At 70.9% G+C, this 225,877-nt stretch carries 222 protein-coding genes and 1 pseudogene (1 of these 223 cut by a window edge); 120 read left to right on the top strand and 103 right to left on the bottom strand.

Translation table 11 applies throughout. The annotated features are described in order from the left end of the window. The 3 genes in view from KF837_33115 to KF837_33105 are tightly spaced (at most 12 nt apart) and all read right to left on the bottom strand, a layout consistent with a single transcriptional unit that may run on beyond the window. On the bottom strand, positions 1-328 hold the 5' portion of the coding sequence (locus KF837_33115; protein MBX3232215.1) for a hypothetical protein. It extends 104 nt beyond the left edge of the window; 328 of the gene's 432 nt are visible here — the first part of the coding sequence; it begins with the start codon at positions 326-328; its stop codon lies beyond the left edge, outside the window. 6 nt (positions 329-334) lie between these two features. Then, a complete protein-coding gene (locus tag KF837_33110) occupies positions 335-1,780 on the bottom strand; it encodes a YdiU family protein (protein ID MBX3232214.1) in 1,446 nt (481 codons plus the stop codon). Between the two features lie 12 nt (positions 1,781-1,792). Further along, positions 1,793-3,382 carry a M20/M25/M40 family metallo-hydrolase gene (locus KF837_33105; GenBank protein ID MBX3232213.1) on the bottom strand — a complete coding sequence of 530 codons (1,590 nt, stop codon included), beginning with the start codon at positions 3,380-3,382 and terminating at the stop codon, positions 1,793-1,795. Between the two features lie 99 nt (positions 3,383-3,481). Here KF837_33105 and KF837_33100 point away from each other — a divergent pair, with 99 nt between their 5' ends. Continuing rightward, positions 3,482-4,165 (top strand): hypothetical protein, encoded by a 684-nt coding sequence (locus KF837_33100; GenBank protein ID MBX3232212.1) that lies wholly within the window; start codon positions 3,482-3,484, stop codon positions 4,163-4,165. 83 nt (positions 4,166-4,248) lie between these two features. On the opposite strand, the gene KF837_33095 is transcribed toward KF837_33100, so the two are convergent. Continuing rightward, entirely contained in the window at positions 4,249-6,822 is a 2,574-nt protein-coding gene (locus KF837_33095) for a hypothetical protein (GenBank protein MBX3232211.1), read from the bottom strand. Between the two features lie 159 nt (positions 6,823-6,981). On the opposite strand from KF837_33095, the gene KF837_33090 reads away from it, so the two are divergent. Beyond that, positions 6,982-7,614 (top strand): hypothetical protein, encoded by a 633-nt coding sequence (locus tag KF837_33090; protein ID MBX3232210.1) that lies wholly within the window; start codon positions 6,982-6,984, stop codon positions 7,612-7,614. A 41-nt stretch (positions 7,615-7,655) separates the two neighbouring features. On the opposite strand, the pseudogene KF837_33085 reads toward KF837_33090, so the two are convergent. After that, positions 7,656-9,467: pseudogene (locus KF837_33085) on the bottom strand (beta-propeller domain-containing protein). 587 nt (positions 9,468-10,054) lie between these two features. Here KF837_33085 and KF837_33080 point away from each other — a divergent pair. Beyond that, the gene (locus tag KF837_33080) at positions 10,055-11,842 is read left to right on the top strand and encodes a DUF2330 domain-containing protein (GenBank protein MBX3232209.1); all 1,788 of its coding nucleotides are present in this window, start codon (positions 10,055-10,057) and stop codon (positions 11,840-11,842) included. Positions 11,843-12,008: 166 nt separating this feature from the next. Continuing rightward, positions 12,009-12,662 (top strand): protease inhibitor I42 family protein, encoded by a 654-nt coding sequence (locus KF837_33075; protein MBX3232208.1) that lies wholly within the window; start codon positions 12,009-12,011, stop codon positions 12,660-12,662. A gap of 5 nt (positions 12,663-12,667) precedes the next feature. On the opposite strand, the gene KF837_33070 is transcribed toward KF837_33075, so the two are convergent. Beyond that, a complete protein-coding gene (locus KF837_33070) occupies positions 12,668-13,816 on the bottom strand; it encodes a hypothetical protein (GenBank protein MBX3232207.1) in 1,149 nt (382 codons plus the stop codon). An 11-nt stretch (positions 13,817-13,827) separates the two neighbouring features. On the opposite strand from KF837_33070, the gene KF837_33065 reads away from it, so the two are divergent. Then, complete coding sequence (locus KF837_33065; GenBank protein ID MBX3232206.1) at positions 13,828-15,099, top strand: hypothetical protein; 1,272 nt, start codon at positions 13,828-13,830, stop codon at positions 15,097-15,099. On the opposite strand, the gene KF837_33060 is transcribed toward KF837_33065, so the two are convergent. Continuing rightward, positions 15,077-15,484, bottom strand: coding sequence for a hypothetical protein (locus tag KF837_33060; GenBank protein MBX3232205.1), 408 nt, complete (start codon positions 15,482-15,484; stop codon positions 15,077-15,079). The two genes, KF837_33065 and KF837_33060, sit on opposite strands and share 23 nt — an antisense overlap. 224 nt (positions 15,485-15,708) lie before the next feature. Between KF837_33060 and KF837_33055 the strand changes: the two genes are divergently transcribed. From KF837_33055 to KF837_33040, 4 genes are read left to right on the top strand one after another with little or no spacing between them, the layout of a single operon-like run. Continuing rightward, complete coding sequence (locus KF837_33055; GenBank protein MBX3232204.1) at positions 15,709-16,905, top strand: MFS transporter; 1,197 nt, start codon at positions 15,709-15,711, stop codon at positions 16,903-16,905. Next, a complete protein-coding gene (locus tag KF837_33050) occupies positions 16,902-17,741 on the top strand; it encodes a fused MFS/spermidine synthase (GenBank protein MBX3232203.1) in 840 nt (279 codons plus the stop codon). Before KF837_33055 ends, KF837_33050 begins: the two co-directional genes overlap by 4 nt. Further along, positions 17,725-18,387: a DsbA family oxidoreductase gene (locus KF837_33045; protein MBX3232202.1), complete on the top strand. Its 663-nt coding sequence runs from the start codon at positions 17,725-17,727 to the stop codon at positions 18,385-18,387. Before KF837_33050 ends, KF837_33045 begins: the two co-directional genes overlap by 17 nt. Positions 18,388-18,397: 10 nt before the next feature. Next, positions 18,398-18,718 (top strand): antibiotic biosynthesis monooxygenase, encoded by a 321-nt coding sequence (locus tag KF837_33040; protein ID MBX3232201.1) that lies wholly within the window; start codon positions 18,398-18,400, stop codon positions 18,716-18,718. Here KF837_33040 and KF837_33035 read toward each other — a convergent pair. Both KF837_33035 and KF837_33030 read right to left on the bottom strand, forming a co-directional pair. Continuing rightward, a complete protein-coding gene (locus tag KF837_33035; GenBank protein MBX3232200.1) occupies positions 18,672-19,634 on the bottom strand; it encodes a Gfo/Idh/MocA family oxidoreductase in 963 nt (320 codons plus the stop codon). The two genes, KF837_33040 and KF837_33035, sit on opposite strands and share 47 nt — an antisense overlap. Before the next feature lie 53 nt (positions 19,635-19,687). Next, complete coding sequence (locus KF837_33030) at positions 19,688-21,565, bottom strand: hypothetical protein (protein MBX3232199.1); 1,878 nt, start codon at positions 21,563-21,565, stop codon at positions 19,688-19,690. 119 nt (positions 21,566-21,684) lie between these two features. On the opposite strand from KF837_33030, the gene KF837_33025 reads away from it, so the two are divergent. Then, a complete protein-coding gene (locus tag KF837_33025) occupies positions 21,685-23,316 on the top strand; it encodes a hypothetical protein (protein ID MBX3232198.1) in 1,632 nt (543 codons plus the stop codon). A 1-nt stretch (position 23,317) separates the two neighbouring features. Here the strand turns inward: KF837_33025 and KF837_33020 are convergent, their stop codons facing one another. After that, positions 23,318-24,442: a beta-lactamase family protein gene (locus KF837_33020; protein MBX3232197.1), complete on the bottom strand. Its 1,125-nt coding sequence runs from the start codon at positions 24,440-24,442 to the stop codon at positions 23,318-23,320. A 73-nt stretch (positions 24,443-24,515) separates the two neighbouring features. Here KF837_33020 and KF837_33015 point away from each other — a divergent pair, with 73 nt between their 5' ends. Together KF837_33015 and KF837_33010 are read left to right on the top strand one after the other, a co-directional pair. Continuing rightward, the gene (locus KF837_33015) at positions 24,516-25,118 is read left to right on the top strand and encodes a suppressor of fused domain protein (GenBank protein ID MBX3232196.1); all 603 of its coding nucleotides are present in this window, start codon (positions 24,516-24,518) and stop codon (positions 25,116-25,118) included. Positions 25,119-25,167: 49 nt separating this feature from the next. Further along, positions 25,168-26,034, top strand: a complete 867-nt coding sequence (locus KF837_33010; GenBank protein ID MBX3232195.1) for a hypothetical protein — start codon at positions 25,168-25,170, stop codon at positions 26,032-26,034. A 12-nt stretch (positions 26,035-26,046) separates the two neighbouring features. Here the strand turns inward: KF837_33010 and KF837_33005 are convergent, their stop codons facing one another. Beyond that, positions 26,047-28,113, bottom strand: coding sequence for a radical SAM protein (locus KF837_33005; protein ID MBX3232194.1), 2,067 nt, complete (start codon positions 28,111-28,113; stop codon positions 26,047-26,049). A 241-nt stretch (positions 28,114-28,354) separates the two neighbouring features. Between KF837_33005 and KF837_33000 the strand changes: the two genes are divergently transcribed. The 5 genes from KF837_33000 to KF837_32980 all read left to right on the top strand — a co-directional run bounded on the left by KF837_33000 (position 28,355) and on the right by KF837_32980 (position 32,761). After that, on the top strand, positions 28,355-28,957 hold the full coding sequence (locus KF837_33000; GenBank protein ID MBX3232193.1) for an AgmX/PglI C-terminal domain-containing protein: 603 nt from the start codon (positions 28,355-28,357) through the stop codon (positions 28,955-28,957). Between the two features lie 66 nt (positions 28,958-29,023). Continuing rightward, a complete protein-coding gene (locus tag KF837_32995; protein ID MBX3232192.1) occupies positions 29,024-31,153 on the top strand; it encodes an elongation factor G in 2,130 nt (709 codons plus the stop codon). Positions 31,154-31,187: 34 nt separating this feature from the next. Continuing rightward, positions 31,188-31,625, top strand: coding sequence for an SDR family oxidoreductase (locus tag KF837_32990; protein MBX3232191.1), 438 nt, complete (start codon positions 31,188-31,190; stop codon positions 31,623-31,625). A 50-nt stretch (positions 31,626-31,675) separates the two neighbouring features. Beyond that, positions 31,676-32,182, top strand: coding sequence for a GNAT family N-acetyltransferase (locus KF837_32985; protein MBX3232190.1), 507 nt, complete (start codon positions 31,676-31,678; stop codon positions 32,180-32,182). A gap of 27 nt (positions 32,183-32,209) precedes the next feature. Then, the gene (locus KF837_32980; protein MBX3232189.1) at positions 32,210-32,761 is read left to right on the top strand and encodes a metallophosphoesterase family protein; all 552 of its coding nucleotides are present in this window, start codon (positions 32,210-32,212) and stop codon (positions 32,759-32,761) included. Between the two features lie 6 nt (positions 32,762-32,767). On the opposite strand, the gene KF837_32975 is transcribed toward KF837_32980, so the two are convergent. After that, complete coding sequence (locus KF837_32975; protein MBX3232188.1) at positions 32,768-33,145, bottom strand: helix-turn-helix transcriptional regulator; 378 nt, start codon at positions 33,143-33,145, stop codon at positions 32,768-32,770. Positions 33,146-33,235: 90 nt separating this feature from the next. Between KF837_32975 and KF837_32970 the strand changes: the two genes are divergently transcribed. After that, on the top strand, positions 33,236-33,829 hold the full coding sequence (locus KF837_32970) for an ATP-dependent Clp protease proteolytic subunit (protein MBX3232187.1): 594 nt from the start codon (positions 33,236-33,238) through the stop codon (positions 33,827-33,829). On the opposite strand, the gene KF837_32965 is transcribed toward KF837_32970, so the two are convergent. Beyond that, positions 33,793-34,488: an alpha/beta fold hydrolase gene (locus KF837_32965; GenBank protein ID MBX3232186.1), complete on the bottom strand. Its 696-nt coding sequence runs from the start codon at positions 34,486-34,488 to the stop codon at positions 33,793-33,795. The two genes, KF837_32970 and KF837_32965, sit on opposite strands and share 37 nt — an antisense overlap. Here KF837_32965 and KF837_32960 point away from each other — a divergent pair. Genes KF837_32960 through KF837_32945 form a run of 4 tightly spaced genes read left to right on the top strand, consistent with a single transcriptional unit; the run spans position 34,475 to position 38,679 of the window. Further along, positions 34,475-35,032: a sigma-70 family RNA polymerase sigma factor gene (locus tag KF837_32960; GenBank protein MBX3232185.1), complete on the top strand. Its 558-nt coding sequence runs from the start codon at positions 34,475-34,477 to the stop codon at positions 35,030-35,032. The genes KF837_32965 and KF837_32960 overlap by 14 nt on opposite strands. Further along, on the top strand, positions 35,029-36,471 hold the full coding sequence (locus KF837_32955) for a serine/threonine protein kinase (protein ID MBX3232184.1): 1,443 nt from the start codon (positions 35,029-35,031) through the stop codon (positions 36,469-36,471). Before KF837_32960 ends, KF837_32955 begins: the two co-directional genes overlap by 4 nt. A gap of 39 nt (positions 36,472-36,510) precedes the next feature. Further along, complete coding sequence (locus tag KF837_32950; GenBank protein ID MBX3232183.1) at positions 36,511-37,413, top strand: hypothetical protein; 903 nt, start codon at positions 36,511-36,513, stop codon at positions 37,411-37,413. Between the two features lie 12 nt (positions 37,414-37,425). Continuing rightward, entirely contained in the window at positions 37,426-38,679 is a 1,254-nt protein-coding gene (locus KF837_32945; protein ID MBX3232182.1) for an Hsp70 family protein, read from the top strand. Here the strand turns inward: KF837_32945 and KF837_32940 are convergent. From KF837_32940 to KF837_32905, 8 genes are all read right to left on the bottom strand, one after another. Next, positions 38,676-38,999 (bottom strand): DUF3634 family protein, encoded by a 324-nt coding sequence (locus KF837_32940; GenBank protein MBX3232181.1) that lies wholly within the window; start codon positions 38,997-38,999, stop codon positions 38,676-38,678. The genes KF837_32945 and KF837_32940 overlap by 4 nt on opposite strands. Before the next feature lie 236 nt (positions 39,000-39,235). After that, positions 39,236-40,084 carry a hypothetical protein gene (locus tag KF837_32935; GenBank protein MBX3232180.1) on the bottom strand — a complete coding sequence of 283 codons (849 nt, stop codon included), beginning with the start codon at positions 40,082-40,084 and terminating at the stop codon, positions 39,236-39,238. A gap of 111 nt (positions 40,085-40,195) precedes the next feature. Next, a complete protein-coding gene (locus tag KF837_32930; protein MBX3232179.1) occupies positions 40,196-40,924 on the bottom strand; it encodes a class I SAM-dependent methyltransferase in 729 nt (242 codons plus the stop codon). A 6-nt stretch (positions 40,925-40,930) separates the two neighbouring features. Then, complete coding sequence (locus tag KF837_32925) at positions 40,931-42,358, bottom strand: hypothetical protein (GenBank protein ID MBX3232178.1); 1,428 nt, start codon at positions 42,356-42,358, stop codon at positions 40,931-40,933. Positions 42,359-42,405: 47 nt separating this feature from the next. Next, positions 42,406-43,287 (bottom strand): NAD(P)/FAD-dependent oxidoreductase, encoded by an 882-nt coding sequence (locus KF837_32920; protein ID MBX3232177.1) that lies wholly within the window; start codon positions 43,285-43,287, stop codon positions 42,406-42,408. A gap of 4 nt (positions 43,288-43,291) precedes the next feature. Further along, the gene (locus KF837_32915; GenBank protein MBX3232176.1) at positions 43,292-43,729 is read right to left on the bottom strand and encodes an Rrf2 family transcriptional regulator; all 438 of its coding nucleotides are present in this window, start codon (positions 43,727-43,729) and stop codon (positions 43,292-43,294) included. A 60-nt stretch (positions 43,730-43,789) separates the two neighbouring features. Continuing rightward, positions 43,790-44,200, bottom strand: coding sequence for a cyanoglobin (locus tag KF837_32910; GenBank protein ID MBX3232175.1), 411 nt, complete (start codon positions 44,198-44,200; stop codon positions 43,790-43,792). Then, positions 44,197-45,135, bottom strand: coding sequence for an NAD(P)-dependent oxidoreductase (locus KF837_32905; protein ID MBX3232174.1), 939 nt, complete (start codon positions 45,133-45,135; stop codon positions 44,197-44,199). Before KF837_32905 ends, KF837_32910 begins: the two co-directional genes overlap by 4 nt. 130 nt (positions 45,136-45,265) lie before the next feature. Between KF837_32905 and KF837_32900 the strand changes: the two genes are divergently transcribed. Then, positions 45,266-45,769: a YdbL family protein gene (locus KF837_32900; GenBank protein ID MBX3232173.1), complete on the top strand. Its 504-nt coding sequence runs from the start codon at positions 45,266-45,268 to the stop codon at positions 45,767-45,769. 37 nt (positions 45,770-45,806) lie between these two features. Here the strand turns inward: KF837_32900 and KF837_32895 are convergent, their stop codons facing one another. Both KF837_32895 and KF837_32890 read right to left on the bottom strand, forming a co-directional pair. Beyond that, positions 45,807-46,403, bottom strand: a complete 597-nt coding sequence (locus tag KF837_32895; protein ID MBX3232172.1) for a hypothetical protein — start codon at positions 46,401-46,403, stop codon at positions 45,807-45,809. A gap of 45 nt (positions 46,404-46,448) precedes the next feature. Further along, positions 46,449-47,330, bottom strand: coding sequence for an NUDIX domain-containing protein (locus KF837_32890; protein MBX3232171.1), 882 nt, complete (start codon positions 47,328-47,330; stop codon positions 46,449-46,451). Between the two features lie 88 nt (positions 47,331-47,418). Between KF837_32890 and KF837_32885 the strand changes: the two genes are divergently transcribed. The 4 genes from KF837_32885 (at position 47,419) to KF837_32870 (ending at position 49,583) form a co-directional block, all read left to right on the top strand. Beyond that, positions 47,419-48,078, top strand: a complete 660-nt coding sequence (locus KF837_32885; GenBank protein MBX3232170.1) for a YdcF family protein — start codon at positions 47,419-47,421, stop codon at positions 48,076-48,078. 75 nt (positions 48,079-48,153) lie between these two features. Further along, entirely contained in the window at positions 48,154-48,303 is a 150-nt protein-coding gene (locus KF837_32880) for a hypothetical protein (protein MBX3232169.1), read from the top strand. 20 nt (positions 48,304-48,323) lie between these two features. Beyond that, complete coding sequence (locus tag KF837_32875; GenBank protein ID MBX3232168.1) at positions 48,324-49,034, top strand: siderophore-interacting protein; 711 nt, start codon at positions 48,324-48,326, stop codon at positions 49,032-49,034. A gap of 42 nt (positions 49,035-49,076) precedes the next feature. Next, positions 49,077-49,583: a VOC family protein gene (locus KF837_32870; GenBank protein MBX3232167.1), complete on the top strand. Its 507-nt coding sequence runs from the start codon at positions 49,077-49,079 to the stop codon at positions 49,581-49,583. On the opposite strand, the gene KF837_32865 is transcribed toward KF837_32870, so the two are convergent. Beyond that, on the bottom strand, positions 49,565-49,909 hold the full coding sequence (locus tag KF837_32865) for a hypothetical protein (GenBank protein ID MBX3232166.1): 345 nt from the start codon (positions 49,907-49,909) through the stop codon (positions 49,565-49,567). The genes KF837_32870 and KF837_32865 overlap by 19 nt on opposite strands. Before the next feature lie 6 nt (positions 49,910-49,915). Here KF837_32865 and KF837_32860 point away from each other — a divergent pair, with 6 nt between their 5' ends. The 7 genes from KF837_32860 (at position 49,916) to KF837_32830 (ending at position 59,071) form a co-directional block, all read left to right on the top strand. Beyond that, positions 49,916-52,138, top strand: a complete 2,223-nt coding sequence (locus KF837_32860) for a DNA polymerase II (GenBank protein ID MBX3232165.1) — start codon at positions 49,916-49,918, stop codon at positions 52,136-52,138. Between the two features lie 18 nt (positions 52,139-52,156). Then, positions 52,157-53,353: an MFS transporter gene (locus KF837_32855; GenBank protein MBX3232164.1), complete on the top strand. Its 1,197-nt coding sequence runs from the start codon at positions 52,157-52,159 to the stop codon at positions 53,351-53,353. A 69-nt stretch (positions 53,354-53,422) separates the two neighbouring features. Further along, positions 53,423-54,067 (top strand): hypothetical protein, encoded by a 645-nt coding sequence (locus KF837_32850; GenBank protein ID MBX3232163.1) that lies wholly within the window; start codon positions 53,423-53,425, stop codon positions 54,065-54,067. A gap of 98 nt (positions 54,068-54,165) precedes the next feature. After that, positions 54,166-55,461: a sigma 54-interacting transcriptional regulator gene (locus KF837_32845; protein MBX3232162.1), complete on the top strand. Its 1,296-nt coding sequence runs from the start codon at positions 54,166-54,168 to the stop codon at positions 55,459-55,461. A 23-nt stretch (positions 55,462-55,484) separates the two neighbouring features. Beyond that, a complete protein-coding gene (locus tag KF837_32840; GenBank protein MBX3232161.1) occupies positions 55,485-56,279 on the top strand; it encodes a hypothetical protein in 795 nt (264 codons plus the stop codon). A gap of 29 nt (positions 56,280-56,308) precedes the next feature. Further along, positions 56,309-57,676: a serine/threonine protein kinase gene (locus tag KF837_32835; protein ID MBX3232160.1), complete on the top strand. Its 1,368-nt coding sequence runs from the start codon at positions 56,309-56,311 to the stop codon at positions 57,674-57,676. A gap of 138 nt (positions 57,677-57,814) precedes the next feature. Continuing rightward, positions 57,815-59,071 (top strand): alpha/beta hydrolase, encoded by a 1,257-nt coding sequence (locus KF837_32830; GenBank protein ID MBX3232159.1) that lies wholly within the window; start codon positions 57,815-57,817, stop codon positions 59,069-59,071. A gap of 9 nt (positions 59,072-59,080) precedes the next feature. Here KF837_32830 and KF837_32825 read toward each other — a convergent pair whose 3' ends face one another. Then, the gene (locus KF837_32825) at positions 59,081-59,779 is read right to left on the bottom strand and encodes a YebC/PmpR family DNA-binding transcriptional regulator (protein ID MBX3232158.1); all 699 of its coding nucleotides are present in this window, start codon (positions 59,777-59,779) and stop codon (positions 59,081-59,083) included. 45 nt (positions 59,780-59,824) lie between these two features. Here KF837_32825 and KF837_32820 point away from each other — a divergent pair, with 45 nt between their 5' ends. From KF837_32820 to KF837_32810, 3 genes are read left to right on the top strand one after another with little or no spacing between them, the layout of a single operon-like run. After that, positions 59,825-60,460 carry a hypothetical protein gene (locus tag KF837_32820; GenBank protein MBX3232157.1) on the top strand — a complete coding sequence of 212 codons (636 nt, stop codon included), beginning with the start codon at positions 59,825-59,827 and terminating at the stop codon, positions 60,458-60,460. A 1-nt stretch (position 60,461) separates the two neighbouring features. Beyond that, on the top strand, positions 60,462-61,253 hold the full coding sequence (locus tag KF837_32815; GenBank protein MBX3232156.1) for an NRDE family protein: 792 nt from the start codon (positions 60,462-60,464) through the stop codon (positions 61,251-61,253). Positions 61,254-61,262: 9 nt separating this feature from the next. Then, positions 61,263-62,087, top strand: a complete 825-nt coding sequence (locus tag KF837_32810) for a glutathione S-transferase family protein (GenBank protein MBX3232155.1) — start codon at positions 61,263-61,265, stop codon at positions 62,085-62,087. Here KF837_32810 and KF837_32805 read toward each other — a convergent pair. From KF837_32805 to KF837_32795, 3 genes are all read right to left on the bottom strand, one after another. After that, a complete protein-coding gene (locus KF837_32805; GenBank protein ID MBX3232154.1) occupies positions 62,073-62,582 on the bottom strand; it encodes a GNAT family N-acetyltransferase in 510 nt (169 codons plus the stop codon). The genes KF837_32810 and KF837_32805 overlap by 15 nt on opposite strands. A gap of 84 nt (positions 62,583-62,666) precedes the next feature. After that, positions 62,667-63,695 carry an LLM class flavin-dependent oxidoreductase gene (locus tag KF837_32800; protein MBX3232153.1) on the bottom strand — a complete coding sequence of 343 codons (1,029 nt, stop codon included), beginning with the start codon at positions 63,693-63,695 and terminating at the stop codon, positions 62,667-62,669. A 45-nt stretch (positions 63,696-63,740) separates the two neighbouring features. Next, positions 63,741-65,303 carry a C1 family peptidase gene (locus KF837_32795; protein MBX3232152.1) on the bottom strand — a complete coding sequence of 521 codons (1,563 nt, stop codon included), beginning with the start codon at positions 65,301-65,303 and terminating at the stop codon, positions 63,741-63,743. A 203-nt stretch (positions 65,304-65,506) separates the two neighbouring features. Between KF837_32795 and KF837_32790 the strand changes: the two genes are divergently transcribed. Both KF837_32790 and KF837_32785 read left to right on the top strand, forming a co-directional pair. After that, a complete protein-coding gene (locus KF837_32790) occupies positions 65,507-66,385 on the top strand; it encodes a hypothetical protein (protein MBX3232151.1) in 879 nt (292 codons plus the stop codon). Positions 66,386-66,489: 104 nt separating this feature from the next. Then, complete coding sequence (locus KF837_32785; protein ID MBX3232150.1) at positions 66,490-67,080, top strand: Uma2 family endonuclease; 591 nt, start codon at positions 66,490-66,492, stop codon at positions 67,078-67,080. Positions 67,081-67,335: 255 nt separating this feature from the next. Here the strand turns inward: KF837_32785 and KF837_32780 are convergent, their stop codons facing one another. The 4 genes from KF837_32780 to KF837_32765 form a co-directional block, all read right to left on the bottom strand. After that, the gene (locus KF837_32780; GenBank protein MBX3232149.1) at positions 67,336-68,304 is read right to left on the bottom strand and encodes a hypothetical protein; all 969 of its coding nucleotides are present in this window, start codon (positions 68,302-68,304) and stop codon (positions 67,336-67,338) included. Positions 68,305-68,327: 23 nt separating this feature from the next. Then, complete coding sequence (locus KF837_32775; GenBank protein ID MBX3232148.1) at positions 68,328-72,398, bottom strand: VWA domain-containing protein; 4,071 nt, start codon at positions 72,396-72,398, stop codon at positions 68,328-68,330. Beyond that, the gene (locus tag KF837_32770; protein ID MBX3232147.1) at positions 72,395-77,185 is read right to left on the bottom strand and encodes an AgmX/PglI C-terminal domain-containing protein; all 4,791 of its coding nucleotides are present in this window, start codon (positions 77,183-77,185) and stop codon (positions 72,395-72,397) included. Before KF837_32770 ends, KF837_32775 begins: the two co-directional genes overlap by 4 nt. A gap of 124 nt (positions 77,186-77,309) precedes the next feature. Then, the gene (locus KF837_32765; GenBank protein MBX3232146.1) at positions 77,310-77,828 is read right to left on the bottom strand and encodes a pyridoxamine 5'-phosphate oxidase family protein; all 519 of its coding nucleotides are present in this window, start codon (positions 77,826-77,828) and stop codon (positions 77,310-77,312) included. Between the two features lie 158 nt (positions 77,829-77,986). On the opposite strand from KF837_32765, the gene KF837_32760 reads away from it, so the two are divergent. Further along, positions 77,987-80,236, top strand: coding sequence for a PQQ-dependent sugar dehydrogenase (locus KF837_32760; protein ID MBX3232145.1), 2,250 nt, complete (start codon positions 77,987-77,989; stop codon positions 80,234-80,236). Positions 80,237-80,238: 2 nt separating this feature from the next. Here the strand turns inward: KF837_32760 and KF837_32755 are convergent, their stop codons facing one another. Next, positions 80,239-81,552, bottom strand: coding sequence for a ferritin-like domain-containing protein (locus KF837_32755; protein MBX3232144.1), 1,314 nt, complete (start codon positions 81,550-81,552; stop codon positions 80,239-80,241). Positions 81,553-81,571: 19 nt separating this feature from the next. Further along, positions 81,572-82,531, bottom strand: coding sequence for a hypothetical protein (locus tag KF837_32750; protein MBX3232143.1), 960 nt, complete (start codon positions 82,529-82,531; stop codon positions 81,572-81,574). 133 nt (positions 82,532-82,664) lie between these two features. Between KF837_32750 and KF837_32745 the strand changes: the two genes are divergently transcribed. The 4 genes from KF837_32745 to KF837_32730 all read left to right on the top strand — a co-directional run bounded on the left by KF837_32745 (position 82,665) and on the right by KF837_32730 (position 86,982). Beyond that, positions 82,665-83,219 (top strand): hypothetical protein, encoded by a 555-nt coding sequence (locus tag KF837_32745; protein ID MBX3232142.1) that lies wholly within the window; start codon positions 82,665-82,667, stop codon positions 83,217-83,219. A 148-nt stretch (positions 83,220-83,367) separates the two neighbouring features. Then, entirely contained in the window at positions 83,368-85,023 is a 1,656-nt protein-coding gene (locus tag KF837_32740) for a hypothetical protein (GenBank protein MBX3232141.1), read from the top strand. Between the two features lie 28 nt (positions 85,024-85,051). Continuing rightward, positions 85,052-85,441: an MAPEG family protein gene (locus KF837_32735; GenBank protein ID MBX3232140.1), complete on the top strand. Its 390-nt coding sequence runs from the start codon at positions 85,052-85,054 to the stop codon at positions 85,439-85,441. After that, positions 85,438-86,982, top strand: coding sequence for a methyltransferase regulatory domain-containing protein (locus tag KF837_32730; protein ID MBX3232139.1), 1,545 nt, complete (start codon positions 85,438-85,440; stop codon positions 86,980-86,982). The genes KF837_32735 and KF837_32730 overlap by 4 nt, the downstream gene beginning before the upstream one ends. On the opposite strand, the gene KF837_32725 is transcribed toward KF837_32730, so the two are convergent. Further along, positions 86,963-88,255, bottom strand: a complete 1,293-nt coding sequence (locus tag KF837_32725; GenBank protein MBX3232138.1) for a hypothetical protein — start codon at positions 88,253-88,255, stop codon at positions 86,963-86,965. The two genes, KF837_32730 and KF837_32725, sit on opposite strands and share 20 nt — an antisense overlap. 157 nt (positions 88,256-88,412) lie before the next feature. Here KF837_32725 and KF837_32720 point away from each other — a divergent pair, with 157 nt between their 5' ends. Next, positions 88,413-88,781 (top strand): DUF5336 domain-containing protein, encoded by a 369-nt coding sequence (locus tag KF837_32720; protein ID MBX3232137.1) that lies wholly within the window; start codon positions 88,413-88,415, stop codon positions 88,779-88,781. 13 nt (positions 88,782-88,794) lie between these two features. Here KF837_32720 and KF837_32715 read toward each other — a convergent pair whose 3' ends face one another. Next, on the bottom strand, positions 88,795-91,107 hold the full coding sequence (locus tag KF837_32715) for a PQQ-dependent sugar dehydrogenase (protein MBX3232136.1): 2,313 nt from the start codon (positions 91,105-91,107) through the stop codon (positions 88,795-88,797). 53 nt (positions 91,108-91,160) lie between these two features. Beyond that, entirely contained in the window at positions 91,161-91,610 is a 450-nt protein-coding gene (locus tag KF837_32710) for a hypothetical protein (GenBank protein ID MBX3232135.1), read from the bottom strand. A gap of 238 nt (positions 91,611-91,848) precedes the next feature. Between KF837_32710 and KF837_32705 the strand changes: the two genes are divergently transcribed. Next, a complete protein-coding gene (locus KF837_32705) occupies positions 91,849-93,186 on the top strand; it encodes a peptidylglycine alpha-amidating monooxygenase (protein MBX3232134.1) in 1,338 nt (445 codons plus the stop codon). A gap of 5 nt (positions 93,187-93,191) precedes the next feature. Here the strand turns inward: KF837_32705 and KF837_32700 are convergent, their stop codons facing one another. Continuing rightward, on the bottom strand, positions 93,192-94,397 hold the full coding sequence (locus KF837_32700) for a sigma-54-dependent Fis family transcriptional regulator (GenBank protein MBX3232133.1): 1,206 nt from the start codon (positions 94,395-94,397) through the stop codon (positions 93,192-93,194). A gap of 21 nt (positions 94,398-94,418) precedes the next feature. Continuing rightward, positions 94,419-97,556, bottom strand: a complete 3,138-nt coding sequence (locus KF837_32695) for a hypothetical protein (protein ID MBX3232132.1) — start codon at positions 97,554-97,556, stop codon at positions 94,419-94,421. 64 nt (positions 97,557-97,620) lie between these two features. Here KF837_32695 and KF837_32690 point away from each other — a divergent pair, with 64 nt between their 5' ends. Then, on the top strand, positions 97,621-98,421 hold the full coding sequence (locus KF837_32690) for a thioesterase family protein (GenBank protein MBX3232131.1): 801 nt from the start codon (positions 97,621-97,623) through the stop codon (positions 98,419-98,421). Here KF837_32690 and KF837_32685 read toward each other — a convergent pair. Beyond that, a complete protein-coding gene (locus KF837_32685; protein MBX3232130.1) occupies positions 98,414-98,977 on the bottom strand; it encodes a DUF4272 domain-containing protein in 564 nt (187 codons plus the stop codon). The two genes, KF837_32690 and KF837_32685, sit on opposite strands and share 8 nt — an antisense overlap. Before the next feature lie 74 nt (positions 98,978-99,051). Here KF837_32685 and KF837_32680 point away from each other — a divergent pair, with 74 nt between their 5' ends. Continuing rightward, complete coding sequence (locus tag KF837_32680; protein ID MBX3232129.1) at positions 99,052-99,900, top strand: TIGR02452 family protein; 849 nt, start codon at positions 99,052-99,054, stop codon at positions 99,898-99,900. Position 99,901: 1 nt separating this feature from the next. Here KF837_32680 and ligD read toward each other — a convergent pair whose 3' ends face one another. Continuing rightward, entirely contained in the window at positions 99,902-100,831 is a 930-nt protein-coding gene (gene ligD, locus KF837_32675) for a non-homologous end-joining DNA ligase (protein ID MBX3232128.1), read from the bottom strand. Between the two features lie 50 nt (positions 100,832-100,881). Here ligD and KF837_32670 point away from each other — a divergent pair, with 50 nt between their 5' ends. The 5 genes from KF837_32670 to KF837_32650 all read left to right on the top strand — a co-directional run bounded on the left by KF837_32670 (position 100,882) and on the right by KF837_32650 (position 103,240). After that, complete coding sequence (locus tag KF837_32670) at positions 100,882-101,850, top strand: sigma-70 family RNA polymerase sigma factor (protein MBX3232127.1); 969 nt, start codon at positions 100,882-100,884, stop codon at positions 101,848-101,850. A gap of 72 nt (positions 101,851-101,922) precedes the next feature. Further along, complete coding sequence (locus KF837_32665; GenBank protein ID MBX3232126.1) at positions 101,923-102,333, top strand: VOC family protein; 411 nt, start codon at positions 101,923-101,925, stop codon at positions 102,331-102,333. Between the two features lie 50 nt (positions 102,334-102,383). Beyond that, the gene (locus KF837_32660; GenBank protein ID MBX3232125.1) at positions 102,384-102,890 is read left to right on the top strand and encodes an Hsp20/alpha crystallin family protein; all 507 of its coding nucleotides are present in this window, start codon (positions 102,384-102,386) and stop codon (positions 102,888-102,890) included. 15 nt (positions 102,891-102,905) lie between these two features. Continuing rightward, positions 102,906-103,058: a hypothetical protein gene (locus KF837_32655; protein MBX3232124.1), complete on the top strand. Its 153-nt coding sequence runs from the start codon at positions 102,906-102,908 to the stop codon at positions 103,056-103,058. A gap of 8 nt (positions 103,059-103,066) precedes the next feature. Next, on the top strand, positions 103,067-103,240 hold the full coding sequence (locus KF837_32650; GenBank protein MBX3232123.1) for a hypothetical protein: 174 nt from the start codon (positions 103,067-103,069) through the stop codon (positions 103,238-103,240). Positions 103,241-103,288: 48 nt separating this feature from the next. Here KF837_32650 and KF837_32645 read toward each other — a convergent pair whose 3' ends face one another. Next, complete coding sequence (locus KF837_32645; GenBank protein ID MBX3232122.1) at positions 103,289-104,320, bottom strand: hypothetical protein; 1,032 nt, start codon at positions 104,318-104,320, stop codon at positions 103,289-103,291. 40 nt (positions 104,321-104,360) lie between these two features. Further along, the gene (locus tag KF837_32640; protein ID MBX3232121.1) at positions 104,361-104,600 is read right to left on the bottom strand and encodes a Uma2 family endonuclease; all 240 of its coding nucleotides are present in this window, start codon (positions 104,598-104,600) and stop codon (positions 104,361-104,363) included. A 385-nt stretch (positions 104,601-104,985) separates the two neighbouring features. Here KF837_32640 and KF837_32635 point away from each other — a divergent pair, with 385 nt between their 5' ends. Then, complete coding sequence (locus tag KF837_32635) at positions 104,986-107,181, top strand: hypothetical protein (GenBank protein MBX3232120.1); 2,196 nt, start codon at positions 104,986-104,988, stop codon at positions 107,179-107,181. Here KF837_32635 and KF837_32630 read toward each other — a convergent pair. Then, positions 107,116-107,865 (bottom strand): hypothetical protein, encoded by a 750-nt coding sequence (locus KF837_32630; GenBank protein MBX3232119.1) that lies wholly within the window; start codon positions 107,863-107,865, stop codon positions 107,116-107,118. The two genes, KF837_32635 and KF837_32630, sit on opposite strands and share 66 nt — an antisense overlap. Before the next feature lie 62 nt (positions 107,866-107,927). Here KF837_32630 and KF837_32625 point away from each other — a divergent pair, with 62 nt between their 5' ends. Beyond that, complete coding sequence (locus tag KF837_32625; GenBank protein MBX3232118.1) at positions 107,928-111,521, top strand: protein kinase; 3,594 nt, start codon at positions 107,928-107,930, stop codon at positions 111,519-111,521. A 139-nt stretch (positions 111,522-111,660) separates the two neighbouring features. Continuing rightward, positions 111,661-112,374, top strand: a complete 714-nt coding sequence (locus KF837_32620) for a hypothetical protein (GenBank protein ID MBX3232117.1) — start codon at positions 111,661-111,663, stop codon at positions 112,372-112,374. Positions 112,375-112,386: 12 nt separating this feature from the next. Here the strand turns inward: KF837_32620 and KF837_32615 are convergent, their stop codons facing one another. Genes KF837_32615 through KF837_32595 form a run of 5 tightly spaced genes read right to left on the bottom strand, consistent with a single transcriptional unit; the run spans position 112,387 to position 117,352 of the window. Then, positions 112,387-112,617, bottom strand: a complete 231-nt coding sequence (locus tag KF837_32615; GenBank protein ID MBX3232116.1) for a hypothetical protein — start codon at positions 112,615-112,617, stop codon at positions 112,387-112,389. After that, positions 112,617-114,290 carry a DNA mismatch repair protein gene (locus KF837_32610; protein ID MBX3232115.1) on the bottom strand — a complete coding sequence of 558 codons (1,674 nt, stop codon included), beginning with the start codon at positions 114,288-114,290 and terminating at the stop codon, positions 112,617-112,619. The genes KF837_32615 and KF837_32610 overlap by 1 nt, the downstream gene beginning before the upstream one ends. Before the next feature lie 58 nt (positions 114,291-114,348). Beyond that, on the bottom strand, positions 114,349-115,647 hold the full coding sequence (locus tag KF837_32605; GenBank protein MBX3232114.1) for a serine/threonine protein kinase: 1,299 nt from the start codon (positions 115,645-115,647) through the stop codon (positions 114,349-114,351). Between the two features lie 20 nt (positions 115,648-115,667). After that, positions 115,668-116,429 carry an ABC transporter permease gene (locus tag KF837_32600; GenBank protein ID MBX3232113.1) on the bottom strand — a complete coding sequence of 254 codons (762 nt, stop codon included), beginning with the start codon at positions 116,427-116,429 and terminating at the stop codon, positions 115,668-115,670. Further along, a complete protein-coding gene (locus KF837_32595; protein MBX3232112.1) occupies positions 116,426-117,352 on the bottom strand; it encodes an ABC transporter ATP-binding protein in 927 nt (308 codons plus the stop codon). Before KF837_32595 ends, KF837_32600 begins: the two co-directional genes overlap by 4 nt. Before the next feature lie 96 nt (positions 117,353-117,448). Here KF837_32595 and KF837_32590 point away from each other — a divergent pair, with 96 nt between their 5' ends. Next, a complete protein-coding gene (locus tag KF837_32590; GenBank protein MBX3232111.1) occupies positions 117,449-118,555 on the top strand; it encodes an MBL fold metallo-hydrolase in 1,107 nt (368 codons plus the stop codon). Positions 118,556-119,345: 790 nt separating this feature from the next. On the opposite strand, the gene KF837_32585 is transcribed toward KF837_32590, so the two are convergent. After that, positions 119,346-120,164, bottom strand: a complete 819-nt coding sequence (locus tag KF837_32585; protein ID MBX3232110.1) for a hypothetical protein — start codon at positions 120,162-120,164, stop codon at positions 119,346-119,348. 175 nt (positions 120,165-120,339) lie between these two features. Between KF837_32585 and ggt the strand changes: the two genes are divergently transcribed. The 4 genes from ggt to KF837_32565 all read left to right on the top strand — a co-directional run bounded on the left by ggt (position 120,340) and on the right by KF837_32565 (position 123,886). After that, positions 120,340-122,145, top strand: coding sequence for a gamma-glutamyltransferase (gene ggt, locus KF837_32580; GenBank protein MBX3232109.1), 1,806 nt, complete (start codon positions 120,340-120,342; stop codon positions 122,143-122,145). A gap of 65 nt (positions 122,146-122,210) precedes the next feature. After that, positions 122,211-122,411, top strand: coding sequence for a hypothetical protein (locus KF837_32575; GenBank protein MBX3232108.1), 201 nt, complete (start codon positions 122,211-122,213; stop codon positions 122,409-122,411). A 99-nt stretch (positions 122,412-122,510) separates the two neighbouring features. Then, positions 122,511-123,263: a hypothetical protein gene (locus tag KF837_32570; protein MBX3232107.1), complete on the top strand. Its 753-nt coding sequence runs from the start codon at positions 122,511-122,513 to the stop codon at positions 123,261-123,263. Positions 123,264-123,295: 32 nt separating this feature from the next. Then, positions 123,296-123,886 (top strand): glycoside hydrolase family 104 protein, encoded by a 591-nt coding sequence (locus KF837_32565; protein MBX3232106.1) that lies wholly within the window; start codon positions 123,296-123,298, stop codon positions 123,884-123,886. Position 123,887: 1 nt separating this feature from the next. Here the strand turns inward: KF837_32565 and KF837_32560 are convergent, their stop codons facing one another. From KF837_32560 to KF837_32550, 3 genes are all read right to left on the bottom strand, one after another. Further along, the gene (locus tag KF837_32560) at positions 123,888-124,316 is read right to left on the bottom strand and encodes a hypothetical protein (GenBank protein ID MBX3232105.1); all 429 of its coding nucleotides are present in this window, start codon (positions 124,314-124,316) and stop codon (positions 123,888-123,890) included. A gap of 69 nt (positions 124,317-124,385) precedes the next feature. Continuing rightward, positions 124,386-125,120, bottom strand: coding sequence for an SGNH/GDSL hydrolase family protein (locus tag KF837_32555; protein ID MBX3232104.1), 735 nt, complete (start codon positions 125,118-125,120; stop codon positions 124,386-124,388). A 60-nt stretch (positions 125,121-125,180) separates the two neighbouring features. Further along, positions 125,181-126,692 carry a hypothetical protein gene (locus KF837_32550; GenBank protein ID MBX3232103.1) on the bottom strand — a complete coding sequence of 504 codons (1,512 nt, stop codon included), beginning with the start codon at positions 126,690-126,692 and terminating at the stop codon, positions 125,181-125,183. A gap of 90 nt (positions 126,693-126,782) precedes the next feature. On the opposite strand from KF837_32550, the gene KF837_32545 reads away from it, so the two are divergent. Beyond that, positions 126,783-127,187 (top strand): GFA family protein, encoded by a 405-nt coding sequence (locus KF837_32545; GenBank protein MBX3232102.1) that lies wholly within the window; start codon positions 126,783-126,785, stop codon positions 127,185-127,187. On the opposite strand, the gene KF837_32540 is transcribed toward KF837_32545, so the two are convergent. Continuing rightward, complete coding sequence (locus KF837_32540) at positions 127,117-127,944, bottom strand: zinc-dependent peptidase (GenBank protein ID MBX3232101.1); 828 nt, start codon at positions 127,942-127,944, stop codon at positions 127,117-127,119. The two genes, KF837_32545 and KF837_32540, sit on opposite strands and share 71 nt — an antisense overlap. 58 nt (positions 127,945-128,002) lie before the next feature. On the opposite strand from KF837_32540, the gene KF837_32535 reads away from it, so the two are divergent. Continuing rightward, on the top strand, positions 128,003-129,253 hold the full coding sequence (locus KF837_32535) for an ATP-grasp domain-containing protein (GenBank protein MBX3232100.1): 1,251 nt from the start codon (positions 128,003-128,005) through the stop codon (positions 129,251-129,253). An 18-nt stretch (positions 129,254-129,271) separates the two neighbouring features. Next, positions 129,272-129,868 (top strand): hypothetical protein, encoded by a 597-nt coding sequence (locus KF837_32530; protein MBX3232099.1) that lies wholly within the window; start codon positions 129,272-129,274, stop codon positions 129,866-129,868. Here KF837_32530 and KF837_32525 read toward each other — a convergent pair. Then, positions 129,852-130,730: a hypothetical protein gene (locus KF837_32525; GenBank protein ID MBX3232098.1), complete on the bottom strand. Its 879-nt coding sequence runs from the start codon at positions 130,728-130,730 to the stop codon at positions 129,852-129,854. The two genes, KF837_32530 and KF837_32525, sit on opposite strands and share 17 nt — an antisense overlap. Positions 130,731-130,778: 48 nt before the next feature. Between KF837_32525 and KF837_32520 the strand changes: the two genes are divergently transcribed. The 4 genes from KF837_32520 to KF837_32505 are packed head-to-tail and all read left to right on the top strand — an operon-like array spanning position 130,779 to position 133,240. Further along, entirely contained in the window at positions 130,779-132,230 is a 1,452-nt protein-coding gene (locus KF837_32520; GenBank protein MBX3232097.1) for a cyclic nucleotide-binding domain-containing protein, read from the top strand. Then, positions 132,227-132,559 carry a hypothetical protein gene (locus KF837_32515; GenBank protein ID MBX3232096.1) on the top strand — a complete coding sequence of 111 codons (333 nt, stop codon included), beginning with the start codon at positions 132,227-132,229 and terminating at the stop codon, positions 132,557-132,559. Before KF837_32520 ends, KF837_32515 begins: the two co-directional genes overlap by 4 nt. A gap of 7 nt (positions 132,560-132,566) precedes the next feature. Further along, positions 132,567-133,091, top strand: a complete 525-nt coding sequence (locus KF837_32510) for an MmcQ/YjbR family DNA-binding protein (GenBank protein MBX3232095.1) — start codon at positions 132,567-132,569, stop codon at positions 133,089-133,091. Continuing rightward, positions 133,088-133,240, top strand: a complete 153-nt coding sequence (locus KF837_32505; GenBank protein ID MBX3232094.1) for a hypothetical protein — start codon at positions 133,088-133,090, stop codon at positions 133,238-133,240. The genes KF837_32510 and KF837_32505 overlap by 4 nt, the downstream gene beginning before the upstream one ends. Positions 133,241-133,835: 595 nt before the next feature. Here KF837_32505 and KF837_32500 read toward each other — a convergent pair. The 6 genes from KF837_32500 to KF837_32475 all read right to left on the bottom strand — a co-directional run bounded on the left by KF837_32500 (position 133,836) and on the right by KF837_32475 (position 139,483). After that, on the bottom strand, positions 133,836-134,999 hold the full coding sequence (locus tag KF837_32500; protein MBX3232093.1) for a hypothetical protein: 1,164 nt from the start codon (positions 134,997-134,999) through the stop codon (positions 133,836-133,838). Between the two features lie 24 nt (positions 135,000-135,023). Then, a complete protein-coding gene (locus KF837_32495) occupies positions 135,024-135,353 on the bottom strand; it encodes a hypothetical protein (GenBank protein ID MBX3232092.1) in 330 nt (109 codons plus the stop codon). An 85-nt stretch (positions 135,354-135,438) separates the two neighbouring features. Next, positions 135,439-136,689 (bottom strand): PQQ-dependent sugar dehydrogenase, encoded by a 1,251-nt coding sequence (locus tag KF837_32490; GenBank protein ID MBX3232091.1) that lies wholly within the window; start codon positions 136,687-136,689, stop codon positions 135,439-135,441. 737 nt (positions 136,690-137,426) lie between these two features. Further along, positions 137,427-137,792, bottom strand: a complete 366-nt coding sequence (locus tag KF837_32485; GenBank protein MBX3232090.1) for a hypothetical protein — start codon at positions 137,790-137,792, stop codon at positions 137,427-137,429. 312 nt (positions 137,793-138,104) lie between these two features. After that, entirely contained in the window at positions 138,105-138,935 is an 831-nt protein-coding gene (gene nudC, locus KF837_32480; protein MBX3232089.1) for an NAD(+) diphosphatase, read from the bottom strand. Beyond that, entirely contained in the window at positions 138,932-139,483 is a 552-nt protein-coding gene (locus KF837_32475) for a CDP-alcohol phosphatidyltransferase family protein (protein ID MBX3232088.1), read from the bottom strand. The genes nudC and KF837_32475 overlap by 4 nt, the downstream gene beginning before the upstream one ends. A 47-nt stretch (positions 139,484-139,530) precedes the next feature. On the opposite strand from KF837_32475, the gene KF837_32470 reads away from it, so the two are divergent. After that, complete coding sequence (locus tag KF837_32470; protein MBX3232087.1) at positions 139,531-140,085, top strand: hypothetical protein; 555 nt, start codon at positions 139,531-139,533, stop codon at positions 140,083-140,085. Here KF837_32470 and KF837_32465 read toward each other — a convergent pair. Then, a complete protein-coding gene (locus tag KF837_32465; protein ID MBX3232086.1) occupies positions 140,060-140,314 on the bottom strand; it encodes a hypothetical protein in 255 nt (84 codons plus the stop codon). The genes KF837_32470 and KF837_32465 overlap by 26 nt on opposite strands. 90 nt (positions 140,315-140,404) lie before the next feature. Here KF837_32465 and KF837_32460 point away from each other — a divergent pair, with 90 nt between their 5' ends. Then, complete coding sequence (locus KF837_32460) at positions 140,405-141,085, top strand: cadmium resistance transporter (GenBank protein ID MBX3232085.1); 681 nt, start codon at positions 140,405-140,407, stop codon at positions 141,083-141,085. Here KF837_32460 and KF837_32455 read toward each other — a convergent pair. The 6 genes from KF837_32455 to KF837_32430 form a co-directional block, all read right to left on the bottom strand. Continuing rightward, a complete protein-coding gene (locus tag KF837_32455) occupies positions 140,992-142,071 on the bottom strand; it encodes a hypothetical protein (GenBank protein ID MBX3232084.1) in 1,080 nt (359 codons plus the stop codon). The genes KF837_32460 and KF837_32455 overlap by 94 nt on opposite strands. Then, the gene (locus tag KF837_32450; protein MBX3232083.1) at positions 142,068-142,721 is read right to left on the bottom strand and encodes a thioredoxin family protein; all 654 of its coding nucleotides are present in this window, start codon (positions 142,719-142,721) and stop codon (positions 142,068-142,070) included. The genes KF837_32455 and KF837_32450 overlap by 4 nt, the downstream gene beginning before the upstream one ends. A 42-nt stretch (positions 142,722-142,763) precedes the next feature. Then, a complete protein-coding gene (locus KF837_32445) occupies positions 142,764-143,282 on the bottom strand; it encodes a sigma-70 family RNA polymerase sigma factor (protein MBX3232082.1) in 519 nt (172 codons plus the stop codon). A 46-nt stretch (positions 143,283-143,328) separates the two neighbouring features. After that, a complete protein-coding gene (locus tag KF837_32440; protein MBX3232081.1) occupies positions 143,329-144,318 on the bottom strand; it encodes a general secretion pathway protein GspC in 990 nt (329 codons plus the stop codon). Between the two features lie 76 nt (positions 144,319-144,394). Beyond that, on the bottom strand, positions 144,395-144,712 hold the full coding sequence (locus KF837_32435; GenBank protein MBX3232080.1) for a hypothetical protein: 318 nt from the start codon (positions 144,710-144,712) through the stop codon (positions 144,395-144,397). A 156-nt stretch (positions 144,713-144,868) separates the two neighbouring features. After that, positions 144,869-145,027, bottom strand: a complete 159-nt coding sequence (locus tag KF837_32430; protein MBX3232079.1) for a hypothetical protein — start codon at positions 145,025-145,027, stop codon at positions 144,869-144,871. Positions 145,028-145,129: 102 nt separating this feature from the next. Here KF837_32430 and KF837_32425 point away from each other — a divergent pair, with 102 nt between their 5' ends. From KF837_32425 to KF837_32390, 8 genes are read left to right on the top strand one after another with little or no spacing between them, the layout of a single operon-like run. Continuing rightward, positions 145,130-146,623, top strand: a complete 1,494-nt coding sequence (locus tag KF837_32425) for an alkaline phosphatase D family protein (protein MBX3232078.1) — start codon at positions 145,130-145,132, stop codon at positions 146,621-146,623. An 18-nt stretch (positions 146,624-146,641) separates the two neighbouring features. Then, entirely contained in the window at positions 146,642-147,730 is a 1,089-nt protein-coding gene (locus KF837_32420) for an AAA family ATPase (protein ID MBX3232077.1), read from the top strand. Beyond that, positions 147,727-149,988, top strand: a complete 2,262-nt coding sequence (locus tag KF837_32415; protein ID MBX3232076.1) for a hypothetical protein — start codon at positions 147,727-147,729, stop codon at positions 149,986-149,988. Before KF837_32420 ends, KF837_32415 begins: the two co-directional genes overlap by 4 nt. A gap of 26 nt (positions 149,989-150,014) precedes the next feature. After that, a complete protein-coding gene (locus tag KF837_32410) occupies positions 150,015-151,109 on the top strand; it encodes a VWA domain-containing protein (protein MBX3232075.1) in 1,095 nt (364 codons plus the stop codon). Beyond that, positions 151,106-153,103 (top strand): hypothetical protein, encoded by a 1,998-nt coding sequence (locus tag KF837_32405; protein MBX3232074.1) that lies wholly within the window; start codon positions 151,106-151,108, stop codon positions 153,101-153,103. Before KF837_32410 ends, KF837_32405 begins: the two co-directional genes overlap by 4 nt. A 9-nt stretch (positions 153,104-153,112) precedes the next feature. Next, positions 153,113-156,676 carry a DUF4132 domain-containing protein gene (locus tag KF837_32400; protein MBX3232073.1) on the top strand — a complete coding sequence of 1,188 codons (3,564 nt, stop codon included), beginning with the start codon at positions 153,113-153,115 and terminating at the stop codon, positions 156,674-156,676. Positions 156,677-156,701: 25 nt separating this feature from the next. Further along, complete coding sequence (locus tag KF837_32395; protein MBX3232072.1) at positions 156,702-157,526, top strand: extensin family protein; 825 nt, start codon at positions 156,702-156,704, stop codon at positions 157,524-157,526. Positions 157,527-157,577: 51 nt separating this feature from the next. Further along, positions 157,578-158,453, top strand: coding sequence for an ADP-ribosylglycohydrolase family protein (locus KF837_32390; protein ID MBX3232071.1), 876 nt, complete (start codon positions 157,578-157,580; stop codon positions 158,451-158,453). Between the two features lie 23 nt (positions 158,454-158,476). Here the strand turns inward: KF837_32390 and KF837_32385 are convergent, their stop codons facing one another. The 4 genes from KF837_32385 to KF837_32370 all read right to left on the bottom strand — a co-directional run bounded on the left by KF837_32385 (position 158,477) and on the right by KF837_32370 (position 163,498). Beyond that, entirely contained in the window at positions 158,477-159,916 is a 1,440-nt protein-coding gene (locus KF837_32385; protein MBX3232070.1) for a DnaJ domain-containing protein, read from the bottom strand. 218 nt (positions 159,917-160,134) lie between these two features. Continuing rightward, complete coding sequence (locus KF837_32380; GenBank protein ID MBX3232069.1) at positions 160,135-161,199, bottom strand: formylglycine-generating enzyme family protein; 1,065 nt, start codon at positions 161,197-161,199, stop codon at positions 160,135-160,137. A 20-nt stretch (positions 161,200-161,219) separates the two neighbouring features. Then, positions 161,220-162,221, bottom strand: a complete 1,002-nt coding sequence (locus tag KF837_32375; GenBank protein MBX3232068.1) for a hypothetical protein — start codon at positions 162,219-162,221, stop codon at positions 161,220-161,222. Continuing rightward, the gene (locus tag KF837_32370) at positions 162,218-163,498 is read right to left on the bottom strand and encodes a hypothetical protein (protein MBX3232067.1); all 1,281 of its coding nucleotides are present in this window, start codon (positions 163,496-163,498) and stop codon (positions 162,218-162,220) included. The genes KF837_32375 and KF837_32370 overlap by 4 nt, the downstream gene beginning before the upstream one ends. Positions 163,499-163,574: 76 nt before the next feature. On the opposite strand from KF837_32370, the gene KF837_32365 reads away from it, so the two are divergent. From KF837_32365 to KF837_32355, 3 genes are all read left to right on the top strand, one after another. Then, complete coding sequence (locus KF837_32365; GenBank protein ID MBX3232066.1) at positions 163,575-164,219, top strand: hypothetical protein; 645 nt, start codon at positions 163,575-163,577, stop codon at positions 164,217-164,219. Beyond that, positions 164,216-165,490 carry a radical SAM protein gene (locus tag KF837_32360; GenBank protein ID MBX3232065.1) on the top strand — a complete coding sequence of 425 codons (1,275 nt, stop codon included), beginning with the start codon at positions 164,216-164,218 and terminating at the stop codon, positions 165,488-165,490. Before KF837_32365 ends, KF837_32360 begins: the two co-directional genes overlap by 4 nt. 86 nt (positions 165,491-165,576) lie before the next feature. Continuing rightward, a complete protein-coding gene (locus KF837_32355) occupies positions 165,577-166,563 on the top strand; it encodes an SUMF1/EgtB/PvdO family nonheme iron enzyme (GenBank protein MBX3232064.1) in 987 nt (328 codons plus the stop codon). A 5-nt stretch (positions 166,564-166,568) separates the two neighbouring features. On the opposite strand, the gene KF837_32350 is transcribed toward KF837_32355, so the two are convergent. From KF837_32350 to KF837_32335, 4 genes are all read right to left on the bottom strand, one after another. Then, on the bottom strand, positions 166,569-167,474 hold the full coding sequence (locus KF837_32350; protein ID MBX3232063.1) for a hypothetical protein: 906 nt from the start codon (positions 167,472-167,474) through the stop codon (positions 166,569-166,571). A gap of 168 nt (positions 167,475-167,642) precedes the next feature. Further along, a complete protein-coding gene (locus tag KF837_32345) occupies positions 167,643-168,098 on the bottom strand; it encodes a hypothetical protein (GenBank protein ID MBX3232062.1) in 456 nt (151 codons plus the stop codon). Positions 168,099-168,375: 277 nt separating this feature from the next. Then, the gene (locus KF837_32340; GenBank protein MBX3232061.1) at positions 168,376-169,908 is read right to left on the bottom strand and encodes a right-handed parallel beta-helix repeat-containing protein; all 1,533 of its coding nucleotides are present in this window, start codon (positions 169,906-169,908) and stop codon (positions 168,376-168,378) included. Positions 169,909-169,974: 66 nt separating this feature from the next. Further along, on the bottom strand, positions 169,975-170,688 hold the full coding sequence (locus KF837_32335; GenBank protein MBX3232060.1) for a hypothetical protein: 714 nt from the start codon (positions 170,686-170,688) through the stop codon (positions 169,975-169,977). 1,280 nt (positions 170,689-171,968) lie between these two features. Here KF837_32335 and KF837_32330 point away from each other — a divergent pair. Both KF837_32330 and KF837_32325 read left to right on the top strand, forming a co-directional pair. After that, positions 171,969-172,676, top strand: a complete 708-nt coding sequence (locus tag KF837_32330; GenBank protein ID MBX3232059.1) for a hypothetical protein — start codon at positions 171,969-171,971, stop codon at positions 172,674-172,676. Positions 172,677-172,769: 93 nt separating this feature from the next. Beyond that, complete coding sequence (locus KF837_32325; protein ID MBX3232058.1) at positions 172,770-174,332, top strand: serine/threonine protein kinase; 1,563 nt, start codon at positions 172,770-172,772, stop codon at positions 174,330-174,332. A 1-nt stretch (position 174,333) separates the two neighbouring features. On the opposite strand, the gene KF837_32320 is transcribed toward KF837_32325, so the two are convergent. The 4 genes from KF837_32320 to KF837_32305 all read right to left on the bottom strand — a co-directional run bounded on the left by KF837_32320 (position 174,334) and on the right by KF837_32305 (position 177,239). Continuing rightward, positions 174,334-175,155: a hypothetical protein gene (locus KF837_32320; GenBank protein ID MBX3232057.1), complete on the bottom strand. Its 822-nt coding sequence runs from the start codon at positions 175,153-175,155 to the stop codon at positions 174,334-174,336. A 140-nt stretch (positions 175,156-175,295) separates the two neighbouring features. Beyond that, positions 175,296-175,688, bottom strand: a complete 393-nt coding sequence (locus KF837_32315) for a hypothetical protein (protein ID MBX3232056.1) — start codon at positions 175,686-175,688, stop codon at positions 175,296-175,298. 39 nt (positions 175,689-175,727) lie between these two features. Further along, a complete protein-coding gene (locus KF837_32310) occupies positions 175,728-176,540 on the bottom strand; it encodes a hypothetical protein (GenBank protein MBX3232055.1) in 813 nt (270 codons plus the stop codon). Between the two features lie 105 nt (positions 176,541-176,645). After that, positions 176,646-177,239: a hypothetical protein gene (locus tag KF837_32305; protein ID MBX3232054.1), complete on the bottom strand. Its 594-nt coding sequence runs from the start codon at positions 177,237-177,239 to the stop codon at positions 176,646-176,648. A gap of 73 nt (positions 177,240-177,312) precedes the next feature. Here KF837_32305 and KF837_32300 point away from each other — a divergent pair, with 73 nt between their 5' ends. Beyond that, positions 177,313-177,735, top strand: a complete 423-nt coding sequence (locus KF837_32300) for a VOC family protein (protein ID MBX3232053.1) — start codon at positions 177,313-177,315, stop codon at positions 177,733-177,735. Between the two features lie 9 nt (positions 177,736-177,744). Here KF837_32300 and KF837_32295 read toward each other — a convergent pair whose 3' ends face one another. After that, positions 177,745-178,809 carry a TrkA family potassium uptake protein gene (locus tag KF837_32295; GenBank protein ID MBX3232052.1) on the bottom strand — a complete coding sequence of 355 codons (1,065 nt, stop codon included), beginning with the start codon at positions 178,807-178,809 and terminating at the stop codon, positions 177,745-177,747. A gap of 51 nt (positions 178,810-178,860) precedes the next feature. Next, positions 178,861-179,742, bottom strand: coding sequence for a Spy/CpxP family protein refolding chaperone (locus tag KF837_32290; protein MBX3232051.1), 882 nt, complete (start codon positions 179,740-179,742; stop codon positions 178,861-178,863). A gap of 169 nt (positions 179,743-179,911) precedes the next feature. Between KF837_32290 and KF837_32285 the strand changes: the two genes are divergently transcribed. Next, positions 179,912-181,225: a HAMP domain-containing histidine kinase gene (locus KF837_32285; protein ID MBX3232050.1), complete on the top strand. Its 1,314-nt coding sequence runs from the start codon at positions 179,912-179,914 to the stop codon at positions 181,223-181,225. Continuing rightward, complete coding sequence (locus tag KF837_32280) at positions 181,222-182,562, top strand: sigma-54-dependent Fis family transcriptional regulator (protein MBX3232049.1); 1,341 nt, start codon at positions 181,222-181,224, stop codon at positions 182,560-182,562. The genes KF837_32285 and KF837_32280 overlap by 4 nt, the downstream gene beginning before the upstream one ends. A 2-nt stretch (positions 182,563-182,564) precedes the next feature. Here KF837_32280 and KF837_32275 read toward each other — a convergent pair whose 3' ends face one another. Then, positions 182,565-183,818 (bottom strand): hypothetical protein, encoded by a 1,254-nt coding sequence (locus KF837_32275; protein ID MBX3232048.1) that lies wholly within the window; start codon positions 183,816-183,818, stop codon positions 182,565-182,567. Positions 183,819-183,953: 135 nt separating this feature from the next. Here KF837_32275 and KF837_32270 point away from each other — a divergent pair, with 135 nt between their 5' ends. Beyond that, positions 183,954-184,661, top strand: a complete 708-nt coding sequence (locus KF837_32270; GenBank protein ID MBX3232047.1) for a hypothetical protein — start codon at positions 183,954-183,956, stop codon at positions 184,659-184,661. On the opposite strand, the gene KF837_32265 is transcribed toward KF837_32270, so the two are convergent. Beyond that, positions 184,662-185,606 (bottom strand): hypothetical protein, encoded by a 945-nt coding sequence (locus KF837_32265; protein ID MBX3232046.1) that lies wholly within the window; start codon positions 185,604-185,606, stop codon positions 184,662-184,664. 48 nt (positions 185,607-185,654) lie between these two features. Between KF837_32265 and KF837_32260 the strand changes: the two genes are divergently transcribed. The 4 genes from KF837_32260 to KF837_32245 all read left to right on the top strand — a co-directional run bounded on the left by KF837_32260 (position 185,655) and on the right by KF837_32245 (position 188,162). Next, positions 185,655-186,212, top strand: coding sequence for a hypothetical protein (locus KF837_32260; protein MBX3232045.1), 558 nt, complete (start codon positions 185,655-185,657; stop codon positions 186,210-186,212). 9 nt (positions 186,213-186,221) lie between these two features. Next, positions 186,222-187,355: a hypothetical protein gene (locus tag KF837_32255; protein MBX3232044.1), complete on the top strand. Its 1,134-nt coding sequence runs from the start codon at positions 186,222-186,224 to the stop codon at positions 187,353-187,355. A gap of 43 nt (positions 187,356-187,398) precedes the next feature. Then, the gene (locus KF837_32250; protein MBX3232043.1) at positions 187,399-187,638 is read left to right on the top strand and encodes a hypothetical protein; all 240 of its coding nucleotides are present in this window, start codon (positions 187,399-187,401) and stop codon (positions 187,636-187,638) included. A gap of 68 nt (positions 187,639-187,706) precedes the next feature. Next, positions 187,707-188,162: a hypothetical protein gene (locus KF837_32245; GenBank protein ID MBX3232042.1), complete on the top strand. Its 456-nt coding sequence runs from the start codon at positions 187,707-187,709 to the stop codon at positions 188,160-188,162. On the opposite strand, the gene KF837_32240 is transcribed toward KF837_32245, so the two are convergent. Beyond that, positions 188,122-189,519, bottom strand: coding sequence for a hypothetical protein (locus KF837_32240; GenBank protein MBX3232041.1), 1,398 nt, complete (start codon positions 189,517-189,519; stop codon positions 188,122-188,124). The two genes, KF837_32245 and KF837_32240, sit on opposite strands and share 41 nt — an antisense overlap. A 730-nt stretch (positions 189,520-190,249) precedes the next feature. On the opposite strand from KF837_32240, the gene KF837_32235 reads away from it, so the two are divergent. The 4 genes from KF837_32235 to KF837_32220 all read left to right on the top strand — a co-directional run bounded on the left by KF837_32235 (position 190,250) and on the right by KF837_32220 (position 196,245). After that, positions 190,250-191,617: an AMP-binding protein gene (locus tag KF837_32235; protein MBX3232040.1), complete on the top strand. Its 1,368-nt coding sequence runs from the start codon at positions 190,250-190,252 to the stop codon at positions 191,615-191,617. An 84-nt stretch (positions 191,618-191,701) separates the two neighbouring features. Next, a complete protein-coding gene (locus KF837_32230) occupies positions 191,702-193,069 on the top strand; it encodes a prolyl oligopeptidase family serine peptidase (GenBank protein ID MBX3232039.1) in 1,368 nt (455 codons plus the stop codon). Positions 193,070-193,071: 2 nt separating this feature from the next. Next, complete coding sequence (locus KF837_32225) at positions 193,072-193,752, top strand: hypothetical protein (protein MBX3232038.1); 681 nt, start codon at positions 193,072-193,074, stop codon at positions 193,750-193,752. 51 nt (positions 193,753-193,803) lie between these two features. Beyond that, entirely contained in the window at positions 193,804-196,245 is a 2,442-nt protein-coding gene (locus KF837_32220) for a hypothetical protein (protein MBX3232037.1), read from the top strand. A gap of 32 nt (positions 196,246-196,277) precedes the next feature. Here the strand turns inward: KF837_32220 and KF837_32215 are convergent, their stop codons facing one another. The 4 genes from KF837_32215 to KF837_32200 all read right to left on the bottom strand — a co-directional run bounded on the left by KF837_32215 (position 196,278) and on the right by KF837_32200 (position 199,631). Then, positions 196,278-197,189 carry a hypothetical protein gene (locus tag KF837_32215; GenBank protein MBX3232036.1) on the bottom strand — a complete coding sequence of 304 codons (912 nt, stop codon included), beginning with the start codon at positions 197,187-197,189 and terminating at the stop codon, positions 196,278-196,280. Positions 197,190-197,211: 22 nt separating this feature from the next. Further along, on the bottom strand, positions 197,212-197,982 hold the full coding sequence (locus KF837_32210; GenBank protein MBX3232035.1) for a hypothetical protein: 771 nt from the start codon (positions 197,980-197,982) through the stop codon (positions 197,212-197,214). Further along, positions 197,967-198,485, bottom strand: coding sequence for a hypothetical protein (locus KF837_32205; protein ID MBX3232034.1), 519 nt, complete (start codon positions 198,483-198,485; stop codon positions 197,967-197,969). The genes KF837_32210 and KF837_32205 overlap by 16 nt, the downstream gene beginning before the upstream one ends. 195 nt (positions 198,486-198,680) lie before the next feature. Then, the gene (locus tag KF837_32200; GenBank protein MBX3232033.1) at positions 198,681-199,631 is read right to left on the bottom strand and encodes an ADP-ribosylglycohydrolase family protein; all 951 of its coding nucleotides are present in this window, start codon (positions 199,629-199,631) and stop codon (positions 198,681-198,683) included. 69 nt (positions 199,632-199,700) lie between these two features. Between KF837_32200 and KF837_32195 the strand changes: the two genes are divergently transcribed. From KF837_32195 to KF837_32185, 3 genes are all read left to right on the top strand, one after another. Continuing rightward, positions 199,701-200,594: a hypothetical protein gene (locus tag KF837_32195; GenBank protein MBX3232032.1), complete on the top strand. Its 894-nt coding sequence runs from the start codon at positions 199,701-199,703 to the stop codon at positions 200,592-200,594. Between the two features lie 135 nt (positions 200,595-200,729). After that, entirely contained in the window at positions 200,730-201,425 is a 696-nt protein-coding gene (locus KF837_32190) for a hypothetical protein (GenBank protein MBX3232031.1), read from the top strand. Positions 201,426-201,464: 39 nt separating this feature from the next. Further along, the gene (locus KF837_32185; GenBank protein MBX3232030.1) at positions 201,465-203,084 is read left to right on the top strand and encodes a GGDEF domain-containing protein; all 1,620 of its coding nucleotides are present in this window, start codon (positions 201,465-201,467) and stop codon (positions 203,082-203,084) included. On the opposite strand, the gene ung is transcribed toward KF837_32185, so the two are convergent. Then, positions 202,985-203,671, bottom strand: a complete 687-nt coding sequence (gene ung / locus KF837_32180) for a uracil-DNA glycosylase (GenBank protein MBX3232029.1) — start codon at positions 203,669-203,671, stop codon at positions 202,985-202,987. The two genes, KF837_32185 and ung, sit on opposite strands and share 100 nt — an antisense overlap. Before the next feature lie 111 nt (positions 203,672-203,782). Here ung and KF837_32175 point away from each other — a divergent pair, with 111 nt between their 5' ends. From KF837_32175 to KF837_32155, 5 genes are all read left to right on the top strand, one after another. Then, positions 203,783-204,130 carry a helix-turn-helix transcriptional regulator gene (locus tag KF837_32175; protein ID MBX3232028.1) on the top strand — a complete coding sequence of 116 codons (348 nt, stop codon included), beginning with the start codon at positions 203,783-203,785 and terminating at the stop codon, positions 204,128-204,130. Positions 204,131-204,165: 35 nt separating this feature from the next. Beyond that, positions 204,166-204,624, top strand: a complete 459-nt coding sequence (locus KF837_32170; GenBank protein ID MBX3232027.1) for an SRPBCC family protein — start codon at positions 204,166-204,168, stop codon at positions 204,622-204,624. A gap of 714 nt (positions 204,625-205,338) precedes the next feature. Further along, positions 205,339-205,797 carry a hypothetical protein gene (locus KF837_32165; GenBank protein MBX3232026.1) on the top strand — a complete coding sequence of 153 codons (459 nt, stop codon included), beginning with the start codon at positions 205,339-205,341 and terminating at the stop codon, positions 205,795-205,797. A gap of 11 nt (positions 205,798-205,808) precedes the next feature. Then, positions 205,809-206,618, top strand: a complete 810-nt coding sequence (locus KF837_32160) for a hypothetical protein (GenBank protein ID MBX3232025.1) — start codon at positions 205,809-205,811, stop codon at positions 206,616-206,618. Between the two features lie 193 nt (positions 206,619-206,811). After that, positions 206,812-208,014: a WG repeat-containing protein gene (locus tag KF837_32155; GenBank protein MBX3232024.1), complete on the top strand. Its 1,203-nt coding sequence runs from the start codon at positions 206,812-206,814 to the stop codon at positions 208,012-208,014. 123 nt (positions 208,015-208,137) lie between these two features. On the opposite strand, the gene KF837_32150 is transcribed toward KF837_32155, so the two are convergent. The 3 genes from KF837_32150 to KF837_32140 all read right to left on the bottom strand — a co-directional run bounded on the left by KF837_32150 (position 208,138) and on the right by KF837_32140 (position 209,459). Beyond that, positions 208,138-208,287 (bottom strand): hypothetical protein, encoded by a 150-nt coding sequence (locus KF837_32150; GenBank protein MBX3232023.1) that lies wholly within the window; start codon positions 208,285-208,287, stop codon positions 208,138-208,140. Positions 208,288-208,590: 303 nt separating this feature from the next. After that, the gene (locus KF837_32145; protein ID MBX3232022.1) at positions 208,591-208,893 is read right to left on the bottom strand and encodes a hypothetical protein; all 303 of its coding nucleotides are present in this window, start codon (positions 208,891-208,893) and stop codon (positions 208,591-208,593) included. A 353-nt stretch (positions 208,894-209,246) separates the two neighbouring features. Continuing rightward, positions 209,247-209,459: a hypothetical protein gene (locus tag KF837_32140; GenBank protein ID MBX3232021.1), complete on the bottom strand. Its 213-nt coding sequence runs from the start codon at positions 209,457-209,459 to the stop codon at positions 209,247-209,249. 132 nt (positions 209,460-209,591) lie between these two features. Here KF837_32140 and KF837_32135 point away from each other — a divergent pair, with 132 nt between their 5' ends. Both KF837_32135 and KF837_32130 read left to right on the top strand, forming a co-directional pair. Beyond that, positions 209,592-210,284, top strand: coding sequence for a hypothetical protein (locus KF837_32135; GenBank protein MBX3232020.1), 693 nt, complete (start codon positions 209,592-209,594; stop codon positions 210,282-210,284). A gap of 244 nt (positions 210,285-210,528) precedes the next feature. Beyond that, on the top strand, positions 210,529-210,687 hold the full coding sequence (locus tag KF837_32130) for a hypothetical protein (protein MBX3232019.1): 159 nt from the start codon (positions 210,529-210,531) through the stop codon (positions 210,685-210,687). Between the two features lie 6 nt (positions 210,688-210,693). On the opposite strand, the gene KF837_32125 is transcribed toward KF837_32130, so the two are convergent. From KF837_32125 to KF837_32110, 4 genes are all read right to left on the bottom strand, one after another. Beyond that, positions 210,694-211,263, bottom strand: a complete 570-nt coding sequence (locus KF837_32125) for a hypothetical protein (protein MBX3232018.1) — start codon at positions 211,261-211,263, stop codon at positions 210,694-210,696. Further along, positions 211,253-211,579: a hypothetical protein gene (locus KF837_32120; protein ID MBX3232017.1), complete on the bottom strand. Its 327-nt coding sequence runs from the start codon at positions 211,577-211,579 to the stop codon at positions 211,253-211,255. Before KF837_32120 ends, KF837_32125 begins: the two co-directional genes overlap by 11 nt. A 32-nt stretch (positions 211,580-211,611) precedes the next feature. Then, positions 211,612-212,454: a hypothetical protein gene (locus KF837_32115; protein ID MBX3232016.1), complete on the bottom strand. Its 843-nt coding sequence runs from the start codon at positions 212,452-212,454 to the stop codon at positions 211,612-211,614. 517 nt (positions 212,455-212,971) lie between these two features. After that, the gene (locus tag KF837_32110) at positions 212,972-213,472 is read right to left on the bottom strand and encodes a winged helix DNA-binding protein (protein MBX3232015.1); all 501 of its coding nucleotides are present in this window, start codon (positions 213,470-213,472) and stop codon (positions 212,972-212,974) included. Positions 213,473-213,867: 395 nt separating this feature from the next. Between KF837_32110 and KF837_32105 the strand changes: the two genes are divergently transcribed. From KF837_32105 to KF837_32080, 6 genes are all read left to right on the top strand, one after another. After that, complete coding sequence (locus tag KF837_32105) at positions 213,868-214,863, top strand: hypothetical protein (GenBank protein ID MBX3232014.1); 996 nt, start codon at positions 213,868-213,870, stop codon at positions 214,861-214,863. Between the two features lie 159 nt (positions 214,864-215,022). Continuing rightward, complete coding sequence (locus KF837_32100; protein ID MBX3232013.1) at positions 215,023-215,322, top strand: hypothetical protein; 300 nt, start codon at positions 215,023-215,025, stop codon at positions 215,320-215,322. Positions 215,323-215,391: 69 nt separating this feature from the next. Continuing rightward, on the top strand, positions 215,392-216,021 hold the full coding sequence (locus KF837_32095) for a hypothetical protein (GenBank protein ID MBX3232012.1): 630 nt from the start codon (positions 215,392-215,394) through the stop codon (positions 216,019-216,021). Next, positions 216,018-216,614 (top strand): hypothetical protein, encoded by a 597-nt coding sequence (locus KF837_32090; protein ID MBX3232011.1) that lies wholly within the window; start codon positions 216,018-216,020, stop codon positions 216,612-216,614. Before KF837_32095 ends, KF837_32090 begins: the two co-directional genes overlap by 4 nt. A 402-nt stretch (positions 216,615-217,016) precedes the next feature. After that, on the top strand, positions 217,017-217,307 hold the full coding sequence (locus tag KF837_32085; protein MBX3232010.1) for a hypothetical protein: 291 nt from the start codon (positions 217,017-217,019) through the stop codon (positions 217,305-217,307). 318 nt (positions 217,308-217,625) lie between these two features. Continuing rightward, a complete protein-coding gene (locus KF837_32080) occupies positions 217,626-217,847 on the top strand; it encodes a hypothetical protein (protein MBX3232009.1) in 222 nt (73 codons plus the stop codon). A 4-nt stretch (positions 217,848-217,851) separates the two neighbouring features. On the opposite strand, the gene KF837_32075 is transcribed toward KF837_32080, so the two are convergent. Next, positions 217,852-218,121 carry a helix-turn-helix transcriptional regulator gene (locus KF837_32075; GenBank protein MBX3232008.1) on the bottom strand — a complete coding sequence of 90 codons (270 nt, stop codon included), beginning with the start codon at positions 218,119-218,121 and terminating at the stop codon, positions 217,852-217,854. A 129-nt stretch (positions 218,122-218,250) separates the two neighbouring features. Here KF837_32075 and KF837_32070 point away from each other — a divergent pair, with 129 nt between their 5' ends. After that, entirely contained in the window at positions 218,251-218,796 is a 546-nt protein-coding gene (locus KF837_32070; protein MBX3232007.1) for a hypothetical protein, read from the top strand. Between the two features lie 290 nt (positions 218,797-219,086). Here KF837_32070 and KF837_32065 read toward each other — a convergent pair whose 3' ends face one another. After that, positions 219,087-219,467, bottom strand: coding sequence for a hypothetical protein (locus KF837_32065; protein ID MBX3232006.1), 381 nt, complete (start codon positions 219,465-219,467; stop codon positions 219,087-219,089). 69 nt (positions 219,468-219,536) lie between these two features. Between KF837_32065 and KF837_32060 the strand changes: the two genes are divergently transcribed. The 5 genes from KF837_32060 (at position 219,537) to KF837_32040 (ending at position 222,100) form a co-directional block, all read left to right on the top strand. Further along, positions 219,537-219,854, top strand: coding sequence for a hypothetical protein (locus KF837_32060; GenBank protein ID MBX3232005.1), 318 nt, complete (start codon positions 219,537-219,539; stop codon positions 219,852-219,854). Positions 219,855-220,019: 165 nt separating this feature from the next. Further along, on the top strand, positions 220,020-220,301 hold the full coding sequence (locus KF837_32055; GenBank protein MBX3232004.1) for a hypothetical protein: 282 nt from the start codon (positions 220,020-220,022) through the stop codon (positions 220,299-220,301). Continuing rightward, on the top strand, positions 220,301-220,714 hold the full coding sequence (locus tag KF837_32050) for a diadenylate cyclase (protein ID MBX3232003.1): 414 nt from the start codon (positions 220,301-220,303) through the stop codon (positions 220,712-220,714). Before KF837_32055 ends, KF837_32050 begins: the two co-directional genes overlap by 1 nt. A gap of 46 nt (positions 220,715-220,760) precedes the next feature. Further along, positions 220,761-221,261, top strand: coding sequence for a hypothetical protein (locus tag KF837_32045; protein MBX3232002.1), 501 nt, complete (start codon positions 220,761-220,763; stop codon positions 221,259-221,261). A gap of 128 nt (positions 221,262-221,389) precedes the next feature. Further along, positions 221,390-222,100, top strand: coding sequence for a recombinase family protein (locus KF837_32040; protein MBX3232001.1), 711 nt, complete (start codon positions 221,390-221,392; stop codon positions 222,098-222,100). A 195-nt stretch (positions 222,101-222,295) separates the two neighbouring features. On the opposite strand, the gene KF837_32035 is transcribed toward KF837_32040, so the two are convergent. The 4 genes from KF837_32035 to KF837_32020 all read right to left on the bottom strand — a co-directional run bounded on the left by KF837_32035 (position 222,296) and on the right by KF837_32020 (position 224,174). After that, the gene (locus KF837_32035; protein ID MBX3232000.1) at positions 222,296-222,553 is read right to left on the bottom strand and encodes a hypothetical protein; all 258 of its coding nucleotides are present in this window, start codon (positions 222,551-222,553) and stop codon (positions 222,296-222,298) included. After that, entirely contained in the window at positions 222,550-222,744 is a 195-nt protein-coding gene (locus tag KF837_32030) for a hypothetical protein (protein MBX3231999.1), read from the bottom strand. The genes KF837_32035 and KF837_32030 overlap by 4 nt, the downstream gene beginning before the upstream one ends. A 129-nt stretch (positions 222,745-222,873) precedes the next feature. Continuing rightward, positions 222,874-223,536: a hypothetical protein gene (locus tag KF837_32025; GenBank protein MBX3231998.1), complete on the bottom strand. Its 663-nt coding sequence runs from the start codon at positions 223,534-223,536 to the stop codon at positions 222,874-222,876. Between the two features lie 137 nt (positions 223,537-223,673). Further along, positions 223,674-224,174 (bottom strand): hypothetical protein, encoded by a 501-nt coding sequence (locus KF837_32020; protein MBX3231997.1) that lies wholly within the window; start codon positions 224,172-224,174, stop codon positions 223,674-223,676. A gap of 604 nt (positions 224,175-224,778) precedes the next feature. On the opposite strand from KF837_32020, the gene KF837_32015 reads away from it, so the two are divergent. The 3 genes from KF837_32015 (at position 224,779) to KF837_32005 (ending at position 225,808) form a co-directional block, all read left to right on the top strand. Continuing rightward, the gene (locus KF837_32015) at positions 224,779-225,039 is read left to right on the top strand and encodes a hypothetical protein (protein ID MBX3231996.1); all 261 of its coding nucleotides are present in this window, start codon (positions 224,779-224,781) and stop codon (positions 225,037-225,039) included. Continuing rightward, a complete protein-coding gene (locus KF837_32010; protein ID MBX3231995.1) occupies positions 225,036-225,545 on the top strand; it encodes a hypothetical protein in 510 nt (169 codons plus the stop codon). Before KF837_32015 ends, KF837_32010 begins: the two co-directional genes overlap by 4 nt. Positions 225,546-225,613: 68 nt before the next feature. Then, positions 225,614-225,808: a hypothetical protein gene (locus KF837_32005; protein MBX3231994.1), complete on the top strand. Its 195-nt coding sequence runs from the start codon at positions 225,614-225,616 to the stop codon at positions 225,806-225,808. The last annotated feature ends 69 nt before the right edge of the window (positions 225,809-225,877 follow it).

Raw genomic sequence — 225,877 nt, 5'->3', positions numbered from 1 at the left:
GGATCGCGGTGCGGAGCGTCTCGAGCACGTCGTCGCGCAGCATCTGGGTCAGCCACTTCAGCCGCAGCACACCCCACATCGCGCACGCGGCGGCGGCGAGCACCAAGGTCAGGCCGCTCGCGATGCAGCCGCGCGCGAGCGCGCCCGTGTCGGCGATCGCGCGGCCGGAGAAGCCGGTGACGGTGATGACGATGCCGCTCAGCGAGAGCATCACCTGCGTGCGGAGCACGAGCACCGCGAGCTGCGCCTCGACCTTCTCGAAGGCCTTCAGCTTGTCACCGTCGCAGAGCGCGAGGATCGCGCGCGCTTCGTCGTTCTCGTCGCTCATCGAGGGTCAGGTCCCACAGAAAGTGCGGTAGTCGTGCTGCTCGGGGCCGGGCGGCTCCGCCAAGTCGGCGTTCTCGGGTTGATCGTCATGAGGTCGCGCGAGGACCGCGTTCAGGCGCTCGAACGGCGCGTAGTTGCCATTGTTCGCGGCGGCGATCATCTCCTCGATACGGTGGTTGCGCGGAATGAAAGCGGGATTCGCGCGCCGCATCGATTCGGCGCGCGCGGAGGGAGAGACATCCTCCTTCGCGGTGCGCCGCCGCCACGCCTCGGCCCAGTCGTGGAACGCGCCGGGATTGGCAAATAGCTTCGCGGCGGCGTCGGCGTCCTCGCCGAGGCGCCGGAAAAATAGCGTGAAGTCGACCTCGTTCGTGGCCATTCGCTCGAAGAGGTCGTTCGCGAGCGCGCGGTCGCCGTCCTCTTCGGTGTGGAGGCCGAGCTTCGCGCGGAGCACGCGCGCGTACGCGGCGTCGAACGCGTCGGCGAAGCGGTTCAGCTCGCCGGTCGCGAGGTGGACCTGCTCCTCTTCGCTCTCGGCGAGGAGCGGGAGCAGCGTCTCGGCGAGGCGCGCGAGGTTCCACTGCATGATCTTGGGCTGCACCGCGAAGTGGTAGCGGCCGCCGCGGTCGATCGAGCTGAACTTGCGGCGCGGGTGGTAGATGTCGAGGAACGCGCACGGGCCGTAGTCGATCGTCTCGCCCGAGATCGACGTGTTGTCGGTGTTCATCACGCCGTGGATGAAGCCGACGCCGAGCCAGCGCGCGACGAGGTGGGCCTGCGCGTCGATCACCTGCTGGAGGAGGACGAGCGCGGGCGGCGCGTCGCCGGCGGCCGCGAGCGCGGCGGGGTAGTGGCGCGCGAGCGCATAGGAGACGAGCGCCGCGATCGCCTCGCCGTCCTCGCGCGCGGCGAAGTACTCGAAGGTGCCGACGCGGAGGTGGCTCGCGGCGACGCGGGTGAGCACGGCGCCCTGGAGGAGCTCTTCGCGCGCGACGGGCTCGCCCGTCGTCACCGCGGCGAGCGCGCGCGTGGTGGGGACTCCGAGCGCGTGCATCGCCTCGCTGACGACGTACTCGCGGAGCACGGGGCCGAGCGCGGCGCGTCCGTCGCCGCCGCGCGAGAACGGCGTGCGGCCCGCGCCCTTGAGCTGGACGTCGCGCCGCCTGCCGTCCTTGCCGACGACCTCGCCGAGCAAGATCGCGCGGCCGTCGCCGAGCTGGGGCACGAAGTTGCCGAACTGGTGACCCGCGTACGCGAGCGCGATCGGGTCGGCGCCCTCGGGCACGCGGTTGCCGGAGAGCGTCTCCGCGTCGAGCTCGTCCGCGGGGACGCCGAGCTCCTCCGCGAGCGCGCGGTTCACCTCGATGAGCGCGGGCGCGCGGACGCGGGCGGGCGCGACCTTGGCGAAGAAGCGCGCCGGCAGCCGCGCGTACGAGTTGTCGAAGGCGATCATGCGCGTGGCAGCTTAGCGCGCGGCGCGGTCTTTGAAGGCCGGCGGACGATCGGCGTCGGCGACCCTACGGCCGACCTCGAAGAGGAGCGCTACGTCCTCCGCCGCGCCGGCGAGGTCCCAGTCGTCGTGGATCACGTCGTCCGGCTGGTGGTACATGCGCGCGACGTATTCGGCGCGTTTCTTCGCGCCGAAGTCGGGCGGCTTACCGATCCACTCCGCGCCGGGGTGCAAGAAGGAGAGCGCGGGGACGCCCGTCTTCACGAGCTCGTAGTGGTCGGAGCGGAAGTAGTAGCCCTTCTCCGGCTCGGGATCGGGGACGACGCGCCGGCCTTGCTTCGCGGCCTCTTCGCGGAGCGGCTCATCCATCGTCGTCTCGCCGTCGCCGACGCTGACGATCGCGCGCGTTTTGCCCCACGGGTTCATGATGTCCATGTTGATGTCGGCGACGACGCGGTCGTGCGGCTGCGACGCGTAGTGCTTCGAGCCGAGCAGCCCTTGCTCCTCGGCGGTGAACGCGGCGAAGACGATCGAGCGGCGCGGTGCGCGCGGGAGCTCACGGTAGAGGCGCGCCGTCTCGAGGAGCCACGCGACGCCGGAGGCGTTGTCGAGCGCGCCGTGGAACACGCCCTCCGCGCTCTTGCCGAAGTGATCCCAGTGCGCGCTGTACATGACGTGCTCGTCGCGGAGGCGCGGATCGGAGCCGGGGAGCTTCGCGACGACGTTGCGCGACACGAGCTCGCGCGCGGTGAGGCGCACCTCGAGGTCGGCGCGCGCGGCGCGGATCGGCGCGGGGCGGAACGCGCGATCGAGGGCGGAGGCCTTCGCGCGATCGAAGTCCTCGAAGAGCTCTCGCGCGCGACTCTCGTGGATCCAGCCTTCGATCGGCACGTGCGCGGCGCGCGCTTCGGCGGTCGCGATCTCGTAGCGCTCGTGCGTGGCGCCGCCGGCGACGACGTTCCAGCCGTACCCGGCGGGGCCGGTCTCGTGCACGATGAGCGCGGCGGCGGCGCCCTTCTTCGCCGCGATCTCGTACTTGTAGCGCCAGCGGCCGTAGTAGGTCATCGCGCGTCCGCGGAAGGTCGCGTCGTCGAGGCGGGTCGGGTCCTTCGGATCGGGGACGGGCGGATCGCCGACGAGGAACACCGCCGTCTTGCCGCGGAGGTCGACGTCCTTGAAGTCGTCCCACGCATGCTCGGGCGCGACGACGCCGTAGCCGACGAACACGAGCTCCGAGCGCTCGAGGTGGACGTCCGGGCTCGTGCCGTACGACCACGCGACGAAGTCCTCGCCGCTCCGCCACGCCTTGCCGTCGATCGCGAGGGACGCCCGCGACCCGATCGCGACGAGCGGCACCGGCTGCACCTCCGGCGCGAGGCGCAGCTTCCGCAGCTCGTCCTGGAGATACGCGATCGTGAGCTCCTCGCCCCGCGTCCCCGGCGCGCGGCCTTCGAAGCGATCGGAGGAGAGGACCCGCACGTGCTCGACGAGGCGCGGCGCGATCGCGACCCACGGCGGCGCCGCCGCGGCGGGCGCGCGGGGCGGCGCGCTGCACGCGACCGCGGCGGCGAGGAGGAACCAGAGAGTAGAGCGTCGACGCGGCATGACGGGCGGAGCCGAGCAGGGTAGCACCGCAGCGCGCGCTCACCGCCGGGCCCTCCGGCGCGAGGCCTGTTCCGCGCGAACGATGATACGTTCGCTGGGATGCGGACGTCGCGGGCGTTTCTCGTCGTCGCGGCGATCTCGTGCGGCGGCTCGCGTCCTCCTCCGGAGCCGCAGTCGATCCGCGTCGGAGCCGCGACGGGGGCGTCGATCCCCGCGCCTCCGCCGGCGGCGCCGCCGTGCGATCCGCTCCTCGCGACGACGCTTCAGCGCATCACGAAGAGCCCCTACGCGTTCGATCGAGAGCCGTTCCGCCCGACGGTGCCGGAGCTCGGCCTGCAAGGTGAGGTCATCGACGGCTTCACGTACACGACCCACGACGCCGTCCTCACCGATGCGAAAGGGCGCGCGACGCGGGCGGAGGTCTTTGCGCTCGTCGTGACGCGCTGGGACGGCGCCACGACGACGACAGCGGAGGAGAAGCTCCAGCTCGAGAACACGATCGAGCTCCAGAAACGGCATCCGAAGATCGCGCTCCCCGGCGGACGAACGGCGGGCATGGTCCACCTCCCTGGCGTGATCTTCGTCGACATGCCGCGCGCCGACGGCAAGACGTGGCTCCGCCTCATGTGGTTCGGGATCCCTCGCGAAGCGAAGGAGCCTCCGGAGCTGACCGCGTGGCTCGAGCCGTACACCGCCGACTTCTACGGCCCGACCGGCGGTCCCGGGGCGGCGGTGGAGTGGCGTCGCGTCGTGAGCGAGCTCGACGCGTGCGTGCCGCGCTGATCGGAGCGCATCCCACCTTGGCGCCTCATGGTTCGGGCGTAGCGCGCTGAGCGCCGCGTGGCTCCTCGCGTTCGTCGTGAGCGTCAGGGCGAGGCGGTCGCGATGGCGCGGATGTCGAACATGCCGGCGCCGAGGGTGACGACGTCGGCGCCGCGCGCGGAGGCGGCGACGCTCTTGAAGCCGGCCTTGATGAAGCGCTGGCGCGGGTTGAAGAACGTGCTCTCGACCTCGGCGTCGACCTTCATCGCGACCTCGAGGCTCTGCACCGGAACGAGCCAGCCGAGCGGATAGAGCGCGGCGTGCTCGGCGTGGAGGCCCGCGCCGAGCTCGAGGCCCTCCGCCTCCTTGCGGAGCCCGTCGTAGAGGCGCGTCGCCACGATCGCGCGCTCCTGGCTCGTCGAGCGGAGGACGACGCTCTCGAGCGCGCCCGCGCTGCCGCTGCTCACCTCGAAGCGGATGCCGACCGGATGCGCGACGTAGGGCCGGTTCGCGAGCACCGCGGGGAGGCTCTTCTCGGCCTGGAGGATGCGCTGGTAGGCCTGCGCCTCGACGTCGAAGCGCTCGATCATGCGGTCGGCGGCGCCGTTCGAGCGATCGAGGACGATCTTCGCGAAGTAGTCGCGGTCCTGCGGCCGGCGCACGTCGCGGCGGTTCGAGGACACCATGCCGATGTACGAACGGAGCGCGCGGCCGTAGTCCGTCTTCGACATCGCCGTCAGCGTGTCGAGCGCCTGATCGTCGAAGCGGACGTCGGACGAGATCGCGACCTTCGGCCCGCCCGTCGCGCTGAAGCCGTGGACGCCGACCGACTGGAGCGTCAGGCGGAGATCGGCCGCGGTGCGAACGAGCTTCTTGTAGTCCTCCGGATAGGGGCCGAGCTTCGCCTCCACCGCCGCGAGGGCGCGCGTCTTCATCGCCTTGAAGCTCGGATCGTCGAGGAGCCGCACGTTGCAGCGCTCGTCCCAGCGCGGGGTGGAGGAGCCGCCGTGGTCGCCGCTCGCGTCGTTCTGGACGGGGCATTTGCGCCAGAGCGTGCGCTCGATCTCGTTGCCGTGCTCGTCGAGGACGTCGACGATCTCGTTCGCGCCGAGGCTGAGCAGGAGCCCGTCGACGTTGTCGAGGACGAAGTCGTTGTCCATGTGCTTGTCGGCGGAGACCGTCTGGATGAACAGGTTCGCGCTGCTCTTGAAGTGCGTCGGCGAGGTCGCGTCGATCGACTCGGCTGCGACGCCGGTGCGCGAGAACGCGTGGCGCCGCTGGAACCAGCCCTCCTCGCGCTGGAGGTGATCGAAGAGGATCGCCCTCGCTCCGTCCGGCGTCTGGAGCACGAACGTGCCTTCGCGGTCGACGATCGCCTTGTGGAAGACGTTCATCCCGAGGACCTCGAAGCCGAAGTTGCGCGTCGTCGTCGTCGCGGCGCGCACGGCGTCGAAGTCCACCGTGACCGGCGGCTTCGGCTGAGCGAGGTCGCGGTTGTACATCGCCTGCGCGAGGCGGAGGTCGAACTTGAGGAGCTGCTGGAGCGCGGCCTCGACCTCGTGCGGCGCGCCGCGATCGAGGTGGAAGCGGAAGCGCGAGAGGCTGACGCGCGAGCTCGAGACGCCGGAGGACGCCGCGACCTGGAACGTCAGGTACTTGTTCACCTGCTTCTCGATCGCCTTCTCGACGACCTGCGCGAGATCGAGCGACTGCCCCGCGACCTGCACCGCGCGGAGGCAGCGCTGGCCGTCGTCGCAGATCCCCTTGATGCCGAACTGATCGCCGATGCCCGCGCGGAACGAGACGCCGCGGCCCTTCTCGACGCCGAGATCGATCACGACCTCGTCGCCCGGCAGGCGGACGAGCTGCACGTCGATCTGTCCGGAGACGACGCCCGCGACGCCGCCGGAGACGACGATGCTGTACGTGAGCGGCCCGACCGGGCCCGCGACGAAGATCGGCGCGCCGACGCCGAAGTTCGCGCCGAGCTTGCCCTGCCCGCGGAGCGCGAACATCTCGCCGGGCTTCATCCCGCGGATGTCCGCCACCGAGCGCGGATAGATGAAGCCGCGCATCTCCTTCATCGCGGCGAGCGGCGCGGAGAGGAGCGAGCGGACGCCGTCGTTCTTCGTCGCGACGATGACGCGCGACGAGAGCTCGGTGCTCGCCTCGAAGCCGAGGTTCACGCCGAGGCCGCCGGCGGGGAAGCTCCAGCTCGGCACGAGCCCCGCGTTCGCCGCGAAGCCGGACTCGATGAAGTAGTCGTCGGCCGTGCCCTCGAGGTGGGCGAGGCGCGCGGCGTTGACCTGCGTGCTGAGCTCCTTCTCGCCGAAGCGCGCGGCGAGGCCGCTGACGATCGTGTCGAGGGCCTTCACCTCCGCGCTGTCCGGGAGGACGGAGCTCGGCTCCGCGCGCGCCGCGAAGACGCCCGGCTTCTCGAAGCGAATGCCGGCGTGCACCGGCCCCGCCGTCACGCTCAGCCGATCGTTGAGCGCCTCGGTGCCGAACCCGACCGCGACCCGCGTGAGGTCGGAGAGATCGAGCTTCTTCGCGTCGGCGAAGTACACCTTGAGGTCCTGGAGCTGGGCCTCGTCGGTGGCGGCCTCGTCGCTCTCGGCCGCGCAGGCGGCGAGGACGAAGGCAAGGAAGGGCGAGAGACGAAGAGCGAGGGACCGCACGAAGGGGTCTCCTACATGTAGTATGCCTGGCTGCGGGCCAGTGTTTACGAGGGTTTAGGCAAGGCACGCCCATCCTCATGGGGAACGCGTTCGAGGGCCCGCGGCACCACACGATCGATCGGATCAGGACGGTGGTACGAACTGGCGCCGCCGCGAGGGATGGAGGACGTACGGTCCGTCGAGTACCGCGCGCTCCGCGAGACCGACACGAAGGCACTTGCGAAGTACACGCAACTCGTCGAGCTCACGCTGCGTGGGGCGCCGGGCCGGCTCACCGACGCGAGCGGTCTCGCCGCGTTGAAGGGCCTCCGCGAGCTGACGATCGCGGAGCTGTACGAGCTCGACGCGAAGCGCTGGCCCACGAGCTGGCGGTTCGACGGGCTCACGATCCGCGGGCTGAACAAGGCCGACGCCGCGGCGCTCGCGAAGTCGCAGGAGGGCGCCGGCGCGCTCGCGATCCGCGGGGCGAAGAGCGACGCGTGGATCGCCGAAAACCTCGGCAATCCGTTCCGCCACTGGGAAGACGACGAGCCCGCGTTCGGCCGCGCGGCGATGGCGGCGTGGAAGAAGGCCAACGCCGCCGCGAGGAAGCTCGGCGCGAAGGCGGCGAAGCCGAAGGCGAAGGTGGTGCTCGACGACCTCGTGAAGGCGCTCAATCGCGTCGACGCGAAGCACGCCATCGACACGCTCCGTCGCGACGAAGCGGCCGACGCGTACTTCGCGCTCGCTCGCGGGATGGCCGTCGCTGCCGCCGACGCCGAGCGCTGGCTCGACGACCTCCGCGAGTGGTGAGTCAGGTCGCGACGGACGAGCGCGCTCGCCGGCGCGGCGGGTCAGTAGTCGTACGGGCTCGTCGGCTTCGCGTCGGGGTCGGCGACGGAGACCTCCTTCACGTCGGCGCCGAGGTTCGGGAGCGCGTTGGCTTTGATGCGCGTGTCGCTGACGCTGTAGACCCAGTCGTCCATCACGATGCTGCGCTTCACTTCGCTCTTCGCGTTGCTCCACCAGTTCGAGCAGGCGGAGTCGTAGTAGCCCCAGGTGTTGACGCTGCCGTACTGCTGCTCGTCGACGGCGCTCGGGTGCGCGACCTTGCCGCGGAGCTTGAAGCCGCCCTGCGCGGTGACGTCGTAGACCATGAGGCCGCTGAACGTCATCTGCGTGCCGTAGCCGCCGTTCGTGTCGCCGCCCTCGCAGACCGTCATCGGCAGCGCGAGGAGGTTCTTCGGCGCGAAGTAGGTGAAGGCGAGGTGGTTCGTGAGCGCCTCCGAGCTCGAGCCGCGCGTGCCGATGACCTCCTTGTGCGTGAGCCTCGGATCGGTCGGGTTCGACACGTCGAAGATCTGGAGGAGCACGCCGGTGAAGTAGGCGAAGTCGCCGTGGTCCGCCGCGTCGTACCCGATCGTGAGGAGGTGGGTCGGGTCCATCATGTGGATGTAGGTCGAGAACCCCGGGATCTTCAGCTCGCCGAGCGTCTTCGGCGCGCGCGGATCGGCGAGGTCGAAGACGAAGAGGGGGTCGGTCTTCTTGAACGTGACGATGTAGCCGCGGTCGCCGTCGAAGCGCACGGAGCGGATGTCCTCCGACGGCGCGACGTTATCGATTTTGCCGGTCTCGACGAGCTCGCCGTTCTTCGTCTCGAGGATCGAGATCGTATTGTGCGCGTTGGGGGAGGGGAGGTGGCCCGTCGTCGTCGCGACGCGGAGGAAGCCCTTGTCCTCGTCCATCGCGAGCTGGTTCAGGACGCGGCCCTTCACGAAGCCCGACCCGACGTACGAGGTGGCGCGCGCGTCCGCGCCGACGGCGAACTTGTGGATGGTGGAGAGCTCCTTCTCGGAGCGGCCTTCGTACCAGCCCCAGCCGGAGATCTGCTGGTGCGGCACGGCCATGTAGAGCGCCTCCGACGACGCGTAGACCCAGCCGGGGCGGCTGATGACCGACGCGATCGAGAGCTTGTCCGCCGTCGTCATGTCGACGGAGAGCACGCTCGTCAGCGCCGTGCCGTCGGGCATGCTCGACGTGTAGAGGCCCGTCTCGATCGGCGCGCCCGCGCTGTCGCTCCAGCTCGGGAGGAGCTGGCCCTCGATCTTCTGCGCGTCGATCTCGCGGAGGCGCTGGTCGAGGGCGCGGCCGTACGCGGCGTTGACCGCGGCCTCGGTCGCGTCCTCGGGCAGGTCGACGTAGACGTACGTGCCGGCGCCCGAGAACGGGGACGGCTGCCCGAGGACGGTGTGGATCGCCTTGCCGACCCGACGCGCGGCGATGAGCGAGCTCGACGAGTGGATGCTCCGCACGAGCCGCGGCGCGGAGAGGGTGGAGATGTCGAAGATCGATATTTCGGTCTCGGTGCCGTCGCCGGACGGGACGCAGCCGTCGTAGCCGTACGTGCACTCGCCGCCGCTCCCGCCGTACGGGTCGTAGCCGCCGCTCTGGCGCGGGATGGACGAGTAGATGACGGCGCGCGTGCCTTCGACGAAGAGCTTCTTCGCCGTCCCGGGCACCGTCACGTCGGCGATCTGGTGCATGTTCGAGCCGGGGAAGGCGTCGACGATGCGGAAGTGCGAGCCGTTGACGACGTAAATATACTTGTTGTCGTTTTTGACGAAGTCGGCCTCGTCGACGCCGGCGACTTGGTTGTTGGTGCCCGACGCCTGCTTCGCGCTCTCGGCCGCCGGCGGAGCGGACCCTCTGGCCGGCGCGCCGGAGGTCGACGACGAGAAGGCTCCGGCGTCCGCCGACCAGCCGTCGCCCGTCGCCCGTCGCCCAGCGCTCCGGGTCCGGCTTCAGCGAAGCGCAGCGCACCGTCGCGATCCGAGCGACGCGGTCGCGCTCGACGCTGACGCGCACGGAGCCCTTGAGGTTCTCGCGCATCGCGTTCGCGACGGTGGTCGTGTCGGTCGCGATGAGATGCGCGCCGAACGGGCCCTTGGGGTCCTCGCCGCTCGCGCCGTTGCTCGCCGACTGACCGAGCCGTGTCCGCTCGTCGTCGAGGCAGCGCTGGTAGTCCGCCTGGGCTTCTTCGAAGGTGGATGGGCCTCGGGACTCTCCGCCGGCGCAGCCGATGTAGAACGCGGCGAGGGAGACGGGGACGGCGAGCAGGGTAGGGAAGCGACGCATGATGGTCCGTCTTCCGCAAGGGCGGTGCCACCTCGCGGTGCCTACAATTGCCGGCGATCGCGCGCTCGCGGCTGTGCCAATCCGTGCCGCGCCGGACTCGGTGATCTATCGTGCGGGCGTGCTCCGTCTCATCGGCTTCGCGGTCCTCGTGGTCTCGTTCACCGTGTTCCTCCCGCCCGACGCGAAGGCGTGCGGGATGTTCACGCGGCCTTCGGCCGAGAGCACGGAGGACACGCTCAAGACGCCGTACCTGAGCGTCGAGCGCACGCTCCTCGTCTGGGATCGAGAGACGAAGGAGGAGGACTTCGTGCGCGAGGCTCGCTTCGAGCGCGCCGCGCAGGGCTTCGGCTTCGTCGTCCCCACGCCGACGAAGCCCGAGGTCTTCGCGGTGAAGGATCCGCCGTTCGACCGGCTGCAGCAGCGGATGCCCTACGTCCCCTACAAGGCCCCGCCGCCGATGAAACACGTGCCGGGCCTCGGGGGAGGGGGCGCGTCGGCGGCCAAGCCGGACGCCGAGCCGGTGGAGGTCCTCGCGCAGCAGAAGATCGGGAGCTTCACCGCGTTCACGCTCCAGGCCTCGGAGGCGGGGGCGTTCGACGAGTGGCTCGGCGACAACGGCTTCGTGATCCCGACGGAGGCGCGCTCCTGGCTCGAGCACTACGTCAGGCTGAAGTTCTTCTTCGTCGCGTTCAAGTACGACGCGCCCGCCTCCGCGACGAAGAGCATGACGAGCGAGACGGTGCGGATCCGCTTCAAGACGCCGAAGCCGTACTACCCGTACATGGACGCGACGCATCCGAAGGGGATGGACCTCCTTCGCCCGCGCACGCTCCTCGGGTGGACGATCACGCGCGATCGGATGATCGACGTCGCGCGCTGCACGAAGGACGCGGGGCCGGGGAAGGCCGTCGGATGGCGCCGGCCGTGGTCGTACAGCTGGCAACCCGAGGTCACGCCGGAGGACGTCGCCCTCGCGCTGGGCCCCGACCTCGCCGCGATCGTGCCGCGCGCGCCGAAGCTCTGGGTGCAGCCGTTCCGCGATTTGAAGTCGTCGCGAGAAGGATACGGCGACGTCGTCCTCGTGAACCTGTTCAACGACGAGACGTTCACGCGCGCGGACGAGGACGCGCATCGCGTGCTCCTCGGCGTGCTCGATCCCGCGCTCGCCGGCGGTGAGGGCGACGTGCTCCAGAGGATGAAGTACACGCGGCGGCAGCTCGACGAGGCGGCCGACGAAGAGCAGAAGAAACGCTCCGCCTCGTGCGCGACCGCGCCCGGAGCCGCGGGCGGCGGCGGATGGGTCTTCGCGCTCGCGGCGATCGCGCTCCTTCGTCGGCGCGGGTTCGTCCTCGCGCTCGGGCTGCTCGGATGCCGGCGCACCGAGGCGACCGACGCTGGAGCTCCGGCGGCGTCGTCCGCCGCCGAGCCCTTCGACGCGGAGGCGCTGATGCGTCCGTACACGACGGCCGAACGTGAAGAGAGGGTGTTCGACGTCTTGCGGGGGAAGGATCCGGGCTACGTGCTCGAGGATCCCGACGCGCGTCCCACGCCGACGGTGGACCTCTCGTTCGAGGCGAAGCCGGGCGGCTTCGTTCCTCCGGACTCCGGCGCTCGCGACCTCACGCGCGATCGCGCCCTTCGACGTTGTTATCTCGACGCGCGGAGGTCGGCTCCAACCCTCGACGTGGCGACGGTGGTGTTGCACCTCGTCGTCGACGCCGAGGGCTACATCTCGACCGCGGACGGCGTGAGCGCCGACGCCGGAGCAGTCGACCTTCCGAGCTGCGTCCTCCGTAGCGTCCGCCAGCGGAGGCAGGTCGTCGAGATCGCGCGCGAGACCAACGTGACGCTCCAGATCACGTTCCGCGCGGGCCCTCCCGACGAAGATGGATCCACGCGGGAGTAGGGAGCTCGGCCTTCGGACATCCGCCGGATCGCGGCGACGTGGATGGGCCGGCTGGCGAAGGAGGACTCACGGAGACGCAAAATATTCTCGAAAAAACCGCTCGACAATCGGCGTGTAGGAGTCAAAACCACATGGTCACCAAGGCCCCACCTGAGGAGTCATCGTCATGCGTCTTCTTTCCATCGTCGCTCTCGGCACCTTCGCTCTCGCTCTCTCCACCGTCGGCTGCTCTGCGGACAGCGGCGAAGAGGCCCCCGCGGCCAGCGAGAACGAGCTCTCCGTCGCGGCCGAGGAGATCGCGACCGACGCCGACGAGGGCAAGACCGTTCGCGTCTACGAGGGGCAGGACTTCGTGCTCCGTCTCCCCGCCAACGCGACGACGGGCTACCAGTGGAAGGTCACGCGGACCAACCGCACCTTCGCGTATCCGTACGCGTCGACCTACGAGACCGCCGCGACGCGCGGTCGTCCGACGCTCGAGGGCGAGCCCACCGGTCTGCCGATCGCCCCGCCGGTCGGCTCGGGCGGCACCGCCGTCTTCAAGTGGCACACGAACCCGGTCACGGACGTGACGGGCGCGCCGGTCATGTCGAAGATCGGCAAGCACGCGCTCACGCTCGAGTACCGCCGCCCGTGGGAGTCGGCGGACGCTCCCGCCGCGAAGACCTTCAGCATCACCGTCGAGGTCGTGCGGATGCCGGACTTCCCGTTCCCCCCGAAGAACGACGATCAGTGCGGCGACGACGTCTGCAGCGACGGCCAGAGCTGCCAGTTCTGCTGGGGCCAGCTCGCCTGCATCCCGCGCGGCGCGATCTGCTGAGCCGGTCAGGGGTTGTCGAGTCGCATCAGGTCGTTGCGGGGGGTGTGGACGAGGAAGTAGAGGCCGTCGGGTGCGGATGTCAGGCTCGATATGGAGCCGGCGCCGCGGCGGACCACGATGGGCTCGCCGCCGTCCTTGGGCGCGCTCATCAGCGCGTACCCTGGGCCGCGGATCTCGAGCCAGAAGGCGCGCTGCTCGTCGACCGCCAAGGCGTGGGTGGAGGTCGCCATGCCGGCCGGTGCGACGTCCGTGGCCCGCCCGCCGCTCCTCGGCACGCGCACGAGGACCGAGCCGCGCGACGTCATCGCCAGCGCGTAGACGAACGCGCCGTTCGGCACGATGTCGAGGATCGTGGAGTCCGGCTGCAGCGTCGCGAGCGTCCGTACCGCGCCGCCGGCGCGAGGGACCGCCGAGATCGTGTGCTCGCTGGAGAAGAGCACGTCGTCGCCGTCGAGCCGTAACGAGAGCCCCATGCAGGACTTGCCGGTCCCGCGCGCGAGGACGATCGGCGAGCCGCCGGCGCGCGCGACCTTCTTCACGGCGCAGTCGCGCGTGAGGACGAAGAGCGACGTCGGGTCGAGGGCGACGTCGGTGATAGCCCAGGAGTCGTGAAAGAGGGGGACGGACGCCTTGCGAGCGCGATCGACGAGGAGGACGTCGAAGCTCGTCGCGATCGCGACGCTGTCCGCGTCGACCTCCAGCGCGACGATCGAATCGTTCAGCGCCGGACGGAGATCGGTGACGAGCTCGGCGTCGATCCCATCGTCGAGGCCGTGCCGAACGAGCGCCGTCCGGGCCGCGTACTCCCGCACCATGAAGAGCTCCCGCCGCGCGATCGTGTAGAGCTCGACGTTCGACGCCACGAGGCACGGCGTGCGCGCGCAGCTCGGCGGTGGCGCGCTCGGCGCCGCGTCCGCGCGCGACGCGCCCGCGTCGATCGGCGCGATCTCGAGGGGCGCCGCCGAAGGCACCGGCGCGATCGCGACGGCCCTCGGCTCGGCGCACGCCGCGAGCAGGACGAGAGGAAGGAGCGCACGCACCGCGCCCGGCACGATAGCGCGCCCCAAACCGAGGCGGTCGCGCTCCACGACTCGCCGACGATCCGCCAAAAATGCGAGCAAATTGCATGTAGGTAAGTGGCGCACGTTGTGCACCAGGTCTCGGCATGCGCCACCATCTTTCGCCGGCTCTCCTGGTCTTCGGTCTCTCGTCGGGCGCGCTCGCCTGCAGCGCGTCGGCCCCACCGGCGGAGGTGACCGCCGAGAGCCAGTTCTCCGTCCCGCGCGTGAAGGAGCTCATGAGCGGAGACGGGCTCGGGCTCGTCGCGAGCGCGGTGGACAGGGCGGGGGGCGTTCATGCCGTCGTGAGGAACGGCGACGACGTCTGGTACGTGACGAACGCGAGCCAGGGAGAGCGTCGCTGGACGACGAAGAAGCTCGCGTCCACCGCGGAGCTGCTCGCGAGCATGGGCCACGATCCCCATCCGGCGTGGGTTGCGCTCCAGCAGACCGCGATCGCGGTCGACGAGGACCGCAACGTCTCCGTCGCGTTCGAGCTCGACGCCGATCTCGCCGGCGAGCGGGTCCACACCTTGATGGCGCTCCAGGCGATCAACGGAACGTCCCAGCCCGCGGGCCCGACGATCGTCGCGCAGGGGAAGCACACCTACGACCTCGCGCTCGGGGCGAGCCGCGGCCGGCTGCAGGTCGCGTACTGGTCCGCCGATCCGAACGCGACGAAGCTCGACGAGATCCGCTACCGCGCCACCGCTCCCGGCGCGAGCGTGTTCGGATCCGAGGTCGCCGTCGCGTGCACGGGCGACGCTGCCGGCGATTGGACGACGCGGAAGCAGCTCAAGATCGATCACGACGCGTCCGGACGAGCGCACGTCTTCTGCGCCGGCGGCGTGACCCTGAGCCACGCCACCGAGCTCGAGCCCGGCTCCGGGCAGTTCGGACCCGGCGAGCTCGTGCCCGATCCCGGCTACCCCAACCCGTCGATGATGGGCGTCGCCGTGGACGGGACTCCGCACGTCACGCTGCTGGCGCATGGCGGTCACGGCAGCCTCGACGCCGTTCATCGCCGGTCTGATGGAGAGTGGATCCATCGCGCGTACTTCGACGAGTCCGTCGATCAACCGCCCCTCGGGGCTTGGGAGCACGCGGTGTACCCGATGGCCAACCAAGCGGCGCAGGCCTTCGACCGCGCCGGGCAGCCCGTCCGCGTCGCCCTCATCAACAAGCAGAGCAAGGAAGGCGCGCTCGAGAAGCAGACGCTTGCCTACTTCGGCCCGGACCTCGCGCGCCACGACGTCGCCGACCTCGATCCCGCGAACCCGGTCTGGAACCTCACCCTCGCCGTCAGCCCGGTCGACGACGACGCGATCGTCCTCTTCACGACGCTCGGCACGACGATCAAGCTCTGGGTCGCAGAGTGACGAGCGCGGCGAGGACGACCTCGGCGGTCGCCTGCTCGTCCGCCGCGGTCGCCGTCGCGCGGACGTGCTCGACGATGGGAGGCAGCGGCTCGACCCCGCGCTCGTCGACGCGCAGGTACGCGAGGCCGTCCTTCGTGAGGCCGCCGTAGCCGTCGCCATAGCCGTTGCTCCAGAGCGGGACGAAGCCGTCGATCTCGATCTCGATCTCGATCTCGAGGTCGTCCTCCTCGAAGTGGAGCCCGAGCTGCGCGAGCGCGCGCCGCAGCGTCGGGTCCTCGTCGACCGCGCCGACGAAGGCTCGCACGTCGGGCGGAATCGGGAGGTTCGCCTCTCGCGCGCGCTCCGCCAGCGCGGGCGCGATCGGCCTCGCGACCAGGCGCTCCACGCGGCGCGGCGCAGCGGGGCCGAGCGTGTAGCGCTCCGTCTCGCGCGAAGCCGCGGCGCCGGCGAGACGCCATCGCTCCCACGCTGGAGGAGGAACCGAGACGCGTCGAGGGCGCCGACGAGCGTGGTGCCTCCGTCGAGCACGAAACGAACGCCGTGAACGGTCATGGGCAGCTCCTCCAGGCGGTGGCGAAGACGACGCAAAGAGTAGAGAATCGACGCGGCATGACGATCGAAGCGGAGGAGCGCCCGCGGCTCGCCCGCATCCTGCCGTTTTTGACGCTCACCGTCTTCCTCGATCTTGTGGGCTACGGGATCATCCTGCCGCTCTTGCCCTCGTACATCGGCGAGCTCGGCGGCTCGCCGCAGGTCGTGGGGATCCTCTTCGCGTCGTTCGCGGCGGCGCAGCTCGTGGCGATGCCCGTCCTCGGCCGCACGTCCGATCGCCACGGGCGGCGGCGCGTGATCGCGATCTCGCTCGCGGCCAACGCCGTCGCGATGATCCTCTTCTCCCTCGCGATCCGTCATCACGCGCTCTGGCTCCTCTTCGCGTCGCGCATCCTCGCGGGCGTGACCTCGGGGAACATCGGCGCGTGCCAGGCGGCGATCGCGGACATCTCGGAGGGCGCGGAGCGCGTGCGCGCGATGGGCAAGGTCGGCGCCGGCATCGGGCTCGGCGTGATGCTCGGCCCCTGGATCGGCGGGCGCGCGAGCACGCTCGGCGACGCGGCGCCTCCGCTCTTCGCGGCGGCGATGGCCTTCGTCGCGCTCGTCGGCGTCCTCGTCTTCCTCCCGGAGACGAACACGCGCGCCCTCGTCACCGCGCGCCCGCACCTGTCGCTCAAGGCGCTCGGATCGAACCCGAAGATCGCGATCGTGATGACGCTCTATTTCTTCATGTTCCTCTACATGACGACCCTGCAGACGGCGCTCGCGCTCCTCGTCGCCGAGCGCTTCGGATGGACGAAGGAGCGCGTCGGCGATCTGTTCGGGCTCTTCGGGCTCGTGACGCTCGTGATGCAGTTCGGCGTCGTCGGCCCGATCTCGCGCCGCATGACGTCGCCGAGCGTCCTCTCCGGCGCGGGGGTCCTCGCCGCGATCGGCCTCGCGGCGATCGCGCTCGCGTCGTCCTCCACCGTCCTCGTCGGCGGTCTCGTCGTCCTCGCGATGGCGGTCGGCCTCTCGCATCCGCAGCTCGCGTCGCTCGCCTCGCAGTACGCCGGCCCCGGCCAGCAAGGGACCGTGCTCGGGTTCGCGCAGTCCTCCGGCGCGCTCTCGCGCACGATCGGGCCCATCCTCTGGGGCTCGCTCTATCACCACCTCGGCCCGTCGGCGGCGTTCCTGGGCGGGACCTCCGCCGCCGTCGTCGTCGCCGTCGTCGCGTCGATCGCGCGCAAGGCGCCGCGTACGGTCGAGCCATGACCGACACGACCGCCGCGCTCGGCGCCGCGTTCCTCCTCCTCGGCGGCCTGCGGCTGTGGCTCGCGTGGCGGTCGCGGAGCGTCGTCGTCGGCGAGCGGAACGGGACCGCGGTGATCGTCCGGCGCCGCGGGCGCTACCGCGAGCTCGTGCTGCGGAAGGACGGGCGCGAGCTCGTGCAGTCGCGGCAGGCGGTGGGGGACCCGCTCGACTCCGGACCCGGCTACGTCGACGGCTTCCACGTCGCGATGCTGCTCGAGCCGCGCCCGGAGCAGGTCCTCTTCCTCGGCGGCGGCGCCTGCATCGCGCCGCGGCAGTTCGAGGCGGCATATCCCGACGTGAGCATCGACGTCGTGGAGAACGATCCTTGGGTGATCGCGGCGGCCAATCGGTATTTCGGATTCCGCATTACGAAGCGCATTTCCGTCCACGCGACGGACGCGCGCAAGTTCGTCAAGGAGTCGACCTTTGGCCCTTATGACCTCGTCGTGCTCGACGTCTACGACGCGCACGGTATTCCGCCTTCGCTCCGCGGCCCCGAGCTCTTCGGCGCGTTGCGGAGCGCGCTCAAGGACAGCGGCGCGCTGATCGCCAATCTGGTCGCGGGCTCGGACGACGTGCGCGCGCGTATCGCGGAGGCGTTTCGCGGGTGGGAGATCGCCGACTTCGTCGTCGACGACCAGAACACGCTCGTCCTCGCCGCGCCGTCGATCCCGCCGCGCGAGGTCCTCCGCGAGCGCGCTCGATCGACGAAGTCGCGGGCGGGCGACGTCCTGCGAGCCGCGCGCAACGGCAGCCCATCGGCCGGCATCGAACCGAGCCATGGGCGAGAAACGTGACGTGCGCATCGATGTCTGGTCGGACGTGATCTGTCCGTGGTGCTGGCTCGGCCGTGCGCGGCTCGAGAAGGCGGTCGCGGCCTTCGGGAGCGAGCGGGTGGAGGTGGTCTTCCGCAGCTTCGAGCTCGATCCGAAGAGCGATCCCGACCTCGACGTCTCGACGAACGAGATGCTGCAGAAGAAATTCGGGATCGGTCCGGCGCAGCTCGAGGCGATGCACGACCGGCTCAGGAAGCTCGGCGCCGCCGACGGGATCGAGTACCGCTTCGACAAGACGCGGACCTCGAACACCTTCGCCGCGCACCAGCTCGTCGTCTTCGCGAAGGAGAGCGGCAAGCAGCTCGCGATGGTCGATCGCCTCTTCGCCGCGAACTTCAAGGAGGGGGTCCGGATCGGCGATCGCGCCGCGCTCGTGAAGCTGGCCGGCGAGGTCGGCCTCGACACGTCGGCGGTGGAGGCCGGCCTCGCCGAGGACCGCTGGGCGGAGGCGGTGCGCGCGGACGAGGCGGAGGCGCGCACGATCGGGATCTCGGGCGTTCCGTTCTTCCTCTTCGACGGGAAGGTCGCGGTGTCCGGCGCGGAGTCCGCCGAGGTGCTCGGCCGCGCCCTGACGAAGACGGTCGCTCCGCCCGTATCGAGGTGTTAAAGCAGTGGGCATGCTCTTCGGTTTGTTCGGGAAGTTCGTCGCCGTCGAAGGCCAGCGCGATGCGCTCGTGCAGAAGCTGCTCCGCGCCGCCGAGCTGATGCAGTCCGTCCCGTCGTGCCTGCTCTACGTCGTCAACACGTCGTCGTCCGAGCCGGACGCCGTGCTCGTCACCGAGATCTGGAGCGACGAGCGCGCGCACGGCGCGTCGCTGTCGATGCCGGGCGTGCGCGAGCTCATTCAGACGACGATGCCGCTCGTCGCGTCGGCGCCGGAGGGCACACGCTTCACGCCGGTCGGCGGCAAAGGTCTGTCGGCGCTGACCGGGAAGTGAGCGCGAACACGAGCCGGTGCGCGGCGGCGACGTCGTCGATCGCGAGCGGCCTCGGCGCGGCGAGCGCCTCGTGGATGAACGGCACGAGGAGCGGGCTCCCGAGCGCGCCGGCGGGGGCGGGGTAGCGGACCGCGCGCGGGCCGCGCCACGAGAGCGGCGTGCCGGTCGGGTCCGCCTCCGCCGCGTGGAGGTAGGCGGTCGTGCCGTCGCCTTCGACCGCGAGGCGCACGTCGCACGCGCGCGGCTCGTCGAGCGTGATCGCGACCCGCGCCGACGCGCCGCCCTCGAGCTCGAGCGCGATCTCGCCCGCGGTCGCGACGTCGATCGTAGGGCGGCCGAACCCTTCGCGCCCGCGCGACGCGACGACGCGGCGGTTCGCGATCCAGAGCACGAGGTCGAGCGCGTGAATGCCGATCGACAGCATCGCGCCGCAGCCCCAGCGCGCGGCGTCGCGGCGCGCGAAGTAGGCGGCGTCGCGCCAGAGCCGGAGCTCGCAGTGGATGCGCGGTCGCGCGCCGAACACGCCGGCCTCGATCGCGGCGCGCAGCTCCGACGCGCTCCGCCCCGATCGCCACTGCACGATCGGCACGACGCGCGGCAGCGTCCGCAGACGCTCGAGCTCCTCGTTCGAGAGCGCGACCGGCTTCTCGACGAAGACGAGGCGGCGCCCGTCGGCGAGCGCGGCGGCTTGCGCGACGTGGTGGATCGGGGGGCTGCACACCGCGGCGATCGCGGCGTCGTGACGGAGCGCTCGATCGAGCGAGGTGCACGGCTCACCGCCGACGAGCTCGACGAGGTTCCGTGCGCTCGCGCGGTCGGGATCGAAGACGGCCGCGATGCGGACGCCGGCCGAGCGGAGCGCGAGGGCGTGGAGGAACCCGGAGGCGCCGGCGCCGGCGATGAGCGCGCTCTGCATGACGATCGTGTGTCACGCCGCGAGCGCGGGCGGCACTGACACGGGCTGACGTTCTAGGAGGTGGCGAGCGCGAGCGGTACGTCGGGATCGATGAGGTAGCCTTCGTCGCGCGTGACGAGCGCGTCGGAGAGGCCGAGCGCGCGGAGACGGCGGATCGTCGTGTAGACGCGCAGCGTGGCCGCCTCGTGCTGCATCTTCTCGCCGGGCCAGCCCGCCTCGATCATGTCGAGGGTGGAGATGGCGGCGCCGGGGCGCTCCGTCCGCGCGACGGCGAGCGCCCACAAGACGCGGCGCACGGGGCCGTGACGCGCGAGGTCGTGCACCTCGCCCGACGGCAGGGTGAGGTTCCGTCCGTCGTGCCCGACCACGATCGGCCGCGCGGCGGTGCTCGCCTCGCTCGCCTCGACGATCGCGCGCACGACGGTGGAGGCCGGCATCCGCGACACCATCGCGGCGGCGCGTGCTTCGAGGAGCCGCTTCCGTTCGGCCTCGGCGTCGCCGCGCGCGCGCGCCGCGATCGCGAGCCGGGCGAGGGCGAGCGCCTCACGCCAGCGCTGCCCGCTCGCGCGGAACTCGGCGACCTGCGCCCCGAGCCGGACGCTGTCGGCGGCGTCGTCGCGCGCGTCGGGCAAGAGCTCCATCATCCCGCGGACCGCTCCTTCGCGCGGCGCGTCGCGCATGACGACGTGGATCGCGACCGCCTCTTCCAGGAGCGCGCGCGCGGCGTCGGGCTCGCCGCCGAGGAGCGCGTGGATCCCGAGCCCCGCCGCGGCGTCGGCCTGACCGCGCGGATCGTCGGCCGTGAGGCGGCGGGCCTCTTCGAACGCCGCGCGGGCGGCGTCGAAGTCGGTGAGCGCGAGCGCCGCCCAGCCCGCCCCGCGCAGCGCCTCGGCGCCGAGCACGTCCGACGTCGCGAGCGCCATCGCCTCCGCGACGAGCGCCTTCGCGGCGGCGGGCTCTCCGCGCTCGAGCATCGCGCGCCCCGCGACGAGCCGCGCGCGCAGGCTCTCAACGTCGGGGGCGTTGCCCCCGCCACCCCCACCCCAGACACGGTCAACGTCGGGGGCGTTGCCCCCGCCACCCCCACCCCAGACACGGCCCGCCGGAGACGGCGGGTCGCTGCGCGACCGCTGGTGCGGCCGCTTCTGGGGCCCCGGTGGCGCGATCGTGTCGTCGTCGGCGGTCATGGTGTTGGCGGTGAGGGCGTCGGCGACTTCGATGGCGCGGGTGAAGGCGGGGGCGTCGAAGGGGAGGGCGTCGGCGAAGAAGAGGGCGTCGGAGGCGGCGTTCCAGAGCGTGAGGCCGCGGGCGCGTGTCTCGGGCGCGTCGGCGAAGAGCGCGCGCGTCGCGAGCGGGATGGCGGCGGCGAGCTCGGCCAGCGTCGCGCGTGAACGAGGGCCGTAGCTCGCGGGCCGGAGCTCGATCGCGCGCCGGATCCACGCGTCGAGCCATCGGTCTGCTGCGTCCGGGGCAGGCGTACGGCTCGCGTCGACGTGATGGAACGCGCGGACCGAGTAGGGGACGGCGAGCGTGACGACGCCAGCGCGTGTCGTGCGGGTGACGAGGCGCGCGCCTTCGAGCCGGCAGATGCTCTCGATCGACGTGTCGGGCGCGACGGACTCGAGCACGTCCCACGCGAAGGGCGCGTCGCACGCGGCGAGGGTGGAGAGGAGGGCGGCGTCTTCGGGCGAGAGCGCGGCGATCGCGTCGTCGACCTCGTCGCGCCACGGCAAGCGCGCGTCGGGCAGCGTCCATCCGACGAGGCGGGGGCGGAGCGGGCCCCAGCCGATCGTGCGCGCGAGGCCGCCGGCCCACGTGAGCACCGCGCGCTCGCGGCCGAGGAGCGCGGCGACGTCGGCGAGGTCCCCCTCGTCGCCCGACTCGGCCGCGAGGATGCGGACCGCCTCGGCTTCGTCGACCGCCTCGAGCATGACTCCTGTCTACTCCCTTCCGCGCACGTCTTCACGAATTGGCTCCGATCGCGAGATGCGCGCGCGGCGGGCCCTTCCGCCCGCGGTGCGCGGCTTCACGAATTGGCTACGATCGCGTGATGACCCCGCGCCAGATGGACGTCGCGTTCGTCCTCGAGTCGGTCGCGGGGGTACGCGGGGTCTATGCGGTCGAGCCGGGCCGGGTCCCGCTCGACTTCGTCGTTCACGTCGAACAGAGCACGCGCGTCCTCGCGTCGGCGCACTACGCGCTCCTGCGTGTCGTCACGCACGCCGAGTGCGAGCGCATTCTCCTCTTCCATGACGACGCGCCGCCGGGGCTGATCGGTCGTCTCCGGCCGCTGGTCCTGTCGCACGCCGATCGCCAGAGCGCGCGCGCCCGCGTTCCGCCAGCCCCGCCGTTCGACCTCGCGCCGCCGTTCGTCTTCGCGGCGCCGTCGTCCGAACGCGTGGCCACGCCGAGCAGGCGCGCCCTCGAGCTTCTGATCGTCGACGGCACCGAGCGCGATCTGTGGGCCGTGCGCGAGGTGTTCGACGTCGAGCCGGCGACCTGCTCCGACGTGCTCACCGCGGTGGGGCTCGCGCGCGCGAGGCCGTTCGACGCGATCCTCTGCGACGCGGGGCGTGCCTTCGGCGAGCACGGGCTCCTCGCCGCGCTGCCGATCGAGACGGCGCAGCGCGTGCTCGTCGTCGCGGCGCGCGCGCAGCTGGTCGACGCGCGATGGCGACTCCAGGGCACCGAGCGCATCCTCGAGCGACCGCTCTTGCGCTGGCGCCTCCGTCAGCGCGTCCTCGCGCTCGTCGCGACGACCTCATCGGCCTCGCCCGCGCCGCCCGCGCCCCCCGCGGCGTCGGCCCCGCCCGCGCCGCCCGCGGCCGCAGTAGCGGCGGCGCCGTTGCGGCGTGTCGCTGCGATTGCCACGGTGGACGAGTCGCTTCGCGTTCTCTTCGTCGATCTCGACGCCGAGCAGGTGCGCGCCTTTCGCGAGCCGCTCGGCGGCGCCGCGGGCGAGCTCCTCGTCGCGGCGGCGGACGACGCGGCGGAGCGTGTGCTCGCGGAGCGATTCCATCTCGTCGTGTGCAGCGCGTCGTCGGCGCTCCATCCGACCGGGTTCCTCGCGTCGCTCGCGCGTATCGACATGCTCGCGGCCGATCGCGTCGTCGTGCTCGTCCCCGCGCTCGACGCCGCCTTCGTCGCGGAGGAGCTCGCGAAGATCGGCCGCGAGAGCCCCGTCCTCGCGCTGCCGCTCGAGCAGGCCGCGGTCCGACGCGTCGTCGTGCGCGCGTATCCACCGGCCGCGGCGCAGGTGGCCGTCGCCGACGTCTCTGCCGCCGCGACGGAGGGCCCGCCGTCGAAGGCGCGGAAGGTCGCGTACCGCCGCCTCGCCGTGCTCGTGGTGGACGACGACACGTCGACGAAGATCCTCTTCTCCGCGTCGGCGGCGCATCCGCACGCCGACATCGCGCTCGCGTCGACGACGATGGAGGCGTTCGAGCACGTGGTGACGCGCGCGGTCGACGTCCTGGTCGTGAGCGCCTCGATGCGCGGCGAAGGCGAGCCGTTCTACCGCGTCCTCTGGCGGCTCCAGCCGGCGCTGAAGAGCCGCACCGTGCTCATCGTCGGACCCGACGCGATGCCGCCGTCCGCTCCGCCGAGCCGCCGGCCGCGCATCCTCGAGCGCCCGGTCTCGCGCGACGCGGTGGGGCGCATCGTGACCGCGTTCCAGGAGTGACTCACTCCAGCGCCGCCCGCGCCAGCGCCGCCGCGATGCTCCCGTTCGTCCGGGGCCGCCCGAGGTCGACCGGCGCCTGCGACCAGAGCACGATCGCGCGATGAAGGGCAGGGAAGTAGAGCGTCTCGAGGCGGACGTTCCCGAAGCTGCCGGGACGTTCGACGAGCAGCGTCGGCCCTGCCTCCGCCCCGGCGAACGGAAATGCCCAACATCCCGCCGCGGCGTGGTTGTTCTTCGCGTCCGCCTCGAACAAGAGCGCACGCGACGGCTCGTCGAGCAAGGTCCCGGCGTCGAGCGCATCGAAGAACGCGAGGAGGTCGCTCGCGCTCGCGTACCCGTTCCCGGCGGTGAAGAAGTTGTGCGGCCGCACCCTCCCCATCGGCCCGAGATCGAGACCGGCCGGCTTGCCGCGCACGAGGACGCCGGCATGGCGCATCGTCGCGGGAGCAAATACCTCCTCCTCCAGCACGCTCGCGACCGGCTTGGCCCGCCGCTCCTGCAAGATCGCGCCCAATAACGCGAACTCCGAATTGCGGTATTTCCAGACCCCGCGTTTCTCCGTTCCGGCGCCGATGTGTTTGGCGAGTACGGGCGCGGGATCGGTAAAGTCGATGTCGGACTTGGAATAGAATCCGTCGCGATCGTCGAATTCCGGAACGCGCGAGACGTGGTGCAAGAGCTCACGCACCGTGCTGTCGGCCCAGGCCTTCTTCGCGAGCGCGGGCAGCAGCGCGCGCACCTCGTCGTCGAGCGACAGCTCCTTCCGCGCGGCGAGCCGCAACACCGCGACCGCGACCCACATCTTCGTCAACGACGCCACCAAGACGGGCTGCTCCGCCGCCGCCTCTTCTGGCCCCGGCACCGCGTACACCACGTGCGCCCCGGCCCCGCCGCTCATCGCCACGAACCCCCGCACCGCCGTGCCACGCGCCGGCGCGAGCAGCCGCGCCCGCGAAGGCAGCGGCGTCTCCTCCGCCGCTGCATCAGCGACCACGACAGCCTCGGGCGACGACGACGCCGTCGCGACCGGCGTAGCGTCCTCGCTCGCAGGCGCAGGTGGAGGCGGCGCCGTCCCACGACAGCCAACCGTCATCATCAGCACCACCACGACCGCACGCACAGCCACCGAGACTACGGCGGTCTTCCAGGGAAGCCAGCCCGGCGAATGCTAGGATGCGGCACCAGAGGTTTACCTATCGATGGCTCGACTGACGGCTCAAGAGATGGATGCAGTGGCGGACCAGCTCGAGCTGCCCGTCAAAGGGCGTTTTCCGATCACGTATGCCAACCATCCCCTCCCGGGGGATCCGGCGCGAAAGCTCGGCATCCAGCGGGTCGACGGGTATCCGTCGCCCGGGTTCAGGACCGCGCTGTCTTATGGGCTCGCCCACGAGTCGTTCGAGACGAGCAACTTCCCGGACCGCATCGAGCTGATTCAGGGGTACCGCACGGACGACTGGAGCTTCGAGCGCATTCAGGTGTTCGTCGCCGACAGCGTCGTCACGAGCAACCAATTGCCGAAGCCCGGGACCGTGTACCAGCACGCGGTCGCGCACGCAGGGCTCGGCGCCCCCGCGAGCCGCATGCCCCACGCGCTCGTCGTATATCCGTATCTGTGGCAGCGCGACTTTTACAAAGCCGACGTCGCGGACAAGCGGCTGTGGTTCCTCCAGCTCGTCCCGATTCACGAGAACGAGCTTCAGTTCATCACGAAGAACGGCTTCAAGGTGTTCGAGGAGCTCCTCGATCACTTCGGGATGCAGTTTCACGATCTGAACCGCACCTCGTACGTCGACATGTAGCGGTACGCTCGTGGCGTTGGAGAAGACGAACGGCGAGCGAGGGTGGTCGATGCGTTGGGTGGCGCCGATCGCTTTGTTCTTCGCGTGGGGATTTACCATGCACGCGGTCGGGCTCCTGCTGCACGAGTTCGCCGGGCACGCGCTCGTCGCGGTGGTCCTCGGGTGCGGGATTGACGCGTATGCGCTGACGTTCTTCGGGCACGGGCAGGTGCACCGCGTGATCTGCGACCGATGGACGTTCGAGCGGGTCATCCTCTGCGATTGGGCCGGGCTCGCGGTGACGAGCGCGGTGGGGCTCGCGGCGGGGCTCTACCTCCGGCGCCGGCCCGGGCTCGCGCCGATGCCGAAGCTGCTCCTCGCGCTCGTCGCCTTCTTCTTCCTCATCGGGCAACTCGGATATGCCGTCAACGGTGGCTTTCACGACCTCTACGATCCCGGCCGCACCGCGCGGTGGCTCGGGGCGCGCGGCGTGCATTGGCTCGCGTGGGTCCCGGCGCTGATCGCTTATGCGGTCGCGGCGGTGCTGTCGGCGCGGGCGGCGATCGACGCGTTCCGCGCGCATTTCGGATCGCGGAGCCGGCTGCGCACGGTGGGGCAGCTGGCGGGGACGCTGGGGATCGCCGGTGTTCTCTACTTCATCGCGTTTCGGATCGAGTGGGCGATTCGCACCGATCTCTGGATGCGCGGCGTGGCGGTCGAGGCGGAGCGGATCGCGGCGGAGAGGCACGTCGCGCCGCCGTTCCCGATCGACAAGGTCCTCCTCGTCATCGCGCTCGGCGCGCTCGTCTGGGCGCTCGCTCGCCCCGTCCGCCAGCCGCCGCCGCCGCAGCCGATCGGGCGCTCGACGCTGATCGCGGTCGTCGGCTCCACCGCGATCACGTTCCTCCTCGTGCTCGTGCTCGTCCTCGCGAGCTGAGCGAGCTGAGGCTCACGTCCCCGTCGCGTTCGCCGCGTGGGACGGGCGGCGCCCCTTGACCACGGTCGGGGCGCCGCCGTCGGCGGAGAACGAGAAGAAGAGGCGCAGCGGCTTCGGACGCAGCGCCGGCGCGCGCGCGGCGAGCTCCTCGTAGGGCGCGCGACCGACGACGCGGCGATCGTTCACGAGCTCCGCCCAGATCGCGCCGTCGCGTTGCTCCGCGCGCTCGCAGGCGCGCGGATCGAAGCGGAGGCTCGCCTCGAACGGGCGCTTCGAGCCGAGGACCTCCTCGCGCACGCCGCGCGCGGCGAGGTCGCGGAAGACGGTGGGGCCGAAGCGGTCGTAGTAGAGGATCGTGTGCGCGGTCGACACCGCTCCCGCCCACGGATACGCGCGGAGGAGCCAGCCGGACGAGAGCTCGGCGAGCCGATCGTCGACGTCGGCGCGCTCGTCGTCCGTCTTCCACGGATGCTCCGGCGCGAAGAAGAGGCCGAGGCCGAGCTGGTCTCCCTCGAGCTCCCACGTCTCGCGGATGCCGAAGCGGCGCGGGTCCTGCGCGACGAGCGAGCCGTGGGTGAGGCCGAACTCGCCGACGATGTACACCGCGAGGCGGTCGCGCCGCTCGTCGATGAAGTCGAGCGTGTCGAGCGCCTCCTCGTGTGTCTCGGTCGGGAACTCGGTGAAGCACATCGCCTCCGGCGCGATGCCGGCGGCGCCGAGGCGATCGACCACGTCGGAGACGACCTCGATCGGGGCGCCCTTGTCGATCAGCTTCAGCACGCGCGGCGAGCCCGACTCGACGCCGAGCGCACACGCGACCGCGCCGGCGCGGCGGAGGACGTCGGCGCGCTCCTGCGTGAGGTACTTCTCCGGCTTCAGGTCCGTCGCCCAGCGGACGTCGAGGCCGGCGTCGACGATCGCCTGCGCGAGCTTGATCAGCGTCTTCGGCGCGACGGAGTCCTGCGAAAAATAGAAATGGCGCGTGCCGTGTTTCGTCGCGAGGGCGCGGAGATGATCGGTAATCGCGGCGACGTCGCGCTCGCGATAAGCGGCAGTCCCGATCTCGGCGAGGCCGTAATGGCAAAAGGTGCATTTGCCCCAATAGCAGCCGCGCGTGGGGTCGTAGGGGAGGACGAGGCGCGGCGAGAGGTAGCGATCGAGCGGGAGGCCGTCGAAGTCCGGCGGCGGCAGCGCCTTCAGGTCTTCCATGCCGTGCCCGGCGAGCCAGCGCGCGCCCATCAGGCGATCGCGGACGACGACGTTCGTGCACTCGCGGAGCGGCTTGTCCTGCTCCAGCGCGCGGACGAGGGCGAGGAGCGTGTGCTCGCCTTCGTACACGCACGCCGTGTCGAACGGGCCGAGCGCGCCCGCGAGGCGGCGGCCTTCGAGGCGGATGAGCATCTGCGTGACGCCGGGGCCGCCGCACGTGACGTGGACGTGGGGGAGCGCGCGCTTGATCTTGAGCGCGAACGCGTAGGCGGGCTGGAGCTGCCCCGGGAAGCACACCGAGAGCCCGACGAGCCCCACCTCCGCGGCCGCGAGGCGCGGAACGAGGACGTTCGTGACGTAGTCGTCGAACGGATCGGCGTCCGGCGTCGCGGCGCGGGCGATCTCGTCCATCGTCGTGAGCCCGAACGGCGTCCGGTACGCGGTGAAGTCGAGGTGGAGCGGATGGTGAACGGCGGAGACGACGCGGAGCGCGGCGTCGATCGTCGCGACCGCGGCGGCGTACGCGTCGGGATCGTGGAAGCGGGCTTCGTCGCGGAGCGTGTCCTTCGCGCGCGCGATGCCGTCGGGCACGGCGTGGGCTTCGCCGCGAGCGCGCACGAGCGCGGCGTACTCGAGCTGCTCGACGTGCGTGAGCGAGCGGCGGGCGTCGAGCTCGCGGAGCCGCGCTTCGAGGCGATCGCGGAGCGCGCCGAGCGACTCCGGGCCGAGGAGCCGATCGAACGCCTCGATGTTCGCGTCGATCGGCAGCACCTCCACGCCGTGGGCGCGGAGGAACCCCGTGAGCATCGGCACCGCGAGGTACGGCGCGGTCGGATCGCAGGTCGGCGGGTAGACGAGCGCGACGCGCATGCGGCCTCAGAAGGAGAAGCGATGGTTCGCGCCCGCGAGCGCGGTCGGAAGAAGTAGAGGAAGGACGCGGAGAAGACGCATGGCGTCATGGGGTTTCGCACACCCTGCGACATTGTCCACACGATTTGGTATCGCCCGGAAATCTCGATGTTTCTACCCTCGCTCGATGCCGTCGCCGCGCCTCTCCTTCTTCCTCTCCGCCCTCGCCGCGTGCGCGAGCGATCCGCCGCCGCCCGCCGTCGTGGTCCCGCCGTCGAACGCCCCCGCCCCCGCGCCCGCACCATCGCCCGCACCATCACCGTCAACGCCGCCGCCCGCACCCGCACCCGAGCCGACGGCCGAGCCGCGCGCGCTGCCGTGCCCGCACGGCGATCCGCTCTGCACGCCGCCGTCGCCGGGAGGTTTCGTCGACTCGTCGAGCGGAGCCGCGCCTTCATCGTCGTCGTCGTCGCTCGACCCCGGCATCCCCGGCACCGGCTCGGGCGGCCCCGTTCCATCGAACACGAAGGCGCCCACGCTTCGCCACGGCGCGGTCACGGTCACGGGCCGGCTTCCGCCGGAGGTCATCCAGCGCATCGTGCGCCAGAACTTCGGGCGCTTCCGTCTCTGCTACGAGAACGGGCTCCGCTCGAACCCCAACCTCGCCGGGCGCATCGCGGTGAAGCTCACGATCGACGGGAGCGGAGCGGTGACGAACCCGACGATCGATCCGGTGACCGACCTCCCCGACAAGGCGGTCCAGTCGTGCGTGCTGCGCGGCTTCGCCAACCTCAGCTTTCCGCAGCCGGAGGGCGGCGTCGTGGTGGTGGTCTACCCGGTGATTTTCGCTCCGCCCGCGCCCTAGCGGTGGTACAGGACGCCCGCTTCCGGGTCCCCGGACGCCTTCCTACCGAAACCAGAGAGAATTTCCGTGGCCGCTAAGATCCCCCTCGAACGAATCCGCAACATCGGCATCTCGGCGCATATCGACTCCGGCAAGACGACGCTGACCGAGCGCGTGCTCTTCTACACGGGCCGCATCCACAAGATTCACGAGGTCCGCGGCAAGGACGGCGTCGGCGCCAAGATGGACTCGATGGACCTCGAGCGTGAGAAGGGCATCACGATCCAGTCCGCCGCCACGTACTGCGTCTGGACCGGCTCGCAGAAGCAGCTCGAGCCGATCAACATCAACATCATCGACACGCCAGGCCACGTCGACTTCACGATCGAGGTCGAGCGCGCGCTCCGCGTCCTCGACGGCGCGATCCTCGTCCTCGACTCGGGCAAGGGCGTCCAGAGCCAGTCGATCACCGTCGACAAGCAGATGAAGCGGTACCACGTGCCGCGCATCGCCTTCGTCAACAAGATGGACAACCCCGGCGCCAACTACGAGAAGGTCGCCGACATGCTGCGCGAGAAGCTCGGTCATCACGCGGTGATGATCCAGCTCCCGATGGGCGCCGAGCACGAGTTCAAGGGCATCATCGACCCGATCCTGATGAAGGCCTTCTTCTTCGAGGGCAACGACGGCGAGATCATCAAGGAGGTCGACATCCCGGCCGAGTACAAGGACGCCGCCGACGCGCGCCGCCAGCACGTCATCGAGAAGGTCGCCGACGTCGACGACACGCTCGCCGAGAAGTTCCTCGCCGAGGAGCCGATCTCGGTGGAGGACATCCGCGCCGCGATCCGCCGCGCGACCCTCGCGCTCAAGATGACGCCGGTCATGTGCGGCTCCGCCTTCAAGAACAAGGGCGTGCAGCTCCTCCTCGACGGCGTCTTCCACTACCTCCCGAGCCCGACCGAGGTCAAAAACGAGGCGCACGACCAGGACAAGAACGAGGAGAAGGTCGCGCTCGAGAACGATCCGAACGGCCCGTTCGTCGGCCTCGCGTTCAAGCTCCAGCAGGACAAGTACGGCCAGCTCACGTACTTCCGCGTCTACTCGGGCAAGGTCGCGAGCGGCGACACGATCTTCAACACCTCGAACGAGAACCGCAAGGTCCGCGTCCCGCGCATGTTCCGCATGCACTCGGACGATCGCGAGGAGATCCAGGTCGCCGAGGCCGGCGACATCGTCGCCTTCTACGGCGTCGAGGCGAGCTCGGGCGAGACGTTCACCGACGGCAAGGTCAACTACACCCTGACCTCGATGCACGTCCCGGCCGCCGTCATCTCGCTCGCGGTGGCGCCGAAGGACCGCGGCGCGGAGACGAACTTCTCGAAGGCGCTGAACCGCTTCACGAAGGAGGACCCCACCTTCCGCGTGCATCAAGATGAAGAGTCCCAGCAGACCATCATCTCGGGCATGGGCGAGCTCCACCTCGACATCTACATCGAGCGCATGAAGCGCGAGTACAACTGCGAGGTCATCGCCGGCAAGCCGCAGGTCGCCTACCGCGAGTCGATCTCGCGCAAGGCGGACATGAACTACACGCACAAGAAGCAGACCGGCGGCTCGGGTCAGTACGCGAAGGTCATGGGCTACATCGAGCCGCTCCCGCAGGACGCGGTCGAGACCTACGAGTTCGTCGACGACGTCGTCGGCGGCGCGATCCCGCGCGAGTACATCCCCTCGTGCGACAAGGGCTTCAAGGAGGCGATCAAGAAGGGCGGCCTCATCGGCTTCCCCGTCGTCGGCATCCGCTGCTGCGTGAACGACGGCGCGAGCCACGCCGTCGACTCCTCCGAAATGGCCTTCAAGACCGCCGCGATGATGGGCTTCCGCGAGGCCTACGACAAGGCCGGCGCGACCATCCTCGAGCCGATCATGAAGGTCGAGATCGACGCGCCGACCGAGTTCCAGGGCGCCGTCGTCGGTCAGGTCAACCAGCGCCGCGGCGTCATCCTCGAGACGATCGCGGGCGACACCGTCAACGTCGTCGCCGAGGTCCCGCTCACGACGATGTTCGGCTACTCGACCGACCTCCGCTCTGCCACGCAGGGCAAGGGCACGTTCACGATGGAGTTCGCGAAGTACTCCGTCGTCCCGCGCCAGGAGCAGGACGAGATGATCAAGGCCTACAAGGCCAAGCTCGCCGCCGAAGCGAAGAAGTAACCGCGCCCACGGCGCGCGCGCCCCGAAGCCCTCGCTGCCCCGCGCAGCGGGGGCTTCGTCGTTCAGGCGCGGGAGCCCCGCTCCATCTCGAGGTACGCGGCGCGGCGCGGTAGAGCGCGTGGACCACGACCGGCTCGGTCTCCCACGCCGGCAGGAGAGCAGGGGCTCGATCCTCAACGTGTCCAGCACGTCGGCGTACAAGGCGATGCGCGACCAGTCCGTCTACGCCGCGACGAAGGCGGCGGTCCTCGCGCTGACGCGGTCGTGGGCGCTCGAGCTCGCGCCGCACGGGATCCGCGTGAACGCGGTCGCGCCCGGTCCGACGGAGACGCCCGGCATCGCGCGCCTCCCGATCCCCCGAATGGCCTCGAGCGACGAGGTCGCGCATTGGCTCGTCGCGCTCGGCGATCCGCGCTCGACGTGGATGACGGGCCAGGTCCTCGGCGTCGACGGCGGCCTCGGCATCGCGTAGCACGCACGGCAGACCTCGCGCCCGCGCTCGAGCTGCGCTTTGCTTGGGTCATGTCGACGCGCCTGTCGCCGCTGCGCACGATCGTCCGGGAGGCTCGCGCCGCAGATCGCGGCTTCATCGTGGCGCTGAGCGAGGAGGCCTTCGCGCCGTACGCGCGCAACCCCGCGGCGCACGCGCTGCGGATGCTTCGCGCCGACGCCGGCGTGCTGATGGCGGAGGACGAGCGGACGATGCGGCGGCTCGGGTTCGTCGTCGTGCGGGTCACGGCGCTGGGGCGCGCGTTTGGGCCGTGGGAGGATCCGAGCGTCGGGTACGTCGACGCGATCGCGGTGCGCGACGATCTCCGGCGGCGCGGCGTCGGGCGGGCGTTGCTCGACGCGGCGGAGGAGCACGCGCGGGAGCGGCGCGCCGTGTCGATGTCGCTCCTGACCGCGGAGACGAACCACGAGGCGCGGGCGCTCTTCGCGCGCGCCGGGTACCGCCCGATCCTGCCGGTCGAGGCGGCGTACGTGTCGAACCAGCCCGCGATCACCATGACGAAGCCGATCGCGCGGTGACGGCGTATCCTCGGCGTCGTGTACGCGTTGAAGGACCGCCGGCGGCAGACGGTGCCCGTGTCGAACGGCGCGGTGAAGGTCGCCGTGATCGCCGACACGCACAGCGAGCCGCACCCGCGCGCGGCCGAGCTCGTCGCGGCGGAGGAGCCGGACCTCATCCTCCACGCCGGCGACATCGGCGCGCTCTCCGTCGTCGACGACTTCGCGAAGATCGCGCCCACCGTCGCGGTGCGTGGCAACATCGACGCCCACGCGCTGCCGGACGCGGTCACGCTCGACTTCGTCGACGGCGACGCGAAGCTCTTCACGCTGCTCCTCCTCCACATCGCGGTGAACGGCCCGAAGCTCCGCGCCGACGCCGCGCGCCTCGCGAAGAGCGAGCACGCGCAGCTCGTCGTCTGCGGCCACTCGCACGTCCCGTTCATCGGGCGGGACAAGGACCTCGGCGTCTTCAACCCGGGCTCGATCGGCCCGCGCCGGTTCCACCTCCCGATCGTCTTCGGCGTGATGGAGCTCGCCGCCGGCCGGCTCGCGATGAAGCACGTCAGCTGCGAGACAGGAAAAACGTGGCTTCCGTGAGCCTCGTCAGGCGGCGGCGCGGAAGGCCGGGGCCGCGGTGCGGGCGCGGCGGCGGTAGACGCCGGGCGGCAGGCCGTACGCGCGCTTGAACGCCTTCGCGAACGCGAACTCGCAGGCGTAGCCGACGAGGGCCGCGACGCGCGCGAGCGTGAGGCCCGACGTGCGGAGCCGCTCCGCCGCGAGCGTGAGGCGATGCTCGGCGAGCCAGCGCAGCGGCGAGATGCCGGTCGCCTCCTTGAAGCGCCGGGCGAACGCCGCGCGCGAGAGGCCCGCGCGGCGCGCGAGCTCCGCGACGGTCCAGCGGCGGGCGGGATCGGCGCGCATCGCGTCGAGCGCGCGCGCGACGTGCGGGAGCGAGGCCGGCGGTACGAGCGGGAGGTCCATGGGTCCAGGATGGCTCGAACCACGGCCGCGGTCCACGCCTGGCCCGAAGATCGAGACGATCGGACATGGGCCCGCGCCGGGAAGCGGACGATGCTCTCCGCCATGCCCCAGCAGGAAGTCGTCAAGGAGGCGGACGCGTTCCTCGGACGAGCAGCGGAGGCGCTCTTCTCGTCGCGCACCGTGCTCGTCTACGGCGAGGTCGACACCAAGCTCGCCCGTTCGGTCTCGGCTCAGCTCGTCGCCCTCGCGGCCGCGAGCGACGAGCCGATCCGGATGCTCGTCCACTCGCAGGGCGGGCACGTCGAGGCGGGGGACACGATCTTCGACCTCGTGCGCGCGGTGGCGCCCGACGTCGTCATGATCGGGACCGGCTGGGTCGCGAGCGCGGGCGCGCTGATCTACTGCGCGGCGAAGAAGGAGAACCGGTTCGCGCTCCCGAACACGCGCTTCATGCTCCATCAGCCGCTCGGCGGGATGGGCGGGAACGCGTCCGACATCGAGATCGAGGCGGCGCAGATCGTCCAGATGCGGGAGCGGCTGAACCGCATCTTCTCCGCCGCGACGGGGCAGCCGTACGACAAGATCGTACGCGACACCGATCGCAACTTCTGGATGAACGCGAGCGAGGCCCGCGCGTACGGCCTCGTTCACCGCGTGATCGAGCGGTTCTCCGACGCCGCCTGAACGCCGAACGGCGCGAAGAACGCCGTTGCCTCCGCGAGGATGCGCGGCACCGAGCGCGCGAGCTCGTGGCCGTCGTCGACCTCGACGAGGCGCACGTGTCGCCGGTCGCGCGCCCACGCGCGGGAGAGCTCCACGTCGACGACATCGTCCTTCGTTCCATGCACGATGCACGTAGGCACGCGGACGTCGGGGAAGCCCACGTCGAGCGCCTCGAGCTCGGCGACGAAGCCGTGGTCGACGAAGGTCGTCTTGCCGGTAGCGTGGTCGGGCACCTCGAGCGCGTCCTGCTCCTTCCACCGCCGCCACGCGTCTTCGCCGAGCCGCGCGCGCCATCGCTCCGCGAGCCGGAACGCGGGGGCCATCAGGAAGAGCGCGCAGACGCGCGGTTCGACCTCGGCGACGCGGCACGCGGTGAGCCCGCCGAGGCTCGAGCCGATGAGCACGACGCGGTCCTCCGCTCCGATCTCCGCGCGCACGCGGAGGAGGATGCTCGAGAAGCGGAGGTGCTCGAGCGACGGGACCCGGAGATCGAGCGCGCGCACCGCGAGGCCGTGCTCCTCGCCCCACTTCACGAACGCGCGCGCTTTGTTCGACGCCGGGCTCGACGCGAAGCCGTGGAGGTAGAGCCACGTCGGACCTTGATTCATGCCGGACAGCATACGGAGTATCCTGGCCGGCGATCCGATGACGGGCATCGCGGCCGAGCAGCTCCTGCCGCTCGTGTACTCCGAGCTCCGGCGCCTCGCGGCCGTGCGCCTCGCGCGTGCGGCGCCGGGGGCCACGCTCCAGCCCACCGCGCTCGTCCACGAGGCCTACCTCGGGCTCGTCGCGAACGGCGATCCGGGCTGGAACGGGCGCGCGCACTTCTTCGGCGCCGCCGCGCGCGCGATGCATGACATCGTCGTCGACCGCGCGCGCCGCCGCGCGGCGCAGAAGCGCGGCGGCGGCGCGAAGCACGAGGACGTCGCGGCGATCTCGATCGCGGCGCCGGGATCGGACAGGGTCGACGACGTGCTCGCGCTCTCGGCCGTGATGGCGCGGCTCGCGGTGGAGCACCCGCGCCGGCACGAGGTCGCGATGCTCCGCACGTTCGCGGGCCTCACGGAGGAGGAGATCGCGGAGCTCCACGGCGTGAGCACGCGAACGATCGAGCGAGAGTGGCGCTTCGCGCGCGCCTGGCTCGCGCGAGAGCTCGGATCATGACGCGCACGGCGCGGATCGAGGAGCTGTTCGACGACGCGGTCGTCCTCCCCGCCGCCGAGGTCGAGCCGTTCCTCGATCGCGAGTGCGCGGGCGACGCGTCGCTCCGGCGCGAGGTCGTCGAGCTGCTCGAGGCCGATCGCCGCGCGGGGCAGGTCGCGCCCGAGCGCATCGTGGAGGACACGCTCGCGTCGGAGCTCGAGCCGCGGAGCATCGGCGCGTTCGAGGTCGTGCGCCGGATCGGCGCGGGCGGGATGGGGATCGTCTACGAGGCGAAGGACGCGCGCCTCGATCGCCGCGTCGCGGTGAAGGTCGTCGGCGCCGGCGCGGCGCTGCTCGAGGAGGCGCGCGCGCTCGCGAAGGTCGTGCACCCGAACGTGGTCGCGATCCACGAGGTCGGTCACGCGGGCGGCGAGGACTTCATCGTGATGGAGCTCGTCGAGGGCGGGACGCTCGCGACGTGGCTCGCGCGCGAGCCGCCGCGATCGTGGCGGGAGGTGCTCTCCGTCTTCGCCGCGGCGGGGCGCGGGCTCGCCGCCGCGCACGCCGCGGGCGTGGTCCATCGCGATTTCAAGCCGGAGAACGTGCTCCTCGGCGCGGACGCTCGGCCGCGCGTCGTCGACTTCGGCGCCGGTGTGATCGGCACGCCCGCCTACATGGCGCCGGAGCAGTTCCTCGGCGAGCCGGTGGACGCGCGCAGCGATCAGTTCGCGTTCGCGGTCGCGCTCCACCGCGCGCTCTATCACCGCGCTCCGTTCGCGGGCGAAGACGTGCTCGCGCTGCGCGACGCCGTCGTCGCGGGGAGGCGCGAGCCGATCCCGGCGTCGGAGGTCCCCTCCGAGATCGGCGCCGCGATCGCGCGCGCGCTGGCGCGGGAGCCGAGCGCGAGGTTCGCGTCGATGGAGGAGCTCCTCGCCGTCGTCGGCGCCGATCCCGACGCGGCGGTCTCGCGGAACAAGCGACGCCTCGCGGCCGCGATCCTCACGATCGCCGGGATCGCGACGGCGGGCTCGCCGGTCTCCGCGACGACGGAGGGGCTCCTCGGCCTCGCGCTCTTCGCGTTCGGCGCGATGGTCGTCGTCGGCGTCGTGTTCCGCCGGATGCTGATCGAGAGCGCCTACAACCGTCGCATCGCGCTCCTCTTCGTCCTCCCGGTCATCGGCTTCATCGTGCACCGCCTCTTCGCGCTCCGCCTCGGGTCTTCGGGGCAGGAGATCCTCCTCGGCGACGCGATCTCGATGGCGATCCTCCTCACGTACGCAGCGATCACGACCGAGCGGTGGATGGGGCTCGTCCCGCTCTTCTGCGTCGTCTACATCGGCGCGGCGACGATCTACCCGGCTTGGGCGGCGCCAGGCTTCGGTGCATTGCTCTGTCTTTCCGCGGCGATACCGGTCGTCTTCTGGCAGACGCCGATCGTCGCGAAGAAAATGAGCGAATGACGTGTCGGGTCCCGCCCCGCGTCTGCGGACGTACGGTCGATGATCCCCGCCGTCTACTCCCATTCCGAGAACCGCCGCCCGCTCCCGTCCTCGCTCTCCGTCCGCGCCGCGCGTGACGCCTACCTCGAGGAGAACGGCTTCGACGTCGGCGGCTACACCGCGGACACCTTCGACGTCGAAGCGTTCGGCCGCAAGTACACCTTCACGAATTCGTCCGATCGCAAGTGGGCGATCCCGCTCCACGACCTGCATCACGTCGCGACCGGCTACGGCACCGACCTCGTCGGCGAGGCGGAGATCGGCGCCTTCGAGCTCGTCGGCGGGTGCCGGACGCCGGTCGTCTACGCGCTCAACGTCGTCGCCGTGCTCGTCGGCTTCGCCCTCGCGCCGGTGCGCACGCTGCGCGCGTTCCTGCACGCCCGCCGCGCCGGCGCGCGCGCCCTCTATCGATCGGTCCCGAGCGTCGATCCGGTGCTCGACATCCCGCTCGGCGATCTCCGCGCGCGGCTGGGGATCCCGCGCGGCGGCCTGAGCTCCGAGCGGCGCCGGCTCCACGACGAGGGCGAGGCGCGCCGCGCCGACGCGCTCCCGAGCGCGCCGCCGCAGCGGCGGTGGGTCGTCGCGCTGGGCCTCGTGAACGGCCTCGCGACCGCGGGCACGGTCATGTTCGAGCTGTGGCGCGGCCGCACGCTCGAGGGCGTCCCGCTCGCCGGCGGCGCGCGCGCCGTCGCGTACGGCGTCCTCGCGGCCGGCCTCGTCATGGCGGCGAGCGCGCCGTCGCTGCGGCGGGGCTCGATCGGCGGCCGTGCGCTCTTCGGCCACGCCGCGCTCGCGCTGATCGTGCTCGACGTCGTGTCGGCGCTGCGCTTCGGCATGGCGCCCGCCCTCGCCGCGGCGGCGTGCGCGGCGCCGATCCTGCTCCTCCTCCGCTTGATGCGATAAGCTCGCGCGGCGATGCGCGTCGGGCTCGACATCGGAACCACCAACAGCGCCGTCGCGGTCATCGACGACGAGGCGAAGGCGCCCGTCCGGCTCGCGCGCTACACGTCCTCGGCCGGCGCGACGGAGACGTTCCGCTCGATCCTCTATTTCCGGTCGGGCCAGCGGCCGGTCGGTGGGCCGCGCGCGATCGACGGCTACCTCGCGGCGGAGGGCGACGGCCGGCTCATCCAGTCGATGAAGTCGTACCTCGCGGACCGCACCTTCCAGGCGACGAGCATCTTCGGGCGCACGACGTCGCTGGTCGATCTGCTCGCGACGCTCCTCCGCGAGCTGCGGGCGGCGGCGGAGTCGGACCTCGGGCCGCTCGGCACGCGCGCGGTGGTGGGGCGGCCGGTCCACTTCGCGAGCGAGAAGGGGAGCGAGGACGAAGCGCTCGCGGTCGAGCGGCTGCGCGCGGCGCTCGCGGCGGCGGGGTGGGACGACGTCGAGCTCGAATACGAGCCGGTCGCGGCGGCGCATTACTACGAGACGCAGCTCGACCACGACGAGCTCGTGCTCATCGCCGACTTCGGCGGCGGCACGAGCGACTTCTCGCTCGTGCGCGTCGGTCCGGGGCAGCGCCACCTCGGCGCGGGGCGCATCCTCGGGAACGACGGCGTCGGGATCGCCGGTGACGCGCTCGACGCTCATTTGATGAAGAAGCTCGTGGCGCCCGAGCTCGGAATGGGCATTACGTATCGGGCATTGATGGGCGAAAAGGACCTACCGGTGCCGGTGTGGATCTATTCGCGATTGCTCCGCTGGCACCATTTCTCTTTTTTGAAGAGCAAGAAGAACATCGATTTGCTGGAGGGTATCGCGAGCCAGACGCGCGACCGCGCGCCGATCCGCGCGCTCCTCCACGTGATCGAGAACGACCTCGGGTATCACCTCTATCGCGCGGTCGAGCGGACGAAGGTCGCGCTGTCGAGCGCGACGGAGGCACGCTTCACGTTCGCGGACGATCCGGTGGCGATCGACGTCGCCGTCACGCGGGCGCAGTTCGAGGAGTGGATCGCGGAGGACATGGCGACGATGGCGTCGTGCGTCGATCGCCTCCTCGATCGCGCGGGGGTGGACCGCAAGGACGTCGACCAGGTGTTCCTCACCGGCGGCAGCTCCTTCGTCCCCGCGGTGCGCCGCATCTTCGAGGACCGCTTCGGCGTCTCTCGCATCCGCGCCGGCGGCGAGCTCATCTCCGTCGCAACCGGCCTCGCGCTCCGCTAGCGCGAGTTGGCGAGGCGCGCGAGCGGGACGCTCCCGACGACGTTGCGGATGCGCTGCGCCTGCGGCGCCGGCACGTCACCGCGCAGCTGCACCTCGGCGCGCCCAGACGAGCGGACGATGCGCACGCGGAGCCGCGCGATCTTCGGCGTGCGCGCGACGTCGCGGAGATCGGCGAGGATCGGCGGAGCGACCCCGCCGCGAACGACGCGCACCGCCCCGTCCTCGATCGCGAGCTCACACACCGTGATCGCCCGCGTCGCGGCAACGTAGAGCGCGCCGAGCACCCCAGCGACAACCGCGACCCACACGAGCATGTCCACCCATGCAGCATAGCGCCCGGCGACGCGGCGCGGCGCGGACGCACGCCGACCGCGCAAGGTTTCGGCCCGCGGTGGAAGGCACGAGGGACGCGCGCAGGTTTGGGGTTGGGCTCGCGGTGGGAGGTACGAGGGCCGCGCGCAGGTTTGGGTTCGGGCTCGCAGTTGAAGGTGCACAGGGCCGCAGCTCCGCGACGCCACGAGGGCGCAAAGCCCGCGGCCCTCCGGCGCCGCGAGGATCAGTCCGCGGCCTTCTTCTTCGCGCTCGTCTTCTTCTTGGCGGTCGTCTTCTTCGCCGCCGCCTTCTTCTTCGCGGGGGGCGCAGCCTCCGCTTCCGCCTCCGCGGCGGCCTTCGTCTTCTTCTTCGGTGCGGCGGCTGCGGCGGTCTTCTTCTTGGCGGTCGTCGCCTTCTTCTTCGGTGCGGCTGCGGCCTTCTTCTTAGGCTTCGCCGTAGGCTCAGGCTCAGGCTCGGGCTCGGGCTCGGGGGTTGGCGTTAGCTCGAGCTCGAGCTGGGTGGTCGGGCGGCGGAGCGTGATCGCCTCGGAGACCGAGACGGGCGCCGGGATCGACGGGGCGCGTGTGAGCGCTTGCTCCAGCGCGGTGCGCGCGGCGCGGTCGCGCATCTCGACGCGGTGGTCGACCAGGACGCCGGCGACGTCGGTGCGATCGGCGGCGAAGATGACGCCGGAGCCTTCGCCGAAGAGCATGACGTCGAAGAGCGGACGGCCGCCCTCGCCGAGGACGCGGCGCTCCAGCGTGCCGGCGAACGAGTCGTCGCGCTCGCCGTCGAGGCGCTCCTCCGGCTCGAGGTCTTGCCCGTCCCACGTCTTCCCCGCGATGCGGAGCTGCGCCTCCGCGACGGGCCCGAGATCGAGGACGTCGGCGTCGCGGACGGAGGCGAGCGTCTCGAGCGCGGGCGTGCGCGGCGGGAGACGATGGAGGCGCCGCATCGTGTCGTCGAGGCGCTCGACGTCCGGCGCGGGGCCGGTCCACGGCTCGAGGGCCTGACGGACGACCTCCGCCGGGAGTCGGTCGAGCTCCTCGAACGCGGCGAAGACCTCGTCCGAGGTCGCTGTTCCAGCGCTCAAACGCGTGACGATTTCGCGGGCGCGAGCCTCTTCTCCGGGCATGCAGGCGGCACGCTACCACGCGCGCCGAAGAAAAGTGATCCGGCTTGTCGATCGCGTCGCCGGAGCGGCTCAAGGCTTCGTGAACGCGAGGACGAAGCGATCGCTCGTGCCGCGTTTGTCGCCCGCCGCGCCGGGCGCCGCGTTCCAGTCGCGTGCGTCGTTCGGGTTGCGGAGGAAAGCCGCTTCGCCGGCGAGCTTGAAGCCGGCCTTCGTCACGTCGTCGCGGACCACCGACTCCTCGATGCGATGGAGCGTGTCCACCTCCTTCGAGCCGGTGCCCGGGCGGCCGCTGTGATCGACGATGACGAGCTTGCCGCCGGGCTTGAGCGCCTCGAGGAGCTTCGCGTTCATCTTCGCGCGGTCGGTCCCGACCCAGTAAAGGTCGTGGTAGAAGAGCACCATCACGATCGCGTCGAGGTCCTTCGCCTCCGGCGGCAGCGGATCGTCGAGCTCGCGCGTGACCTTCACGACGTTCTTGTTCACCGGCCGCGCGAGCCGCGCCGGCCACGCCTTCGACACGTACTTCTCGATGATCATCGGGCTGTTCATGCCGTACACCACGCCGGTCGGCCCCACCGCGCGGGCGAGCACCTCCGTCGTGTAGCCGCCGCCCGCGGCGAGGTCCGCGACCTTCATCCCCGGCTTGATGCCGGCGAACGCGACGAGCTCGTCCGGCTTCCGCTGCGCGTCGAGCTTCACGTCTTCGGGATCGCGCTCGTTCGAAGGCGGCGTGCTCTTGCAGGAGACGCCGAGGGCGAGACACGCGAAGAGGAAGGTCCGGCGCAGCATCGGTCGCATTAGGCGTCAGCGCTCGCGCGAGAGCAAGTCCGCGAGCGCGGTCGTGAACGCGCGGACGCGCGGGAGGTCGTAGCCGGGGATGAGCTTCTCGAGCTCCGCGCGCATCGCGGCCTTGTCGTAGCCGGGGCGGGCGCGCTCGAAGAGCTCCATCGCCGCGCGCGGGGAGAGCCCGACCGCGGTCTCGTGGACGGCGGCGACCTGCATCGCGGAGAGGCACTGGCCGAGCAGCTCGAGGAGCGGACCGCCGCGACGGCGATAGAGCGCGAGCGCCGACTCGATCCAGGCGGCCTCGTCCGCCGGCGTCGGAGGCGCGAAGTCGGTGACAGGCACGTGCGGCAGAGGTCGGGCCGCCGGATCGGGCGTCCAGTCCGCGAGCTCGATGCGGAGCGCGTCGAGGAGCGCGCGCTGCTCGTCGTTCACGGCGTGAGAGAGGAGATCGAAGCCGTTCATGAGCTGTGCGTGCGTGACCCACGGGATCGCGCGGCGGAGGAGCTCTGCGGCGCTCGCGGGGGGCACCGTACGCGCGCTCGTCCAGAGGAAGCCGCCCATCGCGGCGAGGACCGGCGCCGGCCCGTCGAGGTCGTCGCGCCGAACGAGCTCGGCGCGCGCGATGCCCCAGAGCGCCAGCTGCGCGGTGGTCCACGCGTCGTCGCGCGAGACGCTCGTGACCGCGCCGCAGTGGCGACAGCGCGCGAGGCCCTCGCTCGGCGGATCGAGCGGCCCCCCGCACTTCGGACACGCCGCGACGTCGACGTCGACGTCGACGGCGGCGTCGGCGAGGACCTCGACGCGAATGCGCTCCACCGCGCGGACGCCGAGGAGGGACGCGTAGCCGCCGATCGCCGCGCGCACCATCTCGCGCGCGTGGTGCGCCGCGCCCTCGCGGAGCGCGCCGGGCGGAGCGCCGGGATGCGCGAGGAGCGCGTCGTAGTAGCCGCGCGCGGCGGCGAGCATCGCGCGCGCCGCGGCGACGGGATCCCCCTGCGTGAGCGTCACCGCGGCGGCGCTGTAGGCGCCGAGCCGGCGACCGACCTCCGGATCGAAGGTCGCGATCTCGCTCATCGCGACCGCCTCGCGTACGTGTCGCGCGCGGGCCTCTGGATCGGTCGGGATCGGTACGCCGTGCTCCGGGTACACGATCGCCATGAGGAGGATCTGCTCCTCGCACGCGAGGCGCCAGCGTTCGCGATCGCCGGTCGCCGCCGGCATCTCGAGCATCAGCGCAGTGAGGCGCGCCTCTGCGGCGGTCGGCTTCACGATCTGCCGGAGACCGGCGGCGTGACGCTCGGCGAGCGCGGTCTCCGTCCAGCCGTCGCCGGCGAACGCGAGGACCGCGCCGCAATGACGGCAGAGCACGACGACCGCGCGCTCCGTCGTCTGCCGCGGCGCACCGCAGACCGCGCAGGTGAAATCGCGGAGGAGGAGGCCGGTCACGCCTCACGTCATGGAACCACGAACGCCGGGGCCGGTGCGCGCGAACGTCAGCCGAACATCAAGGAGCGATGGGCCGCGGTCCCGGCGCGGAAGCCGTCGCCGATCGCGAAGGGCACCGCGCCGGCCGCGATCGCGGCGTCGCCGCAGGCGAAGACGCCGGGCACGGTGGTCTCCTTCATCGCGTCCGTCTTGATGAACGGACCCATCGGACCTTGCTCGAGCTCGCAGCCGAGCTCCTCCGCGAGCGGAGACGAAGGGCGCGTCTGCGACGCGGCGAAGAGGCCGGCGAACGAGAGCGTGCGGCCGCTCGCGAGCGTCACGTCGATCGCGCCGCCCACCTTCGCGACCGGCTCGCGCTCGACGTGCACGCCGCGTCGCTCGAGCAGCGCGAGCTCCTCCGGCGCTGGCTCGTGCGCGCCGTTCGTGAAGTACGTGGTCTCGCCCCAGTCGGGCAGCATCGCCGCCTGGTGGATCGACATCGGCGACGTCGCGAGGCAGCCGAGCTTCCCCATCCCGAGCTCGTAGCCGTGGCAATACGGACAGTGAAAGACGCTCTTGCCCCAGCGCTCGCGGAGGCCGGGGAGGTCGGGCAGCTCGTCGGTGACGCCGAGCGCGAGCACGACGAGACGACCATGATGCTCTTCGCCGGAGGCGAGGCGGAGCGCGAAGCCGTCGCTCGTCTTGCGCGCGGACGCAGCCTCGCCCTCGAGCCACGTCACGGTCGGGTACGCCTCGACGTCGCGGCGACCCTGCGCCGCGAGGACGGCGGGCTCGACGCCGTCGCGTCCGAGGAGCCCGTGCGCGTGGGCGGCGAAGCGGTTGCGGCGCACGCCCGCGTCGACGACGAGCACCTTCCGCCGCGCGCGCCCGAGCTGGAGCGCCGCCGACATGCCTGCGTAGCTTCCCCCCACGATCAGTACGTCGAACATCGAATCACCTGTGCTTTCTCTTCGTGCCGGTCCCGCGGACGCTGCGGGCGAGCTTCGCGAGGGTGAGGGTGTGGAGTCGTTTCATGAGGAGCGCCTCCGCGTCGGCGAGCGCGGCGCCGACGGCGTCGTTCACCGCCCGCTCGACGAGGCAGCCGGGGCTCTCGTCGCGGACGCCGAGCGCGAACACGGTCGGGGTGCCGAGCGCGGCGTAGACGTCGCCGAGCGTGATCTCGTCGAGCGGTCGCGCGAGCGTCCAGCCTCCGCCGTGCCCCTTCTCCGAGCGCACGATGCCGGCGCGGCGAAGCCCCGCCATCGTGCGCCGCATCACGACGGCGTTGCTCTCCGCCTGCCGCGCGAACACCTCCGACGTGATCGGGCTCTCCGCGTCCCCGAGGTGGATGAGGATGTGCAGCGCGACGGAGAGCCGGCTGTCTCGCTTCATGTAACTTTAAATGTTACGTGATGGCGCGCCTGTCAAGGGCGAGCGGGAGATGGCCGCGAATCAGCCCGTGTTTCGCAGGAAGTCTGCGACCTCGGCGAAGCGGCGCTCGAGGAAGCCGCGGACGTCGGGCGGGATGCTCGGATCGTCGAGCGCCGCGTTCATGCAGCGGAGCCACGCGTCGCGGAGCTCCACGCCGATCGGGACGTGCCCGTGCCGCATGCGGAGCCGCGGGTGGCCGTGCGCGGTCGAGTAGTCGCGCGGTCCGCCGAGCCACTCGAGGAGGAAGAGCGTGAAGCGCTCGCGGACGATCGGGGCGACGCGCGCGCCGCTCTCGTCGCGACGGTGCACCGCGACGAGCGCGGGCTCGTGCGCGTCCATGTGATCGTAGAAGCGCTTCGCGAGCGCGGCGGCGGCCTCGGGGCCGATCGCCTGGAAGGGCGTGAAGTCGGGTCCGAGCTTCTGCTCCGTCATCGGTCGTAGCCTTTGCTGCCGATCGCGCGGGCGAGGTCGCTCGGGAACGTCTCGCGGAGGGCGCGCGTGAAGTCCCAGCGTGGCTCCCAGCCGAGCTCTGCCCGCGCCTTCGCGTTGTCGTAGATGCGGTCCAAGGTCGGGTTCATCGTCCATTTCCGCGCGGCGTAGACCGCGCGCCACTCGGGGACGCGAGCGTCGAGCGCGGCGGGAGCGTCGCGGCGGAGCAGCGCGCAGTCCTCGCGGCGGAAGGGCGTCGTCGCGCTGACGATGTAGCGCGCGAAGCCGATCCGCGGCGCCCGCTCGAGCGCGCGGAGGTGCGCGTCGACGATGTCCTCGACGTCGGCGCGGCGATGGAGGAGCTCGTTCGTCTTCAAGTTCTCACCCGCGTACGCGGCGGCGGCGGCCGCGTCGTCGTCGTCCTCGGGGAAGAAGCGCGACGTCCGCAAGACGAGGCAGGCGAGCTTCTGGTTGCGATGCGCGAGCGCGCAGAGGTCCTCCGCCGCCGCCTTCGTGACGCCGTAGATGTTCTTCGGGACGAGCCGCGTCTCCTCCGTGATCCACGCCGCCGGCTCGCCCGCGGCGGGAACGAGCGCGTCGCCGAAGGTGCTCGTCGTGCTCGTGTACACGAACGCGCGCACGCCGGCGCGGACGGCGGCCTCGAGCAGCGTCTGCGTCCCGCTCACGTTGACGGCGATGAAGTCGCGCGCCGAGCGCGTCGCGACGTGCGGCTTGTGCAACGTCGCCGCGTGTAGAACGGCGTCGACGCCGTCCATCGCCGACGCGACGAGGGCCTCGTCGTCGATCGATCCGACGACGTCCGTGAACGCCGACGCGAGCCGATCGAGCCCGCGCACCTCCCGCCCCGCGGCGCGTAGGCTGCGGACGAGCGCCTCACCGAGGTGCCCGGCCGAGCCGGTGACGAGGACCGTTCCCATGGGCTCCGGCATAGTCGAAGGATGGATCATCCGCTCCAGGGATTTCGCGTAGATGCGGCCACTGAGTACAGTGATTTCAGGAAATTACAGCCTCGCCGTCGCTGGCCCACCATGTGCTCCAGTGTAAGTCATGACCGCTCGCTCCCTCCTCTTGTTTGTCCTCCCGATGGTCCTCACGGTCGGCTGCGCCGCCGAGGCGATGGAAGAAGAGGAGATGGGCGAGACCGAGAGCGCGCAGACGGCGCCGGCGTCGAGCACGCGCCGCGACGCGGTCGTCGATCAAGCGCGCCGCGATCGCCTCGCGGGCGAGGAGGCGACGGGCTACCTCGGCATCGTCACCGGCGACGCGAAGGGCGCGAAGAAGGCGCCGCGCGATCTCTCCGCCCGCGTCTCGCACATCAACATCCAGCGCCGCGCGCTCTACACCGAGATCGCGCAGCGAAACGGCGTCACGGTCTCGGAGGTCGCGCAGACGACCGCGTGCCTCCTCTTCCGCGATCGCGTCGCGGTCGGCGAGGCCTACCGCACCGACGACGCGCGCTGGGAGATCCACACCGAGAGCGACGCGATCGAAATACCTGCATTCTGCAACCGCGAGACGGTGACCGTCACGGTGGAGACCGAAGAGCGCTGAAGGTCGCGCAGCATAGGGCGCATTGATCCGAAACGTTTCACCGCTCACCCGACCGGCTGATGGACGGCGATGGGCTGCCGTTCACCGCGGGCACCGTCGGCGTCGGCGCGACGGTGACGGCCTTGTCGGCGGAGGAAGGCACGGACACGTTCCGCGCGAACGGCTCGGTCGCGTTCCCTTGAAGCTTCGAGGCACGAAGCTTCTGGAGCGCCGTGGCGAGCGACGCGCCGTAGACGACGTGCGCGAGGGCCATCGAGGTCGGCCGTCCGAAGCGGTCGCGTGACGGCGGGCGCATGAGGTGGAGCTTCGGGATCCAACCGGCGTAGCTCACCGCCCAGATCGCGAGACCGTAGAGCACGCCGCCGCCCACGCTCCGCGCGGGGCGCGGGAGCAACCCGAACAGCGCGCCGGCCGCAGCGCCGTACCCGACGTGCGCGGCCGCGGTGGCGAGCTGCAGCTCGGCGCCGCGAGGACGATGCCCCACGAGGGTCAGAATGCGACGCGTGAGCTTCTTCGGCGGCGGCTCGCCGAGGAGGCCGGTCGCCTTCGCGACCGCAAATTCGAGGGTCATCACGCCGGTCGCGAGGATCCCCGCGGCGGCGCCGGTCAACGCTCGGCGAAGGACGTCGTTCATGATCGCGGGCGGTGCACGCGGAGTGCCACCGGCGTGGACGTCGCGCTACGCGTGAATGAGCGCCCACGCCTCCGCCGGCGCGAGCTCGAGCAGGACCGGGACGACGAGGCCCTCCTCGCGATCGAGGTGATCGACGAGCACGTCCTCGAAGCGCGCGAGCGCGGCGGCGGCGTCTTCGCGCGCGGTCTCGGGGCGGAGCGCGTCGTTCACCGCGTCGATCGCGGCGGTCAGCTCGCCGTGATCGAGGACGAGCTTCTCCGGCGCGCTCCCGGTGCGGCGCTCGACGAAGGGGAAGAGCATCTGCTCCTCCGCGTGATGGTGATGGTGCAGCATCTCCGCGATCGGCGCGAACGCGCGGCCGACCCAGCCGAGCGGCACGTCGGGCTCGCGCTCGAACATGAAGCGGAGGCGCTCGGTCGCGACGCGGAAGTGATCGTGGAGCGTGAGGAGCATCCCCGCGGGGCCCTCGAGCGCGCCTTGCGCCCGCCACCGCGTGCGGCGCGCGCGGCCGAGGACGCGGCTCACCGCGGCGCCGATGCGCGGGTTCACCGCGAGCTCGGCGAGGCCCTCCGCGCTCGGGAGCCACTTCGCGCCGCGGTGATACGGCGCGTCCCTCACCGGCGCGAGGTCGGGATCGAACGCGCCCTCGAGCTCGGCCGCGAAGTAGTGCGTGACGCAGTCGTAGTCGACGCCGTCCCAGCGGAACGGATAGCGATCGACGAGCACGAGGTGCGACTGCACGTGCACCGCGACGCCCGTCTCCTCGAGCGTCTCGCGGCGCGCGGTCTCGGCCGGGCGCTCGTCCTCCTCCACGCCGCCGCCGGGCGGGAACCAGCTCTCGACGCCGGTGGTCGGGTCGCGGAGCCGCACGAGGAGGAGGTGCCCCTCCGCCTCGCAGACGACCGACGCTCGCGTGCGCCTCTTCATTCTGGAGAATGTATCATTTCGTGAAATCCGTGTGCGTCCTTCGCCGGGAATCACCCCGCCGTGCCGGTCGTAGACGTAGACTATGGTCGTGCGCTCCCGCCGTCTCTATACCGCCATCCTCCTCGTAGCGGCCGCCGTCCTCGCCACGAACCTCATCGTCCTCACCGGCGGCAGGACCGAGGGGCCCCAGAAGCGGGCGGGCCGTGTCTGGGGCGAAACCCCTGACGTAGAGATCGCGCTCGTGCTCGGCGCGGCGGTGCGGGACGGGAGACCGTCGGACGTGCTGCGCGATCGGTTGGACGAGTCGCTCGCGCTCTATCGCGCGGGTCGCGTGCGGAAGATCCTGGTCAGCGGCGATCACCGGACCGCGGTGTACGACGAGCCGAACGCGATGCGGCGCTACCTCGAGGCGAAGGGCGTCCCGCCGGCCGACATCTTCATGGACCACGCCGGCCTCGACACGTACAGCTCGGTCTGGCGCGCGAAGCACGTGTTCGGGGCGCGCAAGCTCATCGTCGTCACGCAGCAGTTCCACCTCTCGCGTGCGGTCTGGTGCAGTCGCGCGCTCGGGATGGAGGCGGAAGGAGCGGCCTCCGATCGCCATCTCTACCGCGGCATCGCGTGGCTCCACGCGCGTGAGGTCGTCTCGCGGACGAAGGCGTTCGTCGACGTCACGAGGCGCCGCGTGCCGCGCCACGGCGGCGCGCCGATCGACCTCGGCGGGGACGGTCGCGTCACCGCGGGCTGAGCCGGAAGAAATCGACCGCGCGCTGTAATCGCGCTGCGGTCCGTGCGTCTGCAGGTTCGAAGGAGCTGGCGCTCGATGAGCCAGAGAGACGCGATGAACCAGGACGAGAAGAAGGGCTGTTGTGACGTGGCGGACTGCGGCTGCGGCGAGGCGTGCCGCTGCGGGGAGACCTGCGAGTGCGATCCGTGCACGTGCGCGGATTGTGGGTGCGCGACGGAGGGCTGAGCTCCGGCATCGAAGCCCTCGTGGCATCCGCGAAGTCGATCTTCGGGGCGGTGGTGGGCCGCTTCATCTTCACCGAAGCCCGCGTCGCGTCCGTGCGCGACGTGGGCCCGCGCCTGCGCATCGCCGAGCTCGCCGGCGACGCGCTCCGCGGCGTGGCGTGGACGCCGGGCGACAAGGTCCAGGTGTACCTGCCGGGCCGCGGGATGCGCACGTACACCCCGCTCCGCTGGGACAAGGAGCGCGGCGAGACGAGCTTCCTCCTCTACGTCCACTCGACGACGACGCCGGGGGCGGCGTGGGCGGCGGGGCTCCGCGCCGGCGACGAAGTGAGCTTCTTCGGGCCGCGGAGCTCGATCCGCTTCCCGGAGCTGAGCGAGCCGGTCGTCCTCTTCGGTGACGAGACGTCGTTCGCGGCCGGCCGCGCGCTCCACGACGCGCGGCGCGCGACGTGCGTGTTCGAGGTCGACGACGAGGCGGCGGCGAAGAGCGCGCTCGACGCGATCGGCCTCGGCGGCGCGACCGTCGTCGCGCGCGGCGCGGCGGACGCGCACCTCCCCGACGTCGCGGCGCGCATCGCCGAGGAGCTCGCGAAGGACACGCGCGCGTCGCTCGCGCTCACGGGCAAGGCGCAGGCGATCCAGCTCCTCCGCGCGCGCTTGAAGGCGAGCGGCTCGCTCCGCGCGGGCAAGACGAAGGCGTACTGGTCGGTCGGAAAGAAGGGGCTCGACTGAGCTCGTTCGCGCGACGGGCGCGGGTGATGCATCATCCCGCGCATGGCAACGCTCCAAAAAATCGTCCCGTGCTTGTGGTTCGACACTCAGGCGGAGGAGGCGGCGAAGTTCTACGTCGGCGTCTTCGAGAAGGGCTCGCGCATCGTCCAGGTGACCCGCTACGGCAAGGCGGGGCAGGACGTCCACGGCCGCGCGGAAGGCAGCGTGATGACGGTCGTCTTCGAGCTCGAGGGCCAGCCGCTGACCGCGCTCAACGGCGGCCCGCACTTCAAGTTCAACGAGGCGGTGTCGCTCCAGGTGATGTGCGACTCGCAGGCGGAGATCGATCGCTTCTGGGAGAAGCTCGGCGCCGGCGGCGACCCGAAGGCGCAGCAGTGCGGCTGGCTCAAGGACAAGTTCGGGCTCTCGTGGCAGATCGTCCCCCGCATGATGGACGACATGTGGAGCGAGGGCGTCTCCGAGAAGACGGAGCGCGCGATGGAGGCGATGCTGAAGATGAAGAAGCTCGACATCGCGGAGCTGGAGAAGGCCTACAACGGCACGACGTGACGGCCGACGCGGACCTCGGCCGCGCCGCCTTCCTTCGCGACGCGGCGGAGCTCGGTCGCGAGGACGCGGAGCCGATCGTACCGGCTCGCGTCGAACGCCGCGATGCGCGCGCGGCGCGAGGGCGGGCGCGGCGCGGTGGGGTCGCCTCTCGCGGTGGGGTCGGCGCTCGCGGCGCGGGCGGGGAGCAGCGAGGCGCGCGCGTCCGTCACCGCCCAGCCGAGCTCGAGGAGGTCGCCGTGCGCCGGCGTGGCGCCGCTCGTCTGGCAATCGACGACGAGGACGCGCAGCGCGTCGAGCTCCATGACCGCGCCATGATACAGCTTCATCGCGCGATGCCCGAGGTGCGCCGAGTCGAAGCGTTCCTGCTCTCACGGGAGTGGCGCGACGCGGACGACGGCATCGACCTCGTCCTCTGGGCGAAGAGCGCCGACGGGCCCGTCCGCCTCCGCGTGCCGCGGCAGGAGGCGGTGATGTTCGTGCCGCGCGACGCCGTCACGCGCGCGGGGCGCCGCGTCGCGCGCGACCTCACGACCTTCGACGGGCGCCCGATCGACGCGCTGTACTTCCGCTCGCGCCGCGCGATGTGGGACGAGCGCGACCGGATCCGCGAGGCCGGGTTCGAGACGCTCGAGTCCGACGTGAAGCCGTCCGATCGCTGGGTGATGGAGCGCTTCGTGACCGGCGGCCTCGCGATCGAAGGCCCCTGCCGCGAGCGGAGCGGCGTCCTCTACTTCGATCGCGGCGCGCGCGTCACCGCGGCGGAGCTCCGCCCCGCGCTCTCGCTCCTCGCGCTCGACGTCGAGACCGACGGCTTCGGCGGCCCGCTCCTCTCCGCCGCGATCGCGACCGGCGCCGAAGAGCGCGTCTTCGTGCGGAGCCCCGCGCGTCCGGTCACGCACGCCGCCGCGATCGTGGTGCCCGACGAGCGCGCGCTCCTCGTCCGCCTCTTCGCCGAGATCGCGCGGATCGATCCCGACGTCGTGTGCGGCTGGAACGTGCTCGAGTTCGACCTCGCGCTCCTCGATCGACGCGCGCAGGAGCTCGGCGTCCCCTTCGCGATCGGACGCGGCGGCGAGCGCGCGCGCGTGATCGCGAGCACGACCGGCCGCGCGTCGATCGGGCGCGTCCCGGGGCGCGTCGTCCTCGACGGGATCGCGACGTTGAAGTCGGCGACGTACTCGTTCGATCGGTACACGCTCGAGGTCGTGAGCCAGGAGCTCCTCGGCCGCGGCAAGAAGATCGCGGCCGCGGTCGACCCCGTCGCCGAGATCCGGCGCCTCCACGCCGAGGAGCCGGACGCGCTCGTCGACTACAACCTCGAGGACTGCCGTCTCGTCCTCGACGTCTTCCGCGCCGCCGACCTCGTCGGGTTCGCGGTGGAGCGCGCGCGCCTGACCGGGCTGCCGATGGACCGGCAGGGCGGCTCCGTCGCCGCGTTCGATCACCTCTACCTCCCGCGCGTCCATCGCCGCGGCTTCGTCGCGCGCGACGTCGACGCCGACGTCGAGATCCTGCCGAGCCCCGGCGGCCACGTCCTCGACTCGGCGCCGGGGCTCTACCACGACGTCCTCTCCTTCGACTTCCGCAGCCTCTATCCGAGCATCATCCGCACCTTCCAGATCGATCCGCTCGGCCTCGCCCAACCGGGCGCGGATCCGGTCGCGGGCGAGGAGGGCGCGACGTTCGCGCGCGAGGGCGCGATCCTGCCCGCGCTCATCGCGAGCTTGCACGACGCGCGCAGCGCCGCGATCGCCTCGGAGAACGCCGCCCTCTCGCGCGCGATCAAGATCCTGATGAACTCGTTCTACGGCGTCCTCGGCACGCCGGGCTGCCGCTTCTTCGATCCGCGGCTCCCCACCTCGATCACGCGGCGCGGGCACGCGATCCTCTCGCGCGCGGGGCGCTTCTTCGAGGAGCGCGGGCTCACCGTCATCTACGGTGACACCGACTCGCTCTTCGTCGCGGGCGGCGATCCCGCGGCGGGGCCCGCGCTCGCGGCGGAGCTCACCGCGCGGCTCGCGACCGAGGTCCGCGCGGAGCATCGCCTCGAGAGCTTCCTCGAGCTCCGGTTCGAGTCGCGCTACGAGCGGTTCTTGATGCCGACCCTCCGCAACTCCGATCGCGGATCGAAGAAGCGCTACGCGGGCGCGGTGCGGAAGGCGCCGGACGGCGCGCGCTCCGTCGTCGTGCGCGGGCTCGAGGCGGTGCGGCGCGACTGGACCCCGCTCGCGCGCCGCGTGCAGCTCGAGCTCCTGCGCCGCGTCTTCGAGGACGAGCCGTTCGACGCGTGGCTCCTCGAGACCGCGCGTGACCTCGAGGCGGGCAAGCTCGACGCCGAGCTCGTCTATCACAAGCGAAAGAAGGAGAACGACGTCGCGGAGGAGCTCGTGCTCGTGATGACGACGCGCGGCCTCGAGCCCGCCGCCGCCCGCGCCGCGCCGATCGACTACGGTCACTACCTCGAGAAGCAGCTCGCGCCGGTGTGCGACGTGATCCTCCCCTTCCTCGACACGTCGTTCGCGCGCATCGCGGGCACGCAGACCTCGCTCTTCTGACTCCGATTCCCGATCCCGATGGACGAGCACGCGACGACCCCGGGCCGCATGATCGTCGCCCTCGCGCCGCCGGTGATGCTCGCGGGCGTGTCGGCGGGGATGGCGTTCCCGATCCTCCCGAGCGTCGGGATGCGGGTCGGCTTGCCGGTCGCGTTCATCGGCCTCGTGCTCGCGGCGAACCGCATCGTCCGCGTGCTCGTGAGCCCGAGCGTCGGCTCGCTCATCGATCGCTTCGGCGGCCGCCGCGCGATGATCGCGGGCCTCCTCCTCCAGGCCGCGGGGATGATCGCCTTCGTCTTCGGCGTGACGACGGCGTACCCCGGCACGTTCTTCCTCGTGGGCCGGGTCCTCCACGGAATGGGCGGCGCCGGCGTGTTCATCGCCGCGCAGGCGCTCGCGCTCCACGGCGGCGGCCCCACGCACGCGGGCCGCGTCGCCGGCGCCGTGCGCGCCGCGATCCAGCTCGGCGTCCCGATCGGCCTCGTGAGCGCGGGCTTCCTCGCCGATCTCTCGAACGAGGTCGTGACCTTCGCCGCCGGCGCCGCGGGCGTGGCGCTCTCCGCGATCACGACGTTCGCGCTCGTCCCCGATCTCCGCGTGCAGGCGGCGCCGCGCACGCCGGTCGTCCGCGCGCTGCGGGAGATGGCGAACGCCCGCCTCGCCGCGCTCGGCGCGCTCGGGTTCGCGAGCGCGTTCGCGGGGTCGGGCGTGGTGCTCACCACCGTCGCGCTCCTCGTCCACGTCGAGCGGCTCTCCGCGTTCGGTCTTCCCGAGCGCGCGACGTCGAGCGTGCTCATGGGCTGGCTCGTCGTGACCGAGGCGGCGGCGATGCCGTGGCTCGGCCGCCTCGGCGACAAGAAGGACGTCCACGCCGAGGTCGCGCTCGCGGGGCTCCTCTTCACGATCCCGGGCCTCGTCGTGCTCGCCTTCGCGGTGCGCGTCCCGACCGTCGCGCTCGGGATGGGGATCCTCGGCGTCGGGGTCGCGGGGATGGGCCCGTCGCTGCTCGCGCTCCTCGGGCGCATCGTTCCCCCCGAGCGCCGCGGCCTCGGCATCGGCGCGCTGCAGGTCGCGTCGGACATCGGCGGCGCGCTCGGACCGCTCGCCGGCAGCGCGCTCTTCGCCGGCTCGCTCGCGACCCCTTACCTCGTCGCCGCCGCCGTCAACGCGCTCTTGCTCCCGTTCGGATGGTCCCTCGTTCGCCGCACGCGCTAGCGCTGGGCCGCGCGGCGAGATGGTACGTTGTGCTCACCGATGTGGTTTCGGCGCAACGGCTCCGGGGGCATGAAGATCCTCGTCGCTCTCGTCTCCATCCTCGGGAGCTCGTGCGATCTGAGCGGGCTCACGGGCGGCGAGCGCGGGCCCTGGGCGTGCCTCGGACGAGAGACGCCGATCGAGCCGGTCGTGGTCCCGTACAGGGTGCACCTTCGCCGGCTCGTTCCGCCGAATCCGCCGCTCGTCGGAGTGCCGATCAAGGCGTGCGACGTGTTCGACGCCGCCTGCACCTCACCCGTCGACGTCCCGGCGCGCACGGACGAGACGGGGCGCCTCGACATCTCGCTGACGAGCGGCTTTCGCGGATTCCTCGAGATCGAAGCGCCCCCGACCCAGCCGGACCTCGTCCCCGGCATCATTTACGCCCTCCCCGTTCCCGACAAGAGCGCGCCCAAGAACGAGATCCGAACGTTCTCGCTGCCGACGAAATCGGAGCTCGCGGCGCTGGTCGGAGACATCGTCAGTCCGGACCATGGTCACGTGTTCGTTGCGACGTTGGACTGCGATGAGGCGCCCCTGGCGGGAGTGACGGTTCAGGCCGAGCCGAAGGCGCCCGAGACCGTGGCCTACTACCTGGACGCGGTGGGCACGCCGAGCGCGACGCAGACGAAGACGTTCGCGAGGATGGGCGGCAGATTGCCTTCTACAATGTGATGGTCCGCGCCGGCCACATCACGTGGCTCGTCATGACACCCACCGCGTAGAGGCAGCGCTTCGTCGTGTCCACGAGAGACATTCCGACCGTCACCGTGATGCGTCCCGACGCGGCCCTCCTCCCGTCGCTGCGGCTCGAGGTGGTGGGCGCTTCCTCCGACCAGTCCATTCCGCTCGGTCTCGAGCCGGTGACGATCGGCAGCGGCCCCGAGTGCGACTTGATCCTCGACGACCGTCGCGTCTCGCGGCGTCACTGCTCGATGCAGGTGTCGGAGGACGGGCTCGTGTTGCGCGATCTGGGGAGCAAGAACGGGACGTTCGTCGGAGACGTCCGGGTGCGTGAGGTGCTGTTCGCTCCCGACGTGTTCGTCAGCGCGGGCGGCGTGCAGCTCGTGGTGCGTGCGACCGGGAGCCCCACGCTCGTCGAGCTCTCCGTCAACGCCCGATTCGGCGACGTCGTCGGAGGATCGACCGTCATGCGCGCCCTCTTCGCCAAGCTCGCGCGGGCCGCGGCGCTGAAGGAGACCATCTTCCTTCGGGGCGAGTCGGGCACGGGCAAGGAGCTCCTCGCCGCGGGGATCCACGCGAACAGCCCGCGCAAAGACGGTCCGTTCGTCATCTTCGATTGCGGCGCGGTCGCTCCGAGCCTCGTCGAGTCGGAGCTCTTCGGATCCGTTCGTGGAGCCTTCACCGGCGCGACGGATCGCGCCGGCGTCCTCGAGTCGGCGCGGGGCGGCACGCTCTTCCTCGACGAGATCGGAGAGCTGCCGCTCGACTTGCAACCGCGGCTCTTGCGCGTCCTCGAGTCGAAGCAATTTCGGCGCGTCGGCGCCAACGCCTACGTGCCGTTCGACGCGCGCGTCATCGCCGCGACCCACCGCGATCTCCGCGCCGGGATGCGAAGCGGGACCTTCCGCGAAGACCTGTTCTACCGCCTCGCGGTGGTCGAGGTCTCCGTGCCGCCGCTGCGCGATCGCGGGGAAGACCTCGAGCTCCTCATCGAGTTGTTCCTCGCGCGCCTCTCCCCGCCGCGGACGATCGCGGACTTGCCTCCGAACGCGATGCGCATGCTTCGCTCGTACGATTTCCCCGGCAACGTGAGGGAGCTGAACAACGTCTTGCTACGGCTCGTGACGTTTCCAGAGCTCGGCGCGGAGGCGTTCGACACGGTCGGCGCCGCGGAGACCTCGCGTCCGCACCCCGAGCTCTTCGAGCTCCCGTATCTCGATGCTCGCGATCGTGTCCTCGAGAGCTTCGACTGCGCGTACCTTCGAAAGAGGCTCCAAGAGAACGGCGGGAGGGTGGCGGTGGCAGCGAACGCATCGGGGGTGACGCGGCAGTTCTTCTATCGCCTGCTCCATCGCTACGGCATGCGCCGGGACGACGAGGAGTGAGCCGCAACCGATCGTGCACGGCGTTGCTCGTCCTGGTCTCGTTCTCCGGGATCGCGTCGTTCTCCGGGATCGCGAGCGCGGAGAGCAACAAGGCGCGATGCAAGGCCTCGTATGAAGGTGCGCAGCGGACGAAGCGCGACGGCGACATCGTCGCCGCGCGCGCCGACCTCGAGACCTGTCTCGAGACGTGCCCGGCCGCGCTGACGAAGGACTGCAAGGCCTGGCTCCACGAGATCGACGCGCTCATGCCGACGGTGCGTTTCAGCTTGCGCGATCGACGAGGTCGTCCCGTCATCGACGCGAGCGTCGTGATGGATGGAACGAAGATCGCGGCGGTCGTCCCCGCCGAGGCGATGACGCTCGAGCCGGGCGATCACGTCTTTCGTTTCGAGCGAGGCGACTCCACCTCGGAGGAGGTGCGGCTGACGCTGAAGCCGGCGGAGCATGATCGTCTCGTCGCCGCGTTGATCGATCTGCCCGCGCCGCCGCCGGCGCGGCCGCCGGTGGAGCGGCCCAGTCGGACGCCTTCGCTCGCGCTCGGCGCGGCGGGGATCGGGCTCCTCGCGACCGCGGGCGTGCTCACGACGATGGGGCATCTGCAGCGCGCGGACCTGCGCGACACCTGCGCGCCGTCGTGCGCCGCTTCGGACGTCACGACGATCAAGACGCTCTGGTGGACGTCCGGCGTCCTCGCCGGCGCCGGCGTCGTCTCCATGGCACTCGCCGCCTTCCTCTGGCCGTCCTTCTCCGCCGCGCGCGCGCAAGCGGTCCTCGTGCCGCTGCCCGGTGGCCTCGCCGTCCAGGCGAGGTTGCCTTGAGCGAGCTGATTCGAACCCCCGCCGCCGCGATGCGCGCGCAACGACAGGGCGCGCCGGAGCGACGCATCGGGCGCTACGAGATCTTCGGTGAGCTCGCCTCCGGCGGGATGGGCGCCGTCCACTTCGGGCGAATCGTCGGCGACGCCGGTTTCGCGCGCGTCGTCGCGATCAAGCGTCTTCATCCGCAGTATTCGCGCGAGGCGAGCTTCGTCGAGATGTTCGTCGACGAGGCCCGGCTCGCCGCGCAGATCCATCACCCGAACGTGATCGCGACGCTCGACGCGGTCGCGGAGGACGGCGAGCTGCTCCTCGTCATGGAGTACGTCGCCGGCGCTTCGCTCGCGAGCCTCTTGCGCACGTACCTGCCGCGCGGGGCGCGTGTTCCGCCGAAGATCGCGCTCCGGCTCGCCAGCGACGTCCTCTACGGTCTTCACGCCGCGCACACGGCGACGAACGAGGACGGCGCTCCGCTCCAGATCGTCCATCGGGACGTCTCGCCTCAGAACATCCTCGTCGGCAGCGACGGCCTCGCCCGCATCCTCGACTTCGGGATCGCGAAGGCGGCGAACCGGCTCCACGCCACCACCGGCGATCAGATCAAGGGAAAGCTCGCGTACATGGCGCCCGAGCAGTTGCTCGACGGGGAGGTGGGGCCGCAGACCGACGTCTACGCGGCGTCGGTGGTCCTCTGGGAGTGCCTCACGGGCGAGCGTCTCTTCGCGGCGAGCAACAGCGGCGCGATGATGGCGAAGGTGTTGGAGGCGCCCGTCCTCGGGCCGCGCAGCCGCGTTCCGGAGATCGACGAAGGGCTCGACGCGCTCGTGCTGCGCGGCCTCGCGCGCGATCCGGCCGCACGTTTCCAGACCGCGCGCGAGATGGCCAACGCGCTGGAGACGCACGGGCCGGTCGCGCTCGCGAGCGAGGTCGCGGAGTGGGTCGAGGAGGTCGCGGCGGGTCAGCTCGCCGAGCGCGCCGAGCGCCTCGCGACCGCGACCGCGACCGCGGTGACGCGCGAGACGCCGAAGCCGCTTCGAGACCCGCCGGTCGAGCTCGCGGCGCCGAGCCCGGTCGCGTCGCCTCCTCGTGCGAAGTGGCCTCTTCGTCTCGCGGTCGTCGTCGCGCTCCTCGTCGGGCTCGCCGTCGCCGGTGCGCGACTCATGCCGCGCTCGACGCCGATCGCGGCGCCGAGCTCGTCGGTCGCCGCCGTCGCGCCGGCGGCGTCGCCGGCCGTGTCCCTCCCGGAGCGCGCGTCGTCCTCCGCGCCGGCTCCGTCGGCGCCGGCGCCGGCGTCGGCGCGGGCTCCGGCGACACGGCTCAAGCCCGCGAAGCGAAGCTGCGACCCGCCCTACATCGAAGACGCCACCGGCATCCGGGTCGTGAAGCCCGAATGCCTCTGACGGATCGGTGTACGGATTCGTTGTCAGACGCGAGCGTCGAAGCCGCTCGCGCTTCGAGCGGACCGCTCCAGCGTGCACGGCACGGGCGTTGCCCATACGAGAGGCATGACGAGCTCTTCGTGCAGGTTTCTCGGCTCCTTGACGCTCTGTGCGGTCCTCGCGGGCTGCGGGGTCGTGTCCGACGGTGAGCGCACGCGTCTCGATCGCTCGTCACCGGAGAAGGATGGGAGGGCCGCGTCCGGCGACGCGCCGCGAGCCCCCGCCGAGGAGCCGCTCCCCGCGAGCTCGGGGCGCATCCGCATCCATTACCCCGCGGGCGGAGCGACGATCGCGCTCGCGGCGGACGGTGGCGGCGATCTCGGAGCGCTGACCGCGGTGGAGGACGACGTCTGGGAGCTGACGCTCGAAGACGTTCGCGAGCCGGTCGCGTTCCGGCCGACGCGCGACGGGAGCCCGGCCAAGGGGCCGCCCTACGTCGTGGAGCCGGGGCAGTCGGTCGAGGTCTACCCGTGGTTCGACCACGAGACGGGGACGCTCGCCGGCTTCGCCGATGCCTTCGCGTCGCGCGTCCTGAAGAACACCCACGGCGTTCGCATGTACACGCCGCCCAGCTATCGAGAGAACACGGCGAAGCGCTACCCGGTCATCTACATGCACGACGGTCAGATCATCTTCGAGCGGAACATGGCGCCGCTCGAGGACTCGCTCGCGAAGGCGTCCTTCGGCAGCTTCAAGACCGAGACGACGATGAACGCGGAGATCGCCGCCGGTCGAATTCCAGAGGCGATCGTCATCGGCATCGATCTCAACATCGTGCTCGACCCGCGCGATCCGATCCCCGATCGGGTGAAGGAGTACTCTCCCACGCCCGACGACGCCTTCGCCGAGACGACGGGGACCGGGCAGGGGCCGCAGTACCTCCGCATGATCGTCGACGAGCTCAGGCCGGTCGTGAACGAGAGGCTTCGCACGCTGGCCGATCGCGAGCACACGTTCATGCTCGGCTCGTCGCTCGGTGGTCTCATCAGCGTCTGGGCGGGGCTCTTCGAAGGTGACACGTTCGGGGCCGTCGCCGGTCTCTCCATCGCCACCTACTGGGACAAGGAGGTCGTCGTCACGCGCGCGCGCGGCCTCGAGCTCGGACCGAAGACGGCGGCCCGCATCTACACCGACACCGGCGAGGACGAGCGCGCCGACGCGCCCGACGCCAAGTTCGCGGAGCTCATGCCGTCCGCCGAGAAGCAAGCGCGGCTCGAGGCGGCGCTCCTCACGATGGGGTACGCGAAGGGCACGACGCTGATGACGGTGGTCGATCCGAGCGGAAGGCACCACGGCGATTCGTGGAGCACCCGCCTCCCGAAGGCGCTCGCGTTCCTCCTTGGCCCCGGCCGTTGAGCCTCGTCGTCAGGCGAGGCCGACGTAGATGTTCTGGACGTCGTCGTCTTCGTCGATCGACTCGAGGAACGACTCGACCTCGGCGCGCTTCGCGTCGTCGAGCGTGACCGGGTTCTTCGGCTTCCAGATGAGGTTCGCGGAGGTGACGTTCCACTTGCGGTCGGTGAGCGCCTTGCTCACCGCGTCGAGGTCCGCCGTCTCGGTGAAGAAGCGCGTCGCGCCGTCGTCGGCCGGCTCGAGGTCCTGCGCGCCCGCCTCGATCGCGGCCTCGTCCGCGTCGGCGCCGCCGGGCGGCGGCGTCGCCTCGATCGCGCCGATGCGCGCGAAGTCCCACGACACCGAGCCCGCCGCGCCGAGCTGGCCCTTGCGGAAGAGGACGCGGACGTTCGCGCCGGTGCGGTTCCGGTTGTCGGTGAGGCACTCGACGATGACCGGCACCTGGTGCGGAGCGAAGCCCTCGTACACGACGGTCTCGTAGTTGACCGGCTCGTCGAGGAGACCGGCGCCCTTCTTGATCGCGCGCTCGAGCGTGTCCTTCGTCATCGAGGCTTTCTTCGCCGCCTCGACCGCCATGCGCAGGCGCGGGTTCATCGTCGGATCGGGGCCGCCGCGCGCGGCGATCATGATCTCCTTCGCGAGCTTCCCCATGACGCGGCCCTTCGCGGCCGCGCTGGCCTCGCGGCCCTTCTGCTTCCACTGTGCGCCCATGCCCCGCGGATAGCAGAAAAGGGAGTAACCTTCGCCGGAAATCCCATGGATCAAGCGCCGCGCGACCAGCTGCTCGTCTACCTCGCGAAGGGAACGCTCGAAGGCGCCGCCGTCCGCGTGCTGGACGTGTCCGTGCTCGCGAGCGACGCCGCGGTGACGAGCGGTTTCCCGAGCCGCGTCGTCGCCGGCGAAGACCCGGCCCTCGTCCTCACCGCGCACGGCGCCGCGCCCGGGACCGGCGAGGACACGGCGGTCGATCTCGAGGACGCGATCTGGGCGTGGGCCTCCGCGAGCGACGGCACGACCGTGATGTTCGGCGAGCCCGCGCCCGAGCTCCACGCGCTCCTCGCGCAGTCGCTCGAAGAGGCGAAGGCGGCCGACAAGAAGGGCGAGGACGCCGGCCGCCTCGCGGTCGCGCTCGGCTTGCTCTCGCACGCGATGGGCGATCTCGAGGCCGCCGAGTCGTTCTACCGCGCCGGCATGGCCGTCCTCGTGATGAAGGCGCCGCCGCGCGCGAGCGGCGACGTCTGGATGAAGATCGCGGACGTCTACGCCGACACCGAGGACTGGGAGAGCTGGAAGATGGCGATCGGGCAAGCGATCGCCGCCTACGATCTCGGGCTCGGCGTCCACCACCCGATCACGACGCGCGCCAAGCAGGCGCTCGCCGGCCGCGCCTGACATGTGCCTCGTCGGCCTCGCGCTCGGCGTCTCGGAGCGCTTCCCGCTCGTCATCGCCGCGAACCGCGACGAATTCTACGCGCGCCCCACCGCGCCGCTCGACTGGTGGACGCCCGAGGTCGGGGAGGGGAACGCGCCGATCCTCGGCGGCCGCGACCTCCAAGGCGGCGGCACGTGGCTCGGCGTCTCGGCGGCGGGGCGGATCGCGCTCGTGACGAACGTGCGCGATCCGAGCGAGGTCGTCGCCCCCGCCGCGCCGTCGCGCGGCGAGATCGTGGAGCGCTGGCTGCGCGCAGACACGACCTTCGACGCGCTCGAGCGCCACGTCACCGGCGCCGGCTTCGCGGGGGTCAACGTGCTCGCGTTCGATCGCGGCGGCGCCGAGGTCGTGCACCTCTCGAACCACGGCGTGGCGCGGACGACGGTAGGGCCCGGCCTCCACGGCCTCTCCAACGCGTCGATCGACACGCCGTGGCCCAAGGTGACCGCGCTGACGGAGCGGATCGCGCCCGCGCTGCGCGGCGCGGGGGCGGCGGACGAGCTCGCGATCGCGCTCTTCGCCGCGCTCGCGGACGACGTCGCGGCGCCCGATCCGTCGCTGCCGTCGACCGGCGTCGGCGTCGAGATGGAGCGCTCGCTCTCGCCCGCGTTCATCCGCATGCCGGAGATGGGCTACGGCACGCGGACGTCGACGGTCGTCGTGCGCGAAGGTGCGTCGCTCACGGTGTACGAGCGGACGCACGGCGCCGTCGTCGTCGATCGACGCGTCGTCCTCGCGCGCTGGCCGGGGTAGGCTCGAGCGATGAGCGAGCTCCGCGTCTACCACATCCCGGTGTGTCCCTTCTGCCAGCGGCTCGAGGTGCTGCTCACGCTGAAGGGGCTGCGCGATCAGGTCCGCTTCGAGGTCGTCGACATCACGAAGCCGCGGGACCCCGCGCTTCTCGCGAAGACGCCGGGCAGCACGTCGCTCCCGATCCTCGAGACGGAGACGGGCGGCGTCCTGCGCGAGAGCCTCGTCCTCATGCAGTACCTCGAAGACCGCTTCCCGGAGCCGCGCGTCGCCGCGCGCGATCCGTACGAGCGCGGCGTCGAGAACATGCTGACCGCGCTCGAGGGACCGTTCGTGAGCGCGGGCTACGGGTTCGTGATGAACCAGGACCGCTCGAAGCGCGACGCGCTGCGCGACAAGCTGCTCGCGCAGTACGCGCTCCTCGACGCGTTCCTCGTCCGCCACGCCCCGGACCGCACGTTCCTCCGCGACGACTTCGGCTGGGCGGAGGCGGTGTTCACGCCGATGTTCATGCGCTTCTGGTTCGTCGAGTACTACGAAGGCTTCGCGCTCCCGGACGAGCCGAGGTTCGCGCGCGTTCGGCGCTGGGTCGACGCGTGCCTCGAGCACCCCGCCGCGCAGCAGGTCGAGCGCGAGGAGATCATCAAGCTGTACTACGACTACGCGCTCAACGTCGGAAACGGCGGGCTCGCCCCGGGGCGCAAGGTCTCGTCGTTCGCGTTCGAGCCGCACTGGTCGCGGCGACCGATGCCGCCGCGCGACAAGTACGGCCCCGCCGCGACGGACGAGGAGCTCGGGCTCGTCGGAGCAGCGGCGGTGCCTTCACGCGGCGCGTGAGATTCGGAAGTCGATCGCGCCTTCGCGTTCGCCGAGGCGGATGAGCGAGGGGGTCTCGAGCAGCCTCCGCATCCCGAGGTTCGAGGGCAGCACGTGCGCGCGGAAGAACTCGACGCCGCGATCGATCGCGGCGTCACGGATCGCGTCGCGGAGCGCGCGCCCGATCCCGCGGCGCTGCACGTTGTCGTGCACGACGAACGCGACCTCCGCGATGCGCGGATCCTTCGGATCGCGGATGAAGCGGCCGACGCCGACGATCGCGCCGGGCGGCGCGTCCTCGAACGCCTCCTCCAGGCACGCGGCGTACGCGACGTGATCGACGCCGTCGACGTTCGTGAGGTAGTCCCACTGCGCGTCGGTGAGCTGGCTCACCGGCGCGTGGAACCGCTTGATCCGCGTCTCCGGTGACAGCCGGATGAGCCCACGCTTCAGCTCCGCGACGTCCGCTGGCACAATCGGCCGCAGGCGCGTCCGAAGTGGAGGGAGCTTCTCCATGACGCAGTAAGACTATGGTCGTGACGCATCATGTCAAGGCGGTATTTCAGCCGTGATAGCCGCGTCGTTGGCCGACGCATTGCATTATGGCTGGGTCCCTTCGCGGAGCCCGAAGGCGCCGGCGAGGAGCTCGTAGGAGCGGATGCGCGCCGCGGGGTCGTAGGCGTGGGTCGCGATCATGACCTCGTCCGCGCGCGTTCGCTCCGCGACCTCGAGGATGCGCGCGCGGCACTGCTCGGGTGTGCCGACGATCTGGAGGCGGTTCACGAAGTCGACGACGCTCCGCTCGGCCGGCGTCCACGCGTGGGCCTCGACCTCGTCCGGGCTCGGCATGCGCCCCGGCTTGCCGGTGCGGAGCTGCGCGAAGGTGAGCTGCATCGACGACGCCATCCGCTTCGCGGTGTCCTCCGTGTCTCCGCAGAACACCGCGAGCGCGAGGATCGCGTGCGGCTTCGCGAGCGTCGTGCTCGGCCGGAAGCGATCGCGATAGAGGCTCATCGCGGCGTCGGGCGCGTCCGGGCTGAAGTGCGCCGCGAACGCGAACGGCAGCCCGAGCTCGGCCGCGAGCTTCGCGCTGTAGTCGCTCGATCCGAGGAGGTAGATCGGCGGTAGCGCGACGTCGTCCGGCATCGCGCGCACCGCGCGGAACGGGTGGTCGGCGGGGAAGTCGCCCGCGTCCCAGGCGGTGAGCTCGTCCAGCTGCTCGACGAAGTCGTCGGCGCCGAGCGCGGCGCGCGAGCGACGGAGCGCGATCGCGGTGAGACCGTCCGTGCCGGGCGCGCGCCCGAGCCCGAGGTCGATGCGGCCCGGATGCAGCGCGGCGAGGAGCTTGTACGCCTCGGCGACCTTCAGCGGTGAGTGGTTCGGCAGCATCACGCCGCCCGCGCCGAGGCGGATGCGCTCGGTCTGCGGCGCGACGTGGGCGATGAGGATCTCGGGCGTCGTCGTCGCGATGCCCGGCATGTTGTGGTGCTCGGCGTACCAGAGCCGCGTGTACCCGCTCCGGTCGAGGCTTCGCGCGAGCTCCACCGAGCTCGCGAGCGCCTGCGCGCTCGTGCCGCCGGTGCAGAGCGGTACGAGGTCGAGCGCGGAGAGGGAAATGGCGGAGCGCACGCTGCTTCGATGATGCAGCGCGCGCTCCGGTTGCCGTCGTCGTCGCTACTTCGTCGGCTGGGGCTGGAAGAACGGCGGGAAGTTCGACGGCATCGGCCACGGCCAGGCCGGCTGCTGGTTCGGCTGGTTGGGCTGGTTCGGTTGGTTGGGCTGATTCGGCTGGTTCGGGGCCGGCTGCGGCTGCGGCTGCGGCCAGCCGGGGATCGTGAGGCCGGGGATACCGGGGAATCCGGGGATGAGTCCGCCGGGCGCGGGCTGCGCGCCGCCCTGGCACTGGCCGTTCGCGGGGTGCGAGCCGTCGCTGCAGACGGTCGCGCAGGTCTTCGTCACCGTGTCGATGACCTGGTCGGCCTTGCAGTCTTCGTCCGTCTTCGGGAGGACCGGCGTGTTGCCGCCCGGATCCGCGTCGGTCTTGATCTTGTATGCAAGATGCAACCATCGCTGCACCATCGGCTGGCTGACCCAGGCGTAGCCCTTGTCGCCCCAGCTCACGCCCCAGCTGTTGTGGAGGAGGAACTGGTACTGGCCGTTCACCTTGCGGTAGCCGGACATCGTCATCGCGTGGCCGCCGTCCGGGATCGCCCAGTCGGGGACCACGAAGTTTTGCATGCGGCGGTTCGAGAACGCGCCCGAGTCGATGTGCATCGCGATCCAGAGGTCGGCGCCGCTCGCGAGGACGGCGACGATCTCCTCGATGTTCGGCGGCTTGACCTGAAGCTCTTCGAAGTTCGTGATGCGGTGGCCGCCGGACTGGTCCGCGCGCTGGAGCTTCGCGACGAGGTCGGGGTTCGACGAGACCGAGTTGGGCCGCACGTTGTAGGCGATCTGGCACTCGTCGGTGGAGTCCTTCACCATCTGGCACGCCTCCTTGCCGCTGTACGGCAGGATCTCGTGCGTGGTGATCGGGACGTTGAACGCGGCGGCGGCGGCGTCCTCCATCGTGGGGACGGCGTACTTGGACCACATGTGATGCGGCGACGTCGTGATGTTCTGCGCGCCGCGGCGGAGCGAGTTGTCGAAGGTCGACGAGAGCGCGAACGCGGTGCACGCGCCGACGCTGCCCTGGTCCTTGATCGGGCCCTCGGTGCCGTTGAGCCGGTGGTCGACCATGTCCGGCAGCGCCTCGTTGCGGATCGGCGTCGGCGCGTTGGTCGGCGCGTTCGGCACGCCGGGGATCTGGACGCCGAGCGCAGAGAGCGGGTTCCACTTGAAGCTGCCGCTCCGGATCGAGAGGAGCTTCGCCGGCGTCATGTGCACGCTCGAGATCGCGACGCGCCGGTAGGGGAAGCAGTCGAGGTGGATGAAGTTGTTCGGCGAGACCTCGACCGGGAGGTCGCAGCGCCGAGGCTGCGCCGCGGCCGAGCGCATCGCGTTCAGGTTCACGACGTCCGGGATGCTCAGCGCCGGCGGCATGTACGGGACCGCCGTCGGCGGCGGCGCCGGCTGGCCGTTGTAGTACGCGTACGAGGGCTGCTGGTACGCCGTCGGCGGCGGGATCGGCTGCTGCACCTGCGGCGGCTGTTGCGGCTGCTGCGAGCCGGTGCCGGTGCGGATCACGCAGCCCGAGAGGACGAGAAGACCAAGACAACCGACGCGAAGAAGGCGCATGGGTAGAGAGGGTCGCGTCTCAGGCGCTCCAGCGCAAGAGTCCAACGACGTGAAGGGTTGGACGGACCCCCGCGCGGAGGATTCACTCGACGTCGGGGCCTTTCTCCTACAACCCGGCCCCGTCCCCGAGCCCAGGACCCAACCCCCGCGACCGAGCCGCGTTTTTCTCGCAACCGCGCGCGCGGAGCGCCGACCCGCGCCGCATGTCCGACGTCACCCAGGTTCGTGGCCGCAAGTACCTCGAGATCAGCAGCGAAGAGACGCTCCCGCCCGGCGAGCTCCACAAGCCCGCCCCTCGAGGCATCGACAAGAAGACGACGATCCGCAGCGAGGAGACGCTCGGACCAAGGCACTTCACCGACGCGGAGGCGGCCGACCTCGATCGTACCGAGGGGACGAACCAGGTGCTTCGCCGCGACCTCGGCGTCCGCGTCGACGTGCACGGACGCGACAAGACGCAGCGCGAGCTCTCCGCGGAGCACCACGCGCACGTCGGGGTGGACGGCTTCGGCGGCCTGGTGGAGGTCGTCGCGGACGGCGCCGGGATCGCGGGGGCTCACCTCCCGCTCGCGCTCGACGTGGCGTCGCCCTTCGTGGCCCTCGGGCTCGGCTTCTACGAGCTCCACGCCGCGCACGCGCAGGGGGCCGAGCAGGCGGAGGCCGTGACGCGGGAGAACGTCCACGTCGGTCTCCTCGGCGCGCTGAACCTGCCGCCCGGGTTCAAGGACGCGCGGTTCAAGGAGCTCCCCGGCGTCTCGCGCGGACCGAACACCGAGGCGTTTCGCATGACCGAGCGGCTGATGAGCGATCCGAAGGGGCTCGCGGCGCTCCAGCACCGCGCCGACATCGGGATGATCGCCGGACGTGACTTCGCCGACGCGGGTGTCTCGAAGGAGGCCTTCCTCGCCGCGCACCCCAAGATCCGCGCGTCCTACGCGGACGACGCCGCCTTCCGTGAGGGGTTCGACGCGTACGTGTTCGCGCGCGATCCGAAGAACGGCGTCGACGTCCGCGCGCTCGACGCGCGGCTCGACGGCGCGAACGCCTGGACGACCCAGGCCGAGGTCAACGTCCGAGGCTGATGCGGCGAAGAGGGCGCCGCGAGGGTGCTGGAGCTTCGCGTACGCGCGCGCTGCGACGGCGGCAGGGAGCTTCCGCACCAGGGCCATGTGCTAGGCTCCCCGCCATGCAGTCGGCTCCGAAACTCGAGTTGAGTTACGCCGAGTACGCGAGGCGCGAAGGGACGAGCGAGACGAAGCACGAGTTCTTCGACGGCGAGATCTTCGCCATGTCGGGTGGGTCGATCGCGCATGGAAGGCTCGGCACCCGCGTTCGCGACGCCATCAAGGGTTCTCTCTCCAGTGGACGCGACTGCGTGGTCGAGGGGCCAGACATCCGCGTGCGCACCCCGTCGGGGAAAGGAACCTATCCGGACGGGTTCGTGGTGTGCGGCAAGCTCGAGACCGACGCCGAAGACCCCGAGTCGGTCACCAACCCGATCCTCCTCGTCGAGGTCTTGTCGGAGAGCACGGAGGCTTACGATCGTGGGAAGAAGTTCGATCACTATCGGTCGCTGACGAGCCTCAAGGAGTACGTCCTCGTCTCGCACCAGGACCCCCTCATCGAGAGTCATGTCCGCAATCCCGATGGGACGTGGACGACCACCTACGCCGCCCGCGGCGAGACCTTGGTGTTGCGTTCGGTCGACGCTCGACTGGAGGTCGACTCGATCTACGAGGGGATGACCCATGTAGACGGCGTCATGCGCCTCACCTGATGCGCCCGCGGACGCGCGGCCAGCCTCGTACGCATCGCGAAACGCATCACGCCAGCCGTCCGGCGCGCTCGCGATCCTCTCCCACGCGGCGCTCGACTCCCCGCCCACCTCGGCGACCAGATCGAGCAGTCTCCTCCCGAGCCCATCGGGCTCGTACGGGGACCGAACGTACACCCCTCGCCATCCTCCGCCCGGCTCCGCGAGGCCGATCACCGCGTCTCCACCCATGGGCACCTCTTACTCGCGACCGGGCCTCTACCCGTTCGTCGCGAGCTGCGCGCCCGCTACGAAGGTCGCGATGGCGCCGACGAGCCACATCACGACGACGCCGAAGCGGGCGCCGTGGGAGAGGGCGGGGCGGAGCGGGTGCGCGAGGCGGGGGCCGAGCGCGGACGCCGTCACCGCGATCGTGACGAGGCCGAAGGCGATGACGAAGTCGTGATCGCGGGCGCCGATCTGGCCCGCGATCGTGGCGCCGATGAGCGTGACGAAGAAGGCCGTGAAGGCGAGGGCGACGATGCCGAGCGAGCGGCCGACGAGCTTCGCGCGCGTCGGCGGCGGCAGCGCGCTCTTGCTCCTCCGCACCGCGACGACCCACGCGATGAGCGTCGACGCGAAGACGATGAACACCGCGAGCCCCTCGTCCATCGGCGCCGCGCCGAACCACGACGTCGCGAACTGCCCCGCGAGAACGAACGACCAGAGGAGCACGCCGTAGACCGCGATCGCCGAGCCGAGGATCGGCCGCGGGATCGGGACGCCGCGCGCCGGCAGGAACGTCGGATCGTACGGCGGTACGCGGTACGGCCCGCCGTCCGGCTGCATCGGCGGCGGCGCCTGCATCGGCGCATGCGGCGGTCCCCCCATCGGGCCCGTCGCGTACATCTGCTCGAGCAGGTGCGGAGGTCCGGTCATGGGGCCGACATCGTACGGATGCGGCGGGAGCACGTCGGGCGGGCCCGCCATCGGCGCCGTCTCGTACTCCGGCGGCGGCTCCTCGTACGGCGCCTGATCCTCGGCGTACGCCTCGCCTTCGTACGGCGGCTCCTGCTGCTCGTACTCCTCTTCGTACGACGGCTGCGGCTCCGGCTCCTCCGGCGGCGGCGCCTCGGGCTCCTCGGGCGGCGGCGCGGCGGCTTCGTAATCCGGCGGCGGCTGCGGCTCCGGCTCCGGCGCCACCACCGGCTCCGAGGCCACGTCCGGCGGCGCCGGCGTATGTGACATGCGCCCAGGCCTCCTCGACTTCCTCATTCGAACGCCTCCCCGGTCCAGCGGAGCTCCGTCCCCTTGTCGGTCCCGCCGATGTCGACCTCGCGTGTCACGAGCTTCGCCTTCGCGCGATCGCTCCCGAGCACGAGCGCGGTGACGAGGCCCTTCGTCGTGCGCGCGCTCACCGCGCCGGTGCGCTTGATGCGGATGCGCGCGGTGCCGCCGCCGCGCTCGATGCGGAGCGCGGAGAGCCCCATCGCCGAGGCGTCGAGGTCCGCCGGCAGCTCGTCCTTGTCCTTCACGTTGCGCGCGATCGACACCTCGACCTTGTCGTCGGTGAGCGGGGTCCGCACGAGGATGATGCTCGCGACGTCGGGCAGCGGCGTCTGCGCGAGGCGGCGCACGAGGAGCGCGTCGGTCTCGGGCGACGGTTTGTCCTCGCGCGCGTTCGCGAGGAGCGAGGCCGCGACGACCGAGGCGAGCTCGCCGAGACGCCCGTCGTCGCCGCGGCCGCCCGTCTGCGCGACGCGATCGAGGAGGCGCGTCGCGACGTCGAGGCGGCCCGCGCCCGCGTGCGCGAGCGCGAGGCGCAGCGTCACCGCGGGATCGTCCGGCATCGCCGCGTCGAGGCGGAGGTACGCGAGGGCCGCGTCTTCGTAGAGGCCCTCCGCGCGGAGGCGATCGCCGACGTAGCCCAGCGTCCAGGGATCGCGCGGCGCGCGCTCGATGAGGTCGCCGAACGCGCGGCGGCCCTCGGCGTCCTCGCCGATGCGGCGGAGCGCGGACGCGCACTCGGCGAGGAGGCCGGCGTCGGCGAAGACGTCGCTCCGGATCTGCTCGATCGCGTCGAGGAGGCCGCCGCGATCGTTCTTGTTCTCGAGCATCCCGAGGAGGAGGCGGCGGCCGAGCGGCGAGTGCGGCGCGAGGCGGAGGAAGCGGCGCAGCACCTTCTCGCGCGCCTCGTCGTTCTTCGCCGCGCGGAACGCCTTGTCGAGCGCGCGATCGACCTTCGGCTCGTCGTCGATGAGGAGGCGGCGCAGCTCCTCGTAGCCGAGCGCGGTGAGCGACGTGTGAAGGAGGAGCTCCTGCTTCACGAACGCGGCCGCGTCGGTCTCGCCCTGCGCCGAGAGGCTCTTCGCGAGCGCGGTCCCCGTCTGCGCGTTCATCCCAAGGGCCATGATCCCGAGCAGCGTGCGGCGATCGCTCCAGGTCGGGAGCTCGCAGCTGTGCGCGGCGGTGCCGTAGTCGAGCTGTCCGCGCGCCTTGCGCGCGCGCCAGATGCCGCGGCGGACGGCGAGCGGCAACGTCGACGCGACGCTGCACTCGGTGCGCCGCGACGACGGCGCGGGCGGGAGCGAGATGACGTGGCTGAAGTTGAACGCGACGCCGGCGTCGAAGAACGGCATCGAGCCGACGACGACCTTGATGCAGCGATCGAGGATCGGATCGTCCTCGCCCGGACGCGACGACGTCACCGTCACCTTCGTCGCCTTGCCGTCGGCGTTCACGCTCACGTCGATCTTGAGGTCGCCGGTCACGCTCGGCTTGATCGAGGCGCGCGCGTCGCGGCACGCGACCATCGCCGACATGTTGTTCTCGAGGTTGTGGCGCGCCGCGATCTCGGCCGCCTGCTCGATCGTCGCCTCGCCGTCGAACACCGCCGGAGGCTCGAGGAGCAGCGACGGCGGCTGCGGCGCGGGCTGCACGCGGCCGGCGTACGCCGCGTCGGTCCTCGGCGAGAGGCCGAGGATGCGGTCGGCGAACGGCGTCGACGCGCTCGCGCCGTACCAGGACCAGACCGTCCACGGCGTGAGGAGCCGAGACTTCGCCGCGAGCGCGATCGCGGGCTCGATGCCGTCGTCGCGCGAGATCGTCTCCTCGATCCGGAGCGCGGTCCATCGCTTCGCGACGTCCGCGTCCTGCGGGAGCTTCACCTCCTCGAGCGGGATGATCTTCTCGACGACCTCGGTGCCCTGGCGGTAGCGGATCGAGATCTTGTCGGGGAGCGCGCCGCGGAGGCGGCCGGCGACGGTGAGGGTGGTGCCGGCCGGCACCGCGCGCGCGTCGCGCGGGTACACGCGATCGATCGTAGCGCCGAGCACGAGCGACACGTCGCGGATCGTCGGCGCGAGCGCCTCCGCGACGAGGGCCGAGGCCGCGCGCGCGGCGTCGGGGCGATCGAGCACGTCGAAGACGGGGCCCGCGCCCGACACGAGCTCCGCGAGCAACCAGCGATCGGCGCCCTGACCGATCGCGAGCGCGCCGAGCCGCGGCGCGCCGTTCGCGCGGAGGCCGAGGCGGCGGCGGAGGTCGCGCCCCGTGCTCTCGCCGACGGTCGGCCGGCCGTCGCCGAGGTACACGACCATGCCCGGGTTCTTCCCAGGGGACGCTGGCGCAGTCTTCGCGTCCGCGGCGTCGAGGAGATCGGCCGCGCGCTCGAGCGCGACGCCGAGGTTCGACGCGCCGCCGGAGCGGAGCTGCGTCATGTCCTTGCGGATCTGCGCGCGGAGCTCGGTCGTCACCGGCGAGAGCTTGTCGGGCCCGACCATGACCGCGTTCTGATCGGCCGCGACGACGACGACGGAGTCCTTCGGCCCCATCGACTCGAGGATCGCGTCGACCGCGGCGCGCTCCGTCTCGAGGAGGGCGGGGCCGACGCTGCTCGACGTGTCGACCACGAGCGCGAGCGCGACGCCGCTCTCGCCGACGTCGGGCACCTCGGTGCGGACGACGACGTACGGGTCTTCCTTGCCGTCGTTCGGACGCTCGACGTACGCGCGCGCGGCGTCCGCCTTCACGACGGCGGGCAAGAGCTCGACGACGAGGTCGCCGGTGGGACGGATGTCGGCGCGCCGGAGCTCGATCGCGCCGTTCACGATCGCCGCGCCGGTGCTCGCGGAGAGCCACTTCGCGGGCGCGAGCGACGACACCTTGACCTCGAGCCCGCCGACCATCGGCGCCTCGATCTCGCTCGCCATCGGGAAGCGGTACGTCGCGCGCCCGTTCTTCTGCGGCAGCCACTCGACGTAGTCGATCAGGAGGTCGACGGACTTCCCCGCCTCGATCCCCATGAGGGCGCCGCGGAGCCAGCCGCCGCCCGCCCACTCGAGGCGGCTCGAGCCGTTCGCGATCGTGCCCGCGTCCTTCGCGATCTCCATCGACGCCAGGAACTCGATGCGCCCTTCGTCGCAGCGCGCGACGCGGGAGACGACCGCGCCCTCGGGGAGCGCGAGCCGCACGTCGGCGCGGAGCTCGCGGTCGGAGCCGTTGAAGTAGCTCGTCCGCATCCGCGTCACCGCGAGCTCTCCCTCGACCGTGACGTTGACCTTCTGCGAGCGCACGACGAGCGGCGCGCCCGGATCGGTCTCGCCGCTCCCGGCCCAGAGCTCGGCGATCGCGCTCGCGGGCGCCTTCTCGCCCGACCACGGCACCGCGAGCCCACCCGTCCAGTCGTCGAACGCGGTCTCGGGCGCGACCTTCACGTTCGCGCCTTCGATCGTCGCGGTCTCGCCGCTCGCGGCGTGGGTGGACTTCCCGCCGGTCGCGACGATGACCTCGCCACGTGCACAATACACGCTCGCCTTGCCCTTGCCGTCGCCGGCGTCGAACGCCGCCGCGCTCGACACCACGGTCGCGCTCGCGTCCTTGATCGCGACCTCGGTCCGCGAGGAGGTGCCGGCCTGGACGAAGAGGCGACCCTTCGCGAGGAGGAGCTTCTGGCCCTTCAGCGTGAGCTCGGTGTCGCCCGCGACGATGACGACGGTGCCGTCGTCGAGCCGCATCCGCGCGCGGCCCTCGGGTCCGGTCTTCACGTCGTCGCCGTCGCGGAGGCGCGTGTCGCCGAGGGCGGCCTTGCCTTGCACGCTCACGTCGGCGTGGAGCGAGCGGAGATCGCCGACCGTGGTCTCGAGCCCGCCGATCGTGGCGGTGGCGCCGCCGCGCGAGCGGAGCCCGATCGCGCCGGCGGTGATCGCGAGGAGCGCGAGGAGCAGGACCGCGGTGCGGGGGCGGACGAGGGAGAGCGCGTGCCGCTTCAGGTCTTCGCGCGTCATGCTCCGCAGCGTCTGCGGGAGCGCGCGGAGCTTTGCTTTCAGGTCGCGGAGCTTCACTTCTTCGCCTCCGGCTTCTCGGGCTTCGCGACCTGCGCCGTGACGGTGAGCGATCCGTCGTAGCTGAGCGCGAGCGTCGTCGACGGCGCGGCGACGGTGCCGAACGAGAGCTCCTGCTTCACGATCGTCTCGCCCGGCGTGCCGGCGCCCTTGATGACGGTGACGATCGCCTTCGCGCCGAGGCGCGCCGCGCGGGCCGCGTCTTCGGGCTCGAGCCGCACCTCGACCTTCGCCGGCGAGCCGGAGAGCTTCGCCTCCGAGATCCCGAACGGCAGGAAGTTGTCGGGCGAGGGCATCGGCGCGCCGAGCGCGTTCGTCCACAACGTCGGGTGCAGCTCGGGGTGCGACCACGAGACGAGGACGCGCACGGTGTCGCCGTCGTTGCCGGCCTTGCCGCCGGCGGCGAGGAGGCGCTTGCCGCGCGCGAGGAGCTTCTCCGCGTCCTCCTTCTTCCCGTTCTTCAGCGCGTCCTCGCGCGCCCAAGCGATGAACGCGAGCGCGGTCGCGCGCGCGGCGCGGGAGAGCGGGCTCGTGCCGTCGGGCGAGCCGGTCTGGGCGGCCTTCTCCGCCCAGCCGACGGCCTCCTCGACGCGGCCGAGGCCTTGCGCCGCCGAGGCGATGAGGAGCGGCACCGCGGGATCGTCCGGCGTGAGCGTCTGCAGCGTCATGTACTGGCGGAGCGCCTCGTCGTACCAGCCGTGCGCGCGGAGGAGATCGCCGAGGCGGCGCCGCGCGGCCGGGTCCTCGGGCGCGAACTCGACGATCTCGCCGAACGTGCGGCGGCCCTCGATCCGATCGCGCTCGGCGTCGGCGCCCTGCTCGCGCGCGGCGAGGCGCAGGTAGTGCTCGCCGACGCTGGTCCACACGTGCGCGGTCGCGTCGGCGCGGCGGCGGAGGCGGCGCGCCCAGGCGCGCGATCCGGCGTCGTCGCCCGCGTCTTCGTAGGCGTCGAGCACGCGGAGCCCGAGCTCGAGATCGTCGGGCCACTTCTGCGCCGCGGCGCGGAGGACGCCGACCTTCTCCGCCGGCGTCTTCACCTTCGCGAGCATGCCGTTCAGCATGTCGGGGTCCACCGTCGCGAGGCCGAGCGCGGTGTGGAGCTCGTGGAGCTCGGCGACGGACTGCACGCGCACGACGATCGCGCGGTACACCACGTCGGCCGCGGGCGTGAGGACGAGCGACTTCCAGAGCGCGACGCGCGCGGTCACGGTCTTGAGCTGCTCCACCATCTGGAGGAGCAGCGTCGTGCGCTCGCGCCACGTCGGCGCCTCGCAGTCGTCGAGCGCCTTCTTGTAGACCGCGAGCGCGGCCTCCGCCGACGTGCTCGCGTTCGCGAGGCGCTCGCCCCAGAGGACGCGGCGCTCCGAGAGCGGCAGCTCCGCGCCGGGGCCGCACGGGCGCGCGGTGTGACCGATGACGCCGATCGGACCGGTGGTGGTGGTGACGGTCACGGTCGTCGTCGTGTTCGCGGCCTGCGGCTTCGGCGCGGCGTCGTCGCCGGCCGTCATCTGGAGCGGGTACGAGACGATGACGGTGCCGTCGTCGGGCTGGGGGAAGGAGAGCGTCGAGAACGACTTCACGACGCACTGGACCACGGTCTTGTCCGGCATGTCCGAGCCGGCGTCGGCCGTGTTCGACACCGCGCCGGAGCGATCGATCGTGAACTTCGTCGTGACGGTGCCGGAGAGGTTCGGGTTCTTCTGGAGGCCGGCCTCGTAGCAGAGGCGGAAGCGTCCGAAGTTCTGGCGCACGATGCGCTGGATCACCTCGGCGGGGAGGCTGCCCTTCATCGTCATCTGACCCTGCCGAATGGCCGGCGCCTTCGTCGCGTGCGCGCCGCCGAGCTTGCCGTGCCCCGCGCCGAAGCCCTGGCCCGTGCCGGTCCCGGCGCCGTGTCCGATCGTGCCGATGTTGCCGAGGCCGATCCCTTCGCCGCGTCCCGCGCCGCCTTCGCCGCTGCCGGAGAGGCCGAGCCCCCCCGCGCCGAAGGAGTCGCCGATCTGATCGGCCCACTGGTTGCCGCGCGCGCCGAGAGGATCGCCGGCGCCGGCGGGCGCCCGCGCCGCCTTCGGGGCCGCGGGGCGCGCGCGTTCGTCGCGGTCGACGGTGGCGGGCGCCGCCGTCGCGACGGGCGGCGGCGCGGCCGGGGCTTGGTTCGGATCGCCGCCGGCGCCTGCGTTGAGGAGGCCGATCATCCCGGCGGGCGCCGCGGCCGACGCGGCGGGCGCCATGTCCTCGGCGGGCTGCGTCGCCGACGCGTAGCGGCTCTTCTGGGGGTTGCCCATCGAGCCCTCTTCGCCCTTCGCGCGCGTGCCGGTGCCGCCCTCCTTGTTGTCGGCGGCGGAGGCGGCCACCGCTTCCGGCGCCTCGTCGTAGCGCCAGGAGCGGGACCAAGGCCGCCAGAAGCGACGCCGCTCGATCGCCTCCGCGCGCGACTGCGCGACGTGCTCGCGCTCGGCGGAGTCGCCGCGCTCGACCTCACGTTTCGTCGGGACGTAGAGCGACGTGTACGGCGACACGAGCCCGAAGCGGCGCCCGATGTCGACGAGCTGCGCGCGGCCGGCGCCTTCGCCGAGGAGCTCCTGCATGCGGCCCTGGCCCCAGCGGCGGCGGAGGTCGCCGGTGTCCTCGATCGTGACGACGCTGAGCGACTTCGACGCGCTCTCGTCGCCGCTCTTCAGCGTGACCTTGTCGGGCACGCGGCCGGCGATGCGGCCGACGACGAGCACGCTCTCGTCCGCCGCGACGGGCGGCAGCTCGCGCGGGAGCACGCGCTCGATCCCGGGGCCGAGATCGACCGTCGCCCCGACCCAGCCGCCGCGCTGCGCGGCCTCGAGCAAGCGGAGCGCGGAGCGAGCGGCGGCGTAGGCGTCGCCGACCGTCTCGACCGGCGCGCCGCGCGCGATCGAGTCGAGGAGCGCCACGTTCGCGCGCGTGCCGATTCCCGCCGCGAAGATGCGCGTCGTCGGCGGGAGGCGGACGAGCCGGTCCTTGATCGCCTTCGGCGTGACCTCGCCGACGGAGGGCAGGCCGTCGCCGATGTAGAGCACGGCGCCGCGGCGCTTCGTGTCGAGCTTTCCGGCCGCCTCGGTGAGGAGCGCGCCGATGTCGGTCGCGCCGCCGCGCTCGACGCCGGCGAGCCCGGCGAGCCAGTCGCGGCGCTTGTTCGCGTCGACCGCGGCGAGCTCGCCGCTGCCTTCGCCGATCGGCCGGAGCGTCGCGTCGCCGGCCCAGAGCGCGGCGCGATCGTCGGGCCCGAGGTGGGCGAGCAGCGCGGACGTGAGCGAGCGCGCGATCGCGAGGGCGCCGGGCTCGGTCGCGGCGGAGGTATCCACGACGATGGCGAGATCGACACCTTTGGCGGAAGGCCCGACCGCGTCGGCGGCGCTGCTGCGGAGCGGGACGAGGAGGTAGTCGGGCTCCTCGCTCGACACCTTCGCCGCGAACTTGGAGTCGGCGTTCATCGGGATGTCTTCGGCGGTGAGCGTGTGCGGCGCGCGGTACGCGACGGGATCGCTCTCGCCGCCGTCGAAGAGCTCGACCGCGAGGTCGGCGCGCGGGACGAAGTCGAAGGCCTGGATGACGACGCTCTTGCCTTCGGTCCGCCCGTTCATGCCCGCCTTCACGCGGGAGGCGCCCGACTTCGCGAGGTCGAACGTGACGCGCAGCTCCTCGATCCGCGGGAGCGAGCCGCGCGCGCCCTCGGCCGCCATCGGGTACACGTAGAGGCGGCGATCCGACTTCGGTCCCTGGCGCGAGAGCCACTCCGCGTAGCGCGTGACGACGCGGCGCTTGGCGCCGGGCTGGATCGGGTAGAGGCGCGCGTTGTACGTGCCGGGCCCGCTCCACGCGAGCAGCGCAGGGTCCTCGGTCGACCCCTGGTAGACGTTGCTCTCGTATTGCTGCTGCGCGGCGGCGCTCTCCTTGACCTTGCCCCACACGACGTCGCCGTCGCGATCGACGCCGAACTTGCTCAGCACCGCGCCGGGCGGGGTGCGGAACGAGAAGATGCCCTCGACGGTGTCGGAGCTCGGGTTCACGAAGGTCTGATCGACCTCGGTCGTCGCGAAGTCGTGGTCGACGGTGACGCGCACGTCGAGCCGCTCGATGACGAGCGAGAAGCGCGGCTTGCCCTTGTCGCCGGGCGGGCGCGCCCCCACCGTGCCGAGCCCGAACGGCGCGGGCTGCGCAGCGGGGTCGGCGGTGGCGAGGCCGCCGGTCCAGTCGTCCCACGCGACGGCGGGGCTCCGCGTGATGGAGCCGTCGGCCTTGAGCGTGAGGCGCTCGCCGGCGCTGCCGCGCTCCGTGTTCTTCGCGCGCGCGGCGCCGCGCAGCACGTAGACGTCCTCGCTCCCGTCGGGGAGGACCTCGAAGCTCGCGCGCGCGTTCTCGAGCTCGACCATGCCGCGCGGCGAGTCGATGCGCACCGGCGGCGCGTCCTCGCCGTCGATGAACGCGCGCCCGGACGTCATCTTGAAGACGTCTTCTTTCAGCGTGAGCTGGGCCGGCCCGGCGACGAGCCACACCGATCCCGCGTCGCGGCGGATCCACGCGAGCGCGCCGCTCGCGAGGGAGAGCTCGGCGCCGTCGGCCAGGCGCTCGCGCGGGTAGGGGGCGCGCTTGCTCTCGCCGGGCGGGGTGACGCTGATCTCGCCTTTGACGGCGCGCATCTCGGCGAAGGTGTCTCCCTTCGCGACGAGCGACGGCGCGGGCCCTCGCTTGCAGGCGGGGGCGAAGACGGAGAACAGAACGAGAGCGGCGACGACGCAGGCGGAATGAAGGCGCATCGATCCAAGTTCTCCGTCTCCTCAGGACCCTCCGTGGGCGGAAGGTTCCCGAGCGAAGAGGGGAAGGTACGTGGAACGATCGTGTGGGGCAATGGTGCCCCGTGTGCTCTGGTCGCGGCCGCCTTCAGTGCCGCGACGAGACCGGCGCGTCCCCGTTGGTGGGCTTCACGCGGGCGTGCTGCGCGGCGTCGACGTCCGGCGTCGTCCCGGTGAGCGCGGCCTTCGCGACCTCGAAGGCGTAGCGGATCCCCTTCAAGCCGGCGTTGTCCCAGAGCTCGGCGTCGGTCACGGTCACCTGGATGAGCGCGATGGACGGGTCGTCCTTCCCGTTCGGGAACCATGCCTTCCAGGACGGCTTCCAGAGCTGATCGATCTTCGCTTTGTCGTGGACGAGCACGCCGCGGCCGCTGAGCGCCACGAAGCGGGTCGACGACTGGAACGTGACGGACACGCGCGAGTCGAGGCGGATCTCGTCCGACTTCGGCGCGCCGGTCGAGGTCACGAACCAGAGCGTGTTCGCTCCCTCCACGTCGGCGACCGCCATCGGTCGCGCGTGCATCTCCTCGCCGTGCCGCGTGATCAACATCGCGTCGTCGAAAGACTCGAGGAGCTCCTTCAGGTGTGCCTTGCTGCTCTCTCCCATGACGGGGAGTGAATGCGAAGAGGGTGCCGTCGAGGGCGGCGGCTCGAGCGTTGCACGGTGGCTCGGATTGCAGGCCTCGACCGGGATTCTCGGTGGGGTCGCGTCGCAAAGCTGCCACACGTGGGACCGCGTGGTTCCACGAGATCGAGAAGTCCTCCTTGTCTCTTCGCTCACGTCTCGTCGCTACGCTTCTCCTCTTCTTCTTCGCTGCGATCGTCGCGTGCGGCGACGGTGACGGTGACGGCGACAGCGGCGCTCGCGCGTCCGGGCCGGACGGGGATCCCGCCCGCGCCGACGGCGGTGACGACGTCGCGCCGGCGCCGGTCGTGAAGCGCGACTTCCCGCTCGAGACGCCGGAGCTCGGCGGCTACGCGCTCGTCGAGGCGTTCCCTCCGACGATGAAGATGATGATCCCCGCCGCGATCGTGTGGACCGCGCCGCCCGAGCGCCGCGCGTTCATCCTCGAGCGCGGCGGCAACGTGATCGTGATGGAGAACGGCGCGCGGCGGAACGTGCTCGACATCAGCGGCGAGGTCGCGCTCGAGAGCGAGGGCGGCGCGCTCGGCTTCGCGCTCCACCCCGCGTTCGGCGCCGGCAAGCCGTTCGCGTACGTCTGGTACAACGCGAAGGGCGAGCCGAAGAACAAGCAGCGGCTCGTCCGCTACACGTGGAGCGCCGGCGCAGAGCGGTTCGAGTCGCCGCTCGTGATGATCGAACAAGAAGAGGAGCGGCCCGAGCACAACGCCGGGCGCCTCGCGTTCGGCCCGGACGGCTTCCTCTATTTCGGCAACGGCGACGACATCAATTCGGTCAATCATCAGACGATCGCGCGCGCGTTGTTCGAGGGGATCTTCCGCATCGACGTCGACTCGGATCCGGCGAAGAGCCACCCGATCCCGAAGCAGCCGGAGGGAGGATCCACGACCGGGTACATGATCCCGAACGACAACCCGTTCGTCGGGACGCCCGGCGCGCTCGAGGAGTTCTGGGCGCTCGGGTTGCGGAACCCGTTCATGTTCTCGTTCGATCGCGCGACGGGCCGGATGTGGGCCGGCGACGTCGGCGACTCCTTCCGCGAGGAGGTGAACGAGATCGTCGAGGGCGGCAACTACCAGTGGCCCTTCCGCGAAGGCGAGCTCACCCGCAACGCGGGCAGCGTCACGATCGGCGTCTCGAAGGATCCGGTCTTCGCGTACTCGCACGCGGAGATGGGCGACCTCGCCGCGATCTTCGGCGGCTTCGTCTACCGCGGGGCGGCGCTGCCCGAGCTCACCGGCCAATACGTCTTCTCCGACTGGCCGTCGGGCCGCGTCTGGGCGCTCGACGTCGAGGCCACGCCTCGGGCGCGCCGCACGATCGTCGCGAGCGAGTGGCGCCGCACCCCGATGGCGATCGCGGAGGATCCCGACGGCGAGCTCTACGTCCTCCACTTCGACGGCATCGCGAAGCTGGTGAAAGACCTGAGCCCGCGCGACGTCCCGCGGCGGCTCGTCGAGACGACGCTCTTCAAGGACCTCGCGACGCTCGAGCCCGAGGACGGCGTCGTGCCGTACGACATCAACGCGCCGCTCTGGTCCGACGGCGCGGCGAAGCGGCGCTTCGTCAGCGTGCCGCCGGGGCAGAGGATCGACGTCGGCGCGAACGGCGAGCTGCGGTTCCCGGTCGGGACGCGCTTCGTGAAGCACTTCGAGCTCCCCGCTGGACGGCGCCTCGAGACGCGCGTCCTCGTCGTCGGCGACGAGACGACCTACGGCCTCTCGTACCGCTGGAACGCCGACGGCACCGACGCGGTGCTCGCGCCGGAGGGCTTCGACGAGCGCTTCGTCGACGCCGCGACGGGCCCGGAGCGCGTCTGGCACACGCCGAGCTGGGGCGAGTGCTGGAGCTGCCACCGCGCGGAGAACCGGATCCTCGGGTTCACCGCGAGGCAGCTCCACGTCGTCGCGGACGGCAAGCCGCAGCAGCAGACGCTCGCGGAGCGAGGCGTGCTCGATCCCGCCGCGATCGCGACGTGGCCCGCCGCGCTCGCGCGTCCGTCCGATCCCGGCGCGTCGCTCGAGGACCGCGCGCTCGCGTACCTCGCCGCGAACTGCTCCGGCTGCCACCACGAGGGCGCGAGCTACACCGGCGGCGGACCGACGTGGCGCGCGGAGCCGGGGGTCCCGCTGAGCGAGCGCGGCCTCCTCGGCGCGCCGAACCACAACATCCCGGTCGCGAGGGGGCTCGGGCTCGACCCGTTCCAGACGCCGATCGTCGCGCCGGGGGAGCCGAGCCGCTCGCTCCTCGTTCACCGTCTCCGCAGCACGAACCACGACCTCATGATGCCGCCGCTCGGCCGGAGCCTCGTCGATCCCGACGGCGTGAAGGTCGTCGAAGACTGGATCGCGTCGCTCCCGCGCGCGAAGTGACGTCAGGCCGCGCTCCAGAGCGTCGCTTCGAGCGACGCCGCGAACGCCTTCGCCCGCTCGAGGTCCGGCAAGCCCGCGCGACGGACGAGATCGGGATCGACCTCCGTCGCGGCGGCGCGACGGGCGAGCGCCGTCACCTCCGCTCGGCGCGCGTCCGCGACGAGGCGGCGCTCCTCCGCCGAGAGGAGCGGCTCGATCCAGCGCGCGACGCGCCACGCGAGCGCGCCGTGACGCGTCTCGTCGCGCGCGATGACGGCCATCGCGGCGCGGACATGCGGGTCCTCCGCCGCGCGCGCTTGCCAAGTGGCCTCGAGTGCGCCGTAGGTCTCGCGCACGCAACCTTCGACCGAATTCTCGAGCGCGATCTCGAAGAGGCTCCGCACCGGCAGCGCGCGGACCTCGGGGCGTCGCGGCGAGCCGCCGAAGCGACGCGCGAGGCGCGCGGTCATGCGCGCGTGCTTCACCTCGTCGCGCGCGGAGCGTGTCGCGGCGCGGCGGAGCGCGAGCGGCGCGCCGTGCGCGGTGAGCTCGCGGCGCAGGTTCGTGAACGCGTCGACCGACGCCGCCTCGAGCTCGCTCATCTCGACGAAGTGCGCGGCGAGCGGAGACGGCGCCGCGCGAGGACGGCGCGCGACGAGGCCGGCCGGGCGTCGTCCGACGCACGCGCACCCGCACGTCGACGGCTGCTTCTTCGCGCGCGAGACCTCGGTCACGGCGCCGGCGCGAGCGACGTCGAGGACGACCTCCTCCGCGCCGCAGTCACCGGTCGCGTCGACGGTGTAGCCCGCCGCGCTCTCGCGGATCGCGCCCGCGCGGCAGCTCACGTCCGACGTCCCCGACTGCGTCTCCGCCACGAACCAGGCCTTCGCCGGCGCGTCGACGGCGCCGACGAACGCGAGGACGTCCGCGGGGCGCGCGAGGACGCCGGCGGCGTCGCCCTTCGTATACACGAGGGTCCTCGTGATCCGGCGCATGCAGCCGCCGCTGCACGCGATCAGGTCGCCCGTCGTCGCCCTCGCCTTCTGGAGCGCCGCCTCGCACGCGGCGGCGTCGGTCGCGCTCGCGCACACCGTCCCGGCTTGCGCCGTCGTCGTCGAGGCCCCTTCCTCCACCGACTCGCGGAGCTCGAGGTAGTCCGCGCCCGTCGCGACGCGCAGCGCCTCGTAGGCGCTCTTCTCGTCGGAGCAGTCGAAGTCGGTCCCCGGTGAGCCGCCGTCGGCGGACGTGACGTCGCGCGGAGCGTCGACCTTCCCGCACGACGCGAGGGAAGCAGCGATGGCGCCGAGGAGGATGCGTGAGAGCGTCTGCGGCCGCATCGCCGGAGCGTAGCTCGCATCAGAGCGGCCGGCGCGCGATCAGGAACTGCGACCCGCGATCGAAGAGCACGACGCAGCCGTCGCCCGAGATCCACGAGGGCATCTCCGCCGACGGGCTGCTCAGCTCGTCGATCCGGAACGGCGGGGAGAACCGGTCCGTCCTGGACGCGCGCGTCGCCATCCAGAGGTCGAGCGCGCCGGGTCCGCCCGGTCGCGCCGACGCGAAGACGAGGATCGTCTCGCCGTCGTTGACGACCGGACGCGAGTCCCTCGCGCCCGGCGCGTGGATGCCGGGCACCTGCTTCGGCGTCCCGAACGAGTTCGCGAACACGGTCGCCTGGAGGAGCTCGTTCTCCAGCACGCCGCCGTCCCCCGTGGTGCCGCGCGACGTGTAGGCGACGTCGTCCGCCGTCGAGACGACGTAGCGGTCGTTGACGACGATCCCGCCCACGCGGCTCGCGGCGCCGAACGGCTCGTCCCGCCGCGGGCGCGTCGCGAAGAACACCTTGGACGGCTCCGACCCGACGATCGGCTGGTAGAAATAGAGCTTGAGCGCGCCCGCGGTCAGCGAGCCGAGGAGGACGGGCGACTCGGTCATGACCTCCGTCTTCGGGGCGTCCCAGGCATCCGTCGCGCTCCCGCGCCGGGCGTGACGCAGCTCGAACGGCGTCGTGAGGCCGCGGAGGTAGAAGATCTCGAGCTCGTCGCCGGACATGATCGCGCTCCGCGTCTGGTCCGCTCCGTCGAGCTCCGCGATCGCCTCCGGCGGCGCGAAGGGCTTCGTAGGACTGCATCGCGGTCCGCCGTCCGGCGCCGTCGGCGTCTGGACGTCCGGGGTGAGCACGTCGGCGATCGATTTGTCTCCGCTGTCGCGAGGACGGCCCGCGTCCTCACCCTCCGGCGCATCGGCGCCGGCCCGCTCCAGATCGCCGAACCCGACGATCTCGTTGCAGGCGGCGAGCGCCAGGAGTGAAGCCATCGTCGTTCGCCGAAGCCGGCGCATCCCAGGAGCCTACCAGGCCATGAGGCCCCTGATCGCCCCATCGATCGCGGCTTCCTTCCGCCCTCGACCACGAGGCGCGTCGGCACGCGCGGTGCTCGCGCTTCGGGGGATGCGTTCGCTACGAGCTTGGGTTGCGTCGATCGGCGTCGTCGCGGCGTGCGGTGACGCCGCGGACACCCGCTCCGCGCCGGGGACGAACGACGGCAGCGCGGGCGGCGATGCGTCGGTCGACGTCTTCGTCCCGCCGACGGTCGCCGAGTTTGGGCTCGATCGGCGGCCGATCAACACGTCGTGCGTCGCGCCGGCGCGGCCGCCGTCGACGTCACCGGCGAAGCTCGAACGCGTGTACCAGGGCGTCGCGCTCGAGCAGACGATGATGATGGCGCAGCCGCCGGGCGATCCGTCGCGGTGGTTCGTCTCGTCGCGCACGGGGACGATGGTGTCGTTTCCGGCCACGGAGCCGCCGGCGCGCCCTACCGTCGTCGCCGATCTCGGCGCGCTCGCCGGGCGTCCGGTGGAGACCGCGATCGAGGGCGGCTTCCTCGGCTTCGCGTTCCTCCACCTCACCAACGGCGAACGGATGCCGCCGCTCGGCCGGAGCCTCGTCGACGACGCCGGCGTGAACGTCATCGACGAGTGGATCCGCGGCGTTCGCTGCCCGTGACCGTGCGGGCGCGCCGTGACAGTTTGGTGTGGTCGCGGCTGCACGCTCCGACACCCGCGCCGAGACGGTCGCCGAAACTCCGCGAGGATTCCATTCTCGAGCTTTCGCCGGGGATGCTCGGTACGCGCGGTGCTCACGCTTCCGGTCGATGCGTTCGCTACGAGCTTGGTTCACGTCGCTCAGCGTCGTCGCGGCGTGCTCGACGCAAGACCCGACGCAGCCTTCGGAGGGCACGGCGCGCGACGCGGATCCGATCGCACCGTCGGCTCCGTCGGCTCCGGGCGCGCCGCCGCCGGGCACGAGCCCCTCGCCGCCGCCTCCTCCTCCGCCGCCTGGTGACGCCGGCTCTGCGACCGATGCGTCCGACGCGTCGCCGCCGGTGTCCTGTTCGCCGCCCGCGCCCGCGGAGCCGCGCGACGGCGACGTCGTCGTCCGCGTCGATGCGTCGCGCGGTCCGAAGGGGCACGCCGCGCCGGTCGCGATCGAGCGGCTCTTCTACGGGATGAGCATCGCCGACTGGATGAAGAGCGACTACGCGCCGTCGCCGCGCGCGCCGTTCCTCGCGCTCCTCGGCGCGTTGCGCCCCGGCGTCCTGCGCTGGCCGGCGGGGCATCATTCGCAGGAGTACGTCTGGCCGCGCGGCGGGGGCGGGCAGACCGGCCACCTCACGCTGCAGCCGGCCGACTTCGACGCGTTCGTCGCGCTCGCGCGGGCGGTCGGGGCGGAGCCGCTCATCGGGATCAACATCAAGCGCGGAACGGCGGCCGCGGCGGCGGACCTGCTCCGTTACCTCAACGTCGAGAAGGGATACGGCGTTCGCTGGCTCCAGCTTGGGAACGAGCCCGACCTCACCGACGGCGTCGTCCCGGATCCGGCGACCGCCGCGCGCCAGATCGTCGAATACGCGGACGCGCTCCGGGCGGTGGATCCCGCGGTGAAGCTCGTCGGCCCGGAGCTCCTCACCGGCGCCCACGTCAACGGGCATCGCGGCACCGTCGACTGGATGGGGCCGATCCTCGCCGGCACCGGCGGGCGGATCGACGGCGTCTCCTGGCACTACTACCCGCTCGACTCCGGGCAGAAAGATCCGGCGAGCAGCGCGCGGATCAGCATCCCCCATCTCTTTCAGGAGACCGCGCCCGACTGGCACCCGGCCGGGCTCGGCTACGTCGACGAGGTGATGCCCGCCCTCGACTCGCTGCGCGCGCGTCACGCGCCGAACGCGAAGGTCTGGATCACCGAGATCGCCGAGGACCCGGGCCCCGCCGCCGGCGCCGAGATCTCCGACACCGTCGCGGCGGGCCTCTGGTACGCCGACGCGCTCGGCCGTTATGCCGAATACGGCCCGCAGGCGGTGCTCCGCTGGATATTCCATAGTGTCTCGAGTCATAAATGCGCGCTAGTGGCCAATCCCGGCGACGCGCCGCGGCCGACGTATGGCACGTTCTGGATGTATTCGCGGTATTTCGGCGAGCGCTTCGTCGGGGCTGAGACGTCGTCGATCACGGCGGTGGCCGCGCACGCCGCGCTCCGGTCCGACGGCGCGATGACGGTGGCGCTGATCAACAAGACGCCGCAGCCGAGGCGCGTCCGCGTCGAGGCGGCGGGCTTCACGCCGTGCAGCGGCGACGCGCTCACGCTCGCGGGCGGCGGGCTCGAGGGGACGTCGTTCACGATCAACGGCGCGACGCTCGACGCGGCGTCCGCCGACGCGGAGATCGCCGGCGCGCCGCTCTCCCCCGGCGAGCTCGCGGCGATCGAGGTGCCGGCCGCCTCCTTCCGCCTCGTGACCTATCGACCGTAGAGCGCGCTGATCTGGTAAAGCGTCGGTCATGACGACCGACCTGATCTGTCTCGTGCTGAATGCGCTCTGGGGCGCCGTCCTGGTGCAGGTCGAAGCGACCGGCAAGACGCGCGCGGCGGGCGTCGCGTGGAACGTCGGCAACCGCGACGTCGATCCGAAGTTCCCGGACTGGGTCGGCCGCGCCGGCCGCGCGCTCGCGAACCACAAGGAGGTCTTCCCGCTCTTCCTCACCGCCGTCCTCGTCGTGCACGTGACCGGGCGCGCGGATCGCGTCAGCGCGCTCGCCGCGATCGTCTACGTCGTCGCCCGCGCCGCGCACGGGCTCGTGTACGTCGCCGGCATCACGCGCGTGCGGAGCCTCGCCTATCTCGTCGCCACGGTCGCGTGCCTCGCGATCCTGAGTCGGCTCGTCGCATGAGCGCGGGGTACGTCAGCGACGTCGCGTACGTCCGCCACTTCATCGACGAGCTCGCGCCGGCGCGCCTCCGCCTCGCCGCGGCGACCGGCGGCGTGACGCCCCCGCCGGCGGACGACTTCGACTACTGCGAGCTCGGCTGCGCCCACGCCGACACCCTCTCCGCGCTCGCGGCCGCGCACCCGCGCGCGCGCTTCCTCGGGATCGACATCGGACGCGAGCACGTCGCCTCGGCGAAGAAGCTCGCGCGCGACGGCGCGCTCGACAACGTCGGGTTCCTCGAGCAGGACTTCGGCGCGCTCCTCGAGGAGGACGTCGGCGAGTTCGACTACATCGCGGCGTACGGCGTCCTCTCCTGGATCTCCCCCGACAAACGCGCCCAGCTCCGCGCCTTCGCGCAGGCGAAGCTCAAGCCGGGCGGGCTCCTCTTCGTCACCTACAACGCGATGCCGGGCTGGGCGGCGGTCGAGCCGCTGCGGCAGCTCTTGCTCTCGCCGCTCGGGGGCAAGGCCGACGATCCGACGATGGAGCGCGCGCGCCGCGGCCTCGAGTTCGCGCGAGAGATGGCGAACGCGGGCGCGGAGTACTTCACGATGAACCCCGCCGCGCGGCACATGCTCGACACGATGTCGAAGGTGGGCTTGCCGTACGTCATCCACGAGTACCTCCACGATCACTGGGCGCCGATGTACTTCGCGCGCGTCGCATGGGAGATGAGCGAGAGCGATCTCCACTTCGCCGGCGTCCTCCCGCTCCACCTCGACTTCCGCGACACCGCGGTGCCGGAGTCCTGCGAGCGCGCCTTCGCCGCGACCGATCGCATCACCTTCGAGAGCCTCAAGGACTTCGCGCTCAACGAGTTCTTCCGGCGCGACGTCTACGTGAAGGGCCGCGCGCCGCGCTCGCCGTCGGCGTTCGAGGACCTCCTCGACGCGACCCATTGGGGCACGATCGTGAGCGCGCTCCCGGCGACGCGCGAGATCGCGCTCCCGTTCCGCACCGTCAAGCTCGGCGCGCCGATCTTCGAGCCGCTCTTCGCCGCGCTCGCGGAGGGCGGCGCGACGCTCGAGCACCTGCGCACGTCGCGCCCCGAGCTCGCGGGGTACCCGCCCGACCAGCTCCGCGCCGCGCTCCAGCGCCTCCTCCTCGCCGAGCTCGTGGTGCCGCTCTCGGGGCCGACGCGCGCGCCGGCGCCGGACACGGAGGACCGCTTCGTCGTGCCCTCTCCTTACAACCAGATGATGCTGCGCCGCCTCACGAGCGAGCAGCCGCTCGTGCTCGCGTCGGAGGTGGCGGGGACGGGCTTCCGCTCCTCCGCGCTCGAGGGCCTCGCGCTCCGCGCGCTGACGGAGACGCGCGGCCCCGAGCGCGCGGGATGGGTGAGCGACTTCGTCGAGCGGCACGAGCTCCGCCTCGCGATCGACGGCCGCCTCGTCGCGGAGCGCCCGGAGCAGAAGCAGGTGATCGCGAAGGCGATCGAGACGCTCTGCGCCGGCCGCCTCGCGAAGCTCGTCGAGCTCGGGATCACCCGTCCGGCGCCGTGAGGCGGCGGAGGCGGTAGCTCGTCGCGAGGGCGCCGAGGAGGAGCGCGAAGCCGAGGGCGAGCGCGCTCGAGCCCCAGCCGAGCATCGTGTGTGGCGTCGGCACGAGGCCCGACACCGCGAGCGCGTGGGTCCCCGCGAAGGCGGGCACGAGGAGCGAGAGGCGCGGCCGCACGCGGAGCGCGATCGCGATCGCGACGACGAGGACGAACAGGTCGAGCGCGACGGAGTGCGCGGGCCAGGCGCCGCCGCGCCAGCCGATCGACCAGACGCCGCCGTAGAGGGAGAGGAGCGCGCCGGCGAGGAGCCGCGCCTTCGCGGCGGGCCCGATCGGGACGAGCACGAGCTCCCAGTCGATCTTCGTGTGCGTCTCGCCCATGCGGTAAGGGCCCGAGGTCTCGCCGACGATCCGGCGCGTGACGGGGACGCGATCGAAGGCGCCGAGCGCGAGCGTCGCCGCCGCGAGGAGGAGCGTGACGGCGAGCAACCCCGGCGCGGCGAGGGCGACGAAGGCGGAGACCGTCGCGGCGATCGCCCACGTCGCGCCCTCCTTGCGGACGCGGCGCGCGACGAGCAAGGCGGCGGCGGGGACGACGGCCTGGAGCGCGATGTCGCGATCGGCCGCCCAGAAGAGGACGTGCAGCGCGAAGAGGAGCCCCCACAGCGCGCGGACGCTCGCGACGGTGCGGCGGAGGACGGTCTGGCCCCACGCGTCGAGCGTGTCCTTCGACGTGACGTTCGCGGCGGGGCCGAGGACCCCGAGCGCGAAGACGACGGCGGCGACGATCGCGCCGCGCTGGCTCGCGTTGGTCTCGTCCATCAGGAACGGCCCCAACACGAGCGCGGCGCCGCCGACGAGCGCGGTCGCGATCGCGGCGCGCGAGAGGTGCACCTTCGTCGCCCACGCGAGCGCGAACAGCTTCAGCGCGAAGAGCGCGAACCACCCCGCCGCCGCGAAGGCGCCGATCGTCCCGAGCGACGCGCACGTCTCGGTGTGGAGGGTGAGGTCGCATTGATAGAGCGCGGTGAGCAGCGCGAGCATGACCGCGGCGCGTCGCTGCCCGATGCGCGTGAGGAGCGCGGCGCCGCCGATGAGCGCGACGGCGTAGAGCTCCGCGATCGCGGCGACGCCGAGGGGACCGTAGAGGCTCCCTTCGGTCGCGAGCCCCTTCGACGTGAGGACCGTCCCGCCGAGGACGAGCATCGCGCTCACGAGGTAGAGCGGGTTGTATTGAATGAACCAGCGATAGAGCAGCCGCCGCCAGAAGTCGTTCATCGCTCGGCCGCGCTGCAACCGCCGTTCCGCCACGAATCCCGGCACGATCGCGCGTGCGCGGCCCGCGCTCTACGCCAGAATGACAACCCGCTCGGCGCGCCGAAACATTTCGTCAGCGCGACACGTCTCCGAAGCGAACGAAACCTCGGATCCGCGCATGGCGACGCTCCCGCGCCCCGTCGAGACGGCGCCCGTCCGTGACTCGGGCGCAGCCGCGGTCCAGGCCGCGAACGCATCGAGGACGCCGTCACCCACCACCTTTGACTGCGTGAAGCGTCGCCTCCCGCTCGTGCTCCTGACGTTCGCCGTGGCAGCGCTCGGCTTCGCGGTCTACCTCGCGTCGTTCTGCGTCCTGCTCGAGAACGAGTGCCGTCTCCAACATGGCGCAGCGTGCGTGCGCCTCGAGCAGTATTTCTCGGCCGCGACGATCGTGGCCGCCCTCGCGCTCGCCGCCGGCCTGGCTGCCGCCGCGACTCACGTAGCGGCCAAGCGAGCGGGCCGACGACCTTCGTCACGGCCGTCATGAGCGTCGCGCGGGATCAGGGGCAGCCTGTCTTCGCGCGGATCCAGTCGTCGATGAGGGTCGTGCCTCGCTCGTCGACGAGGTTTCGGGCGAGCGGGGGCATTCGCCGCGCGTCGACGGCGTGCATGCGGCGGGAGAGCACCGAGGTCTCCGGCGAGCCCGGGGCGACGAGCTTCGCCCCCGCGAGCCCGAGGTCGTCGAGCAGCGGGGCCTCTCCGCACGCCTTCATGTCCGCCGGCGCGGTGGAGAAGCGAAGATCGAGCGACGAGCGCGCGGCGCCGCCTTGGGGCCGGTGGCACCCGCCGCAGTTCGCGTGGAGGTAGGCGCGTGAGCGGGCCTCGAGCGGCGCGGCCCCGAACGGATCGGGATATTCGATAATTTCGTCTATTGTCTTTCCTGTCGGCGCGAGGGCGCCGATGTGCTCCAGCGTCTTTATCTGATTGGCGATGCGGCCGGTGGTGGCGTAGACGAAGTCGCCGTCGAGCTGCCCGAGCTCGAGGCCGAGCGTTCGCCCGGCGCCGACCGTGTGGCAGCGCATGCAGTCGCTCCGGCTCGGGAAGCTCCAGCTCCGCTCCGCGTCGAGCGGCTTCGTCTTGCCCGACGCGAGGAGCGTCGCGTCGGTCTCGGCCTCGTTCCATTCGTACGAGTAGCCGCCCCAGTCACCGTCCTCGTGATGCACGAAGAGCCTCGTCTCGATCAGCTTCCCCCCCATACGGAACGTCTTCACGAGGACGCTCCCGATCGGGAGATCGAGATCGCCGTCCGGCATCGCGGTGATGGACTGGCCGTCGGGGAGCGCGATGAACCGCTCCTTCTCCGCGCCGTCGCTCCACAGCTGCGCGTTGACGCCGTACGGGACGAGCCCCGCCGCCGGCTTCTTCGGATCGGCGGGATCGACGCAGCCCGTCTGCGAGAGGAGCTCCGGGAACGGCGCCGCGGGCGCGCCGGCGTCGGGCGTCTCGCCGGGCACGAGCTTGAAGACCGAGTCCTGGAAGAGCGCCAGCACGTAGATCTCGCCGTTCGCGTCCTCGGTGAAGGTCGAGAACCCCGCGCTCGGACCGAGCTCGTTGATGCGGACCGTCATGGCCTCCCCCGTCGCCGCCTCGAACGAGAGCGCCCACGCCTCGAGCTGGATGAAGTCGGCGTACACGTACGTCCCCTGGAAGCCGGGGATCGCGGCGCCGCGGTAGACGACGCCGCCGGTGATCGAGCGCGAGTTCGGCGTCGGGTGCTCGTGCTCGACGACGGGATCGGTGAGCCCCGACGTCGACGGACACGCGATCGGGTTGGCGACGAGGTGATCGTGTTTGCCCTCGCGGCAGGGCCAGCCGTAGTTCCCGCCGAGCTCCACCTTGTTGATCTCCTCCCACCGGGCGTGGCCGACGTCGCCGGCCCAGAGCTCGCCCGTGCTGCGGTCGATCGAGATGCGGAAAGGGTTCCTCAAGCCATAGGCAAAGATCTCGGGGCGACCGCCGCCGTTCGCGAACGGATTGGTCGGCGGGATCCCATAGGGCTCTCCGTTCGACGTGTTGTCGACGTCGATGCGGACGATTTTGCCAAATAGGTTTTCCTTGTTCTGTGCGTTGTCGTCGTTCGCTCCGTCGCCGAATCCCAAATAGAGATATCCGTCTTTGCCGAACGCCATCCCGCCGCCGTTGTGCTCGAGGCGCGGGCGATCGAAGCTCAATACCGTGGTGTACGACGTGAACGTCGCGCCGTTGTCGGTGCTCGTCAGGTAGCCGACCTCGGAGCGGAACATCCCCGGCGTCGTGCTGTCGGTCGTGAAGCTGACGTAGGCGCGCCCGTTCTCCGCGAACTTCGGATGGAACTGGAAGTTCAGGAAGCCGCCCTCGAGCTCCTCGCGGATCGCCTTCCCCGCCAGCGCGCTCACGCTCACGACCTCGGGCGGAGTCGCGGGCGGATTGGCGGCGGAGAACGAGCGAATGACGCCGTTCCGCTGCGCGAGGAACCAGCGCGAGGGATCGCCGGGCGGCTGCACGAGCGCCATCGGCCGCGTGATCGTCACGCTGGAGAACACGCGCTCGAGCTTCGCCGATCCCGTGCTCGCGGGCCGCGGCGGCGCCTTGCACGTCGCGTTCGCGGGGCGCACGTCGAGGCCGATCTCGGCGCGCGTCGGCGGCGCGTCGGGAGAGTCCGTGCCTGCTTCGTTCGCTCCCGTCCCGTCGGGTCCACCCGCGCCGTCCGGACCGCTCGCGCCGTCGGGCCCGGCGGGCGTGCTCGCGGCCGGCGCGGGATCGTCGCCGGAGCAGGCCGCGGCCCACGCCCCCACGACGCACCCGAGGATGATGAAGAGACGAGCTCGGAACATCGAATTGGGCGACTTCGAAGTACGCGCAGCGCGAAGCATCCCTCGATGCTGATTCAGCGCCGCGCGCCCGTCGATGCGGCGTCGGCAGCCGTATCGTTTTTTTCGATCGTGTCGACGCACCGACTTTGGCGCGTATCGCCACAAGACTCCGCGCCTGCGCGGACCATGGGATCATCTGCTACGCCGCTCGCGCCCGTTGCGGAGCGCCGCCGCGTGAGCGCTACGGTGACGGTGACGTGGCGCGTGACCTTGAAGGACGCGAAGCGCGCCATCGGGAGCGGGAGATCGGTGACCCACAGCTGCTTCCCCGTGCGGCCCTCGCGGGCGAGCACGCGCCAGCGCGTGGGCGACTCGTACGCGACGTACACCTTCTCGTTCGCGACGAGCACGCTCGCGGTGGCGCCGTGCCGGATCGCCGCGTCGAGGTCGGCCACGTCCTCCTCTTGCACCGCATCGCCGTCCGCCTCGACGCCCTTCTCCCAGAGCGAGCGCTTCGTCTTCACGTCGAACGCGTCGCGTGGATGCGCTTGCGCTTCACGTCCTCACGGAACGGTCGCGACCTCCACATCGGGGCGAGCGTCTTCCCGTCGTTCGCCATCAACACGAGCGGCTCCGCGTCTCCGCCGCGAAGCCCGACGACGTCCTCGAACCCTACGGAAATGCCCGAGATCCTTCGGTCTGTCCAACCGAGACGCGATCGTTACGTCGACCTGGTGGGGTGGGTGTGCAAGACCCGGCGCCATGCGGGGCTGGATCCTTGGGCTCGTCGTCTTCGTCAGCGCCTGCCTCGCCGTCGCCGGCTGCGCGCTCGTGGACGACGGCGGCTCCGGCGACAGCGACGACGCGGTGAGGCTCGGGACGCCGCCCGGCAACGGCCTCCCTTGCGACGTCGAGGAGGTGCTCCAGCGCAACTGCGGGACCTGCCACGGCGCGCCTCCGATCTACGGCGCGCCGATGCCGCTCGTCACGTGGGAGCAGATGCAGGCGCCGTCGGTGTTCAACCCGAGCCAGAAGGTGTTCCAGGCGGTGAGCCGGCGCATCCACTCGACGACGCGGCCGATGCCGCCCTCCGGCGTGATGAGCGCGGCCGACCTCGCGATCGTCGACGGCTGGATCGCGGCCGGCATGCCGCGCAACGACGTCGCGTGCGTCGCTCCCGACGCGGGCGCCGACGCCGGGGGAGACGCGGGCCTCGGCTGCACGCCGGACCAGACGCTCGTGCCGCCCACGAAGTGGACCGCGGCGGCGGACGTCGACGACGAGTACGTCTGCTACGGCATCGACGTCCCCAACGACCAGAAGCGCCACGCGATCGCGATCACGCCGATCGTCGACAACCCGACGATCCTCCATCACATGGACCTGTTCCAGGCGCCGGAGTCGTACGGCCCCGAGCCGCGCGCGTGCAGCCCGTTCGCGAACGGCGCGTGGCGAATGATGTACGCGTGGGCGCCGGGCGGTCGCGACATGGTGCTGCCGGCGGCGGCCGGCTTCCCGCTCGAGGGCACCACCCACTACGTCGTGCAGATCCACTACGCGAACCCGAGCCACGCGCCGGATCAGAAGGACGGCTCCGGCTTCGGCGTCTGCACCACCACCGAGCTCCGCGCGAACGACGCGGACGTGATGGCCTTCGGCAGCGAGCACTTCACCGTGCCGCCGCGCAGCAACTACGCGCTCACGTGCAACTCCGACTCGCCGAGCGCGACGGGCGACATCCACATCTTCGGGATGATGCCGCACCTCCACGACTACGGCACCTCGATGACGACGACGCTCGCGCGCGCGTCGGGCGAGGTCGAGCCGCTCGCGGAGACCACGCACTGGGACATCAACAACCAGCCGTGGTTCGCGGTCGACGCGACGGTGAAGCCGGGCGACAAGGTCCGGACGCGCTGCACGTGGCAGAACGACACCGACCGCCCGATCTCCTTCGGCGACTCCGCGCTCGAGGAGATGTGTTACGCGTTCACGATGTATTACCCCCGCGTCACGGCGCCCGGCTGGAAATGGTCGACGCCCGCGGAGACGGCGGCCTGCGCGGGCCCGCCGCCGCCCGACGGCGACGGCACGCACTGAGGGCGTCACAGCTTCCGGCGGCGGATCATCTCGACGAGCGTCGTGCGATTGAGGCCGAGGAGCTGCGCGGCGCGGTTGCGGTTGCCGGCGGTGCGCGCGAGCGCCTGGCGAATGAGGTCGTTCTGGTAGGCGTCGACCGCGGTGAACAGCTCGAGCCCGACGTCGGGGAGCTGGCGCGGGAACATCGGGTTCGACGCGCGCTTGATGCTCTCGCGCGCGGCCTCGCTCGGCGGCTCGTCGGCGGCCGCCGCGGCCTCCGTGATCGAGACGGGCTCCGGCACCGACGCCACCGACGGCGTCGAGACGGGCGCCTCGACGTTCGGCAACATCGCGCGGAGCTCGGCCTCGACGGCGGCCTTCGGCGGCTCGGGCGTGGGCGCGGGCTCGCTCGCCGGGACCGGGCCCGACGCCTTGCCGCCTTTCATCCGGCCGAACACGTCATGCGGCTCGACGAAGGGACCCTTCGCGAGGAGGACGCCGCGCTCGAGCGCGTTCTCGAGCGCGCGGACGTTGCCCGGCCACGGGAACGCGACGATCGAGGCGACGGCGGCGGGGGAGAGGCCCTTCAGATCGTCGCGGCCGGAGCGCTCCGCGAGCACGCGGCAGAAGTGCTTCGCGAGCAGCTCGAGGTCGTTCCTTCGCTCGCGCAGCGGCGGCAGCTCGAGGTGGATGACGTTGAGCCGATAGAAGAGGTCCTCGCGGAAGCGGCCCGCCTTCACCTCGGCCTCGAGGTCGCGGTTCGTCGCGGCCGCGATGCGCACGTCGCACTTCACCGCGCGCGTCTCGCCGAGCGGCGTGTACTCGCGCTGCTGGAGGAGGCGGAGGAGCTTCACCTGGACGAGGAGCGGCAGCTCGCCGACCTCGTCGAGGAACAACGTGCCGCCCTCGGCCGCGGCGACGAGGCCGCGCCGCGTCGACTGCGCGCCGGTGAACGCGCCCTTCGCGTGACCGAAGAGCTCGCTCTCGACGAGGTCGTTCGGGATCGCGCCGCAGTTGATGGTGATGAGCGGCGCGCTGTGGCGTGTGCTCGCGTCGTGGAGCGCGGCCACGATGAGCTCCTTGCCGGTGCCGCTCTCGCCGGTGACGAGGACGGTCACGCTCGAGCGCGCGACGCGATCGATCGTCTCGAGCACTTCGACGAGGCGTGCGTCGACGCTGATGATGTCACCGCGGCTCGTCCGCCTCAGGGTGTGTGCGACGGCGTCGCCCATGAAGTTCCTCAGGATAGTGCCTTACTCGCGGACGAGGAAGAGCACGCTCCGCGCCGGCAGCGAGATCGAGGACGTCTCGATCGCGCCGTCCTCCCAGGAGGGCGTCGTCGCGTACAGGATCTTCCAGCGGCCCGGCGCGGCGGCCGCGAGACCGTGGTCCTTGCGATCGGCGTCGCCGAGGTTCGCGACGACGACGAGGCCGTCGCCGCGGCGATAGGCGAGGAGCTCGCCGCCGAGGTCGAGCGGCTCGATCGTGTCGCCCTGGAGCGCGGGGGTGGACTGGTAGATGCGGTTGAGCTCCGCGATCGTGGGCGCGGTCTCGCCGTCCTCGCTCGCGAGGAGGAGCTTCTTGCCGGGCTGCGCCCACGCGAGCGCGAGGAGGATGCGGCGCGCGATCGGATCGAGATCGGCCGCCGCTCTCGCCTCGTCGATCGCGGTGATGGTGGCGTTCGCGCGCGCGCTCGGGGCGGGCACGTCGTGGTTCTTGCGCGCGGCGGCGGGGAGGCCGAGGTGGAAGCGCAGGTCGTCGACCCACGACGCGTCGCAGCGGCGATCGAAGCCGAGCCCGCCGAGGTCGGCCGCCTGCGTGATGTTCGACCACGCCGCGGCGGAGTCGTCGGCGATGACGAGCACGTCGGGGTGGGTCGACTTCAGCGTCTTCGTGAGGCGCTGCACGAGCGCGACGCCCTCGAGGCTCTCGCGGCCGCCCTTCGCGTTCGGCGACCACGTGCCCGGCGCGCGGCGATCGTCGCGGTAGACCGCGGCCGCGACGTTGTCGACGCGGAGGCCGTCGGCGTGGAGCTCCTCGATCCAGAAGAGCGCGCTCGAGAGGAGGAAGCTCTGGACCTCGGGCTTGCCGTGCTCGAAGAGGCCCATCCCCGAGACCGGGTGCGCGGCGCGGGTAGAGTCGTCCGGCTCGAAGGTGGGCATTCCGTCGAACTCGATGAGACCGTGTTCTTCGAGGGGAAACTCCGCCGGCGTCCAGGTGAAGAGCACGCCGACGCCGTCCTGATGGAGCGTGTCGACGAGGAACATGAGGTCCTCCGTCGTGCCGTAGCGCGGCGGCGGCGCGAAGAACGCGTCGTGGCCGAAGCGGAGCTCGACGTGGGTGAAGCCGAGCTTCGCCGCGCGCGCGGCGAGGGAAGGGGCGATGTCGCGGTACCCCGCGTCGACCTCGATCTCGAGGATCGAGATCGGGCGGTCCTTGCCCTTCGCCTGACGCCGCGCCGCCATCCACTTCGCGTCGCCCCACGCGTAGTCCGCGCGCGTGATGAGCGACGCGTGCCGTCCGCCGCGCTCGATCGCCTTCGCGAACGGATCGGCCTTGTCGCGCGGCGGCCCGTCGTCGGCGCCGGGGATGCGGAACATGTAGCGTTGGCCCTCGCGCACGCCGCGGACGCGACCGGCGTGGATGCCGGTCTCGCCGACGCGGCCGAGGAGGCCGGCCTCGGAGCTCCAGTCGTTGAAGTCGCCGACGAACGCGACCTGGATCGCGTTCGGGGCCCACACCGCGACGTCGGTCGTGCCGTCGGAGCGGAGGTGCGCGCCGAAGATGCGCTGGGCGTGGGTGTTGGTGCCCTCCTCGAAGGAGCGGATCGCGGGATCGTCGGCGGCGAGCTGCGACGGCTCGACCTTGACCGCGCGGAGGCTCTGCACGAACGGCGAGAAGCTCCGCGACGTGCGCATCTGCCCCGGCTTCTTCTCGTTCTCGAGCACCTCGCGGAGCCCTTCGAGGCCGAGCGCGACGGTGGCCTCGTTCTCGGACTCGAGCTCGCTCACGCACCGCGTGACGAGGAACGCGTCGAGGAGCGCGCGCGTGGCGGCGGGCGCGGCGGGGAGCACCGTGCTCTCCGACGCGGCGCGGAGCCAGCCGCCGAGGAACGACGCCGTCGCCGCGCGATGGAAGAGCGTGGCCCACGGCGCGAGCTTCTTCCGCTCCGGCGCCGGCCGCTCCGCGAGGATGGCGCTCACCGCGCGCGGCACGTCGCGGAGCATCGTCGCGACGTCCTCGAGCGGGGAGCGCTTCGCCTTCCGCGCCGCGAGCGGCCGCGAGCGATCGCCCTCGAAGCCGTCCACGAGGAAGTCGACGCCGGTGTAGAGGATGCGATCGAGGCGCAGGTCGCCGTGGATGCGGATGCGGACCGCGCCCTCGGGCGCGTTCGAGAGGTTGCCGAGCCGCTTCTCGATCGCGGGGATCTTCGCGCGGAGGCCGGCGATCGCGATGCCGACGTCGTCGGAGAGCCCCGGCGCGCGGACGTCCAGCACCGCGAAGGCGTCGCCGACCGCGCGCTTGGTGTCGGCGACGATCGCGTCGCGCGCCTTCGCGTCGAGGTGCTCCGGCGCGAACGCCTCGACGTCGGTGCGCGCGAGCAGCTTGTGCATCTCGCCGATGCGGGTGCCGAGGAGCGCGGCGGTGCGGACGTAGTGGCCGACCGCGATCGCGACGTCCTCCGGCAGCGGGAAGAGCGCGCGGGAGAGGATGTCGTTCGGCGCGAGCTTGGGCGGATCGACGTCGCCCATCTGCAGGATCTCGTCGAACCAGCGATGGAGCTCCTCGCGGAGGTGATCGCGCGCGGTGCCGCCGCGCGGGACGAAGCCCTCGATCACGGCGACGGTGGCGGGCGGCGCGTCCTTCCGCGCGACGTCGATCCAGCCCGCGAGCGGCGCGACGTACCGGTAGCCCGCCGCGCCGAGGAAGCGTACGACCTCGAGCTCGGGGCTCTCTCCTTCTTCGAGGCGGTGCAGCACCTTCGCGACCCAGCGGTCGGCGCGCGCGCTGCGGAGGCCGGTGAAGCGAAGGGTGTACCCGGCGTCCTCGCTCGTCCCGCCGCGCTGGGTCGCGGCGACGAGCGCCTCGCCGACCTCGGGGAGGGTGAGGGCGTCGACGACGGCGGCGGCGCCGGTCGTCGCGATCGCGTTCGTGCTCGCGTCCGGCGACGACGGGACGACGGCGAGCGGCAGCGCGAACGTCTGCTTCGTCTCGTCGTCCGTCGCGATGACGACACGGACGTGCGAGAGGTCCGTGAGCGCGAGCGCGGCGACGATCTTCGTGCTCGCGACGCGCGGTCCGTGCGCCCACGGACGTCCTTCGATCCATTTCGGGAGCGCGCGTTCGATCGCGTCGCGGTCGAACACCGCATCCCACGAGAGCGGAGCCATCGCGGCGAGGGTATCACTCTCGGGTTCCCGTTTTGCCGCTTTCGGCGATACTGTGGCGTGCGCGATGACGCAGTCGCCGTTCGAGGTCGCGAGCGCGGTCACGGAGGTCGGACCAAACCGCTTCACGGCGACCGTGCCCGACGGCTGGCAGCAGGGCCGCGGCGCGTTCGGCGGCCTCGTGCTCGCGACGCTCCTCCGCGCGATGCAGCGCTGCGAGCCCGACCCCGCGCGCGCGGTGCGGACGCTCATCGGCGATCTCTGCGGCCCGGTCCTCGTGGGGCCCGCCGAGATCGAGGTCGTGGTGCTGCGCCGCGGCGCGAACCAGACGAACCTCCGCGCGGAGCTCCGGCAGGGCGGCGAGGTGCTCGCGTTCGCGGGGGCGGTCCTGAGCACGCCGCGCCCGGTCGGCTTGCCGGGGCTGCGGCCGAAGATCGAGCTCCCGTCGCGCGAGGGCGCGTTCCTCGTCCCGCACGACGCGCCGCTCAAGCCGGTGTTCACGAAGCACTTCGACTACGAGGTGGTGGGCGCGCTCCCGTTCACGGGCGGCGCGGAGCCCGCGGTGACGGGCTTCATCCGCGAGCGCGTCGCGCCGTCGAAGGTGGACGCGCCGGCGATCATCGCGCTCCTCGACGCGTACTGGCCGGCCTTCTTCACGACCGTGACCGCGCCGCGCCCGACCGCGACGGTGAGCTTCACGGCGGAGATCGTCGGCGACCTCGGCGCGCTCGATCCGGCGACGCCGCTCGTCTACCGCGCGCGCACCGTCTGCGATCACGAGGGCTTCCAGCCCGAGCAGCGCGAGCTCTTCACGCCGGCCGGCGAGCTCGTCGCCCTCAATCACCAGACCTTCGTCGTCATCAAGTAGCGAGATCGTCGTCGAAGCTCATCGACGCGTCGACGATCCACTCGAGGTGGTGCGCGCCGATGCCGGCGTAGATCTGCTCGGCGTCGGACGGGTCCTTCGCCTTGCCGCGCGCGCGCCGGTAGCTCGCGATCGCGGCGTCGAGCTCGCTCGCTGCGCGCAGCGTCGCGCCCTCGGCCGCGGCGCGCGCGGCGGAGATCGAGCCGTCGCCGAGGAGGCCGTGCTCGGCGATGACGTCGTCGGCGAGCGCGAACGTGGGGCGCTGGGGGGCGCGGCCGAGCGCCCAGAGCAACACCGCCGCCCCGGCGGAGCGACCGTCGAGGTCGTCGCGTTCGTCCTCGCTCAGCGCGCCGACCGGCGCGTCGAGCAGCGCGCGCTCCTCGCTCGAGAGCGTGTCCGCGACGCCGAGGTCGGCGATGCGGCTGCTCCACTGCGCCCGCGCGGCCTCGCGGCCGGCGAGGGGCTCCTCCTCGTCGCTCTCGAGGAGCGATCGCTGCGCGAGGAGCTCGAGGCAGAGGCAACGGCGAGCGACGTCGGTGGCGTTGCGCGTCTTCGTCATGCGGGGGCAAGCTAACACGGGGCCAAAAGAGTCCACTTGACTTTATTTGCGCTGGCCTCATCCTGAGCTGGGTCATGAGCTTCGATTTCACCTACACCCCGTCCCGCGGACCCGATCGATCGCAGGCGCGCCGCCAAGGCGAGGAGGCGGTCACGATCACGGAGCGCGGCTCGTACGTCGCGCCGTCCGGGCGCGAGGTCTCCGTCGCCGCCGGCGTCGAGCGCGCGGTCCAGGGGACCGTCGACGTCCGGCCGGAGGAGAGCGTCGCGCTCCCGAGCCCCGGCGCGCGTCCCACGCGCACGAGCGTCGTGAACGGCACGAGCCTCGCGTCGGCGCGGGCGCTCGCGCTGCGCGGCGCGCATCCGTACGTCCTGAACTTCGCGTCGGCGAAGAACCCGGGCGGAGGCTTCCTCGGCGGCGCGCGCGCACAAGAGGAGTCGCTCGCGCGATCGAGCGCGCTCTACGCGTGCATCCGCCGCTCGCCGATGTACGCCCATCACCGCGCGCACGGCGACTGCCTCTACACCGACTGGATGATCCACTCGCCGAGCGTCCCGGTGTTCCGCGACGACGACACCGGCGCGCTCCTCGAGGAGCCGTACCTCTGCTCCTTCCTCACCGCCCCCGCTCCGAACGCGGGCGTGGTGCTGGAGCGCGAGCCCGATCGCGCGGCGGAGGTGGAGCGCACGATGCGCGCGCGCGTCCGGCGTTCGCTCGCGATCGCCGCGCGCGAAGGGCACCGCCACCTCGTCCTCGGGGCGTGGGGCTGCGGCGTCTTCAAGAACGATCCCGCCGTCGTCGCCGGCGCGTACCGCTCCGAGCTCGACGGCGCCTTCGCGGGCGTCTTCGACGAGGTGGTGTTCGCGGTCCTCGATTGGTCGGACGACCGCCGCTTCGTGCGCCCGTTCGCGGAGCGCTTCTAGCTCAGCTCCGGAATCGGTCGAATCTCTCGAGAACGATGCCTGCCGCGTTGAACATCGTTTCGACGTTGTTCGCGAAGCGGCGGGCGTCGCTCGGCGGGAGGGCCGCGAGCGGGTCGTCGCGCTCGAGCAGGCGCTCGAGGTCGGCGATCGTGAACGTGTCGGGCGCGACGGAGTCGAGCTCCGCCCACGTCAGCGGCGTCGCGACCGAGGCGCGCGGCTTCGCGCGCAGCGAGTAGGGCGCGATCGCGGTCGCCATCGTGCGGTTCCTGAGCCAGTCGACGAAGACGCGCTCGCCGCGGAGCGCGGTGCGGAACGCGATCGTCAACGTGTCGGGGTGCGCCTCCGCCAGGATCGCGGCGGCGCGATGCATCGCGAGCGCGAGGTCCTCCGCGTCGATGCTCGGGGCGAGGCGCGCGACGAGGTGATAGCCCTTCGAGCCCGTCGCGACCGGCGTGGTCTCGAGGCCGAGCGTGCCGACGACGTCGCGCGCGAGGTGCGCCGCGCGGCGGACGAGCGCGACGTCGGCGCCCTCCGGCGGATCGAGGTCGATGACGACGCGATCGGGGTGAGTGATGTCCTCGATCCGCGACGTCGTGACGTGGAGCTCGATCGCGCCCTGGTTCGCGACGTAGGGGAGGTGCTCCGCCTCCGTGATCACGGGGTAGCTCGTGATGCCGGGCGCCTTCTCGCCCCGCCGCGGCTGGCGCGGCGCCTCGAAGCGGCCGAACGTCGGCGGGTAGTGCGCGGGCACGTTCTTCTGGAAGAAGCCGGGGCCGGCGAGGCCCTTCGGGAAGCGCCGGAGCGAGAGCGGGCGCGCGAGCAGGTGCGGCAGCGCGCGCGGCGCGATGCGCTCGTAATACGCGACGACGTCGCCCTTCGTGCGGCCGATGGCGGGGAACACGACGCGGTCCGCGTTCGAGACGGCGACCATCCACGGCCGAGCCTACCCCAGCCCGAAACGAGCGTGCTAAGAGCCTCGTCATGGCTGCTGCTGCTGGTGCTGCTTCTGCTGCGACGCGGCTCGAGGAGCATCGGGTCGCGCTCACCGGTCACTGCTACCGCATGCTCGGCTCCGCGGCCGAGGCCGACGACGCGGTGCAAGAGACGATGGTGCGCGCGTGGAAGAGCCTCGATCGCTTCGAGGAGCGCGCGGCGGTGAAGACGTGGCTCTACCGCATCGCGACCAACGTGTGCCTCGACGCGCTCGCGGCGGCGAAGAAGTCGCGTGTGCGGCCGATCGACGGCCCGGCGGGGACGACGGAGGACGAGCTCGTCGCGTACGAGCGCACGCACTGGCTCGAGCCGATCCCCGACGCGAAGGCGATCCCCTCCGACGCCGATCCCTCCGAGGCGGCGGTGCTGAAGGAGAGCATCCGCCTCGCGTTCGTCGCCGCGCTTCAGCACCTGCCTCCGCGCCAGCGCGCGGCGCTCTTGCTCACGGAGGTGCTCGGCTGGTCCGCGGCCGAGGTGGCGGACGCGCTCGAGATGACGGTGGCGGCGGTGAACAGCGGCCTCCAGCGCGCGCGCGCGACGCTCGCGACGAAGGACGTCGCGGCGCACACGCCGCTCACCGCGAAGCAGGAGGAGCTCGTCGATCGGTACGTCGCCGCGTTCGCGACCTACGACGTCGACGGCCTCGTGTCGCTCCTCCGCGACGACGCGCGCTTCTGCATGCCGCCGTATTCGCTCTGGCTCCAGGGCCGCGCGCCGGTCCGCGCGTGGCTCCTCGGCCGCGGCAGCGGCTGCCGCGGCTCGAAGGTCGTCCGCACGACCGGCGCCTGCGGCCACCCCGCCTTCGCGCATTACCGCGTGAACCCCGACGGCGGCTTCAAGGCCTTCTCCCTCACCGTCCTCGAGCTCGACGAATCCTCCATCACCGGCTGGACCTCCTTCCTCGACGTCGAGACGCTGTTCCCCCTCTTCGGCCTGCCGCTGACGCTGCCCGAATAAGATCCGAGCGACCGATGATTCCGCGCGGGGAGGGGAGTCCAAGAGACGAACCCTCAACGAAAGGACGTCGTCATGGCCGCACGCAGCATCTTCGTGAACCTCCCCGTCAAGGACCTCGAGAAGACCAAGGCCTTCTTCGCCAAGCTCGGCTTCACGTACAACGCGCAGTTCACGGACCAGAACGCGGCGTGTCTGGTCGTGAGCGAGCTCGGCTATGTCATGTTGCTCCAGGAGGAGTTCTTCAAGACGTTCACCAAGCGCCCGATCTCCAACGCGCACGAGCAGACCGAGGCGCTCTTCGCGCTGTCGTGCGAGAGCCGCGCGGAGGTCGACGCGCTCGTGAGGACCGCGCTCGAGAACGGCGGCTCCGCCGCGATGCCGCCGCAGGACCACGGCTTCATGTACGGCGCGAGCTTCTACGACCTCGACGGTCACCACTGGGAGGTCCTCTGGATGGACCCCGCCCACGTGCAGAAGAGCTGAGCGCTTGGTCTCGATGCTGCTTCCACCTCCTACGAAAGGAGGCTCTAACGATGGAACGGAAGCAGAATCAAGGCATCCAGCGCGCGAGCGAAGGCACGCCTCAGCGTGCGATGTCGCCGTTCACCACGGTCCGCCGAATGATGGAGGACATGGACCGCATCTTCGGCGGATGGGGTGGCGGCCTCTCGAGCTGGGACGAGCGCGAGGACATGGCTCGAGCGTGGCACCCTCAGGTCGAGGTGTTCCAGCGCGGTGAGGACCTCGTCGTTCGCGCCGACCTGCCCGGGCTCGAGAGCAAGGACGTCGACGTCGAGCTCGACGACGACGGGATCACGATCAAGGGCGAGCGCCGCGCCGAGCACGAGGAGACCAAGGAAGGGATCTTCCACAGCGAGCGATCGTACGGCTCGTTCCGGCGCCGCATCCCGCTGCCGTCCGGCATCGTCGCGAGCGACTGCGACGCGCTCTTCCAGAACGGCGTCCTCGAGGTGACGCTCAAGCTCCCGAAGATCGCCTCGCACAAGGTCCAGATCCGCGGCAACGGCGAGCCGCACTAGGAGCAGGAGCTCGCGATGAACGATCCACGCACCAAGGAACAGGCCGCCAAGCAGCAGGCCGAGCACAAGCCGACGAAGGACGACCTCCACGAGCAGCGCGAGCGCGAGCAGCAGCAAGAGGGCGCCGTCCACCCCAACACCCCGAAGGCCCCGCTCCCGCAGAAATGAGGAACGTGATGAACCAGGACCCGAAGAGGCAGCAGCAATGGACGCCGCAAGACGGCGTCAATGAAAAGAACGAAAAAAACGAAAAAGACGGCGCCGGCGTGCGCTTCGTGCCGTCGGAGGCGCCTTCGAAGCTCGAGCCGACACCGGAGAAGGCGCGCGAGCAAGAGAACGCCCGCCACTGAGCGGTCCGCGCGGCCGCGGGCTTCGGCCCGCCCCGCGCCGGCGGCTCGTCAGTCGATCGCGACGTCGTCGAGCCAGACCGTGCCGACGGTGGACGGCACGATGCCGGGGGCGGAGCCGATCTCGATCGCTCGGATCGCGCTCGTGCCCGACGGATCGCCGGCGAGCCCCTGCGTCCGCGGCGCGGGGAACGCCGAGCCGAGCGGCGCCGCGACGGTGGTGAGCGTCTTCGTGCGGAGGTCCACCGTGAGGACGACGCGGACCGGAGCGTCCTCCGGCACCGGCCACACGACGTCCCCGACGCCGAGGCCGGTCGCGGCGTCGGAGCGCGTCTCCTCAATGACCGAGAGGCCGCAGCTCTCGAGCCGGAGGTGGAGCCACGAGCCCGCGCCCGTGACGATCCGCGCGATCGTGAGGCCGCTCGCGAGGAGGCGCGTGCGCAGGGTGAACGCGACGCGGATCGCGCACGCGTCGGGCTGCGCGATGGTGAGGTAGTCGTTCTTCTGTCGATACGCGATGCGGAGGCTGGCGCCGCCGGCGAGCGGCTCGGCGCGATCGATCTGGAAGGCGCTCGGATCGGTCGCGGTCCACGACGGATCGAGCCCGTCCTCGAACCCCGTCTGCACGGCGCGCGCACCGCACGACGGACCGGGGCCGGGATCCGGCGCCGCGCCCGCTCCTCCGTCCGCCGCGTTCGGGCAGACGAGCCCGCCCGCGTCGTGCTCGGGGAGCATCACGCACGTCCCCTCGAAGCAGGCGGCGCGCTGGGGTGCGCAGGCCATCCCGCAGATGCCGCCCATCGGCGCGCCCGGCTGCGTACATGCTTCGAGCACCGCCGCGTGCGCGCGCTCCGCCTCACCGCGCGCGATCGCGCCGTACCCGCAGCACTGCGAGCACTCACGGACGGCGACGACGACCACGCAGTCGGCGTCGCCCGCGCACGTGCGCGTCGCGCCGGCGGGAGCAAAGGTGTAGCTCGAATCGACGACGTTACCGTTTTCGTCGTTTCCGCCTCCACGAGCACACGCGAGGAGCGCCGCGGCCGACGCCGCTGCGACCAAAAGAATCGATTTTGCCAACATGCTCGATCCAGTCTAGCGCCTCGCGACGCGTGTCCAGACGTCAGTCGAAGAGCTGCGCGACGCGGATCTCTACGTCCGCAAATGCCTGCGGGCGAAGGATGTCTTGCCCGGTAAATGTCGCGAGGGATGCGTAGCGCTCTCCCTGCGGCGACGAATACACCTCCAATGTGCGCGACGAGACGTCGACGATCCAATACTCGGGCACACCTGACGAGGCGTAGAGGGGCGCCTTGGTCTCACGGTGGTACGTCAGGGAGGACTCCGCCACCTCGATGAGCAAGTGCGCGCGATCCGGGTGAGCCTTCTGGTGGGGGCTCCGGCTCGGAGTCGTCGACCGCGACGAAGGGAAGCTGAACACGAACACGCGCACGGGAGACGAGCGCGAGCACCAACAGCTCCGTGAGTCGCTCGATGGGATCTGCGTGTGGCGGGTCCATCGGCGCGGGCGGATGACGATGCCGTGGATGAGCTCCACGTTCTCGCCCGCGAAAAAGCCAAGCTGGACGAGCCGGTCGTACTCCGCTCGCGAGAGACGACGAGGCTCGGGTTGGCGGGCTCGCGCGACCACGACAACATAGCACGCCAACCCGAACGTGTACGGACGTGCGGCGCGACGTCGGGGTGGGGCGATTGGCGGCCTCACGCATCTGCGGTAGAGCACGGCGATGCATTCGGGGCCGCCGCACCATTCCGGTCCGCCGCGCCCGTACTCGTACCCGAGCGGACCGCCGCGACCGCCGTTCGCGCAGGCTGCTCCGGACGAGGCCGCGAGCTTCGCGCCGACGATCGTGGTCAACGCCGCGTGCATCGGCCTGGTCGTCATCTCGCTCCTCCTCTTCCTCCTCATGGCGCGCCTTCTCATCGCGACCGTGGGTACGACGAGCGGGCTCGTCGCGGTGGGCCACGGCCTCGCTGGTATCGCCGCGCTGTCGGGCGCGATCGGGGTTCGCTCCGGGCGCCTCTCCCTCGCGGTCGTCGGTCTCCTGTCGTGCCCGCTCGCCGGCGTCGCGTCTCTCTTTGCGCTCCTGACGGGATCGATCGCGGGGATCGCCGGCGGCGCGGCCTCGTTCATCACGCTCGTCCTCGTCGTGATCTCGCTCGGCGACGTCTCGCGCATGGGCGCGGCGCGGAGGGCGCTCCGGCGCGGGCTGGCGACGGAGGTCGCTCCGCCGAGCGGCCCGCTCTCGGCCGATCTCCCGCGCGTGCGCCCGCGGCGCTGGCCGGTCGTCGTCGTGCTCCTCGCGATCGTCGTGCTCGGCGGCGGTGGCGCCGCGTTCGGCGTTCGCTACGCCGCCCGCGCCGAGCGCGAGAAGGAGGTGACGGCGTTCCGCGCGCTCGAGGAGTGTCTCCTCGGCGGAGGGGCGGGACCGGACGTGGCTCCGAGCCTCGCCTACCGGAGGATGGAGATTCGCCTCGCGGTGGCGCCTCCATCGACGAACCCGTGGCCGGCTCGCTGCGCGACCCACGCGCACGCGCTGCACGAGGCGAAGCGGCGCGCGGGCACCGACAAGGAGGCGCGGGACGCGGCGTTCTTCGCCGAGCATCTCGGACGCCTCCTCGCCGACCCGCGCGACGGCTCGGTCTACAAGGCGGTCGATGATCTCTGGGCCGCGGCGGCGCAGGAAGGCTACGCGTCGAGCGGCACGATCGGCACGAGCGCGGAAGCGGGGCCTTCGCCGCCGCCCTGGCTCGACATCGACGCGCTCGGCCGCGTGACGCCGTTCTCGAAGCCGCGGATGTCGCTCAAGCTCCTGCGGAGCGATCGCATCCCGGCGCCGGCGCTCCACGTCCTCGTCGACGGCTCACGCCAGCTTCGATCGGGCAGGCTTTGCACCCTCGACGGGGTGACGTTCCGGTGTCAGGCGCTCGCTTCTCCGCTCGACGAGACCGAGCTCTCGCTGAGCGGCGGGAGCGAGGAGACGGCCGCGCCGCTGCTCTTCGCCAACGGCGGGCAGGCCGGCATCTTCCGGCCGAGCGGTGAGGTCCTCGCGGAGCTCGCGAGCTATGGTGGTTACGCGCGCGCCGACGGCTCCACCGCGATCGTCGGCTACGACCGCCGCGCATCCAAGTTCGTCGCTCTCCGCGCGGAGAACGGCGCCGCGCCGAAGCGCACGCTGTTCCCGCTGAAGGGCGTGACGGACGATCGGCACGTCGCGCTCCTCGACGACAACCTCGTCTGGGCGACGAGCGCGGGCGTCTCCGTCGCGCGCCTCCTCCGCTCCGGCGAGGTGCTCGGAGCCGCGACCGAGCTCGGCGGCGCCGAGCGCCTCGGCTTCGTGGAGTCGATGGAGGGGTGTCGCAGCAGCGACGCCTTCTTCGTCCTCGTCCACGGCTCGCGCGGATCCGCGCTCGCGATCGACACCGGCGACCGCTGGTCACCGCTCGTCCCCGTCGGCGGTGGAACGTTCGACTGCTCCGGCAAGGAGGTGCTCATGCTGGACCAAGAGGTCCGTCTCGGAGGCACCGGCGCGATCTCGCTCGAACGGTGCACCGCTGCCGGCTGCACGACGGAGAACGTCGACCTCGACGAGGTCTTTCAGCAGAACGTCGAGCTCCTTCCCAAGGTCGCTCCGCTGGCCGTGCCGCTCGACGGGAAGCTGCTCCTCGTCTGGCGAGCCGGGCTGCGCGGCGGCGTCCGGATGCGCCTCGCGCCGGTGGACCACATCGCCGCGACCGAGGACGTCATCGTGTTCGACGACCGGATCCAGAACGGCCGGGTGTCGGAGCGGAGCAACCTCCTCGAGCTCCGGGGCTGGTCACGTCAGGGCCGAGCCATCGTCTTCCTCGGAACGACGTCAGGCGTGTGGCCGCTCGTCATCGACACGAGCGGCAAGGTCACGCCGATCGATACCGTCCCCTGACCGGATCCCTACAGCGCGCTCAGCCGAGCGGCGGCGCCGCGCCGACGGTATCGCTCGGCCCCTCGCGAGCGCTGCGCCTTGGGGCCGTGACACCAACATCAGAGGCGCGCCGAGGAGTGTCGTACCCGGTACCACGCGGACCAGGCGCCCGTGTGTCACTTCGGCGGCGACCAAGAATGAGGGCACGAGCGCAACGCCCGCCCCCGACACGGCGAGCGCCGCGAGAACCTGGAAGTCGGCGCACTCGACCGAGGCGGAGGCGTGGCGCCGAGCCCCATGAAGGCGCGAGTGCCGCGCGGCGGTAGCGGCCAGAGCCCATCGTGGTGGCGCAGCTCCTCGATGCGCGAAGGCGTGCACCGACGCTCCAGGTACGACATCATCTCGGTCCCGGAGACACCGGGACCCGCAGCCCGGCTGCTCGCCGAGGTCGATTCCAACGGCGCGTGGGATCTCCACCTCACGCCGGCGAGCCTCTACTACCAGTCGGGATGCGACGGCAGCATCTGGCGCGTCGACCGCACCACCGGATCGGCTGAAGTCGTCGCGCAGAAGGCGGAGAAGACGCAGCGTGCGAGAATGATCGCGGATGGAGGATTCCTCTACTACCTCGATTCGGGCAAGCTCTTTCGCCTTGCGATGTGAGTCGGCGCGGCCGTCCCCTGACCGCGCATCCGTGATCCGCACGTTCTCGAAGGACGCCCTCCCAGGTGACTCCGCCCGCGACGAAGTCGATGTAGTCTCGCATCGTGCTCGAGGTGGGGGCGAAGCTCGCCGGTCGGTTCGTCGTCGAGCGCTGGCTCGGCGAAGGCGGTATGGGCGTCGTCTTCGAGGCCCTCGACGAGCAACGCGGCGAGCGCGTGGCCTTGAAGACGCTCGGACGGATGGACGGCGAGGCGATTTACCGCCTGAAGAAGGAGTTTCGCGTCCTCGCCGACCTCGTCCATCCAAACCTGATTCGTCTCCACGAGCTCTTCAGCGATCGAGACCTCTGGTTCTTCTCGATGCAGCGCGTTCACGGCGCTCCGTTCGTCGACTACGTGCGCCGTACCAAGGGACCGCTCGAACATGCGGCGACGGAGCCGGCGGACGTCGCGAAGCGCTCGCCGTTCGGAGAACCGGAGCCGCTCGGCGGTGCCATCGACGAGATGCGTCTTCGGGCGGCGATGCTCGCGCTGGTCGAAGGCGTGGAGGCGATCCATCGTGCGGGCAAGCTGCATCGCGATCTCAAGCCGTCGAACGTCCTGGTCGATCGCGACGGCAAGGTGACGATCCTCGATTTCGGGCTCGTCGAGCCCCATCGTTCCGACGCGACGAAGAGCCAGGAGGGCGCGGGCACGCCGGGGTACATGGCGCCCGAGCAGCTCGTACGCAACGGCGTCTGCTCGGGGAGCGACTGGTACGCGGTGGGGGCGATGCTCTTCGAGGCGCTGACGGGCGAGCTCCCGTTTCGCGGCACCGCGTACGAAGTCATCGCGGCGAAGGCGCGGGAGGAGCTCGCGCCCGATCCGCGCGTGCTCGCGCCGGAGTCGCCGCCCGACCTCGCGGTCCTCGCGCGAAATCTCCTCGCGCCGCTGCCGGAGAACCGCCCGACACCCGCTCAGATCAAGGCGACGCTCGGGAGCGCGGAGCCGCCGACGCCGAGCGAAGCGGCGTCCTCCCTCACGCCGGTCTTCGTGGGACGTGCCTCCGAGCTCGCGCGTCTCGAAGAGGCGTTCGACGCACGCGCGGCAGTGGTCGCGGTGCGCGGACTCTCCGGGATGGGAAAGAGCACGCTCATCGAGCGGTTCCTCGCTCGCGTCGAAGCGCGCATGCCTGACGCGGTCGTGCTCTCGGGACGTTGCTACGAGCGCGAGTCGGTTCCGTTCAAGGCGCTCGACCCTATCATCGACGAGCTCAGTCGCCGGCTCGCGCGCATGGACGCGATCGATGCGGCGCTGCTGACGCCCCGCGACGCGCCGGAGCTCTGTCGTCTCTTCCCGGTGCTCGCGCGCGTCCCGACGTTGAAGAGAGCGAGCGCCGGTCGCGCGCCGATCATGGATCCCGCCGAGGTGCGCCGCCGCGCGTTCGAGGCGTTGCGCGAGCTCTTCTCGCGCCTCGCCGAGATCCGTCCCGTCATCGTCGCAATCGACGATCTGCAGTGGGGCGATCTCGACAGCGGCTGGCTCCTCGCGCGTCTCGTCGCGCCGCCCGACCCGCCGAAGATGCTGGTTCTCCTCGGCTATCGCTCGGATGAAGAATCGCGCAGCCCGTTCGTCGTTCACCTCGCGGAGAACGCTTCGCCCGAGGTCATCGACCTCGCGCCGATGTCCGCCGACGAGTCTCGCGAGCTGGTCTCGAAGCTCCTGCCGGCGGCCGACAGCGACGCGGCGCTCGCCATCGCCCGCGAGGCGGGCGGCAGCCCGTTCTTCATCGGTGCCCTTGCCGCGAACGGTGAAGACGCTTCGCTCGAGAGCGTGCTCACGTCGCGCGTTGCAAAGCTCGAGCCGTCGGCCCGCGCACTCCTCGAGGTCGTGGCGCTCGCGGGCACTCCGATATCGCGCGAGCGTGCGCTCCGAGCCGCGAGCCTGGGCCGCGCGGAGGACGGGAGCATTCCCGTGCTGCGAGCCGCGTCGCTCCTGCGGACCACGACCGACGAGTGGCTCGTCACCTATCACGATCGCATCCGCGAAGCGGTCGTCGGTGGTCTCGAGGAGGAGCGACGGCGCACCCTCCATCGCGCGCTGACGAAGGTGCTCGACGCGTCGGAGGTCGACGCGCTCGCGCTTCACCATCGTGAGGCTGGCGATCGCGAGGAGGCGCTCCGCTTCACGCTCCTCGCCGCCGAGCGCGCGAGCTCGGCCTTCGCGCCCGAGCGCGCGGCGACGCTATTTCGCCAGGCGTTGTCGCTCTCACCGGCCGACGACGTTCGCCGCACGGCTCGCCGTCAGCTCGCGGACGCGCTGGCCGACGCGGGCCAGATCGTGGAAGCGGCGGACCTCTACATCGAGCTCGCTCGCGAGGCGGACGACGCCGACCTGGAGCTACGTGCGGCCGGTGAGCTCACTGCCGCCGGGCAGACGGTTCGAGGCTTCGATGCGGTGAGGCGCGTCAACGAGCGTTTGGGGCTCTGGATGCCGCGATCCCCGAAGGTCGCCGCCTTCCTCGGCGTGCTCCTCGTCGTGTACTTCCGGTTCTTCGTCGAGAAGCGCCGTCGCCGTCGAAGACTGACTGCGCATCATCGCGCGCGGCTCGATGCCATGCAGACCTTCGCCATGGCGCTCTCGCTCACCGAGACGCCGCATGCCTTCTATTTCGGGGCTCGGTCGTGCGTGCTCGGCTTCGACTCCGACGACGCCGAGATGCGCAGTCTCGCCTTGATGAACGCGGCATGGACGAGCGCGTTCGTTCGTCCCTCCGACTCGGCGGCGGATGGATACCTGGCTTCGCTCGCGCGCACCGGAGGCAAAGACTTCGAGGGCATGCACTCGTTCATCACAGGGGTCGTGGCCACTCTTCGTGGTCACTGGCGACGGGCGGCGGATGCATTCGAGAAAGCGGAGCGGCAGAGGTATCGAGGACGGCTCCGCCAGGGCGCGTTCCACTCGTTCAACCGGACCTGGTACTCATGGGCGCTCTACTCTCAGGGACGGATTCGCGATCTCCATCGCGTCGTGACCGAGTCCATCGCCGAGGGAAAGGCGCGACGCAACGTCGTTGGCCATATCGCCACGCTCCAAGTCGCTCCGCTCGCCTGGCTGGCCGCGGATGACGAGGCGACCACTCGTCATGAGCTCGAGGACGCGTCCGAGCGATGGAAAGACACCCGAGCCTCGATCGCTCATTTTCATCCGCTCCACTACTGGGAGGCGGTCGCGCATCTGCTCGCGGAGATGTACGCAGGCGATGCGAGGGTCGGACGTCACATGGAGGCGATCTGGCCGCTCGCCAAGGAAGCGGGCGTCTTGCGTATTCCCATCTTCGGGCTCTCGATGTGCCTGTGGCGCGGTCTCGGCCTCGCGATGCGTGCCGCGACGCAGTCGGCGCGCGAACGCGAGGCGTTGCTCGCGCTCGTGGAGCCGCTCGCCGCTTCGCTCGACGACAACCCGATGGCGGGGGCCTTGGGGCATGCCGCTCAGCTACGCGCCACGATCGCTCGGGTTCGCGGTCAGGAGGAGGCGCGCCGATGGCTCGCCGTTGCCGTCTCTCACTTCGACGCCGCCAAAATGGAGGCCTTCGCGGCGTGTGCGCGCTACTGGCTCGGCGGAACCGAACGCGAAGCCGCGATGACGTTTATGGAACGCGAAGGCGTGGTCCGCCCGGCGAAGTTCGCGCGGATGCTCGTCCCGGGCTTCGACGACTAGCGCGCTACTTCGGGGTGGGTAAAAGACGCAGGCGCGGCGGTGTCCTGGCTACAGGGCAGATCGCTGGATCCTGCCCTCGTAAGTCATTGTCGCCATTGGATCATCCTGCCCGGCTCGGGCGTTGCAGAGATGCGCCGCGATGCCGAATCGCTCCTGGTCGAGGCTCGTGGGCGCAGTGATCGTGGGAGGCATGGTGGCGGCGGGGACGGGGTGCTCGTCGGAGCCCGTCGTGGAGGAGCCGAAGGGCGAGACGACCTCGGAGCTCTCGACGTGCGAGGTGCTCGCGAGCGCCGCGGGCGCGACGGTCGCGGTCACGGTGTACTCGGCGACGGCGACGGGGACGTGCGCGGTGGGCGCCGCGGCGGTGACGGTCGCGAGCGGCGGCGTCGCGGCGGCAGGCTCCGTCGTGTGCCTCGCGCCGGCGGCGGCCGCGACCCTCTCCGGCCTCGCGGCGCTCCTCACCGCCGGCGCGACCTACCTCGTGTGCGGCGAGGTCGAGTCGCAGATCGAGAGCGCCGCGGAAGAGGAGGCCGCGCCCGCCGCCGAGAGCGAGCTCACGTGCACGCCCGCCGAGCACCGCGACCTCGCGCGCAGGAAGGGCATCGCCTGCGACAACCTCCCGAACAGCTGCGAGTCCCTCGTGCGCTCGAGCGGCGGCGGCGCGGCGATCTGCATTGGCCTGACCGGGCGACGCAACGAATACGCGAAGTGCCGCGCCGCCCGGCAGGAGGTGATCGATCGCTGCTTCGGCGGCACCGCCACCGACCGAGGTCACCAGCAGCAGCTCGACGACATGGACCGCCTCACGGAGGAGTGCGACGCCTATATCGCCGAGATCTGCCCGACCGGGTGAGCGGAAGACCCGTCACCGAGCCGTCAGCGCAGGCGCGGGCTTCGGTGCGCCCCGCGCGGGCGGCTTCTTCGTCGTCGCGACTGCCCAGACGAATATCGCAATTGTGACGAAAAAGGCGATACGAACGAGCGCGGTGAAGGCCGGGCGCGGGCGGCCGCGGACGGGCCGCCCGCCCGTGACCGCGGCCTCCACGCGCGCGGCGAGGGCGGGGTGCATCTTGCGGTTGACGAGGAGCGTCGGCATCAGCCGCGCCCCTTGTTGCGGTCGACGAGCGCGAGGAGCTCCTCGCGCGTGACGCCGAGGCGCGCGGCGGCGTGGCCCGCGAGCGAGGTCGTCGCGACGCCGGGGACGAACTGATACGTGGGGCGCTGCCCCTCGCCGAGCTCGACCTGGAGGAAGCGGAGATCCGGGATCGCCTTCTCGCGCTCGAGGCGCGCCGCGAACGCGAGGAAATGGGTCGTGATGAACGCCTGCGGCTCGAGGCGGCCCAGGATCTCGACGACGAGCTCGAAGATCTCCTCCCCCTCGGACGGGTTCGTGCCGGAGCAGAGCTCGTCGAGGATGACCATCGCGCCGGGCGGGAGGCGCTCGAAGAGGTCGCGGATCCGCACGAGCTCGGTGCCGAGGCGGCCCTCGGACTGATCGGCGCGCGCCTCCTCGATGAGCGACATCACGAGGCCGGGGACGATCGCGCACGTGCCCGCGCGCGCCGGCACGAAGAGGCCCGACTGCGCGAGGAGCTGCGAGAGGCCGAGCGACTGGAGGAGCCGCGTCTTGCCGCCCGAGTTCGGGCCGGTCACGAGCACCGTCGACGCGTGGTGATCGCCGCGCACGTCGCACGGCACCGGCTGGACGCCGTGCGCGAGGAGGAGCGGGTTGAAGAGGCCCTCGAGCCGCCGCGGCTCGCCCGCGCTCACGAGCTCGGGGAGCGACATCTCGAGGCCGGCCGCGCGCGCGGCGTCGGCGAGGCCGAGCGCGCCGAGGTAAAACTCGATCTCGCCGAGGAGCTGCACGAGCGGGACGAGGTCCTCCTGCAAGCCGTCGAACACCGCGTCGATGAGGCGCGCCATCACCTCCTGATCGGAGAGCTTGTAGCCGCGCGCGAAGAGCTCCAGCTTCGCGAGCCAGCGCCGCCACGGCGACTGCACGAACGGGTTCTTGTCGTCCTCCTGCACTGCGACGACCTCGAAGCCGCGCACCTTGCCGTCGGCGCCGACCTGGATCTTGAGGCTCATCGTCGCGAGGCGCTCGTCGTAGCGAAGGAGGTCGGCGAGCGAGCGGTACGGCTCCGCCTCCTGGACGCGACGGCCGAAAGCGGCGAGGCGACTGAGCCCCGACTTCGCGCCGAGGAAGCCCTCCGCCGCGCAGTCGAAGACCTCCTTCACCACCCCGAGGATGTCGAGGTGGCGGCGGTTCGGGTCCCACTTCCCCGCGTCGCTCGCGGCGTCGAGGAGCGAGCGGAGGCGGCAGAGCAGGACGTAGAGCCGCTCGAGCTCCGACCGCAGCGCCGGCTGCGCCGCGAGCTCCGCGAGGACCGCGCGCCGATGTTTCACCGCCGCGACGTCCTTCGGCGGATGCGCGAGGAGGCGGACGAGGTGCTTCTTCGCGACCGGATGCGGCCGCCCGTCGATCGTGATCTTGAAGCAGAGCGCCACCAGCTCGGCGAGGAAGAGGTCCTTCGCGAACGACGCCGGCTCCCACGTCGACTCCGCGACGCTCGCGTTCTCGAGCGCCTCGGAGAAGACGCCGCCGGTGACGCCGGAGGCGAACGCGAGGGCGAGCGAGAGGCGCGTCTGCTCGACGTCGATCCGCCCGATCGGCTCGGGGTGCAGCAGATCGGGGACGTGCGGCTTCGGCTCCGGCGCCCGGACGCTCACGGAGGGGCGGGCGCGCGTGAGCTCTTGTTCGGCGAGCATGTCCTCCGCGGACAGCCCCTCCGCCGGGATGTTCCCGCCCGCGTCACGACCGCTCGAATCACGACCGCGACGCTCGTTGACCCGCCGCCACCGAAGTCCGCGTGCTCGTTCGTTCCGTTTTCCCGAGCTCATCGGGCTGTAGCTCCGTGGTGTGGACGCGGACCTGGGCCGGCGGCCCGGCGTCGACGCGGTGGTGGACCGGGGGAACGCTCGGATGCTGCAGCATCGCCGGCGGTGGCGCCGCCTGGGCGGCCGGGCTCCACCCCATCTTCCGCAGGAGCGCGCGGATCGCGGCGCCCTTGTGCCACGTCAGGATGAACACGAGCGCGAGCCCGCCGAACATGACGATCGGCACGCTGCGCTGGAGGCGGAGCTGGCTGAGCATGACGGGGACGATGATCCAGCCGAGGCCCCAGAGCACCCAGAGCAGGCGCCGGAGCGACTTCACGAGGTCGTCCTCGCGCGGGTCGCGCTGCGGCGGGTAGTAGATCGCGGCCGGATGAGGCATCGGCGGCGGCGGCGCGGACGGCACGCGCTCGACGCGGTGGATCGGCGCCGGCTGATGCGAGATCGAGGTGCGGACCTGATCGATCGCGGCGCCGAGGTTCTGCGCGCGGCGATCGGGATCGGGCTCGAGCATCTGCTCGAGCGAGGTGAGCATCGTGGGGCTGACGCGGCTCCCGAGCGCGGCGCGCACGTCGACCTTGAGGCCTTGATGCGGGAGCGTGTCGGGATCGGCGCCGGCGAGGCACGCGAGCGCGGTCGCGCCCACCGCGTACACGTCGGTCGCCGGCATCGCGCGGCCCTGGAACTGCTCCGGCGCCATGAACCCCATCGTCCCCACCACCGTGCTGTTGCCGCCGCGGCGCTGGAGCAGCTCGCTCACCGCGCCGAAGTCGACGAGCACGTACGAGCCGTTCGGCCGGCGCACGACGTTGCGGGGCTTGATGTCACGATGGACGATCGGCGACGCGCGGCCGTGGAGGTACGTGAGCGCGCGGTCCGCGTCGGCGAGGAAGCGGCGGACCTCGTCCTCGGAGAGCGCGCCCTCGCGCTTGCGGATCGCCTCGAGGGTCTCGCCCTCCACCTTCTCCATGACGAGGAAGAGCGCGCCGTCCTCTTCGAAGTGCTCGATGTAGCGCGGGACGAGCGGGTGATCGATCGTGGAGAGGACGCGCGTCTCGCGCTCGGCGAGCTCGACGTCCTTCCAGCCCTTCGCGCCGCGGACGTCGAAGCGCTTGATCGCGACGGGGCGGCCCTGCTCGTCGGCCGCGTCGAACGTCATGCCCTGCGCGCCCTCGCCGAGGACGCCGCGGACGACGTAGCGACCGTTGCCGAGGGTCCCGCCCGGTTCCATGTCGAGGTGCTTAGCACATCTCAGGACTTGAGCCGGTAGCCGCTGGTCACGAGCGCGCGTGCGGCGACGAGGCAACCCACGAGAAACACGGCGGTCAGCGCCAGGCTGATGCTCACGCTGACGTCGGAGGTGTCGTAGAAGCTCCAACGGAAGCCGCTCACGAGGTAGACGACCGGGTTCACGAGCGTGACCTTCTGCCAGAAGGGCGGGAGCATCTTCAGCGAGTAGAAGCTGCCGCCGAGGAAGGTGAGCGGCGTCACGATCAGCATCGGCACGATCATCAGCTTCTCGAAGCCGTCGGCCCAGAGCCCGATGATGAACCCGAAGAGGCTGAACGTGACCGACGTGAGGACGAGGAACGCGATCATCCACCCCGGGTGCGCGACGGAGTAGGGGACGAAGAGGCGCGCGGTGAGGAGGATGATCGTGCCGAGCAGGATCGACTTCGACGCGGCGGCGCCGACGTAGCCGATGACGATCTCGAGCCACGAGATCGGCGCGGAGAGCACCTCGTAGATCGTGCCCGAGAAGCGCGGCATGTAGATGCCGAACGACGCGTTCGAGATGCTCTCGTTCAGGATCGACAGCATCGTCAGGCCGGGGACGATGAACGCGGCGTACTGCACGCCCTCGACGTCGGTCATGCGCGACCCGATCGCGGAGCCGAACACGACGAAGTAGAGCGACGTCGAGATGACGGGCGCGAGGATGCTCTGCATGAGCGTGCGGAACGTGCGCGCCATCTCGAAGAGGTAGATCGCGCGGATCGCGTAGACGTTCACGACGCCGCCTTCTCTTCGACGAGGTCGACGAAGATCTCCTCGAGCGAGCTCTCCTTCGTCTGGAGGTCCTTGAGCTCGATGCCCGCGCTCGGCAGCGCGGCGACGAGCTCGGTGATGCCCGATCCCTGCGCGTCGAACGTGAAGACGAGGGCGTCCTTGTCCTTCGTCAGCTCGAGGCCGAAGCGCTCGAGCGGCGGCGGCACGGCCTCGATCGGGCCGCGGAGGAAGAGCGTGAGCTGCTTCTTCCCGAGCTTCTTCATCAGGACGTTCTTGTCCTCGACGAGGACGAGCTCACCTTTGCGGATGACGCCGATGCGGTCGGCCATCTGCTCGGCCTCTTCGATGTAGTGCGTCGTCAAGATGATGGTGACCCCGCTCTCGCGGAGCTTCCGGACCATCGTCCACATGTCGCGGCGGAGCTCGACGTCGACGCCGGCGGTGGGCTCGTCGAGGAAGAGGATGCTCGGCTCGTGCGAGAGCGCCTTCGCGATGAGGACGCGCCGCTTCATGCCGCCAGAGAGGGTCATGATCTTGTCGTTCCGCTTCTCCCAGAGCGAGAGGTCGCGGAGCACCTTCTCGACGTGCGCCGGATCCTTCGGCTTGCCGAAGAGGCCGCGGCTGAACGTCACCGTCGCGAGGACGGTCTCGAACATGTCGGTCGAGAGCTCCTGCGGCACGAGGCCGATCTTCGAGCGCGCGGCGCGGTAGTCCTTCACGATGTCGTGCCCGTCGGCGAGCACGGTGCCGCCGGTCGCCTTCACGGTGCCGCAGGTGATGCCGATCAGGGTCGTCTTGCCGGCCCCGTTCGGCCCGAGGAGGGCGAAGATCTCCCCTCGCCGGATGTCCAGGGAGACGCCCCTCAAGGCGCGGAATCCTGACGCATACGTCTTGTCGATGTTCTTGATCGAGATGATTGGATCCATTGGTTTCAGTCACTTACGAGGGTGAGACCCACGCGAGACAGGGTGGGGCACACATTCACCTGGCACGTGGGTACATCAGGGCGTAAGGCGTCGCCCATGCTCACGCTCAAGCGCCTCGGTGCGTCCTCGGCCGCGATTGGCCTTCTCCTTCTTGGCTGCTCCACCGGCGTCGCCGACGATACCGCGGCGAGCGCGGATCAGGTGAAGCAAGGCACGCCGGGCGGCGAGCCGGGGACGGGCGAGGGCGAGCCGGTCGTTCCGGTCGTCGAGGAGGACGCGGAGCTCCCGGTCCAGTGGCCGAACCGCGGCTCGGCGGACTGCCAGAACTTCCAGAACTCCGATCCGAGCATCTACAAGTTCAAGCTGAACGCGAACACGTTCATCCTGCGCGAGAACAAGTGCCTCAACTTCGAGGGCAATTTCATCTACGTGCTCTTCGGTCAGAAGAAGGTCCTCATCCAGGACACGGGCTCGATCGCGCAAGGGATGTCGAGGGCGCTGTTCACGCAGCTCTTCCCGATCCGGAACACCATCGAGGCGATGATCGGCGAGTGGCTCGCGGCGCACCCGAACGAGGACGGCTCGCCGCGCACGCGCGACTCGATCGAGCTCCTCGTCTCGCACACGCACTCGCACGGCGATCACGTCTCGGGCGACTACCAGTTCAAGAACGCGGATGGCACGCCGCTCCCGTACACGAAGGTCGCGGGCCTCCGCCCCGCCGACGTGGCGAGCTTCTTCGGCCTCACGAACTGGCCGAACAACGCGGGCTCGATCGACCTCGGCGATCGCGTCGTCGACGTGCTCCCGATCCCGGGCCACGAGGCGTCGCACGTCGCGCTCTACGACCACGGCTCGCAGCTCCTCCTCACGGGCGACACGCTCTACCCGGGCCACATCTTCATCCAGGACTGGGGCACGTTCCGCAAGAGCACCGCCAAGCTCGCGGCGTGGATCAAGGAGACGGACGCGCAGGGCAAGCCGGTCCGCCCGGTCAAGCACGTGTTCGGCACGCACATCGAGAAGAAGCCGGGCACCGGCGCCGCGTCGTTCTACCGCTACGGCACCCGCTTCCACCCGACGGAGCGCCACCTCGAGCTGACCGGCGCGCACGTCGAGCTCGAGGCCCAGCAGGCCCAGTCCCTCGGCCCCGTAGCGCCGTCGACCGAGCAGTTCTTCGACGACTTCTCGATTGACCCCTGATCGGGGTCTCTTACCCAACGTCGGGGGCTCCGCCCCCGACACCCCCGCCCCAGACACGGCCCGGCGAAGACGCCGGGGCGCTTCGCGCCCGCTTTCGCGGCCGCTTCTGGGGCCCCGGTCGGCGCGGCAGCTGCGTGCGAACGCGACGCGGCAGACGCCTGCGTGCGCGACGCGGTAGACGCGTGCGAGCACGGCGCGCGGCAACGCGTGCGAGCGCGACGCGGCAGACGTCTGCGAGCGCGACGCGGCAGACGTCTGCGAGCGCGACGCGGCAGACGTCTGCGAGCGCGACGCGGCAGATGCGTGCGTGGCGTCTTGCGGGCGCGGTCTGCGTGCGCGACGCGGCGGCTGCGTGCGCGGCGCGACGTCTGTGTGCGTGGCGGCGTGCGCGACGCGTCTGCGGACTGCGCCTGCGACGCGGCGCCTGCGTGCGCGGCGCGACGTCTCGTGGCGGTGTCTGCGTGTGCGAAACGTGACGTGGGGTCTGCGTGCGCGGCGCGTCTGTGTGCGATGCGGTGTCTGCGTGCGTTTTTCTTAGCGCGCACGACTCTCCAGTTCGCTGTGATGTCTTCGGTATGCGGCGTCGCGAGGATCTGCCGTTCCGCTACGCATCGCGGCCGCGTCCCAGGTACGGCTCCATCGCCGAGTCCACAACCCAGCCCCCAGCGGCCCACAACCAGCCCCAGCGGCCGCGTCCATCGCGAGCCGAGTCCACAACCCAGCCAGCCCGGCCCACCCCAGCATCACGGCCAACCCAGCATCGTCGCCGGCGGCTGGCTGCGTGAGCGCCTTACTGCTTCGTGAGCTCGAAGCCGCCGGTGCAGTTGGGGCAGGTCCAGGTGCCGGTCAGCTTGTTGCCGGTGAGCTTTGCGGTGAACGGGAACGGGAGCGTGCCGCCGATGCCGGCGACCTGCACGTTCCACACGCCCGTGACGGTGTCGCCGTCGATCGTCGCCGACTGAGCGGGCGCGGTGCCGGTGCGCGAATCGACGAGGCCGCAGCCGTTGAGGTTGCGGATCTCGAGGCCGTTCATCGCCGTCACCGCGGCGGTGTACGCGCCGGGCGCGCCGCCGATCGCCTGCGTGACGTTGCCGGAGTTCTGGAAGTTGCAGCCGCCGTTCGGACGGTTGTTCTGGTAGGTGCCGACCCAGTCGCCCGTGAACGTCTCGAACTTCGCGCTCGGCGCCGCGCCGCCGACCGTGAACGAGCACGGCCCGCTGCCGGTGCAGCCGCCGCCGGTCCAGCCGGAGAAGAAGGAGCCGGGCTTCGGCGCCGCCGCGAGCGTCACCGTGGAGCCCGCCGCGAACGTGGCCGTGCACGGACCGCCGTTGCACGTGACGTCGCCCTGACCGCCGCCGGTCGACGCGATCGTGAGCGCCTGACCCGTCTCCGCCGGCGTGGTCGGCCCCGTCGCCGCCGAGCTCGTCGAGCCCTTGCCCGGCGTATCGTCGCCTTCGTCGTCTTCGTCGTCTTCCGCGTCGACGTCCGTCGCCTTCTGCGAGCGCTTCGGAGCCTTGCGGTCGGCGCTCGGATACTCGCCGATGGAGGGCGCGGTGCACCCCACCACCGCCACGACCATCATGAGCGCCAGGGCCAGAAGCGACCGCATGGTGAGACTGCAAAGCAACCGTCATGCCGTAATTCGCGTGCCGCCAACGGCTACGAAGTCCGCTAGTTCTGGATTATTCCGTCTGTAGGCGAATGCGGGACGGACGATCTCGGATCGATCGCTGTCCATCAGGGCGCGTGTAGGCGGCGTGACGGCGTACTAGCCTTCATCGCCCATGCGTCACGTCCTCGCTCGCGGGCTGCTCCTCTCGTTGTTCCTCGGCTGCGCCGGGAGCCCGCCGGCACCGCCGCCTCCGCCGCCTCCGCCGACGACCGCGGTCGCGCCGCCCGTCGTGCTCGCCGACGCCGGCGCCGACGACGCCGCGGCGGCGAAGGTCGCGAAGCCCTGGCCGTACGCGACGCCCGTCGTCGTGCGCAGCGCGAAGGGGATGGTCGTGACCGACAACGCGGTCGCGTCGAACGTCGGGCGGGACGTGCTCGCGGCCGGCGGCAACGCGGTCGACGCCGCCGTCGCGACCGCGTTCGCGCTCGCGGTCTCGTACCCCACCGCGGGCAACATCGGCGGCGGCGGCTTCGCGGTCACGCGCATCAAAGGCGACGTGAAGGCGCTCGACTTCCGCGAGACCGCGCCCGCGGCCGCGACGCGCGACATGTACCTCTCGCCCGACGGCAAGCCGAAGCCCGAGGCGCGCGAGGGCATCAAGTCGGTCGGCGTGCCCGGCAGCGTCGCGGGGCTGTGGGAGCTCTATCAGAAGCTCGGATCGAAGAAGAAGACGTGGGCCGAGCTGCTCGCGCCCGCGATCAAGCTCGCGGAGGAGGGGTTCCCGATCGACGAAGGGTTCGCGGGGACGTTCGAGCAGCAGGCCGGCAAGCGGCTCATGAAGCACCCCGTCTCCGCGGCGCTGTTCTTCCCGAACGGGCAGGCGCTCGCGAAGGGGACCCTCTTCAAGAACCCCGACCTCGCGGTGGTGCTCAAGAGAATCGTGAAGGGGCCGAGCGGCTTCTACGAGGGGCCGACCGCGGACGCGATCGTGAAGCAGATGAAGGAGGAGGGCGGGCTCATCACCGCCGCCGACCTCAAGGGCTACAAGGCGAAGTGGCGGAAGCCGATCGAGCTCACCTACCGCGGCCACAAGATCGTCTCGATGCCGCCGCCGTCGTCGGGCGGCGTGACGATCGCGATGATCGCGCACATCCTCGAGGGCTACGAGCTCGGGAAGATGGGCGCCCAGTCGCCGGAGGCGCTCCACTACCTCTTCGAGGCGATGCGCCGCGCGTACGCCGCGCGCAACGCGAAGCTCGGCGATCCCGACTTCGTGAAGATGCCGCTCGACGAGCTGCTCTCCGAGAAATGGGCACAGGAGCAGCGCGCGACGATCAAGCCGGACAAGGCGACGCCGTCGTCCGAGATCGCGACCGGGCCCGCGAGCGGGACGGGGCCGCACACGACGCACTTCTCGGTCGTCGACGCGAACGGCGACGCGGTCGCGCTCACGACGACGGTCAACTGGTGGTACGGCTCCGGCGTCACGGTGAAGGGCGGCGGCTTCCTCCTCAACAACGAGATGGACGACTTCGCCGCGGTGCCGGGGACCGCGAACGGGTTCGGGCTCGTGCAAGGCGAGGCGAACGCGATCCAAGGCGGCAAGCGCATGCTCTCGTCGATGTCGCCCACGATCGTGAGCGGCGCCGACGGGAAGATCGAGATGGTGCTCGGCGCCGCGGGCGGGCCCACCATCATCACGTCGGTCTTCCAGGAGCTCTCGAACGTCGTCGACTTCGGGCTCGACATCGGGAAGGCGGTGAGCGTGCCGCGCTTCCACATGCAGCACCTCCCCGACGAGGTCATCTTCGAGGCCAACGGCCTCGCGCCGGACACGCGCACATCGCTCGAAGCGATGGGCTACACGTTGAAGGAGCGCGGCCACCTCGCCGACGCGCCCGGCATCGGACGCGAAGGAGCGGAGTGGGTGGGCGTCGCCGAGCCGCGGCGCGTCGGAGGACTCGCGTCCGCACCGTGATCTGTCGGATCACCGACAGAAACGGGGAGAGGCGAGCAGCATCGGAACGAAGAAGAGGTCCACCGATGATGTCCATGGCGCCGATCCTGATGCACTCCGATCACGTCTCGCCGAGCGCGCGGCAAGCGCTGCGCGCGGCGTCTTCCGCGCGTCCCGAGCACCGCGACGCGCTCCTCGTGACCGCGGCGCGCATCCTCCACGCGGAGACGGGGCTCCCGTGCGAGGACGTGAAGGAGCTCGTCGGGCTCCCGACCGGCGACTGCTGACGATCGGCATCAACACAGCGCGCGCATTCTGAAATCCAATTTGGACGATGGAAGAGATGATCGCGTTCGCGCGATCCGATCGACACTTCGCGCGCCGAGATGCGCGCCCGTCGTTCCATCGTCATCGCTTTCGTCGTCGCCGGGATCGCTGCCGCGACGGCGGTGACCGTCGTCGCGCGCTCGCGCTCGATGCGCGCGACCGCGACGCTCGTGAGCGCGCCGAACGTCGGCCAGCGTGAAGAGGGAGCGAGCGCGATCGCGCCGGCGGTGGTGAAGACGGCGGAGCGCGTCGCGGTGGGGACGACGACGCTCAGCGCGGTGACGCTCGACGCGGACATCGTCGCGCGGCTCGACGGGATCGAGACCGCGGTGCGAGAAGGGGACCTCGCCGCGCTGCCGGTGCTCGCGCGCGCGGACCTCGCGAGCGAGCCCGAGGCGGCGCCGGCGATCATCCATGCGGTCGCGAGCCTCGCGGCGCAGGGCGGTCCCGCGGAGCACGCGCTCGCGGGCAAGACGCTCGCGCGCTGGCTCGGCGAGGAGGCGAAGCGGGACACGCGCGACGCGAGCGGCAACGTCGTGAACCTCGTCGAGGCGCTCGGCGATCTCGGCGGCGACGCGGCGGTCGACGCCCTCGTCGACGCGCTCGATCGCGACGGCATGCTCGACCTCCCGCTCCAGACCACGGCCGCGCAGCGCCTCGCCGCGATCGGCGACAAGCGCGCGCTGCCCGCGGTGGAGCGGTTCGCGGCGCGCGTCGCGAAGCTCGAGCCGAGCGCCGACGCGTTCGAGCGCGAGCTCCAAGAAGAGGCGAGGGCCGCCGCGGCCGACGCGCGCGGCGACCTCGGACGATGAACGAAGACGAAGAAGAAGGAAGGCGAAAGAGCATGATGACCAAGACCCTGTTCAGCCTCGGCTTGACGTCCGCGCTGTTCCTCGCGGGCTGCACCATCCCGGCGGAGGAGGTCGAGGAAGACGTCGACTCGACCGAAGCAGAGCTCTCCGCGCCGACGTGCGCGCCGTCGATCGCCGCCGGCGCCGTAGCCGCGAAGCACAAGGCGATGCTCAACACGATCGCCTTCACGGAGGGCACCGCCGGCACGTGCGGGCAGGACGGGTACAACACGATGTACACGCACCGCTGCTTCTCGAGCTGCAACCGCCACCCCAACATCGCGATCACCGGCGGCGGATGGACGTCGACGGCGGCGGGCCGTTACCAGTTCCTCAACCGGACCTGGAACACGCTCGGCTACTCGACCTTCAACCCGAAGAACCAGGACCTCGGCGCGATGAAGCTCATCTCGCGCCGCGGCGTGACGCTCCCGACGACGCGCGCCCTCACCGCGACCGAGTTCTCCAACACGATGAAGAAGATCTCGTACGAGTGGGCGTCGCTGCCCTTCTCACCGTACGGTCAGCCGACGGTGAGCCTCTCCCGGACGCGCGCGAAGTACTGCTCGTTCGCCGGCTGCTAGATCACTCGCAGGGGAACCAGCCGCTCTTCGACTCGCCGAGGCGCATGTACGTGCGGCCCTTGTGGTCGCGGACCTGCGCGGCGTGGACGGCGAGGTCCTGCGAGTGGACGTCGTCAGCGATGATGCTGCCCTTCACGCGCTCGGCGTTGACCTTCTGCTCGGTGACGACGCCGCTCGGCGCGGTGCGACGAAGCAGACCCGTCGCGCTGCCCTTCTTCCAATCGAGGAAGAGCTCCGTCGTGCCGTCGTGGATGTTCGTCGTCCGGCAGACGCGCTGGCCGGTCGGCTCCTCGGCGCGCGGCGAAGACTCGCGCGACTCGGGCTCCGCCACCTCGCTCGAGGTCACCGTCGTCGTTCCGACCGCGTTCGTCGTCGACGAGGCGCAGGCCACAGCCATCGAACCAAAGGCGAGGATCGCGAGGAGGCGCATTTGTGGCACGTGTAGCAGAAAGTGCGCCGTCGTCCAGGAACCCGCGGACGATTTCCTGATTTCCGTGGCTCAGGGCGCGGCGGCGCCCGCGTCGGGCAGGAGGAAGAACTGGCCCTCGCCCTCCTTGTAGAACTTCCAGAAGTCGTCGGCCCAGACCTCGCCGCCCTTCTCGTTCGGATGGATCTTGTCCTCGCGGCGCGCGATCTCGAGGTGCCGCTCCTCGCTCGTCGCGTCGTAGAACTTGCAGGGCGCGACGTGGTCCTTGAGCCAGTCGTTGAACTTCTGCTGGTGCGGCTTCCAGATCGGGGGGGCGACCCAGATGCAGTCGATCTTCTCGACGCGCTTGATGAGCTTCGGCACGTACGGCCCGATTTCCTTTTCGATGTCGATGAAATGCGGGACGTGGTTCGCGCCGAGGCTGATGACGATGAGGTCCGGCTTCGTGCTCGCGAGGAGCTTCGGCAGGTGATCGTTCTGCGAGAAATCGTGGATCGTCCCGCTCTCGATGACGTCGCGGAAGTACTTCGCGCCGTCGGCGACGAACTTCGGTCCGAGCGCGCGCGAGAGCCCGCCGCCGACCATCGAGTCGCCGGTGTGGAGCACGCGGAGGTGCTTCTTCGCGATCTTCGGCGGCTCCGGCGGCTCCGGCGACGGAGGCGGTGCGGCATCGACGACGGGCGGGACCGCAACAAGAGGAGAAGCCGACGCCGACGCCGCCGTCCCGTCGGGCGCCTCCTTCTTCGACGAGCAGCCCGCGATCAGAAACACGAGCAAAAACAAGATGTAGGTGTTGGAAGGATACACGCCGACACGAACGTACCTCGAGAGGCCTGCCGTGTCTCCTTTTTGCTGCTTTTCGCTGCTCTAGCGAGGCCACGTCTCGGGGCAGGTCTCGAGCGCGGCGGCGAGCTTCTGGCCGCGGAAGATGCGCCAGCACGTTCCGTGGTGCACGTCGATGAAGCCGCCGTAAGCCGGCGTCACGTCGCGCGCGAGCTTCTCGTTGCAGTCGGCGGCGTACTCGGCGTCCTCGGTCGAGAGCAGCTTCGTCGCGAGCGCGCCCGGATCGATCGCGAGGATCTTCCCGATGCGCACCGCGGCGGAGTCGGCGTCGTCCTCCGCGGTGAACACGCGGATGCGGCTCACCTCGGGGTTCGCGAGGTCGACGCGCAGCTGCCCCTGCGCCGCCACGCCGAGGGCGGCGACCTTCTCCGCGATGTTCCGATCGGGCGCGGTCGCGTCGGCGGCGGCCTCGGCGGGGGAGATCTCGAGGTACGCGTCGAGCGCGGCGGCGTCGGCGCCGATCGCGGCGAGGCGCGTCGCGGCGTTCGGATCCTCGCCCGCGTCGCGCTTCGCGTAGAGGACGAGGTCGCGGTAGCTCATCGTCACGTGCGCGAGGCAGCTCGCCTCGAGCTGCCAGTATTGCGTCGTGAGCCCGTCGAGCCTCGCCGCGTCGGTCCCGAGATCGAACGTCGACTGATCGCGCGAGAGGTGACCCGAGCGGAACACGAGCGCGCCGATCTGCTGCGCGACGTCGCGCGCGGCATCGCAGTCGTCGGCCTTCGGACCGGTGCGGCCCTCCGCGTCGTGAACGTAGCGGAGGTAGCGGCCGTAGCGCGGCCCCGCGAGCCCGTCGGTCTTCGCGGTGCCGACGTCGGTGGGGTAGCCGTTGAACTCCCGCTCCGTGAGCTGCCCGACGCGGTCGCCGAGGAGGCCGATCTCCTGCGCGATCTCCGCGACCTCGGGATCGTTCGTCTCGTACTCGCCGAACAGGTTCGTGCCTTCGCGGTAGTGGATCGGCGTGAAGTACTCCCGGTCGCCGTTGCGGAGGAGGAGGTGCCCCATCTCGTGCGCGGCGATGAGCTGGAGCTCCGCGTCGTTCGCGCCCTCGACGTAGCCGCTCGTGAAGACGAGGACGTAGAGGGCGGTCTGGTGGCCGCCGACCTCGCGGTAGACACGACCCGCGATCACGAACGCGTTCGGCGAAGGCGTCTCCTGGATGATCGCGATCGGCGCGACGTCGAGGCCCTTCGTCGCGTCGGGGTACAGCGTCTGGTACGCGCCGAACACCGCGTTCGCCGCCGCCTGCGCGCGCCGATGCGCGACGCTGCCCGGCGCGCGCCAGCGCCGTTGCGGGAGGTAGCGCTCGAACGTGCGGATCGCCGCCGTCTCGGTCGGGAACACGTGGAAGTACGCGTCGGCGCGCTGCGCGAACGTGCGCGGCAGCGTCGTGCACGCCTCTGCGACGGCGGGCGCGGCGTCGGGCTCGATCGGCGCGGGCTCGCCGGCGGCGGCCGGCGGCGCGGGGGCGGGCGCCGGATCGTCGCCGCACGCGAGGAGCAACGCGAGCGCGGCAGCTCCGACCTTCGCCCGCGACATCCCTCGAAGTATCGCGCGCCTCCGGGACCTCGGCCAGCGCGGATCAAATATGACATAAAGCTGTCATCGTCGATCGGTAGGGTGTCTCTCATGGAAACCAAGACGAAGCACACGGGCGGTTGTCACTGCGGCGCGGTTCGGTACGAGGCGCTCCTCGAGGCATCACACGCCAGCCGCTGCAACTGCACCGTCTGCATGAAGACGGGCGTGCTCGGCGGCATCATCAGGCCGCACGAGCTGGTGGTCCTCCGGGGCGAGGACGCGCTCGCGACCTACGAGTGGGGCGCGAAGACCTCGAAGCGCTACTTCTGCAAGCACTGCGGCGTTCACTGCTTCGGCCGCGGTCACCTCGCCGAGCTCGGCGGCGACTTCGCGTCGGTGAACTACCTCACCCTCGACGAGGTCGACCCGATCGACGTGCGCGTCACGTACTGGGACGGCCGTCACGACAACTGGGCGGCGGGTCCGCGCGATCAGCCGTGGGCGCTCGCGTGAGCAGCGCCGCGGGGTCCTGCTGGTAGAAGTCGGCGAACGTCGCGTAGAGCTCCGGGTGCCTCGCCCGGAGCTGTCGCGGCTTCTCGAAGAACATCTCCGTGACGACGGCGAAGAACTCGGGCGGGCTCGTCGCGCCGTAGTCGTCGATGTCGGAGCCGCGGCCGGCGTGCACCTTCGCGACGAGGTCCTCGTACTCGGCGCCGAGGACCGCCGCCCACGTCGCGTAGCGCGCGCGCGTGTGGAGGGCGGGCGCGCCGTCCATGTCGCCGTCCTCGGCGTCGAGCTGGTGCGCGAACTCGTGGAGGACCACGTTGTGGCCGTCGCTCGTGTTCGTCGTGCCGCTCTGGACGGAGTCCCACGCGAGGACGACGACGCCGCGGTCCCACGACTCGCCGAGGCGATCGACGCGCTCCTCGATCACGACGTAGCCCTCGCGCCGCGTCGACTTGGCGGTGTACGCGCTCGGGTAGACGAGGATCGTCTCGAGGTCCGGGTACACGTCGGTGTCGCGACGGATGAGGAGGAGGCACGCCTGCGCGGCGATCGTGACCTTCACCTCGTCCGTGATCTCGAAGCCGCCCGCGCCCTCGAAGTGCTTCTCGTCGAGGAACGTCATCACGAGCTTGTCGAGCTCGGCGCGGTCCTCCTCCGGCAGCGCGGCGACGAGCGGCACGTTCCGCTCGACGATCGCGTTCCACTCCGGCGGGAACGGCTTCGGGTTTCGCTCCCGCAGCCAGCGCTTGAAGCGGCGGAACACGCGGCGAGCCTACTACGGGGCTCCCTCCGCGGCGCCGCGATGTGATATCTCGCGGCCCATGACGCACGTGGTGTTCATCGCGCCGCTCTTCCTCGAGACGACGAACCGTTACGTCGAAGGCTTCTGCAACATCGAAGACATCACGTTCAGCGTGATCAGCCAGGACCCGGCGAGCTCGATCCCGCGCGCGCTCAGGTCGCGGGTGACGGGCCACTACCGCGTCAGCGACCCGCTCGATCCGGAGCAGCTCCTCGTCGCGACGCGCGCGCTCGGCAAGGGGATCGGCAAGGTCGACCGCCTCGTCGGCGTCCTCGAGCAGCTGCAGATCCCGATGGCCCACGTCCGCGACGAGCTCGGGATCGAGGGCATCAACGGCGAGGTCGCGCGGAACTTCCGCGACAAGGACCGGATGAAGGACGTCTTCCGCGAGCACGGCGTGCCGACCGCGAAGAGCGGCCTCGCGACGTCGCCCGAGGCGCTGCGGAAGTTCATCGACCAGGTCGGCTACCCCGTCATCGTGAAGCCGCAGGCCGGGCTCGGCACGCGCGGGACCTACCGCATCACGTCGGCGGAGGACCTCGCCGCGCTCGAGGAGCAGGGCGTGACGCCGACGCAAGAGCGGCCGCTCCAGTGCGAGCAGTTCGTCGTCGGCGCGCGCGAGCACACGTGCGAGACCGTCACCGTGCGCGGCAAGCCGGTGTGGCGCTCCGGGACGCGCTACTTCCCGACGCCGCTCGAGGTCCTCGAGAACGCGTGGATGCAGTACTGCGTGATGCTCCCGCGCGAGGAGGACCTCCCCGAGTTCGAGAAGTTCGCGCCGATCAACGCCGCCGCCCTCGACGCGCTCTTCGGGCGCTGGGCAAAGACCGCGGCCGGCACGTCGCTCACGCACATGGAGTGGTTCCTCCGCGAGGACGGCACCGCGCTCGTGAACGAGGTCGGCGCGCGTCCGCCCGGCGTCATGATCATGCCGCTCATGAGCATCGCGCACGAGACCGACTTCTTCCACGACTGGGCGCGCCTCATGGCGGTCGAGGAGTTCACGCCGAAGAAGCGGAAGTGGTCCGCCGGCGCCGCGTTCTTCCGCGGTCAGGGTCGCGGCGACCGCATCGTCAGCGTCGAGGGGATCGACAAGGCGATCGCCGACGCGGGCGACGCGCTCGTCGAGTTCCGCACGCCGAAGGTCGGCATGGCGCGAGCGGCCGGCTACGAGGGCGAGGGCCGCGCGACGGTGCGCGGCGCGACGACCGAGGACGTGAAGAACGCGCTCATCTCGCTCGTCGAGAACGTCCAGATCCGTTACGGCTGAGCGCGGTAGACTGAGGCGATGACACGGCTCGGGGGAGTTCTCGCGCTCGCAGCGCTGGTCGTGACGGCCGGCTCCGCGTGCGCGTGGTGGGACCTCGACGACTACGCCGCGGGCTCCGGCGCGGAGGCCGACTCCGAAGACGAGAAGGAGGAGGACGGCGGGAAGCGCGAGGACGGCGGCGGGAGCTCCTCGACGAGCTCCACGTCGTCCAGCGGCGGGAGCAGCACGTCGTCGTCGACGTCGTCGAGCGGCGGCGGCAGCTGCAAGAAGCCGCTCCCGCCGCTTCCGGGCTGCCCTCCGGCGTGCAGCGGAGGCTGCGACGACGGCGTGTGCCACATCCTGTGCGGCGGGGGCTCGTGCAACGGCTCGGCGTTCGCCTGCCCGTTCGGCAAGCCGTGCGCGCTCACGTGCGAGGACGACTCCTGCAACGGCGCGAAGCTCCAGTGCCCGGCGGAGCAGCCTTGCACGGTGACCTGCAGCGGGGACTCGTGCACCGGCCTCACGATGAACTGCGGGCTCCAGGAGTGCAAGGCGACGTGCTCGAGCGGGAGCGGCACCGGAGCGACGGTGAGCTGCGGCGCGTCGTGCAGCTGCTCCGTCAGCTCGTGCCGGTAGCTTCGACGCGGCGGCGGTGGACGAGGCTCGGGACGACGGCCGCGGTGAGGATCGCGACCGTGGTCGCGAGCGACGCCCAGTTCGGGACGTGCACCCAGTGCCCCGCGATCATCTTCGCGCCGACGAAGACGAGGAGCGTCCCGAGCCCGTAGTGGAGGTACTTCAGGTTCGCGACGACGTCGGCGAGGACGAGGTAGAGCGCGCGGAGCCCGAGGATCGCGAACACGTTCGACGTGAAGACGATGAACGGATCGCGTGAGATCGCGAACACGGCGGGGATCGAGTCGATCGCGAACATGATGTCGGAGAGCTCGATCGCGACGATGGGGACGAGGAGCGGCGCCGAGACGTAGCGCTGCGCGAAGGTGACGACCTTGCTCTCCTTCTCGTCCCGCGCCTCCCGACCGTGCCCCAGCGTCTTCAGGCCGGTGAAGACGAGGAAGGCGCCGAGGACGTAGGTCGCGGCGTGCCATCGCTCGAGCACGGCGGAGCCTGCGGCGATGAAGAGGCCGCGCGTCACGAACGCGCCGATGATGCCCCAGAAGAGGACCTTGTGCTGCTGCTCGCGCGGGACGCGGAGGCGGCGGAAGATGACGAGGAAGACGAAGAGGTTGTCGACGCTGAGGCTCTTTTCCACGAGCCACGCGGTGACGAACTCCTGCGCCGCAGGCGCGCCGAGCTGGAGCGCGACGAAGCCCGCGAAGAGGAGCGAGACGCCGATCCAGATCCCGCTCCAGATCAGGGCGCGGCGCCGGCTGTCGGCGTGGTCGCCGCGATGTTGGATGAGGTCGATCGCGAGGCTGGCGACGACGACGGCCGCAAAAAGGCCCCAGGCCCAGAGCGGAACGGCGAACGACGACATCGACGCCGGAAAGATGCATGAAATGCTCCACGCCGATATGCTCGAGTCGTGACGCGTGAAGAGGTGTGGCGAACGGTCTCGAACGCGCTGCGTCCGACCTTCGGGCGTATGCTCGACGTGCGCGACGTGCGGCGCGTTCGACGGGTGGTGGGCGACGCGTGGGTCGTGACGGTGGTGCTGGCCGCGCCGAGCGGCGTCCTCCACGTCGCCGACCTGACGGTGGAGGACAACGGCACGATGACGCCGAAGCTCACCGCCGATCACGTCGTCGAGGCGGCGCGCAACGCGAAGAAGTTCGTGCTCGCGGCGGTGCCCGACGAGCTCGCCGACTTCGGCGACGCGCCGAGCAGCGAGAGCGCGCTCTCGATGCTCGAGGAGCTCGACGCGCCGATCGAGGCGCAGATCGAGTCCGCGCTCGAGAAGGGCGACGAGGCCTCGCTCCATACCGCGCGCGAGCTCCTGCCGCGGCTGCTCTCCGATCACGATCAGCAGGGCGCGACGCTCTTCAAGATGGCGGAGGTCGAGGTGAAGCTCGGCGAGCCCGCCCTCGCGCGCGGCTACCTCGAGGCGTCGGCGCGCGAGTTCGCGGACCGCTTCGATCTCCCGGCGCTGGAGAAGGCGGCGGCGATGGAGCTCGAGCTCATCGGCCGCGAGGAGTTCGCGACGTCGCCGGTGCACACGCTGCTCGACCAGAGCCGCGCGCGCCTGCGCCCGCTCGACTCGGTGTTCGACGCGCGCAGCTTCGCCGGCCTGCCGGAGGAGGTCCGCACGAAGCTCGCCGCCGCGATGACGCTGCGCACGCTCGCGCCGGGCGAGACGCTGGTGGCGGAGGGCGAGCCCTCGAAGAACGTGTTCGTCGTGAAGAGCGGCCTCCTCGGCGTGTGGCTCGAGAAGCCGGAGGGCGGGTCGTGGCTCGTCCGCTGCTGCTTCCCGGGCTGGCTCCTCGGCGAGTCGTCGGTCATGGGCACCGCCGAGTCCCCCCGGCGCTGCACCGCGACGCTGAAGGCGGAGCGCGTGAGCGAGGTGTGGACGCTCCCGGCCGCCGCGGTCCGCGCCGCGATGGACGAGGACCTGCCGTTCGGCCTCCGCATCGCGCAGACGAAGCAGATGCACCGCATCGACTCGTTCTTCTCGATGCACGAGACGATGGGCCAGCTCGACGTGCAGGTGCGGGACGAGATGCTCTCCTGCATCCAGCGCCTCGCGACCTTCAACGAGGACACCGTCATCCTGACCGCGAACGAGATCCCGGACGTGGCTTGCCTGGTCGCGCGCGGCTCGATCGGCCTCTACGAGGGCGAGCATCAGGAGACGCCGTCGAACGTGATCGAGCCGGACACGTTCTACGGCGTCCGCGACGCGATCCACCGCATCGCGCCCCCCTTCGACGCGGTCGCGCGCGCGGGCTCCACGATCGCGTTCTTCGACGCCGCGCGCCTGCAGAAGCTGTGCGAGCGGAGCCCCGAGCAGGTGGTGGCCGTGCTAGAGCGGCTGGGATGAAGCTCGTCTCGTCTCTCACCGTCGTCGGTGTCCTGGTCGCTGCTCTCGTTGCATGTTCGTCGGACGACGACGACAAGCCGGCGGGCGACGCCGCCGGCTCGTGCACGGACCTGTGCACGAAGTCGGGCTTCGCGAGCGGCCGCGCGAACGTGTACCCGCACGAGATCAACTGCTTCTGCGAGGGCGGCGGGGGCGCGGGCGGGGACGCGGGCACGGGCACGGTCGCGGCGGCGGACTGCAGCGGGATGTGCACGGCGCTGGGGAAGGCGAAGGGCGCCGTCTTCGGCTCCGGCGCGGGCCAGACCGCGAACGCGTGCCAGTGCGATTGAGGGCTCGATGAACGCCGCCCAGTTCCGCAAGCTGGCCCTCTCGCTCCCGAACACGGAGGAGGGTTCGCACATGGGCCACGCGGACTTCCGCGTGGGCGGGAAGATCTTCGCAAGCCTGACCGAGGACGAGACGAAGGCGTCCTTCAAGCTCCCCCTCGAGCTCCAGCTGACGCTCATCGACGACGAGTCTTTCGCCGGCCAATTCGCCCCCGCCGCCGGCGCCTGGGGCCGCAGCGGCTGGACCTACGCCCACCTCGCAAAGGTCACGGCGACGGTGATGAGGGCCCTCCTCGAGGACGCATACACCCTCGTATCGAAGGTCACGGCGAAGGGGAAGGTCGCGGCGAAGGCGAAGGTCGCGGCGAGGGGGAAGGGCTCGGCGAAGGGGAAGGGGAAGGGCGTGGCGAAGGGGAGGGTCGCGGCGAAATCGAAGGTCGCGACGCCAGCGAAGGTCGCGGCGAAGAGTGCAGCACCGGCGAAGGGCGCGGCGCCGGCGAAGCCGAAGGTCGCGGCGCCGCGAAGGTCGCGGTGACGGCGAAGCCGAAGGGCGTGGCGAAGGCGACGGTCGCGGCGAAGGCGAAGGGTGCGGTGACGGCGATGGCGAAGGTCGCGTCTCCGGCGAAGGGTGCGGCGATGGCGAAGGTCGCGGCGAAGACGGCGAACGTGAAGCGGGGTCGCTAGACTCCGGGCTCCGCCGCGCCGAGCGGCGAGGAGGGCGCCTGCTCGCGATCGTGAGTCTCCGAATGCCGTGCTCCTCGGGCGTTTGTACAACCCAGGTTGTGTAATCGATATGCGCAACCGAGGTTGTGCAATCCGCTCGTGGGCACGAGCTTCGGTGCGTCGGGGGGTGCGCGTGCTGGAGTCGTTGCACAACCTGGGGGTGAATTGGGATGCGCAACCGAGGATGTGCAGTCCTCGCTTACGGGCGTGAGCTTTCGGCGTGTCGGGCGTTGCGCGCGCTGGAGTCGTTGCACAACCTGGGTTGTGGAGTTGGGTGCGCAACCGAGGTTGTGCAGTCCTCGCTTGCGAGCGCGAGCTTCGGCGTGTCGAGCGTTGCGCGAGCGGGGTCGTTGCACAACTGGGTTGTGGAGTTGGGGTGCGCAACCGAGGTTGTACAGTTCTCGCTCGCCGGAGCGAGCTGTTGGTGTGTCGAGCGTCGCGCGAGTTGGAGCTGTTGTACAACCTGGGTTGCGAAACGAGATGCACAACCGAGGTTGTGCAATTCTCGCTCGCGGGCGCGAGCTTCGGCGTGTCGGGCGTTGCGCGAGCGGGGCCGCTACTGCGCGATGAGGTCGTTGCAGTCGACGCCGCCGGTCATGACGCGGACTTGGCCTTTCCACTTCGAGCCGACCTTGAAGGTGGACCATTTTGCTTGTGGGAGGTCGCATGAGGCGGCGTCCTTCGACTTGGCGTCGGTGAAGAGGACTGTGTACTTCTCGGTCTTCGAGCCTTCGCGCTCGCAGCCGAGGCACGTGCCTCCCGTCACCTTCGTTACGGGCCAGCGTGGGGTGTCGCTGACGCTCGCGCCCTTCTCGGTCGCGGTGCGGGCGGTGCGCCACTCCGTTACGTCGATATCGCATTTGTCGTCGTAAACGGGAGTCTCCTTGTACTTGTCGGTGCACTCCCTCACCTCCTTGTACGAGCCGTTGCCCAGGTCCTTCTTGCGCGTCGAGCAGGTCTGGCCGTCCTTCTCCCTCTTCGTGCCACGTTGCTCGCGGCGGCGTGAGACGACGCGCGCGCCGGCCGGGATCTCGTCGCACCACGTGCTCTTGCGGACGTTCTCGAAGCGCTCGATCCGGATGCTCCGCTCCCACGAATGGCCCGTCACCGCGAGCGCGGCCTCACGCTTCCAGAAGACCGCGACTAGGACGAGCACGAGGAGTAGCGCGAAGACGCCGCCGACGATGCCGAGGATCAGTCCCGCGCTGCTCTTCTTCGGCGGTGCGGGCTGGAAGCCCTGCGCCGCGCTCCTGAAGGGCTGCTGCGGATAGGCGCCGGGTGCGTGAGCACCGGGCGGATAGGCGCCGTGAGGATAGGCACCGGGTGCGTGAGCACCGGGCGGATAGGCACCGGGTGCGTGAGCGCCGGGTGCGTGAGCACCGGCCGGATAGGCACCCGGCGGATAGCCGCCGGGTGGGGGGACGACGACGTCGGCTTGGCGCGCGACCTCGGCGCCCTTGTCGATGGGGCCGCCGCAGTTCGTGCAGCACTTGGCGGCGCGGGACATCGGCTGCCGGCACGACGGGCACACCACGTCGGCGCCGACGTACGGGTGGTTCTTGACCGCGACCTTCTCGTGGTCGGGCGGGAAGTAGCGCGCGTTCGGATCCTGCGGCGCGCCGCAGCCGGCGCAGAAGCGATGCGTGACGCCGAGGAGCTTCTTCTGACCGCAGTACTTGCAGTCCCAGAGCATCTCGTAGACGGCTTCTTCTCCGTTCATGCATCGCGAGTATCTCCGAGGCACTCACGGCGCGCCACAGGCGAGCCACTCTCCGAGCTTCCGGCGCTCCGCCTCCGCGACGTCGGAGTCCTCCGGCATCTCCGTGTTCGTCGCCTTCGGTCCCGCCGCGGCGGCGGAGTCGATGCTCGTCGCGTTCGCGCGCACGTTGGCGACGGAGTCGAGCGCCGGCGACTCTCCGCGGCCCGCGGCCGAGTGGCACTTCGTGCAATGCGTCTCGAGGAACGATCGCCCGAACGTCTCATACGTGAGCGTCGATCCCTCCGGGCACGTGCTTCCGGTCGGCTCTCCGCCGCTGGAGCACGCGGCGATCACCGCCGCTCCGAGAGCGAACATGCTCGATAGCCTCGATCCAATCATCGCCCCTCCAGTGTTCCCGACGCCGCCGAAGCGATCACGAGGCTGGAGCGAACGCGAACGATCAAGAACCGCGCGGGACGAGCTCGAGGATCTGGCCGTTCGTCTCGTCGCTCACGAAGATCGTGCCGGCCGGGCCGACGCGCACGTCGCGGATGCGGGCGCGGCGGGCGGTGAGGAGGCGCTCCTCGCCGACGACGCGATCCTCGGAGATCGTGAGGCGAACGAGGTGCTCTCCGGCGAGCCCGCCGACGAAGAGGCTGCCGCGCCACGCCGGGAACGCCGCCGCGTCGTAGAACGCAGCGCCCGCCGGCGCGATGACGGGATCCCAGTAGTAGACCGGCTGCTCGATGCCGGCGGCGGCCGTGACGCCGGAACCGATCGTCGCGCCGGAGTAGTCGATGCCGTACGTCACCGTCGGCCAGCCGTAGTCCTTGCCGGGGCGGATGATGTTGACCTCGTCGCCGCCCCGCGCCCCGTGCTCGACCGTCCAGAGCTGGCCTGTCTTCGGGTGGAGCGCGGCCGACTGCGGGTTGCGGTGACCGCTCGAGAACACCTCCGGGAGCGCGCCCGGACGATTCACGTACGGGTTGTCGAGCGGGATGCTGCCGTCGAGGTTGAGGCGGATCACCTTGCCGTAGGAGCTTCCGAGATCGCGCGCGTTGCCGGCGCCGTTGCTCACGCCGCGCTCGCCGACGGTGACGAAGACGTGGCCGTCGCGATCGAACACGATGCGCGAGCCGAAGTGGACGCTCGAGCTGCTCGTCTGCGTCATGCGCCAGATCGACTCGACGTTCGTGAGCGACGGGGTCGCGCCGCGCACCAGCTTCGCGCGGGCGAGGACGAGGCCGTTGCCGCCGGTCCGCGGCTCGGAGTACGTGAAGTAGATCTGCGAGGTCTCTGCGAACGACGGCGCGAGCACGACGTCGAGCAAACCTCCCTGGCCGCGCGCCGCGATCGCGGGGAGCCCGGCGAGCGGCTCGGAGAGGGCGCCGTTCTCCGCGATGATGCGCATCCGGCCCGGCCGCTCGGTCACGAGCTTCGCGCCGTCGGGGAGGAACGCGATCGCCCACGGCCGCGAGAGGCCGCTCGCCGTGACGCGCACGTCGAAGGCGACGTTCGTGCGATCGCCGGGGGAGCGCGTCTGCCCGCGAAATGCCGGTCGCTGACTCGAAGCGTTCGGCGGACGGTTCTCCACCGGTGTGCCGCTCGGCAGCACGGAGCGCGGCCCCCACGGATCGTCGTTCGCCGTCGCGTTCAGCTCGGAGGCCGACTCCTCCGTCGCATCGCTCGGTGCACAAGCGGCTCCCGCCACGATCAACAGCCAAATGCCCGCACGGGCCGCCCCACCAAGCACGTTCGCCATGGGCGCCGTCCTTAGCGCACACTCGCCGATTGTCGACGTCCGACGCGCAAATCGACGACCCGCCCTGCAGACAGGTGCAAGATCCTGCCGAGATCACAGGAGAAAATTTCCTGAAACTTGGTTACTCAACGTCGGGGGCTTCGCCCCCGACACCCCCACCCCAGACACGACCCTCGCGCTTCGCGCTCGGGGCGCTGCGCGCCCGCTTGCGCGGCCGCTTCTGGGGCCCCTCGCGCGCGCCGCGGGTGAGCGTGAGGGCCATGCGAGCGGGCCCGCTGCTGGGGGCCGCTGCCAATCGCCGCGCTCATGGGGCCGGATTTGGCGCTCGCATGCGCAGGCGAGCGTGACGGCCGTGCGCGATGCGGCGGCGAGATCGCTTCTGGGGCCTTCGCGTGAGTGCGAGGGTCGGGCGCGACGCAGCGGGGAAAGCGGGGGCCCCGCGACCGCGGCCGCCCCAGCGGTTGCGAAGCGCCCCGAGCGCAGCGACGTCCGTGCGCGACGCAGCGGGGGAAGCGGGGGCCCCGCGACCGCGGCCGCCCCAGCGGTTGCGAAGCAACCCGAGCGCGAAAGCGCGAGGGCCGTGGTCGCGGGGCGGGGGTGTCGGGGGCAGAGCCCCCGACCATGAAGAGAGGGCCGTGGTCGCGGGGCGGGGGTGTCGGGGGCAGAGCCCCCGACCATGAAGAGACTCAGGCGCCCGGTTTGCCCTTGTCGCAATGGCCGCCGCCGGCGTGGCCGCCGCGGTGCGGGGAGGCGGCGCGGACGGCGGCGGCTTCGTCCTTCGTGACGGTGCCGTCGGCGATCGCCTTTGCGACCTCGGCGTTGACCTTCGCGATGTTCGCCTCGAACTTCGCGCGGAGCTCCTTCGCTTGCTCCGCCGTGAGCTTGCTCGCCCGCTTCTCCATGTGCTCGCGCGCCTTCGCCTGGCGCGCGTCGACACGCTGCTTGAACGTCGCGGCCGGCATCGGAAAGCTCGGCTTGTCGTCCGCGAAGGCGGGGACCGCCGCGAGGACACCAAACGCCACGACCACCAGACCGATCATCTTCGAACGCATGTTCATCATCTCCTTGTGAGGGACAGACGGGCGGGCCGCGCGAGGAATGCCGGGGTTTACGGTGCTTTACGGCCGCCCAGTCATGAGCGCCCCTCGTTCCAGGATAGATGCATAATATCAAGTAGTTAACGTCCGTCAAAACGCGATATGGGCTGGCATTCCACTTACCCCTACAGTCGTCATGACTCGGGCGATCGCGTTGCTGCTCCTCTCTGCTGTCGCGGCGTGCGGCGACGACGGAACCAGGACAAGGAACGCCAACGGCGGCAACCTCCGCTTCACCGCGAACGTGAAGCCCTGAGGCGGAGCGGATCAGGACGACGCGCCCGACCGCCGCGCGCGGACGTCGGCGATCCACGCGTCGATGAGCTGGCGCGCGATGCTGAGAGGAGGCGGGATCATCGGCAGATCGTCGATCGCGAACCACTTCGCGTCGGACAGCTCGGTCGGATCGATCGCGATCTCTCCCGCGCGCCACTCCGCGGTGAAGGCGATCATGAGCGAGTTCGGGAACGGCCACGGCTGGCTCCCGAAGTAGCGGACGTCTCCGACCGTGACGCCGGACTCCTCCCGCACCTCGCGCACGAGCGTCTCTTCGAGCGACTCGCCGATCTCCGCGAAGCCCGCGAGCGTGCTGTAAAAGACGCCGGGGAACTTCGCGTTCGACGCGAGCAACGCGAGGTCGCCTTTGCGGACGAGCGTGATGATCGCGGGAGAGATGCGCGGGTAGAGATGGAGCCTGCAGGTCGGACACGCCATCGCGCGCTCGCTGTCGTGCGGCGCCGTCTTCGTCCCGCAGCGCCCGCAGAAGCGGCTCGTCGTGAGCCAGTCGGCGGTGTGCATCGCGCGGCCCGCCACGCCGAAGAGCGACGCGTCGAGCATCGCCGCGAGCGCGCGGAGCGCGAAGAGCTCGAACGGCGCCTCGATGCGGCCGGCGATGGGGACGACGAGCGCGTCGGTGTCGTCGAGCGAGCCGAGGCGATGCGCGTCCTTCGCGTCGAGGCCGAGCGCCGCGACGTCCTCGTCGGACGGGAAGACGATGCGCTCGCCGTCGCGCCGCGCGACGAGGCCTTTGGGATGGACCACGAACCACGTCCGTCGCGCGTGCGCGTGCGTCGGGTCCACCTGCGGGACGAAATTCATGCGTGGCCGATTCTATCCTCCGTCCGGCCCTCCGCTCGCCAGTAGCTCACCGTCGCGAGCACGCCCGCGATCGCGGTCGCGCCGGCGAGGACGTGGAGGCCGGGCCAGCGCACGACCGCCGCGATGACCGCGCCGAACTGGAGCAACGTCGTCAGCTTGCCGAACGGCGCGTGCGGGTGCGGCCGGAAGAGCGTGTGCCAGTCCTTCGCCGCGAGGCGGAGCGCGATCGCGAGCTCGCCCACGTCGCGCACCCCGAGCAAAAGGGCCTCAGTGAGCGTGAGCGCGCCGGAGACGACGAGCGCGACGGCGACGACGCCGACGAACAGCTTGTCCGTGACCGCGTCGAGCACCGCGCCGGCGGGGGTCTCCTGGTGGAAGCGGCGCGCGACCCAGCCGTCGAGCACGTCGGAGAGGCCCGCGAGCGCGAGGGCGCCGAGCGCGATCGGCGCGTTCCGGACGTGGGCGGCGAAGACGACGGCGAGCGGCAGGCGCGTGAAGCTGATGAGCCCGGGCACCCGGACGAGATCGCGCGCGGCATAGACGGACATCGACGGAGGTCGACGATGCAGGACGAGTGCCAGTAAGGTGCGCGGCGATGCCCTGGAAGATCGTGAACCTGGATTACCAAGCGTCGCGGCCGCACCTCCACCTCAAGGACCCGAACGCGCCCATCCACCTCCGCTCGTATTTCGCCGAGTCGCGCGTCGAGATCGGGCTCGGCGCCGACGATCCGGAGGACTGCTTCGTCCGCGCGCTCGTCACGCCGGACGACGTGCTCGTGAAGGCGACGAAGTTCGAGCCGCTCCACGTCCAGATCCTCGGCTCGATCCTGAGCTCCCTCGACGTCGAGCCGGGCGAGCGCGACGCCGCGCTCGGCTGGATGCAAGACTTGCTGCGCGACCGGCAAGCCGTGCGCGAGCCAGGCGGCATGTTGCGCGGCAACGTCGAGTCGTTTCCCGCGCCGACCGGGTGGCCTTACGACCTCACCGACGAGGCGCTCCTCGAGTCGCTCGACGATCGCGAGGGCACGCCGCACACCCGCCGCAACGCGCTCCTCCGTGAGGCGCAGCGTCGGGGCCTCGGGCTGCCGCCGCGCCCTCAGGGCCGCGGCGGCAGCCCGGAGGTCATCGTGCAGCGTCCGCGTCGTTGACGCCGACGGGCTCCTCCTCTTCTTCCTCCTCGACCTCTTCGACCCACACGCGCGGCCGCTGCATCATGAGCTTCCGCTCCTCGTCGTGGAGGCGGTACCGATCCATCAGCGCGAGTCGCCCCGCGACGCCCGGGCTCACGTGGATGATCGGCGTGACCCCCTCGGCCGTGCGCGGCGCCGCGCACCCGGCGGCGAGGGCGACGGCGACGAGGGCAAGGAGGCGCGGCATGAGCATGGAACACGGACCCGCGGCCGGGCTTGGATCATCATCGCTCGGCCGCCGGCGCGGTCAAGCGCGGCCGCCGAAAGAGGCGGACGCGTGATCGCTTCAAGCGAGCTCCTGGCGACGTTCGTGAAAGGTGTCGTCGTCTTCGCGAGCACTAACGTCGACGACGTCGTGCTCCTCACGGTCCTCTTCGCGGATCCGACGCTGCGGCCGCGCGCGGTCGTCGGCGGGCAGGTCCTCGGGATCGCCGTCCTCGTCGGCGCGAGCGTGGCGGTGGCCGCCTTCGCCGTCGCGGTCCCCGCGCGATGGATCTCGCTCGTCGGGATCGTTCCGCTCGCGCTCGGGCTGTACAAAGGCGTCGAGGTCCTTCGCGCGCGCGGCGTGGACGAGGGCGGGCCGCCGAAGGAGCGGCTCGCCGGTGCGTCGCAGGTCCTCGCCGTCGCGGCGGTGACGATCGCGAACGGCGGCGACAACCTCGGCGTGTACGTCCCGCTCTTCGCGGTCGAGCGACGGCACCTCTTCGTCTACGTCCCCGTCTTCGCGGTGATGACCGCGCTCTGGTGCGCGCTCGCGTTCCGCCTCGTCGACAACCAAGCGGTGAGGAGCAAGGTCCGGCGCTACGGGCGCGTCGTCCTGCCGATCGTCCTCGTCCTCCTCGGGCTCCAGATCCTGGCGGGAGGTCAGGGCGGCGGGAGGATCCCGCTCTTCGGACGTGGATCCACCTTCGGTCCGCCGAACGTCGTCGCGAGCGCGAGGTTCACGATCGCGGGGTAGGTGAGCTGGCCCGGGTCCTGGTCGTGGGTGTGACCCGGATCGATGAAGTGCTGGTAGACCGGCACGCGGATCGAAGCGGAGAGCACGAGCGTGTCGAGGGCGTAGCTCACCATGCCGCCGGCGAGCACGTCGGTGCGGCCGACGTTGCCGTCTTGCTGGATGACGCGGCGCCACCGCTCGGGCTGCTCGTTCAGCACGTCCGCGCCGAGGCCGACGCGGAGCCGCTTCACGACCTCGACGTCGCCGGCGACGCCCGCCGTGTAGCGGTTGCCCGCGAGGTAGCGCCGGGCGTTCTCGTAGACGAAGAGCATCGCCTGCGCGTAGCCGCCGGCGCGCACGCTCCCGAACGAACGACCGGCGTCGAGCGCGAAGACCGGGGCGAACGTGCCGGTGCCGAACTGGATGTGCTGGTGCTCGAGGCCGGCGCGTCCGCGCGCGAAGGGGTCCTCCTCCGTGCTCCCGACCGGCAGCGCGACCCCCGCGCGCGCCGTGACCGCGAGCGCGCCGACCGCGCCCGTCATCCGGCCGAAGAGCCACGGATCGCCGAGGCCGTAGAGCGTCTCGTCGCGGTGATGGATGTTCTGGTAGTCCGGCGCGAACGCGGTGCCGTCGAGCCGGCGGAACGTGATCGTGGTGCTCACGACGCGGAGCGGCACCTGCGCCTCGAGCGCGAAGCGATCGGTAATGCCCAATGCGAGAATGGGGCGGAGCTCGGCGACGTAGAAGCGCTGATCGTGAATCTGCGCGGGCTCGTCGCGCTGATTGCATATCGGGCCGATGTCGGGACAGTGCTCCGAGTGCGTGACGTGCATCGTCGTCGCGGTGAGGTTGAATGCGAGCGAGAGCTCGCCCGGATGCAAATAGGCAATCGCGGTGCGCGCGGTCGGCAAATTGGGATTGCTGCACCCCGCGCACGCGGCGGCGGTGCGCTCGGCGAGCGAGGCCCCGAGAAAGGCGACGAGCGCGAGCGCTGTCAGGCGCTTCATTGCGCGCGGGCTTCGGCGATCGTGCGGTCGATGAGCGCGAGGTCGGCGCCGTAGAGCGCGCGGAAGCGCTTGCCCTTCGGTCCGTACACGATGATGAGCGGCAACGTCGGGACGTCCTTCACGTAGCGCTGCCCGAGCGCGGACTCCCACTCCACGATGTTGAGCTTGCGGTACGCGAGCTCCGTCTCGCCGCCGGCGAGCCGCTTGTAGACGTGGCCGTCGACCTTGCGGCAGACCGCGCACCACTCCGCGTAGAACTCGAAGACGGTGACCTTGCCGGGAGCGGCGTGCGCGTCGAGGTCGGGCACGTCCTCGCCTTCCTTCGAGAGCCACGCGACGTCGGCGCCCTCGGGCAGCTTCGGGAGCGGCTCGAAGGTGAGGTCGGGGTGGCACTCGAGGCACTGCGACTCTGGCACGCCGTGCGGCTTGCACCAGTCGCCCGCGCGCTGGAATTGCGCGACGAGCTCGGGGTGGTGCTTCGTGCAGACCTGCGCCGGCACCTTGTGCTCGCAGAGCACGATGTCGCCCTCGACGCGCGAGAGCTCCGACAGCTTGCCGTGGGGCGTGCCCGCGGTCCCGGCCGGCGGCGGGGAAGACGCGCACGCCGCGAGCACGAGCGCGGCGGCGCAGAAGTGAAAGACGTTCCTCATCGGCGGGGCAGACAGAGGAAACGCGCGGAACATTACACGCGATTACACACAATCGCACTCGAGGCACGAGCCGAGCGAGGTCGTCCCGCACGTCGAGGCGAGGCGGTCGCGCAGGCTCTTCCGCGCGCGGTGGAGGCGCACGGTGACGTTGTTCGTCGTCGTCCCGAGCGCGGCCGCGACGTCGGCGATGGGCTCGTCGCCGAGGTCGACGCGGCGGACCACCTCCGCGTACGCGGGGGCGAGCGTGTCGAGGAGGCCGAGGCTGCACGCGCAGAGCGCGGGGTCCTCCGGCGCGACGTCCTCAGCGGCTTCGAGCAGCGGGCGCTTCTCGTCCCACGCGCGGGCGCGGGCGCGCTCGTCGGCGAGGCGGCGGCGGAGGATGCGGTAGAACCACGCCACCGCGCGCTCTTCGTCGCGGAGCTGCGCGACCTTCGCCGTCGCGGTCAGGAGGGCGTGCTGGAGGACATCCTCCACGTCGGTGCCGGGGCGCACGCGGCGGCGCAGAAACGCGAGGAGCTCCGGGCGTCGTTCGAGGACGCGGTCGAGCGCGGAGACGGCCATGGCGAGAGCATGGATCGGCCGCGCGCGGAGGGGAAGCGGGTCGCGACTACTTGATCGCGTAGTCGATGTTCATGTCCTTGCCGCCGCGCGAGAGCGAGATCGTGAGCTTGTCGGCGGTGCGGAGGCGCGCGTATGCCTCGAGCGCCTTCTCGGGGCTGCCCATGTCGAAGCCGTTGATCGTCTTCAGCGTGTCGCCGTTCTGCATCCCGAGCACGCCGAGGAGGGCGTCGGACTTGATGCCGTTCAGCCGGACGCCGACGACCTTGCCGTTCTCCTGCACCGGCACGACGCGCGCCTGACGCATGAGCTCGGCCTGGTTCTCCAGGATCTTGTCGAGGATGCCGCGATCGATCTGGAACTCGGTCGGGCTCACCTGCTTGATGCCGCTCTTCATGTCGGCGGAGAGCGGCGGCGCTCCTCGGCGGGCGCCGGTGGACGGGGCGGCGGAGGACGACGCCGCGGGCGCGGGGGCCGGCGCGGCGGGGGGCGGCGCCTTCTTGGCGTCGAAGAGCGAGGCCTGGCAGAGCTGGCCGCTGCTCGTGAGCCACACGCGGTCCCAGCCGATGAAGTGCACCGTCTTGCCGCCGACGTCGCTGCCGCGACGCGCGAGCTGCGGCTTGCCGCCTTCGCCCGCGAACGACGCGAACGACCACGCCTCGTCGTCGCTCGCCGCGATCGCCTTCACGACGACGCCTTCGCACGCCGGCGCGCTCCACGGATCGCTCGTGTCGATCGGTCCGGTGGGCTCGCCGTCGCCGCTCTCCTCTACCGGCTTCGTGTCGAGCGGGCCCGCGACGTGATCGAACGCGTTGCGATGGATGATCGGCGAGCCGTCCGTGCTGCGCGCCGACGCGGACCCGGCCGCGCCCGCGCCGCGGAGCGACACGTTGGGGGCGCGCGCGAGGTCCTTCTCGTCGACCGCCATCGTCGCCCCCACGAGCTGGGTCACCGCCTGCGCGTTGAGGAGCGCCGCCGTCGCCAGGAGCGGCAGCGGGACGACCCAGAAGTGCTTGCGGAGGAGCTGTGCGAACGCCATCGACGAGACCGTTGATGCTTTGAGGTCAAAGTACCAACGATCCCATCCCAGCGCGAGCGTCGAGTACGGTCCCGCTCTACGCGTTCTCTGCGTCGCGGATGAGCGGGCCCACCGCGAAGATCTCCTGCAGCGTGCGGAGGAGCGAGCTGTGCGTGAACGCGGTGCCGGAGACGTGTCCGGCGCGGGCGTGCGGCGAGAACACCATCATCCCGATCGGCCACTCGCCGTCCTCGCTCTCGTCCCAGGTGACGAAGACCGCGCCGCCGTCCGCGTACGCCTTCGAGCCGAGGAGCTTCGGCATGAGGCCGCGCAGGAAGTCGTCGCCGTTCTTGACCTGATCGCCGGACTCGCAGTCGTCGTGCATGTTGTGACACCGGTCCGGCGTGACGAACACGAAGCCGGAGACGCGATCGGCGGCGAGGTCGCGCTCGAGCTCGCCGAGCGGGCGGACGTGCTCGATGCAGTTCTTCGAGGCGATGTTGTTGCCGTCGGGTGGCGATGGTTCTCGTCCGGCTCGTGGTTGTTCAAGATGCCGAGGTTCGAGCCCGACTCAATGGTTCTCCATCAAGACGACGAAGGCGGTCTTGATCGCGTGCGTCGCCATGTACTGGACGCCGCCGACGTCGTTCGGATCGCTCGCGGGGCCGCAGGCGAAGCCGAGCGCCGCAGCGGCAAGAGGGAGGCTGGCGATACAGAGTGTGGCGCGCATGCTCGGCATAGGGGAGGTGCTATCCAAGTCGCCGCAGATGGGAAGGCGGGCGTGCCGCGTTCGTGCTCGAGGTACGGCCATTGCTCGCGCCAACGAGGAGTCATGATCGGCCGCCGTGACGCATTGAAGGGGATCGCCGTCGCGGCCGCGCTCGCCGCGTGCGGCACCGAGGACGAGGTCCCGCCGCCGGTCGATCCCGTCTTCGGCCACGGCGTCGCGAGCGGCGATCCGCTCTCGAACGCCGTCATCCTCTGGACGCGCATCTCGTCGACCGCGACCGCGCCCGTCACCGGCCGCTGGCAGATCGCCGAGGACGCCACCTTCGCGCGCGTCGTCGCGAGCGGCACCTTCGAGACGAACGCGGACCGCGACTACACGGTCAAGGTCGACGCGATCGGCCTCGCGCCGGCGACGACCTACTACTACCGCTTCCTCGTCCGCGAGCGCGCCTCGATGACGGGGCGCACGCGGACGGCGCCGATCGACGCGCGGCCGGTGCGCTTCGCGGTCGTGTCGTGCGCGAGCCTCCCGCACGGGTACTTCCACGCCTACCGCGCGCTCGCGCGGCGCCCCGACATCGACGCGGTGCTCCACCTCGGCGACTACCTCTACGAATACGCCGACGGCGCCTACGGCTCGGTCCGCCGCTCCGAGCCGCGCCACGCGCTGCAGACGCTCGCCGATTACCGCGCGCGTTATGCGCAATACCGGCGCGATCGCGACCTCCAGGAGGTGCACCGGCAGCATCCGTTCGTCTGCATTTGGGACGATCACGAGCACATCGACAACGCGTATCGAGACGGGACGACGGGCGACAACCCCGCGCTCGGCGACTGGCCCGCGCGCCGGAGCGCGGCCGCGCGGGCGTATTCGGAGTGGATCCCGATTCGCGATCAGCCGGACGGGCGGATATGGCGATCATTGCGCTACGGGGAGCTGGTCGACCTCGTCCTCCTCGATACCCGAATATGGGGACGCGATATCCAATTGGGGCCGGACGATCCGGGCCTCGCCGACCCCGCGCGCCAGCTCCTCGGCGCCGATCAGGAGGTGTGGCTCGCCGCGGCGCTGCGCACGTCCCGCGCGCGGTGGAAGCTCGTCGCGCAGCAGGTGATGATGACGGCGGTGCCGTCCTGGTTCCGCGACGACGGCTGGGACGACTACCCCGCGGCGCGCTCGCGCTTCTACGACGTGCTCGAGGAGACGCCGGTCCGCGACGTCGTCGTGCTCTCCGGCGACGTGCACTCGTCGTGGGCGAGCGAGCTCTCGCGCGGCCCCGGCGCGCCGCCGCTCGCGGTGGAGCTCATCACGCCGGCGGTGACGTCGCCCGGCGCCTCGCGCCGCTCCGCGCCCGCGCTCCTCGCCGACGCGCCGTGGATCAAATACGTCGAGCTCGTGCGGCGCGGCTTCATGCTCGTCGACGTGACCGCGCGGCGCGTGCACGCCGCCTGGTTCCACGTCGACGACGTCGAGGACGAGCAGGGCGCCGCGACGAGCTTCGCCGCGGGCTACGCGACGTACGCCGGCGATCCGCGCCTCGTGAGCGAGCCGGAGGAGCCGGCGGTGCTCGTCACCGCGCCGCTCGCGCCCGCCTGAGCGTGTATCGTGGCTCGCATGACGGAAGCGGTCCAGCGGCCTCCCGCCGAGGTCACGTACGCCGCCGAGCTCGCGCGGCTCGCGAAGAGCGACGACGCCCCCGCGCCGCCGGGCTGGAGGCTCTCCGCGCGCGCAGTGCGCACGTTCATCCTCGGCGACGAGAAGCGGCAGGTCCGCCGCAAGTTCGTCGGGCAGCCCTCGCTCGTCGACCGCGCGATGGTAGCCCTCGCGACCGGGCGCGGGCTCATGCTGGTAGGAGAGCCCGGGACCGCGAAGTCGCTCCTGAGCGAGCTGCTCGCGGCGGCGGTGAGCGGCGACTCCACGCGCACGATCCAGGGGAGCGCGGCGACGACGGAGGACCAGATCAAGTATTCGTGGAACTACGCGCTGCTCCTCGCGGAGGGCCCCACGCCGCGCGCGCTCGTGCCGGCGCCGCTCTACCGCGCGATGGAAGCGGGCGCGATCGTGCGCTTCGAGGAGGTGACGCGCTGCCCGCTCGAGGTCCAGGACTCGCTCCTCGCCGTGCTCTCGGACCGCGTGCTCGCGGTGCCGGAGCTCACCGGTCCCGACGCGATGCTCTTCGCGAAGGACGGCTTCAACGTGATCGCGACCGCGAACACGCGTGACCTCGGCGTGAACGAGATGAGCGCCGCGCTGAAGCGACGCTTCAACTTCGAGACGGTGTTCCCGATCGCGGACCTCGCGACCGAGATCGCGCTCGTGCGCGCCGAGGCGGCGCGGCTCCTCGCGCGCTCGGGCGTCACCGCGCCGCTGCCGGAGGAGGTGCTCGAGCTCCTCGTGACGACGTTCCGCGAGCTCCGCGCGGGGGAGACGACCGACGGCCAGGCGACCGATCGCCTCTCGACCGCGATGAGCACCGCGGAGGCGGTGAGCGTCGCGCACGCGGTCGGGGTGCGCGGCCACTACCTCGCCGCCGGCGCGCCGACGCCGGGCGATCTCGTCGAGTGCCTCGTCGGCGCGGCGGTGAAGAGCAACAACGACGACCTCGCGCGCCTGCGGCGGTACTTCGAGCAGCGGGTGGGCCGCAAGAACGGCGCGCACTGGAAGGCGTTCTACGAGGCCCGTCACAAGATCCCGGGGTCGTGAGCGCGCCGCTCCACGTCGTCGGCGTCCGCCATCACAGCCCGGCGTGCGCGCGGCTCGTCGCGGAGACGATCGCGGAGGTCGATCCCGACGTCGTCCTCGTCGAAGGTCCCGCTGACTTCAACGACCGCATCGACGAGCTCCGCCTCGCGCACCGCCCGCCGATCGCGCTCTTCAGCTTCGCGCACGGGGACGGGATCCGGCACGCGAGCTGGTCGCCCTTCTGCGCGTACTCGCCGGAGTGGGTCGCGCTCCGGAGCGGCGGCGAGCGGCGCGCGACGTTCTTCATCGACCTCCCCGCTTGGAGCGACGCGTTCGCGGCGGTGGAGAACCGGTACTCCGATCGAACGGCGAAGAGCCTCGACGCGCTCGCGGCGCGGTTCGGGGTGGAGACGACGGACGCGCTGTGGGACCACCTCTTCGAGCAGCCGCTCGCGGCGGGCGCGCTGCGGGAGCGGCTCGGCGCGTACTTCGCGGAGCTCCGCGCGAGCGACGAGCCGGCGAGCGAGAGCGATCTCGCGCGCGAGGCGTACATGGCGCGGTGGATCGCGTGGGCGCGGGCGCGGGCGGAGCGCGCGGTGATGGTGGTGTGCGGCGGCTACCACGCGCCGGCGCTGGAGCGCGTGGGGGGCGACGCGAGCGCGGAGCGGCCCGCGGCGCCGGAGCGCGCGGGGATCGCGCGCGCGGGGACGTACCTCGTGCCGTACTCCTTCCATCGCCTCGACGCGTTCGTCGGCTACGAAGCGGGGATGCCGTCGCCCGCGTTCTACCAGCGCGTGTGGGAGCGCGGCGCGGACGCGGCCGGCGAGGACATGTTGTTCGCGGCGGTCGCGCATCTGCGAAAGCGAAAGCAGCGCGTCTCGCCCGCCGACGCGATCGCGGCGCTCACGCTCGCGCGTGGCCTCCGTACGCTGCGCGGACGCGAGGCGCTCGCGCGCGAGGACGTGCTCGACGGGCTCGCGGCGTCGCTCGTGAAGGACGCGCTCGACGCGCCGCTGCCGTGGAGCAGGCGCGGGACGATCCAGCGAGGGACCGCGCCGCTGCTCGTCGAGATCGTCGCCGCGTTCTCCGGCGACGCGGTGGGCGAGCTCGCGAAGGGCACGCCGCATCCGCCGCTCGTCGCGGACGCGTTCGCCGAGCTCGTGCGCGTCGGCGTCGTGCTCGAGCGCGCGGGGCGCACGCTCGCGGTCGATCTCTCGGCGCCGGAGGAGCGCGAGCGGAGCCGCGTCCTCCATCGCCTTCGTGTGCTCGCGATCCCCGGCGTCGCGCTCGCGCGCAGGCGCTCCGTCCTCGTCGAGGAGTGGAGCGTCGCGCGTTCCCTCGACGCGGAGGCGGCGCTGATCGAGGCCGCGGCGTGGGGAGCGTCGCTCGAGTCGGCGGCGGCGGCGCGGCTCGAAGACCACGCCGCCGGGGCGCGCGGGATGGCGGCGCTCGTGCGCGTGCTCGAGGCCGCGGCGCGGATCGGGATCGACGCGCTCGCGCTCCGCGTCGCGGCGGAGGTCCGCGCCGCGATCGACGTCGAGCGATCGTTCGCCGATCTCGGGGCGGGGCTCGCGGCGCTGGTCGCGCTCCACGCGCACGACGTCCTCTTCGGCGCCGAGGGCGCGCCGCTGATCGGGGCGGCGATCGCGGCGGCGTACGAGCGCGGGCTCTGGCTGTGCGAAGGCGTCGCGGGCGCGGCGGGGGAAGGGGAGATCCGCGCCGTCCTCGCGCTCCGCGACGCGCTCGCGCGGCGCGGCGCCTCGCTCGGTCTCGATCCCGCGCTCGCGGAGGCGGTGATGGCGCGACGCGCGGTGGATCCGGACGCCCCGGCGGCGCTGCGCGGCGCGGCGTTCGGGTTCGGCGCGCGGAGCGAGAGCGTCGTCGCGGCGGTCGGGAGGATGGGGCGGCCGGAGACGCTCGGCGATTTCCTCGCCGGGTTGTTCGCCCTCGCGCGCGAGGAGATGGGGCGATCGGAGGAGCTCCTCCGCGTCGTCGACGACCTCGTCGGGCGGATGGATCGCGCGGACTTCTTGCGCGCGATCCCGTCGCTGCGGATGGCGTTCGAGTGGTTCCCGCCGCGCGAGAAGGAGGCGATCGCGCGCGCGGTGCTCTCGCTCCATTCGCTTCGTTCGCCTCTCTCTCTCTCTCTCGAGACGCCGGCGCGGAGCCTCACGCGGCTCGACGTCTCTGCCGCCGTGGTCGTGCGCGGGCTCGAGGTCGACGCCGCGGTCACCGCGCTCGCGCGGCGCTATGGCCTCGGCGACGGAGCGGAGTCGTGAGCGAGGCGCTCGTACGCTGGCGGCTCATGCTCGGCGCGGCGGCGGGCGACGGGCTCGGCGCGGGCGGCGAGCTCGGCGGCGACGACGCGGCCTGCGACGCCGCGCTCGCGTGGCTCTACGAGCGCGATCGCGATCGGGCGGAGCGGGACGTCCGGAGCCGCGCGGGCGGCGACGGGGCTTCGCAGCTCACGGTGCCGGAGTGGCTCGACGAGGTGCACCGGCTCTTCCCGCGCGAGACGATCGAGCGGCTCGAGCGCGACGCGGTGGAGCGCTACCAGATCCACGAGATCGTCACGAACGCGGAGGTGCTCCAGCGCGTGGAGCCGAGCACGACGCTCTTGAAGGCGGTGCTCCGCACGAAGCACCTGATGAACGCGGAGCTGCTCGGGCTCGCGCGCGACCTCGCGGCGAAGGTCATCGCGCGCCTCATGGAGAAGCTCGCGCGGAAGGTGCGCTCCGCCTTCACCGGGGCGCGCGCGCGCCGGCCTTCCCGCGTCAAGCTCGCGCGCGCGTTCGACGCGAAGCGGACGATCAAGAGCAACCTCCGGCGCTGGGACCGCGCGCGGAGGCGCCTCGGCATCGACGCGCCGCTCTTCCACTCGCACACGCGGCGGAGCTGCGAGAGGTGGCAGGTGATCCTCCTCGTCGACGAGAGCGGCAGCATGCTCGGCTCGGTGATCCACGCCGCCGTCACCGCGGCGTGCCTCTGGGGGCTGCCCGGCGTGAAGACGCACCTCTGCATCTTCGACACGAAGGTCGTCGACCTGACCGAGTCGGTCACCGATCCGGTCGAGGTCCTGATGCGCGTGCAGCTCGGCGGCGGCACGGACATCGGCAAGGCGGTCGCGTACGCCGCGTCGCTCGTGGAGTCGCCGCGGCGCGCGATCGTCGCGGTCGTCAGCGACTTCTACGAAGGTGGAGACGCGGAGGTCCTCGTCGCGCGGGTGCGGGCGCTCGCGGAGCAGGGCGTCACCGTGCTCGGTCTCGCCGCGCTCGACGAGGAGGCGCGGCCTGCCTACGACAAGGACCTCGCGCAGCGCCTCGTGAACGCGGGCGCGCACGTCGGCGCGATGACGCCGGGAGAGCTCGTCGACTTCGTCGCGAGGGCGATCCAACCATGAGCCGCGGCGACCTTCGCGCGCTGACGCCGGAGGCGATCGCGGCGCTCGCGAACCTCGGCCTCGTGAAGCGGGCGCAGCGCGAGATCGAGGCGGGCAAGGGTCCCGTGCTCGCCGAGAGCGGCGGGGCGGTCACCGCGACGTTCGCCGACGGCGTCGTGACGACGCTCCCGCCGGACAAGCCGTTCACTGGCGCAGAGTGCACCTGCGGCGCGAGCGCGGTCTGCCGCCACCGCGTCGCGCTCGCGCTGGCCTACGCCGCGAGCGCGCCGGCGAGCGCGCGCGCGTGGTCACCGGCGTCGTTCGACGACGCCGCGTTCTCGCCGGCCGTTCGCAAGCGCGCGGACACGCTCGCGAAGAAGGGCATCGTCATCGAGCTCGAGCCGAGCGCGGCGCGCCTCCCGACGACGACGGTCCGCTTCCTGGTCCCGGAGCGCCTCGACTACGCGCAATGCGACTGCACCGCCGCGAAGCCATGCGCGCACATGCTCCTCGCGGTGCGCGCCTTCCGCGAAGCCGCACACCTCGGCCGCGAGCCGCCATGCACCATCGACCTCGACGCGCCCCGACCAATGCCGACTTCACGAACCTCGAAACACGGCGCCACTCACGCGGACGCCGCGTCGGGAGACGCGCGGCCGCTTCCGCCCGGCGAGGCGGCGCGGCCGCTTCCGCCCGGCGAGGCGGCGTCGGGGGCGCTTCACGTCGGCGAGGCGCTTGCGTTGGTCGAGCGGGTTCTTGTCGGTGGGGTGGTGGGCGTGCCGGAGGAGGAGGCGTGGTTCGTGCGTGTGAGCGAGGCGCTCGCGCGGGAGCGGCTCGTGTGGCTGCGTGTGATCGTGGAGCGGGTCGCGGCGTTGCTCGCGGCGTACCGCGCCCGGAGCGCGCGGTATCGGACCGGCGATCTCGTCTTCCTCCTCGCGAGCCTCGCGGCGCGGTCGCGCGCGGCGGCGGAGCGAGGCGAGCTCCCGGCGCGGCGCTTGTTCGGGAGCGACGAAGCGGAGGAGACGCCGCTCGATCGCGTGCGGCTCGTCTCGCTCGGCGCGCGCGTCGTCGCGGACGGGGAGCGCCGCGTCGCTTCGGTGTACCTCGCGGAGGCGTCGACCGGCGCGGTCTCCGCGCTCGAGCGAACGTTCGAAGCGCCGCGCGAGGGACCGGCGCTCGCGGGCCCCGCGCTCGCGAGCCGGAGCGTCGCGACGGGCGTGAAGCTCGGCGCGCTCGCGGCGGGCCAGCTCGTCACGCGCGCGGCGACGCGTCACGCGAGCCACGCGCTCACGCTGCGCGAACGACGCGGCGTGCAGTCTTCGGTCGCCCCGTCGACCGGCGATTGGGAGACGCTCCCGTCGTCGTTGCTCGTGCGTGGCCGCGACACGCTGGCGGAGCGCCTCGCTCGGCGACCGCCGCGGCTCTTGCGGCCGCCGGTGCTCGCGGAAGGCCTCGTCGTCCTCGCGGACGTGGAGGTGACCGCGGTCGCGTACCGCCCCGGCGACGAGGAGCTGATCGCGATCGCGAGCGGCATTCCGATCGTGCGCCGTCACTCGCGCGCGGCGCCCGCCGCGCTCGACGTCCTCGCGCGCGCGCTCGAAGCCGGGCCACGCTTCATCGCGGGCGAAGCATCGTTCGGTCCGCACGGACTGATGCTCGATCCGACCGCGGTCGTCACCGATCGCGTCGTCGTACCCGATCTGGAAGAGGCGCCCGCGCTGCTCGAGCGTCTCCCACGCGCGGCGGCGGCGACGCGCACGGAGCTCGAGATCGCGGTGGAGCGCGCAGGCGCGGTGCTCGAGGAGTCGCTCCACGACGGGCTCGCGCATCTCGGACGTGGCTTCGCCGATCGGACGGAGGAGGCCGCGCGCACGGCGGCGGGTCGCGGCCTCGTCGGCCTCGAGCACCGGCTCCTCGCGCTGCGGTCCGCGCTCGCAGACCCCGCCGCCGCCGCGCGCGCATGGCTCGATCTCGCGATCCGGACGGAGCTGACGCGTGAAGCCATCACGGCATAGCCTGGGCGGATGCGGCGCTTCGAGCTGAGCGAGGGCACGTCGAACAAGTTCTGGCAGGTCGCCATCGAAGACGGCAAGACCCTGCACGTCTCGTTCGGCAAGATCGGCACGAAGGGCCAGACGCAGCGAAAGGACTTCGCCGCACCCCCCGCCGCAACCGCGGAGATGGAGAAGCTGATCCGCGAAAAGACGAAGAAGGGCTACAAGGAGGTCGCGCCACCGCCCGCATCACCCGCGCCCGCGCCGTCCGCGCCCGCTCCGCCGCTCGGCGCGCCCCTGTCGTCGAAGGGGGAAGCTGCGGGCGATCGCGTCTTCTGGACTCCCGCGGCGAAGGCGATCCTCGAGAAGCAGCGTGGCGAGGCGGCGAAGGCGATCGTCCCTTCCGCGACCGGGGCGGGGGTCGTCATCGCGGAGCGGGTGCGGGCGGCGATGCCGCTCTGGGAGAAGGCGAAGCTGAAGTGGGAGGCGAGCGAGACGGCCGACGTCCGCGCGAAGCTCGAGGCCGGGTACGCCGAAGAGCCGCTGCCGGCGACGATCGATCCCGACGTCGAAGCGGCGGGCTGCACGCTCGCGGGGTACGACGACGACCATCGCGCGGCGTGGGTCGAACGCTGGCTCGCGCTCGGCGGGCCCGCGGTCGCGCTCGACGTCCTGTCGCGCATGTGGAGCTACTATCGCCACTACGACTCGTCGGGGGCGCGCGACGCGATGCCGACCTGGGTGACGCGCGTGGCGCCGGAGCGGAGCTGGGACTCGAGCGTGTGCGGCGCGAAGACGGACGTCGCGGAGGTGCTCGCGCGTCACTGCCGCGCGCTCGAGCCCGCCGAGCGCGCGGCGATGCGCGCGGCGGCGGTGAAGCTCCGCGCCGGCGCGCCGCTCACGGTGCGGATCGGGCTCGCGACCGCGGTCGACGACGCCGCGCTCGCGAACGAGGACGCGGCGGAGGTGCTCGCGCTCCCGCGCGATCAGGTCGGATACGACGCGAAGGTCCTCTTCCGCCTCGTCGACGATCCGAAGACCCTCGAAGGGCTCGCCGCGCGCTTCGGGCTCGACTGGACCTTCAAGAACGCCCTCGCCGTCGAGCGGATCGGGCTCGCCGCGACGCCGCTCCTCGTGAAGCAGCTCGAAGAGGCCGGGAGCCGCGACGCCGAGGTCGCGGTCGCGACCGTGCTCGCGACGCTCGAGCACGCCGAGACGGCGCGCGTCTTCGGCGGCTGGCTCCACAAGAAGGGCGTCGACGCCGTCGCGCGCGACTTCTTCACGCGCCGCCCCGACCTCGCGCTGCCGGTGCTGAAAGGCATCGTCGCTTCAAGAGGTAAAAACATTATTTTCGCTGAATCGCTTTTGAAGGTCCTCGGCGCCGCGCCCGCCCCGGCGACCGAGGCGATGCCCGCGGCGGACGCGGCCGAGCTCCCGCGCGTGCTGGTCGAGCCGCCGTGGCTCGCGACCCCGCCGAAGCCGCCGCCGATCATCGAGGGCATCACGCTGCCGTTCGGGCCGGAGCGCATCGACGAAGAGATGGCGAAGGCGAGCCGGACGCCCGTCGTCGCCGGCGCGTCGGTGAAGTCGTGGTTCGCCGCCACCGCGAAGCTCGAGCCCAAGAGCGCCGCGATGGACCTCGCCGCGCGCTCGATGCTCGACGGGCTCTCGCGCCGCCACATCGGATCGTGGCTCGAGCTGATGAGCGACGCCGCCGCGCGGCAGGTCGTCATCGACGCGGCGAGCTTCGACGAGATGAGCCTCGCCACGGTGGAGGTCGCCGATCTCCGCTACGCGCTCGCGCGCTTCGGCCTCGACGCGCTCCCGCTCGTCTTGAACGTCGCGAAGGCGAACGGCCCCGGCGCGGCCGAGGCGCTCTCGATGGTCGAGTCCCCTCGCGCCGCCGTCGCCGTCGCCGCCGCGGCCGCGCGCTCGAAGAAGGCGCGCCCGAAGGCGGTCGCGTACTTCGCGAAGTACCCCGCCGCCTCCGCGCACGGCCTCTTGCCCGCTGCGCTCTCGAAGCGGACGCAGAAGACCCACGCGCCCGCGGTGAAGGTGCTCGCCGCCGTCGACGAGGCGGCCGTGCGCGCGGCGGCGGCGAAGGAGCCGCGCGTGCTCGCTGCGCTCGACGCGATCCTCGCCTGGGACGGACCGCCGCCGAAGATCGCGCCGCTCCCCGCCTGGCTCGATCCGAAGGCGCTCCCGCCCGTCGTGCTGCGCGCGGCCTCCCGCCGGCTCCCCGAGACCGCGGTCCGGCACCTCCTCACCCTCCTCGCGCTGAGCGAGCCGCGCGACGCGCATCCGCTCCTCGCCGACGTGATCGCCGCGTGCACCGGCGCGTCGCTCGCGCGCTTCGCGTGGGCGCTCTTCGAGACGTGGCTCACGAACGGCGCCCCGGCGCCGGAGGACTGGATGATGACCGCGCTCGGACACCTCGGCGGCGACGAGGCCGCGCGGCGCCTCACGCCGTTCGTCCGCGCGTGGCCCGGCGAGTCGGCGCACGCGCGCGCGGTGAAGGGGCTCGACGTCCTCGCCGAGATCGGGACCGACGTCGCGCTGATGCACCTCGACGCGATCGCGGAGAAGCTCAAGTTCAAGGGGCTGCAGGAGAAGGCGCGCGAGAAGATCGAGGACATCGCCGACGCGCGCGGCCTCACCCGCGACGAGCTCGCGGACCGCATCGCGCCGGCGCTCGATCTCGATCCCGACGGCTCGCGCGTGCTGTCGTTCGGCGCGCGCAGCTTCCGCGTGGGCTGGGGCGAGGACCTCGTCCCGTTCGTCGTCGACGAGACGAAGAGGAAGAGCGCCGACCTGCCGAAGCCGAAGGCGAGCGACGACAAGGCCGCCGCCGCGGAGGCGACCGCGACGTGGAAGGCGCTCAAGAAGGACGCGAAGGCGGTCGCGAGCAGCCAGATCCTGCGCCTCGAGCGCGCGATGTGCACGGAGCGACGGTGGTCGGGCGCCGACTTCGAGCGCCTCCTCGTCGCGCATCCGCTCGTGTTCCACCTCGTGCGCCGGCTCGTGTGGGCGATCTACGAGGAGGACGCCGTCACGAAGACGTTCCGCGTCGCGGAGGACCGCACGCTCGCCGACGTGAACGACGATCCGTTCTCGCTCGCCGGCGACGCGGTGGTCGGCCTCCCGCACCGGCTCGTCCTCGCCGACGCCGACCTGCGCGCGTGGGGCGAGGTGTTCGGCAACTACGAGATCATCCAGCCGTTCGCGCAGCTCGATCGCGAGGTCTTCGCCGTGACCGAGCCGGAGCGCGCGGCGAAGGAGCTCGCGCGCGTGAAGGGCGTGGAGGTCCCGACCGGGAAGGTGCTCGGGCTCGAGCAACGCGGCTGGAAGAAGGGCGTGCCGCAAGACGCGGGCTGGATCTGGGACGTCGAGAAGGAGCTGCCCCGCGGCCTCCGCGCGACGCTCCCGCTCGAAGGCGACGGCGGGCTCCTCGCCGGCGCGATGGCGGAGTCGCCGCCGGAGCAGAAGCTCGGCGCCGTCGTCGTGCGCGGCCGCGACGGCGTCGTCGCCCTCGGCGACCTCCCGCGCATCGTCTTCAGCGAGCTCGTCCGCGACCTCGAGGGCCTCCGCGCGTAGCGCGCAGCGCTATCATCGCGCCGTCGTGCGCGCCTTCCTGCCTCTGCTCTTGCTCGCGGCGTGCTCGAAGCCCGCGCCCTCGAGCACGCAAGCGCCCGTCGAGAGCGTCACGGCGGAGGACCTCGACCTCCCGATCCCCGAGCCGGCGCCGCCGCTCGCGACGTCGAGCGGGCCCCTCACGCCGTGGATCGCGGAGTCGGCGACGTGGAAGCGCCGCGGGCCGCCGCCGACGACGTACTCGCTGTTCTCGCTCCCGGAGGGCTCGTCCGTCCTCGTGTACGCCACGATGACGCGTGACGCGTGCGAGGCGGAGCTCGACAAGCGTAAGATCGCGTTCCGCCGCGCGGCCGATCTCCCCGGCGTGCGCGCGCCGGTCCAGCTCGACGGTCCGCTCCACGGCGTGACGTACCGCTCGCGCGCGCCGCACACCGAGATCGACTGCCGGCTCGTCCTCGCGCTCGACGACTTCTCCGTCGCCCTCGCCGCGCGCGACGTGATCGGCGCGCAGGTCTATTCGTCCTACCGCTCGCCGTCGGAGAACGGGTGCACGGACAAGTACGCCGGCGAGCAGCACTGCGCCGCGCTCGCGGTCGACATCGGCCAGTTCGACAAGCGCGACAAGACGAAGCTCGTCGTCGAGAAGGACTTCCACGGCCGCATCGGCTCGCTCACGTGCAAGTCGGGCGTCGGACCGAAGCCGGTGACGCCGGCCGCGACCGAGCTCTGGGACCTCGTCTGCGGCGCGGCCGGGCGGCAGTTCTCCGTCATCCTGACGCCGAACTGGAACCAGCAGCACAAGAACCACTTCCACCTCGAGCTGACGACGCACGACTGGGTCCTGGTTCGTTGACGCCGAATAAAAGTCCTTGCGACTCTTTCTGATTCCGTCACACTGAACCCGATGACGGAGCGTATGCGCGCGGCGCTGGAGGGCCTCTCGGTGGGCGACGCCTTCGGTGAGCAGTTCTTCGGGCCGCCTGGGATCGTGCTCGAGCGGATCGCGGAGCGGACGGCGCCGGCGGCGGCGGTATGGCAGTGGACCGACGACACCGCGATGGCGCTCGCGATCGCCCTCGTGCTGGACGCGCACGGCAAGGTCGACCGCGACGCGCTCGCGACGGCGTTCGCGGATCGCTACCGCGCGGACCCGATGCGCGGCTACGGCGGCACCGCGCACGGGATCCTGCAGGCGATCGGCGCCGGCGTGCCGTGGGCGGTCGCGGCGGGCCGCGTGTTCGACGGCCAGGGCTCGATGGGCAACGGCGGCGCGATGCGCGCGGCGCCGATCGGCGCGTACTTCGCCGGCGATCTCGAGCGCACGATCGCGGAGGCGCGCGCGTCCGCCGAGCCGACCCACGCGCACCCCGACGGTCAGGCCGGCGCGATCGCGGTCGCGGTCGCGGCGGCGATCGCGTGCCGGCGTCCGCTCGTCGCCGGCGCCGCGCTCCTCGAGGAGGTCGTGTTTCACACGCCGCCGGGCGCCACGCGCGACGGACTCGCGAAGGCGCTCGCGCTGCCGCTCACCTACGATCCGCGGACCGCCGCCGCCGCGCTCGGCACCGGCGCTCGCGTCATCTCGTCCGACACCGTTCCGTTCGCGCTGTGGTGCGCCGCTCGTCACCTCGACTCGTACGAAGAGGCGATGTGGACGACGGTCTCCGGCCTCGGCGATCGCGACACGACGTGCGCGATCGCGGGCGGCGTCGTCGCCTGCGCCGTCGGCGTGGAGGGGATCCCCGCGACGTGGCGCGCGCGCCGCGAGCCGCTTCCGCGTTAGAGCGCCGGCCTACGTGCGCCGCGCTACGAGCGCGCGCGGACGGCGGCGACGAGCGCCTTGGCGCGCGCGTAGCTCGGGGAGAGCTTGATCGCCGCGTCGGCCTCGTCCTTCGCGCGTTGAACGAGGCCGGACGCGAGGTAGACCTCTCCGAGCGTGACGCGGTAGTCCGCGTTCTTCGCGTCGTGCGCCACCGCTTGCTCGGCGAGGGCGGTGGCCTGACGGAGGTCGCCGTTGCCGAGGCGGAGCGCGTTCGCCGCGCGCTCGGCGACGGAGGCCTCGCGCCGTACCTCGTTCGCGCGCGTGTAGTGATCGGCCGCCTCGGCCCAGCGCAGGGCGCGCTCGGCGGCGCGCCCTTTCAGGAGGTACTTCTCGTGCCGGAGGTCCCGCGAGTGGGCGTCGATCGCGTCGAGCTTCTGCCGGATGACGGGATCGTCGTGCATCTGGAGCGCGAGCCGGTAGTTGTTCGCGGCGCCGACGATGTCGCCCGCGCGGACCGCCTCCTCCGCGGCGCGGACCCACGTCATCGCGCGCTCCGCGCCGGCGACGTTGCGCGCCGCGGCTTGCAGCTTCTTGAAGCGCTCCGGATCGTTCGTCGTGCTCGAAGACGGAGGCGGCTCGGGCGGCTTCTCGACCGCGACGGCGGGGGTGAGCTGAGACCTCCGCATGCGCTTGCTCGGGCGCCGTGCGCTCGACGGCTTCTTCGGCGGCGGGAGCGTCGCGTCGTACGTGGCGCGGCGCGCGCTGGTGGCGAGCTCGTCGTTCGCCGCCGTGAGCCGCGTGAAGACGCGATCGATCGCGGCGCGGAGCGGTCCCAGCTTCTTGCCGAAGAAGCGGTCGGGGTGGAGCTGCGCCGCGAGCGCGAAGTACGCGCGCGTGATCTCCTTCTTGTCGGCGGTGCGCTCGACCCCGAGCGCGGCGTAGTGATCGACGCCCGCGGCGAGCTTCGTGTCGAGCGCGCGGATCATCTCCTGCACGCCGGCGTCGAGCTCGCATACCTCGGGCATCGACCCCGTCGAACGCCGCCGCTCCTTGCGCATCCCCGGCGGCGAGTCCTTGCGAACCTGCGCCGCGAGCCGCCGCGACGTCGTCTTGCGCGGAGCCTCCTCCACGTCGGCGCGCGGAGGACGCTCGGACGCGACCTCGGCGCGCGGATCGAGGCTTCGTGGCGGGCGCGATCTCTTCTCGGTGGTCGAGCGGCCGGCGCCGCGCGGGCCAGACGGCGTGGAGCCCGTGCATGCCTTCGCGTCCCTCACGGCGCCGAGGATCGACAAGCGTCCGGCGAGCTTCATGCCCTCGTCGAGCGCGAGCCCTGCGATCTCGCTCGCCTCCTCGAGCGTGATGCGCCCGTCGAGCTGCGAGACGAAGAACGCCTCCTTGGCGTTGATCGGCAGGCGCCGCAGATCGCAGTCGATGCGAACGAGGACGGTGTCGCGGTTCATCGGGCTCGGCGCGCAGGGCGCCATTTCGAAGATTACTCCCCATCCGTTGCCCACGGATCGCTCGTGGCCCCTTTGCCGATCACCGTCGAAAGCGTGGATTTCAGAGCGATTTCTGACGAGGTGACCTGTGGGGTGATGTGGTCCAGCGCTTGCTGAAGACGGGGCATGAGCCCGCGAGCCTTCCTTGGTCTTCTCTTCGTTTCGGCGACGGCGGTGGCGGCGTGCAGCGCCCCGCTGATTCCCTACTTCGCCGCGCGCGCGCAGCGGACGCCGACGTCGTAGTCGCGATCGGTCGGGACGTCGTAAATGCGCGCGCCGGTGGTGAGCAGGTAATCCTCGTTGGGAAAGCCGCCGCCGCGGAACATGCGATTGTCGCCGAATTGGACGTCCGCGCAGTCCTTGCAGTCCTTGATTCGATAAGGCTCGACGCCGTCGTCGAGCACCCACTCCCAGACGCTGCCGGCGAGATCGACGTGGCCGTATTTGCCGTCTCCTGCCGGCGACTTCGAGCCGACCGCGAGCATGTCGCTGAACTTGCAATCCCCGGCGCCGGAGCCGTCGGCGCGGCAGTCGTACGCGGCTTGCGCGAGGGTGATGCCGTCGCCCCACGGATATTCGCGTTGATCCGCGCCGCCGGCGGCGGCGGAGTTCCACTCGGCCTCGGTCGGGAGGCGCCCGCCGTCCCACGCGCAGAACGCGAGCGCGTCGTACCAGGTAATGCAGTTCATCGGCTTGTTCTCGTTCTCGCCGGGCGTATCCGTCCACGCGGGATAACTGGGATTGCACTTCAGCGCTTCTTTCAGCGCGGCGGTGTCGGCGGCGAGCTCGCCGTTCCACGCCGCCTTCCATCCGCTGTTCGCGATCAGCGGGTGCGCGCCCGCGTCGGCGGCCGGCGGGCTCGCCTGCGTGCCGGCGCCGGCGTCGACGAACCTGCGGAAGCGTCCCACCGTGACCTCGTAGACGTCGAGCGCGAACGCGCTCACGGTCGCGGGGAACTCGGGATCGTTGCCGCGGTTGAACGTCGCGGCGGGGACGTCTTGCGCCGCGCAGCAGTCCTTGGCGCCGCCGCACGTCGCGGGGAGGTCCTTGCAGCTCGCGCTGTCGCCGCCGCCGACGTTGCCGCTCGAGGTCGTGCTGCTGCCGCCGCTCGAGGTCGTGCTGCTCCCGCCGCTGCTCGTCGTGCCGCCGTTGCTCGACGAGCCTCCGCTGCTGCTGTTTCCGCTGCTGCTCCCCGCGTCGCCGCCGGACGAGCACGCGCTGGCGATGGATAGAGAGAGGAGGGCGGCGAAAGGAAGGAGCGTTTTCACGCCCCGGATCCTAGCGCGTCTCAGGGAATTCTCCGGCGCAGGATCGGCGGGCGCGGCGCCCGCAGCGGTGGCGGCTCCAAGGGCGCGGGCTCCAAGGGCGCGGGAGGGTGCGCGGTGGCGCAGGTCGACGCGCCGGCGCCGACGATCTCGATCCCCGCGTTCGGGATCACGTGCTCGAGCGTGCCGTCTTCGCGGAGGCGCGTCACGGTGGAGGGCCCGCCGTTGTCCGCCCAGAAGAAGAAGAACTCGGCGCCGACGGCGGCGAAGGCCCACGAGCCGCTGCCGCTGCGCCGGAAGCGCATGCCCTCGAGCGGCTTCTGCCAGCGGACGCCGGCGGTGGCGGGATCGATCTCCGCGAGCGAGAACGGCTCGCCGGTGAAGAACGCGAACAGCTTGCCGTCGGAGCGGCTCGAGAGCTCGCCGGTGAGGCCGCGCAGCTCGGAGGGGAACGCGCCGGCGAGCCGGATGTGCGCGCCGTCGTCGATGCGGACGAGGAGGCTGTTGCCGCGCGCGACGCGGCCGTCGGGGAGGCGACCGAAGGCCGGCTCGGTCGAGAGGAACAGCGTCTCGCCGCCGATGCCGCCCTCGGCCGTGGGCGCGAACCCCATGCCGAAGCGCGTGCCGATACGTGCATAATGCACGTTGACGCGCGACGCGATGCAGTCGCCATTCGCGATGCTCGCGAGCGCGAGGACGCCGTTGTCGTAGCCGACCCACGCCTGGCCGGAGCGATCGACCGCCATCGACTGGGGGAGCGATCGCGTCGCGCCCGGGCACTCGAGCCGCCCGATGCGGCGGAAGCGCAGCTCGCTCGGATCGAAGGAGTGGAGCGCGCCGTCGCGCGACACGACGTAGACGAGGTCGGTGCCCTCCGCGCAGGCGACGCGCTCGCTCCGCCGGAACTCGCCGATCGTGTCGTGGACGGGATCGGCCTCCGCGAGGGGCGCGGCCGCCGGCGGCGCCTTCGATCGCGCGCAACCGGCGAGCGCGAGGAGCGCCGCGATCCCGAAGGCGCGCTTCATTCGCTCTTCTCCGTGGTCGTCGCGCGCAGCGAAGCGAGCTTCACCTTCGTCCCCGTCGATCCGAGCGCCGTCTGCGGCTCCGCTTCGCGATCGCAGTGGAGCGGCGACGACCAGCGCGCGGTCGTGAAGAGGACGTGCTCGCGCCCCGCGCTCCCGTCCGCGCGCACGGTGGGCACCGCGCCGTGGACCCAGACGTCACGCGCCGTCGCCTGCACCTCGAGGAGGCGCACCGACGTCGGCACCGGCTCGACGAATCGCAGCGGCGGCAGCGCGATCGGCGCGGGCTCCCACGCGCCGCCGGCGTCGCGGCGGTGGAGCTCCTGGAAGCCGGCGACGGTCCAGAGCGCTCCGTCCGCGGCGCGCGCGAGCGACACGATCGATCGCTCGAACGGGACCGCGACCGGCGTCGCCGTGGTCCCCGCGACGCGCACGAGATAAGCATGCTCGCGCCCCGTCTCCTGGAAGGGCCGGTACGCGTGGACCCACGCTTCGTCGGGCGAGACGACGACGATGCCGGCGTTGACGATCGCGTCCGGTCCCTCGAAGAGCGCGGACGACGGCGCGTCGACGCGCTGCCATCGATGCGCGCGCGCGTCATAGCGGGCGAGGAGGAGCGGGCCCTTGGGGCGGTGGAGCTCGTCCTCGCATCGACCCGCGACGAAGGTCGTGCCGTCGCTCGCGCGCTCCGACGCGAGGAGCGAGAACGCGTGTCCGTCGCGCTCGCAGAAGAGCGTCGCGACCGGCAGCGCGACGTGCGGTCCGCGCAGGAACGCGTCGCGCCCGGCGGACGGACGCCACGCGCGCCCCGCCCACGTGAACCCGTCGCGCGAGACCTCGAAGAGGGCGCCCTTGTTCAGCGCGGCCGGCGTGCGCACGACCCGCTCGAGCCAGAACCCGCCGCGCCCTCCGCCGCCGATCTCGAGGTCGCCTTCGATCCATCCGCGCGAGGTGCGCGGCAGCCCTTCGAGCAGCGCGGGCTCGATCGTCGCGGTGCGAGGCGCGCGCGGATCGGCCGCGAGCGCCTGCGCGGTGGGGCGGACGAGCGCGATGGCCTGCGCGGCGCGTGCCGTCTGCTTGCCGGTCCACGCGCCGGCCTCGTCGAGCCCGTAGGTCCCGACCACGAGCACCGTCTCGCGGCCGGCCGCGTGCGCGCGGAGCTTCGGGCAGTTGCCTTCGATCGCGACGGAGAACGCGGAGGTCGGCGCGGGCGCGGCGGCGGGAGTCCCACCTCGGCACGCCGCCACGCACAACGACGTCAGGAGCCCAAGACGGCGCACGAGTCCCGTCATTCCGACTGCTACGGACGAAGAAACCGTTCGCTCTATTCGGAGGTAGGGCGGATAGAGTGTTGCGATGAGCGACGAGAGCGACCTCCGCATCAACACGCTTCATCGCTTCGAGAAGCACTCGCCGCGGCTCACGCTGCAGGAGTACTCCCACTGCGAGGTGCCCGCGGGATGCGGCGGCGTCGTGCTCCGCTGGATCGATCCGCGGCTCGGTCCCTCCGCGCGGGTGCGCGTCGTCGCGATCGGCGCCGTCGACACGTGGCTCGACGGCGTCCTGCTCGGTGGTGATCGCGCGCCGCTCGGGCCCGGTCGTCACGTCGTCGCGCTTCGCCTCCGCAGCCTCGGGCGGATGCCGTGGCGCGGGCGCGATCTCGACCTCGCGCCGCCGGTGCCCGTCGCGATCGGCGTCTATCCCGATCGCGGACCTGGCGACCGCGCCGACAACATGCTGCCGATCGCGTCCGGCGTCGTACAGAGGTGGCATCCGGGGCCGCTCGCGTCGCCGCCGATCGCGCCGGACTTCGACGATCGCTCCTGGCGCGCGGTCGCGCACGCGGACGACGCCGCGCTCGCGTCGCTCCCCGCCGACGTGCGGCGGCCGTTCGAGCGGCTCGCCGCCGACGGGCTCACGATGCTCGCGCTCGGTGACGCCGGCGCGCCGCTCGACGAAGCGTGGGTCCGGATCTCGTTCGCGGCGCGGGAGGAGCGATGACGCGGCCCGCGCTCGTCCTCGTCCCGCAGCACTTCGGGAGCCTCGTCTTCGATCGCCGCACGTCGCGCTACCTCCCGTTCGATCACGAGACGACCGCGCTCTTCCGCCGCGCGGCCGCGGTCGGGACCTTCGCCGCGATCGAAGAAGAGGAGGACGCGGCGCGGCGCGCGCTCGTCGCGGACCTCTTCGCGCACTTCGAGGCGGAGGGCTTCTTCCTCCCCGACGGGCGGTTCGCGGGCGAGGTGCGCGCGCCGCACGCCGCGCCGCCGGTCGATCACCTCCTCGGGCCGCTCGCGCTCCACCTCGAGGTCATCGCCGCGTGCAACCTGCGCTGCACGCACTGCTTCGCCGGTGCGCTGCCGCGGAAGGCGGACCTCTCGCTCGCGGAGATCGATCGGCTGTTCGCGGAGCTCGCCGCGCTCGGCACGTTCCGGATCGGGCTCACCGGCGGCGAGCCGCTCCTGCGGAAGGACCTCTTCGCGATCGTCGACGCCGCGCTCGCGCACGGGCTCCATCCGTGCCTCACGACCAACGGCCTCCTCGTCGACGAAGCGGTCGCGCGATCGTTCTCCGAGCGCGCGATGGCGTGGGTCAACGTCAGCCTCGACGGCGCGACCGCGGCGACGAACGACGCCGTGCGCGGCGCGGGCACGTTCGACGAGGTCACGCGCCGGCTCCGCGCGTACGGGCGGCACTTTCGCTTCACCCTCGCGTTCACGATCACGAGCGAGAACGCGGGCGAGGTCGTCGCCTGTGCGGAGCTCGCGCGCGAGCTCGGGGCGAGCAACGCCGTGTTCCGCCCGCTCTACCCCGTCGGCGTCGCGCGCTCGCGGCCGGACCTCATGCCGACGTTCGAAGAGTACACGCGCGCGCTCGACGAGCTCGCGCGGCTCGGTCACGACGTCCACGCGATCGACACGTTCGCGCCGAGCGCGCGCGCCGACGCGCAGGCGAAGACGTTCAGCCCGCCGGGCTGCGGCGCGGCGAACCTCGTCGCGAGCGTGTCGGCGACGGGCGACGTGAACCCGTGCAGCTTCCTCGGCGCCGCGTTCGAGAGCGGCAACCTCCGCGCGCGATCGTTCTCCGAGATCTGGCGCGCGGGTCACGCGTTCCGTCGCCTCCGCGCCGCGCAGCCGGGGCCGGATCGCTTCTTCACCGGGTGCCGCGCGCGCTCGCTCGCCGCGTACGGCGACGTCGACGCTCCCGATCCGTGGGACCGCACGCGCGCGCGGCCGCCGCTCGCGACGATGCACCTGCCGGTGCTGCGATGAGCTTCGATCCCGAGTCCATCCTCGCGGCGGGAGGTCCCGGCTCGATCGACGAAGGCGAGCGCTGCCTCGTCGCGGCGGACTGGTTCCTGAGCCGCGGCGAGCGCGCCCTCGCCGCGTCGGCGCTCGATCGCGCGTACGGTCTCCTCCCGAACGACGAAGGCGTCGCGCGCCAGCGCCGCGCGGTCCTCGACGAGCTCGCGATCGACGAGCACGGCCTCCGCTTCCGCTACGTCCCCGCCGGCACGTTCCTCATGGGCTCGGCGACGGGCGATCCGGACGAGCGGCCGGTCCATCGCCGTCGCGTCGCCGCGTTCTGGATCACGGACGTGCCGCTGACGTGGGCGGCGTACTGCGCGTTGCTCGGCTGGAGCCCGCCGCCGGACGGTTCTCCTTCGGACGACGATCCGTCGCTCCAGCAAGAAGACGACGAAGGTTTCGTGCGTCCGGCGTTCATGCTCCGCGAGCTCGGGAAGATCCGCCTCCAGTACTGCGAAGGCGACACGCCCACCGCGTTCGACTGGCGCTACCACTACGAGCGCGCAGAAGAGGACCCGCCCACGTACGACCGGAAGCCGCTCGTCGCGATCAGCGCATACGACGCGGAGGAGCTCGCGGCGGCGCTCTCGCGGCGGAGCACGGATGCGAGCTACCGCCTGCCCACCGAGGCGGAGTGGGAGAAGGCCGCGCGCGGAGGTCTGCTCGGTCGCCGCTGGTCATGGGGCGACGAGGCGCCGACGCGCGAGCGCTGCGACTTCGATCGGTTCGGCGCGTTCCACCTCACCGATCCGCGCGCGTATCCGCCGAACGGCTACGGCCTCCACGCGATGTGCGGCGGCGTCGCGGAGTGGACCGCCGATCGCTACGACGCGCTCGCGTACCACCGCGCGGCGCGAGGCGAGCCGCCCGATCCCGACGCGCCCGCGAGGCGCGTCGTTCGCGGCGGCTCGTGGGCCGACTGCGCCGACGCGGTGACGGTCTCGTTCCGCGCCGCGCGGGAGCAAGGATCGTGGCGGCATCCGGACGTCCACGCGTGGGGCGCCCCCAACATCGGGTTCCGCCTCGTGCGTCGGTGACGCGCTCAGGGGCTCGCGGCGCCGATCTCGATGCGAGAGACGTCGACGTCGACGTCCGCGTCCCCGTTCTCCGGTGCGGCGAGGCGCGAGGAGATGCAGGTCTGCTGCACCTGGACCCTGATCGGGGCCTTGAGCGTGGCGCGGCGGGACGGCGTCTCCGGATCGAGGGTGACCGACTGGCCGGCGGCGTCGACGATCGACGCGCGCGAGCACGCGTTGCCGTTGGTGAAGTTCTTGAAGAAGGTCGCGCCGACGGTGAGCGTGACCGGCGCGTTCGGCAGCTCGGGCGCGATCGTCTTGAGGAGCGTCAGGCCGGTGCCGGCGTACTTGCTCGCGAGCCCGGGCGTCGACGTCGTCTTCGTCACCTCGACGGAGGTGGCGCTGAACACGACCTCGCCGGCGTAGTACGGGTTGCTCGAGCCGATGACCTTGATCGGGGTCGGGAGGCGCTCGTAGCGCGTGCGCGTGGTCGAGAGCGGGTAGCTCGCGCCGCTGCCGTCGACGAGCGTGGCCGCCATGTTGTACCCGTTGCCGCCCTGCACCTGGACGTCGAACGACGCGAAGCCCTCCCACGTGTCGACGCCCCACTGCTCGAGCGTCCGGTTGGACGCGTGGGTGGGGATCGCGACGCGACGGTTGCCGACCGGCACGACGGAGGGCCGCGGCGGCGCGGGGGGCGAGCACACGGAGTCGTCGTGGATCGCGCTCGCCTCGACCGTCTGCGTGAAGTCGGGCGCCCCGTCGCGCCCGCGGCAGAACACGTCGAAGCGCCCGTCCGGCCTCTGCACGATCGAGACGACGTCCGAGAGCGACGCCTGCTCGCCGGAGCCGACCTCCTCGCTGGTGGGAGCGGAACAAGCAACCAACGCAACGCCGAGCGCCGCAAGAAGAGAGGTGCGCATAAGGAACACGCGCACCCTTTAGCGCGAAGCGACGACGCGTCAACGCGATCCGAGGCCGAAACGCCGCTCGAAAATCTTCCCTGCAAAATGATCGCGCCCGCATTTTCCGCGCTACCGCGCCATCGCGGACGCTCTTCGTGAGGTCGCGCATCGCCTCCCGTGAAATGCGTCGAAAGGTTAGCGCAAGCCGGCGCACGCGGCGCCGAGCTCCGGGTGTGCGGCGCAGTCGTCGTGGAGGATGCAGCCGGTCGTGCCGGCGAGCCACGCGACGGCGAGGTCGATCTCGCCGCGCACCTTGCCGATGGTCGGGAGCGACTCCTTCTCCCAGCCGCGGCCCGCGCGGCCGTGGCGGATGACGAGCGCCTGGCGCGGGCTCGGCGTCGCGAGGTCGGCGCGGCGCGCGCCGCGTGGGACCGTCGCGGTGAAGTACATGTCGTCCCAGCCGCGCACGACGAGGCGGAGGCCGGACAAAAGCGCCGAGGCCGCGACGCCGCCGGTCCGCGCGTGCGCATACCACGCGACCGCGCGCACGAGGCGCTCGCGCGGCGCACGGGCGAACGTCCGCGCGACCACCCCGCCCGGCGGCGCTTGCCCAACGAGATGGAAGAGACGTGCGACGAGCGGCGCGCTCATGAGCGCTCACGCGGCCTCGACGCCGTACACCGTGCCGTCGTCGACCCTCGCGGTCACGGCTTCGTCTTTCCACTCGGCGCGCAGCGTGGTCCCGTCTTCGCGGAGCTCGCCGCCGCGGTGCGCGACGTAAGCCGCGAACGCGTATCGCTGTGTGCCGGCGTCGGCGCAAAAGGGCCCCAGAAGCGGCCGCGCAAGCGGGCGCGAAGCGCCCCGAGTCTTCGAGGGCCGTGTCTGGGGTGGGGGTGTCGGGGGCGAAGCCCCTGACGATGACAAGACATCATAGCTCGAATGGTCCCACGTCCGCGGGCACGCCACGAGGCTTGCCGGCGCGATCGAGCATCACGGAGGGGAGGCGCGGCGCGATGTCGAGGAAGGGCGCGCCGGGCTTCGGCTGGAAGTCCGTCACCGTGCTCGGCAGGCCGGTCGGCAGCCGCGTGAACCAAGCCGGGTCGAGGTCCGGGCGCGCGAGCTCGCTCACGCCAGGGCCGCGCCGGCCGTCGAACCGGCCCGCGAGGTAGACGTTGTGCTCGTAGACGTTGTTCGTCACCGTGTTGTCCGTCTCGAGCCACGTCGCGGTCGGGCGCGCGCTCACGCGGTCGCCGCTGACGGTCATTCCGACGAACAGGTTGTTGCGGACGTCGCAGGAATCCGAATTGGCGACGAACTGCAGCATGTGCCTGTCGTTCGTAGACGCAAATAGGTTGTGATAAACGCGATTGTGGTGCGACCCGAGCCGCGGGTTGAATCGCCTTTTGTCGGCCGGGTCCGCCGCCTCGCTCCAGAAACTGACGCCGTGTCGGCCCCACGACGCAAATACGTTGTTGCGCACCATGCTGTAACGCACGGACGTGAAATTCGAGCCCTGCGCGTCGCCGTGGTGGAAATAGTTATTTTCGACGAGGAAGAAGTCCGACGCGCCGCGGCCGCCGTCGCCGGTCCCTGCGACGGCGTCGCAGTCTTCCGTCCGGAAGTCGCCGTCGCAGGTCGACGCAGGGTCGGCGTTGATCTGGAACGTCGCGCCCATGTTGTCGAACAGGTCGTTGTTCCGGACGATGTTCAGGTCGCTCCCGTTCGAGAGGTAAATGCCATGTCCGTCGTCCTCGCCCGAGTTGCTGACGACGTTGTCCTCGAATACCGACCAATCCACCGCGCCGGTGAGGACGCCGTCGAAGCCCTGCCCGTCGAGCCGGCAATGGAGCACCGCGATCCCCCACGTGTGCTGGCTCGCGGCGTAGTCGCCGCCGACGGCGCGCACGCCGTAGCGCCCGCCGCGGAGCTCGAAGCCGTCGACCGCGACGTAGCTCGTGCCCTCGAAGTTGAAGCAGCTCGCGCGACCGTGGCCGCAGCACTGCATGCGAACGCCGCGCGACCCGTCGGGGTTCTTCTCGGCGTAGAGGACGATCGGCGCGTCGTACGTGCCGTCCTTGCCGACCTCGAAGCAGCCTTGGTACGTCCCGCGCTGGAACACGACGCGCGTCCCGGGCGCGGCCTTCGACAGGCCCTCCCGCACCGACGCCGGCGACGACGGGCTCGCGCCGTTGCCGTTGCCGGTGGGGCTCACGTAGACGACCGTCGCTGGCGTGTAGTCGGGATCGGTGTAGTGCCGATTGAATTGCTCGTTGAACCCGGCGAAGGGCTGCTTGCGCCGCACCGCCGGCTTGTTCGGCGGCATCGTCTGCGCCATCGCGTCGTCGCGCCGATCGAAGGCCACGAGCGGATCGAAGCTGACCCGCGGCGCCGATCCCGCGCCCGGACAGCCCGCCAGCGCCAGCGCGAGGATCGCGGCGCCGAGCAGGCCGTCCTTCGTCATGCGATCAACCTACCACCGGAGGGTCGGAGGCTGCCCGCAAGCTCGTGTCTTCGCGCGTCGGAAGACTCAGCGAACAGGGATGCTGCAGACGACGGTGCAGTCGGAGCAGGTCGACGTGCGTCCGTTGCGATCGAGGCACGCGTCGGTAACGGCGTCGGCGATCGCGGGGCAAGCCATGTCGTTCGCGAGCGAGCGGCACTGCGTGAAGCCGGAGAAGGTGTAGCCAGAGATCACGCTGCTGCCACCACCACCGCCGCCTCCACCACCACCGCCTCCACCACCACCGCCGCCTCCACCTCCTCCTCCGCCGTTGAGCGAGTCGGACTGCTCGAACGCGATCTCGCAGGGGCCGCCGACGAACCCGAAGAGGCCGATCTCGCGGACGGTCGCGCCGTCGCCGTTGTTGATCGAGTAGTAGGACGCGATCCTGGAGCCGGGCTCGAGCTGTGGGCCGCGAACGAGGACCGCGGTGATCGGGAGGCGCTGTCCGGTGACGAGCGACGTGCCGTAGAGGGACATCTGCGTGAGCTGCGCGTTGCACGCGGCCGGCCAGGACATCTTCATGTAGCGACCGCGCACGGGCCGAAGCGCGCGATGCGGCGTCGCGAGCGTGTTCACGTAGCCGAAGCCGGGCACGCTGATGTTGACGATGTTCTGCCAGCCGGTGAGCGCCTGGTCCGACGTCTCCGCGACGTCCTCCTCCTCTTCGGAGGGCGCCGCGCAACCCGCGGCCGCAAAGGCACCAAGCACGACCGAAGCGAGGACGAAATATGAGGTCATTTTGAACACTTGACGCCTCCCGATCGATTCATAAAAACGAACAAGTGTCTATGTAGCAACCACCTCCCCACATGCAAGGCAAGGTGGGAACATGTGCGCCAGTTTCAGATTTTTTCAGGGAAGGTTCACACCAAGGCAGATCGCGTGGTGAGACGCGCGCGGTCGCGCGAGTCGCGAGTCGCGAGTCGCGAGTCGGTGCTTGCTCTCGCGGTCTCGCGGTCTCCGGTCCCCGCGGTCGCGCGAGTCGCGAGTCGCGAGTCGGTGCTTGCTCTCGCGGTCTCGCGGTCTCCGGTCCCTGCGGTCGCGCGAGTCGCGAGACGCGAGTCGGTGCTTGCTCTCGCGGTCTCCGGTCCCCGCGGTCGCGCGAGTCGCGAGTCGGGATCGCGAGACGCGAGACGATGCTCGGTCCCGCGGTCGCGAGACGCGAGACGGCGCTCGGTCCCGCGGTCGTGCGCTTCGCGAGACGCGAGACGGCGCTCGGTCCCGCGGTCGTGCGCTTCGCGGGTCGCGAGATGGTGCTCGGTCTCGCGGTCGTGCGCTTCGCGAGTCGCGAGACGCGAGATGGTGCGCGGTCGCGTGGATCGCGAGACGCGAGACGGCGCTCGGTCTCGCGGTCGTGCGCTTCGCGGGTCGCGAGATGGTGCTCGGTCTCGCGGTCGTGCGCTTCGCGAGTCGCGAGACGCGAGATGGTGCGCGGTCGCGTGGATCGCGAGTCGCGAGGTGGTGTTTGGTCCCCGCGGTCGCGCCGATCGCGAGTCGCGGGATGGTGTTCGGTCTCGGTGCCTCGAGGTCGCGCCGATCGCGAGGCGTGAGGTGCGAGGTGGTGTTTGGTCCCCTCGCTATCCGAACCCGAACGGCGCATTCGTACGCATGAGCGTTTGATATGGGCCTCGCACGGCCTCCGGCCTTTCGCTACGTCGTCGGTCAGGGGCGCTGGCGGCCTCTGCCTTTCGCTACGTCGTTCCGGGGGCGCGCCGATCGCGAGGCCGCAAGACGCGAGGCGGTGCTCGTCCCGCGGGCGCGCGGATCGCGAGGCGCGAGGCGCGAGGTGGTGTTGGTCTTGCGGTGATGCCGATCGCGAGTCGCGAGACGGTGCTCGTCTCGCGGTCACGCCGCTCGTGTGGTGCGAGGCGTGGTCGGTCCCGCGGTCACGTACGCCCTCCGAGCGCACGTGGGCGTGAGGGCGCGCCCGCGACGAGGGCATAGCGAGCGGGGCGAGGCGGGCGTCGATCGCTACGCCGAAGCGTGAGCGGAAAAGCGTCTACGATCGGCTTCGGGCGATGAGCTACTACTGGATGTATTATGCAGTGATGCTGTTCGCGGCGTTCGCGCAGCAGAATCCGTACGTCGCGCTCGGGGTCGTGGGGTTCTTCCTCGTGCGGCGATGGTTGCCCGATCCCGTCGTCATCGTGAAGAACCTCGGACGTATCTCGGGGCTGAAGCGCCAGGCGACGATGAACGCGGCGAACGTCACCGTGCGGCGCGATCTCGGGCAGGCCTACCTCGATCTCCGCTGGCACGGCTCGGCGCTGCGGTGGCTCGACGAGGCGCGCGCGAAGGCCCCGCGCGATCAGGAGATCGCCTACCTGCGCGGGCTCGCGCTGCTCGGGAAGGGCAGGGCAGAAGACGCGCTGCGCGCCTTCGGCGAGGCGGTGGGGATCGATCCCGACAAGGGCGAGCCGTTCTCGAGCGCGAGCTCGAAGGCGAACGAGCGCACCTTCCGGCGCTTCGGCGAGGCGTACCTCGGCGCGGCGAAGGCGCTCGAAAAGCTGGGGCGCCACGAGCAGGCCGAGGAGGCGCTCTGTACGTGCACGACCTTCAACTCGTCCACCCTCGAGCCGCTCGTGATGCTCGCGCGCGTCCGCGCTCGACGCGGCGACGAAGCGGGCGCCGCCGACGCACGCCGGCAAGCCCGGAAGACCTGGCGCGAGCTCCCCGGCTTCATGCGGCGCCGTGAGCTCGGATGGTGGCTCCGCTCGTTCGTCTAGGACCGCGAGACCGCCCGCCGCCCTGAAGCCAAGCCACAAGAGCGCGTGGCGAAGTGTCAGGTCCGGACGGGCCCGCCGTCTGGTGCTACGAGCATGGCCTGGCGAGATCGACCTGCGACGTTTGCCGCCGCGACGCTGGGGGCCGCGTTCGACGCGGCGCGAGGACGAGCCGCGGCCGCGGCCGATCGCGCCGCGGCGGCTTCGGTCGTCGCGGCGCTCCTCCCCCACGTCGAGCCGACGGAGCGCACGATCGCCGAGTCGGTCGAGACGCTCCTCGCCTGCGTCGACGATCCCGCCGCGATCGAGGTCGTCGCCGCCGCGCTCCCCGCTCGCGCCCGCGACGACCACCGCATCGCCGCCGCCCTCGCGCGCGTCGCGCGCCGCGCCCACGAGCGCGGCGCCGCTCGCTCCGTCCTCGTCCTCCTCGATCTCCTCCTCGCGACGCCGGAGAGCGCCGCCCTCGTCGACGAAGCGTGGGCCGCCGCCGCGTTCGCCGCGCTCGCGCCGGCGGAGGTGGGGAGCTCACCGCGCGTGGCGCGCGTGCGGAGGCTCTGGGCGGAGCACAAGAAGACGCGACCGAGCTGGCTCGGCGACGTCGACGACGAGAAGACCGACCTGTTCCTCCCGAGCTTCTCCCGCGCGCGTCACGCGGAGCTCGTCGCCGTCGGCGCGATGCCTCCGCCCGTCGCGCGCTCCGCCGGCCGCTACCGGCTCCTCGAGGAGATCGGCGCCGGCGGCATGGGGACGGTGCACCTCGCGCGCCTCGCCGGCTCTTGCGGCTTCGAGCGCTGGGCCGCGATCAAACAGCTCCACCCCTACTTCCAGGAGGACGACGACTTCGTGCGGATGTTCCTCGACGAGGCGCGGCTCACCGCGGCGATCGTCCATCCGAACGTCGCGAGCATCCTCGAGCTCGGAAGGGAAGACGACGGCTACTGGATCGCGATGGAGTACCTCCACGGCGAGCCGCTCTCCGCGTGGCTGCGCAGCGTCCGCGTGAGCGGCCGCCCGGTGCCGCCGGAGATCGCCTGCCGGATCGTCGCCGACGCCGCGGCGGGCCTCCACGCCGCGCACGAGCTCGCGTCCCCCGACGGCGCGCCGCTCGAGCTCGTGCATCGTGACGTGACCCCGCACAACGTCTTCGTGACGTTCGACGGCGCGACGAAGGTCGTCGACTTCGGGCTCGCGAAGCTCTCCGCGGTGGAGGGGACGCGCTGCGCGGGCCGATCGGTCGCGGGGAAGCTCCCGTACATGTCGCCCGAGCAGGTCCGCGGCGAGCGGGTCGATCGTCGCGCCGACGTCTTCGGGCTCGGCGTCATCCTCTGGGAGCTCACCACGACGCGCCGCCTCTTCCGCCGCGAGACCGATCTCGACACGCTCTCGCAGGTGCTCGAGTGCACGCCGCCGCGACCGAGCACCGTCGTCGCCGGCTATCCCGGCGACCTCGAGGGCGTCGTGATGAAGGCGCTCGCGAAGGACCCCGCCGCGCGCTACGCGACCGCGCGGGAGCTGTCGCGCGCGCTCTCGTCGGTCCTTCATCGACGGAGCCTCCTCGTCGGCGCGGAGGAGGTCGCGGCGTACGCGCGCTCCCTCCTCGCCGATCAGGTCCGCGCGCGCGACGCGTGCCTCGCGCGCCATCGCGGCAGCATGACCTGACTCACTCGGGCAGCGGGAACGAGCCGTTGCAGGGGCCGAAGCGACCGTTCGTGTCGTCGCCGCCGCGGTACCACTTGCCGTCCTTGCACTGCTGCCAGACCTTGTCGAACTTCGACTCGACGCAGGCCCCGGGCTCCATCGTGTCCTGCAGCGTGTTCGAGAAGCAGCCGCCGACGATCGCGGCCGGGGGCGGCGGCGGCGCGGGCGTCGCGGGATCGGGCTCGCTCGGCGAGCCGGGCGTCGCGGGATCGGGCGTGCTCGGCGCGGGCGTGGGCGCCGGCGCGCTCTCCGCTTCGTTCACGTCGTCCTCGGTCGGCTCGGGCATCGACACCGGCGTCGTCACGACGTCGGTCCCGGGCTGCGTCGCGGCCGGCGGCGGCGGCGGCTTCATGCGATCGCACTCGGACTTGTGCGCCGTGTAGCTCGACCAGGTCTCGATCCCCTCGGCCTCGAAGATCGCGCGGGCGCACTGCGCGTTGAGGGCCGGATCGTAGAGCTCCTCCGTGCTGTTCGGGCAGCCGTCGAGCTCGCCGACGTACTTGCTCGCGATCTGGAAGAGGCCGCGCTTCACGTTGCGGCCGCTGCGGTCGAGGGCGCGGTCGTAGTAGCTCGACTCGTACTTCGCGGTGCAGAGCATCTTGCCGATCGCGCTCTCCTCGAAGCCGGCGGCGCGGAGCTCGCTCGAGACCTGCGACGGCGAGAGGCGGGTCCCGGTGAGCAACTTCACGTCGCGCCCCGACTCCCCGACCTCTTCGGCGGCGCAGCCGACGAGCACAGCGAGGAGAGAGGCAACAGCGACCCGGAGGAAGGTGGCGGCGTTCACGCCAGGGGTATCAGCAACGGTCGGACCAACACCTACAACGACGCCTCACCCCAAATTTCAGGTACATTTCGGTGTGGGCGGACACTTCCAGTGTCGGAAGGGTGGACAATTCTCCCACCAGTGCACACGAGATGCCGGCGTCAGTGGACGGTGGAGAACGGATCGGCCTCGGGCTCCGGGGTCGGCTCGGGCGGGGGCGGCGGCTTCTTCGGTGGCGGCGGAGGGCGCTGCTTCACCGGCGGCGGCGGTGGCGCGGCGGTCGGCTCCGCCGCCGGATCGTCGCCGATCGTCAGCGTCGCCGGCCTCGTCTCCGTCTCCGTCTCTGCCGACGTCAGCTCCGCCGTTGCGGCCGGCGTGGCGGCTTCGCTCGGCGCAGCACGATGGTCCCACCGTTCGGGACGACCGAAGTAGAGTCCCGCGACGCCGAGCCCCGCGACGAGCGCGCCGATCCCGAAGAGAAATAGCCAGGTTCCGCCGCGCGATCGCTTCGGCCGCAGACCGTGGCGGGTAACGAACGGATCGGTCGCATCCATACCGCGAGCGCATTGCAAGGCTGCGGCCCGCGCGCTGCGTCAGAGCTTCCCGTCGAAGCACTCTTCCTTCATCGCGGCGAAGGCGACCTCGCTCTTCATCAGCTTCATGTGCGAGACGTCCGCGACGACGACGTTCTTTCCGTCCGGGAACTGTCCGCCCGCCATCGGCGTGTCGATCGTCCCGTCCTGGGGCGAGATGACGGAGCAGCGCACGATCGAGGCGAGCTCGGCGCGATGCTCGTCCATGTACGCCATCACCGGCGCGGACTGGAACGGCGAGTACGTCGTGTAGACGTCGGTGCACCGGAAGCCGAGCCGGCAGTTGAATGGCTGCTTGTCCTGTCCGTAGATCGGCGACGACAACGCGACGAACGCGCGGACCCGCGGCGTCATCTTCCGATCGAGGACGGCGCGCAGCGCGATGATCCCTCCGAGCGAATGCCCGAGCACGTCGAACTTCGTCGTCGCCGGATAGCCCGCCATGACGCCCTCGAGCTTCGCGCCGATCTCGCCGACCATGCCCGCGAGGTCGCTGCCGTCGTCGTAGTCGCCGAGGTCGTGCGCGTGCCGCTCCCCGTCGAAGCCGGCCGCGATCATGAGCTTCTTGTACGTATCGAACGAGCGCATGCCGTCGACGAAGCCCGGCGCGCCCGCGCCGAAGCCGCGCACGAACAGCTTGGGGACGACGCCGTCCTCCTCCGGAGCGCCTCCCGTCGCAGGTGCAGGTGCAGCCTCGTCGACGCGCGGCGCCTCGTCCGTGAGGACGACGACCGGCACCGGCGGCGCGTCCGTCTCGGCGGCGGAGGTGCAGGCGGCGAGAGCGAGCGCGCAGAGGGGACCGAGCGAGCGCATCGCGCGCGAGGCTGCAACCGTCGTTCCGCCCGCGCTCGCTCGTCGATCTCCGCGGAGACTCGCGCGCATCGCACCTGGCCCCCGATTCGATCGCGGACCGGGGTGTCACGCGCGCGATGCAAGCGCGGCGACCGCCGCCGCGGCGGCGAGCTTGTGCGCCGCCTGCCACGGCGGCCCGATCGACTTGCCCATCGCGTCGATCGCGGCGCTCACGCGGACGCGCTCGCGATCGTACCAGTGCACCTTCCATCCGCGCGCCTCCGCCGCGGCGGCGAGCGCCTCGCGGTACATGACCGTGTCGGCGTAGGTCTGCGCGCGGTTGTCGGCGATGCGCTCCTCGACCGTCGGCGGCAACGGCGGGCACACGCGGAGCGTGATGCCGCGGATCGGGACCTTCGTCGACGCCACCGCCGCCGCGAGATCCGCGAGCGCCTCCCGCGCGCCGCGTGCGGCGGCCACGCGCACCCGCTCGACGAGCGCGACGGCGTCGGCGAGCGGCATCGGCCGCGCGCCGGGGGTGCTCAGGTAGCGGCCGACCGCCCACGATCCTTGATGATGATGCGGGTGCGTCGGCATGTCCGGGCCGGTGAGGTCGACGCGTCTTCGATCGAGCAACGCTCCGTCCGATGCGATCGTGACGAGCACCGCGGAGCTCCCGTTCTCGACGACACCGACGACGGCGGTCCGTGCTCTCGCCATGCCCTTCGCTCCAGCGTACACCGCGTCGTCGCGACCGTTGACGACCTCGCCGCTTCGTTCGACGCTGCCGCGCATGGGAAACCCTTTCGTGCACCTCGATCTCGCGACCGACGACGTCAAAGCGGCGAAGAAGTTCTACCGGAGCGTCTTCGACTGGAAGCTCACCGACTTCCCGGAGATGCAGTGGACCGGCATCGACGTCGGCAAGGGCGTCGGCGGCGGCATCGGCGCGAAGCAGTCGCCCGATCAGCCGACGTCGTGGACCGCCTACGTCGACGTCGCGGACGTGAAGAAGACGATCGCGAAGGCGAAGAAGAACGGCGCGACGATCGTCATCCCATACATGGAAGTCGGGAACATGGGCGCGCTCGGCGTCTTCGTCGATCCGCAAGGCGCGACGCTCGGCGTCTGGCAGACGGCGAAGAAGGCCGCGAAGAAGGCCGCCGCGAAGCCGAAGGCCAAAGCGAAGGCGAAGGCCAAGACGAAGAAGCGCTGACGGGACGGATCACTTCCGGGCGGCGTCGCGCGCCGTGAGGCGCTCGACGGTCCCGACCATCGAGGCGGGGAGATCGATCGTGAGGTGGTCGCCGCGCTCGATCTTCGTGTCGTGCCGCGGCCGCGTCTGCTTGCCGGAGCTCCGCGCGAGCGCGACGATCCGCCCGTCGATCTCGTCCTCGCAGCTGACGACGGTCTTCCCGTCCCACTCGCTCGGCGCCGAGATCTCCATGTCGACGCGGAGGTCGCCGTTGGAGCGGTACACGCCGAGCACGCCGTTCGAGATCGCCTGCAGCGCGATGAGCGGCCCCGCGAGGGCCGACGCGCTGAACGTCTTCTCGATGTCGAGCGCGGAGCCGATCTTCTCGGCGACGCGCTGATCGAACACGCGCATCACGACGCGGATGTCCGGGTTCTCGCGCTTCGCGTCGATCGCGACCTCGAGGTTCGTGAAGTCGTCGTCCGTCGCGCACACCACCGCGTGGGCCCGCGCGATGCCCGCGGCGGAGAGCAGGTCGTCCTGGCGGGCGTCGCCGTGGTGCACCGGGACCGAGAGCCGCTCCGCGGTCTGGACGAACGACTCCTTCTTGTCGCGCTCGATCGCGACGACGTCGACGCCGAGCGCCTTGAGCGACTCGACGATGCGGATGCCGACGTGGCCGAGGCCGCAGACGACGATGTGACCCTTCATTCGATCGGTCATGATCTTCACCCAGAGGTTGCGTCGCTCCTCGACGTCGAAGACCGACGCGCCGACGCGCACGACGCCGCGGACGAGCAGGAGGACACCGAGCGCCGGCGTGATCCAGAACACGAAGCGGGCGATCGGCGCGTGCGGCAGCGTCGCGGTCGGCTCGAAGAAGAGCTGCGTGTACATCCCGTACATCTCGGCGCCGAAGTCCTCGCGCGCCTCGCCGATGCGGCCCATGTCCCACCGAACGATCGACGCCGCCGCGACGATGTACACCGCGGTCGCGACGAGCCACGGCACCATCTTCCACACGAAGTGCCAGAAGATCGGCGACGACAGCGACGGCGTCGTGGCGAAATCGGGCTGCGGTCTCTTGCGGTTCAAGGCGCTACGCGCACCAGGCTACGCCGCGAGCGCCGCGCGCGACGGAAAAGATCAGCGCGCGGGCGGACCGAGCTCGATCTTTTGCGCGAGCTTCTCGCGCTGCTCCGGCGTCAGCACCGAGACGAGGTCCGCGAGCGGGTTGCCGCGGAGGTGGAGCTCGACGTTCGGCTTCGCCGTGGCCGGCGGCGTGACGAACGCGGTCGCGTCGAAGCTGTCGGCCTTGAAGCTCTGGAGCTTCGCCTTCATGTCGAGGCGGGCCGCCTCCATGTTGCCGCGCATCTCCGCGAGCTTCGCCGGGTCGGGCCTCGCCGGCGCGCTCGCCTCGATCCGCGCCTTGAGCTCCTCCTTCTGCGCGTCGGTGAGCCCGAGGTCGTCGCCGAACGGGAAGACGACCTTGCGCATGACGTGGGGCGGACCCTTGGCGCCCTTCGGGCCCTCCTTGCTCGGATCGACCTTCGGCGCGTGGGCCTCGATGTCGTCGACGAGCGCGGCGCGTTGCGAGGCGGTGAGCGTGTCGTGGAGCGTCTGGATCGTCTTCGCCGTCGCGGCGAGGTCCGGCGCCGGCGGCTTCGGGAGCGCGGCGACGTTCCCGGCGCGGATCGCGGCCGCGAGCTCCTTCGCGCGGCTCGGATCGAAGGGCGGACGCTCGCGGTGCGTGAGCCCCTCGATCGTCGCGCGCTGCTCGGCGGTGAGGTCGAGCGGCGCGCGAAGGGCCGCGCCGACGAGGAAGTCGGGGCCGCCGTGCGGGCCGTGGCGGTGGATCGGGCCGGCGCCGCGCTCCTCCGCCGACGCGAGCTCGACCTGCGTGACGATCTGGGTGCGCGCCGAATCGGTGGTCTCCGCGCCGGAGGTAGTGCCGCTCTCCGCGCTGCAACCTGCGACGAGGGAGGCGAGGGCGAGGACCGGAAGCGAGAGCGAACGAATCGAGATCATGGGGCTGTCTTTCTCCTGAAGCTCCGTGGCTCGGAGCGTGCTGGGGCTCATCGCAAAGGGCCTGCCAATCGATGACTCCCCAAAAAACGCGTCAATTCGCGGTCGCGCTCGGCGAAGAGTGCAGAATCCGCACTCCATCGGCTGCGGGTTCCGCAGTAAGGACGAAGGCATGAAGACGGGTCGGCTGGGCGGCGTCGCGATGGCGGCGCTCGCGGTCGTGGCGCTCGGGGTGACGGTGGCGACCTCGCGCCGCGCGCTCGCGGACGCTTCCGAGCTCGTCGCGCGCGGCGAGAGCGACATCGTCCTCGCGGCGCTCGCGTCGGAGCTCACGGCGGAGGAGGTGCAGCCGCCGAACGCGGAGACGCTGCGCCGCCTCCTCGCCGCTCACGAGGCGGAGGGCCTCCGCTACGTCGCGCTCGTCGATCGCGAGGGCCGACCCGTCGTCGAGGCGGGTCACGCGACGATGCCCTCCGGCCCCGCGCGCCCCGGCGCCGCGACGATCGAGGGGCGCCGCGTCCGCGCGCTCGGGATCGTCCCTCCTCCTCACCCGCCCGCGCTCCCGCACGAGCTCCCGCCGATCGACGCGCATCGCGATCGTTCCCCCATCGACGGCTCGCCTCGCTACGTCGTCGTCCGGCGCATGAACGCGGGGCCGCTCCTCGCGGTGGAGCTCGAGCCGCCGATGATGGTGACGCTCCAGCGCGATCACACCCGCGTCGGCGTCGTCGCCGCGATGGCGAGCGCGATCCTCCTCGCGTTCGCCGTCGCGTGGTCGCGCAGCGCGCGGCGCGTCGCGGCGCTCGAGGCGAGCGCGGCGCGGGCGCAGCGCCTCGTCGCGCTCGGCAGCATGTCGTCGGTGATGGCGCACGAGCTCCGCAACCCGCTCGCGTCGCTCAAGGGCCACGCCCAGCTCCTCGTCGAGGACCTCGCCGAGGCCGAGGCCGCCGAGGGCGCGGACGCGAAGCGGCGCGCGAAGGCGGAGCGCGTCGTCGCGGAGGCGGAGCGCCTCGAGGTGCTCACGACCTCGCTCCTCGACTTCGTCCGCGACGGGCCGATCGAGCGCGCCGCCGTCACGCCCCGCGCGCTCGTCGACCGCGCGCTCGCCGATCTCGACGGCGCGCGCGTGCAGGTCGATCTCGATCGCGCGCCGCCCGCGATCGACGCCGACCTCGACCGCCTCGGCCGCGCGCTCCACAACGTCGTCGACAACGCGCTCAAGGCGAGCGACGCGGAGGTCTCGCTCGTCGCGACACACGAGGACGGCCAGCTCCGCGTCTCGGTGCGCGATCGCGGACCCGGCCTCCCGCCCGGCGAAGAGGCGCGCATCTTCGAGCCGTTCGTGACGACGCGCACGCGCGGGACCGGCCTCGGCCTCGCCGTCGCGCGCCGCATCGCGGAGCAGCACGGTGGTACGCTCGACGGCGCGACGCACCCCGACGGCGGCGCGGTCTTCGACCTCCGGATCCCGGTGCAGGCGTCATGAGCAACGACAAACGTACCGGCCGCGTCCTCGTCGCCGACGACGAAGACGGGATCCGCGAGTTCCTCGCCGAGTCGCTCGAGAAGGACGGCCACGAGATCGTGCAGGCCGCCGACGGCGCCGCCGCGCTCGCCCTCGCGCGGGCGGAGCCGTTCGACGTCGTGCTCACCGACCTCAAGATGCCGCGCCTCGGCGGGATGGAGCTCGTGCGCGCGCTCCGCACCGAGCAGCCGGACGTGGAGCTCGTCGTCCTCACCGCGTTCGGCGACGTCGCGACCGCGGTCGAGGCGATGAAGCTCGGCGTCTTCGACTACCTGCAGAAGCCGGTGTCGAGCCCCGCCGCGGTGCGCGACCTCGTGAGGGGCGCGCTCGCCCGCCGCGCGCAGATGGCCCCGAAGCCGACCTACGAGGTCGTCACGAGCACGCCGCTCACGTACGGCGCGCCGAGCATGACACCGGTCGTCCTCGCGCTCACGAAGGTCGCGAAGAGCGGCGCGACGGTGCTCCTCCAGGGCGAGAGCGGCACGGGGAAGGAGGTCGCGGCGCGGATGATCCACGAGGCGAGCCCGCGCGCGAACGCGCCCTTCGTCGCGATCAACGGCGCCGTCCTCACCGAGTCGCTGCTCGAGAGCGAGCTCTTCGGCCACGAGAAGGGCGCGTTCACCGGCGCGCACGCGCAGCGCCGCGGCCGGATCGAGCTCGCCGACGGCGGCACGTTCTTCCTCGACGAGGTCGGCGAGCTCGCCGCGCCGATCCAGGCGAAGCTCCTCCGCGTCCTCGAGGAGCGCAGCTTCGAGCGCGTCGGCGGCACGCAGAGCATCGAGGTCGACGTCCGCTGGATCGCGGCGACGCACCGCGACCTCCGCGCGATGGTGAAGGAGGGCACCTTCCGCGAGGACCTCTACCACCGGCTCGCGGTGTTCCCGATCCGCCTGCCGCCGCTCCGCGAGCGCCGCGAGGACATCGTCCCGCTCGCGGAGCGCCTCGTGCGCGACCTCGCCGCCGCGGCGGGGCGCGCGGCGCCGGCGATCGATCCCGCGCTCCGCGATCGCCTTCGCGAAGAGGCGTGGCCCGGCAACGTCCGCGAGCTCCGCAACGCGCTCGAGCGCGCGCTGATCCTCGCCGACGGCGACGTGCTCCACCCGGAGCATCTCTGGCTCGACTCGACCGCGACGACGGCGCCGTCGTCCGCCGCGCCGGCGAAGCTCGAGGACATGGAGCGCGACGCGATCGAGCGCACGCTGCGCGAGGTCTCCGGCAACCGCCGCGCGGCCGCGACCAAGCTCGGGATCGGCCTCCGCACGCTGTACGAGAAGCTGAAACGCTACGGCATCAAGTAGCGCTAGAAGAGGTGCTCGATCGCGAGCATCGTGGCGTGCATCTGGTGCTGCACGACGTCGATGCGGAGCGGCGACTCGGTCGCGTGGTTCTGCACGCCGCCGACGGCCTTCGGATCGTCGGTCGCGCCGAGCTTGTCGGCGCGCGGGTGACCGACCTGCCAGCCGAGCAGGTTCGAGAGGCCGCGATGGGTCGTGCAGGCGAGCTTGTCGGCGCGCGGGTCCTTCTTCGCCTTCGCCCAGGCGAGCGCGGAGACGATGCCCTCGTACGCGTAGCCGGTGTTCCGCGGCCGGCCGACGATCCGATGCACGTCGATGATCCAGTCGGCGAGGTCCATCAGCCACTCGCCGTAGGGCGGCGCGTCGGGCGCCTCTCCCATCGCGGACGTCGCGAGCTCGTAGTACGCCATCGACGACCACTGGTAGTAGCCCTTCGTCGTCGCGGAGTCGGCGTTCTTCGCGCGCGCCTGCTCCACGTTCACGCGATGCCCCTCGATCGCAGCGCGCAGAATGACGGGCCGGAGATCGTCGCGGCCGTGGTACTTCATCGCGGTCACGAGTGCGAGGAGCGCTTCGCCGTCCGAATACGGGGAGTGCGCGCCGGCGCCCGCGCCCGTCTCGAACCTGTATTCGCCGGGCCACGTCCCGTCCTTGCGAATCGAGGTCGCGAGGAACCCGACGTACTCGTCGGCGCGCTTCGCCCAGCGCGGTCGCTCGACCTGGTCCGACGCCGGGAGGCTGCGGACGTAATCGAGGACCGCGAGCGTGACGAGCGCGGCGGTGCCGATCGGCGCGCTGCCGGTCGCGCCTCCGTCCGCGCCTCCGTCCTCGCCGGCGGGATACACGGGATAGCGCCAGCCGTCCTGCGTCGTGCGCGAGGCGTCGTCGAAGTAGGCGAGGCCCCGCCCGAGCGCGGCCTCGAGCTCGGGCGACGCCTTGTCCGCGCCCGCGAAGGCGTGGAGCAGGGAGAGCCCCCAGAGCGCGCCCGACTGGCGCGCGGAGTTGTCGTCGTTCGAATACTGCTTCGTCTTCCAGTCGTATTCGTAGTCGAAGTTCCCGGCCGGCTTCTGGTGCGCGATCATGAACTGGGTCCCGATCGCGACCGAGCGCTCCAGCTCCTCCTTCGTCACGCGCGCGCCGCACTCCTCTTCTTCGTTCGCGTCGGACACCTCCGGCTGTCCCCGGAAGCGTGAGCCCACCGCCACGCCGATCGCGAGCGCGATCCCGACGAAGACGATGATCCGCCCGCGGGGAGTCATGGCGCCGGATTGTACCCGCATGCCGGACCACCTCGCACGCGAGCTGATCGAGTAACTTCCGTCACTTACGGCGCGTTCCGAGGCCTCCCACATTGGCATATGAGGTGCTCGTGTCTCTTCCAAGAGGAGATGACGATGAAGACGCTCGCTACGACCCTGGCTCTCGGAACGTTCATGACCTTCATGGCCGGCTGCGCCGGTACCGCCGACGAGCCGAACGCCGCGAGCGAGTCGAACATGACCGGCGCGCCGGAGGCCGCCGTGACCGTCACGACGAAGGAGATCCGATCGGCCAGCCCCGAGTGCCGGGTCGCGATCGACTGGCCGGTCGTCACGACGCCGAACGCGCAAGCGACGGCGGCGATCGCGAAGGTCCTCGCCGAGCCGGTGATCGCGGGCATCTGCGACGGCGCGGACGAAGAGCTGACGCTCGAGCAGGACGGCAGCTACACCGTGGAGCTCAACGAGGCCGGCCTCCTCTCGATCGCGATCGCGGAGAGCCACTTCATGAGCGGCATGAGCTCGATCGGCCACGCGTGGTACGCGCACACCTTCGACGTCGCGACCGGCGCGGAGCTGAAGCTCTCCGACGTCCTGACGGCGGAAGGCTTGAAGGCGGCGGAGGCCGACTGCAACGAGGGGCTCGGCGAGGACTTCTGCGCCGGCCGCTTCGAGACGAGCGAGACGGAGGAGGAGCTCGGCTTCCGCCCGCGCTTCTCGCTCCGCGAGGACGGCCTCGTGATCCTCGCGCGCGTCCCGGAGGAGCACGTCATCCCGTGGAGCAAGCTCCCCGCCTCGTCGCTGAAGCCCGGCCCCGTCGCCGCCTGGCGCGCGGGGAAGTGATCAGCGCGCGAGCCGCCGGATCTCGTTGTCGGCGCTCCAGTAAATGAAGCGCGCGTCGATGCCGAGCTGGGTGAAGGTCGCGCCGTCGCCCTTCCCCTGGCCGGCGGCGAGCGTGACCACGTTGCGTCCGTCCGCGTCGATCCGCTCGAGCGTCCCCGATCGGTTGTTGGGCCAGTAGACGCGCCCCGCCTCGTCGATCACCATGCAGTTCGGGTTCTCCCGGTCGCGCGCGAGGGTCAGCGGGGGCGTCGTGCTCGGCGTGAGCGGCCGGCGGCGAAGCTCACCGGGCGGGCCGCCGCTCAGCGTGAAGAACACGTCCGTCGCCGTGACCGCGACGCCCCACGGCCTCTGCACGCCGTCCTCCGATTCGAAGAGCGCCGCCGCCGTGCCGCCGGCGGCGAAGGGGAGGCGCATGATACGGTTTTTGGCGAAGTCAGCGACATAGACAAAACTGCCGTCTTTGTCGATGTCGAGACAGCCCACCACGCCCTCTCCGCCGCCGACCGCGTCGTGCGTCGTCAGTGTCATCCGGCGGATCCCTTGCGGGTACGTGTAGAAGAGCACGTCGCCGCGGACCGCGAGCTGCCGCACCTCCTCGGAGACCATCTCTCGCGGCTCGCTGCCGTCGGCGGCGTTGACCCGGAACACCTTCTTCGACGTCGCGTTGACGTAATAGAGGAAGGGGCCGTCGACGGTGACGGCGCGGACCAGCTCGGTCGCCGGCAGCGCGAGGACGACCTCCGGCGGACAGAGGCCGCCGTCGCAGCGAGGTTCGACGCCGGCCTCGGGCTCCGTCGTCGTCGTCGGCGGCGGCCTCGACACATCGCCGCCCGCGTCGCTCTCGCTCCGGACGCTCGCGACGCCGGTGAGATCGAGGCCGCACGCCACCGCGAGCGCGCTTGCGCCGCCGACCGCGCCGAACACCATCGCCGATCGTCTCTTCATGAGCCTCGTGCGTCCGCTTCCGAGCGTATCTCGGATACGTTTCGCGCCATGGCACGAATGTCGTTTGGGGCGGTGACGGTCGGGCGGCGTACGGCGGTGGACGCTTGCTCCACGGTGGAGGCGCGCACGGTCGACGGCGCGCGGCTGGTCCTCCTCACCGCCGTGCAGGGGGAGCTCGCGACGCCGGCGCTGGAGGTCGTGAAGGGCACGTTCGCCAAGCTGGCGTGCGCGGACCAAGCCGGCGCCTCGAAGCTCGCGGCGCCGGGGCTTCCGCCGCAGCTCGCGAGCGGCGTGGCGGTCGTCCTCGTCGCCGGCGAGCGCGTGTTCGCCGCCGCGTCGGGCAACGCGCGTTGTTATCGCGAGCGCGCGGGGACGCTGAAGGCGCTCGCCGGCGCGTCCGACGTGATGCCGGGCGACGTCTTCGTCGCCGCGAGCCACCCCGACCTCACGACCGGTCGCGCGTTCCTCGGCGCCGGGACCGTCGCGCCGCCCGACGACACGTTCGACGACACGTTCCACAACGGCGGCCTCGACGACGCGCTCGACGCCGCCCTCGCGGGACACGCGACGCTCCTCTCCGTCGCCGCGGCGGCCGCGCCGAAGTAGCGCCAGCGCGTGGCATCGATGTCGCGATCGCGGCGGTGGCTGATCCTGACGAGCGTCGTCGTCTTCGTCGTCCTCGTCGTGCCGCGTTGGACGGCGGGGGTGGGCGCCGGCGCGTACTTCGACGGAGAGCTCGCGGCGCAGGACGCGCTCGCGCAGACGGTCGTGAAGGGCGTCATGGAGCAGGAGGGGCCCACGGCGTACCAGACCGGCTTCGTCCGCTTCGACGGCCAGTCGACGATCGCGATCCATCAGATGGCGCTCCTCGGCCTCGGGCAGATCGTGCTCGACCACCCCGAGAAGCGCGAAGCGTACCTGCCGGCGATGCGCGCCGCGGCCGATCACCTCGCGGACCCCTCGGTGCTCGTCTACGCCGATCAGGTCTACGCCGCGGAGGGCGACCGAGCGTACGACGAGGGCCGCGCGTACCTCGGCTACACGAACCTCGGCCTCGGCATGCTTCGCATGATCGACCCTGATGGCCCGCACGCGCCGCTCCACGATCGGATCACCGCCGACCTCACGCGCCGGATCGCGGCGTCGAAGCACGGGATGATCGAGACGTACCCGGGCGAGACGTGGCCGCCCGACGTCGCCGCCGTCGTCGGCTCGATCGGCCTTCACGCGCGCGCGACGAAGACGGACCGCTCCGAGCTCCTCGCGCGGTGGGCGGAGACGTTCGAGCGGTGCGCGCTTCACGGTAAGACCGGCCTCCTCTTCCAGCGCATGACGTCGGGGAGCTGCGAGGCGGTCGACGCTCCGCGCGGCTCCGGCACCGCGATCGCGTCGTATTTCCTCTCGTTCGCGACGCCCGTGCTCGCGCGAAGGCTCTACGACGCGCTGGTCGCCGAGCTCTGGGTCGACGTGCTCGGCTTCGGCGGCGTGCGCGAGTATGCGTCGGGGTTCACGGGCGAGGGCGACGTCAACGCGGGCCCGATCCTCTTCGGCGTCTCGGTCGGCGCGACGGGCTTCGCGATCGCGGCGACGAGGACGCACGGCGACCGCGCGCGCTTCCGCGGGCTCTATCGATCGACGAGCCTCTTCGGCGTCCCCACGAGCGTCGACGGCCGCACGGCCTTCGCGGCCGGCGGCGTCCTCGGCAACGCGCTCCTCCTCGCCATGCTCACCGCGAGGCCACTCCGATGAGCCGACGCCACGCCCTCACGCCGCTGACCGCGAGGCCGCCCCGATGAGCCGCCGCCACGTCGGGTGGGCGGTGGTGCTCGCGGGCCTCGTGCTCGCGTACGTGCTGCTCGCGCGGCGGCTCGCCGTGCTCGATCCGATCGCGGAGATGATCCTCGGCCGCGAGGGATCGATCGTCCCGCTCGCGGCGATCGTGCTCGTCCTCCGGTTCGTGCTCATCGTGGTGGCGCCGGCGCTCGTGGCGATGCTCGTCGCCCGCGCCGTCCTCGACGCGCGGGCGCGCTGACGCAGATGAGGCTCTCGTAGGGCGGTCGCGTTTCCTCGGGTACGCTGACGTCGACCATGAGACGAGCGATGACACTCCTGATCGTGAGCTTCGGTCTCCTCGCCTGCCGCGAGCCCGCGCCGCCGCAGGCCGACGCGGTCGATCCGGCGTGCCGCAAGGCCGAAGGCATCTCGCCGGGGACGCGCCTCGCGGCCGCGACCGACGACGCGACCCCTCGCTTCGCGATCAAGGTGCGAGGACCGGGCGAGATCGGCCTCGCCGGCTTCATCAAGAAGCACAGCGTGACGATCATCGATCTCGCGACGAGCCAGGTCGCGGCGCACGCGACGACGGAGGTTTGCCGCGCGAGCTTCGTGACGTTGCCCACGGAGGCGGGCGGCTACGGCGAATACTGCGTCGTCATCGATCCGCTCGAGAAGCAAGGTTACTCCACCTTCGATCTCGGCTTCTCGAGCCAGCCGCACACCGCCGTCGACGCCGGCGTCAGCGATCCCGCCGCGGACCCCTGCGGCGAAGGAGGCTGACCGCGAGCGCGAGGCCGCCGAGCGTACCCTTGCGGCGGCGTGCGCCGAGCGCGGCCGCGAGCGCGAGGCCGCCGAGCGCGGCGAGCGTCGGCTCCGTTCCGTTTCGCCGGCCCGCCGCGCGGCAGCCGCAGCCTTCGTCCGCGGTCCCCGCGGCGCCGTCGGACTCGTCGTCTCCGTCGGCGTCGGGGCGCGGCTTGGTCTCGTTCGCGCCGTCGCCGGTCACGTGGAACGTGAGCTCCGGCATGTCGGGATCGTTCGACGTGACCTTGATCGTCGCGTCGGCGCGGCCGAGCGCGCTCGGGCGGAAGACGACGTCGAGCGCGCGCTCGGACTTGGGCGCGATCTCGATCGGCGCGCTCGGCACCTCGAAGAGCGGGTCGTCGCTCTCGAGCCGCACGACGAGCGGCGCCTCGCCGGTGTTCGTCGCGATCGCGGGGACGCGTCCCTCGGTCCCGACCTTCACGAACGCGCCGTCGGTCTCGCGGACGATGCGGCTCATGTTGGGGAGCGGGATGTGGACCGTCTTGTGCTCGAACACGTACCGCTGCGCCTCGGTCTCGAAGTGCTTCCGCACCTTCACGCTGCTGAAGGTGATCGTCGCGGGTGGGTTGAACTGCATGTCGCCGATGTTCGCGAGCGTCGCGGCGGGCAGCACGTCGAGGTCGCCGCTCGCCGAGAGCTCGCCCTCGATCGTCGCCGGCAGATCGAGGTAGTCGTGATCGCCGGGCGGGAAGGGGAGCTGCACCTTCGAGGTCTCGTGGAGCTCGACGCCGCTCACCATCACCTTCGTCGTCCGGTAGACGACGGTCGGCGAGGCTTGCGCGTGGAGCGAGAGCGTGCCGCGCGTGACGTTGCCGATCACGTCGGCGAGCTGGTCGAGCTGCACCGAGAGGAGCTGCGCGTCGGCGAGCGGCGGCGCGGGGACGGTGACGGAGGCCTTGCCGAACCCCCAGCCCGCGAACGACGCACGCGCGGACGCTTCGTAGTCGAACTTCGCGCCTGGGATCATCTGGACGAGGCGCGTCGCGGGGAAGGTGAAGCCTCGTTCGAATGGGCCGATGTCGACGTAGAGCTCGACCTGCGGCGTGAGCGTGTGCCGCACGGCGAGCGTGCTGTCGGCGGTGCTGCCCGACGCCAGCGTGAGCTCGAGCCGAGAGGAGTCCGGCCACGCAGCGACGACAGTGGCGCTCCGCCCGAGCGACGCGGTGAAGAGATCGTCACTCGCCGCGGTCGCGGTGAGCGCGACGTTCGCGCGGACCTGGAGCCCCTTGTTGCAGTGCTCCCGCCCCTTGTCGCACGACGGCATCCACCCCGTATCGATCTCGGTGCGAAGCGGCTCTTTCCCGTTCAGCACCATCTCCGCATGCCCCGCCGAACACCGCGCCTCCACACAATCCGTTCCAGCCAGAGCAGATCCCTCCACCCCGCACACCCCTCCCCCAACGACAAACGCAACCGTCAACCCATTGAGATAGCTACGCATTTTCTCCTCCGCCCACTCGGTGGGTGCAGGTAGGAGTAGCAGCCACTCGTCGCCCCACAACGAATTTATTTAATTTTAAATAAATTGAGACGCGCCCGCCACGACGATCCACCCACCACCACGGTCGGAGGGGGCGACCGTGCATGTGGAGTCGAGCCACTCGCCGCCGCGCGGTCGGAGGGGAGGGACGCATGACCGTGCATGTGGAGTCGAGCCACTCGCCGCCGCGCGGTCGGAGGGGAGGACGCATGACCGTGCATGTGGAGTCGAGCCACTCGTGGTCGGGAGGAAAGAGACGCATCGCCGCGCGGTCGTCAGGGAGCCTTGTTCCGGGCTGGGCGTGAGGCGCATCCAAACGCGGGAGGTTGGGGGCGCGCGGAAGAGGGCTGGGCGGGGCTGGATGTGGTCGTGATGCGTAGCGAAAAGGCAGATCCTCGCGACGCCGCATACCGAAGGCGTTGCAGCAGGCTGGAGCGTCGTGCGCGCCTAAAGAAAGCTCGTGGACGTCGCGTCGCGCAGTGCCTTGCCGTGTCGTGGGGGCGGCGCCTGATGAGGCCGGGTGTGCCGCTCCGCGTGCGCGCGGGGTCGATGCTATTTCTGCGTGATGGCGTGGCTGCACGATGTCGTCGATCGGCATGCGCGGGAGCGGGCGGATGCGATCGCGCTCGTGTGTGGGCAGGGTGGGGAGCGGATCACGTACCGCGCGCTCGCGGAGAGGACGCGGGGGCTCGCGGGGTGGCTCGCGCGCAGCGACGTGGGGCCCGGCGATCGCGTCGCGGTCGTCGCCGATGCGGCGCCGTGGGTCTTCGAGCTGCTCGTCGCGTGCTCGCGGCGCGGGGCGATCCTCGCGCCGCTCAACCCGCGGTTGCCGAAGCCCGAGCTCGACTCCATCCTCGCCGTCGCCGAGCCGCGCCTCGTCCTCGGCGCCCGGCCCGCCGCCGTGGACGTCGAGCCAAGAACCGAGGCGACCTCGCCGCGGGCGTCCCTCGTCCTCCTGTTCACCTCCGGATCGACCGGGAAACCGAAGGGGGCGCTCCTCACGCACGAGAACCTCCTCGCCAACGCGCGGAGCACGGCGCGGGCGTGGGACCTCTCCGCCGCCGACGTCGCCGTCGCCGACGCGCCGCTCTTCCATACCGGTGGGCTCAACGTGCTCGCGACGCCGCTGCTCGTCCTCGGCGGCACCGTCGTCGTGACGCCTCGCTTCGACGCGCGCGTGTCGCTCGACGCGATGGCGCGTGAAGGCGCGACCGTCGCCTTCGGTGTCCCGCAGATGCTCGAGCGGCTCGCGGCGCTCGGCGCGCCCGACGCCGCGCCGTCGGTGCGGCTCTGGCTCGTCGGCGGCGCGCCGTGCCCCGCGCGCGTCGCCGACGCGTTCGGCGACCGCCTCGTCGTCGGGTTCGGCATGACGGAGTGCGGGCCGAACTGCTTCCGCCCCGTCTCGCTCCCGGCGCGTCGCGACGTCGTCGGCGTCCCCACGTTCGACCTCGAGGCCACGCTCGCCCCCGACGGCGAGCTGCTCCTCCGCGGACCTCACGTCTTCGCCGGTTACTTCCGCGACGACGACGCGACGCGCGCCGCGTTCACCGACGACGGGTGGCTCCGCACCGGCGACGTGCTCGACGCGTCGCCCGACGGCTGGCGCGTCGTCGGGCGAACGAAGGAGCTCTTCATCAGCGGCGGCGAGAACGTCTACCCCGCCGAGGTGGAGCGCGTGCTCGCCGCGCATCCGCAGGTGCTCGCGTGCGCGGTCGTCGGCGTCCCCGACGAGACGTGGGGCGAGGCCGGCGTCGCCTTCGTCGTCGCCGACGACGCCCCGCCCGAGGCGCTCCGCGCGTTCGTGCGCAAGCACCTCGCCGCGTTCAAGGTCCCGCGCGAGGTCCGCCTCGTCGACGAGCTGCCGCGCACGCCGTCGGGGAAGGTCGATCGCCGCGCCCTCGTCGCCCGCGCGACGCGCCGGCCACGTTCGTAGCGCCAAGCCAAGCCGCGCCCGCTTCTTCGCGTGAGCCTGCAGCGGTCGTAGCGGCCGCGCGTGCGCCATGGTACGGCGGCGCCCATGCGCCGCGTGCTCGCCGGAGTCGCCCTCGTCTCGTCCGCCGTCGCTTGCTCGAACGTCGACGTCGATCGGGCCCCCGCCGAGGCCGAAGCCGCCGTCACCGAGCCCGTCTCGATCTGCCCCGCGCCGCGCGCCGGATCGAACACCGGCTACCAGGCGGGCGGACAGACGCGGAGCTTCGAGCTCCTCCTCCCGCCGCCGAGCTTCACCGGGCCGCGGCCGCTCCTCATCGCCTTCCACGGCACCGGCGAGACCGGTCGCTCGTTCGTCCACCGCGCGCGCCTCGCGGAGTGGGCGGCGCGCGGCGTCATCGTCGTCGCGCCCGACGCGGTCGGCAACGGTAGCGTGTGGCCGGTCTGGGACGGCATGCACCTCCCCGGCGCGCCCGCCCTCCCGAACGCGGACCTCGCGCTCGTCGACTCGCTCCGCGCGTGCGTCGGCGCGCACTTCTCCGTCGACGCGGCGCGCGTCTACGCCGGCGGACACTCGGCGGGCGGCATCTTCACGAACCACGTCCTCCGGATGCGCTCGGACGTGTTCGCCGGCGGCGTCGTCGCGTCGGGCGTCTTCGACTTCACCGAGCCCGTCGCCCGCTCGGCGCTCGGCGCGATGACCGTCATCGTCACGTGGGGCGGCGACAACGACGGCTTCGGCGGCTGGGATCCCGTCACCGGCGTCGGCGCGTCCGGCTTCACCTTCGTCGAGCAAGCCGCGATGGCGTCGCAGTACTTCGCGCGCGAGCCGAACGTCGCCCAGGCCTGGTGCCGCGGCGACGATCTCGGTCACGTCTGGCTGCCGATGAACGGCTGGCTCATGGACGTCCTCCTCGCGCGTCCGAAGGGCACGAGCTCCGCGCTCGCGCTGCCGCCCGTCCCCGCGAGCGCGGGATCCACGTGCGCGAGCTCCGCGTTCGCGCTGCCGGCGCCGGTGGCGACGACGTGCGCGCCGGTCGCGCAGGCGGGCTGCAAGGAGATGTGCCAGCTCTTCGCGGACTGCGCGGTCGCGAACAAGAGCGTCGGCACCGCGCTCGCGGGCGAGCTCGACGCGATCGGCCTCGCGCCCGGGAGCTGCGGCGGCTGCACCGCGCGCTGCGACGCCCACGCGACGACGCCCGACGACGACGCCGTGCTCGCGTGCTTCGCGGCGCGGAGCAAGGCGACGACGTGCGGCCCCGGCCTCGCCGGAGGATTGCCCGTCTTTGACGATTTTGCTGCATGCTGCAACCCGCACCCCGGCTCGCAGGTGTGCGCCGACCTCTGCGCCACGTTCGGCGACAGCACGCTCTCCGCGTTCGTCCCGATCTGCCCGCGGACCACGCGGTCGGGCCCGCCGACCGCCGCGCTCTTCGAGTCAGGCCTGCGACCGTGAACATGAAACGACTCGTCGCGGGCGGCATCTTGATCCTCGGCTGCAGCGGTCGGCTCGCGACCGAGTCGAGCGGCCCGGCCGGCTCCTCTTCCGCCGACGCGGCGACCATGCGGCCTCCGCCTCCGCCGCCCTCGTCGTCGGCGTCGATCGACGCGTGCACCGCGCGCGGAGGCCTATGCCTCGGCCCGTACGCCACGCCCGGCGGCCCACCCGCGCGCGCGCCATCGTCCGAGCCGCTCTGCGGCTGGGGAAATACCTGTTGGCTCGTCGTCGACTCGCCGTCGGCCGCCGTCTGCAAGACCGACGTCGACTGCAACGAGGATCCGGCGACGTCGTCGGTCCAGCACAGCTGCTTCGAGGGCATGTGCGTCTGCCGCGCTCCGGCCCACGTGCAGCCGAGCGGCAAGTGCGGGGTGAAGGAGCCGCGCGACTGCGCGGCCGAGAGCGGGACGTGCCGCTCGGGCCCCGCCGAGTGCGAGCCGGGCGAGCATCATGCGTCCCTCTCCGTCGACATGAGCTGCGGCGACTTCCAACCCGCGGTCTGCTGCATCCCGATCTGCAAGACGCCGGTCGATCTCGTCTGCTGCGGCGCGAGCACGACGCCGTACGAGCCGCTCTGCGTGAACGGCTGGCGGACCTGCGAGGGCCTCCAGCCCGCGCTCCGCTCCAAGGGCTGCTTCTGAGCGCCCGCTCGCGCTCTGGACAATCGCCGATCCGGCTCTACGTCGATCGGCATGAGCGACAGGGAGAGGACACGTGAGCGCGATCTCGTGCTCGCGCCGAACGAGTACGCCTTCATCTCGGACGAGACGAAGGGGAACATCAACGTCTATGTCGGGCCGCACAAGACGAGCCTGGCGAACACCGATCAGCCCGTCGTCTTCACCGAGAAGACGAAGCGGTTCGAGCGCGTCACGCTGGAGGAGGCGATCAACGCCTTCGCCGTCGCGCCGGTCGGCTGGTACGTCCTCCTCAAGAACCCCGCCCACGACGGCACCCACCCGAAGACCGGCGCGATCAACAACCTCGTCGAGCTCGAGGTCGGCCGGAAGCGGACGATCGCGGGCCCGGTCTCGTTCGCGCTGTGGCCCGGCCAGCTCGTCCGCGTGATCCAGGGTCACCACCTCCGCTCGAACCAGTACCTCGTCGTGCGGGTCTACGATGAGGACGCGGCCAAGGCGAACTGGGGCAACGCCGTCATCAAGACGCAAGGCACCGAGCCCCCGCCCGCGCCGCCGCTCCCCGACCTCACGATGGGGAACCTGCTCGTCATCCGCGGCACCGACGTCTCGTTCTACATTCCGCCGACCGGCATCGAGGTCGTGCCGGACGACAAAGGCAATTACGTCCGCGACGCGGTCACGCTCGAGCGCCTCGAATATGCCATTTTGCTGGACGAGAACGGCGACAAGAAATTCCTCCGCGGCCCGGCGGTGGTGTTCCCCAGCCCGACGGAGACGTTCGTCGAGCGCGGCGGAGTCCATAAATTCCGCGCGATCGAGCTGAACGAGAACAGCGGAATCTACGTGAAGGTGATCGCGCCGTACTCCGAAGAAGACGGGACGGCGCGGAAGGTCGGTGACGAGCTGTTCATCACCGGCCGCGAACAGATGATTTATTTCCCGCGCCCCGAGCACGCGATCGTCCGTTATGGCGATCAGACGATTCACCACTCCGTCGCGATCCCCGCCGGCGAGGCGCGCTACGTGCTCGACCGCCACGCCGGGCACATCCGGCTCGAGCGCGGGCCGCGGATCTTCCTCCCCGACCCGCGCCGCGAGGTCATCGTCCGCCGCGTCCTCGACCGGCGGCAGGTCGAGCTCTGGTTCCCCGGCAACCAGGCGGCGATCAAGCACAACGAAGGCCTCGCCGCGCTCCGCGACAACGAGCATCGCGACTTCGTCCCCGAGACGAGCACGAAGCGGAACCTGCCCGCCCCGCCGCCGGCGGAGCCCGCCGCCGCGAAGCCCCCCGCGTTCGTGGGCGACGACTTCGAGCGCAACCAGAGCTTCACCCAGCCGCGCACGATCGTGCTCGACACGCGCTACGACGGCGCGGTGTCGATCGCGCCTCACACCGGCTACGCGGTGGAGGTCGTGAGCAAGACCGGCGAGCGCAAGGTCATCGTCTCTCCCGCGACCCACCTCCTCGAATACGACGAGGTCCTCCAGGCGATGGAGCTCTCGACCGGCACGCCGAAGAGCGACGCGAGGGTCGAGCGCACCGTCTATTTGCGTGTGCTCTACAACAAGGTCTCGGACGTCATCGAGGCGGAGACGGCGGACCTCGTCAGCATCCGCGTCCGGCTCTCGTACCGCGTGAACTTCGAGGGCGATCCGAGCCGCTGGTTCTCGGTCGAGAACTACGTGAAGTTCCTCACCGAGCACCTCCGCTCCCTCGTGCGCGCGGCGGTGAAGGCGCACAAGGTCCAGGAGCTCCATCCGCGCGTCGCGCCGCTCGTCCGCGACGTGGTGCTCGGCCAGCCGGGCGAGGGCGGCAAGCGTCCGGGCCGCGTGTTCCAGGAGAACGGGATGCGCGTCTACGACGTCGAGGTGCTCGACGTCACGATCGGGGACGCGAAGATCGCGGCGCTCCTCGTCGAGGCGCAGCACGCGGTCGTCGCCCAGACGCTGACGCTCGAGGGCGAGAAGCGCCGCCTCGAGCTGGTGCGCGAGCGCGAGGCGATCGACCGCGCGATCGCGGAGGTCCAGGCCGCGACGGCGAAGCAGCGGAGCGAGCTCGCGGTCCTTGCGATCGAGGGCGAGCACACCGTCGACGTCGCGCGCATCACGTCGGACGCGGCGCGTTCGCGCGATCGCCTCGCGGCGAAGCGCGCGGAGCAGGAGGCGCTCGACGCGGTCGCGCTGGCGGAGCGCGAGCGGGAGCGCGCGGGGAAGGCGGCGGAGATCGAGGGCCTGCAAGCGGAGCTCGGGCTCGAGCTCCAGCGCATCACCGCGCACGTGCAGGCCGTCAGCGAGAAGGCGAAGGCGGTCTCGCCCGACCTCATCGCCGCGCTCCAGGCGTTCGGCGATCGCGCCCTCGCGGAGCGCATGGCGGAGAGCATGGCGCCGCTCGCGATCCTCGGCGGCGAGAGCGTCCGCGACGTCCTCGCGCGCCTCCTCGCGGGGACGAAGGTGGCCGGCGTGCTCGAGCAGAACGGCGCCGAAGTGCGGTGACGACGGAAAGAGCGCCGGACGCGCGCCTGACGCTACCGCGGCGATTCGGTGGGGGCGCACGTCGAGACGCCGGCGCCGACGATCTTGAAGCCGACCTTGCGCTTCACGATCTCGACGCTGCCGTCGCTCGGGCGGTAACGCGTGACGTCGGAGCCTCCGCCGCCGGCGCGCGGTGGGCCGCCGCCGTTCCCCTCGGAGCTCGTGTAGATGTAGAAGTCGCCGCCGTAGAACGAGAACGCCCACGCGTTGCCGGCGTAGACGTCGGGGAGCTCCTTCGTGCTCAGGATCTCGCCGGTGCCCTTCGAGATCTCCGCGATCTGCGCCGGCGCCGTCACGAAGAAGCCATAGAGCTTGCCTTCGCCCGTCCCGGTGAGCTCGCTCGTCTTTCCTTCGAGCGCGCCGGTGTACGCGCCGACGAACGAGAGCTTCAGCGTCCGCGTGTCGAGCTTGGCGAGGCCGCCGCCGCCGTTGTCGGAGAGGAACAGCACCTCGTTCGATCCGCCCTTCGAGGCGGTGGCGAAGCCCATTCCGAACTTGTGGAAGGTGTCGCTCGTCCCCGGCGGCGCGAAGTCGGTCGGCTCGCACGCCAGATCGCGCGTGTCGACCTTCCAGAGGCTCGCGTCGGTGTGGCGGACCCACGCGATGCCGCGCCGATCGACCGCCATCGACGTCGGCATCGCGCCGCCGGTCGGGCAGTTCACGGTCCCCTTCAAGGTGAAGGCGAGGGTCGGCGGATGGAAGGAGTAGAGGAGCCGCTGCTCGCTGAGCACGAAGACGTCCTTCGTCTCCTCCGCGCACTCGTCCGCGCCGGCGTCCGACGTCCCGAGCCCTCCGCCGTCGCCCGTGCCGAACGAGCGCGGGCGGTCCGACGGCTCCGCGGCAGGCTCCGCGCTCGAGCTGCACGCGGCGATGAACGCGATGAAAGCGAGAGGGATGCGGCGCACGTCGAGCGAGTGTACCGCGTCGTCACCAGAGCGCCCAGTCGCCGTCGAAGGCGCGGTTGTGGAAGGTGAGAGAGACGCCGAGCGCGGCGGCGCCGGAGTCGGCGAGGTTGACGCCGGCGTAGGCGCCGAACGAGACGTGTTGCGTGAACCAGACGCCGGCGGCCAGGCGCGGCTCGAGGAGCCAGCGCGCGGCGACGGACTGCTCGCTCGCGGGCGCTCCCGGACCGGTGATGTCGTGGAAGACGACGCCGATGATGCCGCCGCCGGCGATCTCCGCGCGGAGGTGCGCGCGCCCGAGCGGGACGCGGTATCCGATCGGGATCGCGGCGTGCCAGAGCATGACGTCGATGCCGCGCCCGCCGTCGCGGAGCTGATAGCCGTTCGCGACGAAGGTGTTGGTCCGCGCCGATCCGAAGAGGAAGCCGGTCTCGCCGCCGACGTAGAGCTGGTCGACGAGGTACACCGTGACGCCGCCGTCCGGACCGAAGCCGCTCAGCGTCGGCGCGCCGAGCGCGTCGCCGCGAAAGACGTATCCCTCGTAGCCGCGCGGCCGCCGGCTCTCTTTCGTGTTGTCGTTGAAGCGCGCGCCGCTCGTCGTGAGCTCGCCATAACGGAGCCCGAAGCGCGCGGTGAACGGGGTCACTCGCTCCATCGCCCACGTGGAGCCGTAGCGCCGGCAGGTCGTCTCGCCCACGGTGTCGCCGGTCTCGACGCACGTCTTCCCTCGCGCGTCGGCGCGGCAAGCGCACGTCATGACGGCCGCGGCGACGAGCGCGCCTACGCGGGGACCCATGCGCCTCCGTTCCGAGCGAAGCAGAGCGGCCGCGGCCGGGCGGCGGGCGCGTCGGGATCGATGCGCTCGAGGTCGAAGCAGAGCCTCCGCGCGGCGCCCGCGCGATCGAGGCGTATTCGCTCGCGCGCGTGATCCGCGCCGCCGAGGTGGAGGAGCTCGATCTCTCCGCGCGGATCGGAGAAGGCGACGTCGAACGGCGCGCCGGTGTCGCTGTAGCCGGTGATGACGGTCCTTCGCATGTCGAGCGCCTCCGGGTATCCGCAGCGATTGCCGACATGGAGGTCGACGAGGTCGCCCCCGTCGCGTCGAAAGGGCACGAGCCCGACGTCGAGGCATCCGATCGTCCGAACCGATCCGGCGCCGAGCTCTCGCGCGAGCGACTCCGGGCGGTAGGGTCCGCGCGCGCTCGCGGCGTTGCTGACGAGGAGGAGCGCCCCGAAATGGCACCCCGCCAGCAGCGACGACGCTGCGGCGAGCGCGACGAGCGACGCGCACCGACCCACGCGCCGCGATCGGTGCAACCGCCATTCCGCCGCCAACGACGCGTTTCGACGGCGCCCCGAGCGCCGCCGTGAACCGTCGTTGATGCTCGCGCGCTCGACATCGTTGCAGAACGCAATTCGCGATATCGAAATAGGCTGTGCTCTCTAAAAGCCGCCGAGCGAGGTGCGGGGGCGGATCGTGAGGAGAATACGCCGCTATGGGGCTGGCAAAGACGCGAGCGTCGCGGCCAGTCGTGAGAGGCCGTCCGCGTTCTCGACGCGACGACGAAGCGACTCCGGGATCGCGCGGACCCCGTTGAACGCGCCGGAGATGCCGCCCGCGATGCACGCGATGCTGTCGGAGTCGCCGTCGGTGTTGGCGGCCGTGAGGACCGTCTTCTCGAAATCGAACGGCGATCGCCAGAAGCACCAGAGCGCGGAGGCGACGGCCTCCTCCGCGACCCACGCCTCTCCGAGGCCGTCAGCCGCGAGCGCGACCTCCGGCGGCGCGTCGAGGAGCGCGGGCACCTTCGAGAGGCACGCCGCGAAGTCGTGCGACCGCGGCCAGCACTCCTTCATGAGCGCCTCGTGCATCTCGACCGGCGTTCGCTCGTCCACCGCCAGCGCGACGAGGAGCGCCGCCGCGGCCGCACCTTCGACGCCCGCGTCGTGGCGATGGGTGAGCACCGCCGAAGCGCGCGCGACCTCCAGGAGGCGGTCGTGATCGTTCCACCAGCGAAGCCCGATCGGCGCGACGCGCATCGCGCTGCCACATCCTTTCGAGTCGGCGACGCCAGCCTCGCGCCAAGGGACGCCCCGCGCGAGCGCGTCGCAGCCCGTCATGCACGCGTTCCCGGGAGCGCGATCGTTGTCGCTCGCACGACTCCAGGCGACGAAGCGGCGCCCCATCTCCTCCATGAGCTCGTCGAGCGACGCGTCGCCCGCCGCGACGACGGCCTCGGCCACCGCGATCGTCATCTGCGTGTCGTCGCTGTACGTCCCGAGCGGATGGGCGCGCCCCATGATCGCCGGTCGCGCCGGCCATCGCGGATCGTGGAGGGCGACGAAGTCGGTCAGCCCCGCGCTCCCGAACGACGAGAGGATCTGCTCGCGCCTCCGAAACTCGGCCGGAAACCCGAGCGCGTCGCCGACGGCGAGACCGAGCATGCAACCAGCGAAGGCGTCCTCTCGCGATATGGCACTCATCGGAACAGCAACAGTAGTATCGGCCGAGAGATGACTCTACTCCGACTCGCGAGTGCATCCGAGGGGCGGGCGGTCCTCGCGGCGGAGGACGACTTCACGCGCGCGTTGGGCGGCTTCGATCGCTCCTTCAGGATGCGGACGAGCGCACCGGTCGACGACGCGGAGCTCCGGCGATTCCTCGGCGAGCAGGCGCTGGAGTTCACGCGCGAGGAGGCCGCGGCGTGGGAGGAGGCGCTCGCCGCGGTCGCGCGAGGTGCGCGCGGGCTCGGCGGCGTGCTCCCGCGGGAGGTGCTCGTCGTGAAGACGACGGGACGAGAAGAGCGCGACCACGCCTACACGCGGTCGAACGCGATCGTCCTGCCCGCCGCGCGCGTGAGAGCCCTCCGCGGCGAGCGCGCGATCCGGCTCCTTGCTCATGAGCTCTTCCACGTCGCTTCTCGTGCGTCGCCGGCGCTCCGCGACGCGGCGTACGCGCTCCTCGGCTTCGTGCGCGTCGGACCGATCTCGTCGCCGCCGGAGCTGGATGACCGGAGGTTGACGAACCCCGACGCGCACGAGCTCGGGCACTACTTGCGGCTCGGGGAGCGCGCGGTCGTGCCGCTCCTCACCAGCCCGCTGCCGCTCGCGGACGTCGTCGAACGAACGTCGATGCACGACGTCGTCCGCGTGACGCTGCTCGAGATCGATCCGAACGACGCGACGGTGGTCCGCGAGGGAGACGGCGCGCCGGTGCTGATCGAGGCGCGCGCGACGGACTGGGCCCGCCGAATCGGGCGAAACACGGCGTACACGATTCACCCGGAGGAGGTCCTCGCCGACAACCTCGCGCTCCTCGTCCGGCGCCGCCTCGGCGCCTCGGCTGCGCCCGCCGATCCCGCCTTCCTCGCCGCGTTCGAGGAGACGCTCGTCGCCCACGCGCGGTGACCCTGCGATGCTGCGGCGCAACATTCGTAAATGCTGAACATTACGCACGTATGCAACTTCTGCTGAAGTGCTATTGCTGCACTGCCGCAAACGATCTAGGAGGGCGTCGCGCACGAACCGCGCGAAGGAGCCGCCATGCAGTCGACCGCCCAGTCCTCCACCTCGTCGTTGCCCGTCGCCGACCCGACCGCGCTCGGTCTCTTCGGCCTCGCGATCGGATGCGCGTCGCTGTTGCCCGTCGCGTTCGGAGTGCAGGCTGCGCTCACGCCCGAGGCGCTCCGCACGTGCGCGTGGTTCTGCCTCTTCTTCGGGGCTGGCTGCCAGTTCCTCGCCGGCCTGATGAGCTTCGCGAACAAGAACATGCTCGGCGGGACGCTCCTCACGACGTTCTCGTTCAACTGGGTGATGAACTGGTGGTCGCTCTCCGAGCTCGCGCAGGGTCGCGTCCCGTCGAGCGCCGTCATCCTCGCGGTGGACGTTTGCTTCCTGATGATCTTCGTGGTCATGACGTACGCGTTTGGCTTCTTCTCGAGGCTCCTCTTCGTCTTCCTGCTCGACATCGACGCCCTCTACGTCCTGCGGATCGCGCGCGAGCTGACGCACGCGAACACCCTCGCTCTGCCGATCGCGCTCGCGACCGTCGCGCTGATGGCGCTCGCCCTCTACATCGCCTTCTCGCTCGTGCTGACGAACGCAGCAGGCCGCGCGCTCCTGCCGATCGGAGCGCCGCTGTTCCAGGCGGGCGCGCTCTCCGCCGCGCCGTCCCGCACGTCCGAGCCGTCGGCCATGGGCGCCGACCAGACGCAGCCGATCCGCGCCCTGGCCGCCTGACGACCGAGCGGCGGAGAGCAAGAGGCGTAGACTCAGGGGGTGGGTCTGCCGTCTCCGGAGCTCGAGCGACACGTCCGGATGGTCTCGGTCGCCCCGCACTTGCGCGTCGCGGTCGGGCGCCTGCCGCAGCCCGTTCGGATCGACGCTACGTTGCCCGACGACGTCGCCGCGATTCCGCTCGGCGCGCGTCAGGTCCTGAAGCTCGCCCTCGAGGGCGTGCGCCTTCGGTTCGGGGAGGTCACGACGGCGCCGCCGCCGTGCGCGGTCGCGATGACGCTCGCGGTCGGAGAGAAGCGGCTCGCGCTCGACGCGTCCGACCTCGCGGGCGGAATGCGCGCGCTCCTCACGCGCATGCTCGGTGCCCTCTTCGATCCGAGCGACGTCACCCATCTCCTCGAGAGCCTGGCGTTCCAGTCGTCCAGCCTCACGACGCTTCGTCAGATCACGGCGCGGATGCTCGCCTCGACCGACCTCGACGAGGCGCTCTATCTCATGCTCGCGGGGCTCACGTCGGGCTACGGCCTCTCCTTCGATCGCGCCGCGCTCTTCATGTGGGACGCAGCGAAGCGCGGCTTCGTCGGGACCAAGGCGATCGGGCCCTACGACGACGCCGAGGCGCACCGCATCTGGGAGGCGATCGAGCTCGAGGGGATGACGATCGAGCGCCTCATCGACGACTACGCCGATCGGCGCTTCGACACTCGTTTCCAGCAGCGCGTTCAGACGATGATGCTCGTCGCCGGCACCGGCGACGATGAAGTGGGGCTCGCGCTTCGAGAGGGAGGCGAGGACCTGTTCTTCGACCGCCCGACCCCCATGAACCCCGAGCTCGTGCGGCTCGACGCGTCGGGCGAGATGGTGCTCGGCGCGGTGCGCACGCGCGGCGAGCTCCTCGGGCTCATCTTCGCGGACAACTGCTACTCGAAGGAGCGCATCACGAGGGACCAGCTCGAGCACGTGCGTCTCTACGTCGATCAGATCGCGCTCGTCTGGGAGAACCTCTCGCTGCTCGCGCGCGTCGCGGAGCACGCGCGCACCGATCCGCTCACGGGCATCCTCAATCGTCGCGAGCTCGAGATCCGGTTCGAGCAGGAACGCTCCCGCTCGGCGCGGTCCGGCGCGAGCCTCTCGCTCGTCCTCATCGACGTGGACTTCTTCAAGAGCACCAACGACACGCGCGGGCACGAGGCGGGAGACGACGTCCTGCGGCGGCTCGGACAGCTCCTCGGCGCGTCGGTCCGCACGCACGACGTCCTCGCTCGCTACGGCGGCGACGAGTTCGTGGCGCTCTTGCCCGACGTCAACGTCGACCAGCTCGCCGCCGCCGCTCGACGCATCGGCGGCGCGGCGCGCGCCGTCGACATCTCGCTCTCGATCGGCGGCGCGACGTGGCCAGAGAGCTGCGCCACGCGACGGCCTGTTCGCGGCCGCGGACCAGCAACTCTACCTCGCGAAGAAGGACGGCCGCGGCTGCGCGTACGTGCACGGTCTACGCACCGACTACGACGACGCGGAGTGACGACTCCGTCGCCTCGGGCTTCGGCGCGATGTCGGGTCGTTCAGAGATCGGGCAAGGTCCAATCGATCGGCTTCAGGCCCTTCGATTCGAGGAAGGCGTTTGCTTTGGAGAAATGGCGGCAACCGAAGAATCCGCTCTGAGCCGAGAGCGGCGAGGGATGCGCGGCTTTCAGCACCAGGTGGCGCGACGCATCGACGAAGGAGGCTTTGCGCTGCGCGTAGGACCCCCAGAGCATGAACACGACGGGCTCCGGCCTCTCATTCACGAGCCGGACGATCGCGTCGGTGAAGCGCTCCCAGCCTTTGCCTTGGTGCGAAGCGGCGCGGCCCATCTCGACGGTGAGCACGCTGTTGAGCAGGAGCACTCCCTGTTTCGCCCAATGCTCCAGGAACCCATGGCGGGGGCACTCGATGCCGAGATCGGTCTCCAGCTCGCGGTAGATGTTCTCGAGGCTCGGCGGCAAGCGGACGCCGTGCCGAACCGAGAAGCACAGACCGTGCGCCTGCCCCGCGCCGTGATAGGGATCCTGGCCGAGGACGACGACGCGCACCTGTTCGAGCGGCGTCAAATCGAGCGCGCGAAAATATTCGCTTCCCTTGGGGAAGATCCGCGCGCCGCGCGCCTTCTCGGCCAGCAGGAAGCGCTTCAGCTCGGCCATGTAGGGCGCGCCGAGCTCGCCCGCCAAAGGGACCTTCCAGCTCTCGTCCAACCTGATCGCCTCGGTCATCTTTTCGCGATCACTAACGCATGCCCTCAGCCTCGCCAACCCTCGGCGCCGCCGCGCTCGGCGACGAGCTCACTTGCATGCGCCGAAGCGGTGCGCTAGACACTGAACCGCATGGTTCAGTATTTGGGTGCCCGCTTGGACGCCTCGTTCGCCGCTCTCTCGGACGCGACCCGGCGCGGCGTTCTGGAGCAGCTCGGGCGCGCCGACGCTTCGATCACGGAGCTTGCCGAGAAGTTCCACATGACCCTCACGGGCATGAAGAAGCACGTCGGCGTCTTGGAGCGAGCCGGGCTCGTCGCCACGGAGAAGGTCGGGCGCGTGCGGACGTGCAAGCTCGGCCCGAGCCGTCTTTTGGCCGAGACGGCATGGATCGAGGGGTACCGCCAGCTCTGGAGCTCACGCTTCGAAGAGCTGGACAAGGTCATCGAGGAGCTGAAACGGAAGGAGAACGTTCGATGAACGCAAGAAAAGACAGTGAGCCCAACCCCACGACGGTGGAGCCGAAGTCCGAGCGCGAAATCGTCGTCACGCGAACCTTCGACGCTCCGGCTCGCATCGTCTTTCAGGCGTGGACCACTCCCGCGCTGTTCAGGCGGTGGTGGGTACCGAAGTCGATGCCGCTGGCCCTGCTCTCTTACGAGGCGGATATCCGTACTGGAGGCAGCTACCGACTCGTGTTCGACGTCGACGGCACGAAGACGATGGCGTTCTTTGGCAAGTACATCGAAGTGACTCCGCACTCACGAATCGTCTGGACGAATGACGAGAGCGGCGAGGACGGGGCCATCACGACGGTGACGCTCGAGGAAGAAGGCGACAAGACTCTGATGGTGCTGCACGAGCTCTATCGCTCCAAGGAGGCTCGCGATGCCGCCCTCGCCTCCGGGGCATACGACGGGATGGCCGAGACGTTCGGACAACTGGACGAGGTGCTCGTCACGCTGCGCGCATAGCGGAAGCTTCCCGACGTCGTGGCGCGCAGGAGCCGAGCGCCTGCAGCGTCTGCCGCGCCCGGGTCGCCGGGATCGCCTTTGGGCCCGGCGGCGCTGCCCTGTGCTCTCGGTGCTCCGGTGGCTCCGGCCGCACCCGGATCACCAGTATCGCCTTGTCTCCCGCCGGAACGTCGCGGGGAATGCCTCCGCCGGAGCGCCGTCTGCCGCGCTCGCGCTCGCCGATCGCTCCGCCGCCGAGCCCGGTGGTGGACCCGCCGCCGCGGCGAACGACACTACGAGCGGCGCTCGGATCCGCGCGCGCTCGGTGCGGAACGGGGATTCGCTCACCGGGTGACCGGTACGCGCCCGCGTCGTCTTCGCCGCGGCGAAGAAGAAGTACGGGCTTCCGGTCGACCCGATTGCCGACGTCGAGGCGACACTGTCGTCATGTCGAAGGGGCGCCTCGATCGGTGCCCGCGATCTTGGAGATTGAAAGAGGTCGGATACTCATTGCAGCATGAAACGATGCGCGTGAACTCGGGCGAGTCTCTTGGTAAGGACGTCCATGGGGACGGGGTGCGGAGGCTCGGTCCGTCGGCCGGGGGCATGAGGCGGGTGTGGTTCGGGTTGGGGCTTCTCTTCTCGCTGTCGTGTGTCGGCTGCGGCTCGAGCGTCCAAGCGTCGGTGCGGTCGGCGGAGGCCGCTGCGGCGCGTGGGGAGCTTGGGCAGGCGACGATGAGCTACCAGGCCATCTACCGCGGCAAGGGGGCGGACGACCTGAGCGACTCCCAGCGCGCGACGGCCGAGGACGTGGTGACGAGGTGGGCCGAGGGTCGCGTGTCGTCCGACGCGAAGAGCATCGTAGGAGAGTTTCCGGGGGTGGTGTCTCGAACGTTCGTTCCTGCGATCGTCGAGCTTGGGATCCGCGCCAAGGACGTGCCGATGCTCGAGGGGCTCTCGCGTGACCTCGGGAGCTCGCATCGCGGGAGCCTCGAGGATGCGCTCGTCGCGGCGCCGGCGAAGTGGTCCTTCACGAATGAGGTCTCGCTCGAGCTGCGCACGCTCGCGGCCCTGAAGAAAGAGCACAAGGAGCGGACGGAGCTCGGGGCACTGCTCGCGCGCAGCAGTGCGTCGAGCTCTTCCTCCGACGCGCGTGACGACTACGCGGGTTGCGGGGCGAGCGAGGCCGGGTGACGATTGCGCCCGTGCAGATCACGACTCCAGCACCAGAGCGCGCGCTCGAGTTCTGCAGCAGGGGTGGCTTGCTCGTCGGGATGGGGAGCTGGCTCCCGCAGGCGGACGACGAGCCGTGGCGCCGGCAGGCGAAAGACGAGCCCTGGGGCGAGCACGACGAGGTCATCGGCTGTAGTCGCCTCGTCTGTGGCGATTGCAAGGTACGGGTCAAGACCTTCGACTGCATGTCCTTCAGCGTCGCGGGCCCCCTCGCGCGCGAAGAGCTCCCCGCGATCTACGAGGGCACGCCGCTCTCGCCCCCGCGCGTCACGTGGGGCACCCGCGATAGGATCTATCTGTGCAAGTGTTCGATCGCCGAGATCGGCGGTGTCAAGGAGGTTGGTTGGCTCGACCACGCGGATGGCTGGTGTTGTGGCGGCCACCCGAACGCGCGTCGACACGTACCGGTCGTGTACCCGTCAGCTGAAGTGCTGGCAGCGAAGCTCGCCGCCCCCACGTCGTCGCTATGGGAACGCCTGAGCGCGTATCGTCATCCTTATTTGCTCCGCATCGGATGGCCCGCAGTGACGCTCCTGCTCGTCCACGCCGACGCTCGCGTGCGAGAGCGGGCGCTCGCCTTCGTGGAGGCGTGGACGGTCGGATTTCCGGTCACCTCGTCGCGGCTCCTCGATCTAGCCAAGCGTTGCCCACCCCCGTACGACGATGACGACGGCCCCGACCGCCTCGCGCTCGCTCGGGTGCTGGCGCTCCAGGCCGCCCGACTCGAGCCGCGACGCGCGGTCATCGAACACGCGCTGCGTGTGCTCCGAGGCGACGAATGAGGTGCGCCGAGGTCTATATGGTCGCGCTCGATCTGGTGCTCCCCGAGGATCCCTCGGTTCGCAACACGGGGAGCGGGCCCACGCTTCTACGCGTCCGCCGATCCGGCGAGCTCTCCGCTCTTCGACGCGACGCCTCTTGGGATTGCTGCGGCCATGAACGCCCCGACGAAGCAAGCTGCGGTCACGGGAGACCATGAAGATCCTCAGAGCCAACGGCAAGTTCGGTTTTCAAGACGAGCAGGGCAAGGTCCTCGTCACTCCGAAGTACGACCACGCGGTGGAGCCACCTGAAGGCGAAGGGCTCGGCATCGTCTGCCTCGGCGGAGGTCTGTGTGACCGGTCGGACAACCACGAACCCACGCGGCTCGAGCACCTCGGCGGAAAATGGGGCGCCGTCGACGAACGCGGTGACGAGGTGGTTCCGCTCGAGTACGACGAGCTCGGACACGCAGGACATCGCATCCTGATCGCCAATCGAGGCGCGCGCATCGGGTTGCTCGACGAGCGTGGGACGGTCATCACGCCTATCGAATACTCGTGGATCGCCCCGTTCTCGGAGGGGCTGGCGATGTGCAGGCGCGCCGAGGGCGAACAGCGGAACGGCTACCTCGACACGACCGGTGCGGTCGCCATCCCCTGCGAGTACGCCGACGCGCTGACCTTCAGCGAAGGTCGTGCGCTGGTCGCCGACGCGGACTGGAACCACGGCGTCCTCGACCGCGCGGGCCGCGCCATCATTCCCTGCCTCTACGAGAGGCATGTCCTGTTCAAAGACGGAATTGCCGTCGTCAAACGTGACGGTAAATACGGTATCGTCGACGAAGTCGGCGCAGAGGTGGTTCCTTGTATCTACGAGGCTATCGGTCAGTTCAGCGAAGCTCGCGCGGCCTTCAAGCTTGACGGCAAATGGGGTTATCTCAACCACGCTGGCGAGATGGTGATCGCCGCACGGTTCGATGACTACCTCGGCGGCCCTTCTGCGTTCGACAAGGGGCGCGCCCGCGTGCGCTTGAACGGGCGCGAGCTCTTCATCAACAACAAGGGCGCGGAGCTCAACGCGAAGAAGCCGCCGCGGACGAGCCTGGAGGTACTGCGACGCTACGGCCAAAGCGATCCGGAGCGGGCGCAACTATTCGACGAGCTCCAGCCTTGGGTGACCGCTCCGCCCTCCGACGAACGCGATCGGCAGCTCGTCGCCGAGCTGCTCGCGGAGACGACCGCGTGGGTGGCCTCCCACAACTCCTATGGCATGCCCTTCGCGCAGTATTCAATCGGCTGGCTGCGCGAGAGCCTCGTGAAGCAGTTTCTCACCACCCTCTCGGGCCCCCTCGCCGACCCCCAGAAGGGTCCGCTGCAGCTCCTCTACCGCCTCCACGGACTCGGGCGGGCGCAATGAAGTGCTCTCACCGCGAAGCATGGGCGCGCGCAGCTTCGGCAACCGTCCTCTCGGCGCATGGGCGACGGTCGTGCTGGACGTACGCCTCCGCGTCCTCTCGACGACGAACGTCGTCGCGTCACTTCACCATCGCTCCGTCGCATCGCTCGCCTCGGCGACGGCGCGGAGGCGGAGGAGCTTCGCGATCGCCTGGCCTCGCGCGCCGTCGACCTCGACCTTCTTCGTCTCCGGGCAAAAGAAGACGTGCTCGCCCAGGAGCGTTCGGGCCATCATCGAGCGCGCGTTCGGCGCCACGACCTCAAGCTGGGTGTCGCCGCCAACGTACACGACCGTTGGCGAGCATCGCGATGCGGTAGCGGTCCGCGAGCACCATCCCCGCGGTGGGTACGGGCACCGGCGGCGTCAGGGCCCGCGCCCGTGCTACCTCGAGGTGCTCACGAGGCCGATAGGCCATGTGCGAGCGCGGACAAGGCGCGCTCGCGTCCACACCTGTTGACGAGCGCGAAGATCCGGAGAAATCGGAGCAAGCCGCAGCAGGACCGACGCGGGAAGGGTCGGTCCTGCTGCGATCGTCGACTACGTCGCGGCGCGCTCGCCGAGGCGTAGCGCGTGAGCGCGAACGCCGTGAAGGACGGTGGCATGATCGCGACGGAAGAGGCGGCCGATCTCCTCGAAGCTGAAGAAGCGATCGGCGTGATGGCGGAGAGACCACCAGAGCTCGTGACGAGCGCGCACGATAGCCTTCGTCCGCATGACGCCGCAGACGTCGTCGCGGGTGACGGCGCGGCGGCGGCAGATGTCGTCGAGGAGCGCGAGGAGGTCGCGTTCCTGCGGCGAGCGGAGCACGAGACCGGACGCGGAGACTCCGCTCGCGATCATCGCCGCCGCTCCTTCCTTGCCTGCGGTCGCCGAGCGGCTAGCCGTCCAGTCCGAGTACATCGAGGAGGGCGCGCCGCACGTCGCCCCAACGCGCCTCCGGCATCGTTGCGATGAGCGGGCCGAGGTGGGGGCGGTCGACAATCCGAATCCACTCGGGTTTGAGAACGCAGGTCGACGGAAGCCCATCGGGCTGCCGAGGGACACCTCCCATGCGAGCCCACGCACCTGACTCGAGATCGGAATGACGGGGATCTGCGCGAGTGATGGCAGCACGTCATCACGGCCGAGCACGAGGACCGGCCGCCGCTTGTCGGGGAGCGAGAACCGAAACCATCGGATTTGGCCGCGCCGAATCACGGGAACTCCGGGTCGTCATCCTCGTCCACGATGGGTCCGTCGGGTGATCGGACGAGCCACGCGTCCCACGCTGCCTGCAGCATCTTCGGGTCGGCGGACTCATCGACCGTCTCGACGATGAGTCGAACGCGCTGGCCTTCCAGCTCGGGGACGGGGGCGTCGAGCTCGATCACCGCACCGTGAACGCGCCCGAGTAAAGCTGCCGACATGGATGCAGCGTATCGCACGAACGACTTCTATTGAATCGAGCTGGGAACTCGAGAGGTCGGTCGCGGCGAGGCGCTCGCCGCGCCGCCCACCAAACCTGCCTCATCCCTCGCGTCGCGCCTTCGCCTCACGTCGTGCCGCTCGGCGATCTCCGCGGAGACGATGTCGCCGTGGACCCATTGCGGGTTCGCCCGAGCTTCGGCGATAGCGCGACGCTCTTCGTCGCTCATCGGGCGGTCGGCCCGCCGCGCGATGTGCATCGCATCGACCTCGCCAAGTGCTCCGTCGGCGAGAACGACCTCGCCATGTGGCGAAACGAGCAGCGCGGCTCCGGCGGCAGCGGCGAACGACATCACGACCGGCGCTCGGATCCGCGCGCGCTCGGTGAGGAACGGGGACTCGCTCACCCCATCGAGTGTAGCTCGCCGCCGACCTACCGCAGAGGGGCCATCGCGCCGCGCGAAAAGTTCGCGCCGCCGCCTCGACGACGAGCGCGCCATGCCATACTTCGATCTTATCGGCATCTCACTCGGCGACGTTGCGCGCGCCGCATTCGAGGATCTCATGGCCCAGGCAACTACGAGTTCCAGAGCGACTTCTTCAAGAAGCACCTCAAGGAGCACCGCGCCGCGGGCAAGGCGGACGGCGAAGCGACCGCCGTGCTCACCGTCCTCGACGCGCGCGGCATCGCCGTCTCCGCCGAGCAGAAGGAGCGCATCCTCGGCTGTTCTGACGTGGCGCTCCTCGACCGCTGGATCCGCAAGGCGGTGATTGTCGCCTCGGCCGAAGAGATTGGAGCTTCTTGCGCCCCGTCTCCTCGTCGCTGACAAAGCGCTTTGAGCAATACTCTCACGCCAGGTATTGGTCGCTGTCCGTTCCGTCTCAGAGGCATCCCGGTCTGTGTAGGCGTGTGCACGGCCCGACGGACCATGCTGCATCGGGTAGGGCTCGATAGGGCTCGATAGCGGCAAATCCACAGCCTGTTCCAATCCCGGTCCCAACGATCCGGTCTTCTTCGACCCCGACGCCGATCAGCCGACGCCCGACCCGAACGCATTGGAGGCGGCGGCGGTGGAGGCTGGGGTCCGCCCCGAGATCGCTTTCGCGATTGCGAAGACGGGAGTGATACTCATGGAGGAGAACCAGCATCTCTACTCGGAGGAGGACAAGGGGGAGTTCTGGGGGGCCGTCGAGGAATATCGCGAGAGAGCGAAGCGACACGACGCGTGAGCCCGATCAATCGGGGTTCCGTTCATCTTTCCGAGCCCTTGCCTTCAACTCGTACGCCCGTTCGATGATCGCGGTCATCTCGGGGCCCTTCAAGTACGGTGCTATCCAACGAAGCCGTTGATCCTCCCAGCTCGGGTTCGGCTTGCGCCAGTGTCCTCGCACCCAGAAGCGCTTCTCGATCTTATGTCCAGGTCGGCCCGCTGGAAGGGCGCTTGTATCCGTCGGCGGACCGACGAGGATGCGGTTCGGGAGAAAGAACACGGTCTCGCCAGACAACTCGAGGGGTTTGCCGCGTGGACCGAGCATGCCGGGTGCGGGCGGTCGTCGAACCTCCGAGGTGAACTCACTCGATGTCGCGTAGAGCACGGCGTTGATCACGAGGTGCAGGAGGTCACGCATCTCCTTGCTGTCGAAGAACGGATCCTTTGGTCTCTCCGGCTCGTCGGGCTCGGGATGGCTCGCGAGGATCTCATCGAGGTTTCGCTTGCCTTCGAGAGGAACTTCGCGCGTCACGAGGTACGGCCAATCGCCGTCGAAGGCGTCGGCAAGAAACGCAACCCGGAGCTCACTCGGCAAGGGTGCAGAGACACTGCACGTTGGCGAGGGCCAGGTCTCTACTCCAGCCGAAGCCTTGTGTCTCGAGGGCGAAGCGGCCGTCCAACATCGCCACAAACTCTGGATCGGAGCCGATGTCCTGCTCCTCGGCGAGGATCGGAACGGCACCAGGAGAGGGGCGCATTCGCTCGATGAGCTTGCGAACGACGTCCGCCCAGGGCGGGGCCACGAGCACCATCGTCTCGTGCGCGAGCCTTCGCGGATGGGCGGCGATCGCGTCCCGTCGCTTCCGGTCGCGACGCTTCTGCTTCGACGTGCGACTCCGCGACTTCGCCATGGCGGTCCGACCTGTCACTCTGTCGTGCCCGGTCAGGGCGCCCGACGCGTCGCTCTCACAGCCCGTCTCGGCGCCTTCTCCCGGGCTGCGGCCTTGCTCCGTGCGGCCCGTTTTGGCCAGGGCGGGCATTCCACGTGGAGCGCGGCGTAGACATAGAAGTCCGTGTCGCCACCCTCGTTGCCGAAATAGCCCGTCGCGCTGTATTCGCAGCCGTGGAAGTGTTGCACAGCCGGCCGATCGGGAACCGGATTGTCGATCTCCTCCGCGCTCATCGGTGCCGGTAGTTGCTCCTCGACCTTGCGTGCCCAGTCGAAGCTGCGTGGTGCCCCGCGGTGGGTGACGAGGAGCTGCCCGCCGCGGAAGCGGGCGGGCAGGCACACGACGAGCGTCCCGAGCATGTCGTCGCCACGGGGAGTGTCCTTGTGCGGCTCGAAGTGGCCTCCCTGCGAGTAGACGTTCAGACAGTACAGCTCTGCGGTCAGCGGGTTGGGATCGTGCGGCACGAACTCGCGTCTCACGCTCTCGAGCACACCGGATTCAACGGGATCGAAGCCCGCGACCGAGAACGCGCCGCCTTCCGCCTTGAGCTGGCGGGCGTCACGCACGGACCTGCCGAACAGCGTTCTCTTGCCCTTTCCGAACGGGGCGGGGGCGCAGCGCTCGACGAGATCCTCGACGGCGGGATCGCGATCGCGTTCTCCGGCTGCGCGGCGAATGGGGACCTCCAGCCCGTTCTTCAGGTGCAGCGTCACCGCCTTGCTCGGCACCAGGGTGCCACCGCACGCGAACGGCATCGTGACGCCGTGGACGAGATCCGAGAGCTCGGTCAGGAGCTGGGCTTCGCGTTCATTGCTGGCAGTTTCTCTCGCACGCATGGCGCTGGAGACGGCTTCTATCAGTCGCGCGCGTCGTCTCCAACGTCCGGCGGTCCACACCACTCGCCACACCAGTCCGGCCCGGCGCCACACCACCGGTCCGACCATCCTGGCGTAACGCTCCGTTACGTCCAGAAACGCGAAAGGCCGCCATCGGCGGCCTTCGAGTGGAGCGGGAGAAGGGATTCGAACCCTCGACGTCCACCTTGGCAAGGTGGCAGAGGCGGGCGGGATCGCTCGACGAACATGGGCAAAACGCGCCTCCGGGAGCGCGCGCCACACCAGTCGCCACACCAGTAGCGGTCGGCGAGAGGAAGCGGCCGGAACGGTGTGGGCGGAAGAGGGAACAGAGCTTCAGTGATGTCGTGGCCTGGCTCGACCGTCACGGACGACCTGCCGAGCATCGTCCGTCGTGGCGTTGCGGCCATGCTGGCGGGAGGGCGAGCGAGGTCGTCCAAGAGAACGCGGCCTTCCACGCATGGCGGCGCGCCATTCGGCAGCACGCTCGGCGGCGCGCTCAGCCCTCGAGCCCGGTCTTCAACTTCGTCAGCAACCGGAACAGCGTGCGCGCCTCGTGCGGTGTGAGCGCGTTGAAGGTCGCGAGGACGGCGGCGTGGTCGCTTGGGTTGCGTTTGGCCCAGTAGCGATCGTTCTTCGGTGTCGTTTGGAGTCGGCGAATTCGACCGTCGTTCGGATCGGGCACGATGCGAACGAACCCCTTTCGCTCGAGGGCGAGCGCGATCTGCTTCACGTTCTGGTGGCTCGTCGCGAGGGCGGTAGCGCACTCGGAGAAGGACGGCCGCCCAAGACCTCGCGCGATCGTGAGTACCGCTGCCTGCTGCGTCGTCAGGCCATCTGCGGCGAGGAGCTTGTCGGTCATGTTCCGTAGACCGTTCGCGAGGACGATCAGGAGCCGGAACGTCTGGAGCCGTACGATCTTGTCCTGGCTCAGCGCGTCCACTTCTTCCTCGGAGAACGCGAGGCCCGGCTCCTCGGAGACGGTCGGCTTGCTCGACATAGGTAATATGTTACATATCTGGCATGATCTGTCTCGTCCCGAACGCAGCGTTCCTTTCGGAGACCTCGCGCGCGCTTGCCATCTACAAGGCGCTCGTCGTGCGTGGGGCAGAGGCGTGCATCGTGACGCACGGTGGGCCATACACGCGTGTGCTCGATGACGAGCGAGTGCCGTATACGGTCCTCGGCCCCGGATGGTCGAACGAGCGGGCACGCGCATTTCTCGGCGCGATTCCCGGAATCGGGCATCCTCGCGCGCGCCTCTACGAGCGTGAGGAGCTGCGAGCGCTCGTAGAGCTCGAGGCGAAGCTCCTTCGCGAGCGAGCCGTCCGCTGCGTCGTGACCGGGTTTGCTCTGACCACGCTCCTCTCGACCCGACTCGCCGGCATCCCTCTCGTGACCGATCACGCGGGATCATGGGTCCCCCCCGTGTGCGAACGGAATCTGTCACCCATCCCACTCCGCTCCACGATCCCCTTTGGCCGATGGCTACCGAGGTCGGTCGCGCTCTGGCTCACGAACTCAGCCCCATCGCGCGCGAGGCTCTATTGCGGCCAGTTCAACGAGCTTGCGGAGGAGCTCGGCGTTGAAATCGTGCCGAGCTTCGCCGCGCTCCTCCTCGGCGATCTCACCCTCGTCACCGATTGTCCAGAGGTGCTCGGTATCTCGGCCGCCGACCTCGAGGCATGGAAGCCTCATCCTTCGCGCTATCGCGCCGGGACGAAGCTCCGCTACGTCGGTCCGCTGTTCGCGGAACTCTCCGCCCCCGTACCCGAGCGAGTGGAGCAGTTCCTGAATGCCGGAGCCGATCGACCGACGGTCTACGTCGCGATGACCTCGACGCCGGAGAGCCTGATTCGCGGGGTGGTCCAAGGAGCGAGGGCCGCCGACGTGAGGGTCGTCGTCGCGTCGACGGTGCACGACCTCGATGATCTCGCGGGAGAGGACGTGATTGTCGAAAAGATTCTCCCGAGCCATCGCATCATGCCGCGCGTGAATCTAGCAATCATCGCGGGAGGGCAGGGGAGCGTGCAGACGGCGATGGCCGGCGGCACACCCTTCCTCGGCATCCCGCTGCAGCCCGAGCAGGACTTCAACATCGTGGAGATGGAGCGCCATGGTGCGGCGCGCCGAGTCTCTCAGGAGGACGCGATCTCTCCGCGCATGACGGCGATGGTGAAGGAGGTCCTCGGCGATGCGAGCTTCAAGCTCGCCGCGGAGCGTATCCGCGCGATCTACGCGAAGGCCGACGGTCCCGGCGCGGCGGCCGAGGCGATCCTCGAGCTCGTTGGCCATTCGAACCGGGCTCGGACGACGCCGTCCGGCGCGACGTGGGCGATGACGGCAAAAACCTCCGCAAGCGCGGCGGCCTCGAGCCCTCCGGAAGTGTAGACTCTGTCCGACTACGCAGCGGCGTGACCATCGCCCTCGCGCGACGATGACGTCCTCCGCGCGTTCGATCACGAGTCGGCCACGGACCGAAGCGACGAGCTCTCGGACGAGTTCCTCTGATCCCTCGTGGCATCGCCCTCTTGTCCCGCCGTCCCGGCGATGAATTCCCGCCCGCACCCGTTCGCCGCGAAGCTCTCCCCCGGCCAGGCCGAGGAGGTCCGCCGGCTCCGCGCGAACGGTGCGCCCCTCGCCGAGATCGCCGGGAGGTTCGGCATCGCCAAGTCCAGCGCGTGCCGAATCACCAAGCTGAAGGCACACGCGCCCGCGGGAACGCTCCGCGTCGCGCTTCCCGAGTTCGAGTGGGCGCTCCTCGCCGAGCTCGCCGAGGACGGGGAGGTTCCCGCCGAGACGCTCGCCGCTGACCTCTTGGTCGAGATGCTTCGCAGCCGGGCGTGGTGACCGCACTTCGGATTCCGTGACGCGCGGTGTCAGTCCGGAGGTCGGGCTCGCTCAAACGTATCAGGGAGGATGGTTCCCGAACGGTCCGACGGCGACGTGGTCGCCGTCTACGACAGCCTGCTCACGCAGGCCCTCCGCGAGATCCGGTCGCCCGCGACAACGCCGGGCCAGAGGATCGCGTGGGCGCGCGTCGCCGAGCACGCCCTGGAGCACCTCCCCGAGACGGAGCAGCGCCTTGCCGAGACGCTGTCGACGGCCCGCAAGGTACTCGACTCGCCGGAAGCCGTGCAGCGCCTCATCCGCGGCGTCTGGAGCTGCGGCGGCTGCCGTAGCGCCGACGGTACCTGGAAGCGTCTCGTCGACTGGGTGGTCAACCTCGCCGACCGGGCCCTCCGTGGCGAGCACTGGGCCACGTTCGCCTGGCTCGCGCACGTCGCCGTGCGGCTCGACGGTGTCGAACCAACGCTCAGTCCGGAATGGGAGCGAGGCGTCCGAGCCGCCCACGAGATGCCGAACGCGCACGTGCCGCTCCATCTGATCGCGTTCCACTGCGCGAGGAGGCTGGAGCAAGAGAGCGCGCCGCTGCCTGACTGGTTGCGCCTTCTTCGCTCGGACGAGCGCCTCGCCAACGCGTACAGCACCGACTGTTCGCTGGAGTACGAGATCCAGTGCGCCGTGTGCAAGCGAGTCGATCCATGAGCGCCCCTGTATCGGCGCGACGCGGGCCGGAGAGCGCGTTCGAGCACCCGGCCTTCGAAAGCCTCTACGCTCGCGTTCTCCGCGATGTGGCCGACCATCGACTCGACGAGCGGACGCGAAAGGCCGCCGCCAGGGCGCTCGCATTCCTTCTTCGGGAGAACATTGACGAGGCCGTCGTAACCGACGTCCTCACGGCGGTGCACCGATCACTCGATCTTGCGGCCGTCGTCCGGTCTCTACTCTTGGGGCTCCGCGACGCGCTCGGCGACCACGAGCGGATCACGGAGTGGACCCGGCGTGCGGCGGACCGCGCCCACGCACAGGGGCACGTCGAGACGTTCGTGTCGGCGGTGCGCGTGTTGATCGGCCTTCGGGACTTCGATGGCGCAATGCCTACGAGCTGGCAGCTCGCCATCATCCGCGCGTCCGAGGATCCGAGGTTGCGACGGCGACTGCTCCACATCGCCGACGGGTACGCCCGGCGCTTTGGCTCGCACGCCCGTTGGGGCAAGACTGTTCGGGCAGGCTTCATCAGCGGAGCCGTCGCGGACGGGTCAACAGTCGGTCGGGAGGATCCGTGTACCGCCCCATGATGTTCCTCGCTTTACTCCTGCTCTACGTCTGCATCACCTGGGACGGAAGCGGATCCGCCGGCCTTCCGTCTGTCTCGCACTCGCCGAAGGCACCCGCGGGCGTCCCGTCCCCTCCGAGCGCGTCCGAAATGCCGCCGAACGCAAGGACGGGCGCCCCGTAATGACAGCGCCGGCGAGAATCGGGGCATGTAGGGCTTGTCTGGCCCGACCCAGGCGCCTCGATCCGAGCACCGGGGCGTGTTCCGTGTGCCTCACCCGCCGCGGCCGACGCTGGGTTGCCCTCTGCGTTCGCGCCCGGGAGGACGAGGCCTTCCGGACTTCGGTGCGCGCCCACCTGGACCCTCCCGCACGAAGGCTATTCGACAAGATGTTCGGCCCGCCTCGCCTTCGCGAGGTTGGCGAATGAGGAGGCCGAAGATCCACAAGGCATCGATCGCGGTCGCGTCGGACAGCTCGGTCGTCGCCAACGTCCACGGCTTCGCCGGCGAGAGGGATTCCGAGGGAATCCTCCGCCGGGCGATCGAGCTCGGCGGCGCCATCTTCATCGGGGTGAAGCTTCGAGGTCGTGAGGCCCGCGACGTGCTCGCCCGCATCGACGACGCCGGGCACGAGGGCGCCGGCGCGGCGTTCGTCGCCCGCGAGCGGAGGCGGAGAAAGAACACGGCGAAGGATGCGAAGAAGAAGCGGCGGTGACGGAGACGTCGCTCGCCTCCGCGTACCCGCTTTCATGGACCTCTCGGCACTCCTCCGACACCCGTGCGGCGTCTGCGGTCGGCCGGTCGCCTGGGGAGCCCGGCGGTGTCCTCGCTGCGGCGCGCGCGGCATGCTCATGACGCACGGTCCGGCGCACGTCGGCCTTCGGCACTGGCTGTTCGCAATTGGCGTCATCGTCATCCCGTTTATCGCCGCGGTCTGGGCGGCCCGTGGCCAGTGAGCCGGGCGCGGAAGAGGGGGCGGCAGACATGGCGTCAGCTCCACCCTTCACCGATCGCGGTCGCGCTCGACGGCTCCGTGTTCGCCAGCTTCGGGCTCTACGACGGCGTGGACAACGCCGAGGCCGCGATCCGCACGGCCGCGGAGCACGGAGGCCGGGTGTTCGTGGGCGTCGCGCTCGGTGAAGATGACGTGAATGACCTGAGGCAGTGGTTCGACGACGCCGCGTTCGAGGGCCTGGCGTTCGTGCTTGGCGCAAGGCCGAAGCGGCGACGACGCAAGGCGGGCCCTCGAGAATGAACGTCTACCCCTTCTTCCGTGGCCGACCAGGCCGCCGAGGGGCTTCGTCGCGGGGAGGCTCGAACAGCGCGGCGATCGGCACGCGGAAGGCGTTCGCGAGGTGCGTTAGGGAGTGGATCGTGAGGTTCACGCCGCCCTCGATGCGGGCGACGTACTGGAACGTGAAGTTGATGCGCTCGCCGAGCTCGGCCTGCGTCCAGCCGCGCTCCTTCCGGAGCTCGGCGACCCGGCGTCCAACGCCGTCGACGACGCGTTCAGGATCGAGCTTCCGCACGCCGGGAAGGTCGCGGAGAGCGTCCTTCCAAAACATAAAGCGATAGTGTTAGTTTCGCACTTTGAGGTGATCCGCAGGAAGCCGGCTCCCGGTCCGAGCCAAGCGCGGAGCCCGAATTCGGGGGAAGAGATGGACGACTACTCAGATGATCCGGCCATCAAGTCCATGGTGGAGGGGCACCGTAAGCGACAGCGTCTGATTCTGGGCGCCGCTGGGGCCGGTGCACTGTTGCTCGGGCTCATCCTCTTCGGCATGTCCCAACACGCCGAGGCGACCCGTAAGGAGGAGGAGCGGCAAGACCGCCTCCGCGTGGAAGCCAAGCAGAAGGTGGAGCGCGATCAGGAGAACGCGCGCAAGAGCGCACCCGTCCTCGACGTTCCGCAGCTCATCCGGGACGTCAACGACAACCCTGTACAGGCACGGAGCGTCTACACGGGGATCTTCTACGTGACCGGGGAAGCCCAAATCTTGCCGACCGGCTTGCTCGTCCAAACGGGGCAGGGTCTCGCTTTCCTGTGCCGCTTGGACACGGGGTCCCTCGCCTCGCTTCACACGGGCGAGATGGTTGGCGTCACCGGGCGGATCCAGACGGAGCGGGGTCTCGGAGAGGTCGCTCCTCACATCTCGGACTGCCGACTCGAGGCTCACGGTACGACGCGAGACGTCCGACGATAGGCGTCTCTGGCTTGGGACCGTTCTCGCGTTGATCCGGTCGGCGGGTCTCGGCGCACGGGTCCCTCGGCGAGATCCGTGCATGAACCTTCGCTCCGAAGGAAGGTTCTACGACAATCCTGTATGCGATTATCCCCCCCCCCCCCAAGACACGCCGACCGTCGCGGGGCAGGCCGGACCGCTCACGAGGAGCTCCAGCTGGACGTCCGCGACATCGGCGAGGAGGCGTGGGGGCTTGCCCTGTTCTGGCCGATGCTGACGAGCGAACCAAGACGCCGCCGCTCCGGCCCGCGTCAGCATCGGCTGGAGGCATCGGCGCACCTGTCACGCGTGAGCACGTCGAAAACGACGCGTGGCATCGAGACGTCGACCGCCTCGCCGCGATACTCGACGCGCGGGCAATCCTCCGAGCGGAACACTCCGTGAGGGACGTGGTCGCCCTCGCCACTCCACATCCGGGCCCGATAGTCGACGAGCGAGCCGTCGCTGAGCTCGATCCAGAAGTGGATCGGGACAACGCGAACGCCGTCGACGAGCAGGTCTCCGGCCTTGGCGACGTGCGGTACGCCCGCCTCCCGCAGGGCGAACGAGAGCACCCTCGTCATACCGTCGCATTCGAGGGGAAGGTCGGCGAACGCGTTCAGAAGATTCTGTAGCTGCTCTTGGTCGTGCATTTCGGAGCGTACAGCTGCAGCCGGGGCTGCCGGGCCGCAGGCTCGGACGTCCGTCGCGTACCTCCACTCGTGGTCCGCTCCTACGCCAAGGAGACCTTGCGCCGCGCGACCTCCGTGCTGGGCGATATGCGCGCCGACGCGGAGGACCGCGAGGACGCGGCGAACGTTATCCGAATCATGCTCCCTCGCGCCCGGCCGACGGAGGCCGATCTCGCCGACGTGATCTCCGCGCTCGGACGGGCGCTGCACGTCTCGAGCGCGGTCCGGCGCGTGCTGATGTCGATCCGGTCGATGTCGCCGGTGATGACCGCAGTCCACGCAGGTCACGGCGTCGAGCGCATCATGCCCCGCGTCCACCGCGACGGCGACCACGAAGCCCTCTGCTAGCTGCTCCTCGCCACGCTTGACGAGCACAGGTGGCGAGGATGGATCCGGGCGGAGTGGGGCAAGGCTGCGTCGGAGTGGGCGGTCAGTCAACTGCCAGACTCGACCTGCCGCGCGGCGCGCCTCATCTCGTCATGGCTCCACGCGTTTGGGCGTGTCCCTGACTGGATGACCGAGCTCGCCGAGGCGCATCCCGACCTGATCTCGTCGTCGTTCCTGCCGCGCGAGACGCGCTGGCAGCTTCACCGCGCGGCGCCTTCAGTGCGCGGCTGGCATCACCTCGCGAGCGAGAACGGCTGGACGCCGATGGTCGCCCCTGCCTTATTCGACCACGAAGCGGACATCGCCACGACGACCCTTGAGGTCGCAATCGGCGAGAGCACCGACGGGAGCGCGAGGCTCCGGCTCCGCCTGTGGCTCCGCGAGATGACCGGGCAGACCAGCCCGTGATGCCCGTCGACGTCGCCGAGGAGATCGCCGGCACGGTGCTCATCATGTCGCGCCATCGTCTTGGCGCGGTCCTCTTGCTGAATCCGTCGCACGACATCACCGGCGGCGTCCTGCTCGACGCCGTCGTGAGCCGGGAGCTTCTCGTCGCGCTCGCCGTCCCGGAGCACGTCAACCGGATCCACTGTGGCGCCGTCATCATCCGAGGTGACCGCGTCGAGCGCGCCGGTGTGTCACTCTCGTGGGAGGAGGTCGTGGAGCGCGCCACCGAGCTCGCCGACGGCGTCGCGATCGCGCTCGACGAGGACACCGGCGAGATCCAAATCGTGGACGGGATGGGGCGCGTCGAGGTCGTGGATGCCGATGACGTCGCAGACGTGCTCCGTCGGCACGCGCGCGAGGCCGACCTTCGCTGACCCGTTCTCCGTGTTCTCCGCGCATGCGGCGTGATACCCGAGCGACATGGGATCAACGTCTACGGCGAGTCAAGACGACAAGCGGGTCGCGAAAGTCGTCGAGCGCATCTCGCACATCAAGGTACTGCGCGGTCAGCTCGATCCAGCAGCGGGCGTGGGCTACGAGGTGTCGTTCCTCGATGGCAAGCGGACAACCACAAGGCTCTTCTCCGCCGTGTCGGTGCTCGACGCGCGACCGGCCAACGGGGAGTTCTTCACGGCAAGCGAGCTTGCTTCCCAGGTCGACCGCTATCGCGCCCGAGAGCTCGCCGAGCACATCGTCCGTCGTCACGAGCGGGTCTCGTTCCAGTCGATGACGCACGACGAGGGCGTGCAGGCTGTGCTGACCACGGCGGCCTCCCTACTCCCAGCGCTCGATGCACAGCTCCGTGCTGCCCGCAGACAGATCGTGCTCGATGCCGTGGCGGCAGTGGGCGACGATGTCGACCTCACCGACATCGAGACGGCGTGGCACCAGTCCCACGTCGATCGCCTCCACGGAGGATAGATCTCCTTCAACCGAAGTCTCCGTGAAGACACTTCTTCGAGGAGATTTTGACCATCCCGCAAGAACCATCCCGTAACGGCGATGGTCATCTCGGTGAAGATCCGAGCACTGAACAAGTATCGGCGACCATGACGAAGACGCGTGTGGTCGGGTACGTGAGGGTCAGTACCGAAGGGCAGGCCGATGAAGGAGTCTCCCTCGCAGCGCAGCGCGCCAAGCTTGAAGCGTATGCCCTCGCGATGGACTTGGAACTGGTCTGCGTCGAGATGGACGCCGGCCGCTCCGCTCGAACGGTCGAGGGTCGCCCCGGTCTGCTCCGCGCGCTCGCCTGTCTCGAAGACGGCTCCGCCAGCGGCCTCCTCGTGGTGAAGCTGGACCGGCTCACTCGCTCGGTTCGTGACCTCGGAGATCTGGTCGAGCGCTACTTCGCGTTGAAGTGCTCCCTTCTGTCCGTCTCGGACTCCATCGACACCCGCACCGCGGCTGGCCGGCTCGTCTTGAACGTCCTCGCTTCGGTCGCTCAATGGGAGCGTGAGGCGACGGCAGAACGCACGCGCGAAAGCCTTGCTCATCTCAAGTCGACGGGGGTTCTCGTCGGCGGCGTGCCGCTCGGACGAAGGCGAACGCCCGAGATCGATCGCGACGGCCGTCGCGTCGTAATCGAGGACGAGGCCGAGATGGCGGCCGTACGGCGTGCCATGGAGCTACGCACGGCCGGGAGCTCGCTCCGCGCGATCGCCCGTATCCTCCGCGACGAGGGGCATCCGACCAAGCGGGGTGGCCGATGGGAGGCGACGACGGTCGGGAGGGTGCTCGCCCGAACGGCTGCCACGGCGTGATCGGCAGGGGCGTTGAGCTCAAGGAGACACCCCATCCCGATGGGGGCCCGGCGATCTTGCCGCGGGCCTCCCCGTGTACACGTCGAACAAGGCGACGGCCGAGCACGGCCCGTCGCCGCTTGTGGCGAGCGCGAGTCCATGTCCGGCCGCGTGATGGGGTTTGGGTAAAACCGATCTGACGAGGCCTGCCCCCGACTACGAAGCGTCCTCATCGCTGTCGTCGGCGGCGGTGTCCTCGTCATCACGGTCGCTGATCCGCGACTGCACGACCGAGATCTGGAACTCGGAACCGTCGGCCAGCGTGATGACAACGCCGGCATTCCGCGTGAGAAGCCCGGCGTGACGGAAGGAGGAGAGCCGCGCGCCGTGCAGCTCCTCGGCATCGCCCTCCTCGTCCTCGACCACGGCGCGAATAAGATCCTCGATGACCTCGGCGAGCTCATCGGCGGTCATGGGGCGGACTCCTCGCCCGGAGCTGCGGCGTCCATGACGAACACGGCGCGCTCGCGATTGATGCGGAGGCACTCGTCCTGCACGGACGGATGCCACGCACCGTCGATGATGGAACCGGGCGGGTAGTTGCTGCGCGCCCAGCTCCTGAAGCGGGCCTCTTCGTCGGCGGTCAGAGCGCGGAAGAACATCATCACCTCCGACAGCTGGTACGCCGACGAGCGCAAGATCTCCGGCGGGAGATTGCCAGCGGCAGACTTCGTCGAGAGGATGATTCGGTGGCGACGAACGCGCCTGACTCATCCCACGCGCCGGGCTTCGCGTCAGTTGATCCGCTCGACCCAGAGGATGAGGCGTTCCACCGACATGATCCGCCGTTCGATGGCTGCCTTCTCGTCCTCGTGCGGTTGGAGTGCAGCCTCCTTGTTGAACCGGATCTGCATTCGCTCGTAGCGACGCGATCGTGGCGTGCTGAAGAAGCCGCCGACGTTCGCGCCGGCACGTCGTGCGTTGGCGCGCACCTCACGCATCGCGAGGCTCAACTCCTTCTTCTCCTGGGAGAGCTCCTTCTTCAACGCCTTCAGATCGGCAAGGAGGGCTTTCTTCTCCTCCGGGTTGTCGGGCGTCTGGTCGATGAGCGATTCGAGCTGCTCGACGATGCCCGTCAAGGCAACGACGGCCACCCTGAGCTGCTGCCGCATCGCCTGAATCTCCGCCGTCATCGGGGGCGATCCGAACGTCTTCTCGAAGAACCCGCGACTGGCGTGGGCGTGCCTCGCGTGCTGCTCGACGACGCCGATCTGATACTCGATGTTCGGAACCGCCGCGAGGAAGCCCTTGACGTAGGAGGCGAACGCGTTCGCGTCTCGATCCCATGCCGCGACAGCGGCGAACGAGTTGACGCTTTGGACGTGGGCGATGAGACCTTCACCGATGCGGGCGTCGGGTATCGAGAATACGGGAAGCGGTGGCAGCGCGACGTTCACGAATCCCTCCATTCGGATGCGGTCGTGCCCACTTGCGTGAGCGATCAACCTCGCAGGTTAGCCTGCGAGCCGAGCCTGGACGCGAGAAAGCAACGCGCCGTGACCCCGACGCTTCGGGATGGAATGACGGAGGAAGGTCAGGAACGGCGACGGCGCTTCGGTTCGGACTCCGAGCGCGGCTTTTTGTTCTTGGATCCAGGGGACCGTCCACGACGCTTCGGCGCGACAACCGGCACCTCCACGGCAGCGGGCGTGTCGGCGACGGAGGGGGAAGCAACCGACGGCTGCACGACCTCCCTGGTGTCGGGCGCTGCTGAAGCGGGACGGAGCACGCCGAACACCGCGGCCTTGGCGGCGAGCTCGGGCGCCCCTTCGGCGATCTCGCGCTCGCGCAGGATGCGGCTGACGGTCCGCGCGTAGGGCGAGATCAAGGAGATCACCTCGGCGAGATCCGAGGGCGATAGATCGCCGGCGATGATCTTCGCGAGGACCTTGCCTGCCCGAACCCGGTGCGAGGCCATCCAGCCGCGACGCTCGTCGACGAGGCGGATGCACGCCAGCGCGAAGGCGGGCTCCGAGGTGATTCGCTCGACAACCTTTCGTCGTGACGTGAAGGGATAGCCGTTGGAGCTCGCCATTTCGTCAGGTACATGCGCAATGAGGGAGTCTCCGAGCGGACTTTCTACCGGTCAGATCAGGGAGAGCGAGCCATGAGATTACGAGCCGTCTTCATGGCGCCATCGTCCTTGAGTCCCGTTGCCCTTCCGAGGTTCTCTTACGCTTCGGAGGCCCTGACATAGCTTCCAGATTCTCGAGGCTCAGAAAACCATCCTTCCGTGCCTCTTCTACGGTCACGCTCTCCGAGGACGTCATCGGAATGTTCCGACCTGATCCGACCTCGCGCGTCCCGGATCTCCCTCTCTCTGAATCTCTCCGGATCTGGGATCCGAGATCGAGAGAGAAGAGAAGGAGAGATCCGCGCGCACGCGATCGGAGCAACGGGCGTACCAGTGACGAAAGGAATGGCCTCCGAATACTATGTTTGAAATGCTGTTTTGCACTCGTAAACTGCACGGTCCACGATGCCTCTGGGATAAGGGCCTCGTATGTCAGTTCGACCCATGCGTTGAAGTGGGCGGCGTGCGTCGATCGGAGCACTGGGAACCATGGTCATCATGGCTCCTGATAGAGCTTTATTTGGCTCACGGTTGGGTGACTCACAGTGAAAACGGCCACAGGAAGATGGATCTCTTCGCCGCCGTGGAGATGCGGCAGAAGAGGAGGGCTGGCCGGACGGCTCGTCAGCTCGCGGCCGAATACAAAGTGGATATCAGCCACGTCTACGGAGTTCTACGCGGCGACACCTTCGCGCCTCAGATCTTGGTCCCTGTGGATGACGAGACGTACTTGTCCCTCCACAGGAGCGCGAGGAAGGCACGAAAGACCATCCCTGAACAGGCTTGCATTCTCTTGAAGAACTATTTCGAAAAGGAGAAGCCATGACCCAACTATCCGACGAGCTCATTGAACAGAGAATTCATGAAACTCTATCGAACATCGAACCGCACGTGTATGCGCTGGAGGACTTGCTCAGCCCATTCTTCGACGACTTCAGTGACGACGACGACGACGGCGGTGCTGGTCTCGCCCACCTCGACAACCTTTCCTGCGTGCTCCAGCAGCTCATCGAAGGCAACGCAGAGTCCGTTGCTGCTCAGGCGACTCAGGGGATCTGGAGCGAGGAGCAGCGCGACACGTGGTCTCCATTCGCTGTCCAAGTGAGCAACCATCTCTACGCCCTCTGGCCGCACGTTGTGGAGCTCATCGAGCTACGCCAGCAGACGAAGCGACCTTACGGCTTCGCCGGCATCGTCTCGCTCCAGCGCCGCTTCAATGCCCTCCTTAGTCACGAGGCTATCGAGTGCGAGCTCGTGTTCGAGAGCGATGAGGTCCTCCGGAAACGCGACGAGGCGGCCTACGCGGAGTACGTCGCCAGCCAGCCGAACTGACGAGTGAGGCTGCCCCGCCGAGTTTCGCGTCGGCGGGGCAGCATGAACATCGAACAAGGAGACAACCGATGCCCGACGATACCGTACAACTCGAGGCCGAAGAATGTCTGACCTCCGAGAAGCGCCGTCCGATAGTCGGCTATAAGAACGGCCGCCCGGTCTTCGCTGGCCACATCGACACGACGTCCGAGGGCATCGTCCGCGCGTGTGAACTCATCACGGAGCTCGCCCTCCGGGCCGAGCGCGAGGGCGAGGCGGGATGACGATATCGTCATCGCCGCTGCGGGCGCCGCCGTCGGAGCCCTGCCCTTACGGCTGCTACGGCGGTTACC

This window comes from Labilithrix sp., from assembly GCA_019637155.1.
Lineage (GTDB): Bacteria > Myxococcota_A > Polyangia > Polyangiales > Polyangiaceae > Labilithrix.
Note: the sequence above shows the minus strand (reverse complement) of the source record. Positions and strands in the feature narration are given on the sequence as shown.

Coding starts and splice junctions, on each gene's coding strand:
- KF837_33110 (MBX3232214.1), bottom strand. CDS start 1,780: ATGATCGCCTTCGACAACTCGTACGCGCGGCTGCCGGCGCGCTTCTTC.
- KF837_33105 (MBX3232213.1), bottom strand. CDS start 3,382: ATGCCGCGTCGACGCTCTACTCTCTGGTTCCTCCTCGCCGCCGCGGTC.
- KF837_33100 (MBX3232212.1), top strand. CDS start 3,482: ATGCGGACGTCGCGGGCGTTTCTCGTCGTCGCGGCGATCTCGTGCGGC.
- KF837_33090 (MBX3232210.1), top strand. CDS start 6,982: ATGGAGGACGTACGGTCCGTCGAGTACCGCGCGCTCCGCGAGACCGAC.
- KF837_33075 (MBX3232208.1), top strand. CDS start 12,009: ATGCGTCTTCTTTCCATCGTCGCTCTCGGCACCTTCGCTCTCGCTCTC.
- KF837_33065 (MBX3232206.1), top strand. CDS start 13,828: ATGCGCCACCATCTTTCGCCGGCTCTCCTGGTCTTCGGTCTCTCGTCG.
- KF837_33055 (MBX3232204.1), top strand. CDS start 15,709: ATGACGATCGAAGCGGAGGAGCGCCCGCGGCTCGCCCGCATCCTGCCG.
- KF837_33050 (MBX3232203.1), top strand. CDS start 16,902: ATGACCGACACGACCGCCGCGCTCGGCGCCGCGTTCCTCCTCCTCGGC.
- KF837_33045 (MBX3232202.1), top strand. CDS start 17,725: ATGGGCGAGAAACGTGACGTGCGCATCGATGTCTGGTCGGACGTGATC.
- KF837_33040 (MBX3232201.1), top strand. CDS start 18,398: ATGCTCTTCGGTTTGTTCGGGAAGTTCGTCGCCGTCGAAGGCCAGCGC.
- KF837_33035 (MBX3232200.1), bottom strand. CDS start 19,634: ATGCAGAGCGCGCTCATCGCCGGCGCCGGCGCCTCCGGGTTCCTCCAC.
- KF837_33030 (MBX3232199.1), bottom strand. CDS start 21,565: ATGCTCGAGGCGGTCGACGAAGCCGAGGCGGTCCGCATCCTCGCGGCC.
- KF837_33025 (MBX3232198.1), top strand. CDS start 21,685: ATGACCCCGCGCCAGATGGACGTCGCGTTCGTCCTCGAGTCGGTCGCG.
- KF837_33015 (MBX3232196.1), top strand. CDS start 24,516: ATGGCTCGACTGACGGCTCAAGAGATGGATGCAGTGGCGGACCAGCTC.
- KF837_33010 (MBX3232195.1), top strand. CDS start 25,168: ATGCGTTGGGTGGCGCCGATCGCTTTGTTCTTCGCGTGGGGATTTACC.
- KF837_33005 (MBX3232194.1), bottom strand. CDS start 28,113: ATGCGCGTCGCGCTCGTCTACCCGCCGACCTGCGATCCGACCGCGCCG.
- KF837_32985 (MBX3232190.1), top strand. CDS start 31,676: ATGTCGACGCGCCTGTCGCCGCTGCGCACGATCGTCCGGGAGGCTCGC.
- KF837_32975 (MBX3232188.1), bottom strand. CDS start 33,145: ATGGACCTCCCGCTCGTACCGCCGGCCTCGCTCCCGCACGTCGCGCGC.
- KF837_32970 (MBX3232187.1), top strand. CDS start 33,236: ATGCTCTCCGCCATGCCCCAGCAGGAAGTCGTCAAGGAGGCGGACGCG.
- KF837_32960 (MBX3232185.1), top strand. CDS start 34,475: ATGCCGGACAGCATACGGAGTATCCTGGCCGGCGATCCGATGACGGGC.
- KF837_32965 (MBX3232186.1), bottom strand. CDS start 34,488: ATGCTGTCCGGCATGAATCAAGGTCCGACGTGGCTCTACCTCCACGGC.
- KF837_32955 (MBX3232184.1), top strand. CDS start 35,029: ATGACGCGCACGGCGCGGATCGAGGAGCTGTTCGACGACGCGGTCGTC.
- KF837_32950 (MBX3232183.1), top strand. CDS start 36,511: ATGATCCCCGCCGTCTACTCCCATTCCGAGAACCGCCGCCCGCTCCCG.
- KF837_32945 (MBX3232182.1), top strand. CDS start 37,426: ATGCGCGTCGGGCTCGACATCGGAACCACCAACAGCGCCGTCGCGGTC.
- KF837_32930 (MBX3232179.1), bottom strand. CDS start 40,924: ATGCGACCGATGCTGCGCCGGACCTTCCTCTTCGCGTGTCTCGCCCTC.
- KF837_32920 (MBX3232177.1), bottom strand. CDS start 43,287: ATGTTCGACGTACTGATCGTGGGGGGAAGCTACGCAGGCATGTCGGCG.
- KF837_32915 (MBX3232176.1), bottom strand. CDS start 43,729: ATGAAGCGAGACAGCCGGCTCTCCGTCGCGCTGCACATCCTCATCCAC.
- KF837_32910 (MBX3232175.1), bottom strand. CDS start 44,200: ATGACGGAGCAGAAGCTCGGACCCGACTTCACGCCCTTCCAGGCGATC.
- KF837_32905 (MBX3232174.1), bottom strand. CDS start 45,135: ATGGGAACGGTCCTCGTCACCGGCTCGGCCGGGCACCTCGGTGAGGCG.
- KF837_32900 (MBX3232173.1), top strand. CDS start 45,266: ATGACCGCTCGCTCCCTCCTCTTGTTTGTCCTCCCGATGGTCCTCACG.
- KF837_32895 (MBX3232172.1), bottom strand. CDS start 46,403: ATGAACGACGTCCTTCGCCGAGCGTTGACCGGCGCCGCCGCGGGGATC.
- KF837_32890 (MBX3232171.1), bottom strand. CDS start 47,330: ATGAAGAGGCGCACGCGAGCGTCGGTCGTCTGCGAGGCGGAGGGGCAC.
- KF837_32880 (MBX3232169.1), top strand. CDS start 48,154: ATGAGCCAGAGAGACGCGATGAACCAGGACGAGAAGAAGGGCTGTTGT.
- KF837_32870 (MBX3232167.1), top strand. CDS start 49,077: ATGGCAACGCTCCAAAAAATCGTCCCGTGCTTGTGGTTCGACACTCAG.
- KF837_32865 (MBX3232166.1), bottom strand. CDS start 49,909: ATGAAGCTGTATCATGGCGCGGTCATGGAGCTCGACGCGCTGCGCGTC.
- KF837_32860 (MBX3232165.1), top strand. CDS start 49,916: ATGCCCGAGGTGCGCCGAGTCGAAGCGTTCCTGCTCTCACGGGAGTGG.
- KF837_32855 (MBX3232164.1), top strand. CDS start 52,157: ATGGACGAGCACGCGACGACCCCGGGCCGCATGATCGTCGCCCTCGCG.
- KF837_32850 (MBX3232163.1), top strand. CDS start 53,423: ATGAAGATCCTCGTCGCTCTCGTCTCCATCCTCGGGAGCTCGTGCGAT.
- KF837_32845 (MBX3232162.1), top strand. CDS start 54,166: ATGCGTCCCGACGCGGCCCTCCTCCCGTCGCTGCGGCTCGAGGTGGTG.
- KF837_32835 (MBX3232160.1), top strand. CDS start 56,309: ATGCGCGCGCAACGACAGGGCGCGCCGGAGCGACGCATCGGGCGCTAC.
- KF837_32825 (MBX3232158.1), bottom strand. CDS start 59,779: ATGGGCGCACAGTGGAAGCAGAAGGGCCGCGAGGCCAGCGCGGCCGCG.
- KF837_32820 (MBX3232157.1), top strand. CDS start 59,825: ATGGATCAAGCGCCGCGCGACCAGCTGCTCGTCTACCTCGCGAAGGGA.
- KF837_32815 (MBX3232156.1), top strand. CDS start 60,462: ATGTGCCTCGTCGGCCTCGCGCTCGGCGTCTCGGAGCGCTTCCCGCTC.
- KF837_32810 (MBX3232155.1), top strand. CDS start 61,263: ATGAGCGAGCTCCGCGTCTACCACATCCCGGTGTGTCCCTTCTGCCAG.
- KF837_32805 (MBX3232154.1), bottom strand. CDS start 62,582: ATGGAGAAGCTCCCTCCACTTCGGACGCGCCTGCGGCCGATTGTGCCA.
- KF837_32795 (MBX3232152.1), bottom strand. CDS start 65,303: ATGCGCCTTCTTCGCGTCGGTTGTCTTGGTCTTCTCGTCCTCTCGGGC.
- KF837_32790 (MBX3232151.1), top strand. CDS start 65,507: ATGTCCGACGTCACCCAGGTTCGTGGCCGCAAGTACCTCGAGATCAGC.
- KF837_32785 (MBX3232150.1), top strand. CDS start 66,490: ATGCAGTCGGCTCCGAAACTCGAGTTGAGTTACGCCGAGTACGCGAGG.
- KF837_32780 (MBX3232149.1), bottom strand. CDS start 68,304: ATGTCACATACGCCGGCGCCGCCGGACGTGGCCTCGGAGCCGGTGGTG.
- KF837_32770 (MBX3232147.1), bottom strand. CDS start 77,185: ATGCGCCTTCATTCCGCCTGCGTCGTCGCCGCTCTCGTTCTGTTCTCC.
- KF837_32765 (MBX3232146.1), bottom strand. CDS start 77,828: ATGGGAGAGAGCAGCAAGGCACACCTGAAGGAGCTCCTCGAGTCTTTC.
- KF837_32755 (MBX3232144.1), bottom strand. CDS start 81,552: ATGCGGCCGCAGACGCTCTCACGCATCCTCCTCGGCGCCATCGCTGCT.
- KF837_32750 (MBX3232143.1), bottom strand. CDS start 82,531: ATGGCTTCACTCCTGGCGCTCGCCGCCTGCAACGAGATCGTCGGGTTC.
- KF837_32745 (MBX3232142.1), top strand. CDS start 82,665: ATGCGTTCGCTACGAGCTTGGGTTGCGTCGATCGGCGTCGTCGCGGCG.
- KF837_32740 (MBX3232141.1), top strand. CDS start 83,368: ATGCGTTCGCTACGAGCTTGGTTCACGTCGCTCAGCGTCGTCGCGGCG.
- KF837_32735 (MBX3232140.1), top strand. CDS start 85,052: ATGACGACCGACCTGATCTGTCTCGTGCTGAATGCGCTCTGGGGCGCC.
- KF837_32730 (MBX3232139.1), top strand. CDS start 85,438: ATGAGCGCGGGGTACGTCAGCGACGTCGCGTACGTCCGCCACTTCATC.
- KF837_32725 (MBX3232138.1), bottom strand. CDS start 88,255: ATGAACGACTTCTGGCGGCGGCTGCTCTATCGCTGGTTCATTCAATAC.
- KF837_32720 (MBX3232137.1), top strand. CDS start 88,413: ATGGCGACGCTCCCGCGCCCCGTCGAGACGGCGCCCGTCCGTGACTCG.
- KF837_32715 (MBX3232136.1), bottom strand. CDS start 91,107: ATGTTCCGAGCTCGTCTCTTCATCATCCTCGGGTGCGTCGTGGGGGCG.
- KF837_32705 (MBX3232134.1), top strand. CDS start 91,849: ATGCGGGGCTGGATCCTTGGGCTCGTCGTCTTCGTCAGCGCCTGCCTC.
- KF837_32700 (MBX3232133.1), bottom strand. CDS start 94,397: ATGGGCGACGCCGTCGCACACACCCTGAGGCGGACGAGCCGCGGTGAC.
- KF837_32695 (MBX3232132.1), bottom strand. CDS start 97,556: ATGGCTCCGCTCTCGTGGGATGCGGTGTTCGACCGCGACGCGATCGAA.
- KF837_32690 (MBX3232131.1), top strand. CDS start 97,621: ATGACGCAGTCGCCGTTCGAGGTCGCGAGCGCGGTCACGGAGGTCGGA.
- KF837_32685 (MBX3232130.1), bottom strand. CDS start 98,977: ATGACGAAGACGCGCAACGCCACCGACGTCGCTCGCCGTTGCCTCTGC.
- KF837_32680 (MBX3232129.1), top strand. CDS start 99,052: ATGAGCTTCGATTTCACCTACACCCCGTCCCGCGGACCCGATCGATCG.
- ligD (MBX3232128.1), bottom strand. CDS start 100,831: ATGGTCGCCGTCTCGAACGCGGACCGCGTCGTGTTCCCCGCCATCGGC.
- KF837_32670 (MBX3232127.1), top strand. CDS start 100,882: ATGGCTGCTGCTGCTGGTGCTGCTTCTGCTGCGACGCGGCTCGAGGAG.
- KF837_32665 (MBX3232126.1), top strand. CDS start 101,923: ATGGCCGCACGCAGCATCTTCGTGAACCTCCCCGTCAAGGACCTCGAG.
- KF837_32660 (MBX3232125.1), top strand. CDS start 102,384: ATGGAACGGAAGCAGAATCAAGGCATCCAGCGCGCGAGCGAAGGCACG.
- KF837_32655 (MBX3232124.1), top strand. CDS start 102,906: ATGAACGATCCACGCACCAAGGAACAGGCCGCCAAGCAGCAGGCCGAG.
- KF837_32650 (MBX3232123.1), top strand. CDS start 103,067: ATGAACCAGGACCCGAAGAGGCAGCAGCAATGGACGCCGCAAGACGGC.
- KF837_32645 (MBX3232122.1), bottom strand. CDS start 104,320: ATGTTGGCAAAATCGATTCTTTTGGTCGCAGCGGCGTCGGCCGCGGCG.
- KF837_32635 (MBX3232120.1), top strand. CDS start 104,986: ATGCATTCGGGGCCGCCGCACCATTCCGGTCCGCCGCGCCCGTACTCG.
- KF837_32620 (MBX3232117.1), top strand. CDS start 111,661: ATGCCGAATCGCTCCTGGTCGAGGCTCGTGGGCGCAGTGATCGTGGGA.
- KF837_32615 (MBX3232116.1), bottom strand. CDS start 112,617: ATGCCGACGCTCCTCGTCAACCGCAAGATGCACCCCGCCCTCGCCGCG.
- KF837_32610 (MBX3232115.1), bottom strand. CDS start 114,290: ATGCTCGCCGAACAAGAGCTCACGCGCGCCCGCCCCTCCGTGAGCGTC.
- KF837_32605 (MBX3232114.1), bottom strand. CDS start 115,647: ATGGAACCGGGCGGGACCCTCGGCAACGGTCGCTACGTCGTCCGCGGC.
- KF837_32595 (MBX3232112.1), bottom strand. CDS start 117,352: ATGGATCCAATCATCTCGATCAAGAACATCGACAAGACGTATGCGTCA.
- KF837_32590 (MBX3232111.1), top strand. CDS start 117,449: ATGCTCACGCTCAAGCGCCTCGGTGCGTCCTCGGCCGCGATTGGCCTT.
- KF837_32585 (MBX3232110.1), bottom strand. CDS start 120,164: ATGCGGTCGCTTCTGGCCCTGGCGCTCATGATGGTCGTGGCGGTGGTG.
- ggt (MBX3232109.1), top strand. CDS start 120,340: ATGCGTCACGTCCTCGCTCGCGGGCTGCTCCTCTCGTTGTTCCTCGGC.
- KF837_32575 (MBX3232108.1), top strand. CDS start 122,211: ATGATGTCCATGGCGCCGATCCTGATGCACTCCGATCACGTCTCGCCG.
- KF837_32570 (MBX3232107.1), top strand. CDS start 122,511: ATGCGCGCCCGTCGTTCCATCGTCATCGCTTTCGTCGTCGCCGGGATC.
- KF837_32565 (MBX3232106.1), top strand. CDS start 123,296: ATGATGACCAAGACCCTGTTCAGCCTCGGCTTGACGTCCGCGCTGTTC.
- KF837_32560 (MBX3232105.1), bottom strand. CDS start 124,316: ATGCGCCTCCTCGCGATCCTCGCCTTTGGTTCGATGGCTGTGGCCTGC.
- KF837_32550 (MBX3232103.1), bottom strand. CDS start 126,692: ATGTCGCGGGCGAAGGTCGGAGCTGCCGCGCTCGCGTTGCTCCTCGCG.
- KF837_32545 (MBX3232102.1), top strand. CDS start 126,783: ATGGAAACCAAGACGAAGCACACGGGCGGTTGTCACTGCGGCGCGGTT.
- KF837_32535 (MBX3232100.1), top strand. CDS start 128,003: ATGACGCACGTGGTGTTCATCGCGCCGCTCTTCCTCGAGACGACGAAC.
- KF837_32530 (MBX3232099.1), top strand. CDS start 129,272: ATGACACGGCTCGGGGGAGTTCTCGCGCTCGCAGCGCTGGTCGTGACG.
- KF837_32525 (MBX3232098.1), bottom strand. CDS start 130,730: ATGTCGTCGTTCGCCGTTCCGCTCTGGGCCTGGGGCCTTTTTGCGGCC.
- KF837_32515 (MBX3232096.1), top strand. CDS start 132,227: ATGAAGCTCGTCTCGTCTCTCACCGTCGTCGGTGTCCTGGTCGCTGCT.
- KF837_32510 (MBX3232095.1), top strand. CDS start 132,567: ATGAACGCCGCCCAGTTCCGCAAGCTGGCCCTCTCGCTCCCGAACACG.
- KF837_32500 (MBX3232093.1), bottom strand. CDS start 134,999: ATGAACGGAGAAGAAGCCGTCTACGAGATGCTCTGGGACTGCAAGTAC.
- KF837_32495 (MBX3232092.1), bottom strand. CDS start 135,353: ATGTTCGCTCTCGGAGCGGCGGTGATCGCCGCGTGCTCCAGCGGCGGA.
- KF837_32485 (MBX3232090.1), bottom strand. CDS start 137,792: ATGCGTTCGAAGATGATCGGTCTGGTGGTCGTGGCGTTTGGTGTCCTC.
- nudC (MBX3232089.1), bottom strand. CDS start 138,935: ATGAATTTCGTCCCGCAGGTGGACCCGACGCACGCGCACGCGCGACGG.
- KF837_32475 (MBX3232088.1), bottom strand. CDS start 139,483: ATGTCCGTCTATGCCGCGCGCGATCTCGTCCGGGTGCCCGGGCTCATC.
- KF837_32470 (MBX3232087.1), top strand. CDS start 139,531: ATGCCCTGGAAGATCGTGAACCTGGATTACCAAGCGTCGCGGCCGCAC.
- KF837_32465 (MBX3232086.1), bottom strand. CDS start 140,314: ATGCCGCGCCTCCTTGCCCTCGTCGCCGTCGCCCTCGCCGCCGGGTGC.
- KF837_32455 (MBX3232084.1), bottom strand. CDS start 142,071: ATGAAGCGCCTGACAGCGCTCGCGCTCGTCGCCTTTCTCGGGGCCTCG.
- KF837_32450 (MBX3232083.1), bottom strand. CDS start 142,721: ATGAGGAACGTCTTTCACTTCTGCGCCGCCGCGCTCGTGCTCGCGGCG.
- KF837_32445 (MBX3232082.1), bottom strand. CDS start 143,282: ATGGCCGTCTCCGCGCTCGACCGCGTCCTCGAACGACGCCCGGAGCTC.
- KF837_32440 (MBX3232081.1), bottom strand. CDS start 144,318: ATGGCGTTCGCACAGCTCCTCCGCAAGCACTTCTGGGTCGTCCCGCTG.
- KF837_32430 (MBX3232079.1), bottom strand. CDS start 145,027: ATGCGCGCCACACTCTGTATCGCCAGCCTCCCTCTTGCCGCTGCGGCG.
- KF837_32425 (MBX3232078.1), top strand. CDS start 145,130: ATGATCGGCCGCCGTGACGCATTGAAGGGGATCGCCGTCGCGGCCGCG.
- KF837_32420 (MBX3232077.1), top strand. CDS start 146,642: ATGACGGAAGCGGTCCAGCGGCCTCCCGCCGAGGTCACGTACGCCGCC.
- KF837_32410 (MBX3232075.1), top strand. CDS start 150,015: ATGCTCGGCGCGGCGGCGGGCGACGGGCTCGGCGCGGGCGGCGAGCTC.
- KF837_32405 (MBX3232074.1), top strand. CDS start 151,106: ATGAGCCGCGGCGACCTTCGCGCGCTGACGCCGGAGGCGATCGCGGCG.
- KF837_32400 (MBX3232073.1), top strand. CDS start 153,113: ATGCGGCGCTTCGAGCTGAGCGAGGGCACGTCGAACAAGTTCTGGCAG.
- KF837_32390 (MBX3232071.1), top strand. CDS start 157,578: ATGACGGAGCGTATGCGCGCGGCGCTGGAGGGCCTCTCGGTGGGCGAC.
- KF837_32385 (MBX3232070.1), bottom strand. CDS start 159,916: ATGGCGCCCTGCGCGCCGAGCCCGATGAACCGCGACACCGTCCTCGTT.
- KF837_32375 (MBX3232068.1), bottom strand. CDS start 162,221: ATGAAGCGCGCCTTCGGGATCGCGGCGCTCCTCGCGCTCGCCGGTTGC.
- KF837_32365 (MBX3232066.1), top strand. CDS start 163,575: ATGAGCGACGAGAGCGACCTCCGCATCAACACGCTTCATCGCTTCGAG.
- KF837_32360 (MBX3232065.1), top strand. CDS start 164,216: ATGACGCGGCCCGCGCTCGTCCTCGTCCCGCAGCACTTCGGGAGCCTC.
- KF837_32345 (MBX3232062.1), bottom strand. CDS start 168,098: ATGAGCGCGCCGCTCGTCGCACGTCTCTTCCATCTCGTTGGGCAAGCG.
- KF837_32340 (MBX3232061.1), bottom strand. CDS start 169,908: ATGACGAAGGACGGCCTGCTCGGCGCCGCGATCCTCGCGCTGGCGCTG.
- KF837_32335 (MBX3232060.1), bottom strand. CDS start 170,688: ATGACCTCATATTTCGTCCTCGCTTCGGTCGTGCTTGGTGCCTTTGCG.
- KF837_32330 (MBX3232059.1), top strand. CDS start 171,969: ATGAGCTACTACTGGATGTATTATGCAGTGATGCTGTTCGCGGCGTTC.
- KF837_32325 (MBX3232058.1), top strand. CDS start 172,770: ATGGCCTGGCGAGATCGACCTGCGACGTTTGCCGCCGCGACGCTGGGG.
- KF837_32315 (MBX3232056.1), bottom strand. CDS start 175,688: ATGGATGCGACCGATCCGTTCGTTACCCGCCACGGTCTGCGGCCGAAG.
- KF837_32310 (MBX3232055.1), bottom strand. CDS start 176,540: ATGCGCTCGCTCGGTCCCCTCTGCGCGCTCGCTCTCGCCGCCTGCACC.
- KF837_32305 (MBX3232054.1), bottom strand. CDS start 177,239: ATGGCGAGAGCACGGACCGCCGTCGTCGGTGTCGTCGAGAACGGGAGC.
- KF837_32300 (MBX3232053.1), top strand. CDS start 177,313: ATGGGAAACCCTTTCGTGCACCTCGATCTCGCGACCGACGACGTCAAA.
- KF837_32290 (MBX3232051.1), bottom strand. CDS start 179,742: ATGATCTCGATTCGTTCGCTCTCGCTTCCGGTCCTCGCCCTCGCCTCC.
- KF837_32285 (MBX3232050.1), top strand. CDS start 179,912: ATGAAGACGGGTCGGCTGGGCGGCGTCGCGATGGCGGCGCTCGCGGTC.
- KF837_32280 (MBX3232049.1), top strand. CDS start 181,222: ATGAGCAACGACAAACGTACCGGCCGCGTCCTCGTCGCCGACGACGAA.
- KF837_32275 (MBX3232048.1), bottom strand. CDS start 183,818: ATGACTCCCCGCGGGCGGATCATCGTCTTCGTCGGGATCGCGCTCGCG.
- KF837_32270 (MBX3232047.1), top strand. CDS start 183,954: ATGAAGACGCTCGCTACGACCCTGGCTCTCGGAACGTTCATGACCTTC.
- KF837_32265 (MBX3232046.1), bottom strand. CDS start 185,606: ATGAAGAGACGATCGGCGATGGTGTTCGGCGCGGTCGGCGGCGCAAGC.
- KF837_32260 (MBX3232045.1), top strand. CDS start 185,655: ATGGCACGAATGTCGTTTGGGGCGGTGACGGTCGGGCGGCGTACGGCG.
- KF837_32250 (MBX3232043.1), top strand. CDS start 187,399: ATGAGCCGCCGCCACGTCGGGTGGGCGGTGGTGCTCGCGGGCCTCGTG.
- KF837_32245 (MBX3232042.1), top strand. CDS start 187,707: ATGACACTCCTGATCGTGAGCTTCGGTCTCCTCGCCTGCCGCGAGCCC.
- KF837_32240 (MBX3232041.1), bottom strand. CDS start 189,519: ATGGTGCTGAACGGGAAAGAGCCGCTTCGCACCGAGATCGATACGGGG.
- KF837_32235 (MBX3232040.1), top strand. CDS start 190,250: ATGGCGTGGCTGCACGATGTCGTCGATCGGCATGCGCGGGAGCGGGCG.
- KF837_32230 (MBX3232039.1), top strand. CDS start 191,702: ATGCGCCGCGTGCTCGCCGGAGTCGCCCTCGTCTCGTCCGCCGTCGCT.
- KF837_32225 (MBX3232038.1), top strand. CDS start 193,072: ATGAAACGACTCGTCGCGGGCGGCATCTTGATCCTCGGCTGCAGCGGT.
- KF837_32220 (MBX3232037.1), top strand. CDS start 193,804: ATGAGCGACAGGGAGAGGACACGTGAGCGCGATCTCGTGCTCGCGCCG.
- KF837_32210 (MBX3232035.1), bottom strand. CDS start 197,982: ATGGGTCCCCGCGTAGGCGCGCTCGTCGCCGCGGCCGTCATGACGTGC.
- KF837_32200 (MBX3232033.1), bottom strand. CDS start 199,631: ATGCTCGGTCTCGCCGTCGGCGACGCGCTCGGGTTTCCGGCCGAGTTT.
- KF837_32195 (MBX3232032.1), top strand. CDS start 199,701: ATGACTCTACTCCGACTCGCGAGTGCATCCGAGGGGCGGGCGGTCCTC.
- KF837_32190 (MBX3232031.1), top strand. CDS start 200,730: ATGCAGTCGACCGCCCAGTCCTCCACCTCGTCGTTGCCCGTCGCCGAC.
- ung (MBX3232029.1), bottom strand. CDS start 203,671: ATGACCGAGGCGATCAGGTTGGACGAGAGCTGGAAGGTCCCTTTGGCG.
- KF837_32175 (MBX3232028.1), top strand. CDS start 203,783: ATGGTTCAGTATTTGGGTGCCCGCTTGGACGCCTCGTTCGCCGCTCTC.
- KF837_32165 (MBX3232026.1), top strand. CDS start 205,339: ATGAGCTACCAGGCCATCTACCGCGGCAAGGGGGCGGACGACCTGAGC.
- KF837_32155 (MBX3232024.1), top strand. CDS start 206,812: ATGAAGATCCTCAGAGCCAACGGCAAGTTCGGTTTTCAAGACGAGCAG.
- KF837_32150 (MBX3232023.1), bottom strand. CDS start 208,287: ATGATGGCCCGAACGCTCCTGGGCGAGCACGTCTTCTTTTGCCCGGAG.
- KF837_32145 (MBX3232022.1), bottom strand. CDS start 208,893: ATGATCGCGAGCGGAGTCTCCGCGTCCGGTCTCGTGCTCCGCTCGCCG.
- KF837_32140 (MBX3232021.1), bottom strand. CDS start 209,459: ATGTCGGCAGCTTTACTCGGGCGCGTTCACGGTGCGGTGATCGAGCTC.
- KF837_32120 (MBX3232017.1), bottom strand. CDS start 211,579: ATGGCGAAGTCGCGGAGTCGCACGTCGAAGCAGAAGCGTCGCGACCGG.
- KF837_32115 (MBX3232016.1), bottom strand. CDS start 212,454: ATGCGTGCGAGAGAAACTGCCAGCAATGAACGCGAAGCCCAGCTCCTG.
- KF837_32110 (MBX3232015.1), bottom strand. CDS start 213,472: ATGTCGAGCAAGCCGACCGTCTCCGAGGAGCCGGGCCTCGCGTTCTCC.
- KF837_32100 (MBX3232013.1), top strand. CDS start 215,023: ATGAATTCCCGCCCGCACCCGTTCGCCGCGAAGCTCTCCCCCGGCCAG.
- KF837_32095 (MBX3232012.1), top strand. CDS start 215,392: ATGGTTCCCGAACGGTCCGACGGCGACGTGGTCGCCGTCTACGACAGC.
- KF837_32090 (MBX3232011.1), top strand. CDS start 216,018: ATGAGCGCCCCTGTATCGGCGCGACGCGGGCCGGAGAGCGCGTTCGAG.
- KF837_32085 (MBX3232010.1), top strand. CDS start 217,017: ATGAGGAGGCCGAAGATCCACAAGGCATCGATCGCGGTCGCGTCGGAC.
- KF837_32070 (MBX3232007.1), top strand. CDS start 218,251: ATGGACGACTACTCAGATGATCCGGCCATCAAGTCCATGGTGGAGGGG.
- KF837_32065 (MBX3232006.1), bottom strand. CDS start 219,467: ATGCACGACCAAGAGCAGCTACAGAATCTTCTGAACGCGTTCGCCGAC.
- KF837_32055 (MBX3232004.1), top strand. CDS start 220,020: ATGACCGAGCTCGCCGAGGCGCATCCCGACCTGATCTCGTCGTCGTTC.
- KF837_32050 (MBX3232003.1), top strand. CDS start 220,301: ATGCCCGTCGACGTCGCCGAGGAGATCGCCGGCACGGTGCTCATCATG.
- KF837_32045 (MBX3232002.1), top strand. CDS start 220,761: ATGGGATCAACGTCTACGGCGAGTCAAGACGACAAGCGGGTCGCGAAA.
- KF837_32040 (MBX3232001.1), top strand. CDS start 221,390: ATGACGAAGACGCGTGTGGTCGGGTACGTGAGGGTCAGTACCGAAGGG.
- KF837_32035 (MBX3232000.1), bottom strand. CDS start 222,553: ATGACCGCCGATGAGCTCGCCGAGGTCATCGAGGATCTTATTCGCGCC.
- KF837_32030 (MBX3231999.1), bottom strand. CDS start 222,744: ATGATGTTCTTCCGCGCTCTGACCGCCGACGAAGAGGCCCGCTTCAGG.
- KF837_32020 (MBX3231997.1), bottom strand. CDS start 224,174: ATGGCGAGCTCCAACGGCTATCCCTTCACGTCACGACGAAAGGTTGTC.
- KF837_32015 (MBX3231996.1), top strand. CDS start 224,779: ATGGATCTCTTCGCCGCCGTGGAGATGCGGCAGAAGAGGAGGGCTGGC.
- KF837_32010 (MBX3231995.1), top strand. CDS start 225,036: ATGACCCAACTATCCGACGAGCTCATTGAACAGAGAATTCATGAAACT.
- KF837_32005 (MBX3231994.1), top strand. CDS start 225,614: ATGCCCGACGATACCGTACAACTCGAGGCCGAAGAATGTCTGACCTCC.